177 protein-coding genes, 1 tRNA gene, 1 other RNA gene and 5 pseudogenes (2 of these 184 running past the window's edge) are annotated in these 230,686 nt (G+C 67.9%); 98 read left to right on the top strand and 86 right to left on the bottom strand.

Going from position 1 to position 230,686, the window contains the following annotated elements; translation table 11 throughout:
• The 6 genes and pseudogenes from mtrA to ACIBH2_RS17810 all read left to right on the top strand — a co-directional run.
• On the top strand, positions 1-272 hold the 3' portion of the coding sequence (gene mtrA / locus ACIBH2_RS17785) for an MtrAB system response regulator MtrA (RefSeq protein WP_029931579.1). Its footprint begins 406 nt before the window's first position; only the last 272 of its 678 coding nucleotides appear in the window; its start codon lies beyond the left edge, outside the window; it ends in the stop codon at positions 270-272.
• Between the two features lie 44 nt (positions 273-316).
• Positions 317-1,849 (top strand): annotated as a pseudogene (gene mtrB, locus ACIBH2_RS17790) (MtrAB system histidine kinase MtrB); the annotation flags it as partial.
• A gap of 764 nt (positions 1,850-2,613) precedes the next feature.
• Positions 2,614-4,425, top strand: coding sequence for an MtrAB system accessory lipoprotein LpqB (gene lpqB / locus ACIBH2_RS17795; RefSeq protein WP_397118648.1), 1,812 nt, complete (start codon positions 2,614-2,616; stop codon positions 4,423-4,425).
• Between the two features lie 119 nt (positions 4,426-4,544).
• Positions 4,545-5,189 (top strand): ComF family protein, encoded by a 645-nt coding sequence (locus ACIBH2_RS17800; protein ID WP_397118650.1) that lies wholly within the window; start codon positions 4,545-4,547, stop codon positions 5,187-5,189.
• Between the two features lie 268 nt (positions 5,190-5,457).
• The gene (gene hpf, locus ACIBH2_RS17805; protein ID WP_397120830.1) at positions 5,458-6,084 is read left to right on the top strand and encodes a ribosome hibernation-promoting factor, HPF/YfiA family; all 627 of its coding nucleotides are present in this window, start codon (positions 5,458-5,460) and stop codon (positions 6,082-6,084) included.
• A 159-nt stretch (positions 6,085-6,243) separates the two neighbouring features.
• Positions 6,244-7,536: an acetyl-CoA C-acyltransferase gene (locus tag ACIBH2_RS17810; protein WP_397118652.1), complete on the top strand. Its 1,293-nt coding sequence runs from the start codon at positions 6,244-6,246 to the stop codon at positions 7,534-7,536.
• Between the two features lie 47 nt (positions 7,537-7,583).
• On the opposite strand, the gene ACIBH2_RS17815 is transcribed toward ACIBH2_RS17810, so the two are convergent.
• From ACIBH2_RS17815 to ACIBH2_RS17845, 7 genes are all read right to left on the bottom strand, one after another.
• Positions 7,584-8,030: a DoxX family protein gene (locus ACIBH2_RS17815; protein WP_397118654.1), complete on the bottom strand. Its 447-nt coding sequence runs from the start codon at positions 8,028-8,030 to the stop codon at positions 7,584-7,586.
• A 30-nt stretch (positions 8,031-8,060) separates the two neighbouring features.
• Positions 8,061-8,672, bottom strand: coding sequence for a 5,6-dimethylbenzimidazole synthase (gene bluB, locus ACIBH2_RS17820; RefSeq protein ID WP_397118656.1), 612 nt, complete (start codon positions 8,670-8,672; stop codon positions 8,061-8,063).
• Positions 8,673-8,826: 154 nt separating this feature from the next.
• Positions 8,827-10,080 (bottom strand): fatty acid desaturase family protein, encoded by a 1,254-nt coding sequence (locus ACIBH2_RS17825; protein WP_397118658.1) that lies wholly within the window; start codon positions 10,078-10,080, stop codon positions 8,827-8,829.
• A 95-nt stretch (positions 10,081-10,175) separates the two neighbouring features.
• Complete coding sequence (locus ACIBH2_RS17830) at positions 10,176-11,639, bottom strand: fatty acid desaturase family protein (RefSeq protein ID WP_397118660.1); 1,464 nt, start codon at positions 11,637-11,639, stop codon at positions 10,176-10,178.
• A gap of 106 nt (positions 11,640-11,745) precedes the next feature.
• On the bottom strand, positions 11,746-12,906 hold the full coding sequence (locus tag ACIBH2_RS17835) for a ferredoxin reductase (protein ID WP_397118662.1): 1,161 nt from the start codon (positions 12,904-12,906) through the stop codon (positions 11,746-11,748).
• Between the two features lie 179 nt (positions 12,907-13,085).
• Positions 13,086-13,661, bottom strand: a complete 576-nt coding sequence (locus tag ACIBH2_RS17840) for a DUF6912 family protein (RefSeq protein WP_397120832.1) — start codon at positions 13,659-13,661, stop codon at positions 13,086-13,088.
• Positions 13,662-13,719: 58 nt separating this feature from the next.
• Positions 13,720-15,141, bottom strand: coding sequence for a wax ester/triacylglycerol synthase family O-acyltransferase (locus tag ACIBH2_RS17845; RefSeq protein WP_397118664.1), 1,422 nt, complete (start codon positions 15,139-15,141; stop codon positions 13,720-13,722).
• Positions 15,142-15,582: 441 nt separating this feature from the next.
• Here ACIBH2_RS17845 and secA point away from each other — a divergent pair, with 441 nt between their 5' ends.
• Both secA and ACIBH2_RS17855 read left to right on the top strand, forming a co-directional pair.
• Positions 15,583-18,417, top strand: coding sequence for a preprotein translocase subunit SecA (secA, locus tag ACIBH2_RS17850; RefSeq protein ID WP_397118666.1), 2,835 nt, complete (start codon positions 15,583-15,585; stop codon positions 18,415-18,417).
• 204 nt (positions 18,418-18,621) lie between these two features.
• Positions 18,622-20,058 carry a hypothetical protein gene (locus tag ACIBH2_RS17855; protein WP_397118668.1) on the top strand — a complete coding sequence of 479 codons (1,437 nt, stop codon included), beginning with the start codon at positions 18,622-18,624 and terminating at the stop codon, positions 20,056-20,058.
• Here ACIBH2_RS17855 and ACIBH2_RS17860 read toward each other — a convergent pair.
• The 7 genes and pseudogenes from ACIBH2_RS17860 to ACIBH2_RS17890 all read right to left on the bottom strand — a co-directional run bounded on the left by ACIBH2_RS17860 (position 20,028) and on the right by ACIBH2_RS17890 (position 25,802).
• Positions 20,028-20,357 carry a YbaB/EbfC family nucleoid-associated protein gene (locus ACIBH2_RS17860; protein ID WP_397118670.1) on the bottom strand — a complete coding sequence of 110 codons (330 nt, stop codon included), beginning with the start codon at positions 20,355-20,357 and terminating at the stop codon, positions 20,028-20,030. The two genes, ACIBH2_RS17855 and ACIBH2_RS17860, sit on opposite strands and share 31 nt — an antisense overlap.
• Positions 20,354-20,635, bottom strand: coding sequence for a hypothetical protein (locus ACIBH2_RS17865; RefSeq protein WP_397121015.1), 282 nt, complete (start codon positions 20,633-20,635; stop codon positions 20,354-20,356). Before ACIBH2_RS17865 ends, ACIBH2_RS17860 begins: the two co-directional genes overlap by 4 nt.
• 230 nt (positions 20,636-20,865) lie before the next feature.
• Positions 20,866-21,150, bottom strand: a pseudogene (locus ACIBH2_RS17870) (alpha/beta hydrolase); the annotation flags it as partial.
• Complete coding sequence (locus ACIBH2_RS17875; protein ID WP_397118672.1) at positions 21,077-21,700, bottom strand: hypothetical protein; 624 nt, start codon at positions 21,698-21,700, stop codon at positions 21,077-21,079. The pseudogene ACIBH2_RS17870 and the gene ACIBH2_RS17875, both read right to left, overlap by 74 nt.
• A gap of 152 nt (positions 21,701-21,852) precedes the next feature.
• Complete coding sequence (rsgA, locus tag ACIBH2_RS17880; protein ID WP_397120834.1) at positions 21,853-22,860, bottom strand: ribosome small subunit-dependent GTPase A; 1,008 nt, start codon at positions 22,858-22,860, stop codon at positions 21,853-21,855.
• Positions 22,857-24,140, bottom strand: coding sequence for a 3-phosphoshikimate 1-carboxyvinyltransferase (gene aroA / locus ACIBH2_RS17885; protein ID WP_397118674.1), 1,284 nt, complete (start codon positions 24,138-24,140; stop codon positions 22,857-22,859). The genes rsgA and aroA overlap by 4 nt, the downstream gene beginning before the upstream one ends.
• A gap of 153 nt (positions 24,141-24,293) precedes the next feature.
• Positions 24,294-25,802, bottom strand: coding sequence for an aldehyde dehydrogenase family protein (locus tag ACIBH2_RS17890; protein WP_397118676.1), 1,509 nt, complete (start codon positions 25,800-25,802; stop codon positions 24,294-24,296).
• A 148-nt stretch (positions 25,803-25,950) separates the two neighbouring features.
• Between ACIBH2_RS17890 and ACIBH2_RS17895 the strand changes: the two genes are divergently transcribed.
• Complete coding sequence (locus ACIBH2_RS17895; RefSeq protein WP_397118678.1) at positions 25,951-26,715, top strand: SOS response-associated peptidase; 765 nt, start codon at positions 25,951-25,953, stop codon at positions 26,713-26,715.
• An 88-nt stretch (positions 26,716-26,803) separates the two neighbouring features.
• Here ACIBH2_RS17895 and ACIBH2_RS17900 read toward each other — a convergent pair whose 3' ends face one another.
• The 4 genes from ACIBH2_RS17900 to ybaK form a co-directional block, all read right to left on the bottom strand.
• Positions 26,804-27,115: a hypothetical protein gene (locus tag ACIBH2_RS17900; RefSeq protein WP_397118680.1), complete on the bottom strand. Its 312-nt coding sequence runs from the start codon at positions 27,113-27,115 to the stop codon at positions 26,804-26,806.
• A gap of 152 nt (positions 27,116-27,267) precedes the next feature.
• A complete protein-coding gene (locus ACIBH2_RS17905) occupies positions 27,268-28,965 on the bottom strand; it encodes an MDR family MFS transporter (protein WP_397118682.1) in 1,698 nt (565 codons plus the stop codon).
• Positions 28,962-29,516 carry a MarR family winged helix-turn-helix transcriptional regulator gene (locus ACIBH2_RS17910; RefSeq protein ID WP_397118684.1) on the bottom strand — a complete coding sequence of 185 codons (555 nt, stop codon included), beginning with the start codon at positions 29,514-29,516 and terminating at the stop codon, positions 28,962-28,964. Before ACIBH2_RS17910 ends, ACIBH2_RS17905 begins: the two co-directional genes overlap by 4 nt.
• 108 nt (positions 29,517-29,624) lie before the next feature.
• A complete protein-coding gene (gene ybaK, locus ACIBH2_RS17915; RefSeq protein WP_397118686.1) occupies positions 29,625-30,119 on the bottom strand; it encodes a Cys-tRNA(Pro) deacylase in 495 nt (164 codons plus the stop codon).
• A gap of 308 nt (positions 30,120-30,427) precedes the next feature.
• On the opposite strand from ybaK, the gene ACIBH2_RS17920 reads away from it, so the two are divergent.
• Both ACIBH2_RS17920 and rsrA read left to right on the top strand, forming a co-directional pair.
• Complete coding sequence (locus tag ACIBH2_RS17920) at positions 30,428-31,117, top strand: sigma-70 family RNA polymerase sigma factor (RefSeq protein ID WP_397120836.1); 690 nt, start codon at positions 30,428-30,430, stop codon at positions 31,115-31,117.
• A gap of 8 nt (positions 31,118-31,125) precedes the next feature.
• The gene (gene rsrA / locus ACIBH2_RS17925) at positions 31,126-31,392 is read left to right on the top strand and encodes a mycothiol system anti-sigma-R factor (protein ID WP_397120838.1); all 267 of its coding nucleotides are present in this window, start codon (positions 31,126-31,128) and stop codon (positions 31,390-31,392) included.
• A gap of 91 nt (positions 31,393-31,483) precedes the next feature.
• On the opposite strand, the gene ACIBH2_RS17930 is transcribed toward rsrA, so the two are convergent.
• Complete coding sequence (locus ACIBH2_RS17930) at positions 31,484-31,558, bottom strand: 50S ribosomal protein bL37 (RefSeq protein ID WP_157552472.1); 75 nt, start codon at positions 31,556-31,558, stop codon at positions 31,484-31,486.
• Between the two features lie 92 nt (positions 31,559-31,650).
• On the opposite strand from ACIBH2_RS17930, the gene ACIBH2_RS17935 reads away from it, so the two are divergent.
• Together ACIBH2_RS17935 and ACIBH2_RS17940 are read left to right on the top strand one after the other, a co-directional pair.
• Positions 31,651-31,866: a biotin/lipoyl-binding carrier protein gene (locus tag ACIBH2_RS17935; protein ID WP_397118688.1), complete on the top strand. Its 216-nt coding sequence runs from the start codon at positions 31,651-31,653 to the stop codon at positions 31,864-31,866.
• Between the two features lie 73 nt (positions 31,867-31,939).
• Positions 31,940-33,454 (top strand): sensor histidine kinase, encoded by a 1,515-nt coding sequence (locus ACIBH2_RS17940; protein ID WP_397118690.1) that lies wholly within the window; start codon positions 31,940-31,942, stop codon positions 33,452-33,454.
• A gap of 303 nt (positions 33,455-33,757) precedes the next feature.
• Here the strand turns inward: ACIBH2_RS17940 and ACIBH2_RS17945 are convergent, their stop codons facing one another.
• Both ACIBH2_RS17945 and ACIBH2_RS17950 read right to left on the bottom strand, forming a co-directional pair.
• Positions 33,758-34,012 (bottom strand): WhiB family transcriptional regulator, encoded by a 255-nt coding sequence (locus ACIBH2_RS17945; protein WP_011211115.1) that lies wholly within the window; start codon positions 34,010-34,012, stop codon positions 33,758-33,760.
• Between the two features lie 258 nt (positions 34,013-34,270).
• Complete coding sequence (locus tag ACIBH2_RS17950; protein WP_397118692.1) at positions 34,271-35,212, bottom strand: diacylglycerol/lipid kinase family protein; 942 nt, start codon at positions 35,210-35,212, stop codon at positions 34,271-34,273.
• Positions 35,213-35,330: 118 nt separating this feature from the next.
• On the opposite strand from ACIBH2_RS17950, the gene ACIBH2_RS17955 reads away from it, so the two are divergent.
• On the top strand, positions 35,331-35,759 hold the full coding sequence (locus ACIBH2_RS17955) for a hypothetical protein (RefSeq protein ID WP_397118694.1): 429 nt from the start codon (positions 35,331-35,333) through the stop codon (positions 35,757-35,759).
• 134 nt (positions 35,760-35,893) lie between these two features.
• Here the strand turns inward: ACIBH2_RS17955 and ACIBH2_RS17960 are convergent, their stop codons facing one another.
• The 4 genes and pseudogenes from ACIBH2_RS17960 to ACIBH2_RS17975 form a co-directional block, all read right to left on the bottom strand.
• Positions 35,894-36,370: a GNAT family N-acetyltransferase gene (locus ACIBH2_RS17960; RefSeq protein ID WP_397118696.1), complete on the bottom strand. Its 477-nt coding sequence runs from the start codon at positions 36,368-36,370 to the stop codon at positions 35,894-35,896.
• A gap of 10 nt (positions 36,371-36,380) precedes the next feature.
• Complete coding sequence (locus ACIBH2_RS17965; protein WP_397118698.1) at positions 36,381-36,983, bottom strand: acid phosphatase; 603 nt, start codon at positions 36,981-36,983, stop codon at positions 36,381-36,383.
• 156 nt (positions 36,984-37,139) lie between these two features.
• Positions 37,140-38,363 (bottom strand): hypothetical protein, encoded by a 1,224-nt coding sequence (locus ACIBH2_RS17970; protein ID WP_397118700.1) that lies wholly within the window; start codon positions 38,361-38,363, stop codon positions 37,140-37,142.
• 945 nt (positions 38,364-39,308) lie between these two features.
• A pseudogene (locus ACIBH2_RS17975) lies at positions 39,309-40,898 on the bottom strand (DEAD/DEAH box helicase); the annotation flags it as partial.
• A 492-nt stretch (positions 40,899-41,390) separates the two neighbouring features.
• Between ACIBH2_RS17975 and ACIBH2_RS17980 the strand changes: the two are divergent.
• The 3 genes from ACIBH2_RS17980 (at position 41,391) to ACIBH2_RS17990 (ending at position 43,932) form a co-directional block, all read left to right on the top strand.
• Complete coding sequence (locus tag ACIBH2_RS17980; protein ID WP_397118702.1) at positions 41,391-42,425, top strand: alpha/beta fold hydrolase; 1,035 nt, start codon at positions 41,391-41,393, stop codon at positions 42,423-42,425.
• Positions 42,426-42,449: 24 nt separating this feature from the next.
• On the top strand, positions 42,450-43,145 hold the full coding sequence (locus ACIBH2_RS17985; protein WP_397118704.1) for a ferritin-like fold-containing protein: 696 nt from the start codon (positions 42,450-42,452) through the stop codon (positions 43,143-43,145).
• A gap of 559 nt (positions 43,146-43,704) precedes the next feature.
• Complete coding sequence (locus tag ACIBH2_RS17990) at positions 43,705-43,932, top strand: DUF3107 domain-containing protein (protein WP_397118706.1); 228 nt, start codon at positions 43,705-43,707, stop codon at positions 43,930-43,932.
• A gap of 88 nt (positions 43,933-44,020) precedes the next feature.
• Here ACIBH2_RS17990 and ACIBH2_RS17995 read toward each other — a convergent pair whose 3' ends face one another.
• Positions 44,021-44,686, bottom strand: coding sequence for a TetR/AcrR family transcriptional regulator (locus ACIBH2_RS17995; protein ID WP_397118708.1), 666 nt, complete (start codon positions 44,684-44,686; stop codon positions 44,021-44,023).
• Positions 44,687-45,132: 446 nt separating this feature from the next.
• Between ACIBH2_RS17995 and ACIBH2_RS18000 the strand changes: the two genes are divergently transcribed.
• The 3 genes from ACIBH2_RS18000 (at position 45,133) to ACIBH2_RS18010 (ending at position 48,491) form a co-directional block, all read left to right on the top strand.
• The gene (locus tag ACIBH2_RS18000; protein ID WP_397120842.1) at positions 45,133-46,116 is read left to right on the top strand and encodes a DUF3152 domain-containing protein; all 984 of its coding nucleotides are present in this window, start codon (positions 45,133-45,135) and stop codon (positions 46,114-46,116) included.
• Between the two features lie 146 nt (positions 46,117-46,262).
• Positions 46,263-47,447, top strand: coding sequence for an adenylyltransferase/sulfurtransferase MoeZ (moeZ, locus tag ACIBH2_RS18005; RefSeq protein ID WP_397118710.1), 1,185 nt, complete (start codon positions 46,263-46,265; stop codon positions 47,445-47,447).
• A gap of 192 nt (positions 47,448-47,639) precedes the next feature.
• Positions 47,640-48,491: a TIGR02569 family protein gene (locus tag ACIBH2_RS18010; protein WP_397120844.1), complete on the top strand. Its 852-nt coding sequence runs from the start codon at positions 47,640-47,642 to the stop codon at positions 48,489-48,491.
• Here ACIBH2_RS18010 and ACIBH2_RS18015 read toward each other — a convergent pair.
• The 3 genes from ACIBH2_RS18015 to ACIBH2_RS18025 form a co-directional block, all read right to left on the bottom strand.
• Positions 48,488-49,882, bottom strand: a complete 1,395-nt coding sequence (locus ACIBH2_RS18015; protein ID WP_397118712.1) for an MFS transporter — start codon at positions 49,880-49,882, stop codon at positions 48,488-48,490. The two genes, ACIBH2_RS18010 and ACIBH2_RS18015, sit on opposite strands and share 4 nt — an antisense overlap.
• Before the next feature lie 93 nt (positions 49,883-49,975).
• On the bottom strand, positions 49,976-51,445 hold the full coding sequence (locus ACIBH2_RS18020) for an MFS transporter (protein ID WP_397118714.1): 1,470 nt from the start codon (positions 51,443-51,445) through the stop codon (positions 49,976-49,978).
• Between the two features lie 181 nt (positions 51,446-51,626).
• Complete coding sequence (locus ACIBH2_RS18025; protein ID WP_397118716.1) at positions 51,627-52,298, bottom strand: FadR/GntR family transcriptional regulator; 672 nt, start codon at positions 52,296-52,298, stop codon at positions 51,627-51,629.
• Between the two features lie 65 nt (positions 52,299-52,363).
• Here ACIBH2_RS18025 and ACIBH2_RS18030 point away from each other — a divergent pair, with 65 nt between their 5' ends.
• The 8 genes and pseudogenes from ACIBH2_RS18030 to ACIBH2_RS18065 all read left to right on the top strand — a co-directional run bounded on the left by ACIBH2_RS18030 (position 52,364) and on the right by ACIBH2_RS18065 (position 61,752).
• The gene (locus ACIBH2_RS18030; RefSeq protein ID WP_397118718.1) at positions 52,364-53,650 is read left to right on the top strand and encodes a CynX/NimT family MFS transporter; all 1,287 of its coding nucleotides are present in this window, start codon (positions 52,364-52,366) and stop codon (positions 53,648-53,650) included.
• A 443-nt stretch (positions 53,651-54,093) separates the two neighbouring features.
• Positions 54,094-55,569 (top strand): nitrate/nitrite transporter, encoded by a 1,476-nt coding sequence (locus ACIBH2_RS18035; protein ID WP_397118720.1) that lies wholly within the window; start codon positions 54,094-54,096, stop codon positions 55,567-55,569.
• A 28-nt stretch (positions 55,570-55,597) separates the two neighbouring features.
• Entirely contained in the window at positions 55,598-58,150 is a 2,553-nt protein-coding gene (gene nirB, locus ACIBH2_RS18040; protein ID WP_397118722.1) for a nitrite reductase large subunit NirB, read from the top strand.
• 67 nt (positions 58,151-58,217) lie between these two features.
• On the top strand, positions 58,218-58,616 hold the full coding sequence (nirD, locus tag ACIBH2_RS18045) for a nitrite reductase small subunit NirD (RefSeq protein ID WP_397118724.1): 399 nt from the start codon (positions 58,218-58,220) through the stop codon (positions 58,614-58,616).
• Positions 58,613-59,752, top strand: a pseudogene (locus tag ACIBH2_RS18050) (uroporphyrinogen-III synthase); the annotation flags it as partial. The gene nirD and the pseudogene ACIBH2_RS18050, both read left to right, overlap by 4 nt.
• Before the next feature lie 257 nt (positions 59,753-60,009).
• Positions 60,010-60,828, top strand: a complete 819-nt coding sequence (locus ACIBH2_RS18055) for a sirohydrochlorin chelatase (protein ID WP_397120846.1) — start codon at positions 60,010-60,012, stop codon at positions 60,826-60,828.
• 183 nt (positions 60,829-61,011) lie between these two features.
• A complete protein-coding gene (locus ACIBH2_RS18060; RefSeq protein WP_397118726.1) occupies positions 61,012-61,206 on the top strand; it encodes a hypothetical protein in 195 nt (64 codons plus the stop codon).
• A gap of 141 nt (positions 61,207-61,347) precedes the next feature.
• On the top strand, positions 61,348-61,752 hold the full coding sequence (locus ACIBH2_RS18065; RefSeq protein WP_397118728.1) for a nuclear transport factor 2 family protein: 405 nt from the start codon (positions 61,348-61,350) through the stop codon (positions 61,750-61,752).
• Positions 61,753-62,110: 358 nt separating this feature from the next.
• On the opposite strand, the gene ACIBH2_RS18070 is transcribed toward ACIBH2_RS18065, so the two are convergent.
• A complete protein-coding gene (locus ACIBH2_RS18070) occupies positions 62,111-62,749 on the bottom strand; it encodes a TetR/AcrR family transcriptional regulator (protein ID WP_397118730.1) in 639 nt (212 codons plus the stop codon).
• Between the two features lie 112 nt (positions 62,750-62,861).
• Here ACIBH2_RS18070 and ACIBH2_RS18075 point away from each other — a divergent pair, with 112 nt between their 5' ends.
• The 7 genes from ACIBH2_RS18075 to ACIBH2_RS18105 all read left to right on the top strand — a co-directional run bounded on the left by ACIBH2_RS18075 (position 62,862) and on the right by ACIBH2_RS18105 (position 70,739).
• Positions 62,862-64,229, top strand: coding sequence for a flavin-containing monooxygenase (locus tag ACIBH2_RS18075; RefSeq protein WP_397118732.1), 1,368 nt, complete (start codon positions 62,862-62,864; stop codon positions 64,227-64,229).
• 8 nt (positions 64,230-64,237) lie between these two features.
• The gene (locus tag ACIBH2_RS18080) at positions 64,238-65,398 is read left to right on the top strand and encodes a serine hydrolase domain-containing protein (protein ID WP_397118734.1); all 1,161 of its coding nucleotides are present in this window, start codon (positions 64,238-64,240) and stop codon (positions 65,396-65,398) included.
• Entirely contained in the window at positions 65,395-67,050 is a 1,656-nt protein-coding gene (locus ACIBH2_RS18085; protein WP_397118736.1) for a class I adenylate-forming enzyme family protein, read from the top strand. The genes ACIBH2_RS18080 and ACIBH2_RS18085 overlap by 4 nt, the downstream gene beginning before the upstream one ends.
• Positions 67,051-67,058: 8 nt before the next feature.
• Positions 67,059-68,804 carry an amidohydrolase family protein gene (locus ACIBH2_RS18090; RefSeq protein WP_397118738.1) on the top strand — a complete coding sequence of 582 codons (1,746 nt, stop codon included), beginning with the start codon at positions 67,059-67,061 and terminating at the stop codon, positions 68,802-68,804.
• Positions 68,805-68,816: 12 nt separating this feature from the next.
• On the top strand, positions 68,817-69,596 hold the full coding sequence (locus ACIBH2_RS18095; RefSeq protein ID WP_397118740.1) for an SDR family NAD(P)-dependent oxidoreductase: 780 nt from the start codon (positions 68,817-68,819) through the stop codon (positions 69,594-69,596).
• A gap of 155 nt (positions 69,597-69,751) precedes the next feature.
• Entirely contained in the window at positions 69,752-70,012 is a 261-nt protein-coding gene (locus tag ACIBH2_RS18100) for a three-helix bundle dimerization domain-containing protein (protein WP_397118742.1), read from the top strand.
• A 64-nt stretch (positions 70,013-70,076) separates the two neighbouring features.
• Positions 70,077-70,739: a hypothetical protein gene (locus ACIBH2_RS18105; RefSeq protein ID WP_397118744.1), complete on the top strand. Its 663-nt coding sequence runs from the start codon at positions 70,077-70,079 to the stop codon at positions 70,737-70,739.
• Here the strand turns inward: ACIBH2_RS18105 and narI are convergent, their stop codons facing one another.
• The 4 genes from narI to ACIBH2_RS18125 are packed head-to-tail and all read right to left on the bottom strand — an operon-like array spanning position 70,740 to position 77,485.
• Positions 70,740-71,474, bottom strand: coding sequence for a respiratory nitrate reductase subunit gamma (gene narI / locus ACIBH2_RS18110; RefSeq protein ID WP_397118746.1), 735 nt, complete (start codon positions 71,472-71,474; stop codon positions 70,740-70,742).
• Complete coding sequence (gene narJ, locus ACIBH2_RS18115) at positions 71,471-72,151, bottom strand: nitrate reductase molybdenum cofactor assembly chaperone (protein WP_397118748.1); 681 nt, start codon at positions 72,149-72,151, stop codon at positions 71,471-71,473. The genes narI and narJ overlap by 4 nt, the downstream gene beginning before the upstream one ends.
• Complete coding sequence (gene narH, locus ACIBH2_RS18120; RefSeq protein WP_397120849.1) at positions 72,148-73,836, bottom strand: nitrate reductase subunit beta; 1,689 nt, start codon at positions 73,834-73,836, stop codon at positions 72,148-72,150. The genes narJ and narH overlap by 4 nt, the downstream gene beginning before the upstream one ends.
• A 10-nt stretch (positions 73,837-73,846) precedes the next feature.
• Positions 73,847-77,485, bottom strand: a complete 3,639-nt coding sequence (locus ACIBH2_RS18125; RefSeq protein WP_397118750.1) for a nitrate reductase subunit alpha — start codon at positions 77,483-77,485, stop codon at positions 73,847-73,849.
• 487 nt (positions 77,486-77,972) lie between these two features.
• Here ACIBH2_RS18125 and ACIBH2_RS18130 point away from each other — a divergent pair, with 487 nt between their 5' ends.
• The gene (locus ACIBH2_RS18130; protein WP_397118752.1) at positions 77,973-78,407 is read left to right on the top strand and encodes a YdeI/OmpD-associated family protein; all 435 of its coding nucleotides are present in this window, start codon (positions 77,973-77,975) and stop codon (positions 78,405-78,407) included.
• Here ACIBH2_RS18130 and ACIBH2_RS18135 read toward each other — a convergent pair.
• Complete coding sequence (locus ACIBH2_RS18135) at positions 78,404-79,912, bottom strand: FAD-dependent oxidoreductase (protein ID WP_397120851.1); 1,509 nt, start codon at positions 79,910-79,912, stop codon at positions 78,404-78,406. The genes ACIBH2_RS18130 and ACIBH2_RS18135 overlap by 4 nt on opposite strands.
• Before the next feature lie 62 nt (positions 79,913-79,974).
• Here ACIBH2_RS18135 and ACIBH2_RS18140 point away from each other — a divergent pair, with 62 nt between their 5' ends.
• Complete coding sequence (locus ACIBH2_RS18140) at positions 79,975-80,709, top strand: TetR/AcrR family transcriptional regulator (RefSeq protein WP_397118754.1); 735 nt, start codon at positions 79,975-79,977, stop codon at positions 80,707-80,709.
• A 1-nt stretch (position 80,710) separates the two neighbouring features.
• Here ACIBH2_RS18140 and ACIBH2_RS18145 read toward each other — a convergent pair whose 3' ends face one another.
• A complete protein-coding gene (locus ACIBH2_RS18145) occupies positions 80,711-83,023 on the bottom strand; it encodes an arylsulfatase (RefSeq protein WP_397118756.1) in 2,313 nt (770 codons plus the stop codon).
• 158 nt (positions 83,024-83,181) lie between these two features.
• On the opposite strand from ACIBH2_RS18145, the gene ACIBH2_RS18150 reads away from it, so the two are divergent.
• From ACIBH2_RS18150 to ACIBH2_RS18185, 8 genes are all read left to right on the top strand, one after another.
• Positions 83,182-84,765 (top strand): ABC transporter substrate-binding protein, encoded by a 1,584-nt coding sequence (locus ACIBH2_RS18150; protein WP_397118758.1) that lies wholly within the window; start codon positions 83,182-83,184, stop codon positions 84,763-84,765.
• The gene (locus ACIBH2_RS18155; RefSeq protein WP_397118760.1) at positions 84,762-85,721 is read left to right on the top strand and encodes an ABC transporter permease; all 960 of its coding nucleotides are present in this window, start codon (positions 84,762-84,764) and stop codon (positions 85,719-85,721) included. Before ACIBH2_RS18150 ends, ACIBH2_RS18155 begins: the two co-directional genes overlap by 4 nt.
• A complete protein-coding gene (locus tag ACIBH2_RS18160; protein ID WP_397118762.1) occupies positions 85,718-86,587 on the top strand; it encodes an ABC transporter permease in 870 nt (289 codons plus the stop codon). Before ACIBH2_RS18155 ends, ACIBH2_RS18160 begins: the two co-directional genes overlap by 4 nt.
• A complete protein-coding gene (locus tag ACIBH2_RS18165) occupies positions 86,584-88,278 on the top strand; it encodes a dipeptide ABC transporter ATP-binding protein (protein WP_397118764.1) in 1,695 nt (564 codons plus the stop codon). Before ACIBH2_RS18160 ends, ACIBH2_RS18165 begins: the two co-directional genes overlap by 4 nt.
• A gap of 262 nt (positions 88,279-88,540) precedes the next feature.
• Positions 88,541-90,298: a 2-succinyl-5-enolpyruvyl-6-hydroxy-3-cyclohexene-1-carboxylic-acid synthase gene (gene menD / locus ACIBH2_RS18170; protein WP_397118766.1), complete on the top strand. Its 1,758-nt coding sequence runs from the start codon at positions 88,541-88,543 to the stop codon at positions 90,296-90,298.
• 8 nt (positions 90,299-90,306) lie between these two features.
• A complete protein-coding gene (locus ACIBH2_RS18175; RefSeq protein WP_397118768.1) occupies positions 90,307-91,458 on the top strand; it encodes an AMP-binding protein in 1,152 nt (383 codons plus the stop codon).
• Positions 91,451-92,563 carry an isochorismate synthase MenF gene (locus tag ACIBH2_RS18180; RefSeq protein ID WP_397118770.1) on the top strand — a complete coding sequence of 371 codons (1,113 nt, stop codon included), beginning with the start codon at positions 91,451-91,453 and terminating at the stop codon, positions 92,561-92,563. The genes ACIBH2_RS18175 and ACIBH2_RS18180 overlap by 8 nt, the downstream gene beginning before the upstream one ends.
• A gap of 21 nt (positions 92,564-92,584) precedes the next feature.
• Positions 92,585-93,757, top strand: a complete 1,173-nt coding sequence (locus tag ACIBH2_RS18185; protein ID WP_397120854.1) for a thiolase family protein — start codon at positions 92,585-92,587, stop codon at positions 93,755-93,757.
• 14 nt (positions 93,758-93,771) lie between these two features.
• On the opposite strand, the gene ACIBH2_RS18190 is transcribed toward ACIBH2_RS18185, so the two are convergent.
• Positions 93,772-95,526 (bottom strand): NTP transferase domain-containing protein, encoded by a 1,755-nt coding sequence (locus ACIBH2_RS18190; RefSeq protein ID WP_397118772.1) that lies wholly within the window; start codon positions 95,524-95,526, stop codon positions 93,772-93,774.
• 380 nt (positions 95,527-95,906) lie between these two features.
• Between ACIBH2_RS18190 and ACIBH2_RS18195 the strand changes: the two genes are divergently transcribed.
• Positions 95,907-96,677, top strand: coding sequence for a helix-turn-helix transcriptional regulator (locus ACIBH2_RS18195; protein ID WP_397118774.1), 771 nt, complete (start codon positions 95,907-95,909; stop codon positions 96,675-96,677).
• A gap of 1 nt (position 96,678) precedes the next feature.
• Here the strand turns inward: ACIBH2_RS18195 and ACIBH2_RS18200 are convergent, their stop codons facing one another.
• Complete coding sequence (locus ACIBH2_RS18200) at positions 96,679-97,575, bottom strand: alpha/beta fold hydrolase (RefSeq protein WP_397118776.1); 897 nt, start codon at positions 97,573-97,575, stop codon at positions 96,679-96,681.
• 292 nt (positions 97,576-97,867) lie between these two features.
• On the opposite strand from ACIBH2_RS18200, the gene ACIBH2_RS18205 reads away from it, so the two are divergent.
• The 3 genes from ACIBH2_RS18205 (at position 97,868) to ACIBH2_RS18215 (ending at position 99,121) form a co-directional block, all read left to right on the top strand.
• The gene (locus ACIBH2_RS18205) at positions 97,868-98,302 is read left to right on the top strand and encodes a hypothetical protein (protein ID WP_397118778.1); all 435 of its coding nucleotides are present in this window, start codon (positions 97,868-97,870) and stop codon (positions 98,300-98,302) included.
• A gap of 62 nt (positions 98,303-98,364) precedes the next feature.
• Positions 98,365-98,802 carry a hypothetical protein gene (locus ACIBH2_RS18210; protein ID WP_397118780.1) on the top strand — a complete coding sequence of 146 codons (438 nt, stop codon included), beginning with the start codon at positions 98,365-98,367 and terminating at the stop codon, positions 98,800-98,802.
• A gap of 40 nt (positions 98,803-98,842) precedes the next feature.
• Entirely contained in the window at positions 98,843-99,121 is a 279-nt protein-coding gene (locus ACIBH2_RS18215) for a WhiB family transcriptional regulator (protein WP_397120856.1), read from the top strand.
• A gap of 6 nt (positions 99,122-99,127) precedes the next feature.
• On the opposite strand, the gene ACIBH2_RS18220 is transcribed toward ACIBH2_RS18215, so the two are convergent.
• The 3 genes from ACIBH2_RS18220 to ACIBH2_RS18230 form a co-directional block, all read right to left on the bottom strand.
• Entirely contained in the window at positions 99,128-99,865 is a 738-nt protein-coding gene (locus tag ACIBH2_RS18220) for a VOC family protein (RefSeq protein ID WP_397118782.1), read from the bottom strand.
• A gap of 75 nt (positions 99,866-99,940) precedes the next feature.
• Positions 99,941-100,237: an MGMT family protein gene (locus ACIBH2_RS18225; protein ID WP_397118784.1), complete on the bottom strand. Its 297-nt coding sequence runs from the start codon at positions 100,235-100,237 to the stop codon at positions 99,941-99,943.
• A 23-nt stretch (positions 100,238-100,260) separates the two neighbouring features.
• Positions 100,261-101,037 carry an alpha/beta fold hydrolase gene (locus ACIBH2_RS18230; protein WP_397118786.1) on the bottom strand — a complete coding sequence of 259 codons (777 nt, stop codon included), beginning with the start codon at positions 101,035-101,037 and terminating at the stop codon, positions 100,261-100,263.
• A gap of 160 nt (positions 101,038-101,197) precedes the next feature.
• Between ACIBH2_RS18230 and ACIBH2_RS18235 the strand changes: the two genes are divergently transcribed.
• The 5 genes from ACIBH2_RS18235 to ACIBH2_RS18255 all read left to right on the top strand — a co-directional run bounded on the left by ACIBH2_RS18235 (position 101,198) and on the right by ACIBH2_RS18255 (position 111,139).
• A complete protein-coding gene (locus tag ACIBH2_RS18235; protein WP_397120858.1) occupies positions 101,198-104,611 on the top strand; it encodes an ATP-dependent helicase in 3,414 nt (1,137 codons plus the stop codon).
• A complete protein-coding gene (locus ACIBH2_RS18240; RefSeq protein ID WP_397118788.1) occupies positions 104,608-108,405 on the top strand; it encodes an ATP-dependent helicase in 3,798 nt (1,265 codons plus the stop codon). The genes ACIBH2_RS18235 and ACIBH2_RS18240 overlap by 4 nt, the downstream gene beginning before the upstream one ends.
• 72 nt (positions 108,406-108,477) lie before the next feature.
• Positions 108,478-109,545, top strand: coding sequence for a potassium channel family protein (locus ACIBH2_RS18245; protein WP_397120860.1), 1,068 nt, complete (start codon positions 108,478-108,480; stop codon positions 109,543-109,545).
• Positions 109,546-109,690: 145 nt separating this feature from the next.
• Complete coding sequence (gene nudC / locus ACIBH2_RS18250; RefSeq protein ID WP_397118790.1) at positions 109,691-110,599, top strand: NAD(+) diphosphatase; 909 nt, start codon at positions 109,691-109,693, stop codon at positions 110,597-110,599.
• Positions 110,600-110,701: 102 nt separating this feature from the next.
• Positions 110,702-111,139, top strand: coding sequence for a DUF4189 domain-containing protein (locus ACIBH2_RS18255; protein WP_397118792.1), 438 nt, complete (start codon positions 110,702-110,704; stop codon positions 111,137-111,139).
• Positions 111,140-111,252: 113 nt separating this feature from the next.
• Here ACIBH2_RS18255 and ACIBH2_RS18260 read toward each other — a convergent pair whose 3' ends face one another.
• Positions 111,253-111,504 (bottom strand): mycoredoxin, encoded by a 252-nt coding sequence (locus ACIBH2_RS18260; protein WP_397118794.1) that lies wholly within the window; start codon positions 111,502-111,504, stop codon positions 111,253-111,255.
• Positions 111,505-111,587: 83 nt separating this feature from the next.
• On the opposite strand from ACIBH2_RS18260, the gene ACIBH2_RS18265 reads away from it, so the two are divergent.
• The 3 genes from ACIBH2_RS18265 (at position 111,588) to ACIBH2_RS18275 (ending at position 114,751) form a co-directional block, all read left to right on the top strand.
• Complete coding sequence (locus tag ACIBH2_RS18265) at positions 111,588-113,753, top strand: ATP-dependent DNA helicase UvrD2 (protein ID WP_397120863.1); 2,166 nt, start codon at positions 111,588-111,590, stop codon at positions 113,751-113,753.
• 172 nt (positions 113,754-113,925) lie between these two features.
• The gene (locus ACIBH2_RS18270) at positions 113,926-114,309 is read left to right on the top strand and encodes a hypothetical protein (protein ID WP_397118796.1); all 384 of its coding nucleotides are present in this window, start codon (positions 113,926-113,928) and stop codon (positions 114,307-114,309) included.
• A gap of 130 nt (positions 114,310-114,439) precedes the next feature.
• Entirely contained in the window at positions 114,440-114,751 is a 312-nt protein-coding gene (locus ACIBH2_RS18275; protein ID WP_397118798.1) for a WhiB family transcriptional regulator, read from the top strand.
• A 135-nt stretch (positions 114,752-114,886) separates the two neighbouring features.
• Here ACIBH2_RS18275 and ACIBH2_RS18280 read toward each other — a convergent pair whose 3' ends face one another.
• The 3 genes from ACIBH2_RS18280 to ACIBH2_RS18290 all read right to left on the bottom strand — a co-directional run bounded on the left by ACIBH2_RS18280 (position 114,887) and on the right by ACIBH2_RS18290 (position 118,793).
• Positions 114,887-116,284, bottom strand: coding sequence for an ABC1 kinase family protein (locus ACIBH2_RS18280; protein WP_397120865.1), 1,398 nt, complete (start codon positions 116,282-116,284; stop codon positions 114,887-114,889).
• Positions 116,285-116,314: 30 nt separating this feature from the next.
• Entirely contained in the window at positions 116,315-117,169 is an 855-nt protein-coding gene (locus ACIBH2_RS18285; RefSeq protein WP_397118800.1) for a TOMM precursor leader peptide-binding protein, read from the bottom strand.
• 226 nt (positions 117,170-117,395) lie between these two features.
• The gene (locus ACIBH2_RS18290) at positions 117,396-118,793 is read right to left on the bottom strand and encodes a zinc-dependent metalloprotease (protein ID WP_397118802.1); all 1,398 of its coding nucleotides are present in this window, start codon (positions 118,791-118,793) and stop codon (positions 117,396-117,398) included.
• A gap of 84 nt (positions 118,794-118,877) precedes the next feature.
• On the opposite strand from ACIBH2_RS18290, the gene ACIBH2_RS18295 reads away from it, so the two are divergent.
• Positions 118,878-119,903, top strand: a complete 1,026-nt coding sequence (locus ACIBH2_RS18295) for a PDZ domain-containing protein (protein WP_397118804.1) — start codon at positions 118,878-118,880, stop codon at positions 119,901-119,903.
• Positions 119,904-120,576: 673 nt separating this feature from the next.
• Here ACIBH2_RS18295 and ACIBH2_RS18300 read toward each other — a convergent pair.
• On the bottom strand, positions 120,577-121,185 hold the full coding sequence (locus ACIBH2_RS18300) for a PPA1309 family protein (RefSeq protein WP_397120867.1): 609 nt from the start codon (positions 121,183-121,185) through the stop codon (positions 120,577-120,579).
• 158 nt (positions 121,186-121,343) lie between these two features.
• Here ACIBH2_RS18300 and ACIBH2_RS18305 point away from each other — a divergent pair, with 158 nt between their 5' ends.
• Positions 121,344-124,325, top strand: a complete 2,982-nt coding sequence (locus ACIBH2_RS18305) for a UPF0182 family protein (RefSeq protein ID WP_397118806.1) — start codon at positions 121,344-121,346, stop codon at positions 124,323-124,325.
• A gap of 610 nt (positions 124,326-124,935) precedes the next feature.
• On the opposite strand, the gene ACIBH2_RS18310 is transcribed toward ACIBH2_RS18305, so the two are convergent.
• Positions 124,936-125,469, bottom strand: a complete 534-nt coding sequence (locus ACIBH2_RS18310; protein WP_397118808.1) for a transglycosylase family protein — start codon at positions 125,467-125,469, stop codon at positions 124,936-124,938.
• Positions 125,470-126,013: 544 nt separating this feature from the next.
• Between ACIBH2_RS18310 and ACIBH2_RS18315 the strand changes: the two genes are divergently transcribed.
• Positions 126,014-126,087: transfer RNA gene (locus tag ACIBH2_RS18315), tRNA-Met, on the top strand.
• 94 nt (positions 126,088-126,181) lie between these two features.
• On the opposite strand, the gene ACIBH2_RS18320 is transcribed toward ACIBH2_RS18315, so the two are convergent.
• From ACIBH2_RS18320 to ACIBH2_RS18330, 3 genes are all read right to left on the bottom strand, one after another.
• On the bottom strand, positions 126,182-126,646 hold the full coding sequence (locus tag ACIBH2_RS18320; protein WP_397118810.1) for a YybH family protein: 465 nt from the start codon (positions 126,644-126,646) through the stop codon (positions 126,182-126,184).
• A gap of 10 nt (positions 126,647-126,656) precedes the next feature.
• Positions 126,657-127,232: an NADPH-dependent FMN reductase gene (locus ACIBH2_RS18325; RefSeq protein ID WP_397118812.1), complete on the bottom strand. Its 576-nt coding sequence runs from the start codon at positions 127,230-127,232 to the stop codon at positions 126,657-126,659.
• Positions 127,233-127,369: 137 nt separating this feature from the next.
• Positions 127,370-127,588: an EF-hand domain-containing protein gene (locus tag ACIBH2_RS18330; RefSeq protein ID WP_397118814.1), complete on the bottom strand. Its 219-nt coding sequence runs from the start codon at positions 127,586-127,588 to the stop codon at positions 127,370-127,372.
• A 269-nt stretch (positions 127,589-127,857) separates the two neighbouring features.
• On the opposite strand from ACIBH2_RS18330, the gene ACIBH2_RS18335 reads away from it, so the two are divergent.
• The 4 genes from ACIBH2_RS18335 to ACIBH2_RS18350 all read left to right on the top strand — a co-directional run bounded on the left by ACIBH2_RS18335 (position 127,858) and on the right by ACIBH2_RS18350 (position 160,953).
• A complete protein-coding gene (locus ACIBH2_RS18335) occupies positions 127,858-129,510 on the top strand; it encodes an ATP-binding cassette domain-containing protein (RefSeq protein ID WP_397118816.1) in 1,653 nt (550 codons plus the stop codon).
• Positions 129,511-129,752: 242 nt separating this feature from the next.
• On the top strand, positions 129,753-131,432 hold the full coding sequence (locus ACIBH2_RS18340) for a fatty acyl-AMP ligase (RefSeq protein WP_397118818.1): 1,680 nt from the start codon (positions 129,753-129,755) through the stop codon (positions 131,430-131,432).
• Positions 131,429-132,724 (top strand): MupA/Atu3671 family FMN-dependent luciferase-like monooxygenase, encoded by a 1,296-nt coding sequence (locus ACIBH2_RS18345; protein WP_397118820.1) that lies wholly within the window; start codon positions 131,429-131,431, stop codon positions 132,722-132,724. The genes ACIBH2_RS18340 and ACIBH2_RS18345 overlap by 4 nt, the downstream gene beginning before the upstream one ends.
• A gap of 35 nt (positions 132,725-132,759) precedes the next feature.
• The gene (locus ACIBH2_RS18350; protein WP_397118822.1) at positions 132,760-160,953 is read left to right on the top strand and encodes a non-ribosomal peptide synthase/polyketide synthase; all 28,194 of its coding nucleotides are present in this window, start codon (positions 132,760-132,762) and stop codon (positions 160,951-160,953) included.
• Here ACIBH2_RS18350 and ACIBH2_RS18355 read toward each other — a convergent pair.
• The gene (locus tag ACIBH2_RS18355; RefSeq protein ID WP_397118824.1) at positions 160,930-162,087 is read right to left on the bottom strand and encodes a methyltransferase; all 1,158 of its coding nucleotides are present in this window, start codon (positions 162,085-162,087) and stop codon (positions 160,930-160,932) included. The genes ACIBH2_RS18350 and ACIBH2_RS18355 overlap by 24 nt on opposite strands.
• A gap of 333 nt (positions 162,088-162,420) precedes the next feature.
• Between ACIBH2_RS18355 and ACIBH2_RS18360 the strand changes: the two genes are divergently transcribed.
• Positions 162,421-163,188: a PP2C family protein-serine/threonine phosphatase gene (locus ACIBH2_RS18360; protein ID WP_397118826.1), complete on the top strand. Its 768-nt coding sequence runs from the start codon at positions 162,421-162,423 to the stop codon at positions 163,186-163,188.
• On the opposite strand, the gene ACIBH2_RS18365 is transcribed toward ACIBH2_RS18360, so the two are convergent.
• Complete coding sequence (locus ACIBH2_RS18365; RefSeq protein ID WP_397118828.1) at positions 163,185-164,033, bottom strand: lysophospholipid acyltransferase family protein; 849 nt, start codon at positions 164,031-164,033, stop codon at positions 163,185-163,187. The two genes, ACIBH2_RS18360 and ACIBH2_RS18365, sit on opposite strands and share 4 nt — an antisense overlap.
• A gap of 343 nt (positions 164,034-164,376) precedes the next feature.
• Complete coding sequence (locus ACIBH2_RS18370; RefSeq protein WP_397118830.1) at positions 164,377-166,266, bottom strand: helix-turn-helix domain-containing protein; 1,890 nt, start codon at positions 166,264-166,266, stop codon at positions 164,377-164,379.
• Positions 166,267-166,365: 99 nt separating this feature from the next.
• Here ACIBH2_RS18370 and ACIBH2_RS18375 point away from each other — a divergent pair, with 99 nt between their 5' ends.
• Positions 166,366-167,490, top strand: a complete 1,125-nt coding sequence (locus tag ACIBH2_RS18375; RefSeq protein WP_397118832.1) for an alcohol dehydrogenase catalytic domain-containing protein — start codon at positions 166,366-166,368, stop codon at positions 167,488-167,490.
• The gene (locus ACIBH2_RS18380) at positions 167,487-168,947 is read left to right on the top strand and encodes an NAD-dependent succinate-semialdehyde dehydrogenase (protein WP_397118834.1); all 1,461 of its coding nucleotides are present in this window, start codon (positions 167,487-167,489) and stop codon (positions 168,945-168,947) included. The genes ACIBH2_RS18375 and ACIBH2_RS18380 overlap by 4 nt, the downstream gene beginning before the upstream one ends.
• Before the next feature lie 22 nt (positions 168,948-168,969).
• Here the strand turns inward: ACIBH2_RS18380 and ACIBH2_RS18385 are convergent, their stop codons facing one another.
• Positions 168,970-170,139, bottom strand: coding sequence for an MlaD family protein (locus ACIBH2_RS18385; protein ID WP_397118836.1), 1,170 nt, complete (start codon positions 170,137-170,139; stop codon positions 168,970-168,972).
• Between the two features lie 196 nt (positions 170,140-170,335).
• On the opposite strand from ACIBH2_RS18385, the gene ACIBH2_RS18390 reads away from it, so the two are divergent.
• The 3 genes from ACIBH2_RS18390 to ACIBH2_RS18400 all read left to right on the top strand — a co-directional run bounded on the left by ACIBH2_RS18390 (position 170,336) and on the right by ACIBH2_RS18400 (position 172,427).
• Positions 170,336-170,800 carry an SRPBCC family protein gene (locus ACIBH2_RS18390; RefSeq protein WP_397118838.1) on the top strand — a complete coding sequence of 155 codons (465 nt, stop codon included), beginning with the start codon at positions 170,336-170,338 and terminating at the stop codon, positions 170,798-170,800.
• 181 nt (positions 170,801-170,981) lie between these two features.
• A complete protein-coding gene (locus ACIBH2_RS18395) occupies positions 170,982-171,377 on the top strand; it encodes a hypothetical protein (protein ID WP_397118840.1) in 396 nt (131 codons plus the stop codon).
• 171 nt (positions 171,378-171,548) lie between these two features.
• Entirely contained in the window at positions 171,549-172,427 is an 879-nt protein-coding gene (locus ACIBH2_RS18400; protein WP_397118842.1) for a DUF6319 family protein, read from the top strand.
• 101 nt (positions 172,428-172,528) lie between these two features.
• On the opposite strand, the gene ACIBH2_RS18405 is transcribed toward ACIBH2_RS18400, so the two are convergent.
• Both ACIBH2_RS18405 and ACIBH2_RS18410 read right to left on the bottom strand, forming a co-directional pair.
• Positions 172,529-173,020 (bottom strand): excalibur calcium-binding domain-containing protein, encoded by a 492-nt coding sequence (locus ACIBH2_RS18405; RefSeq protein ID WP_397118844.1) that lies wholly within the window; start codon positions 173,018-173,020, stop codon positions 172,529-172,531.
• A 52-nt stretch (positions 173,021-173,072) separates the two neighbouring features.
• On the bottom strand, positions 173,073-174,596 hold the full coding sequence (locus ACIBH2_RS18410) for a diguanylate cyclase domain-containing protein (RefSeq protein ID WP_397118847.1): 1,524 nt from the start codon (positions 174,594-174,596) through the stop codon (positions 173,073-173,075).
• A 700-nt stretch (positions 174,597-175,296) separates the two neighbouring features.
• Here ACIBH2_RS18410 and ACIBH2_RS18415 point away from each other — a divergent pair.
• Both ACIBH2_RS18415 and ACIBH2_RS18420 read left to right on the top strand, forming a co-directional pair.
• On the top strand, positions 175,297-177,018 hold the full coding sequence (locus ACIBH2_RS18415) for a sodium:solute symporter family protein (RefSeq protein WP_397118849.1): 1,722 nt from the start codon (positions 175,297-175,299) through the stop codon (positions 177,016-177,018).
• A 12-nt stretch (positions 177,019-177,030) separates the two neighbouring features.
• On the top strand, positions 177,031-177,270 hold the full coding sequence (locus ACIBH2_RS18420) for a hypothetical protein (RefSeq protein WP_397118851.1): 240 nt from the start codon (positions 177,031-177,033) through the stop codon (positions 177,268-177,270).
• Between the two features lie 59 nt (positions 177,271-177,329).
• Here ACIBH2_RS18420 and ACIBH2_RS18425 read toward each other — a convergent pair whose 3' ends face one another.
• From ACIBH2_RS18425 to ACIBH2_RS18445, 5 genes are all read right to left on the bottom strand, one after another.
• Positions 177,330-178,025, bottom strand: coding sequence for a hypothetical protein (locus ACIBH2_RS18425; protein ID WP_397118853.1), 696 nt, complete (start codon positions 178,023-178,025; stop codon positions 177,330-177,332).
• Positions 178,026-178,159: 134 nt separating this feature from the next.
• On the bottom strand, positions 178,160-179,647 hold the full coding sequence (locus ACIBH2_RS18430; RefSeq protein WP_397118855.1) for a PepSY-associated TM helix domain-containing protein: 1,488 nt from the start codon (positions 179,645-179,647) through the stop codon (positions 178,160-178,162).
• A gap of 130 nt (positions 179,648-179,777) precedes the next feature.
• Complete coding sequence (locus ACIBH2_RS18435) at positions 179,778-180,344, bottom strand: hypothetical protein (protein WP_397118856.1); 567 nt, start codon at positions 180,342-180,344, stop codon at positions 179,778-179,780.
• Between the two features lie 243 nt (positions 180,345-180,587).
• A complete protein-coding gene (locus ACIBH2_RS18440; protein WP_397118858.1) occupies positions 180,588-182,246 on the bottom strand; it encodes an acyl-CoA synthetase in 1,659 nt (552 codons plus the stop codon).
• A gap of 161 nt (positions 182,247-182,407) precedes the next feature.
• Complete coding sequence (locus ACIBH2_RS18445) at positions 182,408-184,054, bottom strand: acyl-CoA synthetase (RefSeq protein ID WP_397118860.1); 1,647 nt, start codon at positions 184,052-184,054, stop codon at positions 182,408-182,410.
• A 158-nt stretch (positions 184,055-184,212) separates the two neighbouring features.
• Here ACIBH2_RS18445 and ACIBH2_RS18450 point away from each other — a divergent pair, with 158 nt between their 5' ends.
• A complete protein-coding gene (locus ACIBH2_RS18450) occupies positions 184,213-185,022 on the top strand; it encodes an SDR family oxidoreductase (protein WP_397118862.1) in 810 nt (269 codons plus the stop codon).
• Here the strand turns inward: ACIBH2_RS18450 and ACIBH2_RS18455 are convergent.
• Both ACIBH2_RS18455 and ACIBH2_RS18460 read right to left on the bottom strand, forming a co-directional pair.
• Complete coding sequence (locus ACIBH2_RS18455) at positions 185,009-185,488, bottom strand: hypothetical protein (RefSeq protein WP_397118864.1); 480 nt, start codon at positions 185,486-185,488, stop codon at positions 185,009-185,011. The two genes, ACIBH2_RS18450 and ACIBH2_RS18455, sit on opposite strands and share 14 nt — an antisense overlap.
• Before the next feature lie 9 nt (positions 185,489-185,497).
• Positions 185,498-186,379: an FAD-binding protein gene (locus ACIBH2_RS18460; RefSeq protein ID WP_397118866.1), complete on the bottom strand. Its 882-nt coding sequence runs from the start codon at positions 186,377-186,379 to the stop codon at positions 185,498-185,500.
• 139 nt (positions 186,380-186,518) lie between these two features.
• On the opposite strand from ACIBH2_RS18460, the gene ACIBH2_RS18465 reads away from it, so the two are divergent.
• Positions 186,519-187,286, top strand: coding sequence for a phosphotransferase family protein (locus tag ACIBH2_RS18465; RefSeq protein ID WP_397118868.1), 768 nt, complete (start codon positions 186,519-186,521; stop codon positions 187,284-187,286).
• A 196-nt stretch (positions 187,287-187,482) separates the two neighbouring features.
• Entirely contained in the window at positions 187,483-188,562 is a 1,080-nt protein-coding gene (locus ACIBH2_RS18470; RefSeq protein WP_397118870.1) for a nuclease-related domain-containing protein, read from the top strand.
• 102 nt (positions 188,563-188,664) lie between these two features.
• Here the strand turns inward: ACIBH2_RS18470 and ACIBH2_RS18475 are convergent, their stop codons facing one another.
• Both ACIBH2_RS18475 and ACIBH2_RS18480 read right to left on the bottom strand, forming a co-directional pair.
• The gene (locus ACIBH2_RS18475; protein ID WP_397118872.1) at positions 188,665-189,903 is read right to left on the bottom strand and encodes an acyl-CoA dehydrogenase family protein; all 1,239 of its coding nucleotides are present in this window, start codon (positions 189,901-189,903) and stop codon (positions 188,665-188,667) included.
• 78 nt (positions 189,904-189,981) lie between these two features.
• Entirely contained in the window at positions 189,982-191,370 is a 1,389-nt protein-coding gene (locus ACIBH2_RS18480; protein ID WP_397118874.1) for an acyl-CoA dehydrogenase family protein, read from the bottom strand.
• Between the two features lie 241 nt (positions 191,371-191,611).
• Here ACIBH2_RS18480 and ACIBH2_RS18485 point away from each other — a divergent pair, with 241 nt between their 5' ends.
• Together ACIBH2_RS18485 and ACIBH2_RS18490 are read left to right on the top strand one after the other, a co-directional pair.
• Positions 191,612-191,869: a hypothetical protein gene (locus ACIBH2_RS18485; RefSeq protein ID WP_397118876.1), complete on the top strand. Its 258-nt coding sequence runs from the start codon at positions 191,612-191,614 to the stop codon at positions 191,867-191,869.
• A 76-nt stretch (positions 191,870-191,945) separates the two neighbouring features.
• Entirely contained in the window at positions 191,946-193,394 is a 1,449-nt protein-coding gene (locus tag ACIBH2_RS18490; protein WP_397118878.1) for a glycosyltransferase family 39 protein, read from the top strand.
• A gap of 321 nt (positions 193,395-193,715) precedes the next feature.
• Here ACIBH2_RS18490 and hisN read toward each other — a convergent pair whose 3' ends face one another.
• Together hisN and ACIBH2_RS18500 are read right to left on the bottom strand one after the other, a co-directional pair.
• Positions 193,716-194,501, bottom strand: coding sequence for a histidinol-phosphatase (hisN, locus tag ACIBH2_RS18495; RefSeq protein ID WP_397118880.1), 786 nt, complete (start codon positions 194,499-194,501; stop codon positions 193,716-193,718).
• A gap of 123 nt (positions 194,502-194,624) precedes the next feature.
• Positions 194,625-195,221, bottom strand: coding sequence for an NADPH-dependent FMN reductase (locus tag ACIBH2_RS18500; protein WP_397118882.1), 597 nt, complete (start codon positions 195,219-195,221; stop codon positions 194,625-194,627).
• Between the two features lie 263 nt (positions 195,222-195,484).
• Between ACIBH2_RS18500 and ACIBH2_RS18505 the strand changes: the two genes are divergently transcribed.
• The 11 genes and pseudogenes from ACIBH2_RS18505 (at position 195,485) to ssrA (ending at position 205,574) form a co-directional block, all read left to right on the top strand.
• On the top strand, positions 195,485-196,339 hold the full coding sequence (locus tag ACIBH2_RS18505; protein WP_397118884.1) for a helix-turn-helix domain-containing protein: 855 nt from the start codon (positions 195,485-195,487) through the stop codon (positions 196,337-196,339).
• 382 nt (positions 196,340-196,721) lie between these two features.
• On the top strand, positions 196,722-197,837 hold the full coding sequence (gene prfB, locus ACIBH2_RS18510) for a peptide chain release factor 2 (RefSeq protein WP_397118886.1): 1,116 nt from the start codon (positions 196,722-196,724) through the stop codon (positions 197,835-197,837).
• Between the two features lie 14 nt (positions 197,838-197,851).
• Positions 197,852-198,709, top strand: a complete 858-nt coding sequence (locus tag ACIBH2_RS18515) for a mechanosensitive ion channel family protein (RefSeq protein ID WP_397118888.1) — start codon at positions 197,852-197,854, stop codon at positions 198,707-198,709.
• 16 nt (positions 198,710-198,725) lie between these two features.
• Positions 198,726-198,893: a hypothetical protein gene (locus tag ACIBH2_RS18520; RefSeq protein WP_397118890.1), complete on the top strand. Its 168-nt coding sequence runs from the start codon at positions 198,726-198,728 to the stop codon at positions 198,891-198,893.
• Positions 198,894-198,950: 57 nt separating this feature from the next.
• Positions 198,951-199,640 carry a cell division ATP-binding protein FtsE gene (gene ftsE / locus ACIBH2_RS18525; RefSeq protein ID WP_397118892.1) on the top strand — a complete coding sequence of 230 codons (690 nt, stop codon included), beginning with the start codon at positions 198,951-198,953 and terminating at the stop codon, positions 199,638-199,640.
• A complete protein-coding gene (ftsX, locus tag ACIBH2_RS18530) occupies positions 199,640-200,545 on the top strand; it encodes a permease-like cell division protein FtsX (protein ID WP_397118894.1) in 906 nt (301 codons plus the stop codon). The genes ftsE and ftsX overlap by 1 nt, the downstream gene beginning before the upstream one ends.
• 163 nt (positions 200,546-200,708) lie before the next feature.
• A pseudogene (recQ, locus tag ACIBH2_RS18535) lies at positions 200,709-202,553 on the top strand (DNA helicase RecQ); the annotation flags it as partial.
• Positions 202,554-203,446: 893 nt separating this feature from the next.
• On the top strand, positions 203,447-203,680 hold the full coding sequence (locus ACIBH2_RS18540) for a hypothetical protein (protein WP_397118896.1): 234 nt from the start codon (positions 203,447-203,449) through the stop codon (positions 203,678-203,680).
• A 52-nt stretch (positions 203,681-203,732) separates the two neighbouring features.
• On the top strand, positions 203,733-204,206 hold the full coding sequence (gene smpB / locus ACIBH2_RS18545; RefSeq protein ID WP_397118898.1) for an SsrA-binding protein SmpB: 474 nt from the start codon (positions 203,733-203,735) through the stop codon (positions 204,204-204,206).
• Complete coding sequence (locus ACIBH2_RS18550) at positions 204,203-205,078, top strand: EamA family transporter (protein ID WP_397118900.1); 876 nt, start codon at positions 204,203-204,205, stop codon at positions 205,076-205,078. The genes smpB and ACIBH2_RS18550 overlap by 4 nt, the downstream gene beginning before the upstream one ends.
• A 125-nt stretch (positions 205,079-205,203) precedes the next feature.
• Positions 205,204-205,574, top strand: a transfer-messenger RNA (tmRNA) gene (ssrA, locus tag ACIBH2_RS18555).
• A gap of 117 nt (positions 205,575-205,691) precedes the next feature.
• On the opposite strand, the gene ACIBH2_RS18560 is transcribed toward ssrA, so the two are convergent.
• The 5 genes from ACIBH2_RS18560 to ACIBH2_RS18580 all read right to left on the bottom strand — a co-directional run bounded on the left by ACIBH2_RS18560 (position 205,692) and on the right by ACIBH2_RS18580 (position 208,411).
• Positions 205,692-205,913 (bottom strand): hypothetical protein, encoded by a 222-nt coding sequence (locus tag ACIBH2_RS18560; RefSeq protein WP_397118902.1) that lies wholly within the window; start codon positions 205,911-205,913, stop codon positions 205,692-205,694.
• Positions 205,914-205,956: 43 nt separating this feature from the next.
• Positions 205,957-206,229: a hypothetical protein gene (locus ACIBH2_RS18565; protein WP_397118904.1), complete on the bottom strand. Its 273-nt coding sequence runs from the start codon at positions 206,227-206,229 to the stop codon at positions 205,957-205,959.
• Positions 206,230-206,339: 110 nt separating this feature from the next.
• Positions 206,340-207,032 carry a DUF899 domain-containing protein gene (locus ACIBH2_RS18570; RefSeq protein WP_397118906.1) on the bottom strand — a complete coding sequence of 231 codons (693 nt, stop codon included), beginning with the start codon at positions 207,030-207,032 and terminating at the stop codon, positions 206,340-206,342.
• A gap of 57 nt (positions 207,033-207,089) precedes the next feature.
• Positions 207,090-207,263: a hypothetical protein gene (locus ACIBH2_RS18575; protein WP_397118908.1), complete on the bottom strand. Its 174-nt coding sequence runs from the start codon at positions 207,261-207,263 to the stop codon at positions 207,090-207,092.
• A 152-nt stretch (positions 207,264-207,415) separates the two neighbouring features.
• Positions 207,416-208,411: an ion transporter gene (locus ACIBH2_RS18580; RefSeq protein WP_397118910.1), complete on the bottom strand. Its 996-nt coding sequence runs from the start codon at positions 208,409-208,411 to the stop codon at positions 207,416-207,418.
• A 262-nt stretch (positions 208,412-208,673) separates the two neighbouring features.
• On the opposite strand from ACIBH2_RS18580, the gene ACIBH2_RS18585 reads away from it, so the two are divergent.
• Both ACIBH2_RS18585 and ACIBH2_RS18590 read left to right on the top strand, forming a co-directional pair.
• Positions 208,674-209,375: a helix-turn-helix transcriptional regulator gene (locus ACIBH2_RS18585; protein WP_397118912.1), complete on the top strand. Its 702-nt coding sequence runs from the start codon at positions 208,674-208,676 to the stop codon at positions 209,373-209,375.
• A 94-nt stretch (positions 209,376-209,469) separates the two neighbouring features.
• Complete coding sequence (locus ACIBH2_RS18590) at positions 209,470-209,847, top strand: VOC family protein (protein WP_397118914.1); 378 nt, start codon at positions 209,470-209,472, stop codon at positions 209,845-209,847.
• Between the two features lie 54 nt (positions 209,848-209,901).
• On the opposite strand, the gene ACIBH2_RS18595 is transcribed toward ACIBH2_RS18590, so the two are convergent.
• Positions 209,902-211,209 (bottom strand): carotenoid oxygenase family protein, encoded by a 1,308-nt coding sequence (locus ACIBH2_RS18595; RefSeq protein WP_397118916.1) that lies wholly within the window; start codon positions 211,207-211,209, stop codon positions 209,902-209,904.
• 59 nt (positions 211,210-211,268) lie between these two features.
• Between ACIBH2_RS18595 and ACIBH2_RS18600 the strand changes: the two genes are divergently transcribed.
• The gene (locus tag ACIBH2_RS18600; protein ID WP_397118918.1) at positions 211,269-211,790 is read left to right on the top strand and encodes a PadR family transcriptional regulator; all 522 of its coding nucleotides are present in this window, start codon (positions 211,269-211,271) and stop codon (positions 211,788-211,790) included.
• Positions 211,791-211,797: 7 nt separating this feature from the next.
• Here the strand turns inward: ACIBH2_RS18600 and ACIBH2_RS18605 are convergent, their stop codons facing one another.
• Both ACIBH2_RS18605 and ACIBH2_RS18610 read right to left on the bottom strand, forming a co-directional pair.
• Positions 211,798-212,949 carry a hypothetical protein gene (locus ACIBH2_RS18605; protein ID WP_397118920.1) on the bottom strand — a complete coding sequence of 384 codons (1,152 nt, stop codon included), beginning with the start codon at positions 212,947-212,949 and terminating at the stop codon, positions 211,798-211,800.
• Positions 212,946-213,875 (bottom strand): metal-dependent hydrolase, encoded by a 930-nt coding sequence (locus ACIBH2_RS18610; protein WP_397120869.1) that lies wholly within the window; start codon positions 213,873-213,875, stop codon positions 212,946-212,948. Before ACIBH2_RS18610 ends, ACIBH2_RS18605 begins: the two co-directional genes overlap by 4 nt.
• Before the next feature lie 193 nt (positions 213,876-214,068).
• Between ACIBH2_RS18610 and ACIBH2_RS18615 the strand changes: the two genes are divergently transcribed.
• Positions 214,069-214,689, top strand: a complete 621-nt coding sequence (locus tag ACIBH2_RS18615; RefSeq protein WP_397118922.1) for a TetR/AcrR family transcriptional regulator — start codon at positions 214,069-214,071, stop codon at positions 214,687-214,689.
• Between the two features lie 59 nt (positions 214,690-214,748).
• On the opposite strand, the gene ACIBH2_RS18620 is transcribed toward ACIBH2_RS18615, so the two are convergent.
• From ACIBH2_RS18620 to ACIBH2_RS18630, 3 genes are all read right to left on the bottom strand, one after another.
• Positions 214,749-214,916, bottom strand: a complete 168-nt coding sequence (locus tag ACIBH2_RS18620) for a hypothetical protein (RefSeq protein WP_397118924.1) — start codon at positions 214,914-214,916, stop codon at positions 214,749-214,751.
• 65 nt (positions 214,917-214,981) lie between these two features.
• Positions 214,982-216,115, bottom strand: coding sequence for a metallophosphoesterase (locus ACIBH2_RS18625; protein WP_397118926.1), 1,134 nt, complete (start codon positions 216,113-216,115; stop codon positions 214,982-214,984).
• A gap of 83 nt (positions 216,116-216,198) precedes the next feature.
• Positions 216,199-218,808: a DUF4132 domain-containing protein gene (locus tag ACIBH2_RS18630; RefSeq protein ID WP_397118928.1), complete on the bottom strand. Its 2,610-nt coding sequence runs from the start codon at positions 218,806-218,808 to the stop codon at positions 216,199-216,201.
• 81 nt (positions 218,809-218,889) lie between these two features.
• On the opposite strand from ACIBH2_RS18630, the gene ACIBH2_RS18635 reads away from it, so the two are divergent.
• Positions 218,890-219,339, top strand: coding sequence for an ester cyclase (locus tag ACIBH2_RS18635; RefSeq protein ID WP_397118930.1), 450 nt, complete (start codon positions 218,890-218,892; stop codon positions 219,337-219,339).
• Positions 219,336-219,827 (top strand): DUF3237 domain-containing protein, encoded by a 492-nt coding sequence (locus ACIBH2_RS18640; RefSeq protein WP_397118932.1) that lies wholly within the window; start codon positions 219,336-219,338, stop codon positions 219,825-219,827. The genes ACIBH2_RS18635 and ACIBH2_RS18640 overlap by 4 nt, the downstream gene beginning before the upstream one ends.
• 13 nt (positions 219,828-219,840) lie before the next feature.
• On the opposite strand, the gene ACIBH2_RS18645 is transcribed toward ACIBH2_RS18640, so the two are convergent.
• Genes ACIBH2_RS18645 through ACIBH2_RS18670 form a run of 6 tightly spaced genes read right to left on the bottom strand, consistent with a single transcriptional unit; the run spans position 219,841 to position 223,025 of the window.
• Positions 219,841-220,443, bottom strand: coding sequence for a TetR/AcrR family transcriptional regulator (locus tag ACIBH2_RS18645; protein ID WP_397118934.1), 603 nt, complete (start codon positions 220,441-220,443; stop codon positions 219,841-219,843).
• A gap of 32 nt (positions 220,444-220,475) precedes the next feature.
• Positions 220,476-221,051 carry a hypothetical protein gene (locus ACIBH2_RS18650; RefSeq protein ID WP_397118936.1) on the bottom strand — a complete coding sequence of 192 codons (576 nt, stop codon included), beginning with the start codon at positions 221,049-221,051 and terminating at the stop codon, positions 220,476-220,478.
• Positions 221,048-221,581: a F0F1 ATP synthase subunit B gene (locus ACIBH2_RS18655; RefSeq protein WP_397118938.1), complete on the bottom strand. Its 534-nt coding sequence runs from the start codon at positions 221,579-221,581 to the stop codon at positions 221,048-221,050. Before ACIBH2_RS18655 ends, ACIBH2_RS18650 begins: the two co-directional genes overlap by 4 nt.
• A gap of 6 nt (positions 221,582-221,587) precedes the next feature.
• Positions 221,588-221,842: a F0F1 ATP synthase subunit C gene (locus ACIBH2_RS18660; protein WP_397118940.1), complete on the bottom strand. Its 255-nt coding sequence runs from the start codon at positions 221,840-221,842 to the stop codon at positions 221,588-221,590.
• A 14-nt stretch (positions 221,843-221,856) separates the two neighbouring features.
• Positions 221,857-222,648: a F0F1 ATP synthase subunit A gene (gene atpB / locus ACIBH2_RS18665; RefSeq protein ID WP_397118942.1), complete on the bottom strand. Its 792-nt coding sequence runs from the start codon at positions 222,646-222,648 to the stop codon at positions 221,857-221,859.
• On the bottom strand, positions 222,645-223,025 hold the full coding sequence (locus tag ACIBH2_RS18670) for a hypothetical protein (protein ID WP_397118944.1): 381 nt from the start codon (positions 223,023-223,025) through the stop codon (positions 222,645-222,647). Before ACIBH2_RS18670 ends, atpB begins: the two co-directional genes overlap by 4 nt.
• Positions 223,026-223,318: 293 nt before the next feature.
• Between ACIBH2_RS18670 and kstD the strand changes: the two genes are divergently transcribed.
• Complete coding sequence (kstD, locus tag ACIBH2_RS18675; protein WP_397118946.1) at positions 223,319-225,022, top strand: 3-oxosteroid 1-dehydrogenase; 1,704 nt, start codon at positions 223,319-223,321, stop codon at positions 225,020-225,022.
• A 165-nt stretch (positions 225,023-225,187) separates the two neighbouring features.
• Positions 225,188-227,269: a prolyl oligopeptidase family protein gene (locus ACIBH2_RS18680; RefSeq protein WP_397118948.1), complete on the top strand. Its 2,082-nt coding sequence runs from the start codon at positions 225,188-225,190 to the stop codon at positions 227,267-227,269.
• Here ACIBH2_RS18680 and ACIBH2_RS18685 read toward each other — a convergent pair.
• Together ACIBH2_RS18685 and ACIBH2_RS18690 are read right to left on the bottom strand one after the other, a co-directional pair.
• Entirely contained in the window at positions 227,257-227,895 is a 639-nt protein-coding gene (locus ACIBH2_RS18685) for a TetR/AcrR family transcriptional regulator (RefSeq protein ID WP_397118950.1), read from the bottom strand. The genes ACIBH2_RS18680 and ACIBH2_RS18685 overlap by 13 nt on opposite strands.
• Before the next feature lie 62 nt (positions 227,896-227,957).
• Complete coding sequence (locus tag ACIBH2_RS18690; protein ID WP_397118953.1) at positions 227,958-228,548, bottom strand: TetR/AcrR family transcriptional regulator; 591 nt, start codon at positions 228,546-228,548, stop codon at positions 227,958-227,960.
• A gap of 78 nt (positions 228,549-228,626) precedes the next feature.
• On the opposite strand from ACIBH2_RS18690, the gene ACIBH2_RS18695 reads away from it, so the two are divergent.
• Positions 228,627-230,015, top strand: a complete 1,389-nt coding sequence (locus tag ACIBH2_RS18695; protein ID WP_397118955.1) for a DUF3533 domain-containing protein — start codon at positions 228,627-228,629, stop codon at positions 230,013-230,015.
• A gap of 249 nt (positions 230,016-230,264) precedes the next feature.
• Positions 230,265-230,686, top strand: the 5' portion of a protein-coding gene (locus tag ACIBH2_RS18700; protein WP_397118957.1) for an ANTAR domain-containing protein. It continues 280 nt past the right edge of the window; 422 of the gene's 702 nt are visible here — the first part of the coding sequence; its start codon is at positions 230,265-230,267; the stop codon falls past the right edge of the window.

Genomic DNA, 230,686 nt, shown 5'->3' on the forward strand with positions numbered 1-230,686 from the left:
ATGTGCCCGCGCACAAGGTGACCCGCGGCGGTCAGCAGATCTCGCTGACTCCCTTGGAATTCGATCTGCTGGTGGCGTTGGCCCGCAAGCCGCGTCAGGTGTTCACCCGTGAGGTACTGCTCGAACAGGTCTGGGGTTACCGGCATGCCGCCGACACCCGCCTGGTCAATGTGCACGTGCAGCGGTTGCGCGCCAAGGTGGAGAAAGATCCCGAGAACCCGGAGATCGTGCTGACCGTGCGAGGTGTGGGCTACAAGGCCGGACCGCCGTGATCGCTGGCTCCAGAAACCGCCTCGAGCGGTGGCTGGCGGTGGTAGTGGCCTGGTTCCGAACCCTCGGAGAACAGCTGGGCCACATCTGGCGGCGTTCGCTGCAATTGCGCGTCGTCGTGTCCACACTCACCCTGTCGCTGATCGTGATCACGATCCTCGGAGTCGTGCTCACCTCCCAGATCACCGACCGGCTGTTGGACGCGAAGATCAACGCGGCCGTGGAGGAGATGGCCCGCGCCCGCAATACGGTGCAGAGCACCCTGACCGGTGTGCGTGACTCGAGTACCCCTTTGGTGCGGCTCGACGATGCCCGCCGCGCGCTCACCTCGGGCGGCGGCAGCGGTGGAAGCAGCGGCGCCGCGGGCAGTTACGACTCCGCGCTCGCCATGTACTCCGACAATCGCGAGCTGACCGCGGGGCCGATTCAGGAAATCCCGCCGGAACTACGGCATTTCGTGCAGTCGAATCAGGTCAGCTATCAATTCGCAACCGTCTCCGATCCGGATGGGTATCGCGGACCCGCGCTGATCATCGGAAGTCCTTCCGCGGATATCGATTCGCTGGAGATCTACCTGATCTTCCCGCTCACCAACGAGTCGCGCAGCCTGGCGCTCATGCGCGGCACCATGTTCATCGGCGGCGTGGTATTGCTCGCCGCCATCACGGCTTTGGTGACGCGACAGGTGGTGCTGCCCATCCGCTCCGCCGCGCGCATCGCCAGCCGCTTCGCCGACGGTCGCCTCAAGGAGCGCATGCTGGTGCGCGGCGAGGACGATATGGCGCGCCTGGCCATGGCGTTCAACGAGATGGCCGAGAGTCTGTCGAATCAGATCACCCAGCTCGAGGAGTTCGGAAATCTCCAGCGGCGCTTCACCTCCGACGTCAGCCACGAGCTACGCACACCGTTGACCACGGTGCGCATGGCGGCCGACCTCATCCACGGCTCCAGCGACGAGCTGGACCCGGCGCTGGCCCGTTCGGCGGAGCTGCTCGTGAACGAGCTGGACCGTTTCGAGGGGCTGCTCAACGATCTGCTCGAAATCAGCCGCCACGACGCGGGTGTGGCCGAGCTGCAGGTGGAATCGCTGGATGTGCGCATGTGCGCGCGGGCCGCGGTCTCCACGGTGCGGCATCTGGCCAAGGAGTCCAGCGTCGAGCTGGTGGTGGACATGCCCGAGGAACCCCTTGTGGCGGAGGTGGATCCGCGCCGCGTGGAGCGCGTGCTGCGCAATCTGCTCGCCAATGCCATCGACCACAGCGAGGGCAAACCGGTGCTCATGCGCATGCGCGGCGACATCGACGCCAATGCCGTCGCCATCGTGGTGCGCGACCAGGGCGTCGGGCTGCGGCCCGGCGAGGAGAAGCTGGTCTTCAACCGCTTCTGGCGCTCGGACCCCTCGCGGATGCGCCGCTCCGGCGGGACCGGGCTGGGCCTGTCCATCAGCGTGGAGGACGCCAACCTGCACGAGGGCAAGCTGGAGGCGTGGGGCGAGATCGGCGTCGGCGCGAGCTTCCGCCTGACCCTGCCGCTGGTGCGCGGCCGCAAACTCGGCAGCAGCCCGCTGCCGCTGGAACCGCCCAAGAAGCGCGGCGGCTCGCCCGCCGAACCTCCCCTCCCCGAGGTGTTCACGGGGGAGAATCCGATCGTGGCAGACGGTCTGATTCCCACCTCGCCGTTCACGGAATTCCCGTCCTCCCAACTCGAGGCACCCGCCTCGGGGGAGCCGTCGGAGGCGGGGACGACGGAAACCGCTCCCGCGCAGCCGGATTCGGGCGATACGGCGGATACCGCCACCTTGCAGCCGGGTGCGGGCGCGGCGGATACCGCCACCGCGCAGCCGGGTTCGGACGATGCGGCGGATACCACGGTAGGGGCCCCGAGACCGGTCCAGCCGCAGGAGAATCCGCTCCCCGCCACCGAGCCGACGGCGCGACCGGCCGACAGCGATGGGGGCACGGTGTTCCCGCAGCCGCCGTCGCAGCCACAGCCGACCCAGGGTCCCGCAGGCGAAGACTCGGTGTCGCCGCCGCGAGATACCTCTGCGCCACAGGGAGATTCGCCGTCGCCTCGAGATGCCGCGTCCTCGCCTCGAGATGCCGCGTCCTCGCCTCAGGATGCCGCAGCCGCGCCTCGTCATGACGCAGTCTCCCCTCGGGATGCCGCGGCCTCCTCGCGCGATTCGGCCTCGTCGCGAGAAAACGGGGTCGGTGAGGCTCCGCCGTCGCGCCGGACGTCCAGCCGGGACAGCGCACGGCGCGGTCAGGACGGCCAGGCCGGGGGTGCGTCCGGCGGACCCGACTCTCCCGACGACGTGCTCGCCGATTCCGGGGACGGGAAACCATGAGGCACAGGCTCGGTCAGCTGGCGGCCCTGCTGGGCTGCCTGACGGTCTTGGTCGGCTGCGCGCAGCTGCCGGATTCCTCCGCGCCGCAGGCGCTGGGCACCCTGGACCGCCAGCCCACCAGCACCGATCCGCTGCCACCCATCTCCGGGCGCGAACCCGAGGCACTGCTGCAGGACTTCGTCCAGGCCACCGCCGATCCGGCCAACCGGCATCAGGCGGCGCGGCAGTTCCTGACCCCGGCGGCCGCGGTCAACTGGGACGACGCCGCGAGTATGACCATCGTCGAGAAGCCGGACACGCTGCGGGAGTCGCGCACCGACGACACCGCCACCTACGTGGTGCGCACCCGCAAGATCGGCGAGCTGGAGTCCGACGGGTCCTACCGCGTGCTCGAGGGCACCCTCGAGGACAAGGTCAAACTGGTGAAGGTCGACGGCGAGTGGCGCATCGACGACCTGCCCACCGGGGTTCTGGTGGAGCGCACCGCCTTCAACAAGTCCTATCAGCGGCATTCGCTGTACTTCAGCAATCAGGCCGGATCGGTCATGGTGCCGGATCTGCGCTGGATCTCCGCGCCCAAGGACCAGCTCACCCAGAAACTGTTGGGGCTCATCACCGAAGGCCCGCAGCCCGCCATCGGACCCGCGGTGAAGAACCTGCTGTCGGGTCCGGTCACGCTGCGCGGCCCGGTCACCAAGGCCAGCGGCGACTCCGACAATGTGGGTGTCGGCGCGGGCGGTGTGCTGATCGACTTCTCCGGCGCGTCGGCCCTCGACTCGCGGGCCCGGGAGCTGTTGGCGGCACAGGTGGTGCTGACGCTGTCCGATGCCGAGATCTTCGGCCCCTACATCCTGCTGGCCGACGGCAAACCGCTCGACGACCGCTTCGCCGTCAACGGCTACACCCGCCAGGACGTGGAGGCGCTGAGCCCGGCGGGGGTGGCGCACAACAGCATCGGGCTGCACGCGGTGCGCGACGGATCGCTGGTGCGGGTGACCGACAGCGGTGTGGTGCCCGCCCCCGGCTTCTTCGGCTCCACGCACACGCTGCAATCGGTGGGCCTGTCGCCGGACGGTCAGGTGGTCGCCGCCGTCGCCGATTCCGGCCGCCCCGAGCCGGAGCCGGGCCGCACGCTGATCATCGGCACCTACGACGGCACCGGCTTCCCGGTGGCCACCGGCGGCATGATCAGCCGCCCGTCCTGGACCTCCGACGGCACCTCGGCGTGGGCGGTGGTGGACGGGGAGCGCGTCATCCGCGCCGTGCACGACCGCAACAGCGGCAATGTCTCGGTGCAGGACGTGGACATCACGGAATTGACCGCGCCAGCGACGAATCCGAACTCCACCCTCACTCCGCGCCTGCCCATCACCGAACTGCGGATCTCCCCGACCGGTGCGCGCGCGGCGCTGATCGCGGGCGGCAAGGTCTACCTGGCCGTGGTGACCCCGCGCCCCGACGGCCGCTACGCCCTCACCTCGCCGCTGCCCATCGCCCCGGACCTGAGCACCCCGGCGGTCTCGCTGGACTGGTTCACCCACAACACCGAGATGGACAGCATCATGATCGCCCGCGAGGGCACCGTGGACCCGATCGTGCGCGTGCCCATCGACGGCTCCAGCCTGAGCTCCCTCACGAGCCAGAACCTCACCCCGCCGCTACGCGTGGTGGCGGCCTCCTCCGACCGCCAGTACGTCGCCGATGCCCGCGACGTCATGGAACTCACCAGCAGTGCCGAAGGCGGCGAACGCTATTGGCGCGTCGTACCGGGCCTGGGTTCCAACGCGGTCCCCGTCCTTCCGGGCTGACCCGCCATTCCCGGTAGCCGACGGGAGCCGTCTCCGCGCTACCCGGCTAGACGGCAATTTCCGGGGGTTCGGGGTGAAAAGCCCGGTCAGCAAGGCCATGGCGGGGCACACTGAGGGGCATGGGGGAGTTGCTCGAGCTTGTTCTCCCGCGCACGTGCTGCGGCTGCGGGGTGGGTGGAACCGACTGGTGTGCGGACTGTGCCGAGGCGCTGTCCGGGCCGCCGATCCGGGCGCGGCCGCGGGCCGATCCCGGGGTGCCGTGTTGGGCGCTGGCGACCTACTCCGGTGCGGCCCGGCAGGCGGTGCTGGCCGTCAAGGAGCAGCGCCGCCGGAGCTTGGCGGCGCCGCTGGGACTGGCGGCGGCCAGGGGACTGGATCGCTTGCGGGACAGGGCGAGACCGCTCGTGCTGGTGCCCGCGCCCAGTCGCCGCACCGCCGCGCGTCGGCGCGGTGGCGATCCGGTACTGCGGGTGGCGCGCGTGGCGGCGAGTTGGCTGTCGGATTGCCAACCGGCGCGGCTGCTGCGTATGCGGCCCGGAGTGCGCGATTCGGTGGGCCTGTCCAGGGGCGACCGGGAGCACAATCTGCGCGGCCGGATCATCGTCGCGCCGCGCACCCCGAACGATGTCCGAATTCCGGCAAATGCCGAGGTAGTGCTGATGGATGACGTGTTGACCACCGGTGCCACGGCCCGAGCGTCGGTGCGCGCGCTGACCGCCGCCGGAGTCCCGGTCAGAGCCGTACTCGTGACCTGTCGCGCTTGACTCACCAAAATTTGCGTGAACACTGGCGGAAGGGTCGCTGGCGTACTACCGTCGCGATCAGACACCCGAACGCGAGAGTTTGGAGGTGGCGCCTCGGACATCACGTGCCGAGCGATTTTTCGATCGGCACACGTTTCAATCCCGCCGCACGAGCGGATTGTGCGGCCAGATCCGGGAGGTACGCGTGACGACTTCTTCACGACCTTCAGTGAAAGACGCAGATATTGCGGTGCTGGATTCGACTGTCCCCGACGAGCCCGCCCAGGGCATGCGCGCGGATGTCGTAGTCAAGGGACGCAATGTGGAAGTTCCTGACCATTTCCGAATTCACGTCGCGGACAAGCTTTCCCGCCTGGAACGCTTCGACCCGTCGATCTTCCTCTTCGATGTCGAGCTGTTCCATGAACGCAATCGTCGTCAACGCAAGAGCTGCCAGCGGGTGGAGATCACCGCGCGTGGCAAGGGCCCGGTGGTGCGGGCGGAGGCCTGCGCCGACAGTTTCTACGGCGCTCTCGAAGGGGTCGTGGCCAAACTCGAGAGCCGATTGCGCAAGATGAAGGACCGCCGCCGTGTCCATCACGGGGAGAAGACGCCCATTTCGGTAGCGGAGGCCACCGCAGGACTCATCGACGACTCGTTGTTCGCTTCGGTGAACGGTAACGGGTCCGCCCACGATCACGCCGCCGATGCGGCCGATGGGCAGGAGTACGAGGGTCCCGGACATATCGTGCGCGTCAAGACGCACTCCGCCATTCCGATGTCCGTCGACGATGCCCTCTACCAGATGGAGCTCGTCGGCCACGACTTCTTCATGTTCCAAGACAAGGAGACCGACCGACCGTCGGTCGTCTACCGTCGCCACGCCTTCGACTACGGCCTCATCCGGCTCGCGTAGCCAGGCGTAATTCCCACCATCCGCTTCCGACCGGGGCTCGTCGCACAGCCCCGGTCGCTCGCTGTTACCGGCACCGTAATCTAGCTGTGACAGGCTGTATCGCCTTTCTTCTTACCATGGAGTAAGTTGAGTGGTCAGGCTTTCTCGAAAGGAAATCGCATGGCCACCAAGGCTGCTCGCCGTGCCGTGATCGTCTCGGGGGCTCGGACCCCGTTCGTTCGGGCCTTCAGCGACTACACGCGGATGGACTCCATCGACCTGGCCGATACCGCTGTGCGCGGACTGCTCGCGCGCACCGGACTGCCCAAGGCGGCGGTGCAGGCGATCGTGTGGGGTGGGGTCATCCTGCCGTCCGCCGCACCGAACATCGCCCGGGAAATCGCGCTCGACCTGGAACTCGACCCCGGCTGCGAGGGCTACACCGTCACCCGTGCCTGCGCCTCGGGCCTCCAGGCCGTCACCTCCGCCGCCGCCGCCATCGAGCGCGGCGAATACGACATCATGATCGCGGGCGGCTCCGACTCCACCTCCAATGCCGAGGTGAAGCTTCCGCAGAAGGTCGTGCACGCGGCCGCGCCGCTCGCCCTGGGCAAGCCCAAGCCGAAGGACTACCTCGCCGCCGTCGCGCAGCTCGCGCCCTTCGTCGATATCGTCCCGCGCCGCCCCAAGATCCAGGAGCGCACCACCGGTGAGGTGATGGGCGAGTCCGCCGAGAAAATGGCGCGCATCCACGGCATTTCGCGCGCCGCGCAGGACGAGTTCGCGGCCCGCTCGCACCACCGCGCGGCGGCGGCCATCGAATCCGGGCGCTTCGACAGCGAAGTACTGCCGGTGACCACGCCCGAGGGCGTCACCATCACCCGCGACGGCCTCGTGCGCCCCGGCACCAGCGTCGAGAAACTCGCCACGCTCGCACCGGTTTTCGAGCGCGACGGCACCGTCACGGCGGGCAATGCCAGCCCGCTCACCGACGGCGCGTCGGCGGTACTGCTCATGAGCGAGGAGAAGGCGCGCGAACTCGGCTTCGAACCGCTGGCGGCCTTCCGCTCCTGGAGCTTCGTCAGCGTGGACCCGCGCGACCAGGTGCTCATCGGCCCGGCGATCTCCATGCCGAGGGCGCTCGACAAGGCCGGAATGTCCTTGGGCGATATCGATTTCGTGGATATCCACGAGGCCTTCGCCGCGCAGACCCTCTCCGTGGTGTCCGCACTCGGCAGCGACGAGTGGGCCAAGACTCGCCTCGACCGCGATACCGCCGTCGGCGAGATCGACCCCGCCATCCTGAACGTGCACGGCGGCTCGGTCTCGCTCGGCCACCCCTTCGGCGCGACCGGCGCGCGCATGGTCACCACCATGGCCAACGAACTGGCCCGCAGCGGCAAATCGACCGCGCTGCTGGGTATCTGCGCCGCGGGCGGGATCGGCGCGTCGGCGGTGCTCGAACGCGTCTGAGGTGCTCGAACACATCTGACCGGTGACCGGCACTGTTTCCGCGACGCTCAACGCGCCGGGAACAGTGCCCCCACACCGCGGACCTCCGGCAGCGGAGCCGGATCCCGACGGCTCGGCGGACGCAGCGCCCAGGACAGCAGCGTCAGCAGGCCGAAGAGCAAGGGCGGCAACCAGAGCGAGAACCCGTCGCCCGCCGCGATATGCGAGTACACCGCGCCGCCATCGATGAAGACCACACCGGCATAGGCCCACTCCTTCCAACGCGGCAGCCGCGGCAGCAGAATCACCACGGCCGCCAGCCATTTGGCGATGCCGAGCAGTACCGAGAAGTCGTGGCTGTACCCGAGCCGATCCAGCACCTCCTCGACCTGGTCGGTGTAGACGACATCGGTGTAGCCGCCGTAGACCAGCTCGACCAGCAGGAGCCCCGTCACTATCCAGAAGAGCACCGTCAGCGCGCGTCCGCGCCTGGCGGACTGGACTGTGTTGTTCATACCCCTACGGGTACGCACATCCCGCGATCACTAATCCCGGTTGTCGAAACGCTCCCAGTGCAAGGCGGATTCGAGGGGGCGGCGCTCGCGCCAGCCGAATCGCTCCAAGTCCGGGACCTGCTGGAATTCCCGCACCGGGCCGACACAGAGCCAGGCCACCGGTTTCACACCCTCGGGAATGCCCATGAGTTCGGTCAGGAACGCGGTGTCGTAGAAGCTCACCCAGCCCACGCCGACCCGCTCGGCGGTGGCGGCCAGCCACAGATTCTGAATCGCCAGAATGGTGGAGTAGATACCGGTTTCGGGCACCGTGGCCCGCCCCAGCACATGCGTGCCGCCGCGCCGCTGATCGTGGGTGACCACGATGCCGGTCCCCGATTCGACAATGCCCTCGATCTTGATGGGGTCGAAGGTCGCCGCCCGCTCGGCGGGCAGCGACTCGTGAAACGCCCGCCGCTGCTCCGCCACATGCTCGGCGAAGGCCCGCAACGTCGCGGGCTCGCGCACCACCACGAAATCCCACGGCATCGAATTGCCCACACTGGGCGCACGATGCGCGGCATCCAGAATCCGCAACAGCACGTCGTCGTCGACCACCGCACCGGTGAATTCCGCCCGCACATCACGGCGCAGTCGAATCACGTCATAGACGCTGAGACAAGCAGAGGGGTCGATCGGACCATCAGCACACACAACTCCCAGTGAACCAGCAGGTTTGCTGGCCCGCGCTCGCGCCCCCACAACCCACTGTGCCCCTGCAGATACTTCGGCAGGGGCACGAGATTCCAGCGTGGGCCTAGCCCGCGAAGACGGCTTCCTTGCGGCGGACGATGCGGCGACGACCCTCGGCGAGGGCGGTGCGCAGGCCGCGGCGGCGGCCGGTGTTCGGGTCGACGGTCGCCGTGCCGCCGAAGACCTTCTCCGACTTGGTCTCCGGGGCGTCGTCGGTGGTGTGGCGCAGGTACTTGTTGGGCAGCGAGAGCTTCATGATGGTGCGCCACGACTTGGCGTACTGCACCGGCAGCGAACCGGTGGTGTAGGGCAGGTCGTACTTGTCGCACAGCGCCCGCACCCGCACCGCGATGCCGCGCAGTCGGTTGGACGGCAGATCGGGGAACAGGTGGTGTTCGATCTGATGGCTCAGGTTGCCGGTCATGAAGTGCATGAGCGAGCCGCCGGAGATATTGGCGCTGCCCAGCATCTGCCGCAGGTACCACTCGCCCTGGGTCTCGTTGTCCACGTCGAAGCGGGTGAACTTCTCCGCGCCGTCGGGGAAGTGACCGCAGAAGATCACCGCGTTGGTCCACACATTGCGAATCACATTGGCGGCGAAATTGGCGGTGAGCGTGCCGAAGAACGCCGGACCGGTGAGCAGCGGGAAGAGCAGGTAGTCCTTGCCCGCCTGCTTGCCGATCTTCTTCAGCACCAGGCGGCGGTCCGCCTCGAACTGCAGGCGCTCCGGGCTGCCCGGCGCCCACTTCTTCTTGGCGACCTTGCCGAGCTCCAAATGCTGGATGGCGACGCCGTATTCGAAGAACATCTGCAGCAGCAGGTTGTACACCGGCTGGCCGAGGTAGAACGGCGACCACCGCTGATCGCGGGTGACGCGCAGCAGGCCGTAGCCGATATCGTCGTCCATACCCAGCACATTGGTGTACTTGTGGTGCAGGAAGTTGTGGGTGATCTTCCAGTGTTCGGCGGGACCCGCATTGTCCCATTCCCAACTGGTGGAGTGGATTTCCGGATCGTTCATCCAGTCCCACTGGCCGTGCATGACGTTGTGGCCGATCTCCATATTCTCGATGATCTTGGCCGTGGACAGCAGGGCCACACCGGCGAACCAGGCGGGCGGGAAAAGGCTCGCGAACAGCACAGCGCGGCCGCTGATTTCGAGGCCGCGTTGTAGCCGGATCACATTGCGAATGTATTTGGCGTCGCGTTCACCGCGCGACGATTCGATTTCGCGGCGGATGGCATCGAGTTCCGCGCCGATCGCTTCGACATCCTCGGGGGTGAGATGTGCGTATTCCTTGACATCCGAGATCGCCATGGTGGTTACACTACCGTAGGTTACGGTCCCGTAGGTTACCTACGAATGAATCCCTACCGTGTCGAACAACGCATTGTGTTCGAGACCTGGATCTGCTAGGCGAACTTGCGATTTCGACGCAGGAACCGCGACAGCGACCGGCCCTGCTCGCTGTTGCGGGCCTTCTCGCGCAGCAGCTCCTTCTCGACCCGAGCCTTCTCCTGCAGCGCCGTCTTGGCCTCGCGCAGCACTTCCTTCTCGTGCCGAGCCTTCTCCTTGAGCGCCTCCTTGGCCTCGGCCAGCGCCGAACGCAGGCCCTGCCGCTTACCCGTCACCGGATCCACGACCGGCCAGTGGTGCGCGGCCAGCCACTCATCGCTGGGCAGATGTTCGGCCAGCCATTCGTTACCCGGCATCGAGGGCATGGACGGCATCGACGGCAGGGTGATTCCGGCGAACTTGCGCTCCGAGGAGGTCTCCGGCGCATCGTCGGCGGTGCGCTTGAGGAAGCGGTCCGGCAGCGCCAGTTTGTGAATCGTGCGGAACGCCAACAGGTATTGCTTGCCCAGCGAACCGGTCGTATAGGGCAGGTCGTACTTGTCGCACAGTTCGCGCACCTTCACCGACATCTCCGGATACCGATTGCTCGGGATATCCGGGAACAGGTGGTGCTCGATCTGGTAGCTGAGATTGCCGCTCATGAACCCCATGACCGGACCGGCGTCGAAATTGGCGCTACCCAGCATCTGGCGCAGGTACCACTCGCCGTGCGTTTCGTTCTCGAACTGCTCCTGCGTGAATTTCTCGGCGCCGTCCGGGAAATGGCCGCAGAAGATCACCGCGTATGCCCAGAGGTTGCGGACCAGATTCGCGGTGGCATTCGCCTTCAGGGTCGACTTCCACGCGGGACCGGTGAGCGCCGGGAAGATCACGAAGTCCTTGGCGACCTGACGGCCCGCCTTCTTCATGAACTGCTTGTTCGGCTCGGAGAACCAGTTGTGCCGCCCGATTCCCATCTGCTCCTTGGTGATCGCGAGATCGTGCAGCGCGATACCCCATTCGAACAGCGCCGCCAGCACGACGTTCGCGACCGGCTGGGCCAGATTGATGGGCTTCCATTCCTCGTCGCGGGTCATGCGCAGAATGCCGAAGCCCACATCGTGGTCCATGTCCACGATATTGGTATAGGTGTGGTGGGAGTAGTTGTGCGCGTGCTTCCACTGCCCCGAGGGGCCGGTCTGGTCCCATTCCCAACTGGTGGAATGGATTTCGGGATCGTTCATCCAATCCCACTGCCCGTGGCTGATGTTGTGCCCGAGCTCCATGTTCTCGATGATCTTGGCGACCGAGAGCAGGGCGGTGCCGGTGAGCCAGGCCCACCGCTTCCTGCTCGCGAAGAGGGTGGCGCGACCGGCCGCCTCGAGCATGCGCTGGGCGGCGATGGTGCGGCGGATGTAGCGGGCGTCGCGCTCGCCGAGCGACAGCTCGACGTCGCGGCGAATCGTGTCGAGTTCCTGCCCGAGGGTCTCGATATCGGCCGCCGTCAGATGGGCGAACGCTTTGATGTCGGTGATGGCCACCGGCAGGTCCTTCCGTGTTTTCGAATGTCCCGAACTGGGACGCGAGTCGCAGATCGCGTCGTGGTCGACGCCGTACTCGACTGTTATCGAGGGTACAGGCGTTGGGTCAGACATCCAGGGTGCAGTCGCCCGCCGCGGCGGAGATGCAGGTCTGGACCTTGTCACCGGCGCGGTGCTCGTCGCCGTTGCGCAGATCGCGCACATGGCCGTCGGTGACGGTGAGTACGCAGGTCTGGCAGATGCCCATGCGGCAGCCGAACGGCATCTGCACACCCGCGCTCTCGCCCGCTTGGAGCAGGCTGGTCGCGCCGTCCACCTCGACGGTGCGACCGGTCTTGGCGAAGGTGACGGTGCCGCCCTCGCCCACCGCGGAACGCTCGATCTCGAAGCGCTCCACATGCAGCCGCTCGGCGATACCTGCTGCGGCCCAATGCTTTTCGATCTCGTCGAGCATGGCGGCCGGACCGCAGGCCCAGGTGTCGCGCTCGCGCCAGTCCGACACCCGCTCGTCGAGGTCGGCGAGCGCGAATTTGCCGTGCTCACCGGTGAAGTGCAGATAGGCGTCGAAACCCGGTCGCCGGTCGTGCAAGTCGCGCAGCTCCTCGCCGAACATGACGTCGTCGGGGGTGCGGGCGGAGTGCACATGCGTGACATCGGGGACCACGCCGCGGCGGTCCATGGTGCGCAGCATGGCCATCACCGGGGTGATACCCGAACCGGCGGTGAGGAACAGCACCTTCGACGGCGGCGGCTCCGGCAGCACGAACCCACCCTGCGGGGCGGCCAACCGGACCACGCTGCCGACCGGGACGCCGCTCACCAGGTGGCTGGAGAGGAAGCCCTCCGGCATGGCCTTCACGGCGATCGAGATGAGCCGCTTGGACTTGTGGCCCGGATCGGTCCAATCCGGCGGGCAGGTCAGCGAATACGAGCGCCAGTGCCAGCGGCCGTCCACCAGCACGCCGATGCCGATGTACTGCCCCGGTTCGAACTTGAAGTCGAACCCCCAGCCCGGCTTGATCACCAGGGTGGCCGAATCGGCGGTCTCCTTGCGGACCTCCACGATGCGCCCGCGCAGCTCGCGCGCCGACCACAGCGGATTCACCAGATGCAGGTAGTCGTCGGGCAGCAGCGGGGTGGTGATCCGCGCCGCCGCGCCGCGCAGCGTGTCGAGCCGGGTGCGCCCCGCGGGGCCCTGTTCGGCGACCGGGGCCTCCAGCCACTGGCGCAGGCCTCGCACGGACAAACCCCCAACTTTCAAACCCATGGTGCGGACGCTCTTCCCTCGTCAATTGTGCTTGTGCGGTGCGCGATGAACGCGCGCTGCTGACCTCGTCGCCAGCGAAACCGAGTAATAGGCGAGCGCGTGCGGCGCGCCTCTACCGCCAAGGTTACGGCATCGTAGGTTACGGGGCGGTGGACGCCATGGGAAGAGCGTCGGCTCCCTTACAGCAGGTCGAGCAGGAATGGCAGCTCCTGGGTCGCGTACCAGGCCAGCTGGTGGTCCTCGGCGTCGCCGAGCACGAACTCGGCGTCCGGATCACCCATATCGGCGGCGTCGATGACATCCACGGCCTTGGCGACCGCCGGTTCGGCGTCGACCAGGTCCACGTGCACCGAGGCGATGCGGTTCCAGGTGACCACGTCGGACAGGCGCACCACGGCGTCGTCGAGATCCGGGCGCAGCGTCGCGCCCTCCACATCGGCGGCGATCACGGCGCGGCGGTAGATCGGGCGGCGCGAGGTGGGTTCCGGGGCGGGGGAGTCGGCCGCGGCCGGGTCCAAGGGCGCGTCGATATCGGCGTCGGCGGGTTCGGCGTCGGCGTCCTCGCCGCCGAGTTCGGTGGCGGCCTGGGTATCGGCCAAGAGCCGCAGCGAGGCGCGCGCCGCCTCACCCATGGCGACCTCCGCCAGCTCCTCGTCGTCGCCGGAGGCGTACGCCTCGCGCAACGCCGGGGTGACCGCGAACGCGGTGTCGTTCACGGCCCGCAGCTCGCGGTCCGCCACCAGCTCCCGCAGCATGGCCACGGTGGCGGGGATGTAGACGCGTAGCTTGCCGGGCACGGTACGGCGGGACGACTCACTGGACGCAGGCACCGAGCATCTCCTCCATCGACTCGTGCACCGACGCGGTCAGCACGCCGATATCCGCCATGGCGTCGCGATCGGCGTTGAGCCCGTAGAACACTCGCCCGTCATAGGACGTGAGCCCGATACTCAGAGCCTGAAAGCGCAGCAGCGGCGATACCGGGTACATCTCCAGCATCCGCGCGCCGCCGATGAACATCGGCGTCTGCGGACCCGGCGCGTTGGTGATCACCAGATTGAACGTGTGTTCTGCGAAGGTACTCGCCGCGCGCACACTCATGGCATGCAGGCTCGCCGGGGCGAATCCGGCCATGTGCACGAGCGTGCGGGCGCGCACCCCGCGCCGGTGTTTGGTGTGCACCTCGGTGGCGTGCTTGATATGCGAGAGCCGCATGATCGGATTCGGTTCGCCGACAGGCAGATCCACCAGTAGCGAGGTGACCTCACCGGCCGGTTTCAGCACGCCGTCGGCGCCGTCCGCGTAGACCGACATGGGCACCACCGCGCGCAGGCTGGTGGATTCGGTGAGCACCTCCCCGCGCGAGAGCAGCCAGGTGCGCAGCGCGCCGGTGACCACGGCCAGGATCACGTCGTTGATGGAGCAGTCGAATTTCCGGCGGATCTTGCGGTAGTCCTCCAGATCGGTGCGCACCACCTCGAAGCGGCGGGTGCGGGAGGTGCGGGTGTTGAGCGGGCTGTCGGCGACCCCGATGGCGGCCGCCCGGACCAGCGACACCATTTTGCGGACCGCCTTGCCGGTGGCGTCCACGAAGGCGAAGGCCTCCGCGCCGGTGCGGCGCATCACGTCGAGGGCTTCGCGCGGCTCGGTGGCCAGATGCAGGAGCGCGCCGACGAGCAGCTCCAGATCGGCGGGTTCGCGGCGGGCGGTCCAGGCGTCGTCGGCGACCTCGCGGGGAGCCGCGGTGGTGTCGAGGATCACATGCCCGATCTCCAGGGCGGCATCGCCGTCGACGAGGGCGGAGTGGGTTTTGGTGAAGATCGCGCAGCGGCCGCCGGACAGGCCCTCGACCAGGTACATCTCCCACAGCGGTCGGCTCTGGTCGAGGGGATGTGAGGAGAGCCGGGCCACCAGGTCCAGCAATTGGGCGTCGGTGCCCGGTTCGGGCAGTGCCGAGCGGCGGATGTGATAGGTGATGTCGAAGTTCGGGTCGTCCACCCAGACCGGGCGGCCCAGCGTGAACGGAATCTCGCGCACCTTGCGCCGGTAGCGGGGGACCAGCGGCAGGCGGGCCTCCACCAGGTCGACGAGTCGGTCGTAATCCAGCGGTTTGTTGGCGGAAGTGCCGGTCGGGGCGGGATTTCGCAGCACCGCGAGGGAACCGATGTGCATCGGATTACTACTCGATTCGAGCCGGTAGAACGACGCGTCCTGCGGCGTCAGTCTCGTGATCACGCTGCCCGCTACTCCCTTTTCCGATGCCCGACCCGCACTCATCCTGCCGCCAGAGGCGTCGGCGTGCGCGCCGGTTGTCTGCGCAAGCGATCCGGATCACCGGGGAAGACGGGCGTCGATGCCCAGCCCCCTGCGCCGTCGTCGGGAACCCCTTCCCGATGGGTGAGCGCAAGCCACCGCGCGACGAACGCCCCTTATGCTACGCCACACGCCTCGAAACAGGTTCTGCGGCAAAGTGATTCGCTGGATGGTAGCTGCATGTTCAGGCCGCTTCCCGGGCTACCGGTCGGCATCGCGCACCGGCCCGGCCGATCGCCGCCTCCCGCACTTCAGCGCATAAAGTCGAGGCGGCATTACCATGGCATTGGCTGCGCACCCGCGCGCCCGAAACCCTCCGGGGTAATTAGACCGACACCACCGACCAGAGGACTGACTGAACCCGTGCCTGCGCTGACACTTTCGAGGTTGCTACGGATTGGTGAGGGTCGCACGGTCAAGCGGCTGTCGCATCTGGCGGACGAGGTCATCGCCCTCGAGGAAGAGTTCGAGGCCCTGAGCGACGCCGAGCTGCGCGCCAAGACCGACGAGTTCAAACAGCGCTACGCCGACGGTGAATCGGTCGACGAACTGCTGCTCGAGGCCTTCGCGACCGCGCGGGAAGCGTCGTGGCGCGTGCTCAACCAGAAGCACTACAAGGTGCAGATCATGGGTGGCGCGGCCCTGCACATCGGCAATGTCTCCGAGATGAAGACCGGTGAGGGCAAGACCCTCACCTGTGTGCTGCCCGCCTACCTCAACGCCCTCTCCGGCGACGGCGTGCACGTGGTCACCGTCAACGACTACCTCGCCAAGCGCGACGCCGAGTGGATGGGTCGCGTGCACCGCTTCCTCGGCCTCGAGGTCGGCGTGATCCTGTCGGGTATGACGCCGCCGGAGCGGCGCGAGGCCTATGCCGCGGATATCACCTACGGCACCAACAACGAGTTCGGCTTCGACTACCTGCGCGACAATATGACGCACTCGCTCGACGACCTCGTGCAGCGCGGCCACAATTTCGCCATTGTCGACGAGGTCGACTCCATCCTCATCGACGAGGCGCGCACCCCGCTCATCATCTCGGGTCCGGCCGACGCCTCGTCCAAGTGGTACGCCGAATTCGCGCGCATCGCGCCGCTGCTGAAGGTGAACACCCACTACGAGGTCGACATCAAGAAGCGCACCATCGGCGTGCACGAGGCGGGCGTCGAATTCGTCGAGGACCAGCTCGGCATCGACAACCTCTACGAGGCGGCCAATTCGCCGCTGGTCAGCTACCTGAACAATGCCATCAAGGCCAAGGAGCTGTACCAGAAGGACAAGGACTACATCGTCCGCAATGGCGAAGTGATCATCGTCGACGAATTCACCGGCCGCATTCTCACCGGCCGCCGCTACAACGAGGGCATGCACCAGGCCATCGAGGCCAAAGAGGGTGTGGAGATCCAGCCGGAGAACCAGACGCTGGCCACCATCACGCTGCAGAACTACTTCCGCCTCTACGACAAGCTCTCCGGTATGACCGGTACCGCCGAGACCGAGGCGGCCGAGCTGCACCAGACCTACGGCCTGGGCGTGGTGCCGATCCCCACCAACAAGCCGATGATCCGCCAGGATCAGCCCGACCTCATCTACAAGACCGAGGAGGCGAAGTACTCGGCCGTGGCCGACGACATCGCCGAGAAGAACGAGAAGGGCCAGCCGGTGCTGGTCGGCACCACCTCGGTCGAGCGGTCGGAGTACCTGTCGAAGCTGCTCACCAAGCGCGGTATCGCGCACAACGTGTTGAACGCCAAGTTCCACGAGCAGGAAGCCCAGATCATCGCCGAGGCCGGACGGCCGGGCGCGGTCACCGTCGCCACCAATATGGCCGGTCGCGGTACCGATATCGTGCTGGGCGGCAACCCGGACATCATCGCCGACATCCTGCTGCGCCGTCAGGGCCTGGACCCGGTCGAGACGCCGGAGGAGTACGAGGCCGCCTGGCACGGCACGCTCGAGCGGGTCAAGCAGCAGACCGAGGAAGACGCCGAAGCGGTGCGCGAGGCGGGCGGTCTGTACGTGCTCGGCACCGAGCGGCACGAGTCGCGGCGCATCGACAACCAGCTGCGCGGTCGCTCCGGCCGTCAGGGCGATCCGGGTGAATCTCGGTTCTACCTGTCGCTGGGTGACGAGCTGATGCGGCGCTTCAACGGCGCGGCGCTGGAATCGATCATGACGCGGCTGAACCTGCCCGACGATGTGCCGATCGAGGCCAAGATGGTCTCGCGCGCCATCAAGTCCGCGCAGACCCAGGTCGAGCAGCAGAACTTCGAGATCCGCAAGAACGTCCTCAAATACGACGAGGTCATGAACCAGCAGCGCACGGTGATCTACGCCGAGCGCGCCCGCATCCTCGCCGGTGAGGATATGGAGGGCCAGGTTCAGGAGATGATCACCGACGTGATCACCGCCTACGTGAACGCGGCCACCGCCGAGGGCTACGTCGAGGACTGGGATCTGGACAAGCTCTGGACGGCGCTGAAGTCGTTGTACCCCATCGGTATCGACTACAAGGACCTGACCGGCGAGAACGAGCACGGCGAGGTCGGCGACCTGCCGCGCGAGGAGCTGCTCGAAGCGCTGCTCGAGGACGCGCACGCCGCCTACGAGAACCGCGAGGCCGAGATCGACGGGCTGGCGGGCGCGGGCAGTATGCGCAATCTGGAACGCCAGGTGCTGCTGTCGGTGCTGGACCGCAAGTGGCGTGAGCACCTCTACGAGATGGACTACCTCAAGGAGGGCATCGGCCTGCGCGCCATGGCCCAGCGCGATCCGCTGGTCGAGTACCAGCGCGAGGGCTTCGACATGTTCGCCGCCATGCTCGAGGGCCTGAAGGAGGAGTCGGTCACCTTCCTGTTCAACCTCCAGGTCGAGGTGCAGCAGCCGCAGCCCGCCGGGGTCAATGTCGCCAAGGGCCTGCAGTCGCCGGTCGGCAACCGTCCGCTGCCCACCGACGAGGTCGCGCCCGCGCCCAATGGGGCTCCGGCGGCCTTGCGCGCCAAGGGCATCGAGGATTCCAATGCCGCGCGCGCGATGAGCTACTCGGGTCCGGACGAGGGCGGCCGCGCGGCCGTGCACAGCGACGCCGAGGAGTACGGGGTCACCGAGACCACCACCGGCACCCGCCGGGAGCGTCGCGAGGCGGCCCGCACGCAGGGCAAGCACGACAAAGCGCCGAAGTCCAAGCGCCGTCGCTGATTTCGCGTAACCGACACGGCACCGGGGTGAATTCGCCCGGGTGCCGTGTCTTTTTGTGCCAGTGTCGCTTTCGGGACGTACCGCGGGATGACTGCTCCCGGTACGGCAGGGTGAGGCGCGAAGGGATAGTGGTCCCCGAAAATGATTGGTGGCTTCGGGCCTTTCGGCTCCGGGGAGAGGGGATCGGCCGTGAGACGTGCGGCGATGGTGGTAGTGGTCGCGGCGGTGTCGGCGGTGCTGTGGCATTTCGGCAGCGGGTTGCATCCGATACACGGTCTGGCGCTGCTCGCGCCGTTGCCGGTATTGCTGCTGGCCCCAAGGGTTTCCGTTCTGCTCACGTTGGTGACCGGGATGTTGTCCTGGCTGGGTGGGCAGGCGCAGATGTGGCGGTACTTCACTGGCACGCTCGAACAGCCCGTGGCGTTCACGGCCGGGTTGCTGGTCGGCTCCGCGGTGGCCTTCGGTCTGCTGATCCTGCTCTTCCGGGCGCTGATACTGCGACATCGGCCGGGACTGGCCGTGCTCGCCCTGCCCGCGGGCTGGGTCGCGGTGGAGTATCTGGTGTCGCTGGTGGGTGGGACCGGCGCGTGGTGGAGTATCGCCTACACCCAGGCCGAGGTGCTCACCTTCGTGCAGATGGCCTCGGTCACCGGTGTCTGGGGGCTCACCTTCCTGATTCTGTTCGCGCCGTCGGTGGTGGCCGCGCTCGTGTACATCCCCTGGTGGCAACGACTTCGCATCGCCGCGGTCGCTCTGGTGCTGGTGGTCGCCGGGGCGGCGTTCGGCACCTGGCGACTGCGGGATACCGATGAAACCTCCACTGTCCGTGTCGGACTCGTTGCCGTGTCGCAGCCGCCCGATTTCGTGCCCATCGACAGCGCCGAGGGGCAGGACATGCTCACCCGGGCGATCACCGAGATCGAGCGGTTGGCCGACCAAGGCGTCCGTGTCGTCGTGCTGCCCGAAAAAGCCTGGCGCACAACCGAAGCGACGCTGCCGCAGCTCTCCGGCCCGCTCACCGAGGTGGCCGCGCGCCGAGGAATCCATGTCGTCGCGGGCCTCATCCTGGCGCGTCCCGGCGGCACCATCAATGCCGCCATCGACTACCCGTCCGGCGTCACCTACGCCAAGCACTACCTCATCCCCGGGCTGGAGGACGAATTCGTCGAGGGCGCCGACTACACCCTCGTCCCCGGCGAACCCTGGGCCCTCTCAGTGTGTTTCGACCTCGACCGCCCCAACCTCGTCCGCAAGAACCGCGGTCTCGGCGCGACCCTGCTCCTGGTCCCGGCCCTCGACTTCACCGACGATCACTGGCTGCACAGCCGCATGGCGGTGGTGCGCGGCGTCGAATCCGGGATGGGCATAGCACGCGCACCGCAACTGGGCGAACTGGTGGCCAGCGACTCCCGAGGCAACGTAATAGCCTCCGCCAGAACGGATGTCACCACCACGGCGACAGTCGTAGCGGATATGCCCCTGATCTCCGGCCGCACCGTCTATTCCCGACTAGGCGACTGGTTCGCCGGTTTCGCCGCGGGCCTGTTCCTCATAGCCCTGGGCTACTCGTTCACCCGTCGTCCCGCGCCCGCCCCCGAAACCCCACCGGCTCACCGCATCCCCTCCGCCGCGGCCCGATGAAAAAGCGCTGCGGCATAAGGGTTCTCGGTCAACACCCGCCGCAATTCGGTGACCGACCCCCGTGCCTGCTCACACGCCACCCGCTGCGCGTGCACCACCATCCGCCCGATGTCCTGCACCGCCACCCCCTGCAACGTCTCGGCGATGTACAACCCCACCAACACCCCCGTGGCATCCACCTCCGCCCGCACCGCCCCCTGCGCCGCCTCCCCATGCCCCCGAACCCGCGCGACCTCCTCCTCGATCCGCGCGGCTTGCCGCATCAGCTCGGTGAGCGCGGCCTCGGCGTCCGCGCTCACGGGTGCTTGATTTCGGTCGGCTGAACCGGAAGGTCGCCGCCTCGATTCGTATCGGGGAAGCATGGCGAAGCGGCGGTGATACTCAAACCGTTGGGCTGTAGTTCGGCGTCGCGCACCACGAAGGTGTATCCGTCCGTCGTAGCGAATCCGGCGAGAGTGTCGGTGCCGTTCGAGTCGGGTCGCCAACCGAGATCCGTCCAGGCCTGACGGATGACGTCGAAGTACTGCCGTGCGGTACCCGGCGCGATGCCGATGGCACTCCGTTGCTGTAGTCCCAATACTGGCTGTGCGCGTCCGTGTGGTAGCCGAGCAGCGGCGTCGAACTGCCCGCGTCCGAGCTGAAGACGTGGGCCCCGAAATCGGCTTCGGCCGGATCCTCGCCGAAGGGACCGCCACTGAGACCCAAGGCCTCACCGAAGAGAATGTCGTCTCGGTGAGCCGCCAAGGGAACCGGGTCGTTCTCCGCTTTGGTCGCGAAAACCCGCTCCGCCACTTGGTCTTGCGGGACCCCGGTCAGATGCAACTCCGACACATGGTCGACGGTCGCACCCGGGCTCGCGACCAGCGCGATCGCGTCGGCATCCAGAACGCGACCGTGCGCGGCCGCGTTTCCGACGACCGTGGTGCCGTAACTGTGGCCGACGTGATTGGTTAACTCTAGGGTGGGTGGGGCGGCGTCGCCTCGGCGACTACCGCCCGCGCCCGTGAACTGCGAAAACTCAGTTGCTGACGGCCCCGAACGACGGGACCGAGATGGTGCCCAGCTGGTATTGGTAGCCGTCGGGATGCGCATCGCTCACCGGAACCGACCAGCGATGCCACAGGCTGCCGTAGACGGCCGCGACGATCAGGCCGGGGCCGGTGTCGAGAACGCCGGTGCGAATGGTGGTGTCGACCGGAATGTCCTGGTGCTCGGAGAGGATATTCGTGCCGCTGCGCCCATTGGAGATGTTGAACCACACCACTTCCAGCTTGGCCCCGGCCTGATTCGGTGAGATGGTGCCGGGTCCACCGAAGAATCCGAAGCGAAAACCATCCAGCCCCAGCGCGATTCCCGACCCGTAGACCCCGGGTCCCGTGCCGCGTCCGATATCGGATTGCGCGGGAATCTGGAACGGTTGCGCGGGCAGGGCCACCTCATCGGCCCGCTGCCCCGAGGCGATCAATCGCCCCACGGCCTGTTCGGCGGCCGGATTGCCCGCCGCGGCGGTACGCAAGCCCGCGACGGCCGCGTCCCAATCGAGGCTGGTCTCCGCCGAGGCGGGTGTGCTCGCGAATCCGGCGAGGGCGGCCACCGTGGCGAGCGCGACGGCGAAACGACGAGTGAAGCGGGTTCTACGCATAATCGGATCTCCTCGGATTGTGCTGTACCGCAGAGTTATCGGGTCAGCTTCTGCCTACCCGGTAACAGGCATACAAACACTCCGGTCGGTCTCGACATCCACGACGCGCCGCACCGAACCGCTCATCCCGACATACCGGGCGAGGGTTCGGCTCAGCCGGTGGATTGGCCGCGGAACCAGGGATCGTTGGTGTTCAGCGCGTTGAGGAGCAGGCGAATGGCCGCGACCCGACGTTCCTTGCCGGGCAGGTGGTCCAGGGCGCACTCCGGATCGGCGGGCGGGCCGAGATGGGTGCAGCCGCGCGGACAGTCCTCGATGGCCTCGGAGAGATCGGAGAAGGCCTTGATGACATCGTCGGGCGTGATGTGGGCCAGGCCGAAGGAGCGCACGCCGGGGGTGTCGATCACCCAGCCGCCGTCGGGCAGCGGCAGCGCCACCGACTGGGTGGAGGTGTGACGGCCCTTGCCCACCCCGGAGACCTCGCCGACGGCGCGATCGGCATCGGGCACAAGGCGATTCACCAGGGTGGACTTGCCGACGCCGGAGTGGCCGATGAAGGCGGTCAGCTTCTCGGTGAGAATATCCACCACCGGCTCGATGGGATCCTCGATCCCGCCGTAGACGATGGTGAGATCCAAATCCTCGAAGGCCTCCGCGAATTCGGATTCGGCCGCGAGATCGTGTTTGGTGAGGCACAGAATCGGTTGCAGCCCACCGACATACGCCGCGACCATGGCGCGCTCCACGAAACCGGTACGCGGCGGCGGATCCGCGAGGGCCACCACGATGAACAGCTGTTCGGCATTGGCGACCACGATGCGCTCGAAGGGATCGGTGTCATCGGCGGTGCGGCGCAACACCGTCGAGCGATCCGCGACGCGCACGATGCGCGCCAGAGTGTCGGCCTTGCCGGAGAGATCGCCGACCACATCCACCTGATCGCCCACCACGATCGGGGTGCGGCCCAGCTCCCGCGCGCGCATGGCCACCAGCGGCCGGTCCGGATCGCTGTCGAGCACACAGCCCCAGCGGCCGCGGTCGACCGAGATCACCATGGCCTGTTCGGCATCCAGGTGCTGGGGCCGGGTCTTGGTGCGGGGACGGGTTCCTTTGCCCGGGCGGACCCGGACATCGGTTTCGTCGTACTCGCGCCGCCTCAGTGTCCCGCCCCCGACTCGGAAAGCATGCCCTCCCACAGCTTCACGAAATTCGGCAGGGTCTTGGCGGTGGTGCCGATGTCCTCGATCTCGATACCGGGCACGGCGAGGCCGAGAATCGCTCCGGCCGTGGCCATTCGGTGGTCGGCGTAGGAGTGCCAGGTGCCGCCCGACAGCGGGGTCGGATCGATGATCAAACCGTCCTCGGTCTCGGTGACCTTGCCGCCCAAACGGTTGATCTCGGTGGAAAGCGCTGCGAGACGGTCGGTTTCGTGGCCGCGCAGATGGGCTATACCGCGCAGCCGCGACGGCGAATCGGCCAGTGCGGCCAGCGCCGCCACGGTCGGCGTCAGCTCACCCACATCGTGCAGGTCGATATCGATGCCCGCCAACCGTTCCGGGCCGCGCACGGTCAGCACGCTGTCGTAGAAGGTGGCCTCCGCGCCCATGCGCACCAGGATCTCGCGAATCACGTCACCCGGCTGGGTGGTGTAGCGCGGCCAGTGCGGAATGCTCACCGCGCCGCCGGTCACGGCCGCCGCCGCCAGGAACGGCGTGGCATTGGACAGATCGGGTTCGATCTCCCAGTCCACCGCGCGAATCGGTCCCGGCGACACCGTCCACACCTGCGGTTTGCGCGGATCCTCCGGGGCCTCCACCCGCACATCGGCCTGGCGCAGCATCTGCACCGTCATCTCGATATGCGGCATGGACGGCAGCGGCGCGCCCTGATGGTGCACCGTCACCCCCTGCTCGAACCGCGCCGCCGAGAGCAGCAGCCCGGAGACGAACTGCGAGGAGCCCGAGGCGTCGATGGTCACCGGCCCGCCGCGCAGCGTCCCGGTGCCGTGCACCACGAAAGGCAGTGCGTCACCGTCGATATCGACGCCCAGCGAGCGCAGCGCGTCCAGAATCGTGCTGAGCGGCCGGATGCGCGCCTGCTCGTCCCCGTCGAAGGCCACATCGCCGCGCGCCAGCGCCGCCACCGGCGGCAGGAACCGCATGACCGTCCCGGCCAGGCCACAGTCCACGGTGGCCGAACTCAGCTGGGCGGCGGGCGTCACGGTCACCGTGTCGCCATCTCCCTCGATGCCGACGCCCAGGGCCCGCAGCGCGTTGATCATGAGATCGGTATCGCGGCTGCGCAACGCCCCGGTGAGCGTGGAGGGCTGGTCCGCGAGCGCGGCCAGAATCAATGCTCGATTGGTGATGGATTTGGATCCGGGCAGGGTCACGGTCGCGTGTACGGGGGCATCGACATGGGGCGCGGGCCAAAAAGTCACCCCCTCATCTTCGCTTATCACCCTCTCCTCGTGTTCGGCGCACGGCAAACGACCGCCGACCGTTATGCGCGCGGGCCGGTGATCGGGAGCCTGAGGGACGAGAAATGCCGGTCCCCAGCGGGGGACCGGCATCGCGTCGCGAGTGGATCGCGCTTACTTGTTGCGCCCGTGCAGCAGCGGTACGACCTTGCGCAGCAGCTTCATGGTGCTCTCGGTACGGCTGTAGGACAGCAGCGCCATACCGGGAATCGTGAAGCGCTGCACCGCGATCGAGTGCGGCTGGGTGAACTCCAGCATGCCCGGCGCACCGTGGATGCGGCCGATACCGGAATCGCGGGTGCCGCCGAAGGGCAGCGCCGCGATGGCGGCGAAGCCGAGCACCGAGTTCACCGAGGTGCAGCCCACCGCCAGGCGGCGCGCGATCTCGAGGCCGTGCTTCTTCGAGTACACCGCCGAGCCGAGCCCGTACTTGTTGTTGTTCGCCAGCCGCACGGCCTCGTCGATGCCATCGACGGTGCGGATGGTGACGGTCGGTCCGAAGGTCTCCTCGGCCACCGCGTCGGAGGATTCGTCCACATCCACCAGGATCACCGGTTCGATGTAGTTGTCCTTGATCGATTCCGGCCCGCCGAGCACGGCCTTGCCGCCGTTCTTCAGCGCATCCTCGATGTGGCGGCGCACGATGTCGACCTGTCCGGGCATGGTCATCGGCCCGTAGTTGGCCTTCTCGCCCGAGCCCGGCTTGATATCGGTGAGAATGCGCTTCACCTCGGCGATGAGCTCGGTCGCCACCGACTTGTCCACGTACACCCGCTCGACACCGGCGCAGGTCTGGCCGCTGTTGCCGGTCGCGCCCCAGGCGATGGCGTCGGCGGCGGCCTTGATGTCGGCGTCGGCGGCCACGATGACGGCATCCTTGCCGCCACACTCCAGCAGTACCGGGGTGAGGGTCTCGGCGGCCGCGGCCATGATCTTCTTACCGGTCGCGGTGGACCCGGTGAACGCGATCTTGTCCACCCCCGAGCGCACCAGCGCCGCGCCGGTGGCCCCGTAGCCGTTGATGGTGGTGAACACGCCGTCGGGCAGTTCCGGGTTCGCCTCGCGGAAGGCGGCGGCGAAGAAATTGCCGATACCGGTGGAGAATTCGCTGGGCTTGAACACCACGGCGTTTCCGGCTGCCAGCGCGTAGGCGATGGACCCGTTCGGGGTGTAGATCGGGTAGTTCCACGGACCGATGACGCCGACCACGCCCATGGGCCGCTGCTCGAGGTACGCCGCGAAGTTCGCCATGAGCGCACCGGGGGAGACCTTCTTGGGCTTGAGCACCTTCTCGGCGTTCTTGGCCGCCCAGGCGATGTGCTCGAGGGCGAGCATGAGCTCGAGGAACGCGTCGTCGCGCGGCTTGCCGTTCTCCGCGTGGATCAGATCGCAGAGGGCCTCGGACTTCTCGACCAGCTTGCTGTTCCAGCGCAGCAGATGCTTCTTGCGCTCGGCGTAGGAGAGCGCGCCCCAGGTGGCGCTGGCGGTGCGGGCCTTGGCGACGGCCGCGCGGACGGCTTCCTCATCGTCGATCCGGTAGGTGGCGAGTGTGTCGCCGGTGGCCGGGTTGACGGAAATCAGCGTGTCGTCCCGCTTGTCGAGCGCGGTATCGGTGGCAGACATGATGTGCGGCGATCCCTTGGGTGAGAGTGTGATGGGGCAAACGTCTCATACGAGACAAGTGAAGTCAATTGCCATCAGATGGATAGCTCACCATTTTCACACTCCGCGAAACCGGATTCTGTCGGACCGCGGTGGCAGCATGGTGTTCATGTGCGGCAGGTATGCGACCACGACGAATCCGGCGACGCTGGCCGCCGAGCTCGACGCCATCGACGAAACCGATGATTCCGGCACGCCGAATTACAACGTGGCCCCCACGAATCAGGTGCTCACGGTGGTCGAGCGGCACGACCGCGACCATCCGGAGGATCCGGCCCAGCTTCGTATTCGCAAAATGCGCTGGGGCCTGATTCCGCCGTGGACCAAGGCCGCCGAGCCCGGCGTCCCGGCGAAGGGCAAGCCGCTGTTCAATGCCCGCGCCGACAAGGCCGCCACCACGGCCTCCTTCCGCGACGCGGTGAAGAAGCGCCGCTGCCTGGTGCCCATGGACGGCTGGTACGAGTGGGTGACCGAGCCGGGTCCGGACGGCAAGGCCGTGAAGCTGCCGTTCTACATGTCGCGCGGCGACGGTGAGCGGCTGTACATGGCGGGCCTGTGGTCGGTCTGGCGCGATCGCGACCAGGGCGACCAGGCGCAACCGCTGCTGTCGTGCACCATCCTCACCACCGATGCCGTCGGCGACCTCACCAAGGTGCACGACCGCATGCCGCTGCCCATGCCGCGCGAGCACTGGGACGCTTGGCTCGACCCGGACCATCCGGCACCCGCCGAACTCCTGGAAAACCCCAGCGAGAGCTATATTTCCGAGATCATCGCCCGCCCGGTGCCACCGCTGGTGAACAGCGTCAAGAACAACGGGCCGGAGCTGTTGGCCGAGGTGAAGGACAAGGGCGAACAGATCAGCCTGCTGTGAGCCTCGGGTGCGTCAGCATCTTCGCGCGCGGACAACCGTGCCCGCCGCAGTGAGCGGCGGGCACGAATACTCGGGATAGAGGCCGGGATCAGACGCTGCACTTGACCGACGGCAGGGCGAACGAGATCCCGCACTTGGTCACTCCGGCAATGGTGTCGATGACCTTGGTCGCCAGTCCGCCGCCGATGCCCTCGGCCTTCTCGGCGTTCTTGTCCTTCTTCGGTTCACCGGAGGGCCCCGGATCGGTGCCCATCGGATAGTTGGGATTGGCCGGGGCCGTCAGGACCAGGCCGGGCGCGGCGGTCGCGGTGGCGGCGGTGAACGCACCGGACCCCAGCGCGAGGACGGCCGCACCGGCGACGGTGACGACAAGGGCGCGAACACGCTGACGGGGGAACATTCCGCATCACATCCTCGGGTCGTACGACTGTGTCTGTGCACTGCGTGTGTCCGTGAACTGCGCGTTTCCAGTAACGCACACATCCGGCGCGAACCCGTTGATTCGCGCCGGACGCGTCGCATTACTCCGATATAACCGATTCGCTGATCGGCTCAGCTCAGCGAATCGGCGGCGGCCTCGACCTCCGCCTCCTTGCGCTGCGCCTCGTTGCGCGCCTGGATGCCGCCCGCCAATCGCAGCGGCACCTCCTTCCAGAACGCCACCAGCACCAGCGCCAGCGCCGCGATCCCGGAGGCCGCCAGGAACACCGTGTCCATGGCGTCGGCGAATCCGGCCTTGAACGGCTGCGCCAGCGTCGGGTCCAGCTGCTGAATGATCGAACTGTCCTTCATGACCTCGCTCGCGGCCGAATGATCCTGTCGCACCAGGCCGTTGGCGAGCGCGGCATCCGCCGGATTGTCGCTGCGGACGCCCTGCGCCACCGCGGCCTGGAACTCCGGCCGGGTCGCCGCCGCGTGCAGCTCGTCGGAGATGTTCGGGGTGAGCAGCGAGAACAGGATGGACAGGAACACCGCCACGCCCAGCGTGCCGCCGATCTGGCGGAAGAACGTCGCCGAGGCCGTGGACACGCCCATGTCCTTGGGCGGCAAGGCATTCTGCAGAGCGAGGGTCAGCGGCTGCATGAGATTGCCCAGTCCGAGCCCGACGATGAGCATGAACGCCATCACCACCCACAGCTGCGTGGTCGCCGAGACGTAGTGCAGCAGGAACAGGCCCAGGGTCACCAGCACCGCGCCGATGCGAGGGAACCACCGGTAGCTGCCGGTGCGGGAGATGAGCTGACCGGAGATGATCGAGGCCGTCATCATGCCCGCCACCAGGGGCAGCATCTGCATACCCGCCAAGGTCGGGCTGGAGCCCTGCACCACCTGCAGGTACTGCGGCAGCAGCGTGATGCCGCCGAACATGGCCATGCCGACCACGAACGAAATGCCCACGCCCACCGCGAAAGTCGAGTTCTTGAACATACGCAGCGGAATCAGCGCGGCATCGCCCTGCCGGGCCTCCACCGCGAGGAAACCCAGTACGCCCAGCACGCCGATGACGTAGCAGGCGATGGAACCGCCACTGCCCCAACCCCATTCGCGGCCCTGCTCGGCCACCACCAGCAGCGGCACGATACCCACCGCCAGCATGAGCACGCCGAACCAGTCCACGGGCACCTTGGATTTGTCCACCTTCGGCAGCCGCAGCACCCGCGAGACGACCACCAGCGCGACCAGGCCGATGGGCACGTTCACCAGGAACACCCAGCGCCAGCCGGTGATGCCGAGAATCTCGCTCTGCCCGGAGATGACACCGCCGAGCACCGGCCCGACCACACTCGAGGTGCCGAAGACGGCCAGGAAGTAGCCCTGGTACTTGGCCCGCTCCCGGGGCCCGACGATATCGCCGAGGATGGTCAGCGCCAGCGACATCAGACCGCCCGCGCCCAGGCCCTGGAAGGCCCGGAACGCCGCGAGCTGGTACATCGACTGCGCGATCGTGCACAGCAGCGAGCCGATGACGAACAGGCTGATGGCCGCGAGGTAGAAGGGCTTGCGCCCGTACATGTCCGAGAGCTTGCCGTACAGCGGCGTGGCCAGCGTGGCGGTGATCAGGTAGGCGGTGGTGACCCATGCTTGCAGCGAATATCCCTGCAGGTCATCGGCGATGGTGCGAATGGAGGTCGAGACGATGGTCTGGTCCAGCGCGCCCAGGAGCATGCCGAGCATGAGTCCGCTGAGGATGGTGAGGATCTGTTTGTGCGTGAATCCCGCGGCGTTCGGGGATTCGGTCGGGGCTGTCACGAATGTCTCTCCGCGGGTTCGGAATTCGCGTCGTCGGAATTCGGGAAGATGGTGGCCAACAGCGCGCTGCGGGTGTGCTCGTAGTCGTCGACGAAGCGGCGCAGCAGCGCGGCGAAGATCTCGCGTTCGCCGGGCTGCCAGTCGGCCATGACCTGGCGCAGCGAGGCATTGCGGCGGCGGCGGATCTCGTCGGCGACCGCGCGTCCGGCCTCGGTGACGGCGATGACGCTGACTCGCCCGTCGGTCGGATCGGCCCGGCGTTGCACGAGTCCGCGTTTCACCAGTGTGGCGACCTGGCGGCTGATGGTCGAGGCATCGGAGTACAGCGCCTCGGCCAGTGCGCCCGAGCGCATCGGCCCGTGGCAGATGAGCTGGAAGAGGATCGCGAACGACGCGGGCTCGACCTCGCCATTGCTGAGGGCGTGGATATGCGCGGTGGTGCGGTCGCGCAGGCGTCCGAGGCGCGTGAGCTGCTGGGCGACGCCGTCGATGAGGGCGTCCGGAGCGTCGGCGGACGAGATCTCGGCGGCGGTGGGGCGAGCGGTGGTCACGGCGGCGGCACACCTCCTTGCTTGTACTGAACAACTATTTGTAACAGACAACTAGTTGTGCGAGGCAAGTATGTGTGCGCGCCGACACCATGCGGCGCCGCTGTGAACTCAGCCCGCCGCGACCGGCGCGGTGACGGCGTTGGTCAGGCGCACCAGATCCGCCGGGGCCACCTCGATCTCCAATCCGCGCTTGCCCGCGCTGCACAGCACCCGATCCCACCGCAGCGCCGATTCGTCGATCACCGTCGGCAACCGCTTCTTCTGGCCCAGGGGCGAAATGCCGCCCAGCACATAGCCGGTCGTGCGCTCGGCCTTGGCCTTGTCCGCCATGGCGGCCTTCCCGCCGCCCAGCGCCGCGGCGGCGGCCTTGAGCGACAAGGTATTCGGCACCGGCAGCACCGCCACCGCGAGCCCACCCGAATTCAGTTCGATCACAAGGGTTTTGAAGATCTGCTCGGCGCCGACCCCGAGTTCGGCGGCCAATGCCTCGACCGCCTCGGCCCCATAGGAGTCACTGCGCGGATCGTGGGTGTAGGAGTGCACGCGGTGCTCGACCTTCGCCTGCACCAGTGCGCGAATCGCCGGAGTGGGAGCAGCAGCCATAACGGGCGAGCCTAGCCAGGCGCCCCCGCGCCCCGACACCCGATTTCCATGGCCCCGGGAACACCGCGACCATTCGGCATGTTGCACGCCATGCGCGACCGCGAAGGTCCGCCGCAACAGTCAAGCAAGCGAAGGAGACGCCGGTGGCCGTCATGGTCGAGAACCGCCCGATCGGGCTCGCGCCGCTCGCTCGGACAGCGCCACCGGGGCTGGCCGCCATCGATGCCGGATTCACAACGCTCATCCCGCTCGCGGTAGATTCACAAGCTACGGCGATCGAAGGGATGAGCGTGACGAGCGACGACGAAATGGCTGTCGATCGCCCTGGCGATGACGACGCGGCCACCAACGAGGGCATCGACGACCTGACCGTCGACGACGAGGCGGGCGCGGTGCGCAGCACCGCCAGCGCCGAGGACCTGGCGCAGCGGTTCGAGCGCGACGCGCTGCCGCTGCTGGATCAGCTCTACGGCGCGGCGCTGCGGATGACCCGCAATCCGGCCGATGCCGAGGACCTGGTGCAGGAGACCTTCGCCAAGGCCTACCAGGGGTTCCGCTCCTTCAAGGAGGGCACCAACCTGCGCGCCTGGCTGTACCGCATCCTGACCAACACCTACATCAACTCCTACCGGAAGAAGCAGCGCCAACCCGCGCAGTATCCGACCGACGAGATCACCGACTGGCAGCTGGCCTCCACCGCCGAGCACACCTCCACGGGTCTGCGTTCGGCCGAGATGGAGGCGCTCGAGGCGCTGCCCGACGACGACATCAAGCGGGCGTTGCAGGAGCTGCCGGAGGAATTCCGGATGGCGGTGTACTACGCCGACGTGGAGGGCTTCCCCTACAAGGAAATCGCCGAGATCATGGGAACCCCGATCGGCACCGTGATGTCCCGGCTGCACCGCGGTCGCAAGCAGCTCAAGGGGCTGCTCGCCGATGTCGCGCGGGAACGCGGATTCAACCGATCGGGTAGCACGCGTCAGGAGGTCACCCAGTGAGCGACGATATGGACCTGGACTGCTCGGCGGTACTCGCCGACGTCTGGCTGATCCTGGACGGGGAGTGCGATCAGGCCACCCGTGATCGGCTCCAGCACCATATGGACCACTGCTCCCCGTGCATCGAGCAGTACGGCTTGGAGGAGAAGCTCAAGCGCCTGCTGAACCGCAAGTGCGGCGGCGACAAGGCCCCGGACTCGCTGCGCCAGCGGCTGACCGTGGAGATCCGCAGCTTCACCCAGGTGGAGACGCGCCGGGTCGACACGGGCGAATAGCCTCGTCGGCGACACCCCGAAAAAGCTGAGCGGCACGCTTCCCATGTGGGAAGTCGTGCCGCTCAATGCTTTTCGAAGCTAGTCGAGAAGCTCAGGCGTTCGGCCGCTTGCCGTGGTTCGCACCGTTCTTCTTCCGACTGCGCTTCTTACGTCCACGCTTACCCATGGGTAGTCTCCCTTCTGATTGAAGGACATTCTTTCACGTGTGGTTGGCTGTACCTTCAGCGGTCCGAGATCAACAGGAGACAAGGGGTGCCCATGGCCGAAGAAGTGCTCGCGGAGATGGTGTCGACCGTCTTCCAGATCGTCGCGACCGAAGGACAGAGCGTCAACGAAGGCGACACCCTGGTACTTCTCGAGTCCATGAAGATGGAGATTCCGGTGGTGGCCGAGGCCCCCGGCACCGTGTCCTCGATCAATGTCGAGGTCGGACAGGTGCTGCAGAAGGGCGATCTCATCGCCACCATCGCCTGATAAGCCCTTCCCGGATAAGGTCTTCCGACGGCCAGCGTGCGACCATACACCCGACGTGAAAGGGCGTGGGTGAATGTCGACACTGAGCGAACTGCTGGCCGAGCACACGGATCTGCCGGGCGCGGCGGTCGATCATCTCCAGCGGGTGGTGGGTGACTGGCAGCTGTTGGCGGATCTGTCCTTCGCCGATCTGACGCTCTGGGTGGGGGCGGGTCCGGTCTCCGAGGGCGCGGACGTGGTGTGTGTCGCCCAGTGCCGACCGACCACCGCGCCGACCGTGCACCCCGAGGATCTGGTCGGCACCACGGCGCTCAAAGAGGATCATCCGCAGGTCTTCGACGCGCTGATGAGCGGGGACATCGTGCGGGTCGACGCGGATTTCGAGGCCGCGGGCGTGTATCACCCGCATCCGGTGCACGTGATTCGCGAGGGCATTCCGGTGCGGGTCGGTGAACACGTGATCGCCGTACTCGGCCGCGATACCGATGTGCAGCGCCGCAAGATGCGCTCCAATCTCGAGGTCGCGTACATGTCCTGCGCCGACGACCTGTGCCAGATGGTCAACGACGGCACCTTCCCGACCCTCGAGGATCGCACTGGGTCGCACTCCAGCCCGCGCGCCGGGGACGGGTTCATTCGCCTCGACACCGAGGGCATCGTCGACTACGCCAGCCCCAACGCGCTCTCGGCCTATCACCGCATGGGGCTGCAGAACGACCTGGTCGGTCAGGATCTCGCGCTCACCACGCGCTCGCTCATCACCGATCCCTTCGACGCGCAGGAGGTGGTCGGCGATATTCAGGCTGCGCTGGCCGGAAAGGCCGGGCGCAGAATGGAAGTCGAGGCGCGCGGGGCGACGGTGCTGTTGCGCACACTGGTGCTGCGACCGCACGGCGATCTCGGTGGCGCGGCGGTGCTGGTGCGCGATGTCACCGAGGTGAAGCGGCGCGACCGGGCACTGCTGTCCAAGGACGCGACCATTCGCGAAATCCACCATCGGGTGAAGAACAACCTGCAAACCGTGGCCGCACTGCTGCGACTACAGGCCCGCCGCACCGAGAACGAGGAGGCGCGGCTGGCGCTCACCGAATCGGTGCGCCGGGTCACCTCCATCGCGTCCGTGCACGAAATGCTCTCCATGTCGGTCGACGAGGAGGTCGATCTCGACGAGGTGGTGGACCGCCTGCTGCCGATCATGGCGGATGTGGCGACCGTGCACACCGCGCGCATCAAGGTGCGCCGCGCCGGATCGCTCGGCGTGTTCTCCGCCGAACGCGCGACGCCGCTGGTCATGGTGCTCACCGAACTGGTGCAGAACGCCATCGAGCACGCCTTCGACTCGGGTGAGAACGGTACGGTAACAATCCGTTCCGAGCGCTCGGCGCGCTGGCTCGACGTCATCATCAGCGACGACGGACGCGGCCTGCCCGACGGTTTCAGCCTCGAGGCCTCCGACCGCCTGGGCCTGCAAATCGTGCGCACCCTCGTCACCGCGGAATTGGGCGGCTCCATCGGCCTGCACCCGGGCAAGGATATCGGCACCGACGCCGTACTCCGCGTCCCGCTCGGCCGCCGCTCGGCCCGCTGAGGCGGACCTCGAGGCGGCGGCGCGCCAATTAGCCAATTCGCATATTTATAGCGACCGCATACGAATTCCGTTGGCGTCGTGACAACTGATTTCGTAACGATCGGGGTAACTCAGGGGGTACGCCCAGAATCGGATTGGCACCCGACCGGCGGCACGCGTAAATGGGCGTCAACGGCTCTTCGCCGTGCGCTGAAGTCGCGGAGAGGCGGGGGAGAACAATAAAGCCCGGCACCTTCGGTTGGTGCCGGGCCGAAATGCGCTGCCGACCGTCGTGGGGCTGCGGTCGTAACGCCAGTCGTCGAACTAGACGACGGTGCGGGTGCGCGTACGCGCGTTGCGACGCTTCAGAGCGCGACGCTCGTCTTCGCTCATACCGCCCCAAACACCGGCATCCTGCCCGGACTTCAGAGCCCAGGAGAGGCAGTCGGCGGTAACGGGGCAGCGTGCGCAGACCAGCTTCGCGTCGGCGATCTGCGCGAGCGCCGGACCACTGTTACCCACCGGGAAGAACAGCTCGGGGTCCTCGTCGCGACAGATGGCCTTGTGGCGCCAGTCCATTCCTCTGCTCCTTTGCTAGGGCATGCGCATGACGCTGCCCTTCGGGTTTGTGGTCCGTTCACTTGTGCGACTCGAATGTTTCCGCACGGTTGCTTGTGAATGCTTTCACGAACACCGTAGATGTCAATACTTGTTTGGTGCACCGTGGGGAAGCTCACGCTGTAAGACCCCTACATCGAGGGCCTGCCTGATCATTTGTACTCGCTCGGGCAGGTTTTCGCAGCCCATCGGCGATGTTTCTCAGGTGTGTCGAGCCGACTAGGGCTGCGGCGCGACGACTTCCAGAACGTCGGGGACGCATGTGAAATTCACCATGTTGCGTCGGCCGATGAAGTCGCCATCGATTTGCAAACCGATCGGCTCGTCCGCCTCGATTCGCACCGCCGGAACATCGTCGACGCGAAACAATTTGTCCCCCTTGGGATCTCCGGTGGGGGAGAGCAACTGGCGGGCGATGCCGAGGGTCTTGACGACACTCATGGTGCGCATGGCAAACACGCCGAGACCCGTTTCGAACGAGGTGCCCGGGTTGGTGCGCACCGGCGTGTTGTTCAGGTACGTCCAGGGGCTGGCGTTGGTCACGAATGCGTAATGCACCTCCGTGACCGGTTCGTGACCCGGAATCGCTACGCGCACCAAGGGATCGCGGCGCTTGGCCTTGAAGAACTGTTTGACGGTGGTACGCAGATAGCGACCCGGAGTCGCGGCATGCCCGTTGGCGCGCTTGGCATCAATGGCCTCGCAGACCTCGGCGTCGAGTCCGACACCGGCGCTGAAGATGAACCAGCGGTCGTCGGCGATGCCCAAACCAATGCGCCGGTCCTTCTCGACGGTGAGCAGATCGATCAACTGGTTGGTGGCGCGGACCGGATCCGCATCGATACCCAGGGCACGGGCGAAGACATTCGCGGAACCGCCCGGAATGATTCCCAAACGCGGCAGACGGTCGCGTTGTCCCGGCGTGCCGGGCAATGGCAGGAAGCCGTTGATGGTCTCGTTCACCGTGCCGTCGCCGCCGTGCACCACGATCAGGTCCATCGCGGTATCGGCGGCCCACTTCGCCAATTCCGCCGCGTGTCCGCGGCGCTCGGTGTGCACGACCGTGAGCTGGGTGCGGCTCTCCAGGGCGTGGGCCAGTAGATCGCGAGTCTCGGGGGTGGTGGAAGTGGCATTGGGGTTCACGATCAACAGCGTCCGCACTCGAAGCAGCCTACTGAGCGAACCCGTGTGCGAGTCGTCCGAGTCACACCATGGCGGCTCGGCGGCTCCGGCCGGTCGCGCCGGTAGCGGTTGCGGCGCAGGTCGTTAGGCTGTGCGCGTGGCTGAGCAGAACTCCGGTGGGAAGAACGCGGCGACCGAGGCCGTGCCGACGACGGTGCGGGCGGCGGGCGCGCTGGTCGCCCTCGAGGGGGCACTCGGTCTGGTGGCGATGGTCGTGCTCGTGGTGATGGGCGTGAACGGGTCCGCCCAGAGCGCCAAGAACAGCTACCTCACCGCCGCCTACGCGGCCATTGTCGGCGGCGCGGTCTTCGCCGCGGGCCTGGCGCTGCTGCGCGGCCGCCGCTGGGGACGGGCCATCGCCGTCATCACGCAGCTGCTGCTGCTCGGCGTGGCCTGGTACATGGTCACCTCGGATCGACTCGACCTGGCCGTCCCGCTGGCCCTGGTCGCGGTCGCCGCGCTGGTGACCCTCTTCGCCCCGGCCTCGATCCGGTGGATGGCCGCCGGGTACGACACCTCGGAGTAGCGCCGCGCCCCGAGGGGCCGAAAACCCCGCTGAATGCCACGTAGACGGCTTTTGGTCACTTGACCATGTCGGGGTGGCCGAGCGGGGTCGGCGGTTGCTCTCGACGCGATCCCTCGGTCGAACCGCGCTCCGAATTACGAGGCGGCGAGCTTGGCGAGGGCGTCGCCGGTGAGGCGGTAGTTGGTCCACTCGTTCTGGTCGACCGCGCCGATCGACTCGTAGAAGTCGATGGACGGGGTGTTCCACTTCAGGACCGACCAGTCGACGCGGCCATAGCCCTGTTCGACGGCCTCCTGGGCGAGAGCGACCAGCAGCGACTTCCCGAACCCGCGGCCGCGGGCCACCGGCTTGACGTAGAGATCCTCCAGGAAGATGCCGTGCACACCCTCCCAGGTCGAGAAGTTGCGGAACCAGATCGCGCAGCCGACCACGCCCTCCGCCTCGGAACCCTCTGCCACATGGGCGAATACGGCGGGGGAGTCGCCGAACAGCGCGGTGCGCAACTGATCCTCGGTGAGGTGGCACTGCTCGGCGGCCTTCTCGTACTCGGCCAGATCGTGGACCAGTCCCACGAGGGCGGGAATGTCGGCGGGGGTGGCGCGGCGGATCATCGATCCCCTTTCACAGGTCGTCGAGGTGGGCGATCAGATTGTGCGCCCGCAGCGTACGCGCGTCGTGGTCGTGGCCCAAGACGCTGATACCGGCGGTGGACAGGAAGAACCGACGGCCTTCGCGCACCTCGAATTCGAGCCAGCGGGCAATGAGCGCGCGAGAGAAATGGCCGTGGCCGACGCAGACGACATCGCGGTCGGCCAAGGCGATTTCGGCGCGGGCCAGCAGTCGGTCGGCGCGTGCGGTGACCTCTTCGGGCGTTTCGCCGTTGGGCGTGACGCCGGTCCAGATGGTCCAGCCGGGTGCGGTTTCGCGGATCTGCGGGGTGGTGATGCCCTCGTAGTCGCCGTAATCCCACTCCACCAGATCGTCGGTGAGGACCGGCTCGGGAAGCCCGGCCAGTTCGGCGGTGCGCACCGCCCGCTGCCGCGGACTGCTCCACACCAGCGGATCGCGCAGCCCCAGCCCCGCGAGCACCTTTCCAGCCTCCCGCGCCTGCGTCTCGCCACCGGCGGTGAGCGGGATATCCGTGCGGCCGGTGTGCTTGCGCGCGGCCGACCATTCGGTCTCGCCGTGGCGGAGGAGGACCAAGCGGTGTTCGGTAGCGGCCATGTATTCGATCATGCCCGATACGCCCGGCCTCGCGGCGAACGCGCCTGGACAACAAGACGCGCTTCACGCACCGGATAGGGTTCGCGCTGCCGCGGAGTCGGACGGTGGCACTGGACTGCCGGGCTTGGTGCGGGCGACCTTGGAGGGTCGAGCCACTTACGGGGCGCCGACCGCGTACAGCTGGTTGTCGCGGCGCTCCAGGATGGTCGGCCCGACCACCGCGAGGGAGATCGGCTCACCGTGATAGTCGCTGCGCTGCAGCGGGATTCGCTTGTTCTGCGCGCCGGAGTCCGGGGTCAGGGTGGCGTAGCCGTCGGCGACCGGGACGATCAGCTGGCCCGCCATGAGGGCCGGGCTGCCCACCGCGCCCTCGTAGGTCCAGGTGGGGGCCAGGGTGCTGGAGTTCAGGGCGATCAGGGAATTGCCGGTGAAGACCGCGAAGACCGCACCGATGCGAGTGACCGTCGCCTGATCGGAGAGATTCGTCGAAATCGGGTAGGTGGCAATGGGATTGCCGGAGATGTCGAACAGGGCGATCTGCGGCGGGGTGGCATCGACGCCGGGGAGGAAGACCGCGACTCGGCTGTCGGAGACCGCGAGGACGCGCGCACCCGGTGCCGCGCCACCCGGTTCGGTGAGCACATGGGAGCTGTACTCCTCGGGCACCGTGCCGTCCTTGGGTGCCGGATTGAGCAGGGTGAGCCGGTCGGCATTGTCCTTGGGGCAGCGCTCCAATACCGCCAGACGGCTGGAACCCGATGTGGCCGAGAGCAGTTCGCAACCCGAGCGCGGCTGGGTGTGCGGATTCACCGGCGCGTCGACCTTGCCGTACTCGAGGGTGCGCACCAGATCCGAGCGCCACATCTCCAGGCGGTCGGAGCCGAGGGCGAGCACGTAGGTGCCGTCCACCGACAGCCGCACCGCATCGTCCATATAGCTGGAGCGCGCGGTCTGGCGCTTGCCGGACTCGCCGTAGAGCTGGGTGGTCTGGCTGCAGCCGCGGTCGTCGCGATAGGTCGCCACGACCGTGCCGAACTGGGTCTCCACCCCGCACAGCGGAATATCGCGCTCGTACTTCCAGACCTGTTCTCCGGTGCGCGGATCGCGCCCGGTCACCGTGCCGCCGTCCGCGGTGAGCGCGACGCCGCCGGTGACCAGTGCGCGCTGGGCCGCCGCATCCGGGGCATGCCAGAGTTCGCGCAGGTCGGTGGGGACCTGACTGGGAGTCGGTGGGGCCGAGAGGGTTTTATCGGCGGTGACCGATTCGGTCCCGCGCGCGGAACTGGTGAACCAGATCACCACCGCCGCGATCGCCACCAGAGCGGCGATCGCGGCAGCGATGACGATATCGGCGCGCGTCCGCCGCTCAGGTGCGAGCACGTCTGCGAGACTAACCGATTCGCGCGGCTAGGCCGACGCGGCGACCGTGGTGTCGGTGCCGACCTCGGCGGACGCGGTCTCGGTCTCCGCCTTGCGGCGACGGCGACGAGCCGGAGGAGCCGACTCGGCGGCCTCCGCCTCGGCGCCGGTGTCCGAACCGTTCTGCGCGCTGTCGGCGGCGGTCCGCTTGGCACGCACGCGCTTCTTGGGCGCGGCGGGCGCCTCCGCGTCGGCGGTGGCGGAATCGTTGCGCACGGCACCGGCGGTGTCGGCGGTATCACCCGCGGCGCGCTTGGCCCGGGTCCGCTTCTTGGGGGCGGGGGCCGCCTCCGAATCCGTTGCGGCGGAATCGCTCTGCGCCTCGACACCCGCCTCGGCAGTGTCCGCTGCCGCGCGCTTGGCTCGGGTCCGCTTCTTGGGAGCGGCGGGCTCCTCCGAAGCGGCGGCCGCGTCGTCGCGTACGGCGTCGGTGGCGTCAGCGGCGGCGCGCTTGGCTCGGGTCCGCTTCTTGGGGGCGGGGGTCGCCTCCGAATCCGTTGCGGCGGAATCGGTTTGGGCGACACTGTCGCTCGCGGGCGCGGTCTCGGCGGTGTCGGTGGCGACCGTGGTATCCGCCGTGCGCTTGGCGCGGGTGCGCTTCTTCGGCGCGGCGACCGCTTCGGCGGAATCGGTTGTGGCGGACACATCCTCGGTCGTGCCGTCGCCCGCGGTGGTCACGGCCTGGGCGTCGACCGGTGCGGTGGTCTCGGCGGGCGCGGTCGAGGCGCTGGCCTGCACCGCGGGGGCGTCGTTCGACTCGTCCGCGTCGGCGCTGTCGTCGCGAGGCGCGCTGGCCTCGGAACCGCCGCGACGGCGGCGACGACGGCGGGCGGGCTTGTCCGCACCGGCGTCAGGGCCGGACGCGTCGGGATCGGCGGTCGAAACCGCTTCGGCCGCAGTGGAATCGGCGTCGGTGGTCTGCTCGCCGACGTTCCCCGCCGCGGCGGCCTCGGAGCCCGAACCCCTGCCGCGCCGACGACGGCGGCGACGACCGGGGCGGTCGGCGGCGTCCTCGGTGGTCTCGGCGGTCGCCTCGGGCGCGGTCGAGTCGGTGGTCTCGACCGTCTCCGCGCCCTGCTCCAGCGGCCGACCGCGCACGGTCCGCTTGCGATTGCGCTTGCGGGGTGCGCGCGGCTCGCGCTCCACCACCACCGCGTCCTCGTCGCGGGCGGGCTTGGGCTTGCGCAGCTGGCCGGTGACGCCCTCGGGAATGCCGAGGTCGGCGTAGAGGTGCGCCGAGCGCGAGTAGGTCTCCACCGCTTCCGGCATATCCAGCTTCAGCGCGGAATTGATTGCGGCCCAACGGTTCAGCTCATCCCAGTCGACCAGGGTGATGGCGACGCCGGTGCGGCCCGCGCGGCCGGTGCGGCCGATGCGGTGCACGTAGGTCTTCTCGTCCTCCGGGCACTGGTAGTTCACCACGTGGGTGACATCGTCGATATCGATACCGCGCGCGGCCACATCGGTGGCCACCAGCACGTCGATCTTGCCCTCGCGGAACTTCTTGAGCGCCTTCTCGCGCTGCACCTGGTTCAGGTCGCCGTGCACCGCGCCGACCGCGAAGCCGCGCTCGGCCAGATCGTCGGCCACCTTCTGCGCGGTGCGCTTGGTGCGGGCGAAAATCATGGTGGCGCCACGGGTTTCGGCCTGCAGGATGCGCGCCACCAGTTCGCTCTTGTCCAGCGCGTGCGCGCGGTAGACGAACTGCGAGATGCGCTCGGTGATGGTGGTGGCGTTGGCTTCCTCGGCGCGAATATGGGTGGGCCGGTGCAGGAAGGTGCGCGCCAGGGTGATGATCGGGCCGGGCATGGTCGCCGAGAACAGCATGGTCTGGCGCTGTTCGGGGACCATGTTCAGGATCCGCTCGATATCGGGCAGAAAGCCAAGGTCGAGCATTTCGTCGGCCTCGTCGAGCACCAGCACGCCGACCTTGCCGAGTACCAGGTGACCCTGTTCGGCCAGGTCCTGGAGGCGGCCCGGGGTGCCGACGACCACGTCGACGCCGTCGCGCAGCGCCGCGATCTGGGATTCGTAGGGGCGGCCGCCGTAGATCGAGGTGACCTTCAGCGAGCCCTTCTGGTTCTTCAGGTACTTGCTGGCGTTCTCCAGGTCCTGGGTGACCTGGATGCACAGCTCACGCGTCGGCACGATGATCAGTGCGCGCGGGGTGCCGTCCAGCGGGGTGGTGCCGGAATCGGTGGTGGCGATGCGATGCAGCAGCGGCACACCGAAGCCGAAGGTCTTGCCCATACCGGTGCGGGCCTGGCCGATGAGATCCTCACCGGCCAGTGCGAGCGGCAGGGTGAGTTCCTGAATGGCGAAGGTGCGCTCGATGCCGATCTCGTTGAGTGCGCGGACGATTTCCTCGCGCACGCCCAATTCGGCGAAAGTGGGAGCGGTGTGGGTGTCGTCGAGTTCTGCGGTGAGCAGGGTGTCGGCGACGCCGGGTTCCTGCTCTACGGTGATCTTGCTCAGGGTTCGTGCCTTCCTCGTAATCGCGTCTCGCGCGCACGAGGCGTGGGGCGGACCGGTCGGTCCGCGACGACCACTGATCCATCCGTGTCATCTGCCGCAGCGGGATGCCCTGGCCGGTCTTCTCACGGACCGAAGAAGTGGGCATCTACCTGGCGCGGCGCTGAGATGAAGTGGATCTGGTGCGCGCACATTTTCCATGGACTTCGGGTTCCACTCGGGTGGTTCGCGGCACTCGCGGCAAACCGGATCGAGCGAAAATTTTCGTTGTCCGCAGAGATTGTAGCGTGATACGGTCTACGACCCATTTCCCGCCACCGTAATTACGCGGTTCTATTGCGCTGTTCGGGGTCGGGGTGCGGCCTTCGAGCGATGTCGGAGCGGTCCGGGAATTCGGCGGCAAGCGCTGTGGCGCAGGATAATTCGATCCTCGCGACCGGCGTGTCGGGGGTGCTTCGCAGTTGAGTTCATCACATAGGTGTTACACCGTGTAGCAGTATATGCGAACTTGTGTACGTGAGCTTGGCAGACACCGTGACACTCGCCGCGCGCAATGCGTGGGCCCTGACCTTCGGCGACGGCATCGAGACGCCCGAATCCACCCCCGCCACGGTGCTGGACGACCGGCCGCACCGACTGCTGCGTCGCTACGACGGGGCCGCCGCGGACGCGCCCGCCGTCCTGCTGGTGCCGCCGTTGGCCGCGCCCGCCTTCTGCTTCGATCTGCGGCCCGATCAGAGTCTGGTGCGGTTCCTGCTGGATTCGGGGCGCGCGCCCTATCTGGTCGATTACGGCGATATCGACTACGGCGACCGGGACATGGGATTCGAGACCTGGATCGACGACATCCTGCCCGAGGCGATTCGCCAGGTCTCCGCCGATCGGGGTGGGCGGCCGGTGGATCTGGTGGGCTGGTCCATCGGCGGTGTGCTGGAACTGCTGACCGCCGCGGCCGATCCGACGCTGCCGATTCGCTCCATCACCGCGGTGGGCGCGCCGCTGAGCTACGACCATATGGTCGGCATGCCGCAGTTGCGGCAGCTCATCAAGGTCACCGGTGATCGCGTGACGGTCGCCGCGGTGGCCGCGGCCGGTGGCATTCCCGCGCCGATCACCCGCATCGCCTACCGCGTCACCGCGTGGGAGCGGGAACTCAAGCGGCCGTGGTTCATTGCCAAGAACCTCACCGATACCGCCACTCTGGCGCGCATGGAGACCATCGACCGGTTCCAGAACGCGCTGCCCGGGTACCCGGCGCGCTTCTACAACCAGCTGTGGCGGCGCTTCATGATGGCCAACGACATCGGCAAGGGCGTGGTGCACCTCGGTAGCCGCCAGATCGCCTTGGCCGACGTCACCGTCCCCGTCCTCCTGGTCGGCGGTCCCCAGGACGCCATCACCGCGGCGGCCGCCGTCGAGCACGGCACCAAGACCCTGACCGGTTCCCCGGACGTTCGCTACGAGACCGCTCCCGGCAGTCACCTCGGCATCCTGTTGGCGCGCGAGACCACCTGGACCTATCTGGACAAGTTCCTTCGGGACCTGCCCTGACGTCTCGGTATTAGGGTGTAGGTCATGGGAGCAAACACGTCTGCCGCGCTGGGTGTTTCGGAGGACTCGGGCAAGGTCGCCGCGGACGATCCGGGTGTGATCGATCTGTTCGCGGTGCTCGCCTACGGCGAGATCTCCGCGTTCTATCGACTGGCGGAGGAGGCGAAGCTCTCGCCGACCCTGCGCGGCAAGGTGGCCGTCGCCAAGATGGCCGCCGCCGAGATGGGGCATTTCACCACCCTGGAGAACGCGCTCGCCGAGCGCGGCGTGGACGTGTTCGACGCCATGGCCCCCTTCGTGCGCGCCCTGGACGCCTACCACGCCTCCACCGACCCCTCGACCTGGCTGGAGTCGATGGTCAAGTTCTACGTCGGCGACGGCATAGCCGCCGACTTCTACACCGAGATCGCGGGCGCGCTCACCCCCGAGATCTCCGAGATCGTCCGCGACGTCCTCGAGGAGACCAGCCACTCCGAATTCGTCGTAGAGGAAGTCCGCACCGCGGTAGCCCAAAACCGCTCCGAACGAGACCGCCTCACCCTCTGGGGCCGCCGCCTCCTCGGCGAAGCCATCACCCAAGCCCAATACGTCATGGCCCAACGCGACGAACTCACCGACCTCGTCCTCACCGCCACCGGCGACCTCAACGGCATAGCCACCCTCTTCGAGCGCATGCAAAGCAGCCACGCCGAACGCATGGCAGTCCTCGGCCTGGGCTGAACTCTGCTTTCCCGTGCCCCGCTGCCTGACGGCAGCGGGGCACAGCTGTGAAAAGGGGAGGAAGACCCCCGCCGCCGAAGTACGCGGTTGCCAATGGCAGCGGGGAAAGCCGTGGAGTGGGGAAGCGCCCCGCCGCAACCTAGGCACCGCCGCTACAGTCCCCCGGCTGCCGTTGGCGCTGATGCCCCAGTTGGCTTTGGTGGTGCCGCTCGCGTTGGTGCTGATGTCCGCGTTGGCGTTGGTGGTGCCGCTCGCGTTGGGGCCTGATGCCCGCGTTGGCCTTTGTGGTGTCGCAGGTGTTGGCGCTGCTGCCTGGTTGGTCCCGCTCCGTTCGGCTGCTGAATGGCGGCTGCGGTCGTCGCCGTGCTCCGACGTGCAGGCTGGGCCGGGGCGTGCCGTTCTCTCGTTCATTCCCTCTGCGCCCCGCCGCCGTCAGGCGGCGGGGCGCGAGATTCGAGAGCCGGTTTCGCTGTGAGCGCAGGGCGGTCGCTGACCGGGGGGAGGGGGGCTGCATTAGCCTGGTCGGGACAGCACAGGACACTACGTTCGGAGGTTGGCCGTGGAGGTCAAGATCGGTATTTCGGATAGCCCGCGGGAACTGCTCATCAACAGCTCGCAGACTCCCGAAGAGGTCGAGGCGCTGGTGGCCGGTGCGCTCAAAGGTGAGGCCGGGGTGGTTTCGCTGACCGATGAGAAGGGCCGCAAGTACCTGATCCAGGCCAGCAAGGTCGCCTACGTCGAGATCGGCACGCCGACCAGCGGACGGGTCGGCTTCGCCACCGTCTAGTCGGTGCGCCCGGCGGGTAGCCCTCGCCTCGTGAAAACAATTGCTCCGTTGGGAATCCCAACGGGGCAATTGTTCGAGTAGGGGGTGTTCAGTCGATCGGGTGCAGCGGGACGTGCTTCAGACCGCCCCAGCACAGCGCGACGGTGGTGTCGACCGCCTCTTCCTTCGGAATCGGTCGATCGGCCTCGAGCCAGTAGCGAGCGCTGAACTGGCTCGCCCCGACCAGGCCCACGGCGAGCACACGAGCGCGGTAGGGGTCCAAACCGGAGTCGTGGGCCACGAGGTCGAAGACCGCGTCCACGCACGCCTCGGTGGCCTGCTCCACCCGCCGCTGCACCTGCGGCTCGCTGGTGAGGTCGGACTCGAATACCAGTCGGAAGCCCTGGGTTTCGTGGTCCACGAAGTCGAAATACGCCTGGACGGCGGCCCTTACGCGCTGCTTGTTACTGGTGGTGGAGCGCAGCGCCTGGCGCACACTCGACACCAACGCGTCCACATAGTTCTGCAGGACCGCGAGGTACAGCTCCAGCTTGCTCGAGAAGTGCTGGTACAGCACGGGTTTGCTGACGCCCGCGCACTGCGAGATCTCATCCATGCCCGCGGCGTGATAGCCGCGCAGCACGAAGACCTCACTGGCCGCGGCGAGTAGCTGAGTGCGGCGGGCCTCCCGGGGCAGGCGTGTCCCGCGCTTGCTCGGCGCCATGGCCTCGGACGACGCGCGGCGCGCGGTCATCCGGTCCACGAGGTCTGTCATTTTCCGATCTCCCAGTCGATTACCGGCGGGAAGGATGTGCGCCGGGGGGTATCTCATGGACGATACTCGCTCAGGCCCCCGGTGCCGATCCTGGTTCCGAATTTTGGTGTGCTGAATGTTGTCGAACGCGGCGCGTTCGGATGCCTCGATTATGGGAGGCGCATCACAGTCTGCATGCAGGACTACCGCTTTGTGACACATGCCGCAATATCTCCGTGAGATATGTCGCAGCAATCCTCGGCACCCACCCGGCCCCCGAGAGCCGATCGCGGCACTGTGAGACTCTGGATAGCGTGACCGACCATGGGGGCAGATATTCCGGCGGGCGCGATTCACGCCCCGTGGGAGCTACTGCGCCGCGTACGGCGATCGGCGGCTCGAATCGCAGAGGTAAGCCGAGCGGACCCGTTTACGATCCGCTCGGCCTCTACACCGGAGAGAGCACCATCGCGTCCAGGGACCCTGACACCGAGGAGCCCCGCCCGCTCCCGCACCAACCGCTGCGGGCCCGCTGGGACCCCACCGCCCTCCCCGAGGGCACGCGCTCGAGACCACAGCGCGAAACCAAGAAACAGAGCGCGCTGGGCCGCTTCGTCTCCCGCTACGGCTGGCGCGCCTATGCCCTGCCGGTCCTGTTGATGGTGACCGTGCTCGTGGTGTTCGACGCGGTGCGCGGTGGTGGCGAAAGCGTCGGCATGGCACCGGGTTTCGGCCATCTCAGCGAACGCTCCGACGGCACCGAGGTGATCGGCGCCCCACCCAAGGGCGATGGGAAATTCGCCGCCGACCTGCCCACCGGCGCGCTACCCGAGGGCGGCCCCTACGCGGTGACCGGGGCGGGCACCTGGCATATCGTCCCCGGCACCAGCGCCCAGGTGGGCACCGGCACCGACCACGTCTTCCACTACACCGTCGAAATCGAGGACGGTATGGACACTTCCGGTATCGGCGGTGACGATTCGGTGGCCAAGATGGTGGAGGCCACGCTCGCCAATCCCAAGAGCTGGACCCATGATTCGCGATTCGCCTTCCGCCGTGTGGATTCCGGCGAACCGGATTTCCGAGTTTCGCTGACCTCCCGCGAAACCACCCGCACCACTTGCGGATTCGAAATTCCCATCGACTCCTCGTGCTACAACTCCGGCCTCGACCGCGTGGTGCTGTCGGAGGTGCGCTGGGTGCGCGGAGCCCTGGCCTTCGAAGGCGATATCGGCTCCTATCGGCAGTACCTGGTCAACCACGAGGTCGGCCACGCCATCGGCTACCACGAACATCAGGCGTGCGAGACCGACGGCGGCCTCGCGCCGGTCATGATGCAGCAGACCTTCGGCACCCGGAACAACGAGATCGCCGCGCTGGATCCCGACGGCGTCGTGCCGATGGACGGCAAGAAGTGCCGCTTCAACCCCTGGCCGTATCCGCGCGGGTGATCGCGGCCGGGCTCGCCCCTGACATCGGGACCCCGCCGCCCTGCCCTAGGCTTGGGAAGAACGCCCCGGTCCGCCGCGTTGCACAAGGGGTGCCACCGCCGTCGCGGTAGGCGTGATCGGTGAATTCGATTCGAGGAGTCCAGGACGTGTCGTCAACCAAGTCCCTGCCACCGCTCGTCGAGCCCGCAGCGGAGCTGACCCGGGACGAGGTCGCCCGCTACAGCCGCCACCTGATCATTCCCGATCTGGGTGTGGACGGTCAGAAGCGTTTGAAGAATGCCAAGGTGCTGGTGATCGGCGCGGGCGGGCTCGGCTCCCCGGCGCTGCTGTACCTGGCCGCCGCGGGTGTGGGCACCCTCGGCATCGTGGAGTTCGACGAGGTCGACGCCTCCAATCTGCAGCGCCAGGTCATTCACGGCGAATCCGATATCGGCCGCTCCAAGGCCGACAGCGCCCGCGACTCGATTCTGGAGATCAACTCCGGAATCACCGTGGAGCTGCACAAGATTCGCCTCGAGCCCGACAACGCCGTGGAGCTGTTCTCGCGCTACGACCTGATCGTCGACGGCACCGACAACTTCGCCACCCGCTACCTGGTCAACGACGCGGCGGTGCTGGCGGGCAAGCCGTACGTGTGGGGCTCCATCTACCGCTTCGAGGGCCAGGTGTCGGTCTTCTGGGAGGACGCCCCCGACGGCCGCGGCATCAACTACCGCGATCTGTACCCGGAGGCCCCGCCGCCGGGCATGGTTCCCTCCTGCGCCGAGGGCGGCGTGCTGGGCGTGCTGTGCGCCTCCATCGGTTCGATCATGGTGACCGAGGCCATCAAGCTGCTGACCGGTATCGGTGACCCGCTGCTGGGCCGCCTGATGGTCTACGACGCACTGGACATGACCTACCGCACCATCAAGCTGCGCCGCGACCCGGACCGCCAGCCGATCACCGAACTGATCGACTACGACGCCTTCTGCGGCGTGGTGTCCGAGGAGGGCCAGGCCGCCGCCATCGGCTCCACCATCACCGCGCGCGAGCTCAAGGACATGCTCGACGCGGGCAAGGACGTCGCCATCATCGACGTCCGCGAGCCGGTGGAGTGGGATATCGTCCGCATCGACGGCGCGACCTTGATTCCCAAGGACCGCATTCTCTCCGGCGAGGCGCTGGCCGAACTCCCGCAGAACCGCCCGATCGTGCTGCACTGCAAGACCGGTATCCGTTCCGCGGACTGCCTCGCGGCCCTGAAGCAGGCGGGCTTCTCCGACGCGACTCACCTGCAAGGCGGCATCGTGGCCTGGGCCAACCAGGTCGACAAGTCTCTGCCCGTGTACTGACGGGTCCACAACCCAGAGCCACAACGTCGTGGTTTCGCGCCCGGTGCGGTTATCGCACCGGGCGCGATGTATTCGGGCGGTCGGCGGGGACTGCGGGTCACAGTGGCATTGCGGTAGGGATCCGACCGGGCGGTGTGTGCGGTGTGGCTCCTGATCGGTGTTCCGTTGCGGCGGTACCGTACGCGCGTGACCATGACTGCTGTGGAACCTCCCGAGCATGTGCGCGCGACCTTCGGGCTGCGCGAGGTGATGCCGGTTCCGCTCGGGACCTGGGATGGCGGGTGGCGCTGCGGTGATGTGGTGCTGAGCCCGGTGACCGATCACGCCCGCGCGGCCTGGTCGGCCAAGGTGCGCGAGGGCCTGCGCGTGGACGGGCTGCGCCTGGCGCGCCCGGTGCGCGCCACCGACGGGCGCTATGTCGTGAGCGGCTGGCGCGCGGACACCTACCTGGAAGGCGTGCCGGAGCCGCGACACGACGAGGTGGTGTCGGTATCGCTGCGATTGCACCAGGCGACGGCCGAATTGGAACGCCCGCGCTTCCTGGTGCAGCCGCCCATCGCCCCATGGGTGGATGTGGATGTCTTCGTCGCCGCGGATCGGGCCGCCTGGGAGGCCGTGCCGCTGCGCAGCCTCAAGGTGGGCGGCATGCTCCCCGCCACCTCGCCCGACGGCGACCGCAGCCTCGAATTGATCGGGCAGCTGGCCACTTTCCGCAAACCGGTGACCGCCGCGCCGCAGCTGGTGCACGGGGATCTGTTCGGAACCGTGCTGTTCTCGGGCAATTTCGCACCCGGCCTCACCGATATCACCCCCTACTGGCGGCCCCCGTCCTGGGCGGCCGCGGTGATCGTGGTGGACGCGCTGTCCTGGGGCGGCGCGGACGACGGACTGTTGGAGCGCTGGGCCTCGCTGCCGGAGTGGTCGCAGATGCTGGTGCGCGCGGTCATGTTCCGCCTGGCCGTGCACGCCCTGCACCCGCGCTCGACCCCGGAAGCGTTCCCGGGCCTGGCCCGCACCGCCGATATGATCCGCCTGATCCTCTAGACCCGCTCACTCGTCTTCGGCATGACCGCCTTGCGGGTGGTGATCGCGCTGACGATCAGCGCCGCCAGGCAGAAGCCCGCGAGGGTGAGCCCGCCGATGGTGGCGGGCGTGGTGAACCCGTCGGCTGAGGTGAAAGCCTCCGGGTGACTGGCGATGATGGACCCGACGATGGCGACGCCCAGGCATTGGCCGACCTGGCGCGAGGTGCCGGTGAGCGCCGAGGCGACTCCGGCGCGCGAGGCGGGCAGCCCCGAGACCGCGGTATGGGTGATGGGCGTGTTCATCATGCCGTCGCCCGCGCCGAACAGCGCGTAGGCGCAGATCAGCAGCAGCGCCGTGTGGTGGTGGAAGTTGGCCACCAGCAACAGCATCGACACGGTGGCGACCACGCCGCCGATGAGCAGCGCGGGCCGTGCGCCGTGCCGCGCCACGATCCGCCCCGAGACCGGCCCGAAGACGAACATGGCCGAAGCCATGGGCAGCAACTGCAATCCGGCCTGCATGGGGCTGCTGCCCCGCACATCCTGGAGATAGAAGGTGTTCAGGAACAGGAACCCGCCCAGCGCCGCGAACACCAAGACCGCGATCTCGCACGCGCCCCGAAACGGCGCGGACCGGAAAGCGTCCAAGGGGATGAGCGGTTCCGGGTGGCGCGCTTCGTATTTCAGCAATCCGACCAGGCACGCCAGGGATCCGGCGAACGAGCCGAGCACCTCCACCGAACCCCAACCCCGGTGCGGCCCTTCGATAATGGCGAACACCAGCAGCCCGAGGAGCCCGGCGGCCAACACCTGTCCGACCGGATCGAACCGGCGTGGCTGTGCCGCACGGGAATTCGGCACGAACAGCGCGGTCGCGACCAGCGCGGCGATGGCGACCGGCACATTGATCCAGAAGATCGCCTCCCACCCGATCCGGTCCACCAGATAGCCGCCCACCACCGGCCCGGCCGCGGTGCTCACCCCGATGGTCCCGCTCCACACCCCGATGGCCTTGGCCCGTTCCCGACTGTCCGGGAAGACATTCGTAATGATCGCCATGGCAACGGGATTCATCATGGAGCCGCCGACGGCCTGCAATACCCGGAAGGCCACGAGCCAGCCGATGGAGGGTGCGAAACTACAGGCCAGCGAGCCGGAGGCGAAGAGTGCGAGCCCGGTCATGAACACCGTCTTGCGCCCGATCCGGTCCCCGAGCGAGCCGCTGAACAGCAGCAGGCAGGCCAGCACCAGCGTATAGGCGTCGATGATCCACTGCGATCCGGCGATGGAGGCGTGCATTTCGCGCTGGATATCGGGCAGCGCCACATTCAACGCGGTGGTGTCGAGGCCGACCATCAGCAGACTCGTGCAGCAGATCACCAACACCAGCCAGCGCGACGGTTGTGCCATGCCGCCACCCTGCCAGCGACACGCCCGAGGACTGTCCGGACACGCCGAAACGCCCGCCCCGCCGGACGACGGGACGGGCGCTGTGACAGTCCTTTACACGTTCGCGTAGGCCAGTGAGGGCACCCGGCTCACGGCGAAGGAGCTGCGCAGGTAGAACCACCAGGTCGCCGCGCCCATGGCCAGGAAGACCACGGCGTAGGCGGTGAACGCCGGATTCATGCTGCCGAAGTTGATGTTCGACAGGCGCAGCGCCTGCTGCACCAGCCAGCCGCCCGACGCGCCGATCGCCCCGATGACGCCGATGGCCGCACCGGCTTGCCGCTTGGCCGAGACCAGCGCCTGCGCCGGGTCGAGGCCGAATTCCGAAGCGCGACGCTTGGATTCGGCGCTGAAGATGGACGGGATCATGCGGTAGGTGGATCCGTTGCCGATGCCGGTGAGCACGAACAGCAGCAGGAAGGCGGTCAGGTAGAGCGGGAAGCTCTTGGCCGCGAGCGCCGCCATGATGAGCAGCGTGGAGATCGACATGCCGAGGAAGACGTAGAGGGTGATCTTCGCGCCGCCGAGCTTGTCGGAGATGAAGCCGCCGAACGGTCGGCTCATCGACCCCACCAGCGCGCCGAGGAACGCCAGATTGCCGATGGTGCTCATCCAGCCGATATTGGCCAGATTCGGGAAATTGGCCTTGAGCAGCGTCGGGAAGGCGAAGGAGAAGCCGATGAAGGAGCCGAAGGTGCCGATGTAGAGCACCGACATGACCCAGGTGTGCCGATTGGTGAGCGCCAGCCGATAGGACTTGCCGTCGGACTTCGCGCCGGTGATGGAATCCATGTACCGCATCGCGCCGAAGAAGGAGATGAGGATGAACGGAATCCACATGAGCACCGCGAGGGTGATGCCGAAGCGGTAGCCGCCGGGATCCTTGGCGAAGATATGGGTGCCGAGGGTGATGATCAGCGGGACGAACAGCTGGGTCTGGGCCACGCCCAGATTTCCGCCCGCGGCGTTGATGCCAAGGGCCGCACCCTTTTTCCCCTCGGGGAAGAAGAAGTTGATATTGGCCATGGACGAGGAGAAGTTGCCGCCGCCGACGCCCGCGAGCGCGGCTAACAGCACGAAGACCCACAGTGGGGTGCCCGGCTGGTTGATGAAGTACGCGACGCCCAGGGTGGGCAGCAGCAGCATGGCCGCGCTGAACATGGTGAAGGCGCGGCCGCCGAAGCGCGGGATGGCGAAGGTGTAGGGAATGCGCAGGGCCGCGCCGACCAGCGTGGGGGTGGAGGTCAGCAGCAGCGCGTTGCTGACCGCGACGGGATTGCCCTTGCCGAGTCCGGCGAGGAATTCGAATCCGGCCGCGCCCATGGCGGTGACAATGCTGCCCCAGATAACCCAGACGCTGAATCCGAGATTCTCCGCGAATACCGAGAAGATGAGATTCTTCCGGGCGGTCTGTTTGCCGCCTTTCTCCCAAAACTCCTCATTATCCGGTTCCCAGTAATCGAGCCAACGGCCCCGGGTCTGGTGGTGGAATTCGGTCTTTTCCGGCGCGGCGGTGGATGCCATGGGCGGATTCCTCTCGAGATGTGACCGGCCCTCATCGCGAACTCCGGACGCGGATAACGAAATTCCGGAGTTTCAGCGGTCGCATCTACGGTACGAATCAGCCGTTACGGCCCTGTCGCTTTCGGTGACAACCGGAGTAATTCCCGCTCACCGGTCGCGGCGCACCGTGGTGACATCTCGGTTACCTGCTGTCGGGGTACTCCGCGAGCAGGGCGGACAGGAAACCTTCGGCCGCACGGGCCGCGCGCTCCGCATCGCCCGCGATGACCGCCTCCACCATCTCGGCGTGCTCGGCATCGAAGGAGCAGCTGGATTTGGCTGTCCGGGAACGGATTCCCGCCTCGATGACCGGCAGCAGCGAATCGTAGAACTCCAGATACACCGCATTGTGGCTGGCCGCGACGATGGCGCGGTGCAGGGCCAGATCGGCCTCGATGGCGACCGGATTGGTGTCGTTCCACGGTCCGCCGCGTTCGGCGAGCAGTCGCCGCAACTCGGCGATATCGCTCTCGTCGCGGCGCTGCGCGGCCAGGGCGGCGGCGGTGGTGTCGAGGGCGCGGCGCAGTTCGAGCACATCGCGTTCCTGGGCGTCGGCGAAGTACTGGCTGAGCTGGCCGCCGAGATTGGAGTTGGAGATCACATAGGTTCCGGAGCCTTGGCGGCGTTCCAGCATGCCAGCGTGGACGAGGGCCTGGACGGCCTCGCGCACGGTATTGCGGCCGGTGCCGGTGAGCTCGGTCAGCTCCGGTTCGGTGGGAATGCGGGAGCCGACGGGCCAACGGCCGGAACGGATTTCGGCACGAAGCTGATCTGTCACCTGGGCGATCAAGCTCGTGCGCCGGACTGGTTGCACGCCTGACAGCGTACCGTGCCTCACATTCTTTGCATCACATCATCGGGTCATCCTATGATTTCTCGGTGTCCGCGACCCTGGATGAGACGACCGCAAAGGCGAGAACCACGACCACCGAGACGAGCACCCGACTCACTACCGAGCAGCTCCGCACCAAGCGCCGCCTCACCGAGGGGCGCCTACTCGTTCTCGCCGCGATCATCATGTCCGCGCTCACCCTGCGCGTAGCCGTCACCGCCTTCACGCCGCTGGCCACCCAGATCGGCGAGAGCATCGGCTACTCCACGGCTGTCATCGGTGTCTTCGGCATGCTGCCGACGGCCATGTTCGCTATCGCGGGCCTGCTCACCCCGGTGCTGGTGCGGCGCTTCGGCCTGGAGTCGACCGCGCTGATCGCCATGGTGATGACCGGCACCGGCTCCGCGATTCGCGCGCTGGTGCCCGACACCTGGGAACTGCTGACCTTCTCGGCGCTCGCGCTGACCGGTATGGGTATCGGCAATGTGGTGATCCCGCCGCTGGTCAAGCGCTACTTCCCGGATCGGCTGGCGCTGCTGAGCTCGGTGTACATCGTCATGGTGCAGCTGGGCACGGTCATTCCGGCCATGGTCGCGGTGCCGGTGGCGCAGGCGCACGGCTGGCGCATCTCGCTGGGGCTGTGGGCGCTGCTCGGTTTCGCCGCCGCGCTGCCGTGGCTGGGTGTGCTGCGCGATCGCCGCGGACACGCCAAGGCCGATGTGACCGCGCTGCCGCCGGAGCAGCAGACGACCGGCAAGCCGTGGCGCTCGCCCGTCGCGTGGGGTATGGCCTTCATGTTCGGTATGACCTCGCTGATCACCTATTCGGTGTTCACCTGGCTGCCGACGATCCTGCACGACGCCGGGGCCTCGCTCGCCTACGGCGGCAGCATGGTGGGCATCTTCGCGCTCATCGGTCTGGTGGCCGCGCTGGGCGCACCGCTGATCGTGGGTCGCGTGGCGAATCCGTTCCCCGTCGTGATCGGTTGTGCCCTCTGCTATTTCGTCGGCTTCGTGGGTCTGCTCGCCGCGCCCATGCACGCCACCCTGCTGTGGGTGCTGCTGCTCGGCCTGGGCCCGTCGACCTTCCCCATGTCCCTGACCCTGATCAACCTGCGCACCCGCACCGCCGCCGGTTCGGCGTCGCTGTCGGGCTTCACCCAGGGCGTCGGCTACTCCGTGGCGTGCATCGGCCCCGTCCTGTTCGGCCTGCTGCACTCCGCCACCGGCGGCTGGGGAATCCCCTTCATCATGCTCACGGTCGCCGTCTTCGTGATGATGGCCGGAGCCTGGCAAGCCTGCAAACCCCGCATGCTCGAAGACTCCTGGAACTAGATCCCCGGCGCGTGCCCGTTGCCGGAGCAACGGGCACGCCACCGATGGGGTCGGCGCGTTGCCTGAGAAACGGGCGTGCGACCCAGAGGTTCGGCGCGCGCGTCGGCAATGGGGAACGTTCCCTCCCCATTCCCCCTCTCGTCCCCCGTTGCGTCAGCAACGGGGGACGAGAGGGGGAATGGGGCAATTTCACGGCTCGAGTTGCCGACTCGTGAGGTATTCGCTTAGCTTGTGACTGCGATCTCACCTCACGGTCGGCGATTTCCATTTTCTGTGGGCTGTCACACACGGAAACGCCTGTGTCACATGGGCGAAACATGATCGAGATTCTCACGGCCGAATCCGGGGAATCGTGAGCAACCGTTGATTTGCCGGTCATTTGGGGCAGCATTGCGGCAATACCCGTTTCCTACCTTGGGGCTATCCAGATTTCAGGAGGCCCCTTGTTCAGCACGCTCACGCGCAAACACGACATCGAGCACTGGGATGCCGAGGACGTCGCCGCTTGGGAGGCGGGCGGCAAGGACATCGCCAAGCGCAATCTGATCTGGTCGGTCTTCGCCGAGCACATCGGATTCTCGGTGTGGTCGATCTGGTCGGTCATGGTCTTGTTCATGCCCACCGACGTGTTCGGCATCGACACCGCCGGAAAGTTCTTCCTAGGCGCGGTGCCCACCCTGGTCGGCGGCTTCATGCGGATTCCCTACACCGTCGCCACGGCCAAGTTCGGCGGCCGCAACTGGACCATCTTCAGCGCGCTGGCGCTGCTGGTTCCGCTGCTGCTGACGCTGTACTTCATCAACCAGCCCGGCACCTCGTACACGACCTTCCTGGTCATCGCGGCGTTCGCGGGCCTGGGCGGCGGCAATTTCTCGTCGTCGATGTCGAATATCAACGTCTTCTACCCGCAGCGGCTCAAGGGCTGGGCCCTGGGCATGAACGCGGGTGGCGGCAATATCGGCGTCCCCGTGATCCAGCTGATCGGTCTGGCCGTCATCGCCACCCTGGGCAACGCCTACGGCAATGCCTCGCTGGTGTGCGTGGTCTACCTGATCGCGGTCGTGGTGGCGGCGCTGGGCGCGGCGCTGTTCATGGACAACGTGAAGAACCAGAAGGCCGACCTGTCCTTCATGATCACGGCGCTCAAGGTGCCGCAGTCGTGGGCCATCGCCTTCCTCTACATCGGCACCTTCGGCTCGTTCATCGGCTACAGCTTCGCCTTCGGCCAGGTGCTCCAGATCAATTTCAAGGCCGGTGGCGCGAGCGCCGCGCAGGCCGCCCTGCACGCCGCGTCGATCGCCTTCATCGGCCCGCTGCTCGGTTCGCTGGCCCGCCCCTACGGCGGCAAGTGGGCCGACCGGATCGGCGGCAGCCGGGTGACGCTGTACATGTTCGGCGCGATGACGGCGGCCACCGCGGTGGTGGCCATCGCGAGCACCGTCGGTGACGGCGCGGGCCGCCCGACCGGCGCGGTGTTGGTGGCCATGATTCTCGGATTCGTGGCGCTGTTCGTCATCTCCGGTACCGCCAACGGCGCGGTCACCAAGATCATCCCTTCCGTGTTCGAGGCGAAATCCCGCAGCCTGGAAGGCAATTCGGCGACCCGCGCGCAGTGGGCGCAGAACACCTCGGGCGCGCTCATCGGATTCGTCGGGGCCATCGGCGCACTCGGCGGCGTCGGCATCAACCTGGTGCTGCGCTCCTCCTACTCCGCGACCAACTCCGCCACCACCGCGTTCTGGGTGTTCCTGGCCTTCTACGTGGTGTGCGCGGCGGTCTGCTGGACCGTCTTCCTGCGCCGCCCGAGCCTGCGCACCCTCGACACCGCCGATTCCGATGTGGTGGCCGAGGCCGAAGCCTTCGTGCTGGAGGCCGAATCCGCCTCGACCGCAACCACTTCCCGGTCCCGCCGGGCCTGATCCGATCCCATCCCCCGAAAGGACTGTCATGACGAACACAGTCGAACGCAAGACCGCGGTGGTGGTCGGCCACGGCATGGTGGGCCACCGCTTCGTGGAGGCGCTGCGCTCCCGCGACGAGGCCGGGACCTGGCAGGTCGTCGTCCTCAGCGAGGAGCGGCTGCCCGCCTACGACCGCGTCGGACTGTCCTCCTACGTGGGGCTCTGGGAATCCTCGGCGCTGGCGCTGCCCGGCAACGAGTACGCCGGTGACGATCTCGTCGAGGTCAAGCTCGGCGTGAAGGCCGAGGCCATCGACAAGGCGGCCCGCAAGGTCACCACCTCGACCGGTGACGTGATCGGTTACGACGCACTGGTTCTCGCGACCGGCTCCTACGCCTTCGTGCCGCCGGTGCCGGGCCACGACGTGCCCGAATCCTTCGTCTACCGCACCCTCGAGGATCTCGACGGCATTCGCGCCGCCGCCGAGGCCGCGGGTCCCGGCGCGGTCGGCGTGGTGGTCGGCGGCGGTCTGCTCGGCCTGGAGGCGGCCAACGCCCTGCGCATGCTCGGCATGACCCCGCACGTGGTCGAGTTCAGCAAGTGGCTCATGCCCGCCCAGATCGACCAGGGTGGCGGCGCGGTCCTGGAGAAGCTCGTCACCGACCTGGGCCTGCACGTGCACACCGGCGTCGGCACCTCCTCCATCGAGGCCGACGCCGACGCGCCGGTCGCCGAGCGGTTGAAGGTCACCTTCTCCGACGAGAGCGAATTGCGCGCCGCCCTGGTGGTTTTCGCGGCCGGTATCCGTCCGCGCGACGAGATCGCCAAGGCCGCCGGACTCGAGGTCGGCCCGCGCGGCGGTGTCATCACCGACCTGAGCCTGCGGACCTCGGACCCGAACATCTACGCCATCGGCGAGGTCGCCGCCGTCGAGGGTGTCTGCTACGGCCTGGTCGCCCCCGGCTACAGCACCGCCGAGGTGGTGGCGGACCGATTGCTCGGCGGCGCAGGCGAATTCCCGGGCGCGGACCTGTCCACCAAGCTGAAGCTGCTCGGCGTGGACGTGGCGTCCTTCGGCGACGCGCACGGCACCACCGAGGGCGCGCTCTCGGTCGTCCTGCACGATGCCGCCAAGGGCACCTACGCCAAACTCGTCGTCTCCGATGACGCGCAGACCCTGCTCGGCGGTGTGCTGGTCGGCGACGCCACCCAGTACTCGGCCCTGCGCCCGCTGGTGGGCCGCCCGCTGCCCGCCGATCCGGCCGCGCTCATCTCCCCGGCCGGTGCCGAACTGGGTGCGGACGCGCTGCCCGACGATGCCCAGATCTGTTCCTGCAATAATGTTTCCAAGGGTTCGATCTGCGGGGCCATCGCCGAGGGCGCGTGCGATGTCCCGGCCATCAAGAGCTGCACCAATGCCGGAACCTCCTGCGGCGGTTGCGTTCCCATGCTCAAGAAGCTGCTCGAGCAGTCCGGCGTGGAGGTCTCCAAGTCGCTGTGCGAGCACTTCTCGCAGTCGCGCGCGGAGCTGTTCCACATCGTGCAGTCCACCGGCATCCGCAAGTTCACCGAGCTGATCGCCAAGTACGGCAAGGGATCCGGCTGCGATATCTGCAAGCCGACCGTCGCCTCGATTCTGGCCTCCACCTCGAGCGATCACATTCTCGACGGCGAGCAGGCCGCGCTGCAGGACACCAACGACCACTTCCTGGCCAACCTGCAGAAGAACGGCACCTACTCGGTGGTGCCGCGCATGCCCGGTGGTGAGGTGACCGCCGAGCAGCTCATCACCATCGGCGAGGTGGCCAAGGAGTTCGGCCTCTACGTCAAGGTCACCGGCGGTCAGCGCATCGACCTGTTCGGCGCGCGCGTGGAGCAGCTGCCGCTGATCTGGAAGCGTCTGGTCGAGGCCGGGATGGAATCCGGTCACGCCTACGGCAAGTCGCTGCGCACGGTGAAGTCCTGCGTCGGTTCCACCTGGTGCCGCTACGGCCAGCAGGATTCGGTCGGCATGGCGGTGCTGCTGGAGAAGCGCTACCGCGGCCTGCGCTCCCCGCACAAGCTCAAGCTGGCGGTCTCCGGCTGTGCCCGCGAATGCGCGGAGGCGCGCGGCAAGGATGTCGGCGTCATCGCCACCGAGCACGGCTGGAACCTGTACGTCGGCGGCAACGGCGGTCTCACGCCCAAGCACGCGGTACTGCTGGCCGGTGATCTCGACGACGAGACGCTGATCAAGTACATCGACCGCTACCTGATGTTCTACATCCGCACCGCCGACCGACTACAGCGCACCGCGCCCTGGCAGGAGGCCCTGGAGGGCGGGATGGACTACCTGAAGGCGGTCGTGTGCGACGACAGCCTGGGCATCGCCGACGAGCTGGAGGCCGCCATGGCCAAGCACGTCGAGGGTTACCGCGACGAATGGGCCGCGGTGCTCGACGACGAGGAGAAGCTCTCCCGGTTCGTGTCCTTCGTGAACGCGCCGGAAGAGGCCGATCCGACCATTTCCTTCGACGACAGCGGCGAGCGGAAGGTGCCGGTGCTGCTCGGTATGCCGGAGATCGCAGTGGGATCTCCATCCGCCACGTCGGGGAAATGATTGCTTAACCGCATGGAAACAGGACGCCGGTACCAATAGGTACAGGCCGTTCGGAGGAGATTTACCGATGACCGTGATCGACACACCCGGCACCGCAGTCCCCACCACCGTCTCGGGGTGGACACAGGCTTGCCGACTGGATTATCTGATTCCTGGCCGCGGCGTGGCGGTTCTACTGAAGGGCGGTCGGCAGGCCGCGCTGTTCCTGCTCGAGGACGGTGCGCTCTACGCCGTCGGCAATATCGACCCCTTCGGGCGGGCGGCGGTGATGTCGCGCGGCATCGTCGGTGACCGCGGCGGGGTGCCCGTCGTCGCGTCGCCGCTGCTCAAGCAGGCTTTCTCGCTGCTCGACGGGCAGTGTATGGACGACGCCTCGATGTCGCTGCCCGTCTACGCGGTGCGCGTGGTGGATGGTGTGGTCGGGGTGTCCAACGAGCCGCTGGAAGTCAACGGCGGTACGGCATGACCGAGCTCGACACCCCGCTCGCCGGATTCACGGTCGGTATCACGGCCGCGCGGCGCGCGGACGAACTGGCCACCCTGCTCACCCGCCGGGGCGCGAATTGCGTTACCGCACCGGCGATTCGAATTATTCCGCTCTCCGACGACACCGAGCTGGAGCGGGTGACGCGCCAGCTGGTGGCCGAGCCGCCGCAGATCACCGTGGCCACCACGGGTATCGGTTTCCGAGGCTGGATGGAGGCCGCCGAGGGCTGGGGGCTGGCCGAGGAGCTGCGCGAGACGCTGGCCGCCACCCGCATGCTGGCGCGCGGACCGAAGGCCAAGGGCGCGATTCGCGCCGCCGAACTGCGGGAGGAGTGGTCGCCCGCCTCGGAGTCCTCCGCCGAGGTGCTCGATCATCTGCTGGCCCAGGGCGTCGAAGGGGTGCGCATCGCGGTGCAGCTGCACGGCGCCACCACCGAATGGGAGCCGGTGCCGGACTTCTGCGAGGTGCTGCGCATGGCCGGGGCCGATGTGGTGCCGGTGCCGGTGTACCGGTGGGTGCCGCCGGAGGACCGCACGCCCATGGACCGGCTCATCGAGGCCATCGTGACCTCGGCGCTGGACTGCGTGACCTTCACCAGTGCGCCCGCCGTGGCCTCACTGCTCATGCGCGCCAAGGAGACCGGACTGCTCGAGGCGGTGCTGCACGCTCTGCGCGGGCGGGTGCTGGCCGCCTGCGTGGGTCCCATCACCGCCGCGCCGCTGGAGGAGTTGGGCGTGCCCACCTCCATGCCCGGGCGGGCCCGCCTCGGTGCGCTGGCTCGGCACGTGGCCGAGGAACTGCCCCGGCGCGCCAACCGAATTCACGCGGCCGGACACAATCTGAGCGTGCGCGGCGCGTGCGTGGTCGTGGACGGTCAGGTGCGTCAGCTCGCCCCCGCGCCGATGGCGCTCATGCGCGCCCTGGCCCGTCAGCCCGGACGCGTGGTCTCGCGCGAGGATCTGCTGGCCGCGCTGCCCGGCGGCGGTGACGACACCCATGCCGTGGAGACCGCCATCGCCCGCCTGCGCGCGGGTCTGGGTACCCCGAAAGCCATCCAGACCGTGGTGAAGCGCGGCTACCGGCTGGCGCTGGACCCGGCCGAATGCATCGACAATCCCCGTCCGGCCGCGCCGAATCCGCCTGCCCGCCAGCCGTTCTCGGGCCGGGTCAGCAATACCGCCGCGCGCCAGGACTTCCCGACGCGCATACCCGGCACCCCGCGCACTCCGGGTGTGGACCTGCCTCCGACCTCCGCTGCGCGCCAACCCATTCCGGCTCGCTCCGCCACCGTGGCGCAGTCCGGTCTGCCGCCGGTGACCGGCTCCGGCACGCCGGTGCGCGCCACGCGCCCCGCACCCACGCTGGGGGCGTGGTGAGCACCCCCGCGCTGGTCCTGGTGGCGCACGGCACCAGAAGCACCAAGGGCGTGGAGATGATCGCCACGCTCGCCGAGGCCGTGGCGCGCGAGCTGGGGGCCGCGACGCCGGGGCGTACCGGAATCGGCGCTTCGAGCGCCCCCGAGTCTGGTGCCGATGCCGTTTTCGGGGCCGCATCGGCACCATCGTGCGAATTCCCCGCGGGAGTTCCGCCGCGCGTCCGCACCGCCTTCGTCGATGTGCTCGGCCCCTCGCCCGCCGAGGTGCTGCGCGATCTGGATTCCGTTCCCGCCGTGGTGGTTCCGGCCTTCCTGGCCTCGGGCTACCACGTGTATCAGGATGTGCCGCGAGAGGTGGCCGCGAGCGAGCACGCAGCGGTCGCGGTCACCCACGCGATGGGTCCCGATCCGGCCTTGGCCGCGATCATGCGCATGCGCTTGCGCGCGGCCGGATGGCGGCCCGGTGACGCGGTGGTCTTCGCCGCCGCCGGTTCGTCGGATGCCCGGGCGCGCCAGGATGTGCGCCGCGCCACCGGCCTGCTGGCCGAGCAGATCGGCAGTCCGGTGCGACTGGCCTATATCGCGACCGGTGAGCCGCGCGTCCCGGAGGTGGTGGCCGAGGCCCGCCGCGCCGGTGCGCGCCGCGTCTTCATCGCCTCCTATCTGCTCGCGCACGGCCTGTTCCACGAGCGCCTGCACGCCTGCGGCGCGGACGGCGTCGCCGACCCGATCGGCGTCCACCCCGCCGTGGTCCGGCTCATCGCCGACCGCTATCGCGCCGCGGCGCGCACGCTCACCGCCGCCCGGGTCGCCTGACCTGCGCTTTCGATAGCCCGGGTCGCAAGGGTGTCAGGTGTTCGCGCGCTGGCCCGATCGCGCCGACCCCCAGCGCATCGAACACATTCGAGTACCGGTGTGCATCGTCTATTGGCCTTCGCCGGGCCAACGGTGGCAGGCTTGATCACGAACGTGCAGTCGAATATCGGGAGGGGACGGCATATGAAGAAGTTCGCAGCCACCACAGGACTGTTCCTGGCCTGCTTGGCGGCCACCCTCAGCCCCGCGACGGCCGCCCCGCCGGACCCGTGGGTGCAGGACCAGATCGATTGGGCCAACTGCATTCAGGAGGGCCACACGGCCGCCGAATGCCGCGAGATCCTCGACGGCCCGGCCACGCAGAGCCCGCCGCGCTAGCGGCCGCATCCGGGAGCCCGATCCACCAGCGGACGAAGACCGATCACCGAGCGTCAATGGCGGGTATCGGTGAGCCGAATCGCGTGTCCGCCAGGCGGAACGGCGCTGCCCACACCATGACTCCCCGGTGAGGATGGCGGGATGGTCGAACATCCCGCACGCCTCGCCGGTCTCGCCTCCCAGTCCGCGGTGCGCGGTAAACGCAAGGACGAATGGCTGGCCCTGTTCGCCCCCGACGCGCGCGTGGAGGATCCGATCGGGGTGTCGCCCTACGACCCGGCGGGGGAGGGGCATCTCGGCCGGGAGGCCATCGCGGCGTTCTGGGACAAGGCGATCGCGCGCAGTGCGATCGAGTTCCGGTTCACCGATTCCTACGCCTGCGGGGACGAGGTGGCCTTCGTCGGCGCCATTCGCAGTGTGCGCGACGGCGTCGCCGTGGAGGTGGACGGCGCGTTCACCTATCGGGTGAACTGCGAGGGCAAAATCGTTGCGCTGCGGGCATTCTGGGAACTCGCGCGCGCTCGCACCACCGCGCTGCCGAAGTAGCGACGCCGATAGTTCGCGGCCAGGCCGAGGGATGCCTGGCCGCGAGGTCTGGTGCCGCCGGGAGCGAGTTTGGGCGGCTCGGTTCATCGGCGGCACCAGACATCCGGGTTCCGCTCGAGCAGGGAGAGCGGATCGCGCCCCGACCTCGGTGTCGAGGCGCGGCCGGGCGCGCCGCGCGAGCGTCCGAAACAGCACTGCGCGACGCGATTGCCAGGCACTTCATTCTGTCGCGAGAGCGGTAGCCCGACAATGACTATGCGTGCCGACTCGAGGACTGACCATTTGTGTCAGCGCAGGTCGCGGACCGCCGGGCGAGTACCGTGGCGGCAGCGGGGAATTCACTGGCACGGTGGGTCGGTCAGGCCTCGGGCGTCTGTAACGCCGGAAACCAGATATCGGTCAGCACCGCCGCCGCCTGTTCGGCCGAGACGTCGATGGTGCCCTGCATGGCCCAGCGCGTGAAGAACCGCTCCAATTGCGCCACCAGCAATTCGATCCGCAGTTTGGCCTCGTCCTGATGGTCGGCGGGCCAGCGGGAGAGGTACGAGGTCATGACATTCGGCAGCGCGAGTATGCCCTCGCGTGCCACCTCCCGGAACTCCGGTTCCAGTGCCGTGGCCTCGTCCCAGGCGGGGAGCAGATCCTTGTACTCCTGGAACCATTCGATGGCCCGGCGCATCCACGCCGCGAACTCCGCGCGCGAACCGCTGTCGAGCACATGGTCGAGATCCTCGTAGAAATGCTGGACGCTGGGCAGCGTGCCCTGTTCGGCGATTGCCCGCAGCACATCGGGTTTGCCGGTGAAGTGCAGGTAGAAGGTGGCGCGTGAACAGCCCACCGCCGCGGCGATGTCGTCGACGCGCACCTGCGCGTAGCCCTGGGTGATGAACAGCTGTTTGGACGCCTCGATCAACCGGCTGCGAGTGAGGCGCTTCTGCTCGTCGCGCAGCGACGTGCGCCGCGTGCTGTCGGGTGGCTGCTCATCGGTCCGGGTCACGCCCCAATGATAGACGCACGTTCACTCACTAGACGCACTGTCTAGCGAGTGTTAGCGTGTGTGTCGGATCACGTCCGGCCCGTGCGACCTACGGCCGAACAGGGAGAGTGCATTGGATACACGTGAATTGCCCCGGGTGTGCGTCATCGGCGCGGGACCGTCCGGAATCACCGCCGCCAAGCGGCTCGCCGAGTACGGCATCCCCTTCGACTGCTACGAGGCCTCCGACGAGGTCGGCGGCAACTGGTACTTCAAGAACCCCAATGGCATGTCGGCCTGCTATCAGAGCCTGCACATCGACACCTCGAAATTCCGGCTGGCCTTCGAGGACTATCCGGCTCCCGCCGAGTGGCCCGACTTCCCGCACCACTCGCAGCTGTTGCGGTACTTCAAGGATTACGTCGACCACTTCGGGCTGCGCGAGAAGATCATCTTCAATACCAAGGTCACTGGCGCGCAGCGTGATTCGGACGGGCTGTGGCGTATCACCACCGATACCGGCCGCACCGAGATCTACGACGCGCTGGTGGTCTGCAACGGTCACCACTGGGATCCGCGCATGCCGGACTACCCGGGCGAGTTCGACGGCGTCCTCATGCATTCGCACGCCTACAACGATCCGTTCGATCCCGTCGACATGCGGGGTAAGCGAATCGTGGTGGTGGGCATGGGCAATTCGGGCCTGGATATCGCCACCGAGCTCTCGCAGCGGTTCATCGCGTCGAAGTTCTACCTCTCCGCCCGCCGCGGCGTGTGGGTGTTGCCCAAGTACGTGAACGGCAAGGTCGGCGACAAAGCGTCCATGCCCCGGTGGATGCCCGCCAAGCTCGGGCTCAAGCTCAAACAGCGGTTCGTGGTGAAGAACCGCGGCCGCATGGAGGATTTCGGCCTGCCCAAGCCCGACCACCTGCCCTTCGAGGCGCATCCCTCGGCCAGTGAGGAGTTCCTGCATCGGGCGGGCTGTGGCGATATCACCTTCAAGCCCGCCATCACCCGACTCGACGGCGGCAAGGTGCATTTCGCCGACGGCAGCGTGGAGGAGGTGGATGTGGTGTTGTGCGCCACCGGATATCACATCTCCTTCCCGTTCTTCAGCGATCCGGAGCTGAAGCCCGACGAGCAGAACCTCTTCCCGCTGTTCCGGCAGATGATCAAGCCGGGGGTGAACAATCTGTTCTATCTCGGTCTGGCACAGCCGCTTCCGACGCTGGTGAACTTCGCCGAACAGCAGTCCAAGCTGGTGGCCGCCTATCTGACCGGCAACTACCACCTCCCGTCGCGGGCCGAGATGGAGGCCGATATTCGCGCGGCCGAGGCTCGGCGCACTTCGCGGTACTACAACTCGCCGCGGCACACCATCCAGATCGAATTCGAGCCCTATGTGCGCGATCTCGTGAAGGAGATGGCGCGCGGCGCCGAGCGGGCCGCCGCCAATGGCTACGAACTGCCGGTCAAGGCCCGCGCCGCGGTGCAGATCTAGGAGGCGAGATGGGCAGCGTCGCTGGGTACTGTGTCGACGAATTCGCCGGTGTGCGCGCGGCTTTCACCGAGCAGGTGGAGTCGGGGGCGGAGCTGGGCGCGTCGCTGTGCGTGACGGTGGACGGGAATCCGGTGCTGGATCTGTGGGGCGGCTGGGCCGATCCCGAGCGGACCCGGCGCTGGGGTGCGGACACCCTGGTGAACACCTTCTCCATCACCAAGACCATGACGGCGCTGTGCGCGCTGCTGCTGGTCGAGCGCGGCCAGCTGGATGTCTTCGAGAAGGTCGCGCACTACTGGCCGGAGTTCGCCGCCAACGGCAAGGCGAATATCGAAGTGCGGCACCTGCTCTCGCACACCTCCGGGGTCTCCGGCTGGGAAGCGCCCATCGAGATCCCCGATATCTACGACCACGAGACCGCGGCCGCGCGCCTGGCCGCGCAGCCGCCGTGGTGGGAGCCGGGCACCGCCTCCGGCTACCACGCCCTCAACTACGGGCATCTGATCGGTGAGCTGGTGCGCCGCGTCGACGGCCGCTCCCTGGGCCGGTTCTTCGCCGAGGAAGTGGCCGGACCGTTGGGCGCGGATTTCCATATCGGGCTGGGCCCAGCGGATTTCGACCGCATCGCCACCGTGGTGCCGCCGGAGTTCAAGGAGTTCGATCAGGATCTGATTCCGCGCGACAGCGTGCTGTACAAGTCCCTGTTCCAGCCGCTGCTGGATTTCGAGCAGGTCGGCACGCCCGGGTGGCGGCAGGCCGAGATCGGCGGCGTGGGCGGTCACGGCAATGCCCGCTCCATCGCCCGGGTGCAGTCGGTGATCAGCAATGGCGGGGAGCTCAGCGGCCGGAAGTTCCTGTCGCCCAGCACCATCGACCTCATCTTCCAGCAGCAGGCCGACGGCGTGGACCAAGCCATCCTGATGCCGTTGCGCTTCGGAGTCGGCTACGGCCTGCCGCAGCCGCAGACCGCGCCGACCATTCCGGACGGGCGGGTGTGCTGGTGGGGCGGTCTGGGCGGGGCCATGGTCGTCAACGACCTGGACCACCGCCTCACCTTCGCCTATGCCATGAACCGCATGGCCACCGGCCTCATCGGCTCCGATCGCTGCGACGCCTACCTGAAGGCCGTGTACGCGGCCGTGACAGATATTCGAGGACTCGACTCATGACGCAATCCGTTGACCTGCAGGCCCTCGCCGCCCAGGTGGCCGCCGGGCTCACCGGCCCCGGTGGGCCGTTCGAGATGACGGTGGAGCAGGTGCTGGGCGCTCCCGTCCCGCTGGTGAAGGACCGCGCGCGTTCACTGCTGGAACTGCTGGAAGCCTCCCGCGCGCACGGCGATCGCGAATATCTGGTGACCGCCGACCGCAGGATGACCTTCGCCGAGCACGCCGAGGCGGCGGGCGCGCTGGCCGCGGCCCTCGCGCAGCGCTACGGCATCGGCAAGGGCGACCGCGTCGGGATTCTCGCCGCCAACGACCCGGACTGGGTGCTGTCCTTCTGGGCCGCACAGTGTCTCGGCGCGATACCGGTCGGCTACAACGCGTGGTGGGCGCCCCGCGAGATCGCCTACGGGCTCGAGCACACCCAACCCGTGGTCGTGATCGCCGATGCGAAGCGCGCGGAGCTGTTGGCCGAGACCGGAACTCGGGTTCCGGTGCTGACCATGGAGGGCGACCTGCCCGGACTCGTCGCGGAGTACCGGGGTGAGTTCCCGAGAACCGCTGTGGACGAGGACGATCCGGCGGTCATTCTCTACACCAGCGGCACCACCGGCCGTCCCAAGGGCGTGGTGCACACGCACCGAAACATGGTGGCCATCAGCAACTATCACCGTTTCACCGACGGCATGATGGACGGCTTCCTGGGCCGCGCCTACGATCCCGCGCCCCGGGGCCGCCGCTACCTCCTGACCTCACCGCTGTTCCATATCGCCTGCCTGCACAATCTGGCGGTGCCGCGCATCGTCACCGGCGATACGGTCGTCATCTACCAGGGGGCCTACGAGGTGGAGCGGCTGTGCCAGCTCATCGAGGCGCAGCGGGTCTCGCATTGGGCAGCGGTGCCGACCATGGCCAGTCGCATGCTGCACCACGACCTGTCGCAGTACGACCTGTCGTCGCTGGCCGCCTTCTCGCTCAATACCGCGCCGTCCTCGCCCGCACTGCAGGCCCGCCTGCGGGAGCGGCTGCCGGTGGCGCAGGTGGCGCTCACCACCAGTTACGGGTGCACCGAGAGCGGCACCGCCGCCACCGTCGCCAATCCGGTGGAGCTGTCCGCGCATCCGGAGACGGTGGGCCGCCCGATCGTCGGTGTGTCCCTGGAGATTCGCGACCCCGACGGCAAGGTGCTGCCCGAGGGCGAAGCGGGGGAGATCTGTGTCCGCAGCCCCTACGTCATGCTGGGCTACTGGAACGACGAGGCCGCCACCGCCGCCGCCATCGACGAGAACCGGTGGTTGCGCACCGGCGATTTCGGCTTCCTGCGCGAGGGCAGGCTCCAGATGGCCGGTCGGCGTTCGGATCTCATTCTGCGCGGCGGGGAGAACGTCTATCCGACCGAGATCGAGAACGTCATCGATGAGCATCCGGCGGTGCTGGAGTCGGTGGTGATCGGACTGCCGCACGACGATCTGGGGGAAGAGGTCGCCGCCGTGGTGGTCGTGGCGGATCCGGGCGCGACCACCGAGGAGCAGTTGCGTGAATTCGTCTCGGCGCGGCTGGCCTACTTCAAGGTCCCGGCGCGCTGGCGAGTGACCTCGGATCCCTTGCCGCGCAATGTCACCGGCAAGGTCTTGCGCCGCCACGTATCGATGGACTGAGGCATGTCATGTACGACACCATTATCAAGGGCGGGCGCTGGTTCGACGGCACCGGCGCGCCCTCGGCCATTCGCACCATAGGCATTCGCGACGGACGGGTCGCCACGATCGGTACCGAGGAGCTGGACGAAACCGGTTGCGGCACAGTCATCGACGCGACGGGCAAATGGGTCATGCCGGGCATGATCGACATTCACACCCACTACGACGTGGAGGTGCTGCTCGACCCGTCGCTCTCGGAATCGGTGCGGCACGGCGTGACCACGATTCTGCTCGGCTCCTGCTCACTGTCCACCGTGCACGTGAACGGCTCCGAGGCCGGTGATCTGTTCGGCCGCGTCGAGGCCATTCCGCGGGCGCACGTGGTGGCGGCCATGGAGCGGTGCAAGACCTGGACCAGTGCGCACGGCTACATCGAGGCGCTCGAATCCCTGCCGCTGGGCGCGAATCTCGCGGCCTTCATCGGACATTCGGATATCCGGGTCGCGCAGCTGGGCCTGGTGCGCGCCACTCGACCCGACGTGCGGCCCACCGAGGTCGAACTGCGCGCCATGGAGCACAAGCTCACCGAGGCCCTCGACGCCGGATTCGTCGGCATGTCCTCGCAGCAGCTGCTGTTCGACAAACTCGACGGCGAGGTGTGCCGTTCGCGAACCCTGCCCTCCACCTACGCCAGCACGCGGGAACGGCGGCGGCTCAACGCCATTCTGCGCCGCCGCCGACGCGCCCTGCAGGGCGGACCCGATGTGGCGCGGCCACAGAGCCTGGTCGCCATGGCGGTGAGCACCCTCGGCCTGTTCCGCCCCAAGCTCAAGGTGAGCCTGCTCTCGGCCGCCGATATCAAGGCCATTCCCGGTGTGGTGCACATCTTCCCGTGGATAGCCAAGGCGCTCAACGCCCTCGGCGGCGATTTCCGGTGGCAGCATCTGCCGGTGCCGTTCGAGGTGTACTCCGACGGTATCGATCTGCCCGTCTTCGAGGAATTCGGTTCCGGCGCGGCGGCTTTGCACCTGTCCAATCAGCTCGACGAACGGCACAAGCTGTTCCAGGACCAGGAATACCGGCGCGCTTTCCGCAAGGACTACGAGAAGAAGTGGGGCCCACGGGTGTGGCACCGCGACTTCTTCGATGCCGAGATCACCGAATGCCCCGACGCCAGCGTGATCGGCAAGACCTTCGGCCAGGTCGGTGTGGAGCGCGGCGGAGTCCATCCCGTCGACGCCTTCCTGGACCTGCTGGTGGAGCACGGCTCCAAGGTCCGTTGGCGCACCACCATCTCCAACCACCGCCCCGAGGTGTTGAACAAGCTGGCCGCCGATCCCGGTGTGCAACTGGGCTTCTCGGACGCGGGCGCGCACCTGCGCAACATGGCGTTCTACAACTTCGGCCTGCGGCTGCTCAAACGTGTACGCGACGCTCAGCAGGCGGGGCAGCCGTTCATGAGCGTCGAACACGCCGTACACCGAGTCACCGGCGAACTGGCCGACTGGTACGACCTCGACGCCGGACACCTGCGCGTCGGCGACCGCGCCGACATCCTCGTCCTGGACCCCGAACGACTCGACGACACCCTCGAGGAGTACGCCGAGAATCCGGTCCCGGAGTACAACGGCCTCTCGCGCATGGTGAACCGCAACGACGCCACGGTAACCGCCGTGCTGGTCAACGGCCGCCACGTCTTCGGGGCCGGACGCAAGGCCGAGCTACTCGGCACCGAGCGCACCGGCCGCTTCCTGCGCGCCGGACGGCGTTGAGAGGGGCGGACAGTGCGTAGATTCGACGGGCGCACCGCGGTGGTGACCGGTGCGGCCTCCGGTATCGGCGCGGCCATCGCCGCCGCGCTCATCGCCGAGGGCGCGCAGGTGGTCGGGCTCGACATCGACGAGGCCGGAGTGCGGAAGAAGGCCGACGAACTCGGCGGATCCTTCCATCCGGTGACCGCCGATGTCACGGTGGAGGCGCAGGTCGAGGCCGGAATCGGTGCGGCCGCAGAGCGTTTCGGCGGTCTGGACATCGCCTTCAATGTGGCGGGCGGGTCGCGCATCGGCGCGGTCACCGACCTCGCGGAATCCGATTGGGATTTCACCGTCGACCTCGTACAGAAGAGCGTATTCCTGTGCACCAAGCACGAGGCGCGGCTCATGCGCGACGGTGGTCGCGGCGGCAGCATCGTGAACATCTCCTCCCTGGACGGCCGGATACCCATGCCGGGCGGCAGCCCCTACGCCACCGGCAAGGCGGGCGTGGTCATGTTCTCCAAGAACGCGGCCCTGGAACTCGCACCGCACCGCATTCGGGTCAATTCGGTACTGCCCGGACTGGTCGACACCCCCCTCGTGGCCGCCATCATGGGCTATGAACCCGCCAAAGAGCTGTTCCTGAAACGCATTCCGCTCGGTGCGGCGGCCACCCCGGAGCAGGTCGCGGCCCCGTGTCTGTTCCTGGCCAGCGACGACGCCTCCTACATCACCGGCACCGAACTGGTGGTGGACGGCGGCTGGGAGATCAGCAACTTCCCCAACCTGGCCGAACTCGCTGGCAGCTGACCACTTTTCGGCGGGTGCGCCCGGTGCGCACCCGCCGTTCATCCACTGTTCGTTTTCCGGACAGCCGTTCGCGGCAATCCATTCCAGTGGCATGGACCACGCTGGTCCCCCGTATGGCCGCGTGGTCCGAACACCACCGCTCCACGGAGTTCGCGATGACGCACAGTCCAGTCGAAGCCGCTGCCCATGTCCGCGGCGAACCGCCTCTCGATCAGAAGCTCGCTCTCGATGCCGCCGCCGCGCGCCTGCTGCGCGAATTCGGAGATCAGGTCGACGAGGAGACCGTCGACCAGCTGCTGCACTCCGCCTACGACCGCGTGGCCAGCCACGCCAAGGTGGAGACCTTCCTGCCGCTGCTGGCCGAGCGCTACACCCGCGAACGCTTGCAGACCCGCGCCGAATCCGCGTCCGGCTGAGGACAGCGAACTTTCAGCCCTCGATTCGAACACAAGTTCGAGTCTTCGAGGTACGCTCGTCGCCATGGTCGGTTCCCCGGGCGAGGCGATGCACCGGATCTTTCGGCACGACCCCGGCGTCTTCGCCCGGGCTTTCCACGCCCTGCGCCTACCCTTGGCCGATCCGGTCGAGGTGGTTCTGCTCGACCGCCACACCAGCGCAGTTCCGTTGCGAGAAGCCCAGGCGGACGCGCTGTTTCGCATCACCACGCGCACCGGCGGCTTCCTGCTGCTGGTGCAACCCCTCGCCTGGGACGATTCCGACAAGCCCGCCGAGTGGGCGCGCGACCTGGCCCAGCTGTCGTTCGAATATCGGCTGCCGCCAGTGCTTCTGGTGGTCTGTCAGGACCGGGTGACGGCGCTGTGGGCCATGAACACCTCGGCCATCGGTCTGCCGCTGTGGCCGAGTCTGGAGGTCCATCCGCTGGTGCTGGGGCCGCACAATGTCCCGGTGGTCGCCGATCCCGAGGAGGCCGCCGCCAATATCCCCCTCGCCACGCTCTCCGCGGTCGCGCATGTGCGCTCGCCGCACATTCACGCGATCCTGGCCGCCCTGGCCGAGGGCCTCGCCGGGGCCGAGCACGACGACGCGCGAATCTTCGCCGAGCTCACCGGTCTCGGACTCTCCGGCACCCCGGCCGCCGAACTCTGGCACGACCGGGTCTCGGGGCTGCTCAGCGAGGGCTGATCAGCGCTTCGGCACCGCCGGGGTTTCCCAGGCACCGGCGAAGCGGCGCTTGTCCACCGCGTTGGTCTCCTTGCTGCGGTACACGACGTAGGGCCGCACGACATAGCCGATGGGCGCGCTGAACATGTGGACCAGGCGGGTGTAGGGCCAGACGCCGATGAGGGCGAGCACGATCAGGCCGTGGGCCTGGAAGGTCCACGGGGTGCCGACCATGAGCTCCGGTTCGGGATGGAACGTGAAAAGGCTACGGAACCACGGGGATACGGTCTCGCGGTAGTTGTAGGTGCCCCAGAGCAGATTGCTGCCCAGGGTATTGAGCATGCCGGTGACGAGCGCCCCCGCCAGCAGGGCGTACATCATCTTGTCGTTGTTCGTGGTGGCCTTGCGCACGGCGGGCACCGTGAATCGGCGGTAGAGCAGAATCGCGATTCCGGCGATGACCGCGAAACCCGCGACGGACCCGGCCGATACCGCGACCACGTGGTACATGTGCTCGGTGATGCCGACGGCGGCGGTCCAGGATTCCGGAATCAGCACGCCCAGCACGTGACCGCCGATGACGCCCAGCATGCCGAAGTGGAACAGCGGGCTGCCCATGCGCAGCAGGCGGGATTCGTAGATCTGGGAAGAGCGTGTGGTCCACCCGAATTGGTCGTTGCGGTAACGCCACAGGTGGCCCAGCAGGAACGAGGTGAAGGCGACGTAGGGCAGCGTCATCCAGAGCATTGTGGTCATCGGCGGCCTTCCGCGGCGGCGAACATGGTGGGGTCCATGGCGAAGGGTTCCAGGCCCACCTCTTCTTCCGGTGGACCCTGGGCGGCCAGTTCGGCGATCCGGCGACGGTCGGCCGTGGTGACCGGCGGCAGCGTCGCGGTGACGGCGGCCAGCAGGTCCGAGTAGGGGGAACCGTTGTCGGACAGCGACAATCGCAGCAGCTCCAGCACCGGCACGTGCTCGCCGAGCAGGCGCTCACCGCCGATGGGATCCACCGTGGCCGCGAACTCCAGCAGCACCGGGAGATGGTCGGGCAGTTCGTGATCGCCGAGCTCCACCCCCGCATGCCGGTAGGCGTGTTTGAACCGCAGCAGCGCCATACCGCGTTTGCGGGTATCGCCGTAGGCGTAGAAGGTGAGGTGCAGGCTGGCGCGGCGGCGCATATCGAAGGTCTCGACGTAGCGCTGAGCCAACACGATCGGATCGGTGGAGCGCAGGTGGGTGAGGAACCGGCCCAGGTGCGGCTGGATATCGCGCGGCAATTCGCCGACGACAGCGGCCAATTCGTCCACCATGGCCAAGGTCTGCTCGGTCGGGTAGTCCAGCAGCAGTGCGGCCATGCGCCAGATGAGGCGACGATCGCGTTCGGACATGGTGGCGGCGGGCTCGGGGCGACGCCGCAGTTTGAGCAGGCTCATCGGTGCGCTCCGCTCGGTGCGGGCAGAACCTCGGAGTCCTTGTGCCCGTTGCCATTGCCGTTGCTACTGCCATTGGCGTGCCCGTTGCCGTTGGCCCCGTTCTTGGTCGGCACCAGCCCGTTGGTGTTCTTGCCGTCCCAGTTCAACAGATTGACCCGACTCGACTTCTCCTCCGGCGCGGCGCCATTGGTATCGGTCAGATGGAACTTGTCGGCCATGTAGTCGTAGGCGGTCATACCCGGGCCGCCGTCGGTGTCCAGACTGCATCCGGTGGCCAGTGAATCCAGTTCGTGCGCACGGGAAGTCGCACCGGAGGGAATCACGTACCGGTGCTCGTACTTGGCGATGGCGAGCAGCCGGTACATGGCCTCGATCTCCTCGGGCTCGAGCCCCACCAGCTCCGGAATCGACATATCCGGTTCCTGTCCGAGATTGATCGAGCGCATGAACGACCGCATACCCGCGAGCCGTTGCAGCGATGCCCGCACCGGCCCGATCTCACCGGCGGTGAACAGTTCGGCCAAGTACTCCAAGGGGATTCGCAGCGCGTCGATGGCCCCGAACAGGTTGGCGTGGTCCTCGCCGTCGTGTCCGGTCTCGCTGAGTACATCCACCACCGGCGACAGCGGCGGCACGTACCAGACCATCGGCATGGTGCGGTACTCCGGATGCAGCGGCAGCGCCAACTGGTAGTCGACGATGAGCTTGTAGACCGGCGAATCCTGGGCCGCCTGAATCCATTCCGGGGAGATTCCGGCCCGCTCCGCCTCGGCGATCACGCGCGGATCGTGCGGGTTCAGGAAGACGCCCAGCTGCGCGGGGTACAGATCCTGATCGTTCTCGACCGACGCCGCCTCGAGGACCGCGTCCGCGTCGTAGAGCATGACGCCGATGTAGCGCAGCCGCCCCACGCAGGTCTCCGAGCACACCGTCGGAATGCCGACCTCCACGCGCGGGTAGCAGAAGGTGCATTTCTCCGCCTTGCCCGTCTTGTGGTTGAAGTAGATCTTCTTGTACGGGCACGCGGTGACACACTGCCGCCAGCCTCGGCATTTGTCCTGGTCCACCAGGACGATGCCGTCCTCGGAGCGCTTGTAGATCGCACCGGACGGGCACGACGCCGCGCACGAGGGATTGAGGCAATGCTCGCAGATACGCGGCAGGTAGAACATGAAGGTCTCCTCGAATTCGAGTTTGACCTTGTCGGAGAGTTTGGCCAGCAGTGGGTCCTTGCCGACCTGCTCGGGCCCGGACCCGAGATCGTCGTCCCAGTTCGCGCCCCAGGTGACCTTGGTGTCCTCGCCGGTGATCAGCGATTTGGGCCGGGCCACCGGGACGGTATCGATTTGGGGCGAGGAGAGCAGATTGTCGTAGTCATAGCTCCACGGATCGTAGTAATCGCTTACCGTGGGAAGGTCCGGGTTGGCGAAGATGTTCAGCAGCCGCTTCATTCGCGACCCGGACTTCAAACTCAGGCGGCCCTTGCGATCGCGGACCCAGCCGCCCTTCCACTTCTCCTGATCCTGGTATTGCCGCGGATAACCCTGTCCCGGACGGGTTTCCACATTGTTGAACCAGACGTATTCGGTACCGGCGCGATTGGTCCACGCCTGCTTGCAGGTGACGCTGCACGTGTGACAGCCGATGCACTTGTCCAGGTTCATGACCATGGCGAGCTGAGCCATTACGCGCATGTCAGTACTCCACTTCCTGCGAGCGTTTGCGAATCGTGGTGACTTCGTCGCGCTGATTTCCGGTGGGGCCGTGGTAGTTCAAGGCGAAGGACTGTTGCGCGTAGCCGCCGATGAGATGCGAGGGCTTGATCATGATGCGGGTCAGCGCATTGTGGATACCGCCGCGTTTGCCCTTGGCCCCGTTCACCTTCGGCGTGCCCTCGATCCTCGGCACGTCCACGGCGCGGTCCTGCGCGTGGTACATGAACACGGTGCCCTCGGGCATGCGGTGCGAGACGATGGCGCGCGCCACCACGACGCCATTGCGGTTGATGGCCTCGATCCAGTCGTTGTCGGCGACACCGATCTTGGCGGCGTCCTTGTCCGACATCCAGATCGACTGCCCGCCCCGCGACAGCGTGAGCATGTGCAGGTTGTCCTGGTACGCCGAGTGGATCGACCATTTGGAGTGCGGCGTCAGATACCGCACGGTCACGCCGTTCTCGTTCACATTGCCCACCCCGGGCTCGCTGAACAGCGCGGTCATATCCAGGGGCGGTCGGAAGATCGGCAGCTGTTCGCCGAGTTCGATCATCCAGTCGTGGTCGAGGTAGAAGTGCTGCCGCCCGGTGAGCGTGTGCCAGGGCTTGAGCCGCTCGGTATTGATGGTGAACGGCGAGTACCGGCGGCCACCGGTCTCGCTGCCCGACCACTCGGGTGAGGTGATGACCGGCACGGGCCGAGCCTGGGTGTCCGCGAAGGTGATTCGCTTGCCCTCGTGCTCGGCGGCCAGATCCGCGAGTTGCGTCCCGGTGCGCTGTTCGAGCGCGTGGAACCCCTCCACCGCGAGTCGCCCGTTGGTGGTGCCGGACAGGGCGAGGATCGCCTCCGCCGCGTGGGTGTCCTTGGCCAGCGACGGCCGCCCCTGCGCGATCCCGGAGACCACGGTCCCGTTGACGCCCTTGAGGTACTCGACCTCGGCGTCGGGCAGCGTGGTGACGCCCTTGGTGGTGAGCCCGATGGTCTCCACGAGCGGTCCGAGCGCGGCCATCTTCTCCGCGACATTCGGGTAATCCCGCTCGACCACAACGAGTTTCGGCATGGTCTGCCCGGGAATCGGCTCGCATTCCCCGGCCTTCCAGTCCAGCACCCGCCCACCGGCCTGCGCCATGGCGTCGGCGGTGTCGTGCTGCAGCGGCACGGCCACCAGGTCCTTGCGCTTGCCGAGGTGCTTCTCGGCCAGCCAGGAGAAGCCGCGCGCGATGCGGTGGAAGGCGTCGAAATCGGTCTTGGCCTCCCACGGCGGCGAGATGGCCGGGGAGAAGGCGTGCACGAACGGGTGCATATCCGTGGAGGACAGATCGTGCTTCTCGTACCAGGTGGCGGCCGGGAAGACGATATCGGAGAACAGCGTGGTGCTGGTCATCCGGAAGTCCAGGGAGAGCAGCAGATCCAGCTTGCCGGTGGCGGCCTCGTCGCGCCAGACCAGCTCCTGTGGGCGCACCCCGGTGACATCGGTGGTCTGGAGATTGGAGTCCGCGCCGAGCAGGTGCTTGTGGAAGTACTCGTTGCCCTTGCCGGAGGAGCCGAGCAGGTTGGCTCGCCAGACCGTCAGCACGCGCGGGAAGTTCTCGGGCGCGTCGGGATCCTCGCAGGCGAAGCGCAGGTCACCGGATTTCAGGCCGTCGACGACGTACTCCGAGGGCGTCTTGCCCGCCGCTTCGGCCTCGTCCACCAGGTCGAGGGGATTGCGGTTGAGCGTGGGGTAGCTCGGCATCCAGCCGAGGCGGGTGGCCAGCGCGATATTGTCGGCGGCGGTGCGGCCCGCGAATTTCCCGGTGCCCAACGGCGAGGCGAAGGATTCCGCCGTGAACGGGTCGTAGCGCCACTGGTTGTTGGCGAGGTACCAGAACACGGTGCCCTGCATCTGGCGCGGCGGACGCTGCCAGTCCAGGCCGAAAGCCAGGGTGGACCAACCGGTGACGGGGCGGCACTTCTCCTGGCCCACGTAATGCGCCCAGCCGCCGCCGTTCACGCCCTGGCAGCCGGTGAGCAGCGTGAGGGTGAAGAAGGCGCGGTAGATCTGATCCGAGTGGAACCAGTGGTTGGTGCCCGCGCCCATGAGAATCATGGAGCGGCCCTGGGATTTCTCGGCATTGTCGGCGAATTCGCGGCCGATGCGCTCGGCCTGCTTGGCCGGAACGCCGGTGATCGCTTCCTGCCAGGCGGGGGTGTACGGCTCGTTCGGATCGTCGTAGCCGGTGGGCCAGCTGCCCGGCAGTCCGGTACGCGCGACGCCGTACTGTGCCAGCAGCAGATCGAAGACGGTCGTAACCCGTTTGCCCGCAACGACTGTCGTGGGCACGCCCCGGGTGATGACGCCCGCGGTGCCGTCGTCGAAACGGGGAAGCTGCACGGCGGCGGCATCATCGACGCGGCCGTGCAGAGTCAAGAGGGGATCGACATCCCCGAGGTCCAGGTTCCAGCGGCCCTTGCTCTCTTCGCCGAAGCGGTGGCCCAGGGATCCGTTGGGTACGAACGGATTTGCCTCGGCATCGAGCAGCACCGTCTGGAATTCCACGCCCTCCCCGGTGTGCCCCAGATCGGCGGCGGTGAGGAATTTGCCCGGGACCGCGATGCCGTCCTTCTCGTCCAGGGTGACCAGGTACGGCAGGTCGGTGTAGCGCTTGACGTAGTTGTCGAAGTACGGCGTGCTCTTCTGGACGAAGAACTCGTTGAGCACCACGTGTCCCATCGACATGGCCAGGGCCGCATCGGTTCCCGGCCGCGCGGGCACCCACTCGTCGGCGAACTTGGTGTTGTCGGCGTAGTCGGGGGAGACGACAACGACCTTCTGGCCGCGGTAGCGCGCCTCGGTCATGTAGTGCGCGTCCGGGGTGCGCGTCACCGGGACATTGGAGCCCCACATGATCAGGTAGCCCGCGTCGAACCAGTCCGCCGACTCCGGCACGTCGGTCTGATCGCCGAACACCTGCGGCGAGGCCACCGGCAGGTCGGCGTACCAGTCGTAGAACGACAGCATGGAGCCGCCGATGAGCGAGATGAACCGCGCCCCAACGGCATGCGAGACCATCGACATGGCGGGGATGGGGGAGAACCCGGCCACGCGGTCGGGTCCGTACTTCTTGATGGTGTGCACATGCGCGGCGGCCGCGATCTCGGCGGCCTCCCACCATTCGGCGCGTACGAAGCCGCCCTTGCCGCGGGCGTGCTTGTAGCGCTTGGCCTTCTCGGGATCCTCGACCACGGCCTCCCACGCGAGCACGGGATCCTTCAGTCGGGTCTTGGCCTCCCGGTACAGCTCCAGCAGCACACCGCGGACATACGGATAGCGCACGCGCGCGGGCGAATACGTGTACCAGGAGAACGACGCGCCACGCGGACAGCCGCGCGGCTCGTACTCGGGCTTGTCCGCGCCCACCGACGGATAGTCGGTCTGCTGCGACTCCCAGGTGATCACGCCGTCCTTGACGTAGATCTTCCACGAGCACGATCCGGTGCAGTTCACGCCGTGCGTGGAGCGCACCACCTTGTCGTGCGACCACCGATCGCGGTAGAACTCGTCCGCATCGCGCCCACCCACCTTGTGCAGGGTGCGCAGATCCTCGGACACCTCACCACGATTGAAGTATTTTCCCATCCGAAGCAGTGCATCGGCGGACGACTGTCCGGTCCGCGGGTTTGCCATGACGCCCCTTCGAGAGAGAAAAAACCGGGCTGTTGCATCGACTGTAAGGACGGGGCAGCACTCGGCAAAACGTTTCTCTCACACTGCTCCACGGCCGGTTGTGAGATGTGAGATCGCCGCAACCTGTCGGTCACTGAGCGATAGCGGCCCAGGTCACAGTTATCGGGTGCGACCTGGGCTTATCCATTGCGACCGGCCGAAACGTCCACCGCGCGGGGTGTTTCGGGGCGGTGCCGGTGATGCTTTGGAAACGATCGGTTCTCGGCCGCTTAATATTTGTTAACACAATGCTGGCGGCCGGTGGCCCGCGCTTTTCCGCCAATCCAGCAAACTCCCGCCGCGGATGTGGGAGCGATAATTTCCCAGAACTGCCCAGTTTGCTACCCGGTCGCGGACCGGTTCCCGCGACCGGTCGGCGGCAGCCAATATCGTGCTTCTCATGCAGCGATTCGAGGGCACCATCCGACCCGCCAACGGTGGCGGCGCGTATATCCCCATTCCCACCGAGGTCGTCGCGGCACTCGGCGGCGGTGGGCGTATCCCGGTCCGCGCCACGTTCGACGGCATCGCCTACACGGGCTCCATAGTGAATATGGGTGAGGGCCCGTGTCTGGGTCTGCTCAAAGCCATTCGCACCGAACTCGGCAAGGAGCCCGGGGATACGGTGGCCGTCACGGTCGAGCGCGATACCGCCGAACGCACCGTCGAGGTGCCCGAGGATCTGGCGGCCGCGCTCGCGGACGCACAGCTGCGGGATGTCTTCGACAAACTGAGCTACTCCAAGCGCCGTGAACAGGTCCAAGGTGTCGCCGGGGCCAAGCGAGCCGAGACGCGGGCGAATCGGATCGCCAAGATTCTCGACGCGCTGCGCTAGTCGCGGCTCAGGATCCGGTCCAGGACGGCGGTCACCGTGGCATCGGGCCGTGCGGGCATGGTCGGGCAGCGCCAGGCCACGATCTGATCAGGTCGCACGAGCAGTGCCCCGTTGGATTCGATTCCGACTGTCGCGCAATAGCTTTCATCGACCTCGTGCACCACGACGCCCGCCGACCGCCACGCCGCGCCCGTCGGTCCGGTGAACAGGACGAACTCCGTATCGACCAGGTCGAGGACCGATCGGCCGGACGACGCTGTGGCGTTGGGCAGCCTGGTACCCGGCTGACCCGCGAGGTCGAGGCGTTCCAGGGTGTGCGCACTGCCGTCGTCGATCAGCGCGCCCGCCGGATAGCGGGTGCCGAGCATCAGCGCGATCGGGTCGGCCAGGGGTGTGCCGTCCGCCGATTCGGTGTTCATGGTGCGCAGGTTGCCGGTACGGATACTGGACTGGTCGGCAATCAGCCAACCGATCGGATGACGTTCGGCCGCATAGGTTTCCACCAGCTCCGGCCCCGCCGCTCCGCGCAAGACGAAGCCCAACTTCCAGGCGAGATCGTGGACGTCCTGGATGCCGGTGTTCGCGCCCGCGGCGGCATAAGGGGGCATGACATGCGCCGCGTCACCCGCCAGGAGAATCCGTCCGCGCTGAAACTCGTCCGCGACGAACATTCCCGGCTCCCAAGGCAATACGCTCAGAATCTCGATATCGACCTCGGGCGCGCCGAGGGCGAGTCGCAGCGCGTCCGGCCACTGCTCGCGCGATCGGTCGGTTGCCGCGTCGCCGTAGAAGATCCACCGCCTCCGGCCGTCGACAGAGGCGAAAGCCCCTGCCAGACTCTCGTTCTCGACCTGACAGAGATTGAATTCGCGGCCCCGCACCAGGTCCTCGAGATCGGCCCGGAAGTACACGGTGACCGCCTTGCCGAGTGTGCCGCGCCCGCTGCGCCGAATCCCCAGTCGTTCGCGGACGGGGCTCGCGGCCCCATCGGCGGCAATGAGGTACGCCGCCCGCAGCCGCTCGGTGGCCCCATCGGCCGCGCGCACCTCGGCCTCGATGCCGGTGTCGTCTTCGCGAAAGTCGGTGAGCTCCACCCCGAACCGCACCTGCGCCCCGCGCTCCTCGGCCAGGCGGCGCAGCACCGGCTCCAGCACGTCCTGTGCGCACAGGCAGGTCGTGGTGGGGGAGAGCGCCTCCCAATCCGGCATCACGCCCGGGAGCTCGAACGGCAGCAGTTCGGCTCGCGCGACGGTGGGGCCGACTGCCATGGCCTGGTAATGCGCCAGATCACGCGCGGCCTCGAAGACCTCGTCGGCAATGCCGATCTGCCGGAAGGCCTCCATGGTGCGGATGTCGATGCGCCGCGCCTTGGGCTGCGGTGAGGTGCCATGCCGCCGTTCCACCAGGGTCACCCGCACCCCGTGATGGCGCAGGAACAGGGCGGCGGACAGGCCCACCAGGCCACCGCCGACCACCAGAACACGAGGTTCGTGTACGTCGTACATCACGTGTACAACGTACACCGATGGTTGAATGCACGGCAAGAACCGCGAGAGCGAAGGGCGTTATGAAAGAGGACACGACCCCACCCGGGCCGCTGATCTGGTCATTGCCCGAACCGCCCGGCCGCCCCACCACCACCCTGAGCCGGGCGGGCATTCTGCGCGCCGCCCTCGCCCTCGCCGATGCCGAGGGCACCGCCGCGCTCACCATGCGCCGTATCGCCACGGCCGTCGGCGCGTCCACCCCGATGTCGCTGTACCGCTATGTCGGCAGCAAGGACGGTCTGGTGGACCTCATGATCGACGCCGTGTACGGCGAAATCCCGCTCCCCGCAGCGCATTCCGGGAGCTGGCGGGCCGGGCTGGAACGGCTGTCCCTCGACACCTGGACGGTCCTGGCCAAGCACCTGTGGTTCGGCAGCCTCGTACACACGCGCCCGCCGTTCGGCCCGAATGCCCTGCGCTACTTCGACTTCCGCTTCGCGCTGCTGGAACCCCTCGGCCTCGGCGCCGACGAGATGACCCGCATCACCGCCGCCATCGACGGCCATCTCTTCGGCGCGGCGCTGCAGACGGCCGAGGAGCAGCGCATGCGCGCCCGCACCGGACTGCACACCGAGGAGGAACTGGCCGCCGTCGCGGAACCCGTACTGCGCCCGCTGCTCGCGGACGACCGCTACCCGGCCTTCACGCGCTGGCTCGAGGGGCGCTCACCCACGGCGGTGGACGATTCCGTCGAGTGGACGCTGGCCTGTCTGCTCGACGGCATCGCCGCCCGTCTGGGGCTGCCGAAGGGCTGAGCTATTCGGCCACCAATTCCGCCTCGGTCTCCACGGCCCGAATGGTGTCGGCGGGTACGCCGATCGGCCCGGGGGTGTAGGTGACGGCGCGCAGCGCGCCGGTGTAGCGGTAGACGCCGTGGCGTTCGCGCAGCTCCCAGGAGACGGGGCCGCGGGCGTCGAGGCCCACCGAAATTCCTGTCCAGGGGGCCATACCGACGAGCTGCACCTGATCGCGGAGTTCGCCCACGCGCTCGCCGTCGACGGCGATGGTGAAATCCCAGCGCAGGTGTTCGCGGACCGCCGCCGAGGCGGTGAGACGGGTGGCTCCGAGGGGAACCGGCCCGGCGTCGACGGCGTGATAGCGGCCGTAGCTGTTGACGCCGAAGACCAGGCGGCCGTCCTCGATATAGAGGAGGTAGCCGCCGAGGGTGTCGCCGTGCGCGACCAGCACGCCTTCGTCACCGGTGCGGTACCCGGTGAGTTCGACCTCGAAGGTGAAGTCGCGGAAGGCGATCAGACGTTGTGCGCGGTAGCGCTCCAAGGTCGGGGTGCCCGGCAGGATGCGGACCGGATCGGCGAAGCGCGCCTCCTCGGGGCGGCGCAACGCCAGATCCTGGCGGGTGACGAGGGGGAACACCGTATTGCGCCACGCCTGTTCGTCCCAGGCCGCGGCGAGTTCGGCGACCTTCTCCGGGAACCGCTCGGCGAGATCGTGCAGTTCGGTGGGGTCGGCGCGAACATCGAAGAGCTGCCAGCGCGGATCGTCGATATCGCGGTCGGGTTCGTGCAGGGCGAGCAGTTTCCAGCCGTCGCGGTAGAAGCCGCGGTGGCCGGTGACCTCGGAGTACTGCTCGATATGCCGGGAGGGGGCGGCGGGGTCGCGCAGGATATCCACGGCGGATACCCCGTCGACATCCTTGGCGGGCAAGCCATCGCGCACGGTCGGGCGTTCCAGTCCCGCCAGCTCCAGCAGGGTCGGCGTCAGATCGGTGACGTAGGCGTACTCGTGGCGGATACCGGTATCGCCGTCGGTGCGGGGTAGGCCCTTGGGCCAGGACAGCACGAAGGGCACGCGGACACCGCCCGCGAAGGTCTGGCCCTTGTAGAACCGGAACGGGGTATTGGACGCCTGGCCCCACCCGCGCGGGTAGTGCACCCCGAGGCGGGCGGTGCCGATGAGCGACTCGTCGTGGGGCACATCGCGTTCCCAGTCGGGTTCGGTCACCTGCGCGAACTGCGCGAAGTAGCTGCGGGTGCCCTCCGGGCCGCCTTCGGCGGTGCCGCCATTGTCGGAGGTGAACACGATAATGGTGTTGTCCAGCTCACCGAACCGCTCCAGGACCTCCACAATGCGGCCCAGGCTCTGGTCGATGCTGTCGACCATGCCCGCGTACACCTCCATGTACCGCTGGAAGCGTTCGCGCTGTTCGGGTGTCAGCGAATCCCACTCCCGCGCTTCGTAACCCGGTTCGGTATTGCGCGGCTTCTGTTTCGTACCGGGCTCGAACAACCCCTGCGCCAGCTGTGCGGCGAATCGGCTCTGCCGCAACCGATCCCAGCCCTCGGCGTAGCGCCCCCGATACTTCTCCCGATCCTCGGTCTTCACCTGCAACGGTCCGTGGACGGCGGTGTGCGCGAAGTACAGGAAGAACGGCTTGGACGCGTCGTGTGCGCGCAGCTCCTTCAGATAGCCGATGGCCTTGTCGGTGTAGTCGTCGGTCAGGTAATAGCCCTCCGGGTACTCCTCGATATCCACCGGGGAGTTGTCCGACACCAGCTGATTCGGGTGGAAGAAGGAGTTCAGCCCCTCCAAAGACCCGTAGTACCGGTCGAATCCGCGCCGGGTCGGCCAGGAATCCCGATTCGCCGCGGGATGCAGCGTGGCATCGCGCACCAGATGCCATTTGCCGACGGCATAGGTGGCATAACCGTTGGCGCGCAGTATCTCCGGCAAGGTCAGCACATCGTCGGCCAATTCCAGGCGCAGGCCGGGATAGCCGGGATCGGCATTGGCCACGAACCCGAAACCCGCACGGTGCGAATTCAATCCGGTCAACAGGGCCGCCCGCGAGGGTGAGCACAGCGGTGTGGTGTGGAAGTTGCTCAGTCGCAGCCCATTCGCGGCGAGCCGATCCAAGGTGGGCGTCTCGATCTCGGAGCCGAACGGTCCGATATCGCTGTAGCCCATATCGTCCACGACCACCACGACGATATTCGGCGCACCCTCGGGAGCCGAAGGGCGCTGATCCCAGGCGGGCGTGGACGACGCGGTGGTGCGGCCGATCTCGCCGGTGAAGCTCTCGTAACCGCGGGCGTGGGGAGGTACAGGCATGCCTCCAGCAAAGATCCGGGCCGTGCCACTGGCCAGGATTAGGCGCACGGTGCGCACAACCGCTGTCACCGGCCACACCCCTCGGTAGCGTCGCCGCCACCACACCGCCGGTTACCCCCACGGGATCGGCCATCGGCACGTAGTACGAGGAACCCCACATGAATTCGTCCCCCGGCGTGAATCGCCGACACTTCCTGCGCGGCGCGAGCGTCGCCGCCCTCGCCATTGTCGGCGGCGGTGCGCTCGCGGGCTGCACGTCGGCGGTGAACCAACAGCGGGGCGGGGACGACAACGCACAGCCGGTGCGCGGGGGGACGCTGAAGTACGGCGTCCTGGCCGATCTGGTGCCCGCGAACATTCTCACCAATACCGGCACCACGCCCTATGTGGTCGGCCTGGTCTACGAAACCCTGGTGCGCTATCCGAACGACAAGCTGGAACCCGGACCACTGCTCGCCGAGAAATGGGCACTCGCGCCGGACGGTCTCTCGATCACCCTGGACCTGCGCGAGGATGTGACATTCCACAGCGGGCGGCCCTTCACCTCCAAGGATGTGGAATTCGCGCTGCGGACCTACGCCGACCCGAAATGGTCGGCCCAGCTGAAGAGCACCGCCGCCGCCATCACCGGCTTCGACACCAGCGACCCGCACCGCATCACGTTGACCTTCGCGCATCCGCTGGGCAATATCTTCGACCTGCTCGACACCGTGCCGATCCTGGACAGCGAGACCATAGACAAGGTGGGCACCGGCGAGGCGTTCATCGGCACCGGTCCGTTCAGATTCGTGTCCCGCGTGCCGAATTCGCAGCTGGTGTTCGAACGCAACCCCGCCTACCGGATTCCCGATCGGCCGTATCTGGATCGCGTCGAACTCAGCGTCATCACCGACAATCAGGCCCAGCTCAACGCACTCCAGACCGGGCGCATCCACCTGGCCGACGGCATCACCTATCGAGATCTCGAAAACCTCGGCAAGACGAACGGTTTGCGCTCCATCCGCTACGAGGGCGCGGAGCTGCAACTCTATGTCGGCGCGAATGTGACCGTCCCCGCGCTCGCCGACGTGAAGCTGCGCCAGGCCATCGCCTACGCCCTCGACCGGGACCGCATCATCGAGGAGGTCTTCCGCGGCGTCGGCTACGCGGCGAATCTGCCGTGGCCCAAGGGATCTCCCGCCTACGACGAGTCCCGCAACACGCGCTTCGCCCGCGATCTCGACAAGGCCCGACACTTGCTGGCGCAGGTGCCGAAGCCGCCGAAGCTGCCGCTGTCCTTCGCGTCGGCGACCGCCACCCACGAGGCGGCCGCCCAGATCGTGCAGGCCAATCTCGCCGAGATCGGCATCGAGGTGGAGCTCGTGCCCACCGAGGCCGCCACCTTCGTCAAACAGCTCATCGGCGCGCAGTTCCCGGGACTGTGGGTGACCGACCATTCGTGGGCGCAGTTCACGCCATCCACCCTCACGGTCAGCGCGTACCCGTTCAATGCCCGCAAGAACGCCTCGCACTACGAATCACCCGCCTACCTGGCCGCCGCCGATGCCGCGTGGAAGGTGTCCAATGGCACTGGGGCGGAAGCGGTTCGGGCCTACCGGGCCCTGAGCGACCAGCTGCTCGACGGGCTGTTCCTCATCGAGATCGGGGTCCGATTCCATGCGGCCGGGAGCAGCGGGAAGCTGCACGGGGTGGGCTGGACCAAGCGGCGCGAGGCCGTGTTCACCGAGACGTTCCTGTCATGACGGCCTATCTGCTGCGGCGAATACCGTCGGCCCTGGCGGTGCTGTTCGGCGCGTCCGTGCTCATTTTCGCGCTGCTGCGGCTGGTGCCGGGCGATCCGGCGACGGTGCTGGCCGGAAGCGACGCCACCCCGCAGGCCGTCGACGCCGTCCGCCATCAGCTCGGCCTCGATCGACCCTTGCTCGCCCAGTACATCTCCTGGCTGACCGATCTGCTCACCGGCGACCCCGGCCGCTCCTATCTCATCGGCGGACAGATCACCGAGCTGATCGCGCACGGCCTCACCAATACGCTGGTGCTGACGGCCGCGGCGCTGCTCTTCGCGGTGGTCGTGAGCCTGTCGGTGAGCCTCGCCTCGGTGCTGTGGCCCAAGCGCTGGCTGAATGCCATTGTGGCGGCCGCGAATACGCTCGCCGTGGCGATTCCTAACTTCGTCACCTCGGTCCTGCTGGTCCTGATCTTCGCCATCGCGATTCCCATCCTCCCCGCCGGGGGCGTACCGCCGGACGGCTTCATCGCCCACCCGGATATCGCGGTGCAGTACCTGCTGCTGCCCGCGCTGTGCCTGGGCCTTCCGGTGGCGGCGGCGCTGACCCGATTCCTCACCGAATCGCTGCGCACCGAACTGCGCAAGCCGTATGTGCTCACCGCGCGGGCGTTGGGTGTGTCGCATCGGCGGATCGTCACCCACAGCGCGCTGCGAAACGCCTTGCCCGCCATGCTGACCTCGCTCGGCATCCAGACCGGGCAGCTGCTCGGCGGCGCCGTCATCGTGGAGGCGGCGTTCGCGTGGCCGGGCATCGGGCAGCTCATCGAACAGGGCATCAGCCGCCGCGACTATCCGGTGGTGCAGGTGCTGCTGCTGTTGTCGGTGGCGGTGTTCGTCGCCATCCAGCTGATCACGGATATCGCGCACGCCTGGCTCGATCCCCGTATTCGTATCGGAGGTCGCGCATGAGCACCCTCGCCGTCGAGGCGGATACCGCCGTCGATCTCGAACCACGACGGAAACCGCTGTGGCGCACGGCCTTCGGATCGGGTCAAGGGCTCGTGGGCGTGGTGTTGATCGCCGCCATCTCGGTGCTGGGCCTGCTCGGACCGCTGTTCACCCAGTACGACCCGCTGGTTCAGATTCCCTACGCCAACCTGCTCGGCCCGAGCGCCGAACACTGGTTCGGCACCGACGAACTCAATCGCGACGTGTTCGCGCGGGTCCTCGAGGGCATTCGCGTCGACCTGTTCATCGTCTTCGTCGCCGTCCCGCTCGGCGCGGTCATCGGCGGGTCGATCGGGCTGGTCGCCAGCGTCAACCCCGTCGCGGATGTGGTGGCGCAGCGCGTCTTCGACCTCGTGCTCGCCTTCCCCGCGCTCATCTTCGCCATCGCCCTGAGCGCCATCACCGGTCCCGGTCTGCACGCGGTGGTCATCGTGATCATCGCCGCCGAAATACCGTTGTTCGGCAGGCACATTCGCACCGCCGTCCTCCAGGTGCGCGAGCACGCCTATGTCGAGGCCGCCGAGGTGATCGGGGCGGGCACCTGGTGGACCCTGCGCCGCCACATCCTGCCCAATGTGCTCGAACCGCTCTCGGTGCAGCTCGCGCTGTCCATGTCCATCGCCGTATTCATCGAGGGAGCCATGAGTTTCATCGGTATCGGGGTCCGCCCGCCGGATCCCTCGCTGGGCTCCATTCTCGACGAGTCCATCGCCAACCTCGACGCCAACTGGGCCATGGCCGCCGGACCGCTGGTCGTGGTCACCGGCCTCACCCTCGGATTCCTGTTGATCGCCCAGTCCTTGGGCCGCGCCCGGAGGATCGGATGAGCGACCACACCGCCGCACTGCTCGAAATCCAGGACCTGGTGGTGCGTTTCGGCGACCGCACCGTGGTGGACGACATCTCACTGCGGGTGCGAGCGGGCGAAATCGTGGCGCTGGTCGGGGAATCCGGCTCCGGCAAGTCGCTCACCGCGCGGGCCGTCCTGGGGCTGCTGCCCGACGGCGCGACCGCGACCGGCTCGATTCGCCTCGGCGACAGCGAAATCGTCGGGGTGAGCGAGGACGCGCTGCGCGCCGTGCGCGGCACCCGCGCCGCCATGGTGTTCCAGGAACCGCAGACCGCGCTCGACCCGGTACGCCGGATCGGTGCCCAGATCACCGAGGCGCTGCGCGCGCACGCGCCCATCACCAAGGCCGCGGCTCGCGCCCGCGCCGTGGAACTGCTGCGCCTGGTGGACATCCCGGAGCCCGAACGCCGCGTCGACTGGTATCCGCACCAGCTCTCCGGCGGTCAGAAACAGCGCGTCGTCATCGCGCTCGCCCTCTCCGGCCAGCCGGATCTGCTCATCGCCGACGAGCCCACCACCGCCCTCGACGTCACCGTCCAAGCGGAGATCCTCGACCTGCTGCGAGACCTCCAGCGCCGCAGCGGCACCGCCGTGTTGTTCATCACGCACAATCTCGGCGTGGTCGCCGAGATCGCCGACCGGGTGGTGGTCATGAACGCGGGCCGGGTGGTGGAAGAGCGGCCGGTGCACGACCTGTTCGCCGCACCGCGCGCGGAGTACACCCGCACGCTGCTCGCGGCCGTGCCGAAACTGCCGGAGCCGCAGGAGGAATCGGTGACCGGCGTCACCGCCGTACCGGATGCGCCCGAGACCTATCCGGGACATGCGGGCGCGTGGGACCCCGACCGTGATCCGGTGCTGGTCGCGCGCGCGCTCGGGGTCGTGTACCGGGGTCGCGGCCGTGCGTTCCGCGCCCTGGACCAGGTGTCGCTCACCCTCGCCCCGCGCGAGGTCGTCGGCCTGGTCGGCGAATCCGGTTCCGGGAAGAGCACACTCGGTCGCACCGCCCTGGGGCTGGTCCCCGCGACCTCGGGCGAGGTGATCCTGCAAGGCGTCGCGCTGCGCGGGCTCTCCCGCCGTGACCTGCGCGGCCTGCGCCGCCACGTGGCCCTGGTCCACCAGGACGTCACCGCCTCGCTCGACCCGCGCCGCAGCCTCGCCGACGCCATCGGCGAACCGCTGCGGGTGCACCGCGCCGCCTCCGGCGCGCTGCTCCAGGCCAAGGTCGGTGACCTGCTCGAATCCGTCCGGCTGCCACGCTCCTACGCGACCCGGCGGCCCGGCGAACTCTCCGGCGGCCAGCGCCAGCGCGTCGCCCTGGCCCGCGCGCTCGCGCTGGCCCCGCGCCTGCTGGTCGCCGACGAGCCCACCAGCGCCCTCGACGTCTCCGTCCAGGCCCAGGTCCTCGACCTGTTCGCCGACCTGCGCGCCGAATACGGGTTCGCCTGCCTGTTCATCAGCCACGACCTGGCCGTGGTCGATCAGGTGGCCGACCGCGTGGTGGTACTGCGCGAGGGGTCCATCGTGGAGTCCGGTCCGGTGCAACGGGTCTTCCGACATCCGGCCCAGGACTACACTCGCCGTTTGCTGGACGCGGTCCCCGTACCCGACCCGGCGGTAACGCGCCGCCGCGGAAAATCCGCCGAAGCCGTCGCGATAGGCGCTTGAACTGGTGGTTAGCCAACGCGCCGAAGAAGATTCGCGCACATTATCCATACATCCCACGTATTGCGAAATGTGTAGAAACACACCATTTTTCACCACCTGGAGTTCGTTTGACAGCTCCGACACGCCTCTATAACCTGTTGCTGTCAGGATGCCGGTCGGTTGACCAGGTCGTTCTGTGCGATCGGCGATTTTCCAGGGGCGGGTAGGAGCTTGACGTCTCGACATCACGTCCGCCGATGAGGCTGGCAGTGCATGGAGAACAATGAGCTATCAGTGGGAAGCGAGCTTCGCGGCGCCGGTCTCGGTGCCCTCGGTCATCTCGTCGATCGTGGTCGACGAACTGCTCCGCAACGGCATCGAATGGGTGGTGTACTGCCCGGGCTCGCGCAACGGCCCGCTCGGCTTCGAGCTGGCGCGCCGCGCCGCCGCCGGTGCCCTCCGCCTCCAGGTGCGCCTGGACGAGCGATCGGCCGCCTTTGTGGCACTGGGTATTTCGAAGTCCACCGGTCGTCCGGCGGCCGTGGTGACCACCTCCGGCACCGCCGTCTGCAATCTGCTGCCCGCCGTCACCGAGGCCAACTACTCCGGGATTCCGCTGGTGCTGGTCACGGCCAATCGGCCGCCGGAGGCGCTGGGCACCGGGGCCTCCCAGACCGTGGAGCAGACCGCGCTGCTCACCTCGCAGGTGCGCCACGTGCAGCAGATCTGGTCCGGCGACATGTTGCGGCCCGAGACCAATGGCGTGGTGCGGTCGCAGGTCTGCCGGGCGCTGGGTATCGCCTCCGGTCGCCGCCACGGTCGTCCCGGGCCGGTCCAACTCGACGTCCCGCTCTCGTCCGGACATCCGCCGGAAGATCTCGCGGCCCCGTTCCCGCGCGGACGCCGCGACGGCGAACCATGGCTCCGAATGCCCTCGCGCGCCGTCGAATCCACCTCGTCGCACGAGATCGACCTGCGCGAACCCACCGTCGTGATCGCGGGTGACGGTGCGGATCTCTCCGGTCTGCCACCCCACATCCCGTGCGTGGCCGAGCCGACCGTCGATGTCGGCGACCGCGCCCGCCTGCACCCCTGGGTGCTGGATTACGTACTGCCGCAACAGGTCGTGGTGTACGGCCGCCCGACCCTGCACCGCAATGTCGGGACCATGCTGGCCCGCGCCGACGTGGACACCGTGCTGGTCGACAACGGCGAGGACTGGATCTACGCCGCGCCGCACATGAAAGTCCTGACAGCACAACCGATTTACCGACACGACCTCTCGCCCTCGTGGGCCGAGGAGCTGCGTGCCGTGGATGCCACCATGCGGCGGCAGTGGGCCGAGATCCTCACTGACGACCGCGACCGCCGGACCGGATTGGGTGTCGCGGACACCGTGCTCGATACTCTGGAACCCGGTGACGTGCTGTGGCTCGGGGCCTCCAACCCGATTCGGGACGTCTCGCTCACCGGCTCGCTGCCCGCCGGGGTCGAGGTGCTCTCCAATCGCGGCGTGGCCGGTATCGACGGCAATATCAGCGCCGCCATCGGAGCCGCGCTGGCCCGACCGAATCGGCGCGTGATCGCCCTGGTCGGCGATCTGACCTTCGCCTACGACGCCTCCGGATTGCAGTTCGGACGACTCGAGGACGTGCCCGACAATCTGCTCGTCGTCGTGGCCAACGACAGCGGCGGCGGCATCTTCGAACTCCTGGAACAGGGTGACCCGAAATACCGGCGCGAGCCCTACGGCAATACCTTCGAACGGATCTACGGCACCCCGCAGAACGTCGATATCGCGCGGCTGTGCGCCGCGTACGCGGTGGCGCATCGCACCGTCGAGGTCCCGGAACTCGCCGCGGCCCTGCGCCATTGCCGCGACGAACGACGCCTGGCCGTGCTCGAGGTGCCCATCACCCGCGCCGAGCTGCGCGACGTGCACACCCGCGCCCGGCGCGGCGTCGACGCCGCGTTGGACTCCGCCTCGGTGCTGCACGCCCTCCGGGAGACACCTGCCCCGTCCGACCTCGAATACTCCTGAGGCCAGCCATGATTCCCCTGCGACCGGTGCTGCTGCCCGACGACCCACGCGCGGCCGTCGAGCTGCTCCAGCGTGAGATCGACGGTCTGCGGCGCGGCGGCGATGCCGTCGCGCCGATCACCGATATCGCCGCGGCCCACGACCTTCCGGCGCTGGTGCCCGACTCCACCGCCGTGGTGCTGTGCACCTCCGGCTCGAGCGGCGTACCCAAACGCACCATGCTGCGCCGCGACGCCCTGCGCGCCTCGGCCCGCGCCGCGGCCACCCGACTCGGCGGCGACGGAGACTGGTTGCTCTGTCTCCCCGCGGGTTTCGTGGCCGGATTCCAGGTGATCTCGCGCGCGGTGCTCGGCGGCACGACGGTGACCACCCTCGCGAGCGAGCACTTCGGCGCCGCGGAGTTCGTCGCCGCGACGCGTCGTATGCGGCCGGGCAGGCGCTACACCTCCCTGGTGCCCACCCAGGTCGGGCGGTTGCTCGCCGACCGCGAAGCCCGCACGGCCCTGGGCACTTTCGACGCGGTGCTGGTCGGCGGCGCGCCCCTGGACGCCGAGACGGCGCGGCGGCTGCGCGAACTCACCACGGTCGTCGTCACCTACGGCATGACCGAGACCTGCGGTGGCTGTGTCTACGACGGCGTACCGCTCGACGGCGTCGAGGTGCGCATCGAGGACGACATCATCCACCTGGGCGGCGCGGTCGTGGCGGGCGGCTATCTGGGCGCGGACCCCGAGGAGGCCGCCCGGTTCTACCTCGACGGCGGCCAGCGCTGGTACCGCACGGCCGACCGGGGACGGTGGGTCGACGGCCGACTGGTTCCCACCGGCCGCATCGACGACCTCATCAACACCGGCGGGGTCAAGGTCTCCGCCACCGCCATCGAACGGGTACTGCGCGAGGCCGACCGGGTGGAAGCCGCGGTCGTGCTCGGCCTGCCCGACCCGGAGTGGGGCGAGCTGGTCGGCGCGTACGTCGTCGCCCGCGAGGGGGCGTCGGAGCCCGATACCCAGCTCCTGCGCGACCTCGTCCGCACCCGCCTGGGGCGCGCCTCGGTGCCGAAACACCTCGTGGTCGGCACCGAACTGCCCCTGCTCCCGAATTCCAAGATCGACCGGCGCGCCGTTCGCGAACGGCTGATCGAACGGCGTATCCATGTCTGAACCACACTCCGCCCGCTTCCGGCTCTCCGGCCCGGACTGCTCCCTGGGCCTGGACGGCTCGCTCGTCTGCTTCACCGACCTGGCCGAGGCCGAAACCGCCGTCCGCACCGGCATTTTCGGCGATATCGTGGCGGGCTCGGTGCCCTTCGACCCGCACACCGCGAGCCCGTCGTTCTACATCGGTCGGCGCACCCCGTGCACCGCGCCGACCGAGCCCGCGTGGACCGTCGACTTCCAGCCCGACCTCGATTTCAACGACGCCGCCATCGCCGAGTACCTGCGCCTGCTCGACCACGTGCTGCCCCGGCTGCGCGCGCACTCCGGTCTCGACAAGGTCGTGGTGGCGCGCTCCGAAAGGTACTCCTACACCGGGCCTTTCGACCCCGAGCGCATGTACGACCGCATCGCCGCGCTGTACCCGGGCGTGCACAGCTACTTCGTCGAACACCAGGACACCCCCGGCGTCTACACCATGGGCGCGAGCCCGGAACTGTTCCTGCGCAAGCGCGGTGACCGCATAGCGATGACGCCCCTGGCCGGAACCGTGCCGCGCGATCCGGGCCGCCCCGTGGCCGAGGACGCCGAGCGGGCGCGCGCCGAACTGTTCACCGACAAGTACCTGATCGAGCACCGGCACCTGGTCGACTTCATGGTCGAGGGTCTCGCGCCGTTGTGCGCGGAGCTGGAGTACCCCGGCGAGCCCGAACTCGTCGCGGCCCCGGGCGTCTGGCACCTGGGCACACCGATCGTCGGCCGCCTGCTCGACCCGCGCCTGCCCGTGGCGGACCTGGTGGCCACCCTGCACCCCTCCCCGGCGGTCTGCGGTGTGCCGCAAGCCGAGGCGCTGCGCCTCATCACCGAATACGAATCCGCGCGCAACTACTACGGCGGTCTGGTGGGTTGGCTGGACAGCGCGGGCGACTGCCAGTTCTACATGGCGCTGCGCGGCCTCGAACTCGACACGCGCGCACGGCATCTGACCCTGCGCGCCGGTGGCGGCGTGGTCGCCGACAGCCAGGTGGACATCGAATTCGCCGAGACCTCGGCCAAACTCGCCACCATGCGCCGCGTACTGGGCGCCGCCGACGAGCTGGCGGTGCGGTAGGCGATGGTGAGCGGCCTACACATGCGCGACGCGGTGATCGTCGCGGCCGTGCGCACCCCGATCGGGCGCGGCAAACCCGGTGGGGCCCTGGCGGGTATCCATCCGGTGGACCTCATGGCGCACAGCATTCGGGCGGCGGTGGACCGCACCGGCATCGACCCGGCTGTCATCGACGAGGTGATCGGCGGCGTGGTCAGCCAGGTGGGTGAACAGGCCACCAATGTGACCCGACGCGCCGCCCTCGCCGCCGGGCTGCCGGAATCGGTGCCCGCCACCACCATCGACCGGCAGTGCAGCGCCAGCCAGCAGGCCCTGCGCTTCGCCGCGCACGCGGTGATCGCGGGGGACTGCGATGTGGTCATCGCCGCCGGGGTGGAGTCGGTCAGCCGAATTCCCATGGGCACCAGCCTCATCGACGCCGACAATCTCACCGGCGTGGATTTCATGCAGCGTTATCCGCAGGGTGTGCCGTGGCAGGGGATCAGCGCCGAACTCATCACCGCCCGCTGGGGTTTGAGCCGCGCCCAGCTCGACGAGTACTCCCTGGAGAGCCATCAGCGCGCGGCCACCGCCACCAAGAACGGGCTCTTCGACGCCGAATTCACGCCACCCATCGCGGATTTGGAGTACGACGAGGGCATTCGCTACGACGGCAGCGCGCGGGCGTTGGCCGACCTGCCGCCCTCGTTCCGCAATGACGCTGTCGCCCGGCGCTTTCCGGAGATCGGCTGGCATATCACCGCGGGCAATGCCAGCCAGCTCGGTGACGGCAGCGCGGCGGTCATGGTCACCACCACCGAACACGCCCGCCGACTCGGACTGACCCCGCTGGCCCGTATTCGCAGCCATATCGCGGTCGGCGACGACCCGTTCCTCATGCTGACCGCCGTCGTTCCCGCGACGGCGAAAGTCCTGAAGCAGGCCGGACTTCGGCTCTCCGACATCGACCTCATCGAGATCAACGAGGCGTACGCGGGCGTGGTGCTGGCCTGGGCGCACGACACCGGGGCCGATCTGCGCAAGGTCAATGTGAACGGCGGGGCCATCTCGCTCGGCCATCCGCTGGGGGCCAGCGGGGTGCGCATCACCGCGACACTCGTGCACGCGCTGCGCGAACGGGGCGGCCGCTACGGGCTACAGACCATGTGCGAATCCGGCGGACAGGCCAACGCCATGATCATCGAAGCGCTGTAAGGGCTTTCGCGCGTTCAACCGAGCAGCGGCAGAATCTCCACCAGGTCACCGTCGCTGGCGTCGGCGGGCACCACGGCCAGACCGTCGCGATGCAGCAGCCCAGCCAGATGGCTGGTGCGCAGATGAACATCGCCCACCCAGCCGCCCTCGGGCAGGGCGCGGGCGGGGACGAGACGCATGACGGGACCGGCGATCTCGGCGGCGTTCACCAGCGGGACGGTCAACACCCGGTCGCGGATATCGCCCGTCAGACCGGCGACCAGCGCGGGGGTGAGCGCCATGAGCACGGAGACCGCCGCGAAGGGATTGCCGGGCAGGCCGAGAACCACCGCGCCCGAACGCAATTGGGCCACCACGGTGGAACCGCCCGGCCGCAGGCGCAGTCGGCGCACCAGCGGACGGGCCGCGGCGCGGTCCAGGGAGGCGCGCAGCTGATCGGCCGCGCCACCGCCGGTCGCGCCCACGATCACCAGCAGATCGCACTCCGTCGCCGCCGCGAGCACCTCGTCGAAGGCATTCGCGGTGTCGCGCAGGTGAACCCGGTCCTGGGTGTGCACGCCGTACCAGGACAGCAGCTGCGGCAGCACCGGGCCGATGGAATCGCGGGTCTGCCCCTGGTGCAGCGGCCCCTCACTGCGAATCTCGTCGCCGGTCATGATGATTCGCGCCTGCACCGGACCGCGCACCAGCGCCGCGGTCACCTCCGCGCTGGCGGCGGCCGAGATCAGGGCGGCCGTCACCGGCGTGCCGACGGGCGCGATCTCGGTGCCCGGCTCCCACTCCTCGCCGCGGCGGCGCACGTCATCGCGAATCGGGGTGTCGGGCAGGCGTTCCAGCAGGCCGTCGGCACCGACGCGCACGAACTCGTCGCGCACCACACTACTGGTGCCGTCGGGAACGTGTGCGCCCGTGGCGATTCGGACGGCCTCCCCGGCGAGCAGTCCCACCGGCCGCTGTCCGCCCGCGAATCCGATATCGCGGCGCACGTGCCAGGGGCCGTCACCGGAGACCGCGTAGCCGTCCATGGCCGAGACGTCGAAGCGCGGCAGCGCGTCCGCGGCGATCAACGGCTCCGCGAGTGCGCCGCCACGCCCGACCCATAACGGCACGCGTTTGGGTGTGAGCGGGGATACAGTGTGGCGCAACACACTTCGCGCTTCTTCCAGGGTCAGTGCGGTGATTGCCGCGGTTTGCTCGACCGCCTCGCGGGCGTGGCGCACCTCGTCGGGCGTATCGCAGTCGGTGACCCCCGACAGGGTCACCATGGTGGTGTCCACCGGCACCAGCGCCTTCATCGGCTGATTCACCAGCGACTCCAGTCGGCTCACCGCCGAGGTGAGCGCGCCGCGCCGCCACACCCCGACCAGGTACTGCGGCCGCCCCGACTCGTCGGCGGCGAACACCGCGTCGCTGCCGGATTCCCGTGCGTGCCTGAGCAGTTCGTCGACGGCACCGGCGGTGAGGAAGGGCATATCGGCCGCCAGCACCACGATGAGCCCGGCCGGGAAGTCGCATCCGGCCAATACGCCCAGGCCAGTGGCTATGGCCGCGACCGGACCGGAGCCCGCCGGAATCTCTTGCGCCTGCAGGATTTCCGGTGGCAACTCCGGGCGCTGTGGCCCGACCACGACCGTGCGGGCGCAACCCGCCACCGCGCCCAGCGCGGCATCCAACATCGATTGTCCGCCTACGACAATGGCGGGTTTGTCCACGCCGCCCATCCGGCTGGCGCGCCCACCGGCGAGCACGATGGCGTCGACGGTCGTCACGAGCGGCGATCCGATAGGCGGCTGGTCATGGGTGTCGATCGTAGTCGGCCCGGCGGTGCGGCCCGCTACGCGACGCGGTTGGCGGCCAGGGACTTTCGGATTGCCGAGAGTTCGCCGACGGTCATGCATGGTGGCTGGCCAATTGCGACACGGTAAAGAAACAGCCATGTTTTGGTCTTGCGTACAACAAAATGTGGCACTATCCCGAAATGGAACCGGCGGTGAGCGAGGGAATCTCCGCAGTTCCGGTAAGTCGAACGCCTGATCTCCGACCGTCGTGAACGGCCGGGTCCGCGCGGACGTCGGGTGTGATTGCTGAGAGTTTGTGGAAAGGGATAGTCGTGGTTACGAGCGCGAAACCTAGACGTGACTCGGACAATGTGCGACCGCCATCGTTCGGCCTGCTGCTGCGTCGCCTGCGCGACGACCGAGGAGTGTCACGGGAACGTCTCGCGTTCAACGCCGGTGTCAGCGCGAGTTATATCAGTCACCTGGAGAAGGGCGATCGCGACCACCCCACGCGCGAAGTCGTGGACGCGCTGGTGCGATATCTCGACCGAATCAATGGACTCTCCCCGGTGGAGCGGCGGCATCTGCTGGATCTGGCCGGACTGGGCGCGGCGGAATTCCCTCCCGTCGACCAGCTGCGCGGTGAGATCAGCGCCGATATGCGGCGGGCGCTGGATCTGCACGAACCACATTTGGCGGCCTACATCGACACCCGGTGGAACGTGCTGGCCTGCAACGACAGTTATGCCCGCGCTTTTCCCGGGCTGGTCGAGGATGTGAACATTCTGCGCTGGTTTCTCGGCAACGAGAAATCCCGGCAGGTGATGGTGGAGTGGGAATCCGAGGTCCGCACCACCGTGCGCTGGCTGCGCGGGCTCATCGGCAGTACCGGCGATACCGCCTGGTCCACCGAATTTCTGGCCGAACTGGGCCGCTACCAACTGTTCCGGGAACTGTGGGACGAGGGGGTCGCCGCCTATGGCCGCGACCGCCCCCTCATGCATCTGCGCGATCCCGCCACCGGCCGCTGCCGGTCGATAGCCGTGCAGCTGTTCAAGGTTTTCAGCGCCAACAATCCGGATCAGATTCAGATCTTCCTCGGTTTGCCGACCTGGTGCGCCGACGACAGCCACCGGGAATGAGTTAGACGGCGGCGGAGGCGTCGGGCGCGATCACCGGCGTCGGCCGGTGCGCGGCGGAGCCGATATCGCGCACCGAGAAGGGGTTGGCCGCCCGTTCCGCCGCTTCGCAGCGTCGTACGAGTCGCACCAGCAGCGGCGTCACCAATTCCGGATGTGTCCACGCCGCACCATGTCCCGCGCCGGGAATGGTGACCACGCCGTCGGCCCCCGGCAGCCCGGCGGCCAGGGCCTCGGATTTCTGGGCGGTGCTGGTGCCGTCGTGGCTGCCGCGCACTACCAGCGCGGGGACGTCGATCTCCGGCAGCCGGTGGGTCAGCGAGCGGCGGTCCATCAGGCAGCGCGCCGCCGTGCGCACCGCCTGCCGGTCGGAGTCGCTCCAGCGCACGGTCCATTCCCGCCAGGCGCGCGGATCCTGGCCGCCGATGAGCTGCGGTGCCAATTCGGCGATCAGCGGTGAAATCGGCTCCGTGCCGCACCAGCGTTCGAAGAAGACTCGATACCAGGCCAATTCGGCCGGTGAGCACTCACCCGCCTCGGTGCTCATGAGCGCCAATCCCCGTACCCGGTGCGGGGCCGCCAAAGCCAGTCGCATGGCCGCGAATCCGCCCTGACTCATTCCGCCGACAATGGCGCGATCGATATCGAGGGAATCCATGACGGCCACGATGTCGGCGGCCAGATCCCAGTAGCTGAATGGTTCGCTCTCGGGTGCCCGAGTGCGTCCGTGGCCGCGCGCGTCGACCGTTACGAGATTGATACCGGCATCAGCCAGAGGTTTGCGCATGGGCTCGAACATCGATTCGTCCATGAGGAATCCATGGGCAAGGACGAGAGCTGGTCCCGCCACCTCCGACGTGCGGAAATGAACGGTGGCGGAACCGGATTGAACATAAGACATGAAGAGACCGTAAGGTCTGAAAGCGGCGGGCAACAGTATTTGCTGACAGAGTGCCGATCTCGGCCGAGTGGCCGCTCTTACGGGTACCAACACTGGTCAGTGTGGGTACTGCTAGGGGTTTGCCCAAACCCGGCCTGCGGGTGGACAAGTCGGACTCGCGGCAGTTGTAATCACCTCATGCATTAGCGGCCTCGATGAGAAGCGGTTCGCTGGAATGCATTTCGATGATCCGGGCAGTCTCCATCAGTTCCGCGGGGCGGCCGTGTTCGAAAGAGAGTTACCGATGTCGAGAATGATCAGGCTGGTTCCGCATATCGCGGTATCCGCCGCGGGGGACCCGAGATTCGGGACTTTCGCCGTATGTGATGGCGAGGGCACGGCGCTGTGGTACGGCCCTTTTTCGGATTACGAACACGTGCATCCGCGTGGTCCGAAGGTGGCCGCGAGTATGGCCGCCGCCACCCGGGCGATATGGCTGGCCGGAAGGGCGTGCGCCGAAACCGGATTACGGCAGGCCGATGTGCAGCTCACCGTTCCCGATCGGGAAGTGGACGCGGCGGTGTTGTTCGGGATGGCGGCCATGGCGGGGATGACGCTGCGGCTGCTGGCCGAATCCGAGAATCCGGCCGGTGACTGGTGTCAGGTTCCGGGCCGTCGCGATTGGCGTCCGGGCACCCTCGCCGCCCTGGTCGAATATCGGGCCGTCGCCGCGCAATTCGCGGGCTGAATTTTACGCACCTCCATCGAAATCCCGATCTCTGTTCGCACAGCAGTACCGAAAGGAACACTATGTTCGACGTCACCACCGCGGAACGGCGCAACGACTTCCGGGTCGATCGCGGCGCGGGTCTGCGCGAAGCCCTGGAAGGGCTGCTACTCCACAATGGCATCGGTTTGGATGCCCGTATGCGTCACGCCATTTCGGCCACCGTGCACCTCGCGGTCGACACCCCCAACGGTCCGCCCGAGGATGCCGAGGAATTCCTCGGCCGCCTCGACGCCGCCTGGTTGCTGGCCGCCTGGGCCGAACACGACACCGAAATGTCGCTGCTCGCCACCTTGGCCGGGGGAGAGGTGCCCGCCCTGTCCTGGTGCGAACTCATGTTCACCACCGCACTCGCGCCCTGGTCGTCCTCCCCGGCGGCCGTGCACGCCCGGCGCATTTTTCTGACCGGCGAGCAGGCCCGGCCGCTCAGTGCGGTCGGCGACTGCGCCATGGGCCGTTAGCGATTCCTTCTCACAGCTTGGAGATGCAGCGATGAAACTGATGTTCACCAAATTCGATGCCGCGTTCGACGCCATTGCGGGCAATTCGGAATTCGAGGATATCGGCTGGCGCGAACGCGGCCTGTGCACGCAGACCGATCCGGAGGCGTTCTACCCCGAGAAGGGCGGCTCCACGCGCGAGGCCAAGCGCATCTGCCACAGCTGCGAGGTCCGGCAGCAGTGCCTGGAGTACGCGATGAATCGCGATGAGCGCTTCGGCATCTGGGGCGGGCTGTCGGAGCGGGAGCGGCGGCGGCTCAAGAAGGGTGAGGCGGCCTGAGGGTGGTCAGTCCGAAGGCGTTCGCAGCAGACAGAATTCGTTGGTCTCCGGATCGGCCAGCACCACCGCCGGATTGTTGGTCTGGGGTACCGAGCTGACCGGCACCGCGCCCGCGGCCCGCAACCGGGCGGCCTCTTCGGCGGGATCATCACTGGGGAAGGCGATGAGATCCAGATGTAGGCGGCCCCGGTCGGGGCAGACCGCGGGGGTGCGAAGGAATTCCAGCCAGGGGCCCTGCCCGGTGGCCGAGCGAATTCCGGCGTAGCGCGCGGTGTCGTGGGTGACCGGCCACCCCGAGGCGGTGGACCAGAATTCGGCCAGCCGCAGCGGATCGCGGGTATCGACCACGATGGCGGCCACCGCACCCGTATCGACGTAGTGCTCGCGCGGTTCGAGGACACAGAACTCATTGCCCTCGGGATCGGCCAGCACCGACCACGGCACCGCGCCCTGCCCGATATCCAGGCGTCTGGCGCCCAGCGACAGCGCCCGATCCACCTGCACCCGTTGATGATCCAGCGATCTACTGGCCAGATCCAGATGGATGCGGTTCTTGGCGGACTTGGCCTGCCGACCGGGTAGGAAGGTGAGGGCGACATCCGGGCCGTCGGGATCGGGGGCGGCGACATCGACCTCGGCGGGCCGGTCCACCGTCACCTCCCACCCGAGTAGCTCGGCCCAGAACCGGGCCACGGACCTCGGTTCGGCCGAATCGAACACCACGCACGCCAGCCGGGTGGACATGCAACAACGGTAACCGCAGCCCAGGCCCCCGCGCGGCGCGTTCGGCCGATCCGAACCTATGTGTTGGCTGAGGATTCATGCGAACCGAAAGCGCGCGCGGCGCAGGTCGACTCGATCGTCGAGCAGTGGGCAGCCCTCCTCGGCGAGGCGGCGCAGCTGTCGCCCCGCGAGGTGCGGTGCGGGTCTGCCGTCGGCGCGCAGCACGCGGTGCCACGGTAGGTCGGCGGAGTCGGTGCGCATGATCCAGCCGACCGTGCGGGGTGTGCTCAGCCCCGCCGCGGCGGCGATATCGCCGTAGGTGGCGACGCGGCCGGGCGGGATGGCGGCGACGAGTTCCCGCACGCGTTCGATATCGGCGTCGGTGGTGGCCATGGCGCGCTCCTCGGGACGGTGGTTCAGAGCAGTGTGCGCAGCAGGGCGGCGACCTCGGCGGGCCGAGCCTGGGCCACCATGTGGTCGCAGTCGAATTCGTGTACGGCCAGGCGGTCGCCGAGGTGCGCGGCGAGCGCGGTGCGAAAGGCCGGGGTGACGAAGGGCGGACGCACCTTCATCGCCTGCACCAGCAGGGTCGGCAGATCGGCGGGCGGCAGCACGAACTCGCGGGCCAGCTGTCCCCAGTAGGACAGGATCGCGGGGAGGAACAGTCGCCAGGCGACCCGGCCCTCGGTACTCGGCACCAGATGCTCGGCGAGCTCCTCCTCGAGCACCGCCGGGTCCACCTCGGCCCACGCCGTCTCCAGTTTGTCGAACCGGGCCGCCTCGAGATTCTCATAGTCGGGATGTTCGAGCACGCTGGCCGCGATCGTGCGCAGCAGCTCGGGGTCGAGGGCGATCGCGGGGTCGAGCAGCGCCAGCGCGCGGACCAGATCGGGTCGGGTGCGCGAGAGGTGGAGCGCGACCGCGCCGCCGAACGAATGCCCGACCACCACCACGGGTTTGCTGGTCTCGCTTTCTAGCAAATTCTCTAGATCAGCGACGATCGTCTCGAAATCCCAGGGCGGCAGGGAGGTGGATCGTCCGTGTCCCCGCAGATCCGGAGCCACCACCCGAATTCCGGGCAGCTGCTCCTCGGCCAGGGCCCGCCAGCGTCTGCCGTGTCCGGTGAGTCCGTGCAGCGCAAGCACAATCGGCCCTGTCGAGGGGCCGAAACGATGGACATGAAGATCGGACATCGCCCCATTCTGCCGTGTGGGTACGACAGGCGCCGAGGGGCGGGAGGGTGCTACGGGGGCTTATGGGGTTTCGGTGACGCGGCGGGAATGTTGCGCACTTCACTCGGCGAAGACCGGGCAAACATATGTGTCGGGGGCGTCTGTTGAAATAGCCCACGTGATGCGATCGGATAGCTCGGTGCGATTGGTGCGCCGGGTCGAGACCGCGTCCCCCTCTCGGGAGTGGGACGCCGACGTCCGGGAGCTCTTCGCCGAAATTGGAATGGATCCCGGCTGGCGGCCGTGGCAGGTGCTCGGCGGCCCCGGAACCGGCAAGACCGCGCTGCTGGTGGATCTGGCGGCGGCGCGCATCGCGGCGGGCGCGGATCCCGAATCGATCTTGATTCTCACTTATTCGAAGCGTGCGGCGACCGCCGTGCGCAATGCGCTCACCGTCCGGGTGGCGGCGGGCGATCCGGAACTCGGCGGGGTGCCGGGCGCGACCCGGGGACCGCTGGTGCGCACGGTGCACTCCTACGCCTTCGGGATTCTGCGCGCGCACGCCGCCGAACACGGCAATCCGCCGCCGCGGCTGCTCACCGGATCCGAACAGGACATCGTGCTGCGCGAGCTGCTGCGCGGTGAACTCGCCGACGGGGCGCACGACTGGCCGGAGCGACTGCATCCGGCGCTCACCACCACCGGATTCGCCGAACAGTTGCGCGACCTCATGTTGCGGGCCACCGAACGCGGCCTCGGACCCGAGGACCTGATCGAACTCGGCCGCAACCACCAGCACCCCGAATGGGTGGCGGCGGGCCGCTTCGCCGAGCGCTACGAGCAGACCATGCTGTTGCGCTGGTCCGTCGGCATCGAGGCCCCGGAGGCCAGCGCCCCGGCGCTCGACGCCGCCGAACTCGTCGGCGCGGCCATCGACGCGTTGATTCTCGATCCGGAGTTGCTGGCGACCGAGCGCACCCGCATTCACCATGTGCTGGTCGACGATGCCCAACATCTGGATCCGCAAGCGGCCGAATTGGTTCGGGCCATCGGTAGCGGTCCCGCGACCACCGTGCTGGCGGCCGATCCGGATCAGGCGGTCTTCACCTTCCGGGGCGCGGATGCGCGGTTCGCCGCCGACCCGGGGGCTCCGCCGGAGCGCCGAATCATCCTGCGCCGCAACCATCGCAATGCCCCGGCTATTCAGGATGCGGTGGCGCGCATCGCCGCTCGGCTGCCGGGAAACAGCGCGCACCGCACCGCACCGGTGCGGCCGCACGAGGATGTCGAAGGAGACGGCGGCAGTGCGGTTCTCGCGGGCGAGGTGCAGGTGCGTGTCCTCACGACGCCCGCCAAGGAGGCCGCGCTCATCGCCGATCACCTGCGGCGCGCGCATTTGACCCACGGTGTCCCGTGGTCGCGGATGGCCGTCGTCGTGCGGTCGATCCCCCTGTCGCTGGCTCCGCTGCGCCGCGCGCTGCTGGCGGCGGGCGTGCCGGTGCGGCAGCCGCCGCCGGATGTGCCGCTGGCCCGGCGGCGCGGTGCGGCGTGGGCGCTGCTCGCGCTGCGGGCGGTCATGGCCAGTGATCCCAGTCGGCTTCCCGGCCCGCGGCTGTCGGTCTTCACCGCCGACGACGCGCTCGACCTGTTGGCCGGGCCGCTCGGCGGTGCGGACCAGATCAGTCTGCGCCGCCTGCGGCGCGGTATTCGCCGCAGTGTGCTGGAACTCGGCTATCCGAATAGGCGGCACGGCGACGAGACGGAAGACAATGTCGGCGAATCGGATTCGGAGGCCGCTGAGCCCGAGGACCGGCCCGAGCGCTATGCCGACCTCGACCGCTCCTCGGCGGAGATTCTGCGCGATCTGCTGATCGGGGTGGGCGACAAGGCGATTCTCGATCGGCTCACCGACGTGGAGGCCGCGCCGCTGCGCCGGGTCATGAAGGCGGTGGGTCGTGCGCGGGCCGCGCGCCGCAAAGGCGAAGGGCTCGAGGAGATCCTGTGGGCCGTGTGGACCGGGTCGACCCTGGAGCGGCGCTGGGTCGGGCAGTCCGAGCGCGGGGGAGCGGTCGGCATGCAGGCCGACCGCGACCTGGACGCGGTGGTCGGGCTGTTCGAGGCGGCCGCCGCCTATGTCGACCGACTGCCGCACGCCACCATCGAAGGTTTCGTGGAATACCTGGAGCAGCAGGAGATTCCGCAGGACAACGCGCCGCACACCGACCCGGGTGAGGCGGTGACCATTGTCAGCGCGCACGGCTCGGCGGGCCGGGAATGGGACACCGTCGTGGTCGCCGGTGTGCAGGAAGGGATCTGGCCCAATCTGCGCCCGCGTGGCACCCTGCTCGGGGTCGAGGACCTGGTGGATCTCCTCGCGGGCGTGCGGGGCAGCGGTGAGCGGGTCAGCCGCGCCGCGCCGCTGCTCGCCGAGGAGCGGCGGTTGCTGTTGGTCGCGTGCGGGCGGGCGCGGCGGTCGCTGCTGGTAACGGCGGTGGAATCGGTGACCGGTGACCAGGACGCGACACCCTCGCGTTTCCTGGCCGAACTCGACGCCGACACCGACCACGGTGAGCCGGGCAGGGTTCCGACCCCGGTCGATCCCGGCCGTGCCCTGGCCATGCACGCCCTCATCGCCGAATTGCGCGGTGCCGTCTGCGATTCCGAGACCGATCCGGAGCGGCGCGCCCGCGCCGCGCGCCAACTCGCGCGGCTGGCCGCGGCCGGAGTGCGCGGCGCGCACCCCGACGAGTGGTACGGCACGGTGGACCTCAGCTCCGAGAACCCGTTGTGGGAGACCGAAGACGGGGCCATCGCGCTGTCACCCTCCACCGTCGATCAGCTCAAGACCTGCCCGCTGCGCTGGGCGTTGGAGCGGCACGGCGGCAGCGACGGCGACAATGTGCACGCGCTCAAGGGCAATCTCGTGCACACCCTGGTGCAGGCCCTCGCCGGGCAGGTCGACGAGACACAGGTCAAGCACGCGCTGGTGCGGGCGTGGAAGAAGGTCGACCCCAGCTCCCGCGAGGGCGAGAACTGGCACTCCCGACAGGAATTGCGCCGCACCGAGACCATGGTCGACACCTTCCTGGCGTGGCTGCGCAATACCCGCGACGAGCTCACCGCCATGGGCGTCGAGGTACCCATCGACCTGGTGCTGTCCCCGCGCGGACCCGATGAGCTGCCGGTGCGGATCAAGGGGCGCGTCGACCGCGTCGAACGGGATGCCTTGGGCCGCTTCGTCATTGTCGATGTGAAGACCGGCAAGACGCCTATCTCCAAACAGGCCGCCGAGGATCACGCCCAGCTCGCCACCTATCAGGTCGCCGCCGCCGAGGGCGCGCTCGGCGAGGGGGAGCCCGGGGGTGCGCGGCTGATCTATGTCGCCAAACCCAGTGCCAAGGAGGGCGCGACCCAGCGCATGCAGCCGCCCTTGGACGCGGAGGGCATCGACCAGTGGCGGGGCGTGATTCACGAGGCCGCCGAATCCACCAGGGGCCCCAGCTATCTCGCCATGCGCAATGACGGCTGCCGTCACTGCAAGGTCGCGGGCAGCTGCCCGGTGCAGGACACCGGGCGGCAGGTGACCGACGAGTGACTGCCGCCTCGCACAGCGAATCCGGGGGCGGGGCGACGGGTGGGCGGATCACGCCGCGGCAACTCGCCGACGCACTCGGCCTGCCGCCGCCCACCGACGAACAGGCCGCCGTCATCGCCGCGCCGCCCGGCCCCACCCTGGTGGTGGCGGGCGCGGGGGCGGGCAAGACCGAGACCATGGCCGCGCGCGTGGTGTGGATGGTCGCCAACGGCCTGGTCGAACCCGAACAGGTGCTGGGGCTGACCTTCACGCGAAAAGCCGCCCAGCAGTTGACCTCCCGTATTCGCACCCGGCTGGCGCGGCTGGCCGGTTCGCCGCTGGTGCGCGATATCGACCCCACCGGCCACCTGCGCGCGCTGCTCGGCGGCTCCGAACCGGAGATCAGCACCTACCACTCCTACGCGGGTCGCCTGCTCACCGAACACGGCCTGCTCATCCCGGTGGAACCCAATGCCACCCTGCTCACCCAGACCCAGCTGTGGCAGTTGGCCTACCGCGTCGTCTCCACCTGGGACGGTGACCTCGACACCGACCGCAGCCCCGTCTCGGTCACCGAAGCCGTCCTCGCCATCTCCGGTCAACTCGCCGAACACCTGGTCCACCCCGACCAATTGCGCGACGCCCACCGCGAACTCGACCGCCTCGTCCACACGCTCCCGGCGGGCCCCAAACAGCGCGGCGGCCCCAAGAAGGCCCTCCTCGACCTGCTGGAAGTCCAACACGAGCGGGTAGCCCTGCTGCCCCTCGTGGAACGCGTCGCCGAAGAACTCCGCCGCCGCGGCGCCCTCGACTTCGGCGCGCAGATGTCTCTCGCCGCGCGCCTGGCCGCCGACCACCCGGAGGTCGCCGCCGCCGAACGCGCCCGCTTCCGTCTCGTCCTCCTGGACGAATACCAGGACACCGGACATTCCCAGCGCATCCTGCTCGCCTCGCTGTTCGGCGGCGGCGCGAGCCAGTCGGAGCGAGGGCGGTCGGGGGCCGAGCAGCACGACATGGTTGCGCACGCCTCCTCGCGTCCCGGCGACAACGGCGACTTCGGTGGGTACGAATCTTCCTCGCCGGTGGACGATCTCGACGGCCTCGAGGGTGGGCACGCGTCGGCGAAGGATGGGGATTTCCGGACGGAGGGCAGGGCCGCTCGTCACGGTGATCGACGCGGCGAACCCGACCGCCGGAATGCGGGCGCGAGCGATCCCTCGGACTCTCGCGGCGACGCCGCGGATGTGCGCGGGCGAGGCGGCCAGCCGCTGGCGGTGACCGCGGTCGGTGATCCGATGCAGTCCATCTACGGTTGGCGCGGCGCCTCGGCGGCCAACCTGCCGAGGTTCGCGACCGACTTCCCCTGTGCGCCAGGGGTTCCCGCGCCGATCCTGCCGTTGCTCACGAGTTGGCGGAATCCGCCGGAGGCCCTGGATCTCGCGAATCTCGTCGCCGACCCGCTGCGGGAGCGGGCGGCGCGAGGCGGTGGTGTCACCGTGGACGCGCTGCGGCCTCGGCCCGATGCCACACCGGGGGTGGTGGCCTTCGCACTCACCGACACCGTTGCCGACGAACGGGATTGGGTCGCCGAGCGGATCGCCGCCGAGTGGGAGGCGGCCGCCGACCAGGACGAGCCGCCGCCCACCTCGGCGGTGCTGGTGCGCCGCAATGCCGATGCCGCTCCGCTCGCGGAAGCCTTGCGGGAGCGGGGTTTACCGGTGGAGATCGTCGGCCTCGGCGGGTTGCTGCACACGCCCGAGGTCGCGGATATCGTGGCGACACTGCGACTGATCGCCGATCCGTCGGCGGGCAGCGCGGCTATTCGCATTCTCACCGGTGCCCGGTGGCGCATCGGGGTGGCCGATATCGCCGCGCTGTCGCGGCGCGCGCGAGAGCTGTCCATTCGGCAGCCGGGCGGGCAGAACGCCGCCATTACCGATACCGCCGCCCTGGACGACGCCCTGCGGGAGGTCGCGCCGGAACCCTCGGAGCAGGCGGGCCTGGCCGACGCGATCGCCGATCCCGGTGCGGCGGACCGGTATTCGCCCCAGGGCTTCGCCCGTATCGTCGCGCTCGGCCAGGAACTCGCGGCCCTGCGCGAGCGCGGCGGCCAGCCGCTGGCGGAGCTCGTCGCCGATGTCGAACGCACCATCGGCGTGGGTGTGGAGACCCAGGCCCGCCGCGCCACCGCCGGTGCGGGCGCGGGCCGCGAACACCTCGACGCCTTCGCCGAAGTGGTCGCCGGTTACGCCGCCGACCACCGGTCCTCGCTCACCGGCCTGCTCGCCTTCCTCGCCGCCGCCGAAGAGGTCGAGAACGGTTTGGAGCCAGGCGAAGTCGAGGTGGCGCGCGATCGGGTGCAGGTGCTCACCGTGCACGCCGCCAAGGGCCTGGAATGGGAGGTGGTGGCGGTCCCGCACGTGGTGGACGGCACCTTCCCGTCCGGCACCGGCACCGGCACCGCCACCTGGCTCGGCGCGCTCGCCGAACTCCCCACCTCGTTGCGCGGCGACCGCCAGCGCGACGACGCCACCGACGGCGTCCCGGTGCTCGAACTCGACGACATCCACGACCGCGCCGACCTCGAACACGCCCTCGACGCCCACAAGAAGGCCCTCGCCAGCCGCCGCCTCGACGAGGAGCGCCGCCTCTTCTACGTCGCCCTCACCAGAACCGAACGCGCCCTGTTCGTTTCGGCGCACCACTGGGCCGAGACCGGTGCCAAGCCCAAGGGTCCCTCCGCCTTCCTGCTCGACCTCAAACAGGCCGCCGAACAGCCGGGCCCCCGCGCCCGCGCCCTTCGCATAGATCGCTGGGACGATCCGCCGCCCCCCGACACCGCCAACCCCTTCACCGACAACCCGCCCACCGCCTTCTGGCCGCGCGACCCCCTCGGCGCGCGCCGCGCGGATGTGGAGAACGCGGCCGAGCTGGTCCGCACCGCCCTCGCCGCCGCGCGCGAGGAACAGCTGCGCGAATCCCGCGGCGTACAAACCGAATTGGATCTCGGATTCGGTGACGAGCCGACCGATCCCGACGAGCCGGATCCCGCCTACCTCGACGCCCTGCTCGACCCGTACGCCGACGACCCCGACGGCTGGGAAGCCGATGTCGACGCCCTGCTCGCCGAACACGCCGCCGCCGAACAGACCACCCGCGAAGTCGAGCTGCCCGGCCAACTCCCCGCCACCGCCCTCGTCGACCTGCACGCCGACCCGGACAAGCTCGCCGCCCGCCTGCGCCGCCCCCTCCCGTACCCGCCCAGCCCCTTCGCCCGCCGCGGCACCGCCTTCCACGCCTGGCTGCAACGCTGGTTCGGCGCGACCCGCCTGCTCGGCCTGGACGAACTCCCCGGCGCGGCCGACACCGGCGACACCGACGCCGACCTGGTCCGCCTCCAGGAATCCTTCCTGGCCTCCCCGTGGGCCGACCGCAATCCGATCGAGGTGGAGGTCTCCTTCGAAACCACCTTGGCGGGCACCGTCATTCGCGGCCGCATCGACGCCGTCTTCCGCGAACCCGACGGACGGTGGATCGTGGTCGACTGGAAGACCGGAGCCGAACCCACCCCCGCCGACGAACCCGCCGTCGCCGTCCAGCTCGCCGTCTACCGCCTCGCCTGGGCCCGCCTGCTCGCCCAGCGCACCGGCGCCACCGAGGCCGAGATGCTGGACCGGATCGACGCCGCCTTCCACTACGTCCGGACGAATCGGACCATCGCCCCGGAAAACCTCCCGGGCCCAGCGGAACTGGCGCACCTCATCGGCACCGCCGCGCCCGCCGATCCCGAAACTTCCACCGACAACGCGCCGTAGCGCGGCGGCGGCGCGGAATTCCAGTACGCTGCGGTCCTGTGCCGCAGCTAGACGCTCCCGGATTGGCCGGTGATTCCCGTGTTCGGTGAACCGTCAAGTGGTCTGGGCAGGCGACTGACCGAGCGCCCCGACTTCGCGCTGGTGGGCATCCTGCGCATCCCCGAAATCCAAACCAGCCCATGGGCCGCGCTGTGGCGGCGCGTCCTGCTGGCCGCGATCCTGCTGGCCGCCGCCACCCTGGTGGTGTTCATCGGCCGCGACGGCTATCGCGACAACACCGGCAACGAGCTGTCGCTGCTCGACGCCGCCTACTACTCCACGGTCTCGCTCTCCACGACCGGCTACGGCGACATCACGCCGGTCACCCCGCAGGCGCGGCTGATCAATATTCTCGTCATCACCCCGCTGCGGATCCTCTTCCTCATCGTCCTGGTCGGCACCACCCTGTCGGTGCTGACGGAACGGTCCCGGCAGGCTTTCAAGATTCAGCGATGGAGGCACACCGTGCGCAATCACACCGTGGTCGTGGGCTACGGCACCAAGGGCCGCACCGCGGTCGACGCCATGCTCGGCGACGGCATCAAGCCCGCGGACATCGTGGTGGTGGACACCGATCCGAACGTGCTCGAGCGCGCCGCGAACGCCGGTCTGGTGACGGTGCACGGTACGGCGACCCAATCGGATGTGCTGCGCCTGGCGGGTGTGCAGAACGCCGCTTCCGTGGTGGTCGCCGCCAATCGCGACGACACCGCCGTGCTGGTCACCCTCACCGCCCGCGAGATCAATCCCAAGGCCAAGATCGTGGCCTCCATTCGCGAGGCCGAGAACACCCACCTGCTGCGCCAGTCCGGCGCGGACTCGGTGGTCGTCTCCTCCGAGACCGCGGGCCGCCTGCTCGGTATCGCCACCACCACCCCCAGCGTGGTCGACATGATCGAGGACCTGCTCACCCCCGAGGCCGGTTTCGCCATCGCCGAACGCGCCGTCGAACCCGAGGAGGTCGGCGGCTCCCCGCGCCACCTCAGCGATATCGTCCTCGGCGTGCTCCGCGACGGCCGCCTCATTCGCGTGAACGAACCCGAGGTGGACACTCTGGAAGCCCCGGACAAACTTCTGTACCTGCGCAACGTCCACGTCTGAGCGACACCATAGTCTCGATTCGCGGCGCGTCTCGGTTCTGGACTGACCGGAGGGTGCGACGAAGGAGTGCCCGGAGGGAGGGAAGAACCGAGACTTCCAGCGCCGCGAATCCGCCCGGAGCGAAGCGGAGGGCAGAATACAGAGCGTGTCAGGATTCGAACTCGATGTGGTTCCGGTGCTTTCTCGTTCCGCGCTCGACCGGGCGGAACACCTTCGCTCGGATGAGCAGGCGCTGAAAGAAGGCTGGGCGCAGGCGAAACTCGTGCGCATGAACAAGCGGGGGCAGGTGCGCGTCGACGGTAATACCGTCGTATTGGACGCGGCGACCTCGCTCTCGGCCGAACCGTCGGAGCGGGCGGTATTCCTCGGTATCGACGGCGACACCCACCTGTGGGCGGTGCGCGACAACGATATCGAGGGCGAACTCGCCGATCTGCGCGCCGTCGGCGCGACCCTGGACCTCGACGATTTCGGCGCGGGCCTGCTCTCCACCGCCATCGCGCTGTTGAACTGGCACGACAAGGCCCGCTTCAATGCCGTCGACGGCACCCCGACCACCGTCTCCAATGCGGGCTGGTCGCGCACCAGCGAATCCGGGCACGAGGAATTCCCGCGCATCGACCCGGCCATCATCTGCCTCATTCACGATGGCGGCGATCGCGTGCTGCTGGCCCGCCAGCACACCTGGCCGGAGGGACTGTTCTCGCTGCTGGCCGGTTTCGTGGAGGCCGGGGAATCCCTGGAACGCTGCGTGGCGCGCGAGATCAAGGAAGAGGTCGGCGTCGATGTGCGCGAGATCCGCTATCTCGGCAGCCAGCCCTGGCCGTTCCCGCGCTCGCTCATGCTCGGATTCACCGCGCAGGCCGATCCGGAGCAGCCCCTCGAATTTCACGACGGGGAAATCGCCGAGGCGCACTGGTTCACCCGTGCCGAGGTGAAAACCGCACTGGCAGCGGGCTCGTGGGGCAATGGCGGCGGCAATGCCCGTCTGCTGCTTCCGGGCTCGATCTCCATCGCCCGCACCATTGTCGAATCCTGGGCCGCCGCGGGCTGATTGGCGATTACCGGGAACTAATTGGACAAAAAGGACTTTCTCCCTTCAAGATTCAGCGCAACGGCCTCAATGGGAGGCCGTTGTCTATAGGGGAGAATCTCCATGGGTTTTCTGAGTAAGGCCGTCCTGTGCGCAGCGATCTCGGCGGCCACGCTCATGTCGACCGGTGTCGGTACCGCGAACGCGGAAGCCGGACCGGACGGCTACTGGGGCGCCATCGCCGTCGGCGCGTTCGAGGACTTCACGTCCTACGGTTCCGCATGGAACTACCCCGACCGTGAATCAGCCGAGCAGGCCGCGCTGGACGAGTGCGGCTACCGAGGCTGCGAAATCCTGTCGAGCTGGGCCAATGGCTGCGGCGCTGTCGCCATGAGCGAGGACACCATGCGCTTCCACGGCGGCACCGGCGTCACGCGGCCCGACGCCGAGCGGGCGGCGCTGGACAAGCTGGCGAGCATCAAGCCGCAGCTGCCCTTCCCGTTCACGGGCAGCTCGAGCCCGGAGCGCGGCATCATCAAGGAATCGATCTGCACCGCGTAGCGGACTGATCGCCGATCGGGCGGTGGGGGTCCCGCCCACGCACGAAAAGCCGCATACCCCTCGGGTATGCGGCTTTTCCGTCTCCGATGTGGTGTCCGCAGCGGTCCGCTGGATCAGCCGAGCGCGGCGAGCGCCTTCTTCACATCGGACAGACTCGGATTGGTGGCCGTGGAACCGTCGCGATACTTGACCGTCGGCACCACGTGATTGCCGTTGTTCACGCTGCCGACGAATTCGGCCGATGCGGGATCCTCTTCGATATCGATCACCGTGTAGCTGATGCCCGCCTCGTCGAGTTGGGTCCGCAGGCGGCGGCAGTAGCCGCACCAGGTCGTCGAGTACATGATCAGGTCCGTTGCAGTCACGGACTGTGCAACGCCCGTTCACCTGATCGTGTTCCCCGTGCCCGGAGTGGTCGTCGCCGCCGAATGTGTCGGCGCGGGCTGCCATGATGGTGCGCGTGCCGGTCACCACCATTGATCCCAGCGACCGCCTGCGCCTCGACGAACTGGACCCGGAGCAGGCCGCGGCCGTGCGCGCTCCACGTGGTCCCGTCTGCGTGCTAGCGGGTGCGGGAACCGGCAAGACCCGCACCATCACCCATCGGATCGGGCATCTCGTGGCGGCCGGACATGTGCGGGCCGATCAGGTGCTGGCGGTCACCTTCACGGCGCGTGCGGCGGGGGAGTTGCGCGGGCGACTGCGGTCGTTGGGGCTCGGCGGGGACGCCACGCAGGTGCAGGCGCGTACTTTTCACGCCGCCGCGCTGCGGCAGCTGCGGTATTTCTGGCCGCAGGTCATCGGCGATGTGCCGTGGAAATTGGTGGACAGCAAATTTCCGATCGTGGCGCAGGCGGCGCGCGGCTCGGGGCTGTCGGCGGACACCGACAGCGTGCGCGATCTGCTGAGCGAGATCGAGTGGGCCAAGGGCAGTCTCGTCGCGCCCGAGGACTATGCCGCCGAGGTCGGGCGTCGCCATCGCGAAACGCCTTATGACGCAGCCAAAGTCGCGGCGGTGTACAGCGCCTACGAATCGCTCAAGGTCACCCCCGACGGGATGCTGCTCGACTTCGACGACCTGCTGCTGCACACCGCCGCCGCCATCGAGGACTACGCGGCGGTGGCCGAGGAGTTCCGGGGGCGCTACCGCTGTTTCGTGGTGGACGAGTACCAGGACGTCACCCCGCTGCAACAGCGCGTGCTCGACGCGTGGCTCGGCGATCGCGACGATCTCACTGTGGTCGGGGACGCCAACCAGACCATCTACTCCTTCACCGGCGCGAGTCCGACCTTCCTGCTGGACTTCTCGCGTCGCTTCCCCGAGGCGACGGTGGTGCGCCTCGAGCGTGACTACCGCTCGACGCCGCAGGTGGTGTCGCTCGCCAACAGCGTGATCGGCGCGGCGCGCGGGCGCATCGCGGGCACCCGGCTGCAACTCATCGGGCAGCGGCCCGACGGTCCGGAGCCGAGCTTCGCCGAATACGACGACGAACCCGCCGAGGCCGCCGCCGTGGCCCGCGATATCGCCAAGCTGCTGGGCAAAGGGGTGCCCGCCGCCGAGATCGCGGTGCTCTATCGGATCAACGCGCAATCGGAGGTCTACGAGCAGGCGCTCACCGAGGCCGGAATTCCGTACCAGGTGCGCGGTGGCGAGGGCTTCTTCATGCGGCCCGAGGTGCGGCAGGCGGTGAGCACCCTGCGCCAGACCGCCGCGCGCGACGACCTGCCCGACGCGCGCGGACCGCAGCTGGTGACGCTGGTGCGCGCGGCGCTGGCCAAGCTCGGGCTGACCAAGGAGGAGCCGGTCGGCGTGCAGGCGCGCGAGCGCTGGTCCTCGCTGGTGGCGCTGGTCCAGCTCACCGAGGAACTCACCGACCACGATCCGGATCTCGATATCGGGGGACTGCTGCGGGAGTTGGCCGCCCGCTCCGAGGCCCGGCACCCACCGACCGTGCAGGGCGTCACCCTCGCCTCGCTGCATGCCGCCAAGGGCCTGGAATGGGATGCGGTCTACCTGGTCGGCCTGGCCGACGGCACGCTGCCCATCGCCCACGTCCTCGCCTCGGACGGCACGGTCTCCGACGACGCCGCTCTCGAGGAGGAACGCCGCCTGCTCTACGTCGGCGTCACCCGCGCCCGCGAACACCTGCACCTGTCCTGGGCGCTGGCCCGCACCGAGGGCGGCCGCAAGATCCGCCGCCGCTCTCGCTTCCTGGTGGGCCTGGTCCCCGACGACTCCCCGGCCTCCCGCGTCGCCAAACAGCACCCCACCGACCGCCGCGCCCCCAAACGCGTCCACCCCACCTGCCGCATCTGCGGCCGCCCCCTCCTCAACACCACCGCCACCATGCTCGGCCGCTGCTCCCGCTGCCCCGCCGACCTCGACACCCAACTCCTCGAAACCCTCAAAGACTGGCGCAAGGAAAAAGCCGAAGAACTCTCCCTCCCCCACTTCGTCATCTTCAGCGACGTCACCCTCACCGCCATAGCCGAACAACTCCCCACCGACGACCGAGCCCTGGTAGCAATCCCCGGCATAGGCGCGAAGAAACTCCAAACCTACGGAGCCGACGTCCTGGCCATAGTCCAATCCCGCCTCCACTCTTCGTCGTAGGCGGGCGCTGCCCCCAGTGCCAGGGGCAGCGGGGAAGTTCACAAAATCGCAGGTCAAAAATAGGTTGTGCGGTGATGTATCACCCGCCTAGGGTGGTTGGCATGCACCCGGGGTCGCCCCGGTGTGCATGAGCACTTTTCGATCGCAACGAGTTCAGGAGGGAGGCAGACCAGTGACTACAGACTTCGCATCGACCTTGTCGGTGAAATCCGTTGTGCCGTCCGTCGAGTCGGCCTCCCGGGGGATCCTCGCCATGCAGGGGATTCGTCTGTCCAGCGTAAGCGGTAGCGGCAGTGGCATTTTCGGTGTCTTCGGCACCGTCGGCGTTCACAAGAATTTCGAAACCGATCTTTATGCCCCGTCGCACATCGTGATGCAGGACAAGCCCAAGGGTGACTGGCAGCCGACCGCTGATCAGCCGACCGCTGATTTCGCCATCCTCGGCGCACCCGCAGAAGCCGGACTCCGTCCGGCGCATCTGCTGGCAGCAGCCCGCACCCGCACCGCCCACCCAGCGACCGTGATCAGGAGTCGACACCGAAGTCGACTCAGGTAGGGAAGACCTCCCACACCACCGGCCACGGATCGCACCAAGCGAAACCGTGGCCATATTTATATCGGCCTCCAGCCACCGGCACCGGTTTCGCGGAACGAATTGACCGCTGCACGAGCTGAAGGAGAACGACGTGTCCACCACGGTCATCCGTGAGCGCGCGACATGCCGCACCGTGACTACCACCACCCGCACCCGTCGGGCAGTCACTCTCAACATCCCCTGCCGGGTCGGCAACCCCGACCTCTGGTTCGCGGAGAGCCCGACTCAGCTGGAAGAGGCCAAGGCGCTGTGCGCTTCGTGCCCCATCCGCCAGGGCTGCCTGAACGCCGCGCTGGATCGCGCCGAGCCCTGGGGTGTCTGGGGTGGCGAGATCTTCGACCAGGGTGTCGTCATCGCCCGTAAGCGGCCTCGCGGCCGCCCGCGCAAGGTCGCGGTGGCATGATCCCCGAATCGAACGGGGGTCCTGAACGCATACGACCCGCTCACTTCGCGGTGAGCGGGTCGTTTTGCGTTCGGGGTACGTTGTCGCGTTCGTAGTCGACGCGTTCTGGGGGAGTCTCTTTCGGCCTGGACGGCCTCAGCTGGCGCGGCGGTTCTCCAAGTAACCGGGCACCCAGTCGTTGACCAGTTTCATGAACGGCACCTCGGCATCCAGCTGCGCGCAGATACCGACCGAACCACCCAGCACCCGGAAGATCATCACGTATTCGGCCGGAAGTTGCAGGGCGCGAGCGGTTTTCATCTCCGCGCTGGTGACATCGGTGGCCTTGCCCGCCACCCGCTGCATCCACCGCCGGGTGAAATGGAAGCTCTCGGTCTGGATGGGATCGGTGAAGGGCCGCAGATAATCCTGAATCTCCTGGTGGCTCACCGTCTTTCCGGGAATCACCCAGCCATTGGTGTGCATGAGCTCGGTGAGCTCGTCGAAGCGCTCCTCGACCGCGAGCGCCACCATCTGGCCCAGAATCGGCGGGAAGCCGTGCGGCAGCGGCGCGCACGCGCCGTAGTCGATGACCGCGAGGCGGCCGTCGGGCAGCACCATGAAATTGCCCGGATGCGGATCGGCGTGCAGCAGCCCCGCGACCGCCGGTGAGGAGAAATGGAACTCGCCCATCAATCCCGCCACCCGATTGCGCAGCTCGACCGTCCCCGCCGGATCGGCATTGCCCTGTTTGATGATCGACGCGACCGAGGTGGCATCGTCCAGCCATTCGGTGACGATCACCTTGGGCGCGCTGGCCACCACCTTGGGCACCAGGAACCGGGGATGTCCGTCGAAGGCCTTGGCGAACTGGCGCTGATGCCCGCCCTCGATGCGATAGTCCAACTCCTCCTCGGTGCGCTCGCTGATCTCGGCGAGCACCGGCTTCACGTCCGCGCCCGGAATGAGCGTGCCGATCATGCTGGCCATGCGATTGAGGGTTTTGAGGTCCGCCCGCAGCGCCTCGTCCGCGCCCGGATACTGCACCTTCACCGCGACGGTGCGGCCGTCGGACCACTCGGCCTTGTGCACCTGGCCGATGGAGGCCGAGGCGGTGGGCTCGTCGTCGAAATGCTTGAAGCGCTGCCGCCAGGCGGTGCCCAGCTGCTGGTCGAGCTGGCGGTGCACGGCGGCCGCGGGCATGGGCGGCGCGGCGGCCTGCAGTTTGGTGAGGGCTTCGCGGTAGTGCTCGCCGAACTCCTCCGGTACGGCGGCCTCCATGACGCTGAGCGCCTGCCCGAATTTCATGGCTCCGCCCTTGAGCTCACCGAGGACCGCGAACAGCTGTTCCGCGGCCTTCTGATTGAGCTCGGCGTTGATCTCCTTCTTATCGCCCCCGGCGAGTTTGCGACCGAACCCGACGGCCGCCCGTCCCGCGATACCGAGTGGAATCTTGGCCAACTTGGCATTGCGGGAGGAGCGGCGGCTCACAATCTCAGACACGTCCCCATCATTGCTGACGTACCAGGCGATGTGCCATGGGAATTGGGTCATCTTCAGGGTCTCCATAGATAGTGTCCTCCATCACACCGGGGCGTGAACTGGGCTTTCCTGGCAGCGGCAGGAGGGATGCGGTGGCCACGGGCGGTGTTCGAGGCGTCGGGAATCCAGGTTCAGCTCCACGGTGGCGTCGAGGGTCGCGGGCGGATGGTCGGTGGAGCCGGTGGCGACGGCCTCGATCTCGGCCAGCGCCAGGCCCGCTGTGGCCGCGACGGCGGCGGGGGAGGCCTGCCCGACGCGGCCGAGCAGTTGCGCGGCGAGATGCGGCCACTCCGGGTCGTACTCGCAGCGGCGGAGGTCCGCGCAGTGCAGGCAGCTGGTGACGCCCGGGAGCACCAAGGGGCCGATCACGCCGTGCGCGTCGCGAATCCGGACCTGTAGATGCGGAACCCGATGGCGGACCAGCGCTTCCACCACATTCGGCGCGGGCACCAGCGCATCGGCCAAGACCACGAGATCCGGTAGCCGGGGGCCGGGCAGCGCGTCCTGGCCACGAGAGTGACTGGGACGCAGACCGATCCGCCGCAGCCCGCGCAGGAGTTCGTCCGACAGCGGGCCGCGCCCGTGCACATGCACACTGCGCACCCGCGCGGCGGACGGGTCCCGCGCCGAGACCAGCCCGGCGGCCTCGATCTCCTCTAGCAGCGCCGCGGCCACCTCGGTCGACATACCCAGTTCGCGTGCCCGCCAGAGGATCTGCGGCCGACTGCGAAAGCCGTCCAGCGACCGCAGAAAGGCCAGCACCGTCTCGGTCTCGAGCCCGGGCGCTTCCAGGACGAGCGCCGAACCGGGATCCCAGCCGAGCTGTACGCCGCCACCGCGCCGCACCAGCACCGCCACGCGGGGATGCAACATCGGGCTGTTCGCGCTACGCGTCATATCAGCAGTATGCGCACCGCCGCGTCCGCGTTGGATCGCGAAAACCCCGCCTGCGCAGGGCTTTCGCATGTTATCCACAACTACGGCATCGAGTTGCTCACAGCCCGCCACGCGCGATCAACCGCGCGGTCGGCGCAGGCTCCCGCTCGTCCACGCCGCGACTCCAGGGCGGTATTCACGGCCCCCAAGGGGTCGGGCGCGAACGCCTTCCCAAGCGCCGTGCGCTCTAGGCGTCGTCGCCCGAGGACTTGTCGTCCTCCGTCGACCCCTTCGCCTCGCGCTCCTTCTTCTCGCGCGCCTCGGTCTCGGCCAGCTGCGCCAGCGGATCGTCGAAAGCCGTTGTGCCGCCGCCGATCACGGTATCGATGAAGCCCGCCTGATTGTCCAGGTCATCGGAGTCCGGCAGCAGGTCGGGATGCGCCCACACACCGTCGCGCTTCTCGATTCCGGCATCGGTGGTGAGGCGTCGCCACAGCGCGGCGGCCTCGCGCACCTTGCGGGGGCGCAGTTCCAGGCCCACCAGGGTGGCGAAGGTCTGCTCGGCCGGACCGCCGGTGGCGCGGCGGCGGCGCAGCGTCTCGGCGAGCGCGCCCGCACCGGGTAGGCGATCACCCACGGCATCGGCCACCACGACCTCCACCCAGCCCTCGATCAGGGCGAGCAGCGTCTCGAGACGCTCCAGCGCCGCCTTCTGCTCGGGGGTGGTCTGCGGTTCGAAAGTGCCCTGGGACAGCAGCTCTTCCAGCTTCGACGGGTCCGCCAGCGACATCGGGTCGATGTTCTGCGCGGCCTCCTCGATGGCGGAGAAGTCCATGCGGATACCGCGCGCGTAGTCCTCCACCGCGCCCAGCACCTGCTGGCGCAGCCACGGCACATGCGCGAACAGTCGCTGGTGGGCGACCTCGCGGGCGGCCAGGTAGACCAGGATCTCGCTCTCCGGGCGCTCCAGTCCGGCACTGAATTCGGTGATGGCGGCGGGCAGCAGCGCGGCGGTGCCGTCGGGGCCCAGCGGCAGGCCGATATCGGTGGAGGTGAGCACCTCCTTGGCCAGCTGGCCCAGGGCCTGACCGAGCTGCGAGCCGAAGGCGAGGCCGCCCATCTGGCTCAGCATGCCCATCATCGGGCCCGCGAACTGCTTGGCCTCCTCGGGCAGGGTGGCGGTCCACATACCCGAAATCTGTTCCGCCACCGGATCGCACAGGCGCTTCCAGGTCGGCAGGGTCTCTTCGAGCCAGTCGTTGGCGGTCCAGGCGACGGTCTTGGTCGCGCCCGCGGGCAGCGTGGTGGCGGCGTCGAGCCACAGCTCGGCCAGGTGCGCGGCATCGGTGACCGCGCGGCGGGTGCCCTCGGTCACCGGTGTGACCGACGGGCCGAGTTGCTGACGGGCCAGGCGCTTGGCAACGTCGTAGTTCACCGGACCGGACTGGCCGCCCGGCTGACCCATACCGCTGAACATCGCGCCCAGTTGGCTGAGCATCTGGCCGAGCTGCGACGGATCGAATCCGCCGGTGCCGCCGGTCATGAAACCGAACGGGTCGTTCGCTCCGGAACCCGACTCATTGCCCGGCTTCTTGCGCTCCGGATCGTCGTCGGGGTTCGAGAATCCGAACGGAAAGTCAGTCATACCCACTACGGTACTGGAGCCCGCGCGGCGGCGAACCACCGCCGGAACGCGGTAATCGCGCCCATCACAAGTACCCTTGGCCGCGTGAACCGTCGGATATTCACCCTGCTCGCCGCCCTGATCCCGATTCTCGTATTGGGTGCCGTCGGCAGCGCCGTCACCGTTCCGTTCGTGGCGCTCGGACCAGGCCCGACGTTCGACACGCTGGGTGATGTGGAGGGAAAACCCGTGGTCGACGTGCGGGGAGCGCCGGTGGACCCGACCACCGGGCACCTCAATATGACGACGGTCTCCGTTCGCGATGGGCTGAATGTTTTCGAGGCATTCGGGCTGTGGTTGAGCGGTCAGCAGGGGCTGGTGCCGCGCGCCGAGGTGTATCCGCCCGGGGTGTCGCGGGACGAAGTGGACAAATCCAATAAGCAGGACTTCAAGGATTCCGAAGACAACGCGGAGTTGGCGGCGCTGCATTATCTGAAGATGCCGACCGTCGTGAAGGTGCGTTCGGTCTCCGACGAGGGTCCGGCCAAGGGCGTACTGCGCGAAGGCGACGAATTGGTCAGTCTCGGCGGCACGCCCATCACCACGGTCCAGGATCTGCTCACCGCCGCCTCCACCACCAAGCCCGGCACGACCGTCCCGATCGTGATCCGCCGCGACGGCGTCGAGCAGACGGTCGAGGTCACCGCGGGCGCGCGCCCCGACGCCCCCGAGAAGGGCTATCTCGGAGTAACCCCCACCGAGGTCCCCGTCGGCCCCCTCCAGGTCGACTTCAACCTCTCCGAAGTGGGCGGCCCCTCCGCCGGACTCATGTTCACCCTCGCCCTCATCGACAAGCTCACCCCCGGCGAACTCAACGGCGGCCACTTCGTAGCGGGCACCGGCACCATCGACCCCGCGGGCAAAGTAGGCCCCATCGGCGGCATCCAATACAAAATGATCGCCGCCAAGAACGCCGGAGCCGAAACCTTCCTCGTCCCCGCCGCCAACTGCAACGAAGCCAAACAACGCACCCCCGACAACCTCCGCCTCGTCCGAGTCGAAACCCTCACCGACGCAGTCGAATCCCTCGACAACATCAACGCAGGCAAAGAAGCCCCCACCTGCGAATAACCCCACTCTTGGGATTCTCGTGCCCCGCTGCCTGCGGCAGCGGGGCACGAACGCGAGAAGGGCGGAGCGGCCCCGATGCCGAAGCGGGGCCCGAACGCGAAAAGGGCAGAGCGCCACCCACTGCTGAAGCAGGGGCACGAATGCGAAGGGCAGAGCGGCACCTCTGCCGAAGCGGCGGGTACGAAGCGAGATTGGAAGGGCGACGCCGCCGCGAGCCGAGGACCGACCCCGCCATCCGATAGACGGACGACATGGCGAGCGCCCGCGATCGAATGTCTCGAAACGAGTGCCGCCCGGAGCTGAGGCCGTTGGCACCGTCTAGTTGTGGTGTGGCGCTGAGTCCGCTGGCGCTGCCCAGCGGTAGCGCGGTCGCGGTGTGTCGCTGAAGTCGCTGGGGCTGTGATGCGGTCGCGGTGTAGCGCGGAGGCCGCTGGCGCGGTGGCGGTGTAGCGCGGAGCCGTTGGAGCGGTGGCGGCGTGGCGCGGAAGCCGCTGGCGCGGTGGCGGCGTGGCGCGGAGGCCGCTGGCGCGGTCTCGGTGGGGCGCGGAGGCCGCTGGCGTCGTACAGCTCTGTCGGTGTGCCACTGGCGCTGTTGGGTGTGCCGGGAACCTCGATGCCTCATCGTTCTGTGGCCCGCTGCCGCAGGCAGCGGGGCACGAGATCCCAGAGTGGGCTACTCCTCGGGGTCGTTTTCGAGGGTGTGGCGGAGGGCTTCGATGAGGTTGGGGGCGAGGTTGGGGGTGGTGCGGAGTTCGAGGTCGCCGAAGGGGTCTTCCTCGTCTTCGGTGGGGCGAATGTTGAGTAGGGAGAGGGAGGTTCCGTCGCGGAGGACGCCTGCGAAGAGGCGGGCGTCGCGGCGGTCGGGGTGGGTTTCGGCGGCGTGGCGGGCCGCGCCGTCGGCGGCGTCGCGGTCGGCGAGCAGGGGAGCGATGGCCTCGTCGAGGGCGGATTCGGCGGCGGGCGGGAGGACCAGGATCTCCTGGAAGAGGATGACGCCCTCCACGGCGGGCGGCCAACTCGTGGTGGCGAGGAATTCGTCGAGCGCCATCGGATCGCCGGTGAGGTCCTCGGGCAGCGGATCCTGCGCGATGGGGGTGAGCGCGTTCCCGGCGTCGAGCTGGTCGAGCAGCGCGGGCTCGGCCGCGACCAGATCGGCGGTGGGCACCAGCGCGAACAGCTGCGGCGGCCGCTCCCACCCCTCGCCATCGACGAACTCGGCCACTTCGCGGATACACCGGTACAGGGCGGACGCGGACCATTGCTCGGGATTCACGCGCCCAATCCTCGCACCCGGTGCGAACGGAGCGTTTACGGCGTCAGCGTTTCGCGGCTCGCGAACATGGGGTGCGCCCCGCGAAATGCCGGGTGTTTTACGTAGAGTGGTGCGCGACAGGTCTCGTGGGACCACAGACCGATCTTCGGACTCAGGAGCGTGGCATCGTGGGCATGCGCCCCCCGACAGGCTTACCATCGCTGTCCCGACGCAGCCGCGTGCTGCTCGTGACCGCCCTAGTGCTGGCAGCGCTGCTGCTGGTGGGGCCGCGGCTCACCGACGCGTATACCAACTGGTTGTGGTTCGGCGAGGTGGGATTCCGCAATGTGTACGTGCGTGTCCTGGTGACCCGGATCATTCTCTTCATCGTCGTCGCGGTGGTCATCGCCGCCATCATCTGGCTGGCCCTGCTGTTGGCCTACCGCTCCCGTCCGGTATTCGTGCCGAACAGCGGCCCCGGCGACCCCATCGCCCGCTACCGCACCACCGTCATGAGCCGACTTCGCCTGTTCGGCATCGGGATTCCCGCGATCATCGGCCTGCTCTCGGGCCTGGTGGCGCAGTCCAGCTGGGTGACGGTGCAGATGTTCCTGCACGGCGGCTCGTTCGGCCAGAAGGATCCGCAGTTCGGTCTCGACGTCGGCTTCTACGCCTTCGATCTGCCGTTCTACCGGATGATCCTGAACTGGCTGTTCGTCGCCGTGGTGATCGCGTTCATCGCGAATCTGGTGACGCACTACATCTTCGGCGGTCTGCGCCTGGCGGGCCGCGAGGGCACGCTGAGCACCGCGGCCCGCGTGCAGCTGGCCGTACTGGCCGGAATCTTCGTGCTGCTCAAGGCCGTCGCGTACTGGTTCGACCGCTACGCGCTGCTGTCGAGTGCGCGCAAGGACCCCACGTTCACCGGCGGTTCCTACACCGATATCAACGCGGTGCTGCCCGCCAAACTCATCCTGCTGTCCATCGCGGTCATCTGCGCGGTGGCCTTCTTCGCCGGAATCGTGTTGAAGGACTTGCGCGTTCCCGCCATGGCGGCGGCGCTGCTGGTGCTCTCCTCGGTGCTGGTGGGCGCGGTGTGGCCGTTGCTGGTGGAGCAGTTCTCGGTGCGCCCGAACGCGGCCACCAAGGAGGCCAGCTATATCGAGCGCAATATCGCGGCGACACGGCAGGCGTACGGCATCACCGACGACAAGGTGGAGTACGTCGATTACAAGGGCGTGGCGCAGAACGCGAGCGGCGCGTCCATGTCGCCCGCCGACAAGCAGACCGTCCAGAACATCCGCTTGCTCGATCCGAACCTGATGCAGGCCACCTTCATTCAGCGCAATCAGCAGCTGCAGAACTTCTACGGCTTCCCCGACCCGCTGGATGTGGACCGCTACGAGGTCAACGGCAAGGTGCAGGACTTCATCATCGCGGCCCGAGAGTTGCAGCCGCAGAACCTGTCCGGCAACCAGACCGACTGGATCAACAAGCACACCGTCTACACGCACGGCAATGGTTTCGTGGCCGCGCCCGCCAATCGGGTGAATGTCGCGCCGCCCAAGGAGTCGGCGGAGGCGCAGCAGTCCGCGGGTAACGAATCCGGCGGCGGCTACGGCTATCCGGTCTTCGACGTCGACGGCAAGTCGACCGTCAGCGACCTGTTCATTCCCAAGGATCGCCAGGCCATCCCGGTCGACGAGCCGCGCATCTACTTCGGTGAGCTGATCTCCAAGTCCGATGCCGACTACGCGATCGTGGGCGCGAACGACCAGCCCGCTCGCGAATACGACACCCCCACCGCGCAGTACACCTACACCGGTGCGGGCGGCGTGCCGCTGGGCAACTGGTTCAACCGGCTGGCCTTCGCGGCCAAGTACGCCGAGCGCAACATCCTGTTCTCGGGTGTGATCGGCCCGGATTCGAAGATCATCTTCAACCGCAATCCGCGGGAGCGGGTGCAGCACGTCGCGCCGTGGCTCACCACCGACGGCGACGCGTACCCGGCGGTCGTGAACGGCCGCATTCAGTGGATCGTGGACGCCTACACCACCCTCGACAGCTACCCCTACGCCCAGCGCACCTCGCTGGACGGGGTGCTGGAGGACAGCATCGACCAGACCACCGGACGGCTGCTGCCGCGCAAGGAGGTCGGCTACATCCGCAACTCGGTGAAGGCGACCGTCGACGCGTACGACGGCACGGTGAAGCTCTACGAGGTGGATCCGTCCGATCCGGTGCTGCAGGCGTGGCGCGGCGTGTTCCCGGGCGTGGTGACGCCGGAGAGCGAGATCTCGCCCGAGCTGCGCGAGCACTTCCGCTACCCGGAGGACCTGTTCAAGGTGCAGCGCGAGCTGCTGTCGAAGTACCACGTCGACGATCCGCGAGAGTTCTTCACCAACAACGCCTTCTGGTCGGTGCCCAACGATCCGACCGTGGAGGGCGCGGCGGGCGGCTCGCATCAGCCGCCGTACTACCAGCTGCTCGGCAACCCGGTCACCGGTCAGCCGATGTTCACGCTGACCAGTGGCATGGTGGGCTTCCGGCGGCAGTTCCTGTCGGCGTACCTGCAGGCGCATTCGGATCCGGAGAACTACGGCAAGATCACCGTGCTGCAATTGCCACCCGGTTCGGAGACGCCGGGCCCGGGCCAGACGCAGACCTCGATGACCACCGCCGACGAGGTCTCCCGTGACCGCAACCTGCTCACCGGCGGCAATGTCAACAAGATCCGCTACGGCAATCTGCTGACGCTGCCCATCGGCGACGGCGGCATCCTGTATGTCGAACCGTGGTATCTGGAGCGCAATGCCGGGGCCGGAGCCCCGACATTCCCGCAGCTGGTGAAGGTGCTGGCCAGTTACCGCGACAAGGTCGGCTATGGCTCCACGGTCCAGGAGGCCCTGGACAAGGTGCTGCCCGGCACCGGCAGCGCGGCCACCAACCTGCCCAACCAGCAGGGCACGACCCCGCCGACCGAGGGCACCAACCCGCCCCCGAACCCCGGCACGACGCCCCCGGTAGGCAAGGAGGCCGCGGTCAAACAGATCGACGACGCCCTGGCCTCGGTCTCGGACGCCCAAAAGTCCGGTGACCTGGGCGAATTGGGCCGCGCCCTGGAGCGTCTCCAGACCGCGATCGACGCCTACGAGAAGGCAGGCGGCTAACGGCAAGCGGGCGGGATTCTCCCCGCCCGCGCTACCTGTAGAACAACCGAAAGGCGTTGCCGTCACCTACGACGACAACGCCTTTCGGCTCTCCCGGTATGGAGTTGCAAAGCCCAGAACCCGTGCCCGACGTAATACGTCCGGTATCCGCTGTCCAAAGCAGCCGACCGAGCCGTCGTGCCGAAGATCTGCCACCTCCGAACCCGCCGTCCAAAGCAACGAATCCAGAGGCCCCACCGACCCGCCCGACATCCGCGGCGAGCCGATAGGCCATGACCCCGCCGCCGGATATCCGCAGCGGGCCAGTGGTCGTGTCCCACTGCCGTATATCCGCAGCGGGTAGAGAATCGTGTCCCCGCTGCTGCGCATCCGCAGCGGGCCAGTGGTTGTGCCCCACTGCCGCGCATCCGCAGCGGGACGAGAATCGTGCTCCCACTGCTGCATATCCGCAGCGGGACGAGAATCGTGCTCCCACTGCCGCACATCCGCAGCGGTCGAGAATCGTGCCAGTGTGCCGCGCGACGGCGGTGGGTCGAGAGGTCGTGCCCCCGCGAGGTCTTACGCTCGTGCCCGCTGCGTCAGCAGCGGGCACGAGATCCCAGAGTTGGGACTATCCACCGATCGATTCGATCAGCGCGGCATTGTCGGCGAGGATCTGGTGGTACTGGCCCTGCACGCCGAACTGGGTGGCCAGGTCGCTACCGGCGGCCTTGGCCTGGTCGATGAGCGCCTGCGCGTCGTTGACGGGCGCGGGGGCGGGCGCGGGAGCGACGGGCTCCGGGGCGGGCTCGGGCTCGGACTGGCCCTGGCGCAGGTACTGGCCGCAGACCGGCCACGCGCCGACACCCTGGGTGGCGAGCACATTCTCGGCCACGCGGATCTGCTCTTCCTTACTGGCATTCGACGCCAGCCCGGTGCCGCCATTGGCCACCCAGGTGCTGTGCGAGAACTGCAAACCGCCGTAGTAACCGTTACCGGTATTGATTCCCCAGTTACCACCGCTTTCGCACTGTGCGACGCCATCCCAATCGTGGGCGGGCGCGGCCGAGGCGTTGGCGGAAAGACCGAACGGGACGGCAACAAGGGCGCTGGTCACAGCCGCGAGGCCGAGTGCGCGGGTGTTGATCTTCCGGTTCTGTTTCATGGTGGTGTCCCTCCCTGCGCCCACCGGCACCGGCGCGTTCGCTCCGCCGTGTCCCTGTCCCCAGGAGGTCGGGGTTCCCGTACCGCGGGACAGGGTCGTCGGTGTGCGGCGGTTCGGGTCGGAGCCCATCACGTTTTGTTCCGGGCCGAGGACGACGATAACGAGGAAATCTCAACAGATCACGTCTTGATAACTTCGGAATTGCATGAAGCGAATAACGCGAAAAACACCGTCGATGCAGGTTGGCTATGCTGTATTTCGATAGTCCAAACGGTCTGTTATCTGCTCGTGATGTGTTCCAGATCACTACGATTTTGTGACATGGCTCACGTTTCAGACGAGGTGTCGCCTGGGAATCGCGCGCATGCGTTCAAATCGCAAGCCCTCTTACACCCCCAACCGCCCGCCCTCTCGGGCTTGCCCCGAGTTCGCCCGAAATACCACCCAGACCTCCCCGGTTCCAACATCTTCGCAACCCCGAAACCGCCCCTGACCACCCGATTTGCATCCCTCTCGCAACCGTGTGTAATGTTGTCTTCACCGACGCGGGGTGGAGCAGCTCGGTAGCTCGCTGGGCTCATAACCCAGAGGTCGCAGGTTCAAATCCTGTCCCCGCTACTAAAAAGTGGCCCGGAACCAACTGGTTCCGGGCCACTTTCGCGTTGCGGGCAAATATCCGCCGAATCGGGGTCCGCTACCGCAGTCCCCGCCGTCAGGGTTCGAGGTCGAGCACGCCCTTGCCGGTGGCGATGTCGAGGGGGACCGAGACCTGGTCGTGGGCGATGAGCCAGGTGTTGTCGATCTTGCGCATGCCGTAGGTGGCGCGGACCCACATGCCGTTCGTTGCCGCGCCGGTGTGGAGGGTGCCGCTGAGGCGGCCGAAGGCGTGGCCGTAGGCGATGTCGTCGCCGACGGTGACGGTGAGGTCGCGGAGTTCGTAGTCCACGGTGTCGAAGACCTGGAACACGCGGGTCCAGTTCTCGAGTTTGGCGGCGATGCCGACGTGCTGGAGGGGTGGTTCGACGTCGAAGGAGATGACGTCGGGGGTGTAGATCCGGCGGATCGCCTCGAGGTCCTTGGCGCGCAGTGCGTCGATCAGGCGGGCGATTTGGCGGCGGATGCCGGACTCCGCTGCCAGGCGGTCGGCGGAGGGCTGAATGGTGTTGGCCGCGTTCATGATCGGTTCCTCAGGAGTTGACGAGGGGAGTGGTGCGCAGTGGGGCGAGTGCGGTGCTCCAGGCGAGGAGCTGATCCAGGGTCTTGTCGAGGGCGGCGACGTGGTGGTCCTGGGGAACGAAGGTGGCGTGGTTCTCGAAATCGGTGAGCAGCGAGAGGGCGACCTGGTAGCCGACATCGGCCAGGCCGAGCGTGCCGCAGACGGTGCGCAGCTGCACCACCGCGCGGACGCCGCCATTGACGCCGTACGACACGAATCCGACCGCCTTGTCGGCCCATTCGCCGCACACGTGGTCGATGGCGTTCTTCAGCACGCCGGGCACACCGCCGTTGTACTCCGGCGTCACGATGACGAATCCGTCGAAGGCCGCGATCCGCTCGGCCCAGGCGCGCGTGTGCGCGTGCGACGAGGGGCCGAACAGGGGCGGGGCGGGCTCGTCCAGATGCGGAAGCGGATGGTCACGCAGGTCGATCAGCTCGAATTCGGCGTCACCGCGCCGTGCGGCGGTCTCCAGCACCCACTGCGCGATCTGCGGGCCCTTGCGGTTGGGACGGGTACTGCCGAGGATGATGCCGATTCTGGTCATGGCCGGAACTCCTGGTTGGCGGAAGGGGATACGCCCCTTCCGACGACACAGCCCCCCGGAATGTCAGGCCGACGCGTTCCGGGCCGGACCAACCGCGTGATCCGGCCCGGAGAACGCCGCCCTCGGCACCCGCTGGATCAGCTGACCAGCGTCAGGAACTCCTCGAGGCTGAGGCGCCGGTCGCCGTTCAGGTCGGCCTTCTCCAGAATCGACAGCGCCGCGTTCTTGGCGGCCTCGGAGGAGAACCCGAACGCCTCGACCGCCTGCGCGTACTCCTCGAGGGTGATGTAGCCGTCACTGTTGGCGTCGACCTTCTGGAATACGGCCTTGGCCTCCGCCACGGTGAACCCACCCATAACCCACTCCTTCGTGCTGTTCCAATACCGAACTGGCCCACGGAGTATCGCATCCGCCGCCAATACTCCTTTGCCCTCGGCCTGCGATCTTGTTACCGTCGGGGCATGCAGTACCTCTTCTTCCTCTGACAGGTCCGGGTCCGGCCGCGCCGACGCGCGCGCCTCGAGACCCCGCATCGATGTCCGTACGCGCACTCGCGCGTGTCATCGACCGGAGGCGCATCCCACACCACGTAGCGGTGGGTGAGTTGTGCCCGGAGGAAGAATTCATGACCATCACGAATCAGCCCGCGCGGGAGCGGGCGCAATTGACATGCTCCGATATCGCGGTGGAGTTCGGCGGCCGCGCCGTGCTGACCGGGGTCGATATGACCGTGACGCCGAGGTCGCGGTGGGGGATCGTCGGCGAGAACGGCCGCGGCAAATCCACGCTGCTGCATGTGCTCGCCGGAACGCTCGTTCCCGACGCGGGCAGCGTGCGGCGCACCGGCACGCTGGCGCTGGCCACCCAGGAGCTGCCCGACACCGACCACCGCACCGTCGGCGCCGTCATCGACGAACGGCTCGCGGCCGTGCGCGCGGCGCTGGCCAGCCTCGACGAGGCGACGGTGGCGCTCGCCGAACAACGCGACGGCGCTGACGAGAAGTACAGCGCGGCACTGGAATTGGTGCAGCTGCTCGATGCGTGGGATGCCGATCGGCGGGTCGATATCGCCCTGGCGGGTCTGGCCGCCCCTACCGATCGGGAGCGGCCGCTGTCGACTTTGTCGGTGGGCCAGCGGTATCGGGTGCGCCTGGCCGTATTGCTCGCCGCCGGAGACGATTTCCTGCTCCTGGACGAGCCGACGAACCATCTGGACCGGGCCGCACTGGATTTCCTCACCGAGAGCCTGCGGACCTTCCCGGGCGGTGTGGTCGTGGTGAGCCACGATCGCGCCCTGCTCGCCGATATCGCCGACACCATCCTCGATCTCGACCCGACGCCCGATGGCAGGCCGCGCACGTACGGCAACGGTTACGCCGGGTATCGCGCGGGCCGCCGGGCCGAATTGGCGCGCTGGGCGGAGGAATACGAGCAGCAGCAGGCGGAGCACCGGCGGCTCGCACAGGACCTGTCGGAGGCCCAGAACCGTCTGGTCACGAGTTGGCGGCCGGAGAAGGGCTCCCCGAAACACGGGCGCGCCACCCGCGCCGGGGCACGCGCCCGGGCGGTGCACCGCCGCCAGGGCGAGCTGGACCGGCACCGCATCACCGCGCCGGTTCCGCCGCAGCGGTTCTCCATGCCGGAATTGCCCGCGCGGCACGGTGTTTCGCTCCTTCGTGCGGAAGCCGTCACCGTCGCTGACCGCCTGACGCAGCCGGTGGATGTGACGCTCGAATCCCATGATCGCCTGGTCGTCACGGGTCCCAACGGCTCCGGCAAATCCACCCTGCTGACCGCGTTGGCGGGCCTGCTCGGGCCGACCACGGGAACGGTGCACCGCGCCCGAACGGCCCGGGTGCGCCTGCTGCGCCAGGAGTCCACGCCACAGCCGCACCGCCGCGCCCGTGACCTTTTCACCGAAGAGGTCGCGAATCTGGTGACGGCCGGACGACTCGCCGAGAGCGAGGTCGTGGCATTGTCGTCGCTGGGCCTGCTGGCCTCCCGCGATCTGGACAAGCGCATCGGCGATCTGTCCATGGGCCAGCAGCGTCGACTCGATCTCGCTCTCGCCCTGGCCGCCCGACCCCATGTATTGCTGTTGGACGAGCCGACCAACCATCTCTCCATCGCCCTGGTCGACGAGCTCACCGAGGCATTGGGGCGCACCGACGCCGCCATTGTCGTCGCCACGCACGACCGGCAACTCCAACGCGATATCGCGCACTGGCCGACACTCGCACTGCCGCACCGAACGGTCGCGGCCGTCGGCCGGTCATAACGAGTGACTCTCGGTATTCCGGGTCGGCCGTTTGGCGCGGTCGGCCCGGGGTACCGCTCGCTATGCTCCATTGAGATCGGCAGTTGTGAACGCAGGGCACCACATTGGAAACGTCCACGAGAAACACACAGCCACGCTCGGTTACGCGGTCGAAGTCGTACGAGGCGATATGATTCCCGTCGCTTTGCCGACGACACCAGGTCGCCGATGGCGCGGTAGCGGATCCGGAAGGAGTAAGGCGTATGCGGGCCCCGCTCACCCTGGTGGATATCCTGGCGACGCGAGCCACCGATACCCCGAATCGGATCGCTTTCACATTCTCGAGTTACCGAGAAGACAAGGAAGCCGTCGATTTTCGGCACCTGTGGGATCGAGTGGTCGAGGTGGCGCGGGCAGTGGTCGAGGTGACCGTTCCCGGTGACCGTGTCGTATTGCTGTGTCCGCCCGGACCGGATTTCGTGTACGCGTTCTTCGCCTGCCTGTCGACGCGGCGCATTGCCGTCGCCGCGCCATTGCCATCGTCGTCGAATCAGGCGACGGCACTGACGGCGATCATTCGCGACAGCGGCGCGACGGCGGCCGTGGCGCCATTGGCGACGGTACCGATCAGCGCCGAGCTGCTCGGCGGCGATATCGCGATTGTCGACAGCGGTGCGGCGGTGAGCACTTCGGCCTCCGACGCGCCTTTCGACTTTCCCACATCCGACGATATCGCGTTCCTGCAATACACTTCGGGCTCGACCGGCACGCCCAAGGGCGTGGTGGTGCGGCACCGAAACCTCATGCACAACCTCGGACTCATCACCGCGAATTTCGGTATCACACCGGACAATTCGCTCGTGTCCTGGCTGCCGCCGTTTCACGATATGGGTCTCATCCAGGGCATCCTGCTGCCGGTGTTCGTGGGCCTGCCCGCCACGCTCATGTCACCCATGACCTTCCTGCGCGATCCGCTCACCTGGCTGCGCGCGATCTCGGAGAGCGACAACACCCTCGCCGGGGGACCCAACCTCGCCTACGGACTGTGCGTGAAACGCGTGCCGCCCGCCGAGGCCGCCCGGCTCGACCTGAGCCACTGGGACGTCGCCTTCGTCGGCGCGGAGCCGGTGAACCCCGCTACGCTGCGCGCTTTCGCGGAGACCTTCGCGGTGAGCGGTTTCCGCGCCGAGGCTTTCGTGCCCACCTACGGCCTGGCCGAATCCACGCTCTTCGTCGCCGGTGGCCCGCGCGGCTCGGGTGCGCGCACCCGCTTGTTCGCCGCGGAGGATCTCGAGCGCGGTCTGGCCGTCGAACGCCCGGGTGGGCGCGAGCTACCGAGTATGGGCGCCGTCGAGGCGGAGCACGTCGCCGTGGTCGACCGCGACACGGGGCGGCGCTGCGCACCGAATCGCGTGGGCGAGATATGGCTGCGCGGCCCCAGCGTCGCCGACGGCTATTGGAACAAGCCGGAGGAGAATCGGCGCGCGTTCGCGGCGACCATTGCCGGAGAAGGTGATTCGACCTATCTGCGCACCGGCGATCTCGGATTCGTCAGTGCGGGAGAACTGTACGTCTCCGGCCGCCTCAAGGAACTGATGATCGTCCACGGCCGCAATATCTTTCCCCAGGATATCGAACGGACCATCGTTTCCAGCCATCCGAACCTGCGGCCCGGCGGCTGCGCGGTCTTCGCGGCGAGTATCGACGACGAAGATCGCGTGATGGTGGTCCAGGAACTCAACGACACTTTGGAAAAGGATGGTGCGGAGGAGTTGGCGGGTTCGATTCGCGACATTGTCAGTCGCGTACACGCCATCAGTCTGTACCGGGTCGTCTTCGTAGGAAAAGGTGAGGTACCCAAGACAACCAGCGGCAAGATCCAACGGCAGCGTTTGCGTGAAACCTATTCATCGGCGGCGGCATTGGAGGACAGCGCGTTATGACCAATTCGACCGAGAGCCCGACCGTACTGGATTTCTTCGTTGATTGGGTCGCTGAGCGATTGGGGCGTGATTCGGTCGACCCCTACGCGCCGCTCACATCGCTGGGGCTGGATTCGGTGAAAGCGGCGGAGCTGATGACGCTGCTGGAGAATCGATACGATACCGAGGTCACCGCCGAGGAGATTTTCGACGGGCTGACCCTCGCCGATATCGCGGACAAGGTGAACACCACCGCACTGGACGTATCGTCCTCGCGCACTCTCGATTTCAGTCTGCTCTTCTTCGCCAGTGATGCCCAGCGCAATGCCGACGGGCGCTACCATCTGTTGCTCGAAAGCGCCCGTTTCGCCGATGCGCACGGCTTCGAGGCCATGTGGATTCCGGAACGCCATTTCCATTCCTTCGGTGGCCTGTACCCGAACCCGGCGGTACTCGGCGCGGCATTGGCGGCGAGCACCGAGCGGGTGCGTATTCGCGCGGGCAGTGTGGTGCTGCCGCTGCACGATCCGGTGCGCGTCGCCGAGGACTGGGCGGTGGTGGACAACCTGTCCAACGGCCGGGTCGACCTGGCCTTCGCCACCGGATGGAATGTCGACGACTTCGTGCTCGCGCCGGACAACTACGCCGAGCGCGTCGAGATCACCCGGTCGGGTATCGAGACGGTGCGGCGGCTGTGGCGCGGTGACTCGGTCACGCTGCCCAATGGCGTCGGTGAGGAGCGCGAAGTGCGCATCTTCCCGGCCCCGGTCCAACCGGCCCTGCCGACCTGGCTGACCTGTAGCGGCGGTATCGAGCGCTTCGAGATGGCCGGTGCGCTGGGCGCGAATGTGTTGACCGCCTTGCTCTTTCAGGAAGTGGACGAGCTGGCGGAGAAGCTCGCGGCCTACCGCAAGGCGCGGGCGCGCCACGGTCACGGTATCGAGGAGGGCACCGTCACCGTCATGCTGCACACCTTCGTCGGGGAGGACGAGGCGCGGGTGCGCAAGACGGTCGAGGGCCCGTTCAAGCGTTACCTCGAGGATTCGGTGGACCTGTGGCGGCGCGGCTCGGCCGCCCTCGACAGCCTCGACGAGGGTTCACGAGCCAAGGTGCTGGACTTCGCCTTCGAGCGCTATTACCGCAACAACGGCTTGTTCGGCACCCCCGACTCCGCGCTGTCCATGGTCGAGCGGCTGCGCGCGATCGGTGTCGATGAGATCGCCTGCCTGATCGATTTCGGCATTCCGGACGCTCAGGTGCTGGCGGGACTGGATTCGCTGGCCGCGCTCGAGAAAAGGGCGTTGTCCACCTAGGCACTCTTCGGGAATCTCGAGATACGGGAGCATCATTGACCGGCGCGCGTTCTCTTCCCTTTCCGTTATCGGCCGCACAGCAAGGCATTTGGTACGCACAGCAGTTGGCGGGCTCGACCCCGGTGACCAATTCGCTGTTGCTGGATCTGCCCGGCGACCTTGATGTGGAGCTGCTGGCGCGGTCGTTCTGGCGGGTGGCGGGGGAGTTCGAAGCCGGACGGCTACGGCTGGTCGAGGGTGACGGCGCACCGCTGCAGGTGGTGGACCGTCCCCTGGGTGAGTCCATTCGCTGTCTGGATCTGCGGTCGGCCGCGGACCCGGTCGCCGCGGCCCACGACTGGATGCGCGCGGAATACAGTGCGCCGGTCGACCTCTATCGGGACCGGCTGATCACCACCGCGGTGCTGCGGGTGGCCGAGCACCGCTGGTTCTGGTACCTGCGCGCCCACCACATCGCCATGGACGGGGTCGCCGCGATGACCCTGCTGACCCGGATCGGCGAGGTGTACACCGCCGCGGTGGAGGGACGGGAGCCCGCGACCGCGCGCATTCACGGTCTGGCCGAACTGGTCGCCGAGGACGAAACCTACCGGGCCTCCGAGCGTTTCGAGGCCGACCGGCAGTTCTGGCGGCAGTGTCTGGCGGGCTTGCCCGCACCGGTCAGTCTCGCCGCGCAGAGCGGCCCGGCCGACGCGCACCCGCTGTCGGTGAGCGGCCTGCTGCCCGCCGAGACCGGTGCGCTGCTCGACGCCGCGGTCAAGGCGCACGCGGTTACCCCGGCGGCGCTGATTCTGGCGGCTTTCGGCTTGTTCCTCGGGCGCATGACCGACAGCGCCGATATCGTGCTCAGCCTGCCGGTCTCGGCCCGCGTCACCACGGCGGCCCGGCGGTCGGGCGGCATGCTGGCCAATACCGTGCCATTCCGCGTCACCACGAATCCCGGTGACACCGTGGGGAATCTGGTGGCGGGCGCGCAGCGGCAACTGGTGGAGGCGCTGCGTCGGCAGCGCTACCGCCAGGAGGACATGTTCCGCGACACCGACCGGCTGACACCGCAATCGCAGGTCTTCGGTCCCTACGTGGATCTGATGATGTTCGATACGAAGATCGTCCTCGGCTCGATCGTCGGCCAGTTGCAGGTCTTGACGCCCGGACTGGTCTCGGATCTGTCGGTGAGCTTCTACTCCGGCGCCGGTGCGGAAGCCACCCGGGTGGACTTCGTGGCCAATCCGAATCTCTATACGCGCGACGAGCTCACGGGTCACCATCACCGGTTCCTCGGCTTCTTCCACGGCTTCCTCCGAGCCCTCGCCGCCGATGCCGCGACGCCGGTGCGCAGTATCGACCTGGTCGCGCCCGAGGAACGAAATCTGCTGTTGGAGCGGTGGAACGACACCGCCGCGCCGGTCGATCTCGGCACGCTCGCGCGGATGTTCCAGGCGCAGGCGGCGCGAACCCCAAACGCGGTGGCCGTGGTGTCGGACACCGAGCGGCTCACCTACGCCGAACTCGAGGCTCGGGCCGGGCAGCTGGCGCAGGCGCTGGCCGCTAACGGCGCAGGGCCGGAAAGCATTGTCGCGGTCGCGCTTCCACGCGGGGCATCACTCATCGTGGCATTGCTCGGGGTACTCGAATCCGGTGCCGCCTACCTGCCCCTGGACCCGACGTCGCCAGCGGATCGACTGGCCTACATTCTCGGCGATGCCGATCCTCGGATCGTCCTCATCGACGAGAGCACCGCCGATCTCTTCGCGGGGCTGGACGTCACGACGCTGCACATCGATCGGATACCGCACGTCGACAACGACTTCCAGCCGCCCCGCGTACGCCCGGACAATGCGGCGTACTTCATCTACACCTCCGGCACCACCGGCAAGCCCAAGGGCGTGGCGATCACCCACGCCAACGCCGTATCGCTGTTCGCGGCCACCCAGCCCTGGTGTGAGTTCGCGCCGACGGATGTCTGGGCGTGGTGTCACTCGCAGGCCTTCGACTTCTCGGTCTGGGAGATCTGGGGTGCGTTGCTGCACGGCGGTCGGGTGGTCGTGGTGCCGAGGGAGGTGGCGTACTCACCCGCCGACCTGTGGCAGCTCGTCGTCGCGCACGGCGTCACCATCCTCAACCAGACACCGTCGGCCTTCTACGCCCTCGTCGAATCACGCTGTAGCCGTGCGGAAGACGCGCCAGCGCTGCGCATGGTGATCTTCGGTGGCGAGGCGCTCGATCCGGTGCGCGTGCGCCGCTGGCCGCTGCTCCAGCGCCCGGACGCGCCGGTACTGGTGAACATGTACGGCATCACCGAAACCACCGTGCACGTGACCGAACAGGTTCTCGCCGAGGAACATTGGCGCGGCGACCCGGGCACCAGCCCCATCGGTGTGCCGCTGGCCAATCTCCGTGCGTACGTGCTCGATTCGTGGTTGCGGCCGGTGCCGGTGGGCGTCGCCGGGGAGTTGTACGTCGCGGGCGGTCAAGTGGGCCGCGGGTACCACGAGCGGGCGGGGTTGACCGCGGCCCGGTTCGTCGCCGACCCCTTCGCCCGTGACGGCGGGCGGCTGTATCGCAGCGGCGATGTGGTGCGCTGGACCGCCGCCGGAACCCTCGAGTACGTCGGCCGCGCCGACGAACAGGTCAAGATTCGCGGTTACCGCATCGAACTCGGTGAGATCGAAGCCGTGCTGGCGGCCGAGGACACGGTGGCGCAGGCGGTGGTCACCACGCGCACCGCCACCGCCGACGCCGCGACCTCGGAACAGCTTGTCGCCTATATGGTTCCGGATGCGCACGCCGCGCCCGTGGCAATGCGGTGTCTGCAAGCGCAGCGAGACGGCACGATCGCCGCCACCGAACTGCACGAGCTGCCGAACGGTATGCCGGTGGTCGGTCGCAACAAATCGAATATCACCTTCCTCTACGAGGAGATCTTCGAACGCGCCGAATACTGTGCCTGCGGTCTGACCATCCCGCGCACGGGCTGTGTCGTCGACATCGGAGCGCACGTCGGCATGTTCTCGATCTACGCCAAGACGAAATCACCCGGGCTGACGATCTACGCGGTCGAGCCGATGCCCGAGCTACGCCGCATGTACGAGGCAAATTCGGCGCTGCACGGCCTGAACGCCACGCTGGTGCCCTACGCCATCGGCGCGGAGTCGGCGACCGACACCTTCACCTACTACCCGGAGATGTCGGTGCTGTCGGGCCGCGGCGCGGACAGCCGTGTGCAGCGCGACATCCTGGAGTCCTACCTGCACAACGAATTCCAGGCCGAGAGCCGCGATCTGGGGGATCGCTACGTCGATCAGCTGATCGCCGACCGGCTGGAGTTCGAACGCGTCGACGTCCCCATTCGCAGCCTCTCCGGCATTGTCGACGAGTACGGCATCAGCCATATCGATCTACTCAAGATCGATGTGGAGGGCAGCGAACTCGACGCGCTGCGCGGTATCGAGCCACGGCACTGGCCGCTCATCGACCGCTTGGTGATCGAGGTGCACGATATCGACGACCGGCTCGCCCTCATCGACAAGCTGTTGTGCGAGAAGGACTTCGAGGTCGCCTCCCGGATCTCGCCGAATGTCACCGGCACCGATCTGCACATCGTCTACGCGGTGCGCCACGGCATCGATACCGGCGCGAACCCCGGCGAGCAGGTCGATGTGCTGGAACCGCACCAGAAGTGGAGTTCCCCGACCGCGCTCGGCGCGCTGATGCGCCAGCGTCTGGGCGAACGCCTCCCCGGCTACATGGTGCCCGATGTGGTGATGGTGCTGGACCGGCTGCCGTTGACGGTGAACGGCAAGGTGGACAAGGCGGCCCTGCCCGAGCCGGTACTGGCGCGCGCGTCGTATCGGGCACCGGCCACCGCGCTGCAAGAGGTGGTGGCGGGGGTGTTCGCGGAGGTGCTGGGCACCGAGCGGGTGGGCCTCGACGACGACTTCTTCGCCCTGGGCGGCAATTCGCTGTCGGCGACGCGCTTGTCGGCGCGCCTCTCCGACGGAGCGGGTGTGGCGGTGGGGGTGCGCGATATCTTCGAGGCATCGGCGGTGGGGGCGCTGGCGGAGCTGCTCGCCGACCGTGTGGCGCGCGCGGAAGTCGGTGGCGCGGACGAGGGTCCGCGACTGACGCGGCGCGAACGGCCAGAACGGATTCCGCTGTCGTATGCCCAACAGCGCATGTGGTTCGTGAACCGTTTCGCGCCGGAGTCGGTGGCGTACAGCATTCCCATGCTGCTGCGCCTGTCGGGCCGGGTGGAGACGGCGGCCTTGTCGGCGGCGGTGCGGGATGTGCTCGCGCGCCACGAGGTGCTGCGCACCATATACCCCGACGTGGACGGCGTCCCCTACCAGGTGGTGCTACCGGTCGAGGACCTGGACACCGCGCTGGACCTGACCCCGCTGCCGGTGGCGGCATCCGAATCGGCGGCCGCGGTGGACGACGTGGTGTCGGTGGGCTTCGATGTGGCGCGGGAGGTTCCGATGCGGGTGCGCCTGCTGGCGGTGGGCCCCGAGGAGTTCGTCCTGGTGTGGGTGGTGCACCACATCGCCGCGGACGGGTTCTCGATGGCGCCTCTCGCCCGCGACCTGGCCGCCGCGTACGCCGCGAGATGCGCTGGGCGGCAGCCGGACTGGACGCCGCTGCCGGTGCAGTACGCGGACTACGCGCTGTGGCAACGCGAGCTGTTGGGTTCGGCCAGCGATCCGGATTCGATGCTGGCGCGGCAACTTCGGTACTGGACCGGACAGTTGCGGGATCTCCCCGAGCTGGTGGAACTGCCCACCGATCGGCCGCGCCCGGCGGTGGCCTCGCATCGCGGGGCGAAATACCACTTCGCGGTGGAGCCGGAGGTCGTCACCGGGTTGCGCGGGCTCGCGCACTCCGCCGGGGTGACGGTGTTCATGATCTTCCACGCGGCCCTGTCGGTGGTGCTGTCGCGACTGTCCGGCAGCGGCGATATCGCCGTCGGATCACCGGTTTCGGGTCGTGGCGCGGCCGACTTGGACGATCTCGTCGGCATGTTCGTCAATACGCTGGTGCTGCGCACGCGGGTGGACGAAGCGGTGCCGTTCACCGAGCTGCTGGCGCAGGTGCGCGGCGTGGATCTGGATGCTTTCGCGCACGCGGAGATTCCGTTCGAACAGGTGGTGGAGGCTCTCGATCCGCCGCGCAGCCAAGCCCATCACCCGCTGTTCCAGGTCATGCTGGCCTTCCACAATCTCGACGAGGTCCGCTTCGACTTCCCGGAGCTGGAGGTGACTGGATCGGGCGCGGAGACCGGTATCGAGCGCTTCGATCTGACCTTGACCCTTACCGACGCTCCCGATGAGCGTGGCGCGGTTCCGGTCGAGATCGGCTACGCCACCGACCTTTTCGAGGCGAGCACCATCGCGGCGTTCGCGCAGCGCCTGCTGCTGGTGTTGGGTGCCGTGGTCGCGGACCCCACCCTGCCGGTGCGGGAGATCGATGTGCTGTCGACCGTGGAACGGCGGATCCTGCTGGAGGAGTGGGGTCGTGGCGACCGAGCGGTGCGCCCGGCGACGCTGCCGGAGCTGCTGGCCGCGGCGGTGGCGAGCAACCCGGACGGCGCTGCGGTGGTGGACGGGGAGCGGCGCATCACCTACCGCGACCTGGATGAGCGGTCGAACCGGTTGGCGCACTGGCTGATCGGTCACGGTGCGGGACCGGAGTCGGTGGTCGCGATCGGCGCCCCGCGCTCGCTGGAGTGGGTGCTGTCGGTGTGGGCGATCGCCAAGACCGGTGCCGCGTTCCTGTCGCTGGATCCCGGACACCCCCTCGAGCACAATCGATTCGTCTGCGCCGATTCCGCTGTCTCGCTGGGAATTACGACCGGCCGGTGCCAGGAAACGCTGCCGCGAGAGGGCATGTCCTGGCTGGTGGTCGACGATCCGAGTGTCGCCGCGCGGATCGCGGAGTGTCCGCCGACGCCGGTCGACGTTGCCGATCGGCATCCACTGACTCCCGCCTATGTCGTCTACACGTCGGGCTCGACCGGTCGGCCGAAGGGCGTGGAGGTCACCCATACCGGGTTGGCGGGTCTGGTGGCCGACCACGAGCAGCGGACAGCCGTCGACGCGGATTCGCGGGTATTGGGCGTCGCCGCGCGGACATTCGACGCGGCCGTACTGGAATTGCTGCTGGCGATATCCGGCGGCGCGACGCTGGTGCTCGCCGCCGAGGACGCCTACGGCGGGCAGCCGCTGTGGGAACTGTTGCATACGCGGCGCGTCACCCACGCGTTCCTGACGCCGTCGGTGGCCCTGTCGCTCGACGCCGACGGCCTCGATGACCTGCGGGTCGTCCTGACGGGTGGTGACCGGTGCGGGCCGGGGGTGGTCGCGCGCTGGTCGGGAACCGACAGCACGCATCGGCGCACCGTGCACAACCTGTACGGCCCGGCCGAGGCGAGCATCTGGGTGACCGGTGCGGAATTGGCACCGGACCGCGTGCTCGGCATCGGGGCTCCGGTCACTGGAATGACGGTGGCCGTCCTGGATTCGTGGTTGCGGCCGGTGCCCGCTGGCGTGGTGGGCGAGCTGTATGTGTCGGGACCCGGTGTGGCGCGGGGGTATCGGGGCCGCGCCGGATTGACCGCCGCGCGCTTCGTCGCCCATCCGTACGGGAAGCCCGGCGAGCGCCTGTACCGCACGGGCGACCTCGTGCGGTGGGTGCCCGCCAGCGAATCAGGCGCGGACACAGCGACTTTGGCGTACGTCGGCCGCGCCGACTTCCAGGTCAAGGTGCGTGGCCAGCGTCTCGAATTGGGCGAAGTGGAATCCGCGCTGGCCGACGTGGACGGTGTCGATCAGGCCGTCGCGGTCGTACACACCTCCGGTGCAGGTGCCGGTGCGTGTTTGGCGGCCTACGTGGTGCCCGCCCCCGGCGGCGTACTGGACCCGGCGAGCGTGCGCGAGTCGGTGAGCGGCCGCCTGCCCGGCTACATGGTGCCCGATGTGGTGACGGTGCTCGCCGCAATGCCCTTGACCAGCAGCGGAAAGGTGGACCGTCGAGCGCTGCCGGAACCTGTCGTCGCCGCACGGCCGTTCCGCGCGCCCGCGAGCGCCGTCGAGGAGATCATCGCGGCGGTCTTCGCCGAGGTACTCGGTATCGACGGCATCGGGGTCGACGACGACTTCTTCGTGCTGGGCGGCGATTCGATCGTCTCGATCCAGGTCGTCGCCAAGGCGCGCGCCCGCGGGGTGGTGTTCGGGCCGAAGGACGTCTTCGAACAGCGCACCGCCGCACGGCTGGCGGTCATCGCCCGCACCACATCGGAGGCTCCCGCACAGTCCGTCGACGACGGCGTGGGGGAGATGCCGCTGCTGCCGGTGGCGCGGTGGATGGTCGAGTGGGGCAAGGGTTTCCGGCGGTTCGACCAGCATGTGGCGCTACGGCTGCCGTCGGGGGTGGACGAGGCGGGCCTGCGCACCGCCGTCGGTGCGGTGCTGGATCGGCACGATGTATTGCGTTCCCGGTTGCGGCACAACGATTCCGGGGAATGGTCGTTGGCGGTGGCACCGCACGGCACCGTCGATGCGGCCGCGTTGGTGCACCGGCGGGTCCTCGAGGTCGGCGAGAGGGAGCCGCGCACGGTTGCCGAGATCGCCGGGGCGGAACTGGATTCGGCCCTGCGACGGCTGGATCCGACGGCCGGAGCCATGGTGCGGTTCGTCTGGCTCGATCCCGAAAACGGTTCGCCGGGCTGGCTTCTGGTGGTCGCGCACCACTTGGTCATCGACGGTGTGTCGTGGCGAATCGTGGTGCCGGACCTGTTGTCGGCCTTGGAGCGGATACGCATCGGCGAGACACCGGTGCTCGCACCGGTGGGCACGTCGATGCTGCGGTGGGCGCGCGGCTTGGTCGCGGCGGCCACCGAGCCCGAGCGCGTGCGGGAACTCGAGCTGTGGCAGCGCATGGTCACCGGTGCGGACCCGCTGTGGGGCGGACGCGAACTCGATCCGGCGGTGGATACGGCCGACGCGCTCGACCGGGTGCGGATGGAGGTGCCCGCCGCGGTGACGCGGGCCCTGCTGACGCGGGTGCCGGAGGTCTTCCACAGCACCGCCGAGGACGTCGTGCTCGCGGGACTGCTGCTGGCGGTGCGGATCTGGCGTTCGCGACGCGGGGTCGACGAGCCGTCGGTGCTGGTGCGCATGGAGGGCCACGGACGCGAGGAACAGGTCGTCGAGGGCGCGGAGCTGTCGCGCACGGTCGGCTGGTTCACCGCCATGTTCCCGGTGCGCTTCGATACTGGCGACGCCGACATAATCCGGTCGGTCAAAGAGCGTTTGCGATCGATTCCGGACAAGGGCATCGGCTACGGCCTGCTGCGGTACCTCAATGCCGAGACCGCGTCACAGCTGCCCGACCGCATGCCCGGCGGCCTCGGCTTCAACTACCTCGGCCGTATCACCGGCGCGGACGGCCTCGACGGCGGCCTGGGCGAACTGCACTCCACCCCGGACCCGGATATGCCGGTGACCCTGGCGGTCGATGTGAACGCGCTCGTGATCGACGATCGGCTGCGAGCCGGTATCCGATTCCCGAGTACCCTGCTGAGTCGCGCGGACATGACCGAGCTCGCGCGGTTGTGGTCACAACAGCTGATCAGCCTCGCGGCGCACGCGGAAACCCCTGGCGTGGGCGGCCATTCACCGTCGGACTTCGATCTGGTGCGCCTGACCCAATCCGAGATCACCGCACTGGAACAGCGGTACCCGACCCTGCGCGATATCTGGCCGGTGACACCCCTGCAAGCCGGATTGCTGTTCCACGCCGACCTTTCCGAGACCGGCGTCGATCTCTACACCGCGCAGATCGTGCTGCGGCTGTCCGGCAGGCTCGATGTGGACCGCCTCCACGCGGCCGCGAACACGCTGGTCGACCGCCACCGGATCCTGCGCACCGCCTACACCACGACGGTGTCCGGCACACGCGTCGGCGTCGTCTCGGAGCGGGTCGAACTACCTTGGCGGGTCATCGATCTGACGGATCTGCTCGGTGCGGGCGGCGAAGCGCGCTTGACCGCCGTCGCCGCCGCCGAGAAGATGCGGCGCTTCGACCCGGCGGTCGCGCCGCTGGTGCGGTTCGTGGTGGTCGAACTCGCGGTCGACCAGTGGGCGGTGGTGCTGACCAATCACCACGTAGTCCTCGACGGCTGGTCGCTGCCGCTGGTCGTCGGCGAACTGTTCGCCGCCTACACGGGCATCGAGCCCGCCGCGACGGATTCGTACCGAGAGTTCCTGTCGTGGTTGGCGACTCGCGATCGTGAATCGGCGCGGGCCGTGTGGGCCGAGGCGCTGGACGGTGTCGAACCGACCCTGGTCGCGGGCCCCGCGGCAACCACGTCCGGTGTGGTGGCCGAACGGACGATCGCGTTCGACGAGGCGGAGACCCGCGCACTGGCCGCGGCGGCGGCGACCGCGGGCGTGACGGTGAATACCGTCCTCCAGTCGGCGTGGGCACTGCTGGTCGCGAGGATATGCGGCCGCGACGATGTGGTGTTCGGGGCTACGGTCTCCGGCCGCCCCGCCGACCTGCCCGGCGCGGACCGCGCTGTCGGCCTGTTCATCAACACCATTCCGACACGGGTCCGGCTGCGGCCGACCGAGACGGTCGCGGAGCTGTGGACGCGTATTCACGGCGAACAGGCCGCGCTGCTCGAGCACCAACACCTGGGTCTCACCGATATCCACGAGCTGACGGGCGCCGATGCGCTGTTCGACACCGTCATGGTGGTCGAGTCCTATCCCCTGGACGCCCAGGCCATTCGGCGGCTCACCGCGCGCGGTGCGCTCGAGATCAGCGGTGTCGACGCGACCGACTCCACGCACTACCCGCTGACATGCAGCTTCACCGTGCAGGACGCGCTGCGCATCCGCTTGCAGTATCTGCCCGAGGTGTTCGGCGAGGACGACATCACCGCCTTCGCCGAACGGCTGCAACGGGTTCTGCGTGATCTCGTCCGGGAACCGGGGGCGAGGGTGCGCGCTATCGACGTGCCGTCTCCCGCCGAACGCGTGCGACCGCGCGGGCACGACGGTGTCGCCGCCGATCTCGCGACTCTGCCGGAACTGTTGGCCGCCGCGGTGCGCGGCTGCCCCGAGGGTCTTGCCGTCGTGGATGGGGCACGGCGGTACACCTACCGCGAGCTGGACGAACACTCGAATCGATTGGCGCGGTACCTGATCGGGCGCGGCATCGGTCCTGAGGCCGTGGTCGCGATCGGGCTGCCGCGGTCCCTGGACTGGGTGCTGGCCGTGTGGGCCGTCGCCAAGTCCGGAGCCGGATTCCTGTCACTCGACCCCGGCCACCCGCTGGACCGCAATCGGTTCATGTGCGCGGATTCCGGTGTGCTGGACGGAATCACGACGACCGGATACGCGACCGCGCTACCGCGCGAAGCGATGTCGTGGCTGGTCGTCGATGATCCCGCCGTGGCGGCGGAGATTGGGCGGTGCCCCGCGACGCCGATAGCGGACGCCGATCGGTGTGCGCCGCTGCATCCGGCCAGTACCGCGTACGTCGTCTACACCTCGGGTTCCACGGGGCGTCCCAAGGGCGTCGAAGTCACCCACGCCGGTCTGGCGGGGGTATGCGACGAACAGCGGCAACGCTATGGGGTGACACCGGAATCGCGGGTATTGAGCGTAGCCGCACGGACATTCGACGCAGCGATCTTCGAGCTGCTGTTCGCCGTATCCGGTGCCGCGACACTCGTGGTGGCCCCGCCGGAGGTCTACGGCGGGCAAGCGCTTACCGATCTCCTGCGCGCCGAACGCATCAGCCACGCGGTGATCACTCCGACCGTCGCCGCCACCGTGGAGCCCGCCGGACTCGACGATCTGGAGATTCTCACGGCAGCGGGCGAGGCATGCCCGCCCGCCCTGGTATCGCGCTGGTCGCGGACCGATGCCGCCGGTCGGCGTCGCGTTCACAATCTCTACGGACCGGCCGAGGCGACCATCTGGGTCACCGCGAGCCCGGAACTGCTGGCGGGCGAACCGATTACGATGGGTTCGGCCATTGGCGTCACGTCGACCCTGGTGCTCGATTCGTGGCTGCGCCCGGTTCTGCCCGGTGCGGTGGGAGAGTTGTACGTCGCGGGCCCGGGTGTGGCGCGTGGCTATCGTGGCCGACCGGGTTTGACCGCCGCACGTTTCGTGGCCGATCCCTATGGTGCGCCCGGGGAGCGTCTGTATCGCACGGGTGACCTGGTCCGACTGGTAGATGAATCGAGTTCGGGCGCGGGTTGTTTGGCCTATGTGGGCCGCGTCGACTTCCAGGTGAAGATACGTGGCCAGCGAGTGGAGCTCGGCGAGGTCGAGGCGGCTCTCACCGCGCTGGCGGGTATCGAACAGGCCGTCGTCATCGTGCATTCGACCGGGCGTGACGCACGCCTCGTGGCCTATGTCGTCGCCGCGCGCGGACAGGTTCTCGACCGCGCGGCCGTCCGAGAAGCGTTGGGGCACAGGCTACCCGGCTTCATGGTCCCGGATGTGCTGTTACTCGACCGACTTCCGGTCACGGTGAACGGCAAGCTCGACAAGTCGGCGCTACCGGTGCCCGAATCCACCCGCGCGCCCTACCGCGCGCCCGCGACCGCCACCGAACAACTGGTGGCGGCGGTATTCGCCGAGATTCTCGGTGTCGAACGCGTCGGCCTCGACGACGACTTCTTCGCACTCGGCGGAAATTCGCTCTCGGCGACCCGATTGTCGGCACGGCTGGGCGACGGGCTGGGCATCTCGGTGGGTGTGCGTGACGTGTTCACCGCATCGACCGTGGAGGGCCTGGCGGCGGCGCTGACCGCGCGTGCGGCCGATTCTGCTGCGGCGGAGCGTCTTCCGCACCTGACCGCCCGTACTCGACCCGACCGAGTGCCGCTGTCCTTCGCACAGCAGCGCATGTGGTTCGTCAACCGGTTCTCTCCGGAGTCGGCCGCCTACAGCATCCCGATGGTATTGCGCCTGTCCGGCGGATTGGATGTGGCCGCACTGTCGGCGGCGGTATGGGACGTCCTGCGCCGCCACGAAGTCCTGCGCACCAGGTATCCCGACGTGGACGGCATCCCCTGCCAAACCGTGGTCCCGGTCGAGGATCTGGGCGCGGCGGTGGATGTGGACATGACGCCGCGACCGGTGACCGAGCCCCAGGTCGCGGAGTTCGTCACCGCCGTCGTATCGGTGGGATTCGATGTGGCACAGCGGGTTCCGATGCGGGTGCGGCTGCTCTCGGTCGACTCCGGTGACCACGTCCTGGTGTGGGTGGTGCACCATATCGGCGCGGACGGCTTCTCCATGGCCCCGCTGGCGCGCGACCTGGCGACCGCCTACGCCGCGAGGTGCGCGGGGCGGCAACCGGATTGGGCTCCGCTGCCGGTGCAGTACGCGGACTACGCGCTGTGGCAGCGTGAGCTGCTGGGTTCGGCCAGCGATCCGGATTCGCTGCTGTCGCGGCAGCTCGCATACTGGACCGCTCAACTCGCCGACCTGCCCGAAGTGCTGGAACTGCCCACCGATCACCCCCGCCCCGCGGTGGCGTCGCATCGAGGCGCTGTCCACCGCTTCGTCGTGACGCCCGAGGTCGTCGCCGGAGTGTACGACCTCTCCCGCACGCACGGCACGACGGTGTTCATGGTCTTCCACGCGGCCCTCGCCGTGGTGCTCTCCCGCCTGTCGGGCAGCGCCGATATCGCTGTCGGAACACCGGTTTCGGGGCGTGGAGCCGCCGAGCTGGACGGCCTCGTCGGCATGTTCGTCAACACCCTCGTCCTGCGCACCCGGGTCGAGGAATCCGGTTCGGTGGCGGATCTGTTGGCCGCTGTCCGGGCCACCGACCTGGATGCGTTCGCGCACGCGGAGGTTCCGTTCGACCAGGTGGTCGAGGCCCTGGACCCGCCGCGCAGCCAGGCCCATCATCCGCTCTTCCAGGTCATGCTGGCCTTCCACAATCTCGACGCCGCCGATATCGCGCTGCCCGGCGTCGATATCACCGCCTCCGGCGCGGAAACGGGTATCGAGCGCTTCGACCTGACCCTGACCCTGCCCGACACCCCGGACGAGCACGGGGCGATTCCGGTTGACATCAGTTACGCCACAGACCTTTTCGAGGCCGCGACCATCGCGGAACTCGACCAACGGCTCGGGCGGGTGTTGCGGGCGATGATCGCCGACCCCACCCTCCCGGTGCGCGATATCGAGATTCTGTCCGCTCCGGAACGACACCTACTGGTCGAACAGTGGGGTCGCAACGGAACTCCGGTCGTCGACCTCCCCACCGCTACCGCGGACGTGACATTGCCGGTGCTGCTGGCAGCCGCCGTGGCCGCGAATCCGCACGGTGACGCGGTGGTGGACGCGGACCGTCGACTGAGCTACCGCGACCTGGATGAGCGTTCGAATCGTTTGGCGCACTACCTGATCGACCGCGGCGTCGGTCCAGAGACCGTGGTCGCCATCGGTCTGCCCCGGTCACTGGAGTGGGTGCTGTCGGTGTGGGCGATCACCAAGACCGGTGCCGGATTCCTCTCCCTGGACCCGGGACATCCGCTGGAGCGCAACGAGTTCGCCTGCGCCGACTCCGGTGTGCGGCTCGGTATGACCACATCAGGCCGGGTGAGCGCACTGCCGCAGGGCATTTCGTGGCTGGTCCTCGACGATCCGGCGGAGTCGGACCGCATCGACCGATGCCCGCCGACGCCGGTGACCGATGCCGAACGTCGTGTGCCGCTGCGGTCATCCACCACCGCGTACATCGTGTACACCTCCGGCTCCACCGGACGCCCGAAGGGAGTCGAGGTCACCCACGCGGGACTGCACGCGGTCGCCGCGGCGCAGACCAGCTCCTACGCGATCGACACCGATTCGCGGGTACTCGCGGTCGCCGCACGCACTTTCGACGCCGCGATATACGAGATCCTGCTCGCCGTCCCCACCGGAGCCGCCCTGGTGGTCGCCCCCGACGAGGTCTACGGCGGCGAACCGCTGACCGACCTGATGCGCGCGCAGCGCATCACCCACGTATTCCTCACGCCCTCCGTAGCACTGTCGTTGGATCCCGCACCGCTGGACGCGCTACGGGTGATGATCGTTGGCGGCGAACACTTCTCGTCGCGGCTGGTGGCCCGCTGGTCACGCACCGACACCGCCGGTGCCCGCCGTCTGTTCAATGGTTACGGCCCCACCGAGACCACGATCATCGCGGCGCTGAGCCCCGAACTTCGGGCCGGTGCGCAGATCACCCTCGGTTCGGGCATCCCCGGCATCGACGCGGTGGTGCTGGATTCGTGGTTGCGGCCGGTGCCGGTCGGTGCGGTGGGTGAGCTGTATCTCTCGGGACCCGGTGTGGCCCGGGGGTATCGCGGACGCGCGGGGCTGACGGCCGCGCGATTCGTGGCCGATCCGTACGGTCGGCCGGGGGAGCGGCTGTATCGCACCGGCGACCTGGTGCGCTGGGCCGTCGAACCACGTTCGGGCGCGGCGCATCTGGTGTACATGGGCCGCACCGACTTCCAGGTGAAGGTGCGCGGTCAGCGCCTCGAACTGGGCGAGGTCGAGGCCGCGCTGACGCAGATGCCGGAGATCGAACAGGCCGTGGTGGTCGTGCACACACCCGAGGCGGGCGGTGCCCGACTGGTGGCCTATGTGGTGGCGGGCGCCGCCGTGGATCCGGCGGCGGTCCGCGAGTCGGTCGGCCGTCGGCTGCCCGGCTACATGGTGCCCGAAGTGGTGACGGTGCTCGCCGACCTACCGCTCACCACCAGCGGCAAGGTCGATCGCCGGGCGCTGCCGGAACCGGTCTTCGCGCCCCGCGAGTTCCGGGCACCGGCCACGGCCGCCGAACAGCTCATCGTCGACGTCTTCGCCGAGGTGCTCGGTCACGATCGGGTCGGAGCCGAGGACGACTTCTTCGCCCTCGGCGGCGATTCCATCGTCTCCATCCAGGTCGTGGCCAAGGCGCGCGCCCGCGGCATCGCCTTCGGCCCGAAGGACGTGTTCGAGCAGCGCACCGCCGCCCGCCTCGCCGCCGTCGCCCGCGCGGTCGAGGGCGACACCGCCGCGCTGGCGGAGCTGCCCGGCGGTGGCGTCGGCGATATGCCGTTGCTGCCGGTGGCGCACTGGATGGTCCAGTGGGGCAAGGGCTTCGGCCGATTCGACCAGCATGTGGCGCTGCGACTCCCGGCGGGGCTCGACGAGACCGGGCTCGCCGCGGCCGCACAGGCGCTGGTCGATCGCCACGACATGCTGCGCTCGCGACTGTGCCGCGACGCGGCCGCGCGCTGGTCCATGACGGTCACGGCCCCCGGCACCGTGAACGCGGCCTCGCTGCTGCATCGCCACGCCCTCGATCCGAGCATCGAACCGGACTCCGAGACCGGTCGTCGTGTCGTCACGGAAATTGCTGCCGCGGAACTGGATTCGGCGTTGGACCGGTTGGACCCGGCCAACGGAGTGATGGTCCAGTTCATTTGGCTGGACTCCAGCGAATCCGCCTCGCCCGGTTGGCTGCTGGTGGTGGCGCACCACCTGGTCGTCGACGGCGTCTCGTGGCGGGTGCTGGTGCCGGATCTGCTGTCGGCGTTCGACCAGGTGCGCGCGGGCGGCAGCCCGGAACTGGCCCCGGTCGGTACGTCGATGCGGCGATGGGCGCACGGACTGGCCACCGCCGCCACGGATCCCGCGCGAGTGGCGGAGCTGGACCTGTGGCAGGAGATGGTGGCCGGTGCCGATCCGGTCTGGGGCGGCCGCGAACTCGATCCGGCGCTCGATACCGCCGCCGTACTCGAGCAGGTGCGCGTGGAGGTGCCGGAGCGGGTGACCCGGGCGGTGCTCGGCACGGTTCCGGAGGTGTTCCACGGCGGCGTGAACGACGGCCTGCTGGCGGGTTTGGCTGTGGCCGTGCGGATGTGGCGGTCGCGCCGCGGCATCGACGATTCGTCGGTGTTGGTTCGCCTGGAAGGCCACGGGCGTGAGGAGGACGTGGTCGCGGGTGCGGACCTGTCCCGTACGGTCGGCTGGTTCACCTCGATGTTCCCGGTCCGCTTCGACCTGGCCGGGATCGACCCGGACGAGGTGCTGGCCGCCGGTAGCGCCGTCGCGGCGGCGGTGCGGTCGGTCAAGGAGCGGTTGCGGGCCATTCCGGACAAGGGCATCGGTTACGGGCTGCTGCGCTACCTCAATGCCGAGACCGCCACGGCGTTGCCCGACCGGATGCCCGGACGGATCGGCTTCAACTATCTGGGCCGTGTCACGGCGACCGATATCGGTGACGGCGGGGTGCACGGCGGCCTCGGCGAACTCGACTCGACACCCGACCCGGACATGCCGGTCACGGTGGCGGTCGATATCAGCGCGATCGCCGTCGAGGACCGGCTCCAAGCCACGTTCCGCTTTCCGCGCACCCTGCTCGACCGGACGGAGGTCGAGGAGCTGGCGCTGCTGTGGACGCGGGCTCTGACCGCCATCGCCGACCACGCCGAAGCGCCGGGTGCGGGCGGGTACTCGCCCTCGGATTTCGGTCTGGTGTCGCTGACCCAATCCGATATCGACGCACTGGAACTCGCGTACCCGTCGCTGCGCGAGGTGTGGCCGGTGACCCCGTTGCAGGCCGGATTGTTGTTCCACGCGCACTTGGCCGGAGCCGACGCCGACGCGGATGCCTATGTGGCGCAGATGGTTCTGCGGCTGCACGGCGAGCTGGACCCGGCACGCCTCCGAGCGGCGGCGGAAGCTCTACTGGAACGCCACCAGGGCTTGCGCACCGCGTTCACCACGACCGGCGCGGGTGAGAACATCGCCGTGCTGTGCGAGCAAGTCGAACTACCGTGGCGCACAGTCGATCTGACGGACGCCGCCGATTCCGAGACCGCGCTCGCCGACTTGGCCGACGCCGAGAAGTCCGAACCGTTCGATCTCGCCTCCGCCCCGCTGCTGCGCTTCACCGTCGCTCGGCTCGCCGCCGACCGCTGGGCTCTCATCCTCACCAACCATCACGTCATTCTCGACGGCTGGTCCTGGCCACTACTGCTCGCCGACTGGTTCGCGCTCTACACCGGCGTCCCGGGGATCGAAGCGCCCGGATCGTATCGAGACTTCCTGGCGTGGTTGGCGACCCGTGACCGCGACGCCGCCACGGCGGCCTGGTCGGAGGCCCTCGACGCCGCCGAACCCACCCTCCTGGCCGGGCACACCGCCATGCCGGATGGGCCGATATCGGTGTCGGACCGCAAGATCGTGCTCGACAGCGCCGACACCCGCGCGTTGCTGGCCGCCGCGGCCGCCACGGGCGTGACGGTCAATACCGTCCTGCAATCGGCGTGGGCCATTATGGTCGCCCAGGCCACCGGCCGCACCGATGTGCTGTTCGGCGCGACCGTCTCCGGGCGTCCCGGTGATCTCCCGGCCGCCGACCGCACCGTGGGACTGTTCATCAATACGATTCCGACCCGGGTTCGCCTCGAGCCCTCCGAGACCATCGCCGAACTCTGGGCGCGCATCCACCGCGAACAGGCGGCGCTGCTCGACCACCACCACGTCGGCCTCCGTGAAATCCACACGCTGACAGGCCGGGACAGCCTCTTCGACACCCTCATGGTGCTCGAGTCCTATCCCGTCGACCTCCACACCATCGAACAGGCCGCCGGGGACCTCACCATCGAAGGGGTCACCGCCGCCGACGCCACGCACTATCCGCTCACCTGCACCGCGAGCATCCAGGACACGCTGCGTATCCGGATCCAGTACCACACAGAGGTTTTCGACCCGGCCGTCATCGACGCGTTCACGCAACGCCTGCGACAGGTGCTGCGAGCGCTCACCGAACCCGCGACAACGGTGCGTGCCATCGATGCGCTGTCGGAGCCGGAACGGCAGCTGCTCGTGCGCGAATGGAGTAGCGAGACCGCGACCGCGGACGTGGCGACCCTGCCGGAACTCCTGGCCGCGGCGGTGACGAGCAATCCCGACGGCGAGGCGGTGGTCGACGGTGACCGGCGCATCACCTACCGCGAGCTGGACCACAGCTCGAATCGGTTGGCGCGCACGCTGATCGACCGTGGTGTCGGCCCGGAATCGGTGGTCGCCATCGGTGTGCCCCGGTCGCTGGAATGGGTGCTGTCCGTATGGGCGATCGCCAAGGCCGGTGCGGCATTCCTCTCCGTCGACCCGGAGCATCCACTGGAACGCAACCGTTTCGTCTGCGCGGATTCCCTTGTGCGAATCGGTATTACGACTGGACAGTGCGCGGAACTGCTGCCGCAGGACGGCATCTCGTGGTTGATTCTCGGCCAACAGGAGGCGGTGCAGTGGTCGTCGGCTGCGCTGACAGATATCGACCGGCACGGTGCGCCGCGGCCGTCCAATACCGCGTATGTCGTGTACACGTCCGGCTCGACGGGGCATCCCAAGGGCGTCGAGGTAACCCATTCCGGGTTGGCGACAGTGCTGGCCGATCACGTCCAGCGCTGCGCGGTGGATACGGACGCGCGCGTATTGGCCGTGGCCGCACGGACCTTCGATGCCGCGATTCTGGAATTCCTGCTCGCCGTCGCGGGCGGCTCCGCACTCGTCGTCGCGCCCGAGGAGGCGTACGGCGGCCAGCCCTTGGCGGAACTGCTACGCACACAGCACATCACCCACGCCTTCCTCACCCCGTCCGTGGCGCTGTCGGTGGACGCCGACGGGCTCGACGACCTGCGGGTGGTGCTGACCGGTGGCGACCGGTGTGGGCCGCAGTTGGTCTCGCGCTGGGCGCGCACCGATACCGCGCGTCGGCGACGCGTCCATAACCTCTACGGTCCGGCCGAGGCGACGATCTGGGTCACCGCGAGCGCGGAATTGGTGGTGGACCAGCCGATCACCCTCGGTTCCGCCATCGCCGGTATGACGGTGCGCGTTCTGGATTCGTGGCTGCGGCCGGTGCCCGTCGGGGTCGCGGGCGAACTGTACGTGTCGGGACCCGGTGTGGCGCGCGGATATCGGGGCCGGGCGGCGTTGACGGCGTCGCGATTCGTCGCCGATCCGTACGGTCGCCCGGGCGGACGCCTGTATCGCACCGGCGACCTGGTCCGGTGGCTCCCAGAGGCCGAATTCGGCTCCGGCGTACTGGAATTCGTCGGTCGCTCCGACTTCCAGGTGAAGGTACGCGGGCAGCGTCTGGAGCCGGGTGAGGTCGAGGCCGCGTGCACCGCGGTGGACGGCATCGAACAGGCCGTCGTGGTGGCGCACGCCAGCGATACCGCCGCCGTGCGACTGGTGGCCTATGTCGTCGCGACGCCGGGAACCGACCTGGACCCCGCGGTGGTGCGGGAGACGGTGGCGCGGCGGCTGCCGGGCTTCATGGTGCCCGATGTGGTGACCGTACTCGAGGAACTGCCGCTGACCAGCAGCGGCAAGGTCGACCGCCGGGCGCTGCCCGAACCGGAGTGCGCCCCGCGGGTCTTCCGAGCGGCGACCACGGCCACCGAGCGGATTCTGACCGAGGTCTTCGCCGAGGTCCTCGGACTCGACGTGGTGGGTATCGACGACGACTTCTTCGTGCTCGGCGGCGATTCCATCGTGTCGATTCAACTGGTGGCGAAGGCCCGCGCGCGAAGCCTGGTATTCGGCCCGCGCGAAGTGTTCGAGCAGCGCACCGCCGCGCGCTTGGCGCGCATCGTCCGGACGGCCGACGACGAAACGGTCCTGACGGAGCTACCCGGCGGCGGGGTGGGGGATATGCCGCTGCTGCCGGTGGCGCGTTGGATGGTGGACTGGGGCAAGGGATTCGACCGCTTCGATCAGCATGTAGCGCTCCGGCTTCCCGCCGGGATGGACGAGGCGGCACTCGTCGCCTCGGTGCGCGCGGTCGTCGAACGCCACGACATGCTGCGTTCTCGACTGTGCCGCGACGATTCCGGGCAGTGGTCACTGGCGGTCCCGCCCGCCGCATCGGTGGACGCGGCGTCGACGGTCCAGCGCCGCACTCTCGATCCCGCCCTCGAGATCGACTCCGAGGCGGGTAGGCGTTCGGTCTCGGAAATTGCTGCCGCGGAACTGGATTCGGCCTTGGGACGACTCGATCCCGCCGCCGGGTCGATGGTGCGATTCGTGTGGCTCGACCCCGGCGTGGACGCGGCGGGTTGGCTACTGGTGGTCGCGCACCACCTCGTCGTCGACGGTGTCTCCTGGCGCGTACTGGTCCCCGATCTGCTCTCGGCCTTCGAGCAGGCCGCGGTGGGCGCGGTGCCGGTGGTGGCACCGGTGGGCACCTCCATGCGCCGATGGGCGCACGGCCTCGCCACCGCCGCGACCGAGGAATCCCGAGTCGCTGAATTGCCGCTGTGGCAGTCCATGGCGACCGGCCCCGACCCGCTGTGGGGCGGGCGCGAATTGGACCCCGCCGTCGATACCGCCGCGACGCTCGAACAGGTCGAGGTGGAGTTGCCCGAGCCGCTCACCCGCGCACTGCTCACGACCGTTCCAGCGGTCTTCCACGGCGCTGTCAACGACGGCCTGCTCACGGGTTTGGCTGTGGCCGTGCGGGAGTGGCGGGAACAGCGGGGAGTCGATGAGCCCTCCGTACTCGTGCGCCTGGAGGGCCACGGCCGCGAAGAACAGGTCGTCCCCGGCGCGGACCTGTCCCGCACCGTCGGGTGGTTCACCACGATGTTCCCGGTGCGCTTCGACCTGACCGGGCTCGATCCGGACGATATCGGCGCGGCCGTGCTGGCGGTCAAGGAGACGCTGCGGTCCCTGCCCGACAAGGGAATTGGTTACGGGCTGCTGCGCTACCTCAACGAAGAGACCGCCGCTCAGCTACCCGCCACCATGCCGGGGCGCATCGGGTTCAACTACCTCGGTCGCGTCTCGGGCGCCGGTGACAACGGAATCCAAGGAGGGCTGGCCGATCCGAACACCGCGCCGGACCCGGATATGCCGGTCAGCCTGGCCATGGATGTGAGCGCGATCGCCGTCGACGACCGTCTGCGCGCGACCTTCCGCTACCCCCGAACCCTGCTCGATCGCACGGAGGTCGAGGAGCTGACAGCGCTGTGGACACAGGCGCTCACCCATCTCGTCGACTGTGCGAAAACATTTGGCGCGGGCGGACACTCGCCATCCGACTTCGCGCTGGTATCACTCACACAAGCCGATGTCACCGCCCTGGAACGCGCCTACCCCGCACTGAGCGACGTATGGCCGCTATCGCCTTTGCAGGCCGGACTGTTGTTCCACGCCCAGATGACCGACACCGCGGGCGATGTCGATGTCTATGCGTCGCAGGTGATTCTGCGACTGTCCGGCCAACTGGATCCGGAGCGCTTGCGACGGGCGGCGAGCACCGTACTTCAACGCCACCAGGGGCTGCGGACAGCCTTCGCGACCGTCGGTGGCGTGAGTGTCGCGGTGATCAGCGACGAGGTCGAATTGCCCTGGACCACGGTCGATCTCACCGAGCGCCCCGACCCCGACGCGGCACTCGAGCAGCTGGCGGCCGATGAGAAGGCACAACGCTTCGACCTCGCCGCCGCGCCCTTGTTGCGCTTCACCCTGGCCCGGCTGGACACCGACCGGTGGGCGCTGATCCTGACCAACCACCACGTGATCCTCGACGGCTGGTCCTGCCCCCTGCTCATCGCCGACCTGTTCACCGACTACCTCGGCGAACACCCGCGACCGGTGGCCGGATCCTATCGAGATTTCCTGGAGTGGTTGGCGAGTCGCGATCACGCGGCCGCCCGCGCGGCCTGGTCCACGGCCCTGGCGGGAATCGAACCCACCCTGGTCGCCACGTCCGGCACCGGAGCGGTCGCGGAGCGGTGGACAACCATCGACGACACCCTCGCCCGCGATCTGATGGCCGCCGCCACCGCCGCGGGCGTGACGCTCAATACCGTCATGCAGTCGGTGTGGGCGCTGCTGATCGCCACCCTCAGCGGCCGCGACGACATCGTCTTCGGCGCGACCGTCTCGGGCCGACCCGGCGAATTGCCAGGGGCCGACAGCACTATCGGCCTGTTCATCAATACGATCCCGGTGCGGGTGCGCCTGCGGCCGACCGAGACCGTCACGCGCCTGTGGACCCGAATCCACAACGAACAGGCCGCCCTCCTGGACCACCACCACGTGGGCCTCACCGAGATCCACGAGCTCACCGGCCACGACGCGCTGTTCGACACCGCAATGGTGGTCGAGTCCTATCCCATCGACACCCAAGGCATTCGACAGCTCACCGGTGCCGTCACGGTCACCGGCGTCACCGCCGCCGATGCCACGCACTACCCCCTGACGTGCAGCGTCATTCCGCAGGACGGCCTGCGCATTCGATTGCAGTACCGCGAAGACGCCTTCGACACCGCCGCTGTCACGACACTGTCGCAGCGCCTGCGGCAGATGCTGCGCACCATCGCCCACGACCCCGCCACCCTGGTTCGCGACATCGAACCATTGTCGGCACCCGAGCTGCACCGACTGGTCCACGAATGGGGACGCGACACCACCGCCGACCCGATCGCGACCCTGCCCGAACTGCTGGCCGCAACGGTAGCGGCCAACCCGGACGGCCGCGCGGTGCAGGACGGCGAACGGTCCCTCACCTACCGCGAGCTCGACGAGGCGTCGAATCGATTGGCGCGCTTGCTGATCGACCGCGGCGCGGGACGGGAATCCGTCGTGGCGATCGGCGTGCCGCGTTCGCTCGAATGGGTGTTGTCGGTCTGGGCCATCGCCAAGACCGGGGCCGCATTCCTCTCCCTCGATCCCGCCCACCCCGTGGATCGCACCCGGTTCATGTGCGCCGATTCCGCTGTGCGAGTTGGCATTACCACCGGACGGTACGGCTCGGCCATGCCCGAGGACGGCGTCGCCTGGCTCATCCTCGACGAGCCTGGCACCGAAGCACGCATCGGCCAGTACCCATCCGGGCCACTGTCCTCGGCCAGGCCGCTGCTCACCAATACGGCCTACATCGTCTACACTTCCGGCTCCACCGGCCGACCGAAGGGCGTGGAAGTCACGCACACCGGTCTGGCCGCGCTGCTGGCCACGCAACGCCACCACCTCGCCGTGACCCCGGACGCCCGCGTATCGACCGTCACCGCACGCACATTCGACGCCGCGATCTTCGAAATGCTCCTCGCCGTCTCCGGCGGCGCGGCACTCGTCGTCGTGCCGGAGGACATCTACGGCGGTCCGCCATTGCGAGAGCTGTTGCGCGGCAAGCGCATCACCCACGCCTTCATGACACCGGCGGTGGCACTGTCGGTCGACGCCGAAGGACTGGACGACCTGCGCGTGGTCATGACCGGTGGCGATCGCTGTACACCGCAACTGGTCTCACGGTGGTCGCACACCGACAGCGCGCGGCAGCGCACCCTGCACAATGTCTACGGACCCGCCGAAGCGACGATCTGGACCACCGACGCGGAATTGGTCCCCGGCCGCGCGGTGTCGATCGGTGGCCCGATCCGAGGGATGGGCGTCGTGGCGCTCGACCCGTGGCTGCGGCCCGTTCCCGCCGGTGCGGTGGGTGAGCTGTACATATCGGGACCCGCCGTGGCGCGCGGCTACCGGGGTCGGCCGGGCCTGAGCGCCGCCCGGTTCGTGGCCGACCCGTGGGGAGCGCCGGGCGAACGCCTGTATCGCACGGGCGACCTGGTCCGGTGGGAGGCCGAATCCGATTCGGGCCGTGGCGTTCTCACCTTCGTCGGCCGCGCCGACTTCCAGATGAAGATTCGCGGCCAGCGCCTGGAGCCGGGCGAGGTCGAGGCCGCGCTCACCGAGCTGACCGGCATCGCACAGGCCATCGTGGTACCGCACGGCTCCGACGCCGCCGCGCGGTTGGTCGCCTACGTGGTCGCCGAACCCGGACACACACCGGACCCCGCGATGGTTCGCCGGTCGCTGCGGCAACGGTTGCCCGGCTTCATGGTGCCGGATGTGGTGACCGTGCTCGACGCACTCCCGCTGACCGTGAACGGCAAGATCGACACCGCCGCCCTGCCCGCGCCGGTCCTGACCCGGGCGTCGTATCGGCCACCGGTCACCGCCGTCGAACAGGCGGTGACCCAAGCCTTCGCCGAGGTCATCGGCACCGAACGCATTGGGCTCGACGACGAGTTCTTCGCCCTCGGCGGCAACTCCCTGTCCGCTACCCGCGTCGCGGCACGACTGGCCGATCGCCTGGGCATCGCCGTGAGCGTGCGCGATATCTTCGAACGGCCGATGGTCGGCGACCTGGCGGAACTGGCCGCCACCCGAGCGCACGGACCCGCCACGCCGCGACTGGCCCCCCGGACGCGCCCGGAGCGAGTGCCCCTGTCCTTCGCGCAGCAGCGCATGTGGTTCGTGAACCGGTTCGCGCCGGGCTCGACCGCCTACAGCATCCCGCTCGTGCTGCGCCTGTCCGGTGCGGTAGATGTCGCGGCGCTGTCGGCCGCGGTGCGGGATGTGCTGGTCCGGCACGAGGTGCTGCGCACCCGGTATCCCGACCTCGACGGGGTGCCCTTCCAGGAGATCGTTCCGGTGGCCGAACTCGCGACAGCCGTCGATGTGGACGTGCAACCGATACCCGTGACCGAAACGGAGCTGGCGGACCGTCTCGCGCGGGTAGCGTCCTCGGGATTCGATGTGGCGCAGCGGGTTCCGCTGCGCGTGCGGCTGCTGTCCGTCGCACCCGGGGAGTTCGTGCTGGTCTGGGTCGTGCACCACATCAGCGCCGACGGATTCTCGATGGCGCCACTGGCGCGCGATCTGGCGGCGGCCTACGCCGCGAGAAGTGCGGGGCGGCAACCGGACTGGACGCCGCTGCCGGTGCAGTACGCGGACTACGCCCTGTGGCAGCGCGAGCTGCTGGGCGCGGCGACGGACCCGGACTCCGTGCTGGCTCGGCAACTCGGCTACTGGACCGAGCAATTGCGCGGACTGCCGGAGGTTCTGGAGCTACCGAACGACCGGCCCCGCCCCGCCGTCGCCTCGCATCGCGGAGCCACCCACCAGTTCGCGCTGGACGCCGAGACCGTCACTGGAATGCGGACACTGGCCCAGTCGCACGGGGCGACCGTGTTCATGGTCTGCCACGCGGCGCTGACCATCCTCCTGTCGCGACTGTCCGGCAGCGGCGATATCGCCGTGGGAACCCCCGTGGCCGGGCGCGGAGCCGCCGAACTCGACGATGTGGTCGGCATGTTCGTCAATACCCTCGTCCTGCGCGCCCGGGTGAACGAATCGGTGTCGTTCACCGACCTGCTCACCGATATCCGCGACACCGACCTGAATGCCTTCGCGCACGCGGAAATCCCGTTCGAACAGATCGTGGAGGCCCTGGATCCGCCGCGCGGCCAAGCCCACCATCCGCTCTTCCAGGTCATGCTGGCCTTCCACAATCTCGACCAGGCCGGGCTGGAACTGCCGGGCCTGCGGGTGACACCCTCGGGCACCGACACCGGCATCGAGCGATTCGACCTCACCCTGACCCTGACCGACACACCCGATGAGCACGGTGCGATCCCGGTCAACCTGAGCTACGCCACCGACCTGTTCGACGCGTCCACGGCCGCCACGTTCGCACGCCGACTGCGCCGGGTATTGCGGGCTGTCGCAACGAATCCGGCTGTGCCGGTACGGGATATCGACGTCCTCTCGACATCCGAGCGGCATCATCTGCTGCACGAGCGCGGGCACGGTGCGGCACGCGACACCGGAGCCACGACGCTGCCGCACCTGCTGGCAGCGGCCGCTGCCGCCCATCCCGAGGGGACCGCCGTCGTGGACGGCGACCGGCGCATGACCTATCGCGAACTCGACGAGCACTCGAATCGATTGGCGCACCACCTGATCGGGCGTGGAGTCGGACCGGAATCGGTCGTCGCGATAGCCGTTCCACGCTCGCTGGACTGGGTGCTCGCGGTGTGGGCGATCGCCAAGACCGGTGCCGCGTTCCTGTCCGTGGACCCCGACCATCCGGCGGACCGCAACCGGTTCGTCTGCACGGATTCCCGGGCGCAGTGCGTGCTGGCCACCGGGGAACTCGGGTTCGAGGTGCCCGGAGAGCTGGTCCGGATAGACGAACTGGACCTCGAACACCTCGCCGCCACAACGTTGCCCGCCGCACCGAGCCGCCCGACCAATACCGCCTACATCGTGTACACCTCCGGTTCGACCGGACAGCCGAAGGGCGTGGAGGTCACCCACACGGGACTGGCCTCCCTCGTCGCGGCGGATGTCCGCGACTACGCGGCGGGACCCGAGGCGCGCGTACTCGGCGTCGCCGCACGGACATTCGACGCCGCGATCCTGGAACTGCTGCTCGCCGTCTCCGGTAGCGCGGCCCTGGTATGCGCCCCCGCGGATGTCTACGGCGGGCAGCCCTTGGCGGAACTGCTCCGCGCCCAACGCATTACCCACGCCTTCCTCACCCCCGCCGTGGCGCTCTCGATGGACGCCGACGGCCTGGACGACCTGCGCGTGGTGCTCACCGGCGGCGACCGCTGCGGACCACCGCTGGTCTCGCGCTGGTCGCGCACCGACCGCGCGGCCCAGCGCACCGTACACAACCTCTACGGTCCCGCCGAGGCGACGATCTGGGTGACCGCCAGCGCCGAATTGCGTGCGGCGGAACCGATCACCATGGGCTCGGCCATCGCCGGAATGTCGGTGCTCGTACTCGACACCTGGTTGCGCCCGGTGCCCGCCGGGGTGGTCGGCGAGCTGTACCTATCCGGCCCCGGGGTGGCACGCGGCTACCGAGGCCGCCCCGGACTCACGGCCTCGCGCTTCGTCGCCAACCCCTACGGGCAGCCGGGCGACCGCCTCTACCGCACCGGCGACCTGGTGCGCTGGACCGCCGACACCGAGTCGGGCGCGGGCTCATTGGCCTTCGTCGGCCGATCCGACTTCCAGATCAAGGTGCGCGGCCAGCGCCTGGAACCAGGCGAGGTCGAGGCCGCCCTCACCGCACTGGACGGTATCGAGCAGGCGGTGGTCCGCGTGCACTCCGAGCGGTTGGTCGCCTACGTGACCGCCCGATCGGGGCACGAACTCGATCCGGCCGACACGCGCCGGGCAGTGGCCCGCCGCCTGCCCGGCTACATGGTGCCCGACGTGGTGACGGTGCTCCCCGAACTCCCGATGACCGCCAACGGCAAGCTGGACCACCGCGCGCTGCCCGAACCGGTCACCGCACCCCGTGTGTTCCGCGCACCCGCCACCCCCACCGAACAAGCCGTCGCCGACGTCTTCGCCGAAGTCCTCGACGTGCCGAGGGTCGGAGCCGACGACGACTTCTTCGCCCTGGGCGGGAACTCGCTCAGCGCCGTGCGGGTCGTCTCCCTGCTGCGCGCCCGCACCGGCGGCCAACTCACCTACCACCGCCTGTTCTCCGACGCCACACCCGCCGCGCTCGCCCAAGCCCTGGACGGCGAGCCCGACGGCATGAACATCTCCCTCGGCGTCCTGACACCCTTGCGCTCCAGCGGCTCCCGCCCGCCGCTGTTCTGCGTGCACCCCGGCGGCGGCCTCGCCTGGGTGTACGGGGCGCTGGTGGGGCACCTGCACCCCGACCGCCCGGTACACGGACTCCAGGACCCCTACATCGTCGCCGACGAACCGCGCCTCGAATCCGTCGACGCCTACGCCGACCGCTACGTCCGAGAACTCGTCGAGCGCTTCCCCTCGACCACCTATCACCTGCTGGGCTGGTCGCTCGGCGGGCAGATCGCGCACGCCATGGCCGTCCGCCTCCAGGAACTCGGCCATTCGGTGGGCCTGCTCGCCCTGGTCGACGCGGGCATCGCCACCGGGGCCGAGGAGATTCCCGAACCCGGACCGCGCGAGATCGCCGAGACCGTCGGCCGCATACTCGGCGGGTGGCGAGAAGCCCTGGGGCTCACCGAGATCCCGGAGATCGACGATATCGACCAGTTCCACGCCCTGGTCTCGGACCGCATCAGCCGCGCCGGAATCCTGACACCGCAACAGATCTCACGCGTCCTCGAGAGCTTCTCCCAGCCACTGCCGTACAGCCCACGCCGCTACGACGGCGACGCACTGCTGTTCACCTCGTCCCGCGAACCGGACCGCGACCAGCTCGCGCACACCTGGCGGCAGTACATCACCGGACGCATCGAACGCATAGCCGTCGACGCCTGGCACACCGGAATGCTGAACGCGGACAAGGCGGCCGAACTCGGACCGCTGTTGGAGGCCCGACTATCGGCTCAGCCGCCACAGTGAGGTGATCTCCGCGGCCCGGGCGGCATGTAGCGGATCATCCGTCGCCCGGGCCCGGCGGTGGTGCGGCTTGGTGTCGAGCCGATCGAGTACCCGCAGCCCCGCCGCCTCGATCGACGCCGCGAGCTCGGTACTCGACCGCAACTCCAGGCGTTCGGCCAGGTCGGACACGATGAGCCAGCCCTCGCCACCCGGAGCGAGATGGTCGGGCAGCCCGGCGAGAAAGCCGCGCAGCATGGCGCTGTCGGGGTCGTAGACGCCGTACTCGAGATCGGAGGTGGGGCGCGCCGGAAGCCACGGCGGATTGCAGACCACCAGATCGGCGCGGCCCTCCGGATACAGCGCGGGCCCGACGACGCGAATCCGCTCACCCAGATCCAGATCGCGGACCGTCGCGCGGGCGCAGGCCAGAGCGCGCGGACTGGCGTCGGTGGCGACGATATCGGTGACACCACGCCGGGCCAGCACCGCGGCGAGCACACCGGTGCCGGTGCCGAGATCGAAAGCGGTGCGCGCGTTTTCGGGCAGCGCCGCGGACGCGACCAGATCGATGTACTCCCCGCGCACGGGCGAGAAGACACCGTAGTGCGGGTGAATACGGGCGTTCAGACAGGGAATCGGAACGCCCTGCCGCCGCCACTGATGCGCGCCGATCACCCCGAGCAGTTCGGTGAGCGCGACCAGCATGGTCCTGTGCGCCGGACCGTAGGCCTCCCTACAGGATTCGCGCACCTCCGGTGCGCGGCGCAGGGCCAGCGAATGATCGTCCTCGAGCGCCACCAGGATCCGACCCAGAATCCGGGCGCGGTGCGCGCGATTGCGCCGATGCTGTCGGAAGCGCTCGGCCGGATTCCCCACGGGCGGCGGCGATTTGCGATCCAGGCGGCGACCCAGCGCGGCCAGCAGCTGGCGCGCGTTCTGATAGTCGCCGCGCCACAGCAGCGCCGTGCCCTCACAGCACAGGCGATAGGCGGTATCGGCCTTCATTCGGTCGTCGGCCACCTCGATGCGCGCGGGCGCGGGGGTGCCGTTCTCCGAATGCCAGACGGCGGTTGTCTCGGAATCGTTCTCGATCCAGGACACGGTGGACCCGGAAACAGCGGACCCGGGAATAGCGGACCCAGGAATAGCGGACACGGAAATCTCCTCGTCGAGGGCGTGCGGGGGCACGAGGAGCGCTCCGACGAAGAGTTCGCGAAATGGTCGGCGCTACGACGGCACCGGCGTCACAGGGAAGAAATCAGCGATCTCGCGTCGAAGCGCTCGCGGAGTCGCCGAGAACCATGCCCATACACACACCCCGAACCTAGCACGATCCCGAATCGCCGGGAACGGCGCAGGTCAGGCGGACCGCCCGGGTATTCATAGCAATCGCTCAGGCAAATCGGGAGCAGACCACGGGTTCGGGTCGTTCAATAGGGGAGTGCCGCAGTGCGGCACCCGTCGGGCCGAATCCCAGGAGGTCGCGCCATGCACACCGCAGCCATCGAGGTCGGGGGTCTCGTGCCGGTTCCAGGTGGGGGAACGCGATTGGGGCGAGTGGCGGGGCAGGCCGTGAGTCGCCGAGGGCGGCGCACCATCAATGCCGACGCGGTCGCCACCGTCAGCGACGCGCGCACCGGACGCTCCGCCTTCGTGGTGGCCGACGGGGTCGGCGATCACCTGGCGGCCGCGCGAGCGGCGCGCATCGTCGCGCGCACGGCGGCGCGGGTGGCCGTGGTGCGCGGCGCACGCGAGGGAATCCTTGCGGCACAACGGGAACTGCTGCGTGAGCTACCCGAGGACAAGGCCGACAGCGTGCTCGTGGTCGTCGTCCTGCCCGCCCCCGGTCACCCGGACGCACCCGCCGATATCGCGTGGGTGGGCGACTGTCGCGCCTACCGCTGGAACGGCCGCGTCCTGCACCAGATCACCACCGACCACACCGTGGCCGAATACTTCCAGTCCCGCGGCCATCAACCCATGCCGGGCATGGGACACCTCGTCACCACCTCCGCCCGCACCACCCGCCCGGGCGATATCGGGTCGGCCGCCACCGGCTCCAGCGCGGGCCGACTGCTGCTGTGCACCGACGGCGTCGGCAAGCGACTCGAGATGGCGCAGATCAAAGCGATTCTCGCCCAGGGCAAGTCGCTCGGACAGACCGCCGACGACCTGGTCGAAGCGGCGCTGAACACCGGCGGCACCGACAACACCACCGCCATGGTGGTGGACGCGATGGCGGTCGCGGCGTCCTAGAGCAGATTCGCCAGACCCGACAGCGGGCCGGGAAGTCCCGCCACATGCTTCTTGATGCCCTCGGCCACCGGATTCGGTGATTCGGCGCGCAGCCGGTCGAGTTCGGCCTGCATGGTGGCGACGGTGGACTCGTAATGGGCCTGCACCGCGGCGGTATCCTCCGGATCGCCGGGCTCGGTGGACCAGTTCAGCGGGGGCAGGAAGCTCACGTGCACCGAGGCGGGCAGCGGCACCTGCGGCAGAATCGGGGCCACGCCGAAGGGGAGACCGACGGTGTACGGGAACACCTTGGCGCGCACCAGCTTGTCCAATTGCAGCAGTTTGGCGGTGCGCTCACCGCGGCTGAGAATGAAGATGGAGTCGTGGCCGCCGTTGGCGACCGCCGGAATGACCGGAACGCCCAACTTCAACGCCAGCCGGATGAATCCCTTGCGGCCCGCGAAGTCGATCTTGCCGCGATCGGTCCAGGGGCGGCACGCCTCCCAGTCGCCGCCGGGGTAGACCATTACCGCGCCACCGTCCTTGAGGCCCGCCGACGCTGCCTCCTGCGAGGCCGGGATCACCCCGAAACTGCGCAGACTGTCGCCGAGAAACGGTGCGCGCAACAAGATCTCGTGCGCGACGCCGAAGCTCGGCTCGTCGGGACGGCGCTCCATCATGGCCATGAAGGTGATCCACACCTCGGGGGCCCAGTAGATGGAGGAGTGATTGCCGATGACCAGCGCCGGGCCCGAGGTCGGGAGATTCTCCAGGCCGCTCACCCGCGGCGTGAAGTACCTGGTGTAGGCCCGCGCCAGGGTGAGCATCGGGTGATTCGGATCCGGAACCTGCTTCGTGGTGCTCATGTACCCATTCCTGTCTATCGCACTGGCGGTGGACGGGCGGCACGCAACGGCGTACGCCGACGTGCGAAATCACGTCGGGTGGAATCGAATTGCCCCCGGTACATCCCCATTGATAGTCCCCGATGGCCGCGCGTGCGCGGACCGGTACGGTGCCTCGCGTGCCCATCGTCGCGACTCTGCGACCGATGTCCGCCACCGTCCTCCTGCGCCACCGACGGTATCACCCAAGCGCTTGCTTGGTAGGAACTGTGCGAAACCCAACACTCGGGGCATTCGCTCCGGCGTGACCGCTCGTTTCGTCCTAGGATTCCCGCTCTCGGTGTTCCTACACGTGGTGCGAGTGTCAGGCCGACAGTTTCCAGACCCGAACGGCCAGATGCACTTCCAGTCGGCGCGGACCGTCGAGCCAGTCCGCGCCGAGGAGTTCGCCGATGCGCGCGAGCCGCTGCCGGACCGTATTGCGGTGCACGAAAAGCTCTTCCGACGTGCGCGCGATAGTGCCGCCGAACTCCAGATGCGCCCAGGCGGTTTCGGTGAGGGCGGTGTGGTATTTGGCGTCGTAGTCGAGCAGCGGCTGGATTTCGGCGAGGGGTCCGAAGGCCGGATCGAGGGTGTGGGCGGCATCGAGGAGCAGGCCGACCGCGCCGAGCCGAGCGCCGTCGAGTACCGCTCCGGTGCGGCCCAGGACGAGCAGGGTCGACAGCGCGCGTCCGGCTTGCCGGTACAGGGTGGGTAGACGGTCGAAACCTGTTGCTGGACCGGCGAATCCGATGGTGGACACGGACGGTTCGGCGGCCAGCGCGGTGTGGATGCGGTCGGCGACCGAACCGTCGTCGGCGGCCACCACGCGGAAGTCACCCTCGTAGCGGGCGATCAGGGCGCGCGGGGTGGCCACGGCGGTGCGCAGACAGGTCTCCAGGCGCCGGGGATCGGCGCCCGGCGCGGAGACGACCACCACCGTCAGGGCGTCGGTCGGCCGCAATCCGAATCGCGCGGCGCGCTGGCGTTTTCGCTCCGGACTCACCTCGCGGCCGGAGAGCAGGTCGTCGAGGACCTCGGACTGCAATTGCTGCGCGGCGTCGTGCGCGACGCGATCGAACAGACGCAGCACCGTCAGGAAGATCGACAGTCGGTCGAGCAGCCCGGTCGGCATATCCGGAAGACGTTGTGCCAGAACGAGAGTCGCTAGGTGAGTGCTTCCGGCGTGTGCGGGAACGACGGTGAGGGATTCGCCGTCCACCGTGACCTCGCGCGGCATCCCGGTGGCCGCCGCCGCGGCGATCGCGTCGTGCAGGCCGGTGGCGGCCAGGGCGGCGACCCGAGTGCGCCAGGCGTCGTCCAGGCCCTCGGCTGCCCGGGCCGCCAGCACCCCCGCGGCCGCGTCCAGGATCGCCACCCGTTCGGCCGCGATATGGCGCACCAGATCGGCGAATCCGTCGTGCCCGCGCCCGCCGATCACGGTCTCGATGAGACGACGGTCCAATTCGACGAGGCTCTGCAACTCCGACATCTCGTGGTCGCGCGTGGCCTGTTCGCGCCCGAGGTGTTCGAGCGCGCCGCGAATACTGGAGAACCGCTGCGCGTTGTCCAGGGCCACCGCCGCGTGCTTGCCGATGGCATCCACGAGATCGACCGTCTCACTGGGGTATTCGCGCGGGCTGCGGTCGGCGATGAGCAGCGCGCCGATGGTCTCGCCGTGCAGGTACAGCGGTACGCCGAGAATGGAGCGCACCCCCTCGGCCCGCACGATCGAATCCACCTGCGGCAGATGGGTGATCTCCGGATCGTCGAGGTAGTCCGAGCTCTGATACGGCGAGACGCCCGCCGTCGCCCGGCCGACGATGCCCGTGCCGATGGGCATGCGCAGCAGGCGGTACGCCTCGGTCACCACCCCGTCGGATTTGCGGATGTAGGTCTCGTCGCTGGCGTGGTCGTTGAGGCTGATGTAGGCCATATCGCTGCCCGAGAGCGTGCGGGTGCGTTTGACGATGGCCTGGAGCACGGCCTCCACATCGCGAATGCCGGTGAGATCGGTGGCGGTGTCGTACAGCGCGCGCAGCACCTCCTCGCGACGGCCGCGCTCGGCCGACCGCAGGCCCAGCTCGCGGGCGGCGCGGGCTGCTCCCGGGGTGAGCTCGCCGCGCTCGAGGGCCGCGGCGACCAGCGCCGCCAACTCGTGCTGCGGGATCCCGGCGTGCAGGCCCTCCAGGATGGTCGAGACGCCGGAATCCATAGCCGTCCTCTGATGGTGTGCGCAATGAACCGGTACAGCCGACCGGTATGTGCAGTGTAGCCATACTCGCAGGTGGGGCCGCCGCCTAGCGTCGGAGCCATGCAGATAACCGGAGCCGTCCTCGAGGAGATCGGCCGTGACCGGCCCTTCGCCGAGTCCCGACCCATCACCGTCGCACCGGTCGAGCTGGGTGAGCCCGGACCGACCGAACTGTTGATTCGCATCGAGGCGGCGGGCGTGTGCCACTCCGATCTCAGCGTCGTCGACGGCAATCGAGTGCGGCCGGTGCCCATGCTGCTGGGACACGAGGCGGCCGGAATCGTCGAGCGGGTCGGCGCGCAGGTGTGGGAGCTGGCGGTCGGGCAGCGCGTGGTCATGTCCTTCCTGCCGCGCTGCGAACAGTGCGCGGCCTGCGCCGAGGGCGGGCGGCTGCCCTGTCCGGAGGGCACGCGCACCAACAACGCGGGCGAACTGCTGCACCACCCCGGACATCTGCACCGTGCGGGCGAGCGGGTGCACCATCACCTCGGGGTCTCCGGCTTCGCGACCCATGCCATCGTGGATCGCGCCTCGGTGGTGCCGGTCGGGGCGGATGTGCCGCCGGAGGTCGCGGCGATGTTCGGCTGCGCGGTGCTGACCGGCGGCGGAGCGGTGCTCAATGTGGCGCGCCCGACCCCGGACGACGAGGTCATGGTGGTCGGACTCGGCGGCGTCGGCATGTCGGCGGTGCTGGTCGCCAAGGCGCTCGGGGTGCGGCGCCTCATCGCCGTGGACGCGTTGCGGGAGAAGGCCGATCACGCGCTGACGCTGGGGGCCGATCTGGCGTTCGCGCCGGAAGAGCTGGCCGACAGCGGAATTCGCGCCCGCTACGTCATCGAATGCGCGGGCCACCCGAAGGCGTTCGAAACCGCCTATGCGGCAACGGCCGTCGGCGGTACGACGATCACCGTGGGTCTGCCCGGACCGCGGGCCACCGCGTCCATCACACCGCTGAGCCTCACCGCCGAGGCCCGCACGGTGGTGGGCAGCTATCTCGGCTCGGCGCTGCCCGCCCGCGATATCCCGCGCTACGAACAGCTCTGGCGGGACGGGAAACTGCCGGTGGAGCAATTGATCTCCGATCGCATCGAACTGTCGGGCATCAATGCCGCCATGGATCGGCTGGCCGAGGGCCGGGCCATTCGACAGATCATCACCTTCGACGCCGAGCGGGAGACCCGATGAGCTCGTCGCCGACTCCGGCCGACGTCCTGGCGAAACTGCCTGTCGGCCACTACATCAACGGTCGCTGGACCGACTGTCAGCCGGTATTGGCTGTGGAGAATCCCGCGAACGGCACCATCCTGGCGCGGGTCGCCGACGCCGATGCCGCCGTGGGTCTGCGCGCCCTCGGCGCGGCGGTCGATGCCCAGCAGCGCTGGGCCGATACCGCTCCCCGCACCCGAAGCGACCTGCTCATGCGGGTTTTCCGACTGCTCCACGAGCGCACCGAATACCTCGCCACGCTGATCACCCTGGAAATGGGCAAGCCCTATGCCGAGGCGCTCGGTGAGGTGGCCTATGGCGCGGAGTTCTTCCGCTGGTTCGCCGAGGAGGGCGTGCGCCCCGGCGGTGGCTACGGCACCGCGCCGAACGGGACGAAACGCATTGTCACCCTGCGGCAGCCGGTCGGACCCGTGCTGGCCATCACGCCGTGGAACTTCCCCCTCGCCATGGGCGCGCGCAAGATCGCCCCGGCGCTGGCGGCGGGCTGCACCATCGTGGTCAAGCCCGCGCCGCAGACCCCGCTCACCACCCTGGCCCTCATGGCACTGCTCGAGGACGCGGGAGTGCCCGCGGGCGTGGTGAATTGCGTGACCACCTCGGATGCCGCCGCGGTGTGCGCACCGCTCATCGCGCACCCCGCCTTGCGCAAACTCACCTTCACCGGCTCGACCGCGGTCGGGAAGGTGCTGCTCGCCCAGGCTGCGCAGCGGGTGCTGCGCACCTCCATGGAACTGGGCGGCAACGCCCCGTTCGTGGTGCTGGCCTCCGCCGACCTCGACAAGGCGGTCGCGGGCGCGGTCGCCGCCAAGATGCGCAATTGCGGCGAAGCGTGCACGGCCGCGAACCGATTCCTGGTGCACGAATCCCTCGCCGAGGAATTCGCCGAGCGGTTCGCCGCCGAACTGGCGGGGCTGACCCTGGGCGACGGACTCGATCCGGCGACGCGGGTGGGTCCGCTCATCGACGCGCCCGCGGTGGCGTCGGTGGCGAGTCTCGTGGACGACGCCGTCCGGCACGGCGCCGAGGTCCGCACCGGTGGGCAGCGCCGTTCGGGGCCGGGGCACTTCTTCGAACCCACCGTCCTCACCGATGTTCCGGCGCGGGCGCGCATTCTGCACTCGGAGATCTTCGGCCCGGTCGCGCCCATCGCCACCTTCGCCACCACCGCCGAGGCGTTGGCCGCCGCCAATGACACCGAGGCCGGTCTCATCGGCTACGTCTATGGCGAAAACCTCGGTGAGACACTGGCATTCGCGGAGCGTCTGCACACCGGCATGGTCGGCGTTAACGCGGGTGTGGTCTCCGATCCGGCCGCGCCGTTCGGCGGTGTGAAGGCCTCGGGCCTCGGTCGCGAGGGCGGTCGGGAAGGGCTCGACGAGTACCTCGAGACCAAATACATCGGGCTCGCACTCTGAATTCGCGTGTGGCGCTGCCGCGCTACCGCACCGGCGGCAGCGTCCGCGCGTCCGGGTCCGCGCCGATGGGCAACTGCGCGCCATTGTCCGGGATATTCGGGCGCGGGGCATTGGCCGAGCCGCGAATCTGTTGGTCCGCAGGGGGATTGGGGCAGTAGTTCCAGCGATGGAAGGTGCCGTCCTGCACCACGTACGGCGGGCTGGGCTTGGTCGCGTACTGGCAGAAGGGGCGCGGCCAGATATCCACGATGGTGTGGAACTCGCCGTCGTGCGCGGGCACGCCCATGGCATCGGTACCCGGCACCAGGGTGGGGAACAGCGCGCGGATGGCGGGCAGCCGCAGTTGGGCCGCGCGCACGATGGCGGTCATATTCGTGGCCAGATTGGTGATGGGGTCGGATTCGCGGTCCAGGGTCTGGCTGGCTATGCCGAGCAGCCCGGGACCGTCGTCGAGCAGCTGCCGCACCTCGGCGTCGGCGGCATTGGCCTGATCGACGAGAATGCGCGAATTCCGGGTCAGGGTGCCCAGATCCGGCTGGGCGTTCGCGGTCGTGGCGGCGATGCTGCGCAGATTGGTGATGAGCATGGTGGTCTGCGGCAGCAGCTTGTCCAGCCCGTACACCGCCAGGCTGATGCCGTCGACGAAGGCTCGGAACTGATCCGGGCCGCCGCTGAGCGCGGTATCGAGTTCGCTGAGAATGATCCCGATGCGGTCCGGGTCGATCTGGGCGATGAGATCGCTGGAGTTCTCCAGCATTTCCGAGATCGGCACCGGCGTGGAGGTGCGGCCCGGATCGAACGGGACGACCGCGCCGTCGTCGAAGTACGGTCCGGCATCGGTATTGGGCGCGAAGTCCAGATACTGCTCCCCGGCCGCCGAGAGGGCGTGCACATTGATCTCGGTATCGCGTGGAATCCGGTAGCGCTCATCGATTTCCGTGCGCACCGCCACCGAGGCGCCCGCATCGGTCAGCTCCACGGCCTGGATCTCGCCGATGCGGTAGCCGCGCCAGGTGACATTGTTACCCGCCTGCAAACCGCCCGACCGGTCCAACTGCACCGTCAGTGTGTAGGTCGAGCCCGGCGGGCGCACCCGCATGACGTCGAAGAGCAGATATCCCCCGCCCGCCAGCACTCCGAACGCGAGGGTCAAGCCGGATGCCACAAACCTGTGACGCTGCGAAATGCTCACGAGCCACCTTTGCCGCCGGGTACCGGGTCAACGCAATAGCAAACTCTTGGCGAAATCGCCGCTCATAGTAGCCGGTATTCACGTGCCCGCCAGCGCTTTCGCCGGTGCCGGTCGGGCGCGCTGCGCGGCGGGAATCCCATTGATACATTGCTGAAAAATTCATTTCTTTGCAGCAGTGGGGGAAGGGGTCCCGATCGTGGTTCACATCCATCATCGAGGCGAGGCCGCGGTGCCGACCGAATTCGCGTTCGCGTACATGTCCGACTTCGACAATCTGAAGGAGTGGCTGTACGGCTTCCAGCGGGCGCGGCTGGTCGGCGATATTCCGCACCGTCAGGTCGGGGCGATGTACGAGGGTTCGGTGAAGATCGGGGCCACGCTGAAGGCCACCATTCGAGTCACCGAATTCGTCGAGAACGCGCTGCTGTGCACCGAATCGGTCTCGGGATTCAGCAATCAGACGCGCTGGGAGTTCGAATCGCTGGGGCCGGAGCGGGGTGCGCTCACCGTGGACGTGGACTACCAATTGCCCGGCGGCTTGGCGGGGCGCGCGCTCGGGGCGGCGATCGAGCCGTTCGTCTCGATCGCCATTCGGCACACCGAGCACAAATTGCGGCAGGTGCTCGAGGAGCGATACCGGCAGTCGAAGACCTCGGTGTGAGAGTCGAGGGGGCGCTACCAGGCACGACGGGTGTCGTCGTCGCCCCATGAACCGTCGATGGCCCGCGACACGGCCTCGCGTCATGTGACGACACGCCGGTGGGGTGGGGTACTCTTCGCGCAGCTAATGGAAGGCAACCGGAGCTCGGGAGCCCGAAGTGTGCTGTGGAAAGGGAGATTCGATGATCGCCCGCTGCGTGGGGTTGGCCGGTGTCGTGTGCGCGTGCCTGGCGTTGGTGACCGGATGTTCGGGCCGGGGCGCCGAGCCGGGGGAGGACGCGGAGGTGGCGGCCGCCGACGCGTCGAACGCGCAGCGCAGTGTCTTCGTCACCGAGTGCGGTGGGACCGCCGCGGGCTGGCAGGCCTCCGGGGTGGTGAGCAATCGCGACGACGTGGAGCACCGGTACGCGGTGGTCGTCAGCTTCGTCACGCCGGAATCGACTGTGCTGGAACGCACTCGCACCGAGGTGCTGGTGCGGCCGAAGGCGACGGAGAATTTCACCACCGAGACCCGGCTCGATCCGGTGCGTCGACCCGAGACGGTCAAATGCGTGCTGCGGGACGTGGAGCAGCTCTGAACTCGGACTTCGGGTTGCTGGCAATCCGGGGCGGGGTGTGAGCAAATCCGCCCGGCGGGGGCGGTGCAGCGCCTAGGATCTGGCCTTGCCGGGTGCGACCGTTGTGGATTTGTCGGTGGCATGGTGCATGCTCTTGGGCACGCAAGTGTCCACCACCGCTCGGAGTGCCCCATGTCGTCCCGTCGCACCAAGCCACAACCCTTGTCGGATAGTGAGATTCGGCAGATCGCCGCGGATATCGCGGCGGGCCGCCCGCCGATGGTGTGGTTCACCTCCGCGGCGGTCGGCGTGCCGGAAGGACGATCCGGAAAGGTTCTCGCACTCGGTGATCCGGCCGAGGGTGATTTCCTCCAGGTCAAGCCGACCGGTTCGAAGGATGTGCTGTCCTTCGGGCCGACGGAGGTGACCTTGGTCAAACCGGCGCGGCCCCAGAAGGAGGCCGCGGCCGCGAAGAAGACCGCGAACAAGCCAGCAGCACCGAAACCGACAACGGCAACGAGGAAGGACTCCACTGTGACGATGTCGTCGCCCGCGACCATGTCATCGGCGGTGCCGAGCACGCCGAGCGCAGCACCGGTCGCGCCGAAACCCGAAGCGCCGCAGGCGTCCGGTGGCGCAGCGCCGCAGGCGTCTGGTAGCCCCACGCCGCAGGCGTCTGGCAGTGCAGCGCCGCAAGCGCCCACGGCCGGTGCGGCCCCCGCCGCCGATTCGGGCAAGCCAGCGAAGCCCGCCGGTTCCCGCCCCGCCCGCAATGCCGCCGCCGCCTCGGCGGCCCGCAAGCCCAAGGCCCCCGAGGTGACGGTCACCCTCTCCGGCACCGCCGACGGCGAGTGGACCCTCGACGTCGTCAATGGCAAGAAGCGCACGATTCGCGGTCTGTCCGTACCGAGTTCGGCCGTGGCCCAAGCCGCCAAGATCCTGCACCCCGAGGTCGCCGAGGTGGTCGATTCGGTCCTCGACGCCGTGCGCACCGCCCAGCGCAGCAAGGTCGAACAACTCCAGGCGGAACTGGAGAACGCCCGCAAACTGCTCGACGAGCTCACCAGCTAGCCGAGTCGGTACGACGGGCAACCTCCGACGACGACCGGTGTGACACAGATCGAGCCGCTCAGTCGAGAACTGAGCGGCTCGGTCGTCTGTCCGGGAGCGGTTCAGGCGCAGGCGATTCCGTCGCCGTCCGGGTCGAGGTGGGGGCTGTAGCTGGGTGCGCCGCGCAGTAGTGGGGCCAGACCGGCATTGCGGACGTCGTCGCAGGTGGCGTATTGCGGGCCGGGGGCGTAGCCCAGGCGCGCCATGAGGTCGGCGAGCATGGAGGCGATGCGCGGGCCGAGGGTGGCCGCCCGGTCGCCGATCTTGCCGGATCCGGTGCCGGACGAACCGGTTCCGGTGGAGCCCGATCCGGCGGAGCCGGAGCCATTGGCGGAGCCGGTCGCGCCGTTGGCGGACGAGGTGGCCGAACCCGGATTGGCCAGGAGTTCGGCCGATTGCGAGGCCGAGCCGGTGCCGGAGACCGCGACCTCGTTGGCATCGGAAGTGACGGTCTCCGAGGGGGTTTCGAGCGGGACGGCCAGCGCGGTGGTGGGCGCGGCGAGAGTCAGTGCGGCCGCGCACAGGAATGCGGCGGCGACGCGGGGCGGGGACATGGAACAACGCATACGGGCCTCGAAATCGGTGTGGTGCAAGGCTGTCGCGATCTCAGACCGCGGTCTCCCGATGCCAGACCCGAGGTACGGCGGAATCGGAACGGCCCGCTCCGAGATCATCATGGGAAACGTACCCGAGTGAGAATTCTTTCGCGTGGTACATTGCCGAATCCGCTTCGCGCAGAAGGTCGTACACGGTGGTGTCGGCGCCGCGCGGACCGCTGCACGCGATACCGATACTGGCCGCTATACGCACCTCGGCGGCACTGAGTTCGAAAGGCTCGCCCAGGGCCGCGAGCAATCGTTCGGCCAGCAATACGGCCTCCTGCCGTCCGGCCGGAGCCAACACCACGAATTCGTCTCCGCCATAACGGGCCGCGGCATCATCGCGTCTGATCATGCGCCGAATGCGCGCTGCCGCATTGGCGATCAATTCATCGCCCACCGCGTGCCCGTAGTTGTCGTTGACGCGTTTGAATCCGTCCAAATCGATGAACAGCAGCGCCAAAGGCCCGTCACCCCACCGTTCCCGATTACGGTGCAGCGCGCGCAGCAGCGCCGCGCGATTCAACAGGCCGGTCAACATATCGTGGTCGGCCTGGTACTGCGCGCGGCGCTCACTGCGGGCACTGCGCTCGATGGCGCGTTCACTGCGCAGCAGCATTCCGGCCAGCAGCAGGGCGAACAGCGAGGACACCACGATGCGGTCGACGGGTTGCAGGCTCGAACCGACCACCGGCACCAGTGAGGCCACGATGAGCGCCATGGCGACGATGCTGGCGCGCTGACGGGAGCGGTCCGACAGCACGCGGCGCGGCCCGCCGAGGGTGACCATGGTCGGGTGCAGGGCCGCCACGCCGATCAGCGTGTAAGCGAGTTGTGTTGGCACCACCAGGATTTCGTAGCCGAGGGTGGAGGAGCCCGCGGTGGCCAGGCTGTGCCCGAGATCGCCCGCCAGCAGGACGAGGACGGCCAGGTGCACCAGCCGCAGCGAGGTCTCCGATTTGGCGGAGGTCACCACCGAGTGCGCGACCACGGTCAGCATGAGCGCGTCCACGACCGGATAGGTCGCGGCGGTCAGCGTGGCGAAGGTGATGCGGTCCGCCGCGTGCAGGATGGGCGAGATCAGGAAGGTCCACGAGGCCAGTAGCGCACCCAACCCGATCAGCGCCGAATCCAGCAGCAGATCGTGGTCGGCGCTGGACTGGCGCGGGCGCAGCCACAGCACCGCCGCCGCGCCGATTCCGCAGTAGGCGGAGAGCATGAACAGATCGTCGAAGGGGTGGGTCTGCCAGGCGGTGAGATCGCGCAGCAGGATGCCGAGGGTGAACTGCACGGCGGAGGCGGAGAGCAGGTACCAGGGCAGCGGTTGCGGCGGATGGAAGCGGCGCATACCGACCCGGATCATGACGACGCTGGCGATCACGGCCGTGCACAGGGTGGCGAGGGCGAGCGGGCGGGAGACCACCAGTAGCGGCAGAGTGAGGACGGTCAGTGCGCAGCCGAACAGCAGAGCGCGCCAGCAGATTCCGAATAGTCGATCGGACCGTCCGGTCGGTCCTGCCTCGGTTCCCACCAGCCCCCCTTGTCCGCGCCGCCTCCGAGGGGCCGCGCTACGTTGTGGCCTGCGATACCTCCACGGTGAGGTGTTCCCGGTGCACTCGACGGGCGCGGCTCGACAGATGAAATGAACCTCGCACCAGCATCAATACCGAACGTTCGCGTCAACGCCCGCCCATGCGCAGCCGGGTAGTCGGGTCGATCATGACACGAATCCGCCCCCGCCGTACCGGAGTTCGTCGAACGCGCAGCCCCGCACAATGCATGACTCGCTGTGCGAGCCTACGAATCGAGCACGCCCGCACGCGCGGCCCCGAATCACATCCCCGCCCACCGCGCACGCCGGATCCCCACACGCCGTCCGGGCCGCGCCAACCCGTCATTCCCGAGGGTGCTCCTGGCCGCGTTCCACCCGCCGCGTCGTGGAAGCGCGCCGCGGATCGCCGAAAACGAACAGCCCGCCCGACCGCGATCACCCCGAACCGCGGTGGCGCGCCGAAGCGCGGACGTAGTCTGTGTCTCGAAGACCGTGTCGCCCAGGTGAACTCGCATGCCGAGGGCCGATGTGGACCGCTATCCCCCGCACGAGGGGCCGAGGTGGACCTGGTGACCTGACACGCGCATACCGGTCGAATCGGTAATGGCGGGACCGACTGGCCGGTTAGTATTCGCCACGGTTGTTCGTCTCCGCCCGATCGCATCGTCAGGAGAGCTGTATGCCGCTTCACGCCGATTCGCTGGCCGTCGTCCTCGCGGACGGACAATTGCGGCTGGATGCAGATCCCGTCGACTACGCGCTGGTCGCCCTGTATTTCGTCTTCGTGCTGGGTATCGGGCTACTGGCCCGCTCGCGGATCTCCTCGAGTATCGACTTCTTCCTCTCCGGCCGCTCCCTGCCCGCCTGGGTGACCGGTCTGGCCTTCATCTCCGCGAATCTGGGCGCGGTGGAGATCATGGGCATGTCGGCCAATGGCGCGCAGTACGGCATGCCGACCATGCACTACTTCTGGATCGGCGCGGTTCCGGCCATGCTCTTCCTCGGCGTGGTCATGATGCCGTTCTACTACGGCTCCAAGGTGCGCAGCGTCCCGGAGTTCATGCGCAGGCGCTTCGGGCCGGGCGCGCATCTGGTGAACGCGTTGAGCTTCGCGGTGGCGCAGGTGCTCATCGCGGGCGTGAACCTGTATCTGCTCGGCACCATCCTGAACGTGCTGCTGGGTTGGCCGCTGTGGGTGTCGGTGATCGTGGCCGCGGTGATCGTGCTCTCCTACATCACCCTGGGCGGTCTTTCGGCGGCCATCTACAACGAGGTGCTCCAGTTCTTCGTCATCGTGGCCGCGCTGCTGCCGCTCACCCTGGTCGGCCTGCACAAGGTCGGCGGCTGGGAAGGCTTGCGCGACAAGGTGACCGCCGGACCCGGCGATGTGGATCAGATGCATGCCTGGCCGGGCAATGAGCTCTCCGGCTTCGGCAGCAACTTCATGTCGGTGCTCGGCATCGTCTTCGGCCTGGGCTTCGTGCTCAGCTTCGGTTACTGGACAACGAATTTCGTCGAGGTGCAGCGCGCGCTGGCGACGCACTCCATCTCGGCCGCGCGCCGCACCCCGATCATCGGCGCGTACCCGAAGATGTTCGTACCCTTCATCGTTGTCATTCCGGGCATGATCAGCGCCGTGCTGGTGCCGCAGATCATCGAGCTCAAGGCGCAGATGACCGCGAACCCGGATTACAAGAGCGACACCACCTACAACCAGGCGCTGCTCTACCTCATGAAGGACACGCTCCCGAACGGCCTGCTCGGCGTCGGCCTGGCCGGTCTGCTCGCGGCGTTCATGGCGGGTATGGCGGCCAATATCTCCGCCTTCAACACGGTGTTCAGCTACGACCTGTGGCAGCAGTACGTGGTGAAGGAACGCCCGGACCACTACTACCTCAATGTCGGCCGCCTGGCCACCATCGGCGCGACCGTCGCCGCCATCGGAACCGCGTTCATCGCAGGCAATTTCGGCAATATGATGGACTACCTGCAGACGCTGTTCAGCTTCTTCAACGCGCCGCTGTTCGCCACCTTCATACTCGGCATGTTCTGGAAGCGAATGACCCCCGCGGCGGGCTGGTCGGGCCTGGTGTGCGGCACCGCGGCCGCCATCTTCGTCTTCATCCTGCACGAGACCGAGGTCTTCCACCTCTCCGGCCAGGGCGCGAGCTTCCTGGCGGCGGGCGTGGCCTTCGCGGTCGATATCGTGGTGAGCGTAGCGGTCACCCAGTTCTCGCGGCCCAAACCGGCGGCCGAACTGGTGGGCCTGGTCTACTCCGAGACGCCCAAATCCATGCGCACCGACCCCGAATCCGATTCGCTGCCTTGGTATCAGCGCCCGGTGCTGCTGGCCGGAATCGCGCTGGTCATCGTGATCGCCCTCAATATCTTCGTCGGATAGGAAAGGCCCGCCATGCTCTTCGATATCCGCACCATTGTCGGCGCACTGCTCGGCTGCTACGGCGTGATCGTGCTCGTCACCGGCCTGGTCTACGACTCCGCCGAACAAGAGGCGAAAACCGGTGGCGTGGACGTGAACCTGTGGGCCGGAATCGGCATGCTCATCGCCTCCGCGGTCTTCATCGCCTGGGTGGTGCTACGGCCGGTCCAGGTGCCGCCCGCCCCGCCCGAGACGGAGAAGCCCAGCGAATAACGCTGCGGCACAGCCGAACCCCGCCCGGGCGCGCAACCCGGGCGGGGTTCGTTCAGCACCTACTTCGCGACGGGAGCGTTGAAGGGCTGGTTGATCGTCGTGAAGTACTGTGCTGCGGCCAGAATGGCGACCGGGGCGGTGATGAAGATCTGGCCCGCCAGGGTGCCGATGAAACCGAAGGCGGCGGCACCGGCGAGGCAGCCCGCGATCGGGCCCGAGCCGAAGATGGTCAGGAGCGGTGCGGTCAGGGCCGCGCCCGCGATGGCACCGGCGATGCAGCCGACGCCCGCGCCGCCGATGCCGCCGACCAGGGTGGCGATGGACGCGCCCAGGCTGATGGTGCCGGTCATGCGGCTCCAGGCGGCGACCTCACGGTCGTACTCGGACTTCCACGGGGCCTTGTCCTCGAACGGCAGCGCTACCGGCTTGTACTGGGCGTGCGCGATATCGAACAGCGGGGTCAGTGTGGCTTTGCGGCCGGAAATGTCGGCGGCGATGGGGAATTCGAATTCGTCGACGCGGAACTTGAGTTCGGTGCCCGCGACGGTGGCGCCATTGGCGGCCTTGACTTTGAAGACGCCGTCCTCGACGACCATCGAACCGGCATCGGTCTCGATGACGGTATTCGTCTCGGTGGCGGTGGCGCTGTAGTTGATGGCATCGGAATTCGTCGTCTCGGCATGCGCGGTGCCGGTGGCGAGGCACGCGACCGAGGTGGCGAAAACCGTGGCGGCAGCGAGGTTCTTGACCTTCATCAGGTGAAATCCTTTGTTTTCGAGCAGGTTCGAGCGCGCCGCGACCATGTCTTCTCGCGGCGTTCTCGTTCGATGGTTCGACGACGTGGGGCGGCAGCGGTGTGACACCGTGCCGCTCAACGTGTTTCGATTATTTAGGCGGCGCTTTTCCGGCGTGTCAGCAGGCCGACGATGACGTCCACGGCGAGGAAGCCGAGCACGCTCAGGCCGATCAGCGGGGCGAACCAGCCGACCGCCACGGCCGCGAGCGCGAAGGACGCGAGCAGCCACACCGGCGTCGCCCGAAGCACCCCGCGCCGTGGGGCCTTGCCCGCGGCGAAACCGTTGCCGCCCTTGGTCGGCCGACGCCGCCACCACATGAGGTACCCGCGCACGATCACGGTGATCAGACCCACCATGCAGGCCAACAGCAGCAGCTGGTTGAGCAGGCCGAACATCAGGCCCATATGTAGCTGGATGCCCCAATTGGAGAGTTTGGCCATGAGCGGCCAGTCGGCGTAGCGCAGCACATCGGTGACCTGGCCGGTGCCACCCTCCACCGCGATGGAGTCGACCGTGTAGACGCCGGACATGCGGCGTTCCTTGGCGGTGAAGGCCATGCCGTCCTTGGCCGGGACGCTGATCTCCACCGCGCTCTCGAGGCCATTGGCGCGGATCACGCCGTAGACCAGATCGATCTGTGAGATGCGCTGTGCCGTAGGCGAGGTGGCGGTGGGGTTCGGCATACCGTGTTCGGCGTGCTCGCCCGTCGCGGGCATGGCGGGAGCCGCCGCGCCGGGCAGCTTGGCGTTCACCGCCGGGGTCACCCAGCTCATCTCCTCGCGCAGCGCGCTGACATTCTCACCGGCGTACTTCGACCAGGTCATACCGGTCGCCGAGAGCAGCAGAAGTACGGGCAGAATCCAGACGCCCACGGCCGCATGCCAATTCAAGGTGCGGGCGCGAGGGCGGGAGCGATCGGGGCGCAGCAGCCAGGCCGCGCCGTTGTTGGCGCGCCGGGAGCGCACGCGCCGGATCCACAGCACCAGACCGGCCAGCGCGATCACCCACATCCAGGACGCCGCCAGCTCGCTGTAGAGCCGACCCGGGGTGCCCAGGTGCAGATCCTTGTGCAGCTTGTCGATCCAGGTGCGGGTGGGCAGCGCGCCCGAACTGCCGTAGACCACACTGTCGCCCAGCGGCTGTGCGGTCACGGGATCGACGAAGACGGCGCGGCGCTCCGATTCGCCGAGGGTGGGGTCGCTGAAGATCACCCGGGTGGTGTCGCCGGTGTTCTGGGCGGGGGAGACGGCGACCAGCGGCAGGTTCGGCAGGGTGGCGACGGCGGCATCGATCTGTGTCGACAGCGGCTGTACCGGGCCCGTCGAATCGGTGTGCAGCAGTGCCCGGTCGGTGAAGTTCTCCAGGGTCGGGGAAATGGCGTAGAGCGCGCCGGTGACGGCCGCGATCAGAATGAACGGCGCGACGAAGATACCGGCGTAGAAATGCAGTCGCAGCATGAGCGCCTGGAAGGCATTGCCCGATTTCCGCGCCGAACCGCTCGGCGGTTTGTCGGCGGAATCCGTGTCGAGGGCAGGGGAATTCGGCGGTGTCGGATCGACACCGCTTTCGGTGATTGTCACTAGCGGACTTTCTGGTTCGAGGGGTACCCCGGAAACCCGCCGCCGCGCGTACGACAGCGCGACGCGCCCACGAGCGCGTACGGCGACGTCACAGGGACGCGAAGTCCCTGTGCCGGGGAAGAAAGGAGAATCAGCCTCGAACGAGAACGGGTGGCCCGCGGGTACGGAAGGTATCGGCCGCGAAGATGCGCGGCACGATCCGATCGCGGTGCTCGATGGGAAGGGTCGGTGGCCCGGAGGGCACCGGCAGTACGACCGGCACCGGCAGCACCCGCGCCACCACCGCGGTCACGATCCGATACGCCGCCTCCGCACCCAGGATCACCACGGCCGCGGCGATGGCGGCCACGATATGCGCCATCAGCATGGACGGCGTCCACACCGACTGATGGTGATGATGCTGCCCCCCGCCGCCCCACGACATGCTCAGGTGGCCGAGCAGTTGCCCGCCCACCAGCGCCGCGACAAGCCCTAGCGCGGTGGTCCGCAACGAACGCACCCCCGCCGTCACCGCCCCCACGGCCGCACACCCGGCGATGAGCAGCGTCAACGCCCCCGAATCAGGAGCCATGGCCCCCGAAGCCCACCCGTGCGCGGCCACCGCCAGCGCCCCGGAAACCGATCCGGCCGCCCCACCACGCAAAACAGCAGCATCGCTGCGGAAATGCGCCGAAGAACGGCCGGACACGAAACTCACGCGCTGATGATAGCTGGGGTGGACTCTCGGTCTCGTGCCCGCTGCCCGGTGGGCAGCGGGCACGAAGGGGGAAGAAGAGGGGGTGAGGCCCGCGGCTCGCTGTGGGTGCGAGGTGAGGGGTGGGGGAGGTGAGGTGATGGCGCGTGGAGTTTGCCCGCGCGGTCGTGCGGGTGCACGGGGGCGATAGCGAGAGCGGCCCGCTGCCAGGTGGCAGCGGGCCGCGGGATTCTCGGTGCGGGGAAATTACTCCGCCGGGACTTCCATTTCGATGAGGGGCTTGCGGAGGAGTTTGCCGGTGGCGTTGCGCGGCAGCTCGTCCATGAAGATCACCTCGCGGGGGACCTTGTAGCGGGCGAGGTTCTCCTTGACGTAGTCCTTGATCTCCTGGGCGTCGCGCTTGGAGTCGGGGCCGGGAACCACGATGGCGCGCAGGCGCTTTCCGAAGGTGCGGTCGTCGACGCCGACCACGGCCGCCTCGAGGACGTCGGGGCGGTTGGAGATGAGGTGCTCGACCTCCTGCGGGAAGACGTTCTCGCCGCCGGAGACGATCATGTCGTCATCGCGGCCGTCGATGAACAGCAGGCCGTCGGCGTCGAAGTGGCCGACATCGCCGGAGGACATGAGCCCGTCGACGAACTCCTTGGTGCGGCCGTCGGTGTAGGCCTTGAAGGAGTGCGCGTTGCCGATGAAGATCGTGCCCGTCACGCCCGGCTTGGTGATGCGCTTGCGGTTCTCGTCGTAGAGCGCGAGCGTGATGCCCACCGGCGCGCGGCCCGCGGTGCTCGGCGCCTTGCGCAGCTCCTCGGGGGTGGCCACGGTGATGACCGCGCATTCGGTCGAGCCGTACAGGTTGTAGAGCGTCGGCCCGAAGTAGTCGAGGCTGCGCAGCACCACATCCGGCGGAATGGCCGAGCCCGCGGCGAAGATGACGCGCAGCGAATCCTTCGGGTTGTACTTGGCGAGCACCTCCGGCGGCAGGTCGAGCATGCGCTGAATCATGGTCGGCACCACGGTCAGGCCCTGCGCCTTGTACTTCACGATATTGGCCAGGGTCAGCTCCGGGTCGAACCGCCGCTGCTGGAACACGACCCGGTTGCCCAGGCCGATGGCCAGCGTGAACTGCGACAGGCCGGTGCCGTGGAAGATGGGCGCGGCCATCACCATGGTGCTGTTGCGCGGCAACGGAATTCGATCCAGGAACTGCGCGGAGATGAAGGGGCTCACCTTGTCTCGCGGCGCGCCCTTGGGCGTTCCGGTGGTGCCGGAGGTGAGGATCACGGTGCCGCCGGGCTTCTCCGGAGCCGGAATCGGCGCGGTGGACTGGCCCGCCGCGATCGATTCGATGGTCGGAATCGACGGATCGGCGTTGTCCTTCTCGTCCACCCAGGTCAGGATGCGCGGAATATCGTCCGGAATGGCGCTCATGAGCTCGAAGAACTCACTGTCGTGCAGCACCGCCTTGACGTTCTCGCGTGCCGCCACATCGGCGAACTGCGGCTTGGCGAAGCCGGTGTTCATGAGCACCGCCCGCACCCCGAGCTTGCCCGCGGCGAGCATGCTCAACACCATGCCGCGGTGATCGCGCGCCAGAATGGCGATCACATCACCGGGCTGGATGCCCTGTGCGGTCAGGCCCCGCGCGAAGGCATTGGCCAGCTGGTCGAGCTCCTTGACCGAGAGCTCGCCGCGCTCGTCGATGATCGAGGCATGCGGATTGGTCTGCGCGGCATGCATGACGACACCCGCGAACGGCCCGAATTTCAGCACGTTCAGCGCGGATTTCACGGCATGATCGGGGCGCAGCGGATTGAACAGCCCCCGCTTCATCATGGCGTTGACGCTGAGCGCCGCATCGCTGGCTTTGCGCAGCACGGAGCTTGCCGCCGGAAGGGCAAGTGACATGGGTACAACCTTCCGCGATCCCCAGGCCGGACGAGTCGGCCGACAGACCGCAACATCGAGATCCAGTGCGCTTGCAGCCTAGCAAGCGCAGGCAGGAAGGTTGTGGTCCAGGTCTCTGGTACCGGCGGTAGCGATTACCTGCCGCCGAATGTGACCTCCGGCTACACCTTGTACTCGACCAGTACCCGCCGCAGCAGCTTGCCGGTGGCATTGCGCGGCAGGTCATCCAGGAAGATCACCTCGCGCGGTACCTTGTAGCGGGCCAGGTTGCCCTTCACGTACGCCTTGATCTCCTCGGCGTCGGGTGCCGCGCCGGGCTCGGGGACGATGAAGGCGCGCAGGCGCTTGCCGAACTCCACATCGTCGACGCCGACCACCGCCGCGTCGAAGACGTCCGGGCGCTCGAGCAGCAGGTTCTCCACCTCCTGCGGGAAGACGTTCTCGCCGCCAGAGACGATCATGTCGTCGTCGCGGCCGTCCACGAACAACAGGCCGTCGTCGTCGAAGTGGCCGACATCGCCGCTGGACATGTAGCCGTCGATGATCTGCTTGTGCCGTCCGTCGGTGTAGCCCTCGAAAGGTGCGCCGGAGCGAATGAAGATGCGGCCGGTGACATTCTTGGCGTGAATGCGCTGGCCCTCGTCGTCGAACAGGGCCACCTCGCAGGTGAGCGGTGAACGTCCCGCGGTGCCGGGCGCTTTGGCCAGATCCTCCGGCCGCGCCACGGTCGCGACCGCGCATTCGGTGGAGCCGTACAGGTTGTACAGCACCGGCCCGAAGATCTCCGCGGTGCGAATGGACAGTTCTGGGGAGAGCGCCGACCCGGCGATCACGATGCCCTTCAGCGAGGAGGTGTCGTACTTCTCGCGAATGGTCGGCTCCAGCTCCACCATGCGGTGCAGCATGGTCGGGACCGCCACCAACATGTCGGCCCGGTGCTCGGCGATGAGGGCGAGGGTGCGTTCGGCGTCGAAGCGGCGGACCAGCACCACCTTGTTGCCCAGCGCCACGCCGACCAGCCAGGTGCCCATACCGGTGCTGTGGAAGATGGGCGAGACGATCACCATGGTGCCCTGGCGCGGGAAGTCGATGCGGTCCACCATCTGCACGGTGCCGATCGGCCCGACCTTGGTGCGCGGTGCGCCCTTGGGCAGGCCGGTGGTGCCGCTGGTGAGAATGATGAACCCGCCCGGCTTCTCCGGATTGGGCAGCGGCTCGGTGGAGTTGGCCTTGACGAGAGTGTCGAGAGTCGTTGCGTTGGAGGGGATTTCGTGGCCCTCGTCGACCCAGGTGAGGACGCGGGGCAGTTCCGGGGGCAGGGCGTCGAGCAGGCCCAGGAATTCGCTGTCGTGCAGGACCGCCTTGACCTGCTCGCGGGCGCAGACCTCGGCGAACTGGGGTTTGGCGAAGCCGGTGTTCATGAGCGCCGAGCGCACGCCCAGCTTTCCGGCGGCGGCCAGCGAGATGAGCAGACCGCGGTGGTCGCGGGCCAGAATGCCGATCACCATGCCGGGCTCGATGCCCATGGCCTGCAGTCCGCGCGCCACGGCGGTGGAGTGCTCATCGAGTTCGCGGTAGGTCATCTCGCCGCGCTCGTCGGCCAGGGCGGGGCGGTCCGGCCAGACCCGGGCGGCGTGGCGGACCATGGTGGCCTGCGGGCCGAAGACCTTGGCCTCCTTCATGGTTCGCAGGGTCTCCAGTGGATCGCGCGGATCACTGACGCCGACTTCGCGCAGTCTTCCCAAGCCCTTGACGACCTCGGTGGTGTGGGTCAAACGCTGTCGCACCGAATGCAGAATCGAGGTCATCTCGACCAACCTCCGAACTAACCGTGTACTGCGGAAACAAGGCGAATAGGGGCTCACCGTAGCAGTGGAGTGTGACCTGGGTTACGCATTTTCGGCCAATTCGGGCAGGGAGCTGCGTGTGGCGTCCGGTGCGTCGGCGGCGGCGGGACAATCCCGGTATGAGCGAGCCTTTCGATTACTCCGGGCGGACGGTGTTCGTGGCCGGGGGTACCAGTGGAATCAATCTCGCCGTGGCGCGGGCGTTCGCGCGGGCCGGAGCCGCGGTGGCGGTGCTGTCGCGCAGTCCCGGGAAGGTGCGGGCGGCGGTGGAGGGTCTGCGTGCCCTCGGCGGTCCGGCCGAGGGGTTCGAGGCGGATGTGCGTGATTTCGACGCGGTCGCCACCGCCGTGGCAGCGGCGCGAGAACGGTTGGGGGAGTTCGATGTGCTGATCTCCGGTGCCGCCGGGAACTTTCCGGCGGCGGCCGCGGATATGTCCGCGCGCGCCTTCGCGGCCGTGGTCGACATCGACCTGAAGGGCACCTACAACGTATTGCGCGCGAGCTATGAGCATCTGCGCAAACCCGGTGCGGCCGTTGTGAACATCTCCGCGCCGCAGTCGACGGTTCCGATGGAATTGCAGGTGCACGCCTGTGCGGCGAAGGCGGGCGTCGATATGGTGACGCGGGTCTGCGCGCTGGAGTGGGGTCCGGCGGGGGTGCGGGTGAATGCCGTTGTGCCCGGGCCGATCGCGGGGACCGAGGGTATGGCGCGGCTGGCACCGACTCCCGAGTTGGAGCAGGTGGTGACGGGCTCGGTGCCGTTGGGCCGCTACGGCGATGTCCAGGAGATCGCCGATTGCTGTCTGTGGCTGGCCTCGCCCCTGGCTGCCTATGTCACCGGGGCGGTCGTTCCGGTGGACGGGGGTTGGTCGCTGGGCGGGGCCTCGCAGGTGTTCAGCGATATGCGCAGGCTCTTCACCGGCCCTTGACGCATTTGTCGTACAGGTCGGGCAATCGCCCGCCGGGATCGTAAGTCTCCTTGAGCTTTCGGTACGTGCCGCCGTTGTAGTGCCGCCAGAACTCCTCCTCGGTGTAGTGCGCCGTGGAATAGAGCGGTTTGTGCCCGCCGAGTTCGGCGATGACGCGTTCGATGAGCCGATTGTGGTGGTCGGGCGCCTCGCCGGGGCGTTGCCGCAGCGGCCACCAGAACCCGACGCTGACATACAGCCGGTCGCGGTCGATCGGATACAGCGTGGCCGGGGTGCGCAATCGCATGGGGCACAACCACACCGGGCTGATGCCGATCTCGCGGTCGAAGAACTCCAGGAAATCGGGCAAGGTCTCCACGGGTAGGTCCGCGTCCTGGAGCACCCACTCGACCGGCCTGCCCACGGCGCGCGTCGCCCGATCCGCGATCCCGCTCTGCCGCAGGCGCATCTGAATCTTGCGGAACACCTCGGCATTTCAATACCGGCGCGGCCAGAGGCGGCGCAATAGCGGGTTCTCCAGACCGAACAGGCGAGAGGTCCAGTAGAGGTCGGTATCCCAGCGCCACAGGTAATCACGGGTGGTCAGATAGTCCTCCGAACGCACACGCAGCGAGCGGTAGTACACGCCCTGGCCGGTGTAGTCGGAGAGATACGGTGCCTCGTCGATGAAATCGGCCAACACCAGGTGCACCGCATCGTCGGCGAAGTAGACACCGTCGACGAAATCAACCGGAATACCGTGGTATTCGCCGTCGCGATCGATCTGCACAAGGGTGTTCACCCACTCCAGAGCGGAGACGGTATGGATATGCCGCAGCCGCACAAAGGGTTTGGCGGGCACGAGATCCAAGCGCAGCCGCAGCGCGTAGCCCAACGAGCCATAGGAATGGGCGAAACCATTGAACAGCTCAGCATGTTCGTTCTCCCGCGTAGCGGTCACAACCCGCCCATCACCGGTCAGAACGTCCATCTCCCGCACGCCATCATGCGGCAACCCACCCCGAAACGACGACGACTCCGCCCCGGTCCCCGCCACCGCCCCGCCGACGGTGATGGTCTTGCAGTCCAACACAACCCGCGGCAGCATCCCCCGCGCCAACGTCGCATCCGCAACGTCCTCATAGGTAGCCATCCCCTCCACCTCGGCACTGTTAGCGCCCACCGACAACACCCGATTGAACCGCCGCACATCCAAACTCGGGCCGCGATGCTTCTGCCTGGTGCGATACAGGTTGGACGTGCGCTTGGTGAGTCGCACCGGTTGGTCGCCCGGAAGAGCGGCATACTCCCGCCGCAAGTCCTCGACCGCCCGCCGATGCTCGGTGAGCGCGATGTCCGGGTACGTGGATTCAGCCATGGGTTCCCCTGAGCCATTGAGATGGGAACAGGATGGCACGCGGGTATGACAGATTTCGCTCCCGCGGCAACCGATTGCGCGGGGACAGTGAAGGTTTCATCCACCGCTGGTGCGTATCAGGTAAACCACTCATTGGATAATGACCGACGTGGAACAAGTCGAGGTCGTCGCAGCCCACCACGAACGCGCGACCCTGCGTGTAGGCGATACATTCCTCAAAGTCGACGCCGACCAGGCACGCACCGACACCGAAGTCGCCGCCATGGCCCTGGCCCCAGTCCCCACCCCGAGAATCCTCTGGCGCAACCCACCCGTACTCGCCCTAGCCGCCCTCCCCGGCACCCCCCTCGGCCGCCTCGGCACCCCCTCCACCGCATCCTCCGCCGCCTGGACCGCCGCCGGTGCCACCCTCCGCACCTTGCACAACGCCCCACCACCCCCGTGGCCCGGCCGCACCCCCGACGAAACCGCCGCACACCTCGACGCCGAATGCGCCTGGATCACCACCAACGCCGTCCTCCCCACCGAAGTGGTAACCCGCAACCGCCGAATAGCCGAATCCGCCCTCCGCCCCTGGACCCCCGCCTTCACCCACAACGACCTACAACTGGCCCACGTCTTCACCGCCGACAACAAAGTCACCGGCATCCTCGACTGGTCCGAAGCCGCCCCCGGCGACCCCCTCTTCGACCTGGCCACCCTCACCCTCGGCCACCCCGAACACCTCCCCGCCGTCCTCGCAGGCTACGGCCCCGACGTAGACCTCGACATCATCCGAGCCTGGTGGTCCCTACGCAGCCTCCTCGGCATCCGCTGGCTCACCGAACACGGCTACGACCCCAACACCCCAGGCTGCGAGGCCGACATCCTCCGCACCCAGGCGCTGCGAGACCGCCTCCACCGCTGACCTCAACGCATTCTCGAAGCAAGGCTGGCAGTCGCCGCCTTCGCGTTGTTCGAACAAGGGTGCGAATGAAATCTCTTGTGGGGCAACAAGATCGGGCGTTCGTGTCGGTGCGAACACCTACCGTTGGTTCATTCGATGTGTCGTAGGCGATGTGGCCTGACACATTCGCCGATTCGAATGACCAAGGGGGATGACCATGTTGGTCGTCAACGAACGAACGGATGCACCGAAGACAGAACGCCTCGTGGCGGACTGGCTGCGAAAGTGTCGAGTACCGGGCATAGCCGTCGCGGGTGCTCATATACCCGGGAGGCATCGGCGCGACGCCGCGCAGGAGGCGGATTTCATTGTGTTCACGCCGAACTCGTGTGTCTGCATCGAAGTGAAGGGCACGCTCAGCCCTTCCGGTGGGACCTTGTCGTGCCCGGTCAATGGATCGTGGTCCATGAGCGGCTACGAGGGCGACCCTGTGCATGTTCGAAGTGGGGATGTCAATCCGGTGAATCAGGCGAAGTCGGCCATGTACGCGGTGAAGGCGCTGACCAAGAATGCGACCGGGGCGGAGCAGTTCGTATCGGCGCTTGTGGTGATCGTTCCCAGGTTCGGCACGACCGTAACGCTGGACAAGCCAACTAGGCGGTTTATGCCGAAAGGTGTCGATATCATGTTGGGCGGTCGGCCCAATGATCTGTTCACCTGGTTCCAGCGGGGCACCTACCACCAGCAAGTGTGGACAGTGCCGCGCGTCCAAGTGATGTTGCGGGAGTTGGGGATCAACGATCCCGCGACAACTCCGGACGCTCTGGCCAGCGAGGGCTTCACCGACAGCATCGAGAATTCGAAGACCATCCGAAGGACTCCCGCACCGGTTTTCGCTGATCCCTGGTCAGAACCGGTGGCGGACCCTATGCCATCGTTAGTGCAGGACGCCGAGATCGACCCACCACGGTATTTGCCCTCGCGGCCTATTTCGCCAGTCGCGCCGGAGCGCTACGAGTCCGCTCGGCCCAGCCGGTCCACCCGCACCCGTCGGCGCGGTTCCCTCGGACTCTTGGTGTTCGCGATCATCGCCGTGATCGTGCTGGGCGGCGGTATTTGGTACCTGATCACTGCCTATCGTTCCCAGCCCGCCCCCGTGGCACCGTCGATGACGCGTTCGGTGGTCGACACTTCGGCCGGGCTTCCGTCTCAGGCCGAGACTCTGGAGCAACCTGTCGCACCGTCAACGAACTTTCAGGGTCCTCAACCCTGCTACCCGTTCCAGCCAGATTGTTAGGACTCCTTCGAGCGCTGTCTTATCGCACTGACACTCGAGCCTGGAGAATGAGAAAACCGGTGTGACCACGTAGTGGGCACACCGGTTTTCTTGTGTCACTTACTACTTCAGCTTGTCGCTGCCGAGATTGAGCACGCGGCGGGCCACGATTAGCTGCTGGATCTGCTGGGTGCCTTCGAAGATGTCGAGGATCTTCGAGTCGCGGCCCCACTTTTCGAGGAGGGTGCGCTGGGAGTAGCCGATGGGACCGGCTAGTTCGACGGCCTTGAGGGTTACGTCGGTGCCCATGCGTCCGGCTTTGGCCTTGGACATGGAGGCTTCTAGGGAGTTGGGCTTCTTGTTGTCGGCCATCCATGCGGCGCGGAGGGAGAGCAGGTAGGCGGCTTCCCAGTCGGCTTCCATGCGGAGGAATTCCGCGGCGGCGGCGTGCTGGTTGTTGGCGGGGGTGTCGTAGGAGATCTCGACGCCCGCGTCGGTGAGGACCTTGCGCAGCTCTTCGAGGGCGGCGCGGCCTACGCCGACGGCCATGGCGGCTACCAGCGGGCGGGTGTTGTCGAACGTCTGCATGACGCCCGCGAAACCCTTCTCCACATTGACTTCGGGGCTGCCGAGGATGTTGTCCTTCGGGATGCGGCAGTCCTCGAAGCGGATCTCGGCGGTGTCGGACGCCTTGATGCCGAGCTTGTGCTCGAGGCGGGACACGGTGAGGCCCTTGGCATCTCGGGGCACCACGAACGACTTGATGGCGGCGCGGCCCTTGGAGCGGTCCACCGACGCCCACACCACGATGTGGGTGGCGCGCGAGCCCGCGGTCACGAAGATCTTGGTGCCGTTGAGCACCCATTCGTCACCGTCGAGGGTGGCGGTGGCGGTGACGGCGGCCGAGTCGGAGCCGAAGGACGGCTCGGTGATGGCCATGGCGGCCCACACCTTGCCGAAGCGCTTGAGCTGCTCATCGGTGGCCACCGCGGCAATGGCGGCATTGCCGAGGCCCTGGTAGGGGATCGACAGCATCAGGCCGACATCGCCCCAGGAGGTCTCGAGGGCGTTCATGAGCGCGGACATGTTGCCGCCGTTGGTGTTTCCGAGCAGCTCGGTGGCGTGCGAGTCGGACTTCTCCTCGCCTTCACCGGCCTTGCGGCCACCGGTCGCACCGGAGACGTCCTGCGAACCGGAGTCGGACAGGCCCTCCACCATGGCGGCCATGGTGTCCAGCTCGACGGGGTACTCGTGCTCGGCCAGGTCGTACTTGCGCGACGCGGGACGGAAGATCTCCGCGGCGACCTGGTGGGCCTGGTTGGCGCTGGCCCGGAGCTTCTTGGGGAGTTCGAGATTGATCATTGGTGGTCTCTCCGTTGAGAAGATGGGCCCCGCGGCGCGCAGCGTCTCGATTGAGGGTGGCGGCGGGGACGAGGCGGGCTAGACGAGGACAACGCCTTCGGCGACACCGATGCCGCGCAGATCGCGGTACCAGCGCTCGACCGGGTGTTCCTTGGTGAAGCCGTGGCCGCCGAGCAGCTGCACGCCGTCCAGGCCGATCTGCATGCCCTTGTCGGTGGCCAGCTTCTTGGCCAGCGCCGCCTCACGGGCGAACGACAGACCCTGCTCGGCCCGCGACGCGCCACGCAGCGTCACCAGACGCAGACCATCCAGCTCGATGGCCATATTGGCGACCATGAACGCCACCGCCTGACGGTGCGCGATCGGCTCACCGAACGCCTCGCGCTCCTTCACATACGGAATCACGTAGTCCAGCACGGCCTGACCGGTGCCGACCGCCAGCGCCGACCAACCCAGCCGGGCCAGCCGCACCGCGTCGGCGTAGTCCTCGGCCCGCTGCACCGCGTCGGCCTCGCCGAGAATGGCGGTGGCCGAGACCGCGACATTGTTGAGCAGCAGTCGACCCAGGCCCGCGGCGCGCAGACCCATGGACGGATCCGCCTCCACCACAACACCTTCGGTGTCGGACTCGACAATGAAGAAGGCCGGGCGGCCGTCGAGCTCGGCGGCGACGATGAACAGCTCGGCGTCACCGGCGGCCGGGACCAGGCTCTTCACGCCATTGAGGCGGTAGCCGCTGGGGGAGCGGGTGGCCTTGGTCTTCAGCGCGAACGGATCGAACAGGGCCTGCGGCTCACTGATCACGACCGAGGCCTGCGGCACGTTCTCACCGGTGAAGGCGCCGAGGTAGGTCTTCTGCTGGGCGTCGGTACCCCACTGCGACAGCGCCACGGCCACACCGCTGGGCGCAAGGATCGGCAGTGCCAGACCCATATCGCCGTGCGCGAGGGCCTCGGCGACCAGCGCGTTGGTGACCGCGCCGCGCTCGGAGGCCGCGCCGTCGAGCTCCTCGGGCACATTGATGAGGGTGATGCCGAGTTCGGCGGCGCGCTCGAGCAGATCGCGGGGAGCCTTGGCGGCATTGTCGGCGTCGTAGGCGGCCGGGCGCAGGATCTCGTCGGAGAACTCCTTCACCGTCTCGACGATCATCTGCTGCTCGTCGGTCGGGGTGAGGTCGAAGTAGTCCTTGCCGCGGGACTCGTTGGCGGGCAGTCGCTTCGGCGCGCCGCCGCCGGACACCTTCTCGAACGCGCGGGTGGCCGCACCGAGGGTCCGGAAGCCGGTCTTGGTGCCCTCGTAGGTAATCCGCTCGATGGGCTTGCGCAGCTTGTACTTCTCCGCGAGCTCCGATCCCGTGATCGTCGTCATGACCCGCATAGCCGCGCCCATCCAGTCGCGCTTGACCGGGTTGAGTCCGACAGCGGAGGTGTCCCGCTTCGTTGCGGTGTCTCGAGTACTCATAATCACCAAATTTCTCGGGTGTGTGGGGTGATCCTGCCCAGCAATCTTACTCAAGAGTAAGACTCTCGGGGACTATCTTACTTCAGAGTAAGAAAGCCGTCGAGCGTGTGTCGAATCACCTGGTCGACGTGGGTGTGTCCGGTAGATCCGGCGCGCACCGAGATGTAGTGAAACAAACATGCTTCAAATAGCGGCCAGCTGGGCTACCGTGGGTGCGCATCATTCGCCCCCGCAAGGAGGTCGCTTCATGACGAAGCTGCTCGCCACGGCCGCCGCCGTCGCCGCCCTGACCATCGCCCTCGCACCCGCCGCGGGCGCGGTCATCCCGCTCGAGCCCTACCAGCCCGGCGTGACGCCCGCCGAAGCCGCGCCGGTCGGCAATACCGAATTCGGCAGCAGCGGCAGCGCCAGTGAGGTCGGATCCAACTCCGCGCTGCCCAAACCGGTCGGCGTCGACGTCGGCATCGATACCAACTCCGCCGGATTCGACCTCATCCCGGGGTGACCCGGCCGGTACCGGTGCGGCACCGCAGCTGCGCGCCGGTACTCGCCCCGGCCCCGAATATGGGACCGTTGGCGATATGTACTGGATAGCGGGGGTTTTCGCGTTCGTAGTCGCCGAGTTGGGCAACCGATACGGGTATCACCGCGACGAGATGTACTTCCTGGCGGCGGGGCGGCGACTCGACTGGGGATACGCCGATCAGCCGCCGCTCACACCGCTGCTGGCACGGGCCATGTCGGCCATCGACGCCGATTCCCTTATGGTGCTACGGCTTCCGGCCACGCTCGCGGCGACCGCCGTGATCATCTGCGCGGGCCTGATCGCGAAAGAACTGGGCGGCGGGCGGATCGCGCAGGCGCTCGCCGCGGCGACCGTCGCCTCCGCGGCGCTGGTCATGGCGGCGGGGCATATGCTCGGCACCACCGTCATCGATCTGGCCGTGTGGTCGGGCGTGGTGTTGGCGGTGCTGCGGTTGCTGCGGCCCGACTCCGATTCGCGCACATGGCTGTTGGTGGGAGTCCTTGCTGGTATCGGATTGCAGAACAAAGCGCTCATAGCTGTTCCGCTGTTGGTGCTCGCCGCGGCGTTGGCTCTGCTGGGGCCACGAAAGATATTCGCTACCAAATACTTTCCGCTGGCTGTGGCGATCGCCCTCGTCATCGCCCTGCCCTACCTCTGGTGGCAGGGAGCCCATGGCTGGCCGCAGTGGGAGATGAGCCGCGCGGTCGCGAGTGGATCGTCGGGCACCTCGGATACGCCGATCAGCTTCGTGCTCTTGCAGTTCGGCCTGATCGGGCCGCTGCTGGTACCGCTGTGGGCCTACGGCCTGTGGTGGTTGGCGCGGCGGCCGCAGTACCGCGCCTTCGCGCTCACCTACGGCGTGCTGTTCGTGGTGTACCTGATCATCGGGGGCAAGGCCTACTACCTGGGCGGGATGTATCCCCTGCTGCTCGCGGCCGGGGCGGTGGGATTCGAACGGTGGCTGACCGCGGACGACAGGACCTACACCGTCCGCGAGGTGTGCGGCTTCGCGATGTGTGCCGTGGTCGCGCTCAGCGCCGCTGTGTCGGCGCTGCTGTTCCTCCCGGTGCTGCCGGTCGACGTCCTCCGGGATTCGCGTGTGCTGGCAGTGAATTACGACGCGGGCGAGACCGTCGGATGGCCGCGCTACGTCGAACAGATCGCCGAGACCCGATCCAGGGCGGCCCCCGACGCCGAACTACTCACGGCCAACTACGGCGAAGCGGCAGCCATCGAACGGTTCGGCGGAAGCCATGGGTTGCCGACACCGCACAGCGGCCACAACGCCTATTGGTGGTGGGGTCCGCCCTCGGAAGGGCCGATTCTCACCGTTGGTATCCCCAAGGACGCCATCGAATCGTTATGCGCCGACGTCGAACTGGTGGGCCATCTCGACAATCGGCTCGAGATCTACAACGACGAGCAGAATCAGCCCATGTTTTTGTGCCGTGTCCTGCGAGAACCTTGGTCTCAACGGTGGCCGATGATGCGTCATCTCGGATGATGCTCGCCCACAAGGAAATTGCGCATTCGAGCGTTCAAACCTACTTGTATGCACAGTGATTCGCTGCAATGCAATATTTGTATAACAAGGACACATGTCCTGTTATTTCGTTCGCGTCACGCCAACTGTCAAGGGCCACTACGTTTTTCAGTGAGACGAAAGGAGGATCGGTTATGTTGTCAGGACTCGTCTCTGTGGTTGTAGATTTGGTCAGCGGTCTCGTCGGCGCGCTCATCGGTGGCGGTGGCGGCGGTACCGGATCTGCCTAATACATCTAACTAGCCGAACGCCCCCGCGGATCGCGGGGGCGTTCGGGCTGTGTCAGGCGGCCAGCGCGGCCAAGGTCACGTCGTGCAGAAGTCCGTTGGTGGCCACCGCGTTTCCGCCGTGCGGACCGGGCGTGCCGTCCAGTGCGGTGAAGCGCCCGCCCGCCTCGCGAATCAGAATGTCGAGCGCGGCCATATCCCACAGCGAGAGCTCCGGCTCGGTGACGATATCCACCGCGCCCTCCGCCAACAGCGTGTAACCGAAGAAATCGCCGTAGCCGCGCACCCGCCACACCTCGTCGGTGAGCGTGATGAGCTTGTCGCGCCGCCCCAGCGCCTTCCAGCCGGACAGACTCGAGATGGCCAGGCTCGCCGCACCCAGATGCGGTACCGCCGAGACCGAGATGGCGCGCGGCTCACCGCCTTCGAAACTGCTCCACGCCCCCGCGCCGTTCGCCGCCCACCAGCGCCGCGCCAGCGCGGGCGCGCTCACCGCGCCCACCACCGGAACGCCGTCCTCGAGCAGCGCGATGAGCGTGGCCCACACCGGAACCCCGCGCACGAAGTTCTTGGTCCCGTCGATGGGGTCGATCACCCACTGCCGTCCGCTGAATTCGGCATCCCCGCCGAACTCCTCGCCCAGCACCGCGTCACCGGGCCGCTCGGCCTCCAGGATGGCGCGAATATCGCGCTCCACCGCGAGATCCGCATCCGACACCGGGGTCAGATCCGGCTTCGAGTCGATCTTCAGATCGAGCGCGCCGAACCGGTCACGGGTGATCGCGTCGGCCGCGTCGGCCAGCCGCAGGGCGAGTTCGAGGTCACTGGAGTACGAGGTCACGACCCAAACCGTAACCCGTCACGCGGCAACCCTCAGCGCAGACCGATCGGTCACGGGGAAACCATGGCGGCATCGTGCGAGAGGCCGCCGCCACCAGTTCCCCCTGACCGATCGGTCTGCCGGTCACACGGCGGCGGCGACACCGCGCGCGGCGGTCAGGGCGCTGGCCCACCAGTGCAGTTCGTCGAGCATGGTGGTGGCGGCGTCCTCGGGGCCGGTGGGGTCGATGAGGTTGCCCTCGGCGTCGAAGAGCAGGTAGAAGCGCGGGAAGGTGACGGCGGTGCGCACGGTGTGGGCGTGCAGTTCGCCGAAGACCTGGCGCAGGTGCTCGATGGCGAGCAGGCCGCCGCTGTTGCCGCTGTAGCCGACGAAGCCGATGGCCTTCTTGGTCCACTGATTGAAGTGCCAGTCGATGGCGGCCTTCAGCGAGCTGGGGTAGCTGCGGTTGAACTCGGGGGTGACGATCAGGAACGCGTCGGCCCGGTCCAGGCGCTCGGTCAGGTCGACCATGCCCGCGGGGCGGACCGGATTCGGATCCATGAGCGGCGACACCGCCGGAAGCGCGTGCGGCAGATCCATATCCGCCAGGTCGATCACATCGACCTCGAACGCGCCGTGGCGCCGCGCCTGCTCGGCGATCCAGCGCGCCGGAACCGGACCGAAGCGGCCCTCTCGAACGCTGCCGATGATGATCGCGAGCCGCAGGGGAGTGGTGGACATCGGAACTCCTTCGAGAGTCGGTGCCGCACACGCTGTGCGGCCGAATTGCGTTGTGAGCGACCAGGTGCCGGAAAGTCGGGCGGCCCGAGGTGGGTCGTCCGGCGCGCCGGGTGGTTGCCGGATGGCCCTGAAGAGCTCGCCCGGCGGCCGGTGCTGGCTGCCGAGAACGACTTTCGTCCTCCGCGAGAGGTCCAGGGAGGCCGCGGCGAGGGTGGTAGTGGCAGGGCCACTCTCGGCGGCTCGGGAATTGCTAATTTCGAGGAGTGAGTGACAACGAGCTGGGTCTGTTCCTTCGCACCCGCCGCGAGGCATGCCCGCCCGCCTCGGTGGGCCTGCCCGCCGGACCGCGGCGGCGCACCCCGGGCCTGCGCCGCTCGGAGTTGGCGATGCTGGCCGATGTGAGCGTCGAATACATCACCCGGCTGGAGCAGGGGCGCGACCAGAATCCGTCGCAGGCGGTGCTCATGGCGCTCGCCGACGCGCTGCGGATGAGCTCGAGCGAGCGCATCCACCTGTATCAGCTGGCCAAGAGCAGCAGCCCGGGCTTCCACTGCCTGGGCGGCGCGCAGCCCAATCGTGAAGTGCGCCCGGCCGTTCGAGCGATTCTCGACCGGCTCGATCCCACACCGGCGGTGGTGGTGAACCGTCTCAGCGAGGTGCTCGCCAGCACCGAGGGGTACCGGCTGCTCATGGACCAGTCCGGACTCTTCGACGCGGGCATGCCCGCGAACTACGCCCGCTACATCTTCACCGACGAGCGCGCCCGCACCGTCTTCCCGGATTGGGATCACACCGCCGACGCCGTGGTCGCCGCCCTGAAATCCGGTCCGTTCCGCACCGACCAGTCGGTCGCTGCCCTGGTCGACGAGCTCTCCCTGCTGGTCGGCGCGCCCTTCACCGACCGACTCCTCTCCATCCCGAGCCTGCCCGCCGCCAGCGGCATTCGCCGCCTGACGCATCCGGAGGCCGGGGACCTGCGCCTGGCCTACGAGCACCTCGACCTCTCCGCCGACGACGACCAGCAGGTGATCATCCACCTGCCCGCCGACGACGCCACCGCCAAAGCCCTGGACCGGCTCATCGGCCGCCGCCCGGGCGGATTGCGCGCGCTCGGCTGAGCCAGCTGGCGCAGCCGCGCCGAATCGCTGATCAGCCGTGCTAATCCCTTGCGCGGGAGCATTTTTCACTCGTCATCGGCCGCCTCACGGCGTACCATCGACGCTTGTGATCGACCGAAGCGAGACTCGGCAGCAGCCCGCCTGCGCCGACAACGTCCAGCACCGCGCCACCCGTCGTGGCGCGGCCCAGACGCTGCGTCAGCTCCGATCCGAGGCTTGAAGAGGGCCGGATTCGGCGGCTGAATCGACAGCGGTACCCACGCCCGCGCCCGATTTCGAGCCGCCACCCAGACCGCGTGCCGCGCGTCGCCCGCGAACACGGGCGGCGGCGCGCCTCCGCCGCGTTTCATCCACTCCCTCACGAACGGTAGCCTTGACAATCGTGCATCCTGACGTCTCCGCTGATCTGGCCGAACTCGACACGACTCTGAAGACCGTGGAGTCGGTGCTCGACATCGACGAGTTGGTGCGCCGCATCGACGAGCTGGAACAGCAGGCCGCGGACCCCGAGCTGTGGAACAACCAGGAACACGCCCAGGCCGTCACCAGTGAGCTCTCGCACGCCCAGGGTGAACTGCGCCGGGTGCGCGACCTGCGCCAGCGGCTCGAGGACCTGCCGGTGCTCTACGAATTGGCCGAGGGCGAGGAGGGCGAGGCGCGCACCCAGGCCGTCGCCGACGCCGATGCCGAACGCGCCGCCCTGCACGCCGATGTGGAGGCCATGGAGGTCCGCACCCTGCTCTCGGGCGAATACGACAAGCGCGAGGCGCTGGTCAACATCCGCTCCGGCGCGGGTGGCGTGGACGCCGCCGACTGGGCCCAGATGCTCATGCGCATGTACGTGCGCTGGGCCGAGCGGCACAAGTACCCGGTGGAGATCTACGACACGTCCTACGCCGAGGAGGCGGGCATCAAGTCGGCCACCTTCGCGGTGAAGGCGCCGTACGCCTACGGCACGCTCTCGGTCGAGATGGGCACACACCGCCTGGTGCGCATCAGCCCGTTCGACAACCAGGGCCGCCGCCAGACCTCCTTCGCCGAGGTCGAGGTGCTGCCCGTGGTGGAGACCACCGACCACATCGAGATTCCGGACGGCGAGGTGCGCGTCGACGTGTACCGGTCGTCGGGGCCCGGCGGCCAGAGCGTCAACACCACCGACTCCGCGGTGCGGCTCACGCATATTCCGACCGGCATCGTCGTGACCTGCCAGAACGAGAAGTCGCAGCTGCAGAACAAGATCTCGGCCATGCGCGTGCTCCAGGCCAAGCTGCTCGAGCGCAAGCGTCAGGAGGAGCGCGCCCAGATGGATGCGCTCAAGACCAACGAGGGCGCGTCCTGGGGCAACCAGATGCGCTCCTACGTCCTGCACCCGTATCAGATGGTCAAGGATCTGCGCACCAGCTACGAGGTGAACAATCCGACGGCGGTGCTCGACGGTGATATCGACGCCTTCATCGAATCCGGCATCCGCTGGCGTATGCAGGAGCAGAACCAGTAAGGGGTACTCCACCGATGCAAACGATTCTCGCCGCGGGCACAGGATCGGATTTCACCAACTGGATCCGGTCCAGCGGGCTCGAGATCGTCCTGCTGATCGTGGGCGCGATGCTCTTCAGCCGGTTCGTGACCTACATTCGCGACCGGGTGACCCGCAAGATCGACGCGGGCTTCCGCAGCAGCGATTCCCTGGTGCGCTCGGAGGCGGCCAAGCATCGGCACGCGCTCGCGCAGGTGCTCACCTGGGTGGTGCTGTCGCTGGTCTACTTCCTGGTGGGCTTGGAAGTGTTGCAGCGCTTGGGCTTTCAGCTCGGCGGCCTGGTCGCGCCCGCGGCGGTGCTGGGCGCCGCGCTGGGTTTCGGCGCGCAGCGCATCGTGCAGGATCTGTTGGCCGGTTTCTTCCTCATCACCGAAAAGCAGTACGGCTACGGTGATGTGGTTCGTATCGCGGTAACAGGTTCGCCACAGGATGCCGAAGGTACGGTAGAGGACGTGACATTGCGGATCACGACGCTGCGCAATGTCGATGGCGAAGTGGTAACGGTTCCGAACGGTCAGATCGTGAAAGTGATCAACCTGTCGAAGGATTGGGCTCGTGCGGCAATCGACGTGCCCGTACCCGCGACCGCCGACATCACTCGGGTCAACGAGATCCTGCACGAGGTCGGCGCCCGGGCATTCGCCGATCGCAAGCTGAAATCGCTGCTGCTGGACGAGCCGACGGTGATGGGTGTCGAAGATCTCACCGTCAATCAGATGAACATCAAAATGGTTGCCCGGACACTTCCGGGCAAACAGTTCGAAGTCGGTCGCGAGCTGCGGGTGCGGGTCGCCGCGGCGCTGCGCCGGGAGGGTTTGAGTGAAACTGCGTAAGTCCCCTGTGCGGACGATGAGAACACGGAAGTCCACGGCGATTCTGATGAGCGTGTGGGTCGCGACCTTCGTGCTCTATCTGTTCGTCAAGCCGGAAACACCTGACCACAGCGGCTATTCGCCGATCACCAACAGCGTGCTCAGCAACTACCTGCCCGACGGGGAAACGCCCACGTCCCGCTAACCCTCGGCCTGCGCGGCGCGTCGGCGCGCCGCGCGGCCCTGGTTACACTGGCTCCCCGTGATAACCCTGCGGAACGTCACCAAGTCATACAAGACCTCGACGCGACCCGCGCTGGACAATGTCTCCGTCGACATCGGAAAAGGCGAGTTCGTCTTCGTGATCGGACCCTCCGGCTCCGGAAAGTCGACCTTCATGCGGTTGCTGCTCAAGGACGAGAAGCCGACGGCGGGCGAAGTCTGGGTGGCGGATTTTCGAGTGGACCGGTTACCGGGGCGCAAAGTGCCGAAACTGCGCCAGCGCATCGGCTGTGTCTTCCAGGACTTTCGGTTGCTGCAACAGAAGACCGTCGAACAGAATGTCGCGTTCGCGCTGGAGGTGATCGGCAAGAACCGGTCCTTCATCAATCGCGCGGTACCCGAGGCGCTCGACATGGTGGGGCTGTCGGGCAAGGCCGACCGGTTGCCCAGTGAACTCTCCGGCGGTGAACAGCAGCGCGTGGCGCTGGCGCGCGCGTTCGTGAACCGGCCGCTGGTGCTGCTCGCCGACGAACCCACCGGCAACCTCGACCCGGACACCAGTCAGGACATCATGACGCTGCTGGAGCGCATCAACCGCACCGGAACCACGGTGGTGATGGCCACCCACGACAACACCATCGTCGATGCCATGCGGCGGCGCGTGGTGGAGCTCGACCGAGGGCGGCTCGTGCGCGACGACGAGACCGGCGTGTACGGGGTGGGCCGGTAATGCGCGTCGGATTCCTCTTCGGTGAGGTGTTCACGGGTCTGCGCCGGAACATCACCATGACCATCGCCATGATTCTCACCACCGCGGTGTCGCTGACCATGCTCGGCGGCGGCCTGCTGGCGGTGCGCATGGCGGACAAGATCGAGAACTTCTACATGGACCGCGTCGAGATCCGGTTGTATCTCGATGATGTTGTCTCGCAGACGGATCCGGACTGTTTGGCGGAACCGTGCAAGACGTTGCAGGCGGATCTGAAGGCCAATTCCAATGTGGCGAGCGTGCAGTTCGTCAACAGTGAGGAGGCGGTGAAGGAGGTCAAGGAGACCACCTTCAAGGATCAGCCGGGGTTGGCCGAGGAGGTCAGCAAGGACGGGCTGCCCGCGTCGTTCCGGGTGAAGCTCAACGATGCCGAGGACTATCGGGTCATCTACGACGAATTCGCGCATCGGCCGGGCGTGATGACGGTGCTCAACGACAAGGACATCGTCGACCGACTGGTCAGCTTCTTCGTCGGATTGCGCAATGCCGCATTCGGTTTGGCGGTGTTGCAGGCGCTCGCCGCGCTGCTGTTGATCGCGAACATGGTGCAGGTGGCGGCCTTGGCGCGCAAGACCGAGGTGGGCATCATGCGCCTGGTCGGCGCGACGCGGTGGTACACGCAGCTGCCGTTCCTGCTGGAGGCCGTGTTGGCGGCGCTGGTGGGTTCCGGGCTGGCGGTGGCGGGACTGTTCATGGCGCAGCCGCTGGTGATCAATCGGGCGCTGGGTGATCTGTTCAACAACCAGGTGTTGCCGCGTATTACCGGTGACGACATCGCGGCGGTGTCGCTGATCATTCTGCCGGTGGGTGTCGGATTCGCGGCGCTCGCGGCGTACGCGGCGTTGCGGTACTACGTTCGGGAATGAGAGTTCCCGCACCACTTGATGGTTCACGCACCCCATTCGGATATCCGGATGGGGTGCGTCCCCCTATAAAGGGTGCGAAGTCGCAGTGGCTGTGGACAACGCCGCTCACTCGTCGGCGGGTGTCCGTAGGATTGCCGTCGTGAGTGCCCCGGAGATCGACAGCATGCCAGCCGGTGTGTCCGCGACTGATTCTTCCAAAACAGATGCGGCACACGATGTTCTACGCCGCGTCTTCGGCTACGACAGCTTCCGCGGGCCGCAGGCCGATATCGTGCGGCAGGTCATCGACGGCGGCGACGCGCTGGTGCTCATGCCCACCGGCGGCGGCAAATCGCTGTGTTATCAGATTCCGGCGCTGGTGCGGCCCGGGGTCGGCGTGGTCGTCTCACCGCTCATCGCGCTCATGCAGGACCAGGTCGACGCGCTCAACGCGCTCGGGGTGCGCGCCGGATTCCTGAACTCGACGCAGTTCCCGGACGAACGGCGCGCGGTGGAGGCGAGCTTCGTGGCGGGGGAGCTCGACGTGCTCTACCTCGCGCCGGAACGGCTGCGGCTGGAATCGACGTTGCAGCTGCTCGATCGCGGCAAGATCTCGGTCTTCGCCATCGACGAGGCGCACTGTGTCTCGCAGTGGGGTCACGATTTCCGGCCCGACTATCTGGCGCTGTCCATGCTGCACGAGCGGTGGCCGGATGTGCCGAGGATCGCGCTCACCGCGACCGCCACCGAGGCGACGCGCAAGGAGATCGCCGAGCGGCTGGATCTGACGCGCGCCAAGCATTTCGTGGCCAGCTTCGACCGGCCCAATATTCAGTACCGCATCGAGGCGAAAAACCGGCCCGAGCAGCAGTTGCTGTCGTTCATTCGGAGTGAGCACGCCGGGGACGCGGGCATCGTGTACTGCCTGTCGCGCAATTCGGTGGAGAAGACGGCGGCGTTCCTCTCGGCCAACGGCGTTCCGGCGGTGCCGTATCACGCGGGGCTGGACAATCGCACGCGCGCGACCAACCAGGCGCGGTTCCTGCGCGAGGACGGCTTGGTGGTGGTCGCGACCATCGCCTTCGGTATGGGTATCGACAAACCGGATGTGCGGTTCGTGGCGCATCTGGATCTGCCGAAATCGGTGGAGGGGTACTACCAGGAGACCGGTCGCGCCGGTCGCGACGGGCTGCCCTCCACCGCGTGGATGGTATACGGGCTCAATGACGTTGTGCAGCAACGCAAGATGATCGACTCGTCCGAGGGCGACGCGGCGCACCGGCGGCAGTTGCAGCTGCACCTCGATGCCATGCTCGCGCTGTGCGAGACCGTGCAGTGCCGTCGCACCCAGCTGTTGAAGTACTTCAGCCAGCCGAGCGAACGCTGCGGCAATTGCGATACCTGCCTCACTCCGCCGGAGGCGTGGGACGGCACCGTTCCCGCCCAGAAGGCGCTGTCGGCCGTGCTGCGGTTGAAGCGCGAACGCGGGCAGGCGTTCGGGGCGGGCCACATCGTCGACATTCTCATCGGCAAGCGCAATCCCAAGGTGGAGCAGTACGCCCACCACGAGCTGAAGGTCTTCGGCGTCGGCACCGAACTTCGCGATATCGAATGGCGCGGGGTGATCCGTCAGCTGCTCGCCCAGGGGCTGCTCGCGGTCCAGGGCGACTACGGCGTCCTGACGCTCACCGAGGCCAGCGACAAGGTGCTCTTCGACAAACAGCAGGTCATGCTGCGCCGCGAACCCGAACGCACCAAGGCGGCCCGAACCCCCAAGCCCGCCAAGGGTTCCCGCCTCGCCGCCGCCGACCTCGCCCCCGGCGACGCCGACCTGTTCGAAAAGTTGCGCGCCTGGCGGGCAGCGACCGCCAAGGAACAGGGCGTCCCCGCCTACGTCGTCTTCCACGACGCCACCCTCCGCGAAATCGCCGCCCGCAAACCGGCATCCCTCGCCGACCTGGGCACCATCTCCGGGATCGGCGAGAACAAGCGCGCCAAGTACGGCGAGGGGGTGCTCGAGGTCGTGGCGGGCGACTCCGCGCCTGGCGGGGCCGTCCCAGGCTCCGGCGGATCAGCGTCCGGTTCCGGCGGATCGACTTCCGGTCCGGGCGGATCGGTTTCCGGTTCGGGCGGATCGGTTTCCGGTTCGGGCGGATCGGCTTCTGGTTCGGGCGGATCGGTTTCCGGTTCGGGCGGGTCGGCTTCTGGTTCGGGGCCAGCGGCTTCCGGCTCGGGTAGAGCAGTCCCCACCAAACCCGGAAGCGCTGTGGACACCCAGGGATCCGCTACATCGACGGCGGGAAGCGCTGCGCCACGGGCGGCTCGGCCATCAGCTGGGACGGCTGCGACGGCAGACGGTCCGTCGCGCGCGGGGAGGTCTTCCTCCGGTAGGGCCTCGACGCGATCCAGTCCCGCCGCGGCAGGGGCGGCCGCCCCGTCGGCAGCGTCTGCTCGTCCGGCCACGTCCCGGTTCGGTGCCGCGGGTACCCCCGGCACCGGAGGGTCCACGTCTGCGAACGGCCGTGCATCCATCTCCGCATTCGATATCCCCGACGACATCCCGCTGCCCGAACCGCCGCCGGACCCGGACGAGTTGCCGCCGCCCGATTGGGACGAGTGGCGCTGAGCCGCACGGGTTCTCGTTGATGCGCGGGTATCCGTCCGCCGCGGGGTCGGCCCGCGACGGACGGATATTACCGGCGGCTCCTCGTCGGGTCGGCCCAGAGTTGTCCGCTGTGGGCCGAATGTTGTGAGGATCTGGTTTTGCCGAGGCCCTGGATGAGGGTCGCGGTGGCATTGCCTACGTCGCCCGAGGTAGCGGGTGCTGTAGACCGAGGGGCCAACTCGCGGTTACCCGGCACATGAGTCGCTAATCAGTCCGATATCCCCGCTTTCGCCCCCGGTCACCGATACGGTTCGGTCATGGCTTCCGGCGACGATCCTGATGACGGGCCCGCCTACGAGCCGCCCGGTAGCGCCGCGGCGGGCGATGCGGGAACGGTGCCGCCCCTCGGCGTCCACGGCATGGTGGACAGCGGCTGGCTCGGCCACCGGCCCGAACCCGCGCGTGGGCGACCGCGTCTGACCACGATCATCATGGTGGCGGTCTGGATCGGGACGCTCGCGCTGTACCTGTGGTTGCAGCGCGGCGGCTAGTGCGGCCCGACCTGGGAATAATCCCGTTGCCCGACCACTTAAGGTGGTTGTCGTGAAAGAAAAGGGTCGCAAGGTCATCGCCACCAACCGCAAGGCGCGGCACAATTACTCGATCCTGGAGACCTTCGAGGCCGGGGTCGCCCTGGTCGGCACCGAGGTGAAGAGCCTGCGTGACGGCAAGGCCTCCCTCGTGGACGCCTACGCCAGCATCGACGACGGCGAGGTCTGGCTGCGCGGGTTGCACATTCCCGAATTCAGCCACGGCACCTGGACCAATCACGCGCCGCGACGCACCCGCAAACTGCTGCTGCACCGCCGCGAGATCGACAAGTTGACCGGCAAGACCAAGGAATCCAGCCTCACCCTGGTACCGCTGTCCATGTACTTCAGCGACGGCAAGGTGAAGGTCGAGCTGGCCCTGGCCAAGGGCAAGCAGGACTACGACAAACGGCAGGATCTGGCGCGGCGCACCGCCGAACGTGAGGTCACGCGCGAGATCGGACGGCGGGTCAAGGGCATGCGTTGACCGCTGTCCTCCTGGCGTTGCTCGCCTCTCTCGCTTACGGCGTGAGCGATTTCGCCGGTGGGGTGGCGTCGCGGCGCGTCGCCGCGCTGCGGGTCGTCATCGTCTCGTATCCGCTGTCGGTACTGCTGGTGCTCGCGCTGGCCCCGCTGGTCGGCGGCTCGCTCGACACCGCGGCCATGATGTGGGGCGTGGCCGCCGGTGTGACCAGCGGTGTCGCGGTCTGGTGGTTCTACGCCGCGCTCGCGCAGGGGCCCATGGCGGTGGTCTCGCCGGTCACCGCCGTACTCGTCGCGGGCGTACCCGTCCTGGTCGGCCTGGTCCTCGGCGAGCGCCCGACCCCACCCGCCTATGTCGGCATCCTCTGCGCGCTCGTCGCGGTCGTCCTGGTCAGCCAGGAATCACCCGACGACGTCAACGAGGAGATCACCGGCGGCCGCCCACTGCGCTTCAGCAAACATGTAGCGCTGCTGACGGTCGGCTCCGGCATAGCGTTCGGCCTCACCTTCGTCTGCCTGCACGAGACCGGTTCCGCCGCCGGGCTCTGGCCCCTGGTCGCCGCCCGCGCCGCCGCCACCGTGGTGGTCTGGCTCGCCGCCGTCACCACCGGCGAATTCCACGCCCCACGCGGCCGCCCCCTACGCCTCGCCGTCTACGTCAGCATCCTCGACGTCATCGCCAATGTGGCCATGCTCTACGCGTTCCACGGCTCCATGCTCTCCCTGGTGAGCGTCATCGGCTCGCTCTACCCCGCCGCCACGGTGTTGCTGGCCATGGGCCTGCTCGGCGAACGTGTCGGCCCCCGCCAACAGATCGGCATGGTCCTCGCCCTCGGCGCGGTCGCCCTGATCGCCGTCTCCGGCAGCGCGGGCTGACGACCAGCGGGGATGCGCCCGACCACAACACCGGCGAATAATGGAATGATCCGCCCGTCGCGGAGTGTTAAAGTAACTAGCCCGGTCGCAAGACCGGGAGTTCATCTGAATCAGGTGGGCAACTCGGGGCTGAACGGTTTCGACTGCGTACGTTGATTCAGGGGAAGCGTGTCGGTGCAGGCAGGAGACCACCGTAAGCGTCGCTGTAACCCTATAAGCGCCGATTCTCATCAGCGCGACTACGCTCTCGCTGCCTAAGTAGCGAAGCGTGTCTGTCAGTCCGGGTTCGCCCTCGACCCGGGTACTGGCATCAGCTAGAGGGCTCTACCGTCCGGCTCGGTCGCGGAGTCGGACGGGACATCCAACAGCGACTGGGATCGTCATCTCGGCTTGTTCGCGTGACCGAGAGATCCGAGTAGAGACATAGCGAACTGCACACGGAGAAGCCCTGGAAAAGCGGCGGAGGACCCGGGTTCGATTCCCGGCAGCTCCACCAAGGCCCCCCACCTGAAATTGCAGGTGGGGGGCCTTTTTGTGCCACATCCCGCACGACGTGAAGGCCCGTGGGCGCAGCCCCCGGTGCGGAAAGCCGAGGGCGTCGTGCTTTACGCGGTTACTTCCACTGGCAGGCATACTTGCCGCAGTTGCCGTCCGTTCCGTTCGGCCGGTCGTCCACGCCCGGCGCAACGTCTTGCGACAAGGTGTCGTCCTCGTATCCGCCTTGGGGCTCACACCCGATGGCCTGACACTGGACCACCGGCGCGGCCGAGGCCACCCCGGCACCGGAGAACAGCGCCGCACCGAATACGGCCGCAGCAACGATGGTCTTCAACATGATTCAACCTCTCAGCGTTGGCGTAACTGGTGGAGGACGGGGCTTAGAAATAGACCATCAGTCGCCAGTACCGAAACCCGTCGCGGTCTACGCCTTCAACGCACTTCCAGGACGTGATGGCCGCGTCGTTTTCGTCCTCGAGCAGCCCGGCGATGTGGCAGCCGTCCGGCGTCCAGAAGTCGCCGCGTGCCTCACCGGGACTGCCGAACGACCCGGTCGGTGGTGCCGCGTGGGTGGCTGGAGCAAGAGCCAGCGCCGCCGCCGCGAGGATCCCCGCTGTTGTCGTTTTGATCATGTGACGCAGTGAAACAGGCACTCCATGAGCATTCTATGAACGCCGGTAACCACTTCCGGTGGCCGGAGCGTGGCAGGGCCGCAGGCAGAAGTGTCCGCCTGCGGCCCAGTCTGGCCTTCGTGGTTTCGGGGTTAGGCGTGCTGGGGTTCACCGTAGGCGGCGGCTATGTCTTCGGAGCTGCTCCAGCGGCTGTAGGTGGGGGATTGGGGCCAGCCTTCGGGGGAGTCTTGCCAGACTTCTTGGCGGCCGTAGGGGAGTAGGTCTATGAGGGCGAAGGTGTGGCTGAGTTGTTCGGTGCCTCGGCCGTTGGTGTGCCAGGTGCGGTAGACGGTGTCGCCGTGGCGGAGGAAGACGTTGACGGCGAAGCCGCCGTCGGGGGGTGCGCCTACGTCGGAGCCGAAGGGGCTGTTGGCGGTGGAGTACCAGGGCATTTTGTTGCCTACTCGGCGTTTGTAGGCGAGGGCCTCGTCGATCGGGCCCTGGGTGACTATGACGAAGCGGGCGTCGTAGTTGTCGAGGAACTCCAGACGGGTGAATTGCGAGGTGAATCCGGTGCAGCCACCGCACTGCCATTCCTTGCCGGGGAACCACATGTGGTTGTAGACGATGAGTTGCGACTTGCCGTCGAAGATGTCGGCCAGCCGGACTTCGCCCTCCTCGCCTTCGAGGATGTAGTCGGGCATCTCGACCATCGGCAGTCGGCGTCGCTGCGCGGCGATGGCGTCCAACTCGCGGGTCGCCGCCTTCTCCCGGACGCGCAGCGCGTCGAGTTCGCGCTGCCATGTTTCAGCGTCGACTACGGGCGGCAAGGCTTCGGTGCTCATGGGGTCCTCCCTGACAGAGTGTGGGCTGTAGGTGTAGACCCCGTGCGGCGGCGGAATTCATCGGTGGGTGCGGGTTGGCCTCCGCTTGGGGGTGGGCTTCTTGCGCTTGCCGGGGATACCGAGGATGAGGGCGACGACTGCGGCGAAGCCGCCGAAGATGGTGCCCATGACCGCGCGGTCGCGGCTGTCCTCGCGGTCCTGCGCCTGGAGTTCGGCGTAATTGGGGGACATGGGTTCTCCGTTGCACGTGGGAACCGCCGTGCCGCCGGGTGGGTCGATCACGTCCGGCACGTTGACAGCGAGAAGGATGACGGCGGCGATGCCGAGGAACGGCGTGACAATATCCGCTGTGCCCCAGCGGTTCTCGACAAGTGGGTTCGAAGTCAGCGGGGTGCGCTCGAGGTGCGGTGGGGGATGCCGCGGCGTTGGAGGGCGGTGCGGAGGGTGGGGTAGGGGACGCCGAGGTGGGTGGCGATGGTGGAGAGGGGTTCGCCGGTGCGGTAGAGGGTGATGGCTTGGTCTAGTTCGGTGTCGGTCAGTTGGCGGTGGGGGTTGAGGGTGCGGATCACCGTGGTGGCGTTGGGGGTGGGGGATCGTAGGGAGTGGAGTTCTGTGCGTAGGGCTACCAGTTCGTCGAGAATCGTTGCGTAGAAGGCGGTTTCCTGCTGGTTCTCCTGCTCCTGGCGTTCGCGGTGCTCGTCCTCGCGGGCATCCTCGGCGGCATTGACCATGACGGCGAGGAACAGATTGAGGACCACGAAGGACGAGACGAGGATGTACGTCAGGAAGAAGATCCAGGCCAGGGGCTTTTCGGCCATGACCTCGCGGGCGATATCGGGCCAGGCCTCGCCGGTCATCACCTGGAAGAGGGTCCACATGGAGGTGCCGAGGCTGCCGAAGTAGTCGGGGGTCACCGGGCCGAAGAGCTTCGTCGCCAGCACGGCCGCCACGTAGAGCACGAGCGCGAGCAGTCCAAGGATCGCGCCCATGCCGGGCAGGGCGGCGAGCAGGCGCGTCACCACTTTGCGCATGCTGGGGGTGGCCGACACCAGACGCAGAATCCGGAGGATGCGGAAGGCCCGCAGCACCGATAGCGCCCCGGTCGCGGGCACGAGCGCCACGCCGACCACGACGAAATCGAAGCAGTTCCACGGATCGCGGAAGTAGGCCCAGCGGTGCGCGTAGAGCTTCAGCAGTATTTCGACCAGGAAGATGAGCAGTGCCGTGGCGTCGAGGAGGCGGATGAATCCGCCCGCGGCCGCCATCAGCGCATCGGAGGTCTCCGCGCCCAGTGCCACGGCATTGATGAGAATCACCGCGATGATGAACCGCTGGCATCGGGGTGACTCGACGAGGATTCGTACACGTTCGCGCGACACGACGAGCTGTCTCCTGATTCGGCACTGCGAGATCGACTGACACGAATATCAACTGACGCGATGGAGCGAGAGCACCGGCGCGGACGACCGCCGCCGCGCCTCATCGTAAGTCGCCACATCGTTGCCGGGACGTGCTTTTCGGCGAGCCGGTGGAGGCGGCGCCCGCGCGCCGGTGCGGCGAGCGCATGGATCGGCCTGTCCGTTCTGTCCGCCTGCCGCGTCGCGGGGCGGACTTGTCGGTGGCCGGGGCTACCGTGGCCGGGTGAATCGGACGGATCGGTTGTACGCGATCGTCGAGGAGTTGCGGGCGGTGTCTCCGGGGCGGCGCAGCGCGCGGGAATTGGCGCAGCGGTACGGGGTGAGTGTTCGGACGATCGAGCGGGATATCGGGGCCTTGCAGGGGGCTGGGATTCCGATATACGCCGATGTGGGGCGGCGCGGGGGATATGCGCTGGAGAAGAGTATGTCGTTGCCGCCGTTGAATTTCACCGCGGCGGAGACGGTGGCGTTGGCGGTGGCATTGGAGCGGAATCGGGGCGGGCCGTTCGAATTGGCGGGGCGCAGCGCGCTGCGCAAGGTGGTGGCGGCCATGTCGGAGCGGGATGTGGGGGCCGCGCGGGCGCTGGCCGGACGGGTGCGGTTGGTGGATCCGCCTGCGCCACAGGGCATTCAGGAGATCGAGCTGACGGTGGGTCGGGCGATCGAACGCGGCCGGGTGCTGCGCATCGACTATCTGGACGGGGAGGGCAATCGGAGTGCACGCGAGGTCGAACCGTTCTCGGTGCTGGCGGGCGCACCCGGCTGGTACCTGGTGGCCTGGTGCCGGTTGCGCGACGGCTTCCGCTGCTTCCGGCTGGACCGGGTGCGCGCCGTGGAGCTGACCGATCTGCCCGCGCCGCCCCGCTCACTCGACGGCTATCCGGCGAACCTGCCCCCGCACCGCATCGGCGCGCTCGCGCTGTGAACACTTTTACCGGAAAACACCGACAGGGGGTTGTCGCCATGCGGGGAGATCGTAGGCGGGTACGTACCAACGCCTACCGCATCGGAGACGACATATGGACCTGCCCGCTTTCGATACCGTCGCCTGGTTCCAGGTCGGCAGCGACAAACCCGAGGAGGTCGAGCAGTTCTACGGCGACCTGTTCGACTGGAAGTTCAACCCGGAGCCGGGCAATGACGGCTACGACCTGATCGAGTATCGCGACAACAAGGTGCCCGGCGGCGGTGTCGCGCATGTCGCGGACGCCTCGGAGAACCACGCCGTCTTCTTCGTCATCGTCCAGGATGTGCCCGCCACCGTCGCGGCGGCGGAGCGGCTGGGCGGGAAGGTGCTGGTCGCCCCGACCGCGTCGCCGAGCGGCCTGGTGCTCGCGCATCTGCTCGACCCGTCCGGCAATCGGTTCGGGGTCTTCAGCCCGCCGCCCGCTTCCTGATCGAGGGCCCGGTCCGGAAGGGCCGGGCCTTCACTTCGCTTGTCGCCGTGCCGCTTACCGGTCCGCCAGCCAATTCCCGTGGAACCCGAACGGAACCCGTTGGGGCAGATGGACGGTGGCGACCGGCTCCGCCGCGAGATCCCCGGCATCGAGAATCACCAGATCGCTGCGATCGGTGGCGGCGTCGTAGACGTAGGTCATGAGATACCCTGCCCCGCCGGGTGTTTCGTCGGCAGGTGCGAAAGCGGCCTCGCCCGGAACCCGCCCGTCGCCGAACTCGTGGGCGGTCCGTTCCCCGGTGTGCAGGTCGTAGCGCAGCAACGCGCCGCCGTCACCCTCCAACACCGTGGCATGCCCGAATCGCGAGTCCAATCCGGCCAGCCGATCGTCGATGCGCGGGAATTCCGCGGCCCGGTCGTCGAGCTGCTCCTCGCGCACGGTCCCGCTGGCCGGATCGATGGTGAACCGCCACAGCGTCGCCTCCGCCGCCACGTCCGCACTCGTCCGCCACATCTCCGGATAGCGCATGACATCCACCACGATGCGCCCGGCGTCGTCGAAAGCGTTGAGGCAGTGGAACACATAGCACGACGCGATCTCGAACCACCGCACCTCGCCGTGCGGGTCGTCGCGGCGCAGCACCCCGAGCCGCGCCTGATAGTCGTCGCTCCACCGAAACGGCATGCCGCCACCGGCCATCGCGGTCTCGAGATCGAAAAGTACCGGCAGATCCAGGAATACGACATGCTCGCCGGTCAGCGCGAAGTCGTGGTGCATGGTGCCCGCGGGCACGTCGATCGGGCGACTCAGCAGCAGCTTGCCCGCCGCGTCGGCGCGGTGATAGGTCAAGAACGGCGGCGTCACCACGTCATAGGCGAAGAAGTGCAGCTCACCGGTGGTGGGGCAGGTCTTCGGATGCGCTGTCATGGCGGTCTGCAACGCGCCGTCGAAATCGTAGGGGCCGACGGTCTCGAGCTCCGCGGTCAACTCGTACGGATACGACGATTCGACCAGCGCCAGTGTCCGCCCCGCATGCCGCACGACATGCGTATTCGCCACTCCCGCAGTCAGATCGCGCGTGCCGTCGTCGCGAAAGGCGCGTGCCCCATCGGTGAAGGTGGAGGTCCGCACCCACCGATTCCGGTACGACACCGCCCGCCCGTTCTCCAACCGAACCCCGTGCACCATCCCGTCGCCGAGAAACCAGTGCTTGGATGCCGCCGCATGCGGATTGGGCCCGTTGCGCAGATACCAGCCGGACAGTTCGGCGGGTATTCGCCCCGTGACCGAAAGCTCGTGTGCCGTCAGCTCTTCGGTGACCGGCGCGTAATTCCCGAGCAGATGAGGCGGTGTCGAGGTCATGCCATCGAATGTATGACCTCCTTTTCCGACATGTCAATAGTGGAATGTATGCTCGGCGCATGAGTCTTCGGTACGCACTGCTCGGTCTGCTCACCGATGGACCCGCGAGCGGTTACGACCTGCTGCGGCTGTTCAAGACCTCACTGGCGGCGGTATGGCCCGCGACGCAGAGCCAGATCTATACCGAGCTCACCAAATTGGCCGAGAGCGGGCTGATCATCGTGTCCGACGAGGGCCCGCGCGGGCGCAAGGAGTACACGCTCAGCGACGAGGGGCTGGCGCAGTTGCGGCATTGGCTCACCGAGACCAAGCCCAAGCGCGTGGTGCGCAATGAAATGCTGATGCGGGTGTTCTTCCTGGGCGCGGTCAGCCACGCCCAGGCGCGCGACTATCTGGCGGGCATCGAATCCGGTACCGCCAAGGCGGCCGCTGATCTAGCCAATCTGAAGGCTGAGATCCATTGGGACGACCGCGATCTGTCCGTCTACGGCCGTATGGCGTTGGAGTGGGGTGAGCGCTTCTACGCCATGCATCAGGAATGGGCGCAGTGGGCGCTCGAACAGATTCCGAGCGCCGACTGACGAATCGTCACGACAGGTTGGGTTCTTTCGCGACCTCGTCGCGCGGGGTGTCGGCCGCCGCGCGCGGGACCGTGAAGGTGGCCGCCAGGCAGGCGATGGCGATCGCGAAGCAGGCCACGGTGTACCACAGGTTCCCGATGGGGTCGCCGTTGCTCGTCACACCATCTGTCGCGGCGAAGAAATCGGGCAGGGCCGTCGCCCAGAGCAGTGCCATGACAGCCAGGTACACCACGCCGTACACGCGCACGAAATCATTGCTGTAGGGCGGGATGTCGGAGGAGCCCTGGCGCATCCGCCGCCACTGCCGGGTGAGCGCCACGGCCGCGACAATGCTGACCACCACCAGCTCCGCCGCGTAGAGGGTTCCTCGCACCACCGTGCTTCCCGCGCCGAAAACCGTTGCGGGCATGGGCAATACCGCCGTGCCGATGGAGCCGAGCAGGCCGATGACCACGGTGCGCCAGATCAGTTCCGGTCCGGTGAAGACCCGGCCCTCGTCCACATGGCGTCCGACGAACCACTGCGCGCACAGCGCCAGCGACATCGGCCACAGCGCGGCGAACACCACCACGCTCGGCAGCGGAACGGAGTCGAACATCGGCTGGTTGAGCGGATTGTCGACCGACCACTCCCACCACCGCAGCTGCGGTCCGAGCTGGTCGAAGATCTCGTAGAAGGCGTGATGGACGAAGCCCACGCACGCCGCGCCGACCAATACCCCGTAGCGCCGGAAACCGCCCAGCATGCGGACGATTTCGAAGGCCAGCGTGGCCATGAACGGGTAGATCGCCACAATGTAGAGCGGCAGCCTGCCCCACAGGAACTCCACCGTGAACAGATTGTGCGCGAACATGGTGTCGACGTGTTCGTCGATGCCGAAGGCCGCCGGAAAGTACAGGGGCGGTTCGATGATGAACAGGTACGCGGTCGCGCCGAACCACACCACCAGATTGGTGGGGTCGCCGTGGCGTCGCCATCGCCGGATCGCGTAGGCCAGCGCGAGCACCGCGCCCAGCACGATGGTGAGTTCCAGAACCGGCAGCGTCCAGTTCTCCAAGGCGAAGGGGTTTCGCACCTCGACGAGCCCACCGGCCTCCTGGCACGAAAAGCCCAGGGCCGTAGCGAGTTCGGCGAAGGTTTCTGCGCAATTGTCGCTCATCGGTGCTCCCGGGTCGCCGCGGTGTACCAGTGTGTCACGTCGTACCCGGCGTCGTAGCGCTCGAACCACACATCGGCCAGTGCGGGCAGCTTCTCGTGGTCGGGATTGTGCTTGGGCAGCTGACTGCGAATGATGCCCACGAGCGCGATGAGCTGTTCACCGAGGGGCAGGTGATCGAAGGCGCGCGGCATCGGCCCGTAGTCCTGCATGCGCAGGAACGGTAACCGCTTGCGCAGCTGTTGTTTTCGCCGATGCGTCGCGAACATCGACAGCGCGTCGACCTTCCGATCCTCCAGTGGCACATGCTCGTTGAAGCCCGCGCACGCCACCCGCAGCACCTTCAGGACATGCCGGAAGATCGAGGGGGCCATGCGCATACGGTAGATGTCGCTGCCCACCACGGCGTCGAAGATGATCAGCGCCGAGCTGCGATGCTCGACCTCCTCGACGAAATGCCAGAGGAACAGCGAGGCCACCCGGTCGTCGCCGGGCCGAAACAGCGTCGCGTCATTGTCGAGCATGAGTTTGAAGACCGGGGTGAAGGTCGCCTCGAGATCGGCGGTGTAGGCGAGCCGGTACTCGAGCGGGGTGCGCGCGGTGAGGCGGTCGAACTCCGCGATCACCTCGTTGAGCGTCTCCTGTAGGCGCGGATACCGCCGGATCAGGCCATTGGCGTGCTGGCGGTGCGCGGTGGAGTGCTGCCCCTCCTGGCGCACGAACGCGTCGGCCTCCTCCGCGATGGCGGGATCGGTGATGCGCGGCATGGCCTCGCGAATCATATTCACGATCATCTTCTCGAAGCCGATGGCGAGGAAGGACACCGCGTTGGCCATGGACGAGAAGGCCGGATTCTCCTCGTTCCACGCGAAGGGGACGTCGTAGTCCGCGAACGCGAATCGCATCTTTCGGACTTGGAGGTCGGTCATGGGGTTGCTGCCTTGTCTTTCGGAAGCGGAAATCTGCACCGGGGCCACGGTGACAGTCACCATACACAAAAGCTCCTCGGTGTATGATAACAATCGAAAAAGGCACCCTGACCTGGTTGAAGATCAACCACAAGACCGCGCTGTGATAGCGTTTCGCACGCGAGGGACATGGTGCGAGCCGAGGAAGCGAGCAGTGGCACGAAGGCGCGGATGGGGCGGGTCTCCGCCCGGCAGCGATGACGAAGCGTCCCGCCGAATAGTCGCCGCCGCAGTCGATTTGATCGGCCGAACCGGTGCGGAGATCAGCATCGCCGATGTGGCCGAAGCCCTGGGCGTCATCCGTCAGACGGTGTACCGCTACTTCCCCAGCGCCGAGGAGCTCATGAAGGCCGCGGCGCTCGCCTCGGTCGCCGGATTCCTGGATCGGCTGGCCGAGCACGTGAGCGGGCTCGACGACCCGGTGGAGGCCATGACCGAGGGCGTCGTCTTCACGCTGTCGGAGGTGCCCCGGACCCCACACCTGGGGATTCTGCTCTCCAGTACGTACTCCAGCGCCGACCCCGACAGCCTCACCTCCGAGGAGGCGCAGACCTTCGGCATGACCATGATCAAGCGTTTCGACGTGGAGTGGGAGCGGTACGGATACGACGACGCGTCGCTGCACGAACTCGTCGAATATCTGCTGCGGACCATGCAGTCGTTCTTCGTGTCCCCGGGCAATCCGCCGCGCTCCGACGACGAGTTGCGGCGCTATCTGCGCCGCTGGATGGGTTCGGCGATCATGGCCCAGACCAGGCTGTCCACGAGCGGGTAGCCGCCGTACGAAGAAGGCTCGTGTCCCGGGTGGGCCACGAGCCGTCGAGGTTCAGGGGGTCAGTTGCCGGGGCCGTCGGTCTCGGTATCGTCCGGCGGAGCCGGGTGCGCGACGGAGTCGCTGCTGAAGACGGGACGCTCTATCGCGCCGTGCGTGGGCGCGGAGTTGGGCTCGGGGGTCGCCGCGTGGCTGAACAGACTCGATGCTGGCCGGTACCTCTGATTCATTACTGAATCCTCCTCTTACTCAGGGCGAATAGCGAATCGAATGATTCTGGGGCGCGTCGCGGCGGCTACCGGGTCTCGGAACGCAAGGTGAGCACGGTGATTTCGCTCGGGGCGAAGACGCGCAATTGCGGACCCCAGAAGCCGGTGCCGCGACTGGTGTAGAGCTGGGTCGCCCCGTGACGGCTCAGGCCCGCGACCACGGGCTGTTCCAGCCGGACGAGGTAGTGGAACGGCCAGATCTGCCCGCCGTGCGTATGACCCGAAATCTGCAGCGCCACACCGGCTGCCGCCGCATCGGAGACCTGCACGGGCTGATGGGCGAGCAGCACGATGGGCAGATCGCGGTCCGCGCCCTCGAGCGCGGCGGTGAGATCGGGACCGTGGCCCTCGAGGCCGACCCCGGTGGGGTCGTCGATGCCCGCCATGATCAGGCTGTCGCCATCGCGGGTGAGCACCTCGTGCTGATTGTGCATGGGCTGCCAGCCGATGGAGGCCATATGGTCGATCCAGCCCTGGGCGTCGCCGAAGTACTCGTGATTGCCGGTGATGTAGAACTTGCCCAGCGGCGCTTCGACTTTGCCGAGCGGGTCCACCTGGGCATGCCGCTTGTCGACCGAGCCGTCCGCGAGATCGCCTGCGTGGCATGCGATATCGGGCTTCAGGTCGTTGACGACGTCGACCACGCGCTCGGACCAGCGCTGGCGGTCCAGGGCGGCGAAGTGGGTATCGGTGATCGCCACCAGGCGCAGGCCGTCCATCCCCTTCCCGAGTCCGCGAATGGGCACGTCCACGCGGCGGACCCGAGGAATCCGGCGCGCCTCGACGACGCCGTACGCGGTGAGGGCGGCGGCGACGGCGAGGACGCCCGCCGCCACGATGCGGGAGCGGGCCGGGTCGGCCACCCCCGCGATACCCAGCGCCAGCCGCGCCAGCTGCCCGATGACCGACCAGCTGAACAGCACCCACATGACGCCGAGCAGGGTGTCGCCCACGATCGAGGCCGCATCCGACTGCCTGGGCCCGTGCCCGAGGAACATGGCCGTGGGCAGCGTGGCGTAGCCGAGCACGAAAACCGCGGTGCCTGCCCAGAACAGCGGACTGGCGCCCTCGGTGGGCGCGGCGACCAGCGTCCACCACGGTAGGAGGAACAGCACGGCCGGTATCGCCAGGAAAAGCACCAGGCGGGGAACGTATTTCACGGGGCGACCATCCTCGACGGGATCGGGCGCGATATGCGGTGTGCCGGGGCCGCGCCATTGGTCTGTCCGACAATAACAGGCTCTCAGACGGCCAGCCGCTCGAGCTGCCGCAACAGCTCCGACGCGGCGATGGGGTCGAGAGCGCCGAAGCTGCCCTCCGCCATCCGGACATCGAGAATGTGCTGCTCGTCGGGATCGTCGTAGTAGCCGCCCCGGATACCGGCACTCAACCGCAATACCACCTGGTGGCGGCCGAATTGCTTGTATCCCGTGGAGTACTCCAGATCCCACCCGCGATTGCGCAGGCCGTACGCCTTGCCGGTCGATATCTTCCAATTGTCGAAGCGGGACAGGTGATTCGAATCCGCCTCCTCGGGGGTGAACGCGTGCAGGTCGCGCTCGAGCTGCTCGAACGGTTGCAGCAGTTCGTAATCGGCGAAGACGCCGCGCCAGGTGTCGAGCGCGCCCATGAGGTGCAGGGGGTGGGCCACGCCGACGAGCGCCTCCTCGGCCAGCTCGAACGGCTCGTCCTCGGCATCGGCGAAGGTGCCGTCGCTGTCGATACGGAACGACCCCGTCACCGCACCGGCCTGATCGAAGACCGCCCACACCAGCCGCCGCGCCAACTGCCCGAGCACCGGATGGTCGACGATGGTCTGCCGGAACAGGTTCGCGCGCCAGCGGCGGCCGTCCACCATGGCGCCCTCGAAACGCCGAATCTGTTCGGTGGTCACGGCTTTCAGCTCCTTGGTGAAGGCGCGGAAGGAATCCTGGGCCAGCGGTGCGAGGTCGGGATCGTCGGTGGCGGCCGGTTTGGGCAGGGTACGCCGGGTGGTGTCGCCGACGGTCACGGAGGGGCGCAGTTGACTGTCCAGGCCGACGACGAATTGCCGGGGACCGTAGTCCAGTGTCAGCGTGCTGTCGCGGGACAAGCCCAATTTCGGCACGAGGCGATCGGCGAGTTGTTCGTCGTCGAGGCCGAGTCGCTGGCCGATCTGGGCCACCTTCTCCTCCGCGTAGGCGCGCAGCTTCGCCTGTTTGACGCGTCCGGCGAGGCGGTGCAGCTGTTCCAGGGCGGTGTCGCTGCCGATGGCGGCCAGCACGTCGAGCCCCTCCATCGCCCGCGCGGTACCGCCCTTGCTCGGCCATTCCCGAATCAGCGGGAGGAGTCTGCGCACCGTGTCGTCGGTGGCGAACAGCGCCAGCGAGCGCAGCGCCCAGCGGTCCTTGGTGGGATGACCGGCGAGACGCCAGTCGTCGAAGACCGCCCAGGAGAACTCGGCCAGGTAGAACGGATCCGCCGCCTCGGCCACGGCCATGACATCGGGATGGTGCTCATCGGCCCCGCTGGCCAATAGCGTGATCAGGTGTGCGACACCGGTTTCGGGGACAGCGCTATCGCTGTCGCGCAGGCGGATCTGGGGGAGTAGTGGCAGCGGAAGCCACCGTGGGACCTTCGACTTCTTCGGCGCGGGTGCCGCGAGGAAGGCGGGCAACCGTGCCGGGTCGGCGTCGGGGAAACGGCGCGTGAGGTTGAGCAGCGCTTTCGCCTTCGGGTCGGCGTACTCGTCGATGAGGTCGGTATGCGCGACGGCGTGCAGCCGCAACAGTCGAACCACCTGCGGCGCACCGGTTTCGGCGGCGCGTCGCGACAGCAGTCGCATGGCGCGACGGGGATAGCGGGCGATGGCCTCTTCTAGCGCCACGAGCACCGGTTTGTCGTCCATGCGGTCGAGCAGGGCCTGGAACGGTTCGTCGGCGGGTAGCTGCGCCAGCACGCCCGGCAGCGCCTTGGTGCCCTCGCTCCAGCCGTACTGGGTGCTGGTGAACTCCCGCATGAGCACCGGGACCACCTCCGGACCGACCTGGGTGAGCAGGCTGAAAATCTGCTCGGGGCGCAGTTGCAGATTGCCGCCGGGCAGTTCGGCGACCCGCGTCAGTTGGGCCATCGTGGTCACCGAGGAGATGAGCATCTGCCAAGGCTGCGCGTGACCCAGACCATCCTCGGGGCCGAGCAGCAGGTCCGCGTCCAGCCAGTCCTGCCGTTCGGGGACCAGATACGAGGTGGCGAACCGGGCCCACACCGTGCCCGGTTCGGAGCGCAGCTCCGAAAGCCGTTGCACGGCAGCGCGGTACTGGTCCTCGGGCGCCGCGGCGAGTGACCGTCGGACGCGCTGTGCCATCAGGTCGAAGTACGGCGTACCGCCCCAATTGCTGTCGGACAGGGGATGTAGGGCGCTGTAGACGAAGCCGTCGTCGGATTCCCGCAGGCCGACGTCGAGTCCACGTCGACGGACCACCACCTCCGCGGCGAAGCCGACGCCGAACTCGGTGATCCAGCTGTCGACGAGAGCGTCGATGACAGTTCGCTCCCACTCGGTGGACGGGTTGCCACGGCCGGTCGAGACCGACCAGTCCAACATCGCCCAGATCGCCGCCGCGCCCAGGGGAGACCCTTCGGCGTCCGGTGCGTCGGCGTAGCGCTGTGCGGCATCGGCGATTTCACCGAACCCGTCGGCGCGCATCATGGTCACACTGCTGTGCACCACCCCCGCGAACCGATGGCGCAGCAGATCCCGCACCGCCTTGGTGGCCTCCGGGTCCACCGCGTACTGCGGCGGCTCGTTGATACCCCGAAAGGCTTCGGCGCTGGCTCGCCAGTGCGCGGGCACCGACCACTCCTCTTCGATCATGGCGTCGATAGTGCCTTGTCGCACCGACAGATTCGCGGTCGACCATCGACAATACATACGGCCGTATGTATTGTTTGGGGCATGGACGCTGGTCGAATGTTCGAACTCGCTCGTGAACTCGCGGTCGTCAAGAGCCGCCAGGATGTGGCGGGAGCGCTGCGGCTCCTGCATCCGAACATGGTGTTGGAGAGTCCCGCCTTCGGGTCGGTGGTCCGCGGGCACGCGGCGAACGACGCCGCGCTGCGGTGGTTCTTCGCGACATTCCCGGACTACGACGTGGAATTGCGGGGCCATGCCGCCAATGACGAAACCCTGTCGTGCTGGGGAACGGTGCGAATGACATTGACGGACAGCGGATTGGGTGTGACGCCGAACGGGCGTCGCGCCGAAGTGCCGGTCTCGATTCGCTTCACCTTCGCCGACGATCTCATCGCGAGCGAGTACTTCTTCTTCGACTTGTCGGAACTGTGCGCCCAATCGGGTGTCTCCACCGACGAAGTCCGCCGAAAGTTGTTCGGAGACAGGAGATGACCATGGATACCCGGATTCGAGACGTGCGCGGACTCGAGACCCGACCGCTGTTCGATATGGCAATCGATCTGGAGGCGCCGCTGAATATCGGTGGGCCACTGGGGCATCGGGCGCTGTTCGGGGCCGCGCGCGGCACCTTCGAGGGGCCGAAGCTGCGCGGCGAGGTGCTGCCCGGCGGCGGCGACTGGGCGTTGTTTCGCACCGACGCCACCATGAATCTCGATGTCCGCATCACGCTGCGGGTCGATGACGGCGCGCAGGTGTACATGAGCTATTCGGGGCGCTGGACGACGCCGCCCGAACTGCGTCCGGAGATGGGCGATTCCGCGACGCGGCACCTGGTGGACCCGGACCGGTACTACTTCCGCACCGCGCCGATGTTCGAGACCGGAGCGCCGAACTACCGGTGGCTCAACGACATTGTGTGCGTCGGCTTCGGCTATTTCATCGACGGCGGAGTCGCCTACCGGGTGTTCGAGGTGCTCTGAGGCTGGAGACGACTCAGCGCGGCGGCGTGAGCAGGGTGTCCACCAGGCGGTGCACCATGCTCACGCTCTCCGTATCACCAAGGCGCAGTGCGATATTGGCCGCATTCAGCACCGCGTAGATCTGAAAGGCTCCGAGTTCGGTATCCAGCGGCGCGATCTCGCCCTGCTCGACGGCGACCGTCAATTCCCGCTCCAGCACCGCCAGCCAGGCGCGCCGCTGATCGGCGAGCGCATCCCGCACCGGCCCCGGGCGACTGTCGAAGTCGGGCAGATTCGCCGCCCAGAAACATCCACCCGGCAGCAGCGGTGCGGCGGCGTACTCGAGCCAGTGCTCGACCAGGGCCCGAATGCGTTGTGCCCCTTCGGGTACCGACGAGGCCGGAACGATCACGGCCGCCAGGAAGACGGCGAGCGCTTCGTCCACCGTCGCCAGCTGCAACCGCTCCTTGGTGCGGAACAGCGTTTGAATCCCGGCCTTGCTGATGCCCAGCTCATCGGCGAGCCGTCCGAAACTGATGCCGTCGAGACCATCCAGCGAGGCGATATCGACGGCTCGGCGCGTAATGGCCTTGCGGGAGCGTGCCCCGCGGCTCAGCCGACCATCCGAAGGCTCCATACGGTCGATCGTATGTCAGCGCTTCGGATGCGTCAGTTGGGGCGGGTCGGAGCCTGACGGCGGTGTGCCGAACCGCCATTGGCCAGCACCTCGAGATCCTCGAGGAACTTCTCGACGGCCTCCGAACGCGCCTGCGGGGTGCTGACGTGCTCGCGCACCTTCTCCTCGGTGAGGTCGAGCATGGCGGCGGTGAGGTCGGCCTCCAGATCGCGAATGAGCTGGCGGCGGAACAGGGCGATCTGGGTATTGCCCTGTTTGCGCACGCGCTCGACCTCTTCGGCCGCGATCTCCCGCATCTGCGCGACAATGCGCTCGGCGTCGCGCTTGGCATCCTCGCGTAGCTGTTCGAGTTCCTTCTGCGCCTCGGCCACGGCATTGTCGTAGGACCGCTTGGCCGACTCCAGCCGGGTCGCCGCCTCTTCGCTGTCTTCGATCTGGCGCGCGATGGTGTCCTGCGCCTTGTGCATCAGCCGCGCGACCGGCGGCTGAATCCATTTGATCCAGATGAAGATGATGACACCGAAGCCGAAGAGCTGGCTGAGGAATATCGGCCAGTCGAAGGTGATCTGCCAGCCGCTCGCGGCGAGCAGATCATTGGTTCCGATCATGAGGACGCCCGTCTCCTCTGCTGGCCAGCGCCGCCGCCGACCCGTCCGTCATCCACGCCGAGCACCCGGTCCGCCATGGTCTGGGCGAGCGGTTCGACCGCTTCGCGCAGCTCGGCGGCGACCTGATCCGCCTGAGCCCGCAGTTTCGCCTCGGACTCGGCGACAATCTCGTCGGCCTGTCGCTGCGCGTCGCCGCGCAGCTCGTCCAGAATGGTGCGGCCCTCGGCGCGCGCCTCATCGCGAATGCCCCTCGCCTCGGCGCGGGCCTGCTCCAATGCTGTCTTGTAGCGGGCCTCGGCCTCGGCGAAGGTCTCCTTCGCCTCTTTGTTGTTCTTCGTGGTCTCCTCGACCCGCCGCTCCCGCTCCTCCAACACCTTGCGGATCGGCGGGACGACGTAGAACCACATGACGCCGAGCACGATCAGGAAGATGATCAGCTCGACGAAGAAGGTGCCGTTGGGAATGAGGAAGTTCCCCTCGGCGAGGACATCCACATCCGGGGGCGACGTCGCTGCCGTTGGCACAGACATCACGAATTACTTTCCGGGAGTGGCGAATACGAACAGGGCCATGAAGGCGAGGTTGATGAAGTAGGCGGCCTCGACCAGACCGACGGTGAGGAAGAAGTTGCCGCGCAGGCGGCCCTCGGCCTCGGGTTGCCGGGTGACGCCGTTGATCAGGGCGGCACCGGCGATACCGTCACCGATACCCGCGCCGATCGCGCCTCCGGCCATGATGAGTCCGCCGCCGATGAGGGCACCTTGGACGATGGTGGCGGTTGCTGGATCCATTTTTCACTTCCTGTTCAATGTTTTTCGTGCTCTGTCGACATTGTCTGGCTGAAGTACAGGATCGTCAGCAGGGAGAAGATGAATGCCTGAATAGCGCCGACGAACATGTCGAACAACTTCCATACGGCATTCGGAGCCCAGGAGATCCAGAAGGGGAACAACGTGATCACCGAGAGCATCACGCCGCCCGCGAACATGTTTCCGAACAGTCGCAGCGACAGCGAAATCGGCTTGGCGATTTCCTCGATGACATTGATGAAGACCATGGGGCCCCACCCGGTGTGGCCCTTGAGCAATTGCTTGGCATGTCCTCCCGGTCCGCGTCGCGCCACACCCGCCGCCTGATAGCAGATGAATACGAACAGAGCGAGTGCATACACGAAATTCACGTCGGACGCGGGCGGTTTCACCAATTCGCCGTCACCGTATTGCACCGGCAGTACCGACAGCCAGTTCGACAACAGGATGTAGACGAAGAGGGTGACGGCCAACGGCAGTGCGAACGGCGCGACCTTCATGCCGATGGCGGTCTCCACCTGATTGCGCATCTGAACGGTGATCGATTCGAAGAACAGCTGGACGCCGTTCGGCACGGCCGAGGTCAGCTTGGCCCGCAGATAGAACGCCAGCCCGAGCACGATGACCGCCGCTACCAGCGTCGATACGATCGTGTCGAGGTTGAAGGTCATTCCGAGCCACTCCGCCGTGGGGTGGACGCCGACATGGATCTTCGGCTCGGCCGCCTCTTCGGCGAGGAGTGCGTCGGAATGTGTGGTCTGGGCGAGGAAACTCGGTCGTGTGCTCATGATGACTGTCGAAGCGCTTTCAATTCGGGCACGACTGTAGTGAGAACTATGACGACTTGGAACAGGGCCAGGCCGAAGAAGATTCCGATGCCATCGGGCCGGGTCAGGAACGCCACTATAATCGAGACCCCGGTAATACAGAGCAATCTCGCGGCAGACGACATGGCGAGTTTCTGCTTACTCGGCGTTTCGGCCCGGGTGATTCGTCCGGTGGTGATCCAGGTGAGTTGGGTATTCCCCAGGCCGAGGCCGAGTCCGACGCAGATCAATACGCCCAGCAGTAGTCGATCGAGGAGGCCGGTCACCATCAGGGCCAGGACGCCGAGGGTGATGGCGAAGACGCCCGCTCGGCGTATCCGGAGCTGATTGACGTTCACCTACTGCACCGTCCTACCACGTCGTAGCGGGTTCGTGATTGATCCAAAGCATACACAGCCCAACCACCCTGTGTGACAACGTTTTTGATCTTTCTGGAATTGATCTTGCGAATTGATCTTGTAAACAATGGCATTTCGATCTTGTAAGCACTATTTCCCAAGATCAGCCAAGCCTTCGGGCTCGGCGACTTTGCAGACTGGACGTCCGAATCTCCCCTCGCGCAGGGGGATTCGCGCGCCTCCTGACCGACCGGTAACCTTCCGAACGTTTGGTTTGGTGAAGGGATTTCGCTGTGCAGGATTCGGTGGCCGCGGCTCGTGTCGTGGATGTGATCGTGGTCGGTTCCGGAGCCGCGGGGATGAGCGCGGCGCTCACCGCCGCCACCCACGGTCTCGAGACGGTGATCATCGAAAAGTCGTCGTACTGGGGCGGTTCCACCTCCCGCTCCGGCGGCGGCATCTGGATTCCCGGCAACGATGTGCTCACCGCGCAGGCTCCCGGCGACGACAGGGAGGACGCGCGGCGGTACCTGAAGAGCATCGTCGGCCCGCACGTCGACCCGGCCCGGATCGACGCCTATCTCGATCGCGGCCCGGAGGCGCTGCGCTACCTCATGAAACACGCACCGCTGCAACTGGAATGGGTGCGCGATTACGCCGACTACTACCCGGAGGCCCCCGGTGGGCTGGCGACCGGCCGCTCCTGTGAGCCGCTGCCCTTCGACGGACGGCGACTCGGCGCGGATTTCGCCACACTGCATCCGCCCTATGGCGATTCGGCGCCGCCGAACGTGGTCGCGAAGCAGTCCGAATACCGTTGGCTGAGCCTGGGATTGCGCACCTGGCGCGGGCCCGCCGCGGCGGCGCGCATGGGTGCGCGGGCGGTCTGGGCGTCCCTGCGCCGCAGGCGGCTGCGGGTCTACGGCGCGGCCCTCATGGGCGAACTCATGCTGGGGGTGCGGGCGGCGGGGGTGCCCGTGGAACTCGGCACCGCCCTGACCGACCTGATCACCGAGGACGGTCGCGTGGTCGGCGTGCGCGTCGAGCGCGACGGGCAATCCGAGGTGTGGCGGGCCCGCCACGGAGTGGTGCTGGCCTGCGGCGGTTTCGAACACAATGCCGAGATGCGGCGGAAGTATCAGCGCGAGCCCATCGGCACGGAGTGGACCACCGGTGCGCCCGCCAATACCGGTGACGGCATCACCGCGGCGCTGAAACTCGGTGCGGCCGTGAACTTCATGGACGACGCCTGGTGGGGTCCGACCATTCCGCTGCCCGAAGGGCCCTGGTTCGCCCTGGCGGAGCGCTCGCTGCCGCGCAGCATGGTGGTGAACGAGCGCGGGGAGCGGTTCATGAACGAATCGCTGCCCTATGTCGAAGCGGTGCACCGGATGTACGGCGGTGAGTACGGCCAGGGCGACGGGCCGGGGGAGAACATTCCGGCCTGGCTCATCTTCGACAAGAAGTACCGCAACCGGTACATGTTCGCCACGGTCCCGGGGATGGTGCCGCTGCCGAAGGCGTGGTTCGACTCCGGAGCCCTGGTGCGCGCCGCGACCCTCGCAGAGCTGGCGGAGCGGATCGGGGTGCCCGGTGACCGGCTCGCGGCGACCGTGGAGCGGTTCAACGGTTTCGCGAAAACCGGTGTGGACGAGGACTTCCGGCGCGGCGAGAGCGTGTACGACCACTACTACGGGGATATCAGCAACAAGCCGAATCCGAGCCTCGGGCCGATCGCCAAGGGACCGTTCTACGCCGCCAAGCTGGTGCCGGGGGACCTCGGCACCAAGGGCGGCATCGAGACCGATACCTCCGGTCGCGCGTTGCGGGCCGACGGTTCGGTGATCGCGGGGCTGTACGCGGCGGGCAATACGAGCGCGCCGGTCATGGGGCACACCTATGCCGGACCGGGCGCGACCATCGGACCGGCGCTGGTCTTCGGATACCTTGCGGCACTGGACATCACCGCGCGGGCACGGTCCGCGGCGGAGGCGTGAAGCACTCGCGGGTGCGATTCACCGCCCGATAGGTCAGGCTGGTCGGTACGCCTCGGCGCTCTCGATTGGTCGGTGGCGGTGGGTACAGTCGGGAAACGCGGTGGTGAACCGTGTTGTAGCGACGAAGGGGGCTTCATGGGTCGTGGGGGTCGAGGGTGGCGGACAGTGGTCGTGGCCGCGATTGTCGCGGTGCTGGCGGCGTGTAGCGGTGGCGGGGAGGAGGCCGATCCGCATCTGTGGCTCGAGGAGTTGGACAGCCCTCGCGTCCAGGAGTGGATAGGTAAGGAGAACGCGCGGACACTCGGTGTGCTGGAACGGCATCCGAACTTCGCCGACAACTTCGCGCAGACCAAGGAACTCAACAACTCGCCGGACCGCATTCCCATGCCGCGCCTCGAGCACGGTCGGGTGGGGAATTTCTGGCAGGACGCCGAGCATCCGCGCGGCATCTATCGGGAGACCACGCTGTCCGATTACGAATCGGCGCAGCCGAACTGGACCACCGTGCTGGATCTGGACGCGGTCGCCCGGGCCGACGGCGCGAGCTGGGTGTGGCAGGGGATGCTGTGCGATCCCGTCACCTACACCCGGTGTCTGGTGCGCCTGTCCGACGGCGGCGAGGACGCCGTCACCGTACGCGAATTCGACCGCGCCACCGGACAATTCGTCTCCGACGGCTTCGTGCTGCCGCGCGGCAAGCAGTACGCCGCCTGGGTGGACGCCGATACCGTTCTGGTTTCGCGGGAGTGGCAGCCCGGCGAGGTCACCGCCTCCGGGTACCCCTACATTGTGAAGCAGCTGCGCCGCGGCCAGGATCTCGCCGCGGCCGTGGAGATCACGCGCGGCGACCACGCCGATGAGCTCGCCACGCAGCCGGTGCTGTTGAACGACGGCGACGGCCGCCGCCTGAATTTGATCGTGCGCGGCACCACCTTCTTCGAACACCAGGTCAGCCTGCTCGACGGCGGCGGCGCGGTGCATCTGGCGATTCCGCCGAAGCACTCCCTCGAGGGGCTGGTCGGCGACCGGCTACTCGTGACGCTGGACCAGGATTGGACCACCGACGGCGCGACATACACCGCCGGAACACTGATTTCCCTCGATTCCGACGAGCTCGCCCGCGAACCGGGGCGATTGCGGGCCACCGCCGTGTACGTCCCCGGGCCCACCCAGACCTTGCAGAGTGTGCTCACCACCCGAGACCGGATCGTGGTGACCACCCTCGACGATGTGCGCGGGCGGGCGACCGTCTACACGCCGGGGCCCGACGGAACCTGGTCCGGCGCACCGGTTCCCGTGCCGGACAACGCCACCGTCGAGGCGGTGGACGCCGACCAGACCGGCGATACGGCGTATCTGTCGGTCACCTCGTTCCTCACGCCGACCACGCTGTCGCGGCTCGACACCGTCACGGGCGCGCTCGCACCCGTGAAAACCGCTCCGGCACGGTTCGATTCGTCGCGGTACGTGGTAGAACAGCTCGCCGCCACGTCGCCGGACGGGACTCGGGTGCCCTACTTCGTCGTCCGGGCCGCGGACGCGCGGTTCGACGGCACCAATCCGACGATCCTCACCGGCTACGGCGGTTTCGGCTCCAGCTCCACACCCGGCTACGACGGGGTGCTCGGGCGGCTGTGGCTGGCGCGCGGCGGCGTCTATGTCATCGCCAATATTCGGGGCGGCGGCGAGTACGGTCCGGCCTGGCACCAGGCCGCCCAGGGCGTGCACCGCCAGCGCGCCTTCGACGACTTCGCCGCTGTCGCACAGGATCTCATCGATCGCGATATCACGACGCCGCGCCACCTCGGCATCCGGGGCGCGTCCAATGGCGGGCTGCTCATGGGGGTGCAGCTGACCCAGCGCCCGCAGCTGTGGAACGCGGTCGACATCGCGGTACCGCTGCTGGACATGGTGCGCTACGAGCAGATCGCGGCGGGGGCGTCCTGGGTGGACGAGTACGGGACGGTCGCCGATCCGGAGCAGCGCGCGTTCCTGGAATCGATCTCGCCCTACGCCCAACTGAAAGCGGACGCGGACTATCCCGAGCCGCTGGTGTGGACGACCACCAAGGACGATCGGGTCGGACCGCAGCACGCGCGCAAATTCGCCGCCCGACTAGCCGAGCAGGGCCACCCGTACCTGTTCTACGAGGCCACCCAGGGCGGGCACGGCGGCGGGTCGAACAATGACGAGAAGGCGCATACGACAGCGCTGGAGTACACCTACTTCCAGCGTCAGCTCATGTGATCCGGATCGATCAGCGCGACGGCGATCGGCACCAGCAACTCCACCAGCTCGCGCACCGGCGGGCGCGGCTGCTCCAACAGCCACTCGTGCGCGAGGCCGTTGACCGCGCCGATGAGGGCGCTGGTGGCCAGGGCCGGATTGCCGCGAGGTCGGGCATTCGGTCCGGCCGCCGTGTGCACCACGTCCAGAACCACCGCGCCCCAGGCATGGCGGCGGGCGCGGCGGTGCTGCTCCATGCGCTCGCTCACGCCGACCACCTCGATGAAGGCGACCTTGGCGCGGTAGGGATCGGATTCGATGGAGTCGAGATAGGCCGAGAGAATATGGGTGAGCGCGGTGGCCGGATCATCGCTCGGCTCCTGGCGAGCCAGAGCCGCGGCAATGGCGGCGGCGGCCTCGTCCTGAATGCGGTCGTAGGCCGCGACCAGGACGTCCTCGCGGGTCTCGAACTCCTCGTAGAACTGGCGCTTGGACAGGCCAGCCGCCGCGCACACATCGGCCAGCGAACAATTGGCGTACCCGCGTTCGGCGAAGATCCTGGTCGCCGCCTCGAGGAAGCGTTGCCGCCGTTCGGCCTTGCGCTCCACCACGGCGCGGCCGCCGTACTGTCGGCCCTCGACTGTCACTGCCCGCCTTCGATGGTCACGCCACACACCGTAGTCGGGGCGGCGGCGACGCGGCGACTCGCTCAGGGGCGCGGGCGCAGTCCGTCGGTGAGGTGACGGACCATATCGCGCAGTAGTTGATCGGCGTCGTAATCGGTGAAATCCGAACCGACCAGGGTGGCCACGCCCTGCAACGCGGCGATACAGGTGATCCCGATGCGCTTGGGATCGCCCGCCACGATCTCGCCCGCCTCCTGCCCCGAGGCGATGAGGGCCACCGGCACCGCGAACGCGTGCTGCACCGAGGCCGACAGGTCGGGGGAGGTGGAGCGCTGTTTGCGGGTGAACATGAGCGCCAGCAACTCCGGATTGTCCATGGCGAAGCGCAGGTACGCGCGGGCCATGCCGTACAGCCGCTCGGTCACCGGGCCCTCGGCGGTGGCGGCCTCGGCGAAGCGCTGGCCGAGGCGCTCGAATCCGCTCGCGGCGAGCTCGTCGAGCAGCGCCTGCTTGTCGCGGAAGTGGCGACTGGGCGCGGCGTGGCTCACGCCGATATCGCGGGCCAGCTGCCGCAGCGACAGACCGTCGACGCCGACCTTGCGCAGCGTGGCCTCGGCTCTCTCGAGCAGGGCGGAGCGCAGATCGCCGTGATGGTAGCGAGAACGGATGGACATGGTGAGCACAGGATATCCGACACAATCTGGATGTTGGCATTGACTACTTTGTAGCCACTGTCTACATTTGCGCTTGCTATGACGAACCAGAGCGCATCCGAGGCGAAAGGCGGTGTGACCGTGGAGCAAACGAACACACCCGAGGACGAGGACACGGTCGTGCGGTCGGCCCGGTTGCCGCTGCGCGGCTGGATCGGGCCGGTCGTGATCGTGAGCCTGCTGGCCGCGCTGCTCGCCACCATGTACCTCGGCTACACCGCCGATCCGGAGAAGAATCTGCACGACTTCCCGATCGCGCTGGTGAACCAGGATGTGGGCGACAGCCTCGACGGCGAGGCGGTCAATTTCGGCAACGAGATCACCGCGGCGCTGACCGAGGGAATGCCCGCCGACAAGATCGATCTGCGGCTGCTCGGGATCAACGAGGCCCGCCAGCAGTTGCGGACCGGACAGGTCTACGGGGCCATCGTCATTCCGAGCGACTTCACCAAGCGGCTGGCCATTCTCGGCGCGGCGTCGGTGGTGCCGGGGGAGATCGAGCGGCCGCTCATCACCGTCAATACCAATCCGCGCGCGGGCACCTATGCCGCGTCCATCATGCAGCGGATCACCGATCGGGCCATGGCGGAGGTCGACACCACCGTGGGTGCGCGGTTGACCGAGCGGGTGGAGAGCAAGCTCGCGGCCTCGCCCGGCGGCGCGGCGGCCACCCAGCTCACCGGGGCCGCGCGACTGCTGTTGGCGCAGCCGATCGATATCGAGGTCACGCCGTTCCGGCCGCTGCCCGCGGGCACCGGACAGGGGCTGTCGGCCTTCTTCTACACGCTCATCCTGCTGTTCGCGGGCTTCTCGAGCGCCCTCATGACCCATTCGCTGGTGGACTCGTCGCTGGGCTACGCGCCCGCCGAATACGGTCCCTGGTACCGGAATTCGCGTCCGGTGCCGATCAGCCGCTGGCGCATGCTGCTGACCAAGTGGGGCATCGCGGTGGTCACCGCCCCGGTGGTGTCGGCCATCTTCCTCGGCATCGCGACGCTGCTCGACATGCCCATCGACCACGCCCTGGCGCTGTTCCTCTACGGCACCCTCGCCGTGGCGGCGGTCGCCGTCACCGGCCTGTCCGTCCTGGCGGCGTTCGGCACCCCCGGCTTGGTGGTGAACATGGTCCTGTTCGTGGTCCTCGGCCTGCCCTCCTCCTCGGGCTCCATCCCCATCGAGGCCACCCCGCGCTACATCGCCGACCTGGCCGCTTTCGAACCCATGCACCAGATCTACCTGGCCGTGCGCGCCATCCTCTTCTTCGACGGCCACCTGGAAGCGGGCCTGAGCACCGGCATCTGGATGACCGTCCTGGGCCTCGCGATCGGCCTCGCCTTCGGCGCGCTGGCAACCCACACCTACGACCTGCGCGGCCTCTACCGCCTCGGCGTCTCCCACCGCCCAGCGGAGGCCGCGCCCGCGGAGTAACCCCTCGCCCCGAAACCCGTGCTTCCCACGGGTTTCGGGCACGCGCGAATCCCGTGGTGCTCAGGGGTCTCAGGGGCGAAGCCCCTGAGAGCCACCCGAGAGTTGGGTTCCCCCAGCGAGGCGAAATGGTTCGCGAAGCCCCAAAGCGGCTATTCCGCTGACGGTTCCGGGGCCCATACGATGAGATGTTCGGCGAAGGCGGGAGATCTTTCGTGGCGGGCGCGTGCGTTCGCGAGCGGGGTGGTGGCGGTGTCCGACAGTGAGTTCCTGGTGGCGGTGTTGGCGAGATTCGCGCGCCTGCTACCGGCCGCACGCGACCTGCCGCATATTCTCGACGAGCTGTCCCGCAGCGCCGTCGACGTGTTGAAACCCGATGGCGTGAGCGTCGAGCTGTGCCTGCCGGAGCAGTCGGAGCTGCGCCGCGCCACACCGGACGAGCTGCTGGAACTGGAAGCGTGCCAATGGGATTGCCTGCGCGGCCCGGCGGTGGTCGCCCGCACCTGCGGCGCGCCGATGACCGTCACCGAGGTGGCGCGCTACCGCGATATGTGGCCGGAGTACGCCGAACTCGCTGAGCAGCACGGCTTTTCGTCCGTCGCCGCGATACCCATGCGGGTCGAACACGCCGAAACCGGTGTGCTGAGCCTCTATTCGCGCCGACCGCGCGGCTG

The sequence above is a fragment of the Nocardia sp. NPDC050406 genome, assembly GCF_044459025.1.
GTDB lineage: Bacteria > Actinomycetota > Actinomycetes > Mycobacteriales > Mycobacteriaceae > Nocardia.

Bases quoted from the DNA above. Each gene is read 5' to 3' on its own strand.
- lpqB (WP_397118648.1), top strand. From the start codon at position 2,614: ATGAGGCACAGGCTCGGTCAGCTGGCGGCCCTGCTGGGCTGCCTGACG.
- ACIBH2_RS17800 (WP_397118650.1), top strand. From the start codon at position 4,545: ATGGGGGAGTTGCTCGAGCTTGTTCTCCCGCGCACGTGCTGCGGCTGC.
- hpf (WP_397120830.1), top strand. From the start codon at position 5,458: ATGCGCGCGGATGTCGTAGTCAAGGGACGCAATGTGGAAGTTCCTGAC.
- ACIBH2_RS17810 (WP_397118652.1), top strand. From the start codon at position 6,244: ATGGCCACCAAGGCTGCTCGCCGTGCCGTGATCGTCTCGGGGGCTCGG.
- ACIBH2_RS17815 (WP_397118654.1), bottom strand. From the start codon at position 8,030: ATGAACAACACAGTCCAGTCCGCCAGGCGCGGACGCGCGCTGACGGTG.
- ACIBH2_RS17825 (WP_397118658.1), bottom strand. From the start codon at position 10,080: ATGGCGATCTCGGATGTCAAGGAATACGCACATCTCACCCCCGAGGAT.
- ACIBH2_RS17835 (WP_397118662.1), bottom strand. From the start codon at position 12,906: ATGGGTTTGAAAGTTGGGGGTTTGTCCGTGCGAGGCCTGCGCCAGTGG.
- ACIBH2_RS17840 (WP_397120832.1), bottom strand. From the start codon at position 13,661: ATGCTGCGGGAGCTGGTGGCGGACCGCGAGCTGCGGGCCGTGAACGAC.
- ACIBH2_RS17855 (WP_397118668.1), top strand. From the start codon at position 18,622: ATGGTGGTAGTGGTCGCGGCGGTGTCGGCGGTGCTGTGGCATTTCGGC.
- ACIBH2_RS17875 (WP_397118672.1), bottom strand. From the start codon at position 21,700: ATGCGTAGAACCCGCTTCACTCGTCGTTTCGCCGTCGCGCTCGCCACG.
- ACIBH2_RS17890 (WP_397118676.1), bottom strand. From the start codon at position 25,802: ATGTCTGCCACCGATACCGCGCTCGACAAGCGGGACGACACGCTGATT.
- ACIBH2_RS17895 (WP_397118678.1), top strand. From the start codon at position 25,951: ATGTGCGGCAGGTATGCGACCACGACGAATCCGGCGACGCTGGCCGCC.
- ACIBH2_RS17900 (WP_397118680.1), bottom strand. From the start codon at position 27,115: ATGTTCCCCCGTCAGCGTGTTCGCGCCCTTGTCGTCACCGTCGCCGGT.
- ybaK (WP_397118686.1), bottom strand. From the start codon at position 30,119: ATGGCTGCTGCTCCCACTCCGGCGATTCGCGCACTGGTGCAGGCGAAG.
- ACIBH2_RS17920 (WP_397120836.1), top strand. From the start codon at position 30,428: ATGGCTGTCGATCGCCCTGGCGATGACGACGCGGCCACCAACGAGGGC.
- rsrA (WP_397120838.1), top strand. From the start codon at position 31,126: ATGGACCTGGACTGCTCGGCGGTACTCGCCGACGTCTGGCTGATCCTG.
- ACIBH2_RS17935 (WP_397118688.1), top strand. From the start codon at position 31,651: ATGGCCGAAGAAGTGCTCGCGGAGATGGTGTCGACCGTCTTCCAGATC.
- ACIBH2_RS17940 (WP_397118690.1), top strand. From the start codon at position 31,940: ATGTCGACACTGAGCGAACTGCTGGCCGAGCACACGGATCTGCCGGGC.
- ACIBH2_RS17945 (WP_011211115.1), bottom strand. From the start codon at position 34,012: ATGGACTGGCGCCACAAGGCCATCTGTCGCGACGAGGACCCCGAGCTG.
- ACIBH2_RS17960 (WP_397118696.1), bottom strand. From the start codon at position 36,370: ATGATCCGCCGCGCCACCCCCGCCGACATTCCCGCCCTCGTGGGACTG.
- ACIBH2_RS17965 (WP_397118698.1), bottom strand. From the start codon at position 36,983: ATGGCCGCTACCGAACACCGCTTGGTCCTCCTCCGCCACGGCGAGACC.
- ACIBH2_RS17985 (WP_397118704.1), top strand. From the start codon at position 42,450: ATGGGAGCAAACACGTCTGCCGCGCTGGGTGTTTCGGAGGACTCGGGC.
- ACIBH2_RS17995 (WP_397118708.1), bottom strand. From the start codon at position 44,686: ATGACAGACCTCGTGGACCGGATGACCGCGCGCCGCGCGTCGTCCGAG.
- ACIBH2_RS18010 (WP_397120844.1), top strand. From the start codon at position 47,640: ATGACTGCTGTGGAACCTCCCGAGCATGTGCGCGCGACCTTCGGGCTG.
- ACIBH2_RS18015 (WP_397118712.1), bottom strand. From the start codon at position 49,882: ATGGCACAACCGTCGCGCTGGCTGGTGTTGGTGATCTGCTGCACGAGT.
- ACIBH2_RS18020 (WP_397118714.1), bottom strand. From the start codon at position 51,445: ATGGCATCCACCGCCGCGCCGGAAAAGACCGAATTCCACCACCAGACC.
- nirB (WP_397118722.1), top strand. From the start codon at position 55,598: ATGACGAACACAGTCGAACGCAAGACCGCGGTGGTGGTCGGCCACGGC.
- nirD (WP_397118724.1), top strand. From the start codon at position 58,218: ATGACCGTGATCGACACACCCGGCACCGCAGTCCCCACCACCGTCTCG.
- ACIBH2_RS18060 (WP_397118726.1), top strand. From the start codon at position 61,012: ATGAAGAAGTTCGCAGCCACCACAGGACTGTTCCTGGCCTGCTTGGCG.
- ACIBH2_RS18065 (WP_397118728.1), top strand. From the start codon at position 61,348: ATGGTCGAACATCCCGCACGCCTCGCCGGTCTCGCCTCCCAGTCCGCG.
- ACIBH2_RS18080 (WP_397118734.1), top strand. From the start codon at position 64,238: ATGGGCAGCGTCGCTGGGTACTGTGTCGACGAATTCGCCGGTGTGCGC.
- ACIBH2_RS18085 (WP_397118736.1), top strand. From the start codon at position 65,395: ATGACGCAATCCGTTGACCTGCAGGCCCTCGCCGCCCAGGTGGCCGCC.
- ACIBH2_RS18090 (WP_397118738.1), top strand. From the start codon at position 67,059: ATGTACGACACCATTATCAAGGGCGGGCGCTGGTTCGACGGCACCGGC.
- ACIBH2_RS18100 (WP_397118742.1), top strand. From the start codon at position 69,752: ATGACGCACAGTCCAGTCGAAGCCGCTGCCCATGTCCGCGGCGAACCG.
- ACIBH2_RS18105 (WP_397118744.1), top strand. From the start codon at position 70,077: ATGGTCGGTTCCCCGGGCGAGGCGATGCACCGGATCTTTCGGCACGAC.
- narI (WP_397118746.1), bottom strand. From the start codon at position 71,474: ATGACCACAATGCTCTGGATGACGCTGCCCTACGTCGCCTTCACCTCG.
- narJ (WP_397118748.1), bottom strand. From the start codon at position 72,151: ATGAGCCTGCTCAAACTGCGGCGTCGCCCCGAGCCCGCCGCCACCATG.
- narH (WP_397120849.1), bottom strand. From the start codon at position 73,836: ATGGCTCAGCTCGCCATGGTCATGAACCTGGACAAGTGCATCGGCTGT.
- ACIBH2_RS18125 (WP_397118750.1), bottom strand. From the start codon at position 77,485: ATGGGAAAATACTTCAATCGTGGTGAGGTGTCCGAGGATCTGCGCACC.
- ACIBH2_RS18130 (WP_397118752.1), top strand. From the start codon at position 77,973: ATGCAGCGATTCGAGGGCACCATCCGACCCGCCAACGGTGGCGGCGCG.
- ACIBH2_RS18135 (WP_397120851.1), bottom strand. From the start codon at position 79,912: ATGTACGACGTACACGAACCTCGTGTTCTGGTGGTCGGCGGTGGCCTG.
- ACIBH2_RS18140 (WP_397118754.1), top strand. From the start codon at position 79,975: ATGAAAGAGGACACGACCCCACCCGGGCCGCTGATCTGGTCATTGCCC.
- ACIBH2_RS18145 (WP_397118756.1), bottom strand. From the start codon at position 83,023: ATGCCTGTACCTCCCCACGCCCGCGGTTACGAGAGCTTCACCGGCGAG.
- ACIBH2_RS18150 (WP_397118758.1), top strand. From the start codon at position 83,182: ATGAATTCGTCCCCCGGCGTGAATCGCCGACACTTCCTGCGCGGCGCG.
- ACIBH2_RS18155 (WP_397118760.1), top strand. From the start codon at position 84,762: ATGACGGCCTATCTGCTGCGGCGAATACCGTCGGCCCTGGCGGTGCTG.
- ACIBH2_RS18160 (WP_397118762.1), top strand. From the start codon at position 85,718: ATGAGCACCCTCGCCGTCGAGGCGGATACCGCCGTCGATCTCGAACCA.
- ACIBH2_RS18165 (WP_397118764.1), top strand. From the start codon at position 86,584: ATGAGCGACCACACCGCCGCACTGCTCGAAATCCAGGACCTGGTGGTG.
- menD (WP_397118766.1), top strand. From the start codon at position 88,541: ATGAGCTATCAGTGGGAAGCGAGCTTCGCGGCGCCGGTCTCGGTGCCC.
- ACIBH2_RS18175 (WP_397118768.1), top strand. From the start codon at position 90,307: ATGATTCCCCTGCGACCGGTGCTGCTGCCCGACGACCCACGCGCGGCC.
- ACIBH2_RS18180 (WP_397118770.1), top strand. From the start codon at position 91,451: ATGTCTGAACCACACTCCGCCCGCTTCCGGCTCTCCGGCCCGGACTGC.
- ACIBH2_RS18185 (WP_397120854.1), top strand. From the start codon at position 92,585: ATGCGCGACGCGGTGATCGTCGCGGCCGTGCGCACCCCGATCGGGCGC.
- ACIBH2_RS18200 (WP_397118776.1), bottom strand. From the start codon at position 97,575: ATGTCTTATGTTCAATCCGGTTCCGCCACCGTTCATTTCCGCACGTCG.
- ACIBH2_RS18205 (WP_397118778.1), top strand. From the start codon at position 97,868: ATGATCAGGCTGGTTCCGCATATCGCGGTATCCGCCGCGGGGGACCCG.
- ACIBH2_RS18210 (WP_397118780.1), top strand. From the start codon at position 98,365: ATGTTCGACGTCACCACCGCGGAACGGCGCAACGACTTCCGGGTCGAT.
- ACIBH2_RS18215 (WP_397120856.1), top strand. From the start codon at position 98,843: ATGTTCACCAAATTCGATGCCGCGTTCGACGCCATTGCGGGCAATTCG.
- ACIBH2_RS18220 (WP_397118782.1), bottom strand. From the start codon at position 99,865: ATGTCCACCCGGCTGGCGTGCGTGGTGTTCGATTCGGCCGAACCGAGG.
- ACIBH2_RS18225 (WP_397118784.1), bottom strand. From the start codon at position 100,237: ATGGCCACCACCGACGCCGATATCGAACGCGTGCGGGAACTCGTCGCC.
- ACIBH2_RS18230 (WP_397118786.1), bottom strand. From the start codon at position 101,037: ATGTCCGATCTTCATGTCCATCGTTTCGGCCCCTCGACAGGGCCGATT.
- ACIBH2_RS18235 (WP_397120858.1), top strand. From the start codon at position 101,198: ATGCGATCGGATAGCTCGGTGCGATTGGTGCGCCGGGTCGAGACCGCG.
- ACIBH2_RS18255 (WP_397118792.1), top strand. From the start codon at position 110,702: ATGGGTTTTCTGAGTAAGGCCGTCCTGTGCGCAGCGATCTCGGCGGCC.
- ACIBH2_RS18265 (WP_397120863.1), top strand. From the start codon at position 111,588: ATGATGGTGCGCGTGCCGGTCACCACCATTGATCCCAGCGACCGCCTG.
- ACIBH2_RS18280 (WP_397120865.1), bottom strand. From the start codon at position 116,284: ATGACCCAATTCCCATGGCACATCGCCTGGTACGTCAGCAATGATGGG.
- ACIBH2_RS18285 (WP_397118800.1), bottom strand. From the start codon at position 117,169: ATGACGCGTAGCGCGAACAGCCCGATGTTGCATCCCCGCGTGGCGGTG.
- ACIBH2_RS18290 (WP_397118802.1), bottom strand. From the start codon at position 118,793: ATGACTGACTTTCCGTTCGGATTCTCGAACCCCGACGACGATCCGGAG.
- ACIBH2_RS18310 (WP_397118808.1), bottom strand. From the start codon at position 125,469: ATGAAACAGAACCGGAAGATCAACACCCGCGCACTCGGCCTCGCGGCT.
- ACIBH2_RS18320 (WP_397118810.1), bottom strand. From the start codon at position 126,646: ATGAACGCGGCCAACACCATTCAGCCCTCCGCCGACCGCCTGGCAGCG.
- ACIBH2_RS18325 (WP_397118812.1), bottom strand. From the start codon at position 127,232: ATGACCAGAATCGGCATCATCCTCGGCAGTACCCGTCCCAACCGCAAG.
- ACIBH2_RS18330 (WP_397118814.1), bottom strand. From the start codon at position 127,588: ATGGGTGGGTTCACCGTGGCGGAGGCCAAGGCCGTATTCCAGAAGGTC.
- ACIBH2_RS18335 (WP_397118816.1), top strand. From the start codon at position 127,858: ATGACCATCACGAATCAGCCCGCGCGGGAGCGGGCGCAATTGACATGC.
- ACIBH2_RS18340 (WP_397118818.1), top strand. From the start codon at position 129,753: ATGCGGGCCCCGCTCACCCTGGTGGATATCCTGGCGACGCGAGCCACC.
- ACIBH2_RS18345 (WP_397118820.1), top strand. From the start codon at position 131,429: ATGACCAATTCGACCGAGAGCCCGACCGTACTGGATTTCTTCGTTGAT.
- ACIBH2_RS18360 (WP_397118826.1), top strand. From the start codon at position 162,421: ATGCACACCGCAGCCATCGAGGTCGGGGGTCTCGTGCCGGTTCCAGGT.
- ACIBH2_RS18365 (WP_397118828.1), bottom strand. From the start codon at position 164,033: ATGAGCACCACGAAGCAGGTTCCGGATCCGAATCACCCGATGCTCACC.
- ACIBH2_RS18370 (WP_397118830.1), bottom strand. From the start codon at position 166,266: ATGGATTCCGGCGTCTCGACCATCCTGGAGGGCCTGCACGCCGGGATC.
- ACIBH2_RS18375 (WP_397118832.1), top strand. From the start codon at position 166,366: ATGCAGATAACCGGAGCCGTCCTCGAGGAGATCGGCCGTGACCGGCCC.
- ACIBH2_RS18380 (WP_397118834.1), top strand. From the start codon at position 167,487: ATGAGCTCGTCGCCGACTCCGGCCGACGTCCTGGCGAAACTGCCTGTC.
- ACIBH2_RS18395 (WP_397118840.1), top strand. From the start codon at position 170,982: ATGATCGCCCGCTGCGTGGGGTTGGCCGGTGTCGTGTGCGCGTGCCTG.
- ACIBH2_RS18400 (WP_397118842.1), top strand. From the start codon at position 171,549: ATGTCGTCCCGTCGCACCAAGCCACAACCCTTGTCGGATAGTGAGATT.
- ACIBH2_RS18405 (WP_397118844.1), bottom strand. From the start codon at position 173,020: ATGTCCCCGCCCCGCGTCGCCGCCGCATTCCTGTGCGCGGCCGCACTG.
- ACIBH2_RS18415 (WP_397118849.1), top strand. From the start codon at position 175,297: ATGCCGCTTCACGCCGATTCGCTGGCCGTCGTCCTCGCGGACGGACAA.
- ACIBH2_RS18420 (WP_397118851.1), top strand. From the start codon at position 177,031: ATGCTCTTCGATATCCGCACCATTGTCGGCGCACTGCTCGGCTGCTAC.
- ACIBH2_RS18425 (WP_397118853.1), bottom strand. From the start codon at position 178,025: ATGAAGGTCAAGAACCTCGCTGCCGCCACGGTTTTCGCCACCTCGGTC.
- ACIBH2_RS18440 (WP_397118858.1), bottom strand. From the start codon at position 182,246: ATGTCACTTGCCCTTCCGGCGGCAAGCTCCGTGCTGCGCAAAGCCAGC.
- ACIBH2_RS18445 (WP_397118860.1), bottom strand. From the start codon at position 184,054: ATGACCTCGATTCTGCATTCGGTGCGACAGCGTTTGACCCACACCACC.
- ACIBH2_RS18450 (WP_397118862.1), top strand. From the start codon at position 184,213: ATGAGCGAGCCTTTCGATTACTCCGGGCGGACGGTGTTCGTGGCCGGG.
- ACIBH2_RS18460 (WP_397118866.1), bottom strand. From the start codon at position 186,379: ATGGCTGAATCCACGTACCCGGACATCGCGCTCACCGAGCATCGGCGG.
- ACIBH2_RS18465 (WP_397118868.1), top strand. From the start codon at position 186,519: ATGACCGACGTGGAACAAGTCGAGGTCGTCGCAGCCCACCACGAACGC.
- ACIBH2_RS18470 (WP_397118870.1), top strand. From the start codon at position 187,483: ATGTTGGTCGTCAACGAACGAACGGATGCACCGAAGACAGAACGCCTC.
- ACIBH2_RS18475 (WP_397118872.1), bottom strand. From the start codon at position 189,903: ATGATCAATCTCGAACTCCCCAAGAAGCTCCGGGCCAGCGCCAACCAG.
- ACIBH2_RS18485 (WP_397118876.1), top strand. From the start codon at position 191,612: ATGACGAAGCTGCTCGCCACGGCCGCCGCCGTCGCCGCCCTGACCATC.
- ACIBH2_RS18490 (WP_397118878.1), top strand. From the start codon at position 191,946: ATGTACTGGATAGCGGGGGTTTTCGCGTTCGTAGTCGCCGAGTTGGGC.
- ACIBH2_RS18500 (WP_397118882.1), bottom strand. From the start codon at position 195,221: ATGTCCACCACTCCCCTGCGGCTCGCGATCATCATCGGCAGCGTTCGA.
- ACIBH2_RS18515 (WP_397118888.1), top strand. From the start codon at position 197,852: ATGCAAACGATTCTCGCCGCGGGCACAGGATCGGATTTCACCAACTGG.
- ACIBH2_RS18520 (WP_397118890.1), top strand. From the start codon at position 198,726: ATGAGAACACGGAAGTCCACGGCGATTCTGATGAGCGTGTGGGTCGCG.
- ftsX (WP_397118894.1), top strand. From the start codon at position 199,640: ATGCGCGTCGGATTCCTCTTCGGTGAGGTGTTCACGGGTCTGCGCCGG.
- ACIBH2_RS18540 (WP_397118896.1), top strand. From the start codon at position 203,447: ATGGCTTCCGGCGACGATCCTGATGACGGGCCCGCCTACGAGCCGCCC.
- ACIBH2_RS18560 (WP_397118902.1), bottom strand. From the start codon at position 205,913: ATGTTGAAGACCATCGTTGCTGCGGCCGTATTCGGTGCGGCGCTGTTC.
- ACIBH2_RS18570 (WP_397118906.1), bottom strand. From the start codon at position 207,032: ATGAGCACCGAAGCCTTGCCGCCCGTAGTCGACGCTGAAACATGGCAG.
- ACIBH2_RS18575 (WP_397118908.1), bottom strand. From the start codon at position 207,263: ATGTCCCCCAATTACGCCGAACTCCAGGCGCAGGACCGCGAGGACAGC.
- ACIBH2_RS18590 (WP_397118914.1), top strand. From the start codon at position 209,470: ATGGACCTGCCCGCTTTCGATACCGTCGCCTGGTTCCAGGTCGGCAGC.
- ACIBH2_RS18595 (WP_397118916.1), bottom strand. From the start codon at position 211,209: ATGACCTCGACACCGCCTCATCTGCTCGGGAATTACGCGCCGGTCACC.
- ACIBH2_RS18600 (WP_397118918.1), top strand. From the start codon at position 211,269: ATGAGTCTTCGGTACGCACTGCTCGGTCTGCTCACCGATGGACCCGCG.
- ACIBH2_RS18605 (WP_397118920.1), bottom strand. From the start codon at position 212,949: ATGAGCGACAATTGCGCAGAAACCTTCGCCGAACTCGCTACGGCCCTG.
- ACIBH2_RS18610 (WP_397120869.1), bottom strand. From the start codon at position 213,875: ATGACCGACCTCCAAGTCCGAAAGATGCGATTCGCGTTCGCGGACTAC.
- ACIBH2_RS18620 (WP_397118924.1), bottom strand. From the start codon at position 214,916: ATGAATCAGAGGTACCGGCCAGCATCGAGTCTGTTCAGCCACGCGGCG.
- ACIBH2_RS18630 (WP_397118928.1), bottom strand. From the start codon at position 218,808: ATGATCGAAGAGGAGTGGTCGGTGCCCGCGCACTGGCGAGCCAGCGCC.
- ACIBH2_RS18635 (WP_397118930.1), top strand. From the start codon at position 218,890: ATGGACGCTGGTCGAATGTTCGAACTCGCTCGTGAACTCGCGGTCGTC.
- ACIBH2_RS18640 (WP_397118932.1), top strand. From the start codon at position 219,336: ATGACCATGGATACCCGGATTCGAGACGTGCGCGGACTCGAGACCCGA.
- ACIBH2_RS18645 (WP_397118934.1), bottom strand. From the start codon at position 220,443: ATGGAGCCTTCGGATGGTCGGCTGAGCCGCGGGGCACGCTCCCGCAAG.
- ACIBH2_RS18650 (WP_397118936.1), bottom strand. From the start codon at position 221,051: ATGATCGGAACCAATGATCTGCTCGCCGCGAGCGGCTGGCAGATCACC.
- ACIBH2_RS18655 (WP_397118938.1), bottom strand. From the start codon at position 221,581: ATGTCTGTGCCAACGGCAGCGACGTCGCCCCCGGATGTGGATGTCCTC.
- ACIBH2_RS18660 (WP_397118940.1), bottom strand. From the start codon at position 221,842: ATGGATCCAGCAACCGCCACCATCGTCCAAGGTGCCCTCATCGGCGGC.
- atpB (WP_397118942.1), bottom strand. From the start codon at position 222,648: ATGAGCACACGACCGAGTTTCCTCGCCCAGACCACACATTCCGACGCA.
- ACIBH2_RS18690 (WP_397118953.1), bottom strand. From the start codon at position 228,548: ATGTCCATCCGTTCTCGCTACCATCACGGCGATCTGCGCTCCGCCCTG.
- ACIBH2_RS18695 (WP_397118955.1), top strand. From the start codon at position 228,627: ATGACGAACCAGAGCGCATCCGAGGCGAAAGGCGGTGTGACCGTGGAG.